The 172,544-nt window shown below is 60.0% G+C and carries 138 protein-coding genes, 1 tRNA gene, 1 other RNA gene and 2 pseudogenes; 100 read left to right on the top strand and 42 right to left on the bottom strand.

Annotation, left to right across the window (positions count from 1 at the left end; all coding sequences use genetic code 11):
* On the bottom strand, positions 1–3,567 hold a 3,567-nt coding region (locus HMPREF3160_RS03750), incomplete at its 3' end, for a YPDG domain-containing protein (protein WP_256173895.1).
* Between the two features lie 508 nt (positions 3,568–4,075).
* Here HMPREF3160_RS03750 and mraZ point away from each other — a divergent pair.
* The 23 genes from mraZ (at position 4,076) to nrdR (ending at position 31,856) form a co-directional block, all read left to right on the top strand.
* On the top strand, positions 4,076–4,507 hold the full coding sequence (gene mraZ, locus HMPREF3160_RS03745; RefSeq protein WP_035754472.1) for a division/cell wall cluster transcriptional repressor MraZ: 432 nt from the start codon (positions 4,076–4,078) through the stop codon (positions 4,505–4,507).
* Positions 4,508–4,852: 345 nt separating this feature from the next.
* Positions 4,853–5,872, top strand: coding sequence for a 16S rRNA (cytosine(1402)-N(4))-methyltransferase RsmH (rsmH, locus tag HMPREF3160_RS03740; protein WP_052048254.1), 1,020 nt, complete (start codon positions 4,853–4,855; stop codon positions 5,870–5,872).
* Positions 5,869–6,705, top strand: coding sequence for a cell division protein FtsL (locus HMPREF3160_RS03735; protein ID WP_070507111.1), 837 nt, complete (start codon positions 5,869–5,871; stop codon positions 6,703–6,705). Before rsmH ends, HMPREF3160_RS03735 begins: the two co-directional genes overlap by 4 nt.
* Before the next feature lie 27 nt (positions 6,706–6,732).
* Positions 6,733–8,535, top strand: a complete 1,803-nt coding sequence (locus tag HMPREF3160_RS03730; RefSeq protein ID WP_052048215.1) for a peptidoglycan D,D-transpeptidase FtsI family protein — start codon at positions 6,733–6,735, stop codon at positions 8,533–8,535.
* On the top strand, positions 8,529–10,190 hold the full coding sequence (locus HMPREF3160_RS03725) for a UDP-N-acetylmuramoyl-L-alanyl-D-glutamate--2,6-diaminopimelate ligase (protein ID WP_070507109.1): 1,662 nt from the start codon (positions 8,529–8,531) through the stop codon (positions 10,188–10,190). Before HMPREF3160_RS03730 ends, HMPREF3160_RS03725 begins: the two co-directional genes overlap by 7 nt.
* A 17-nt stretch (positions 10,191–10,207) precedes the next feature.
* A complete protein-coding gene (murF, locus tag HMPREF3160_RS03720) occupies positions 10,208–11,698 on the top strand; it encodes a UDP-N-acetylmuramoyl-tripeptide--D-alanyl-D-alanine ligase (RefSeq protein ID WP_070507107.1) in 1,491 nt (496 codons plus the stop codon).
* 3 nt (positions 11,699–11,701) lie between these two features.
* Positions 11,702–12,811, top strand: a complete 1,110-nt coding sequence (mraY, locus tag HMPREF3160_RS03715) for a phospho-N-acetylmuramoyl-pentapeptide-transferase (protein ID WP_035754478.1) — start codon at positions 11,702–11,704, stop codon at positions 12,809–12,811.
* A complete protein-coding gene (gene murD, locus HMPREF3160_RS03710; protein ID WP_083285393.1) occupies positions 12,808–14,346 on the top strand; it encodes a UDP-N-acetylmuramoyl-L-alanine--D-glutamate ligase in 1,539 nt (512 codons plus the stop codon). Before mraY ends, murD begins: the two co-directional genes overlap by 4 nt.
* Positions 14,347–14,449: 103 nt before the next feature.
* Entirely contained in the window at positions 14,450–15,727 is a 1,278-nt protein-coding gene (gene ftsW / locus HMPREF3160_RS03705; RefSeq protein ID WP_070490524.1) for a putative lipid II flippase FtsW, read from the top strand.
* A gap of 23 nt (positions 15,728–15,750) precedes the next feature.
* Positions 15,751–16,866: an undecaprenyldiphospho-muramoylpentapeptide beta-N-acetylglucosaminyltransferase gene (murG, locus tag HMPREF3160_RS03700; protein ID WP_035754479.1), complete on the top strand. Its 1,116-nt coding sequence runs from the start codon at positions 15,751–15,753 to the stop codon at positions 16,864–16,866.
* A gap of 76 nt (positions 16,867–16,942) precedes the next feature.
* On the top strand, positions 16,943–18,409 hold the full coding sequence (gene murC, locus HMPREF3160_RS03695; RefSeq protein WP_083285391.1) for a UDP-N-acetylmuramate--L-alanine ligase: 1,467 nt from the start codon (positions 16,943–16,945) through the stop codon (positions 18,407–18,409).
* A complete protein-coding gene (locus HMPREF3160_RS03690; RefSeq protein WP_070490522.1) occupies positions 18,406–19,413 on the top strand; it encodes a cell division protein FtsQ/DivIB in 1,008 nt (335 codons plus the stop codon). Before murC ends, HMPREF3160_RS03690 begins: the two co-directional genes overlap by 4 nt.
* Before the next feature lie 276 nt (positions 19,414–19,689).
* Positions 19,690–20,892 carry a cell division protein FtsZ gene (ftsZ, locus tag HMPREF3160_RS03685; protein ID WP_035754483.1) on the top strand — a complete coding sequence of 401 codons (1,203 nt, stop codon included), beginning with the start codon at positions 19,690–19,692 and terminating at the stop codon, positions 20,890–20,892.
* 4 nt (positions 20,893–20,896) lie between these two features.
* Entirely contained in the window at positions 20,897–21,652 is a 756-nt protein-coding gene (locus HMPREF3160_RS03680; protein ID WP_070507105.1) for a purine nucleoside phosphorylase YfiH/LACC1 family protein, read from the top strand.
* Positions 21,653–21,671: 19 nt separating this feature from the next.
* Positions 21,672–22,445, top strand: coding sequence for a YggS family pyridoxal phosphate-dependent enzyme (locus HMPREF3160_RS03675; RefSeq protein ID WP_239446418.1), 774 nt, complete (start codon positions 21,672–21,674; stop codon positions 22,443–22,445).
* Positions 22,446–22,501: 56 nt separating this feature from the next.
* Positions 22,502–23,062 carry a cell division protein SepF gene (locus tag HMPREF3160_RS03670; RefSeq protein ID WP_035754487.1) on the top strand — a complete coding sequence of 187 codons (561 nt, stop codon included), beginning with the start codon at positions 22,502–22,504 and terminating at the stop codon, positions 23,060–23,062.
* A 148-nt stretch (positions 23,063–23,210) separates the two neighbouring features.
* Complete coding sequence (locus HMPREF3160_RS03665) at positions 23,211–23,504, top strand: YggT family protein (RefSeq protein ID WP_052048220.1); 294 nt, start codon at positions 23,211–23,213, stop codon at positions 23,502–23,504.
* 167 nt (positions 23,505–23,671) lie between these two features.
* Positions 23,672–24,310, top strand: a complete 639-nt coding sequence (locus tag HMPREF3160_RS03660) for a DivIVA domain-containing protein (protein ID WP_035754490.1) — start codon at positions 23,672–23,674, stop codon at positions 24,308–24,310.
* 196 nt (positions 24,311–24,506) lie between these two features.
* Positions 24,507–25,103 (top strand): signal peptidase II, encoded by a 597-nt coding sequence (lspA, locus tag HMPREF3160_RS03655; RefSeq protein ID WP_070507103.1) that lies wholly within the window; start codon positions 24,507–24,509, stop codon positions 25,101–25,103.
* The gene (locus HMPREF3160_RS03650) at positions 25,100–26,017 is read left to right on the top strand and encodes an RluA family pseudouridine synthase (protein WP_370977418.1); all 918 of its coding nucleotides are present in this window, start codon (positions 25,100–25,102) and stop codon (positions 26,015–26,017) included. Before lspA ends, HMPREF3160_RS03650 begins: the two co-directional genes overlap by 4 nt.
* A gap of 130 nt (positions 26,018–26,147) precedes the next feature.
* A complete protein-coding gene (gene dnaE, locus HMPREF3160_RS03645; RefSeq protein ID WP_141739809.1) occupies positions 26,148–29,711 on the top strand; it encodes a DNA polymerase III subunit alpha in 3,564 nt (1,187 codons plus the stop codon).
* A 67-nt stretch (positions 29,712–29,778) separates the two neighbouring features.
* Positions 29,779–31,125, top strand: coding sequence for a histidinol dehydrogenase (hisD, locus tag HMPREF3160_RS03640; RefSeq protein ID WP_070507102.1), 1,347 nt, complete (start codon positions 29,779–29,781; stop codon positions 31,123–31,125).
* Between the two features lie 242 nt (positions 31,126–31,367).
* Positions 31,368–31,856, top strand: a complete 489-nt coding sequence (gene nrdR / locus HMPREF3160_RS03635; RefSeq protein WP_035754495.1) for a transcriptional regulator NrdR — start codon at positions 31,368–31,370, stop codon at positions 31,854–31,856.
* A gap of 80 nt (positions 31,857–31,936) precedes the next feature.
* Here the strand turns inward: nrdR and map are convergent, their stop codons facing one another.
* Positions 31,937–32,854 (bottom strand): type I methionyl aminopeptidase, encoded by a 918-nt coding sequence (map, locus tag HMPREF3160_RS03630; protein WP_083285389.1) that lies wholly within the window; start codon positions 32,852–32,854, stop codon positions 31,937–31,939.
* A gap of 135 nt (positions 32,855–32,989) precedes the next feature.
* Here map and HMPREF3160_RS03625 point away from each other — a divergent pair, with 135 nt between their 5' ends.
* The 3 genes from HMPREF3160_RS03625 (at position 32,990) to HMPREF3160_RS03615 (ending at position 37,762) form a co-directional block, all read left to right on the top strand.
* Entirely contained in the window at positions 32,990–33,172 is a 183-nt protein-coding gene (locus HMPREF3160_RS03625) for a hypothetical protein (RefSeq protein WP_035754496.1), read from the top strand.
* Between the two features lie 103 nt (positions 33,173–33,275).
* Positions 33,276–34,616 (top strand): type I glutamate--ammonia ligase, encoded by a 1,341-nt coding sequence (gene glnA / locus HMPREF3160_RS03620; protein ID WP_035754497.1) that lies wholly within the window; start codon positions 33,276–33,278, stop codon positions 34,614–34,616.
* Positions 34,617–34,624: 8 nt separating this feature from the next.
* Entirely contained in the window at positions 34,625–37,762 is a 3,138-nt protein-coding gene (locus HMPREF3160_RS03615; protein WP_083285387.1) for a bifunctional [glutamine synthetase] adenylyltransferase/[glutamine synthetase]-adenylyl-L-tyrosine phosphorylase, read from the top strand.
* A 101-nt stretch (positions 37,763–37,863) separates the two neighbouring features.
* Here HMPREF3160_RS03615 and glnA (HMPREF3160_RS03610) read toward each other — a convergent pair whose 3' ends face one another.
* On the bottom strand, positions 37,864–39,288 hold the full coding sequence (gene glnA / locus HMPREF3160_RS03610) for a type I glutamate--ammonia ligase (protein ID WP_070507100.1): 1,425 nt from the start codon (positions 39,286–39,288) through the stop codon (positions 37,864–37,866).
* 200 nt (positions 39,289–39,488) lie between these two features.
* Here glnA (HMPREF3160_RS03610) and HMPREF3160_RS03605 point away from each other — a divergent pair, with 200 nt between their 5' ends.
* The gene (locus HMPREF3160_RS03605) at positions 39,489–39,995 is read left to right on the top strand and encodes an RDD family protein (RefSeq protein WP_070507098.1); all 507 of its coding nucleotides are present in this window, start codon (positions 39,489–39,491) and stop codon (positions 39,993–39,995) included.
* Positions 39,996–40,092: 97 nt separating this feature from the next.
* Here the strand turns inward: HMPREF3160_RS03605 and HMPREF3160_RS03600 are convergent, their stop codons facing one another.
* The 4 genes from HMPREF3160_RS03600 to lipB all read right to left on the bottom strand — a co-directional run bounded on the left by HMPREF3160_RS03600 (position 40,093) and on the right by lipB (position 43,464).
* Positions 40,093–40,878, bottom strand: coding sequence for a DUF4191 domain-containing protein (locus HMPREF3160_RS03600; protein WP_035754499.1), 786 nt, complete (start codon positions 40,876–40,878; stop codon positions 40,093–40,095).
* A gap of 57 nt (positions 40,879–40,935) precedes the next feature.
* On the bottom strand, positions 40,936–41,691 hold the full coding sequence (locus HMPREF3160_RS03595; protein ID WP_141739808.1) for a hypothetical protein: 756 nt from the start codon (positions 41,689–41,691) through the stop codon (positions 40,936–40,938).
* Between the two features lie 70 nt (positions 41,692–41,761).
* Complete coding sequence (gene lipA, locus HMPREF3160_RS03590; RefSeq protein WP_035754501.1) at positions 41,762–42,760, bottom strand: lipoyl synthase; 999 nt, start codon at positions 42,758–42,760, stop codon at positions 41,762–41,764.
* Complete coding sequence (gene lipB / locus HMPREF3160_RS03585; protein WP_256173888.1) at positions 42,757–43,464, bottom strand: lipoyl(octanoyl) transferase LipB; 708 nt, start codon at positions 43,462–43,464, stop codon at positions 42,757–42,759. The genes lipA and lipB overlap by 4 nt, the downstream gene beginning before the upstream one ends.
* Before the next feature lie 186 nt (positions 43,465–43,650).
* Between lipB and HMPREF3160_RS03580 the strand changes: the two genes are divergently transcribed.
* Complete coding sequence (locus HMPREF3160_RS03580) at positions 43,651–45,261, top strand: protein kinase domain-containing protein (RefSeq protein WP_052048222.1); 1,611 nt, start codon at positions 43,651–43,653, stop codon at positions 45,259–45,261.
* Between the two features lie 4 nt (positions 45,262–45,265).
* Here the strand turns inward: HMPREF3160_RS03580 and HMPREF3160_RS03575 are convergent, their stop codons facing one another.
* The 4 genes from HMPREF3160_RS03575 to HMPREF3160_RS03560 form a co-directional block, all read right to left on the bottom strand.
* The gene (locus HMPREF3160_RS03575; RefSeq protein WP_035754502.1) at positions 45,266–45,616 is read right to left on the bottom strand and encodes a hypothetical protein; all 351 of its coding nucleotides are present in this window, start codon (positions 45,614–45,616) and stop codon (positions 45,266–45,268) included.
* A 131-nt stretch (positions 45,617–45,747) separates the two neighbouring features.
* Positions 45,748–47,568 (bottom strand): 2-oxoglutarate dehydrogenase, E2 component, dihydrolipoamide succinyltransferase, encoded by a 1,821-nt coding sequence (gene sucB / locus HMPREF3160_RS03570; RefSeq protein ID WP_070507094.1) that lies wholly within the window; start codon positions 47,566–47,568, stop codon positions 45,748–45,750.
* Between the two features lie 206 nt (positions 47,569–47,774).
* Complete coding sequence (lpdA, locus tag HMPREF3160_RS03565; protein WP_035754504.1) at positions 47,775–49,151, bottom strand: dihydrolipoyl dehydrogenase; 1,377 nt, start codon at positions 49,149–49,151, stop codon at positions 47,775–47,777.
* Between the two features lie 220 nt (positions 49,152–49,371).
* Positions 49,372–50,868, bottom strand: a complete 1,497-nt coding sequence (locus HMPREF3160_RS03560; protein WP_035754505.1) for a leucyl aminopeptidase — start codon at positions 50,866–50,868, stop codon at positions 49,372–49,374.
* 202 nt (positions 50,869–51,070) lie between these two features.
* On the opposite strand from HMPREF3160_RS03560, the gene HMPREF3160_RS03555 reads away from it, so the two are divergent.
* From HMPREF3160_RS03555 to HMPREF3160_RS03540, 4 genes are all read left to right on the top strand, one after another.
* Positions 51,071–52,132 carry a PAC2 family protein gene (locus tag HMPREF3160_RS03555; RefSeq protein ID WP_070507092.1) on the top strand — a complete coding sequence of 354 codons (1,062 nt, stop codon included), beginning with the start codon at positions 51,071–51,073 and terminating at the stop codon, positions 52,130–52,132.
* On the top strand, positions 52,122–53,456 hold the full coding sequence (locus HMPREF3160_RS03550) for an MFS transporter (protein ID WP_176744691.1): 1,335 nt from the start codon (positions 52,122–52,124) through the stop codon (positions 53,454–53,456). The genes HMPREF3160_RS03555 and HMPREF3160_RS03550 overlap by 11 nt, the downstream gene beginning before the upstream one ends.
* A 187-nt stretch (positions 53,457–53,643) precedes the next feature.
* On the top strand, positions 53,644–54,825 hold the full coding sequence (locus HMPREF3160_RS03545; RefSeq protein WP_070490498.1) for a hypothetical protein: 1,182 nt from the start codon (positions 53,644–53,646) through the stop codon (positions 54,823–54,825).
* A gap of 227 nt (positions 54,826–55,052) precedes the next feature.
* Positions 55,053–56,762: an RNA polymerase sigma factor gene (locus tag HMPREF3160_RS03540; protein WP_070490496.1), complete on the top strand. Its 1,710-nt coding sequence runs from the start codon at positions 55,053–55,055 to the stop codon at positions 56,760–56,762.
* Positions 56,763–56,851: 89 nt separating this feature from the next.
* Here HMPREF3160_RS03540 and HMPREF3160_RS03535 read toward each other — a convergent pair whose 3' ends face one another.
* Together HMPREF3160_RS03535 and HMPREF3160_RS03530 are read right to left on the bottom strand one after the other, a co-directional pair.
* A complete protein-coding gene (locus HMPREF3160_RS03535; protein WP_070490494.1) occupies positions 56,852–57,208 on the bottom strand; it encodes a DUF2218 domain-containing protein in 357 nt (118 codons plus the stop codon).
* Positions 57,209–57,301: 93 nt separating this feature from the next.
* Complete coding sequence (locus tag HMPREF3160_RS03530; protein WP_070507090.1) at positions 57,302–57,502, bottom strand: DUF7455 domain-containing protein; 201 nt, start codon at positions 57,500–57,502, stop codon at positions 57,302–57,304.
* Positions 57,503–57,765: 263 nt separating this feature from the next.
* On the opposite strand from HMPREF3160_RS03530, the gene HMPREF3160_RS03525 reads away from it, so the two are divergent.
* The gene (locus tag HMPREF3160_RS03525) at positions 57,766–59,874 is read left to right on the top strand and encodes a DNA gyrase/topoisomerase IV subunit B (RefSeq protein ID WP_035754514.1); all 2,109 of its coding nucleotides are present in this window, start codon (positions 57,766–57,768) and stop codon (positions 59,872–59,874) included.
* The gene (locus HMPREF3160_RS03520; protein WP_035754516.1) at positions 59,871–61,814 is read left to right on the top strand and encodes a glycosyltransferase; all 1,944 of its coding nucleotides are present in this window, start codon (positions 59,871–59,873) and stop codon (positions 61,812–61,814) included. The genes HMPREF3160_RS03525 and HMPREF3160_RS03520 overlap by 4 nt, the downstream gene beginning before the upstream one ends.
* Before the next feature lie 63 nt (positions 61,815–61,877).
* On the opposite strand, the gene HMPREF3160_RS03515 is transcribed toward HMPREF3160_RS03520, so the two are convergent.
* A complete protein-coding gene (locus HMPREF3160_RS03515; protein WP_070507088.1) occupies positions 61,878–63,068 on the bottom strand; it encodes a glycosyltransferase family 4 protein in 1,191 nt (396 codons plus the stop codon).
* A 384-nt stretch (positions 63,069–63,452) separates the two neighbouring features.
* Here HMPREF3160_RS03515 and HMPREF3160_RS03510 point away from each other — a divergent pair, with 384 nt between their 5' ends.
* From HMPREF3160_RS03510 to cydC, 3 genes are read left to right on the top strand one after another with little or no spacing between them, the layout of a single operon-like run.
* Positions 63,453–65,066 carry a cytochrome ubiquinol oxidase subunit I gene (locus tag HMPREF3160_RS03510; protein WP_035754520.1) on the top strand — a complete coding sequence of 538 codons (1,614 nt, stop codon included), beginning with the start codon at positions 63,453–63,455 and terminating at the stop codon, positions 65,064–65,066.
* A 27-nt stretch (positions 65,067–65,093) separates the two neighbouring features.
* On the top strand, positions 65,094–66,116 hold the full coding sequence (gene cydB, locus HMPREF3160_RS03505; RefSeq protein WP_070507086.1) for a cytochrome d ubiquinol oxidase subunit II: 1,023 nt from the start codon (positions 65,094–65,096) through the stop codon (positions 66,114–66,116).
* A 3-nt stretch (positions 66,117–66,119) separates the two neighbouring features.
* Positions 66,120–69,812, top strand: a complete 3,693-nt coding sequence (gene cydC, locus HMPREF3160_RS03500; RefSeq protein WP_070507084.1) for a thiol reductant ABC exporter subunit CydC — start codon at positions 66,120–66,122, stop codon at positions 69,810–69,812.
* Positions 69,813–69,828: 16 nt separating this feature from the next.
* On the opposite strand, the gene HMPREF3160_RS03495 is transcribed toward cydC, so the two are convergent.
* A complete protein-coding gene (locus HMPREF3160_RS03495; RefSeq protein ID WP_070507082.1) occupies positions 69,829–72,636 on the bottom strand; it encodes a DNA gyrase/topoisomerase IV subunit A in 2,808 nt (935 codons plus the stop codon).
* 126 nt (positions 72,637–72,762) lie between these two features.
* On the opposite strand from HMPREF3160_RS03495, the gene HMPREF3160_RS03490 reads away from it, so the two are divergent.
* From HMPREF3160_RS03490 to HMPREF3160_RS03480, 3 genes are read left to right on the top strand one after another with little or no spacing between them, the layout of a single operon-like run.
* Positions 72,763–75,501, top strand: coding sequence for a bifunctional acetate--CoA ligase family protein/GNAT family N-acetyltransferase (locus HMPREF3160_RS03490; RefSeq protein WP_070507081.1), 2,739 nt, complete (start codon positions 72,763–72,765; stop codon positions 75,499–75,501).
* 41 nt (positions 75,502–75,542) lie between these two features.
* Entirely contained in the window at positions 75,543–76,148 is a 606-nt protein-coding gene (locus HMPREF3160_RS03485) for a DUF5998 family protein (RefSeq protein ID WP_070490477.1), read from the top strand.
* Positions 76,149–76,153: 5 nt separating this feature from the next.
* Positions 76,154–77,443, top strand: coding sequence for an alkaline phosphatase family protein (locus HMPREF3160_RS03480; protein ID WP_083285386.1), 1,290 nt, complete (start codon positions 76,154–76,156; stop codon positions 77,441–77,443).
* Positions 77,444–77,485: 42 nt separating this feature from the next.
* Here HMPREF3160_RS03480 and sepH read toward each other — a convergent pair whose 3' ends face one another.
* A complete protein-coding gene (sepH, locus tag HMPREF3160_RS03475) occupies positions 77,486–79,051 on the bottom strand; it encodes a septation protein SepH (RefSeq protein ID WP_070507079.1) in 1,566 nt (521 codons plus the stop codon).
* Positions 79,052–79,359: 308 nt separating this feature from the next.
* On the opposite strand from sepH, the gene HMPREF3160_RS03470 reads away from it, so the two are divergent.
* Positions 79,360–79,659, top strand: a complete 300-nt coding sequence (locus HMPREF3160_RS03470) for a DUF4193 domain-containing protein (RefSeq protein ID WP_035754525.1) — start codon at positions 79,360–79,362, stop codon at positions 79,657–79,659.
* A gap of 129 nt (positions 79,660–79,788) precedes the next feature.
* Here the strand turns inward: HMPREF3160_RS03470 and HMPREF3160_RS03465 are convergent, their stop codons facing one another.
* Positions 79,789–80,364 carry a DUF3093 domain-containing protein gene (locus HMPREF3160_RS03465; protein WP_083285384.1) on the bottom strand — a complete coding sequence of 192 codons (576 nt, stop codon included), beginning with the start codon at positions 80,362–80,364 and terminating at the stop codon, positions 79,789–79,791.
* A gap of 156 nt (positions 80,365–80,520) precedes the next feature.
* Here HMPREF3160_RS03465 and dut point away from each other — a divergent pair, with 156 nt between their 5' ends.
* The 4 genes from dut (at position 80,521) to HMPREF3160_RS03445 (ending at position 83,330) form a co-directional block, all read left to right on the top strand.
* Positions 80,521–81,000 (top strand): dUTP diphosphatase, encoded by a 480-nt coding sequence (gene dut, locus HMPREF3160_RS03460; RefSeq protein ID WP_052048229.1) that lies wholly within the window; start codon positions 80,521–80,523, stop codon positions 80,998–81,000.
* 289 nt (positions 81,001–81,289) lie between these two features.
* Positions 81,290–82,027 carry a DUF3710 domain-containing protein gene (locus HMPREF3160_RS03455; protein WP_070490473.1) on the top strand — a complete coding sequence of 246 codons (738 nt, stop codon included), beginning with the start codon at positions 81,290–81,292 and terminating at the stop codon, positions 82,025–82,027.
* Positions 82,028–82,029: 2 nt separating this feature from the next.
* The gene (locus HMPREF3160_RS03450; RefSeq protein ID WP_070490471.1) at positions 82,030–82,386 is read left to right on the top strand and encodes a single stranded DNA-binding domain-containing protein; all 357 of its coding nucleotides are present in this window, start codon (positions 82,030–82,032) and stop codon (positions 82,384–82,386) included.
* 2 nt (positions 82,387–82,388) lie between these two features.
* On the top strand, positions 82,389–83,330 hold the full coding sequence (locus HMPREF3160_RS03445) for a DUF3159 domain-containing protein (RefSeq protein ID WP_070490469.1): 942 nt from the start codon (positions 82,389–82,391) through the stop codon (positions 83,328–83,330).
* Here the strand turns inward: HMPREF3160_RS03445 and HMPREF3160_RS03440 are convergent.
* Both HMPREF3160_RS03440 and HMPREF3160_RS03435 read right to left on the bottom strand, forming a co-directional pair.
* The gene (locus HMPREF3160_RS03440; protein ID WP_035754532.1) at positions 83,309–84,001 is read right to left on the bottom strand and encodes a potassium channel family protein; all 693 of its coding nucleotides are present in this window, start codon (positions 83,999–84,001) and stop codon (positions 83,309–83,311) included. The two genes, HMPREF3160_RS03445 and HMPREF3160_RS03440, sit on opposite strands and share 22 nt — an antisense overlap.
* Positions 83,998–84,717, bottom strand: a complete 720-nt coding sequence (locus tag HMPREF3160_RS03435; RefSeq protein ID WP_052048230.1) for a potassium channel family protein — start codon at positions 84,715–84,717, stop codon at positions 83,998–84,000. The genes HMPREF3160_RS03440 and HMPREF3160_RS03435 overlap by 4 nt, the downstream gene beginning before the upstream one ends.
* Positions 84,718–84,779: 62 nt before the next feature.
* Here HMPREF3160_RS03435 and HMPREF3160_RS03430 point away from each other — a divergent pair, with 62 nt between their 5' ends.
* The 11 genes from HMPREF3160_RS03430 to ssrA all read left to right on the top strand — a co-directional run bounded on the left by HMPREF3160_RS03430 (position 84,780) and on the right by ssrA (position 99,169).
* Positions 84,780–86,807: an APC family permease gene (locus HMPREF3160_RS03430; protein ID WP_070507077.1), complete on the top strand. Its 2,028-nt coding sequence runs from the start codon at positions 84,780–84,782 to the stop codon at positions 86,805–86,807.
* Positions 86,804–88,300 (top strand): class I SAM-dependent RNA methyltransferase, encoded by a 1,497-nt coding sequence (locus HMPREF3160_RS03425; protein ID WP_070490466.1) that lies wholly within the window; start codon positions 86,804–86,806, stop codon positions 88,298–88,300. The genes HMPREF3160_RS03430 and HMPREF3160_RS03425 overlap by 4 nt, the downstream gene beginning before the upstream one ends.
* Before the next feature lie 155 nt (positions 88,301–88,455).
* Complete coding sequence (gene acnA / locus HMPREF3160_RS03420) at positions 88,456–91,161, top strand: aconitate hydratase AcnA (protein WP_070490464.1); 2,706 nt, start codon at positions 88,456–88,458, stop codon at positions 91,159–91,161.
* 293 nt (positions 91,162–91,454) lie between these two features.
* On the top strand, positions 91,455–93,455 hold the full coding sequence (gene dxs / locus HMPREF3160_RS03415) for a 1-deoxy-D-xylulose-5-phosphate synthase (protein WP_035754537.1): 2,001 nt from the start codon (positions 91,455–91,457) through the stop codon (positions 93,453–93,455).
* On the top strand, positions 93,452–94,036 hold the full coding sequence (locus HMPREF3160_RS03410) for a DUF402 domain-containing protein (protein ID WP_052048232.1): 585 nt from the start codon (positions 93,452–93,454) through the stop codon (positions 94,034–94,036). Before dxs ends, HMPREF3160_RS03410 begins: the two co-directional genes overlap by 4 nt.
* 16 nt (positions 94,037–94,052) lie before the next feature.
* The gene (locus HMPREF3160_RS03405) at positions 94,053–94,589 is read left to right on the top strand and encodes a hypothetical protein (RefSeq protein WP_070507075.1); all 537 of its coding nucleotides are present in this window, start codon (positions 94,053–94,055) and stop codon (positions 94,587–94,589) included.
* 238 nt (positions 94,590–94,827) lie between these two features.
* A complete protein-coding gene (gene ftsE, locus HMPREF3160_RS03400; RefSeq protein ID WP_035754651.1) occupies positions 94,828–95,589 on the top strand; it encodes a cell division ATP-binding protein FtsE in 762 nt (253 codons plus the stop codon).
* Entirely contained in the window at positions 95,586–96,518 is a 933-nt protein-coding gene (gene ftsX / locus HMPREF3160_RS03395) for a permease-like cell division protein FtsX (RefSeq protein WP_035754542.1), read from the top strand. The genes ftsE and ftsX overlap by 4 nt, the downstream gene beginning before the upstream one ends.
* A 96-nt stretch (positions 96,519–96,614) precedes the next feature.
* Complete coding sequence (locus HMPREF3160_RS03390) at positions 96,615–98,060, top strand: M23 family metallopeptidase (protein WP_035754544.1); 1,446 nt, start codon at positions 96,615–96,617, stop codon at positions 98,058–98,060.
* A gap of 96 nt (positions 98,061–98,156) precedes the next feature.
* On the top strand, positions 98,157–98,654 hold the full coding sequence (gene smpB, locus HMPREF3160_RS03385; protein WP_035754546.1) for an SsrA-binding protein SmpB: 498 nt from the start codon (positions 98,157–98,159) through the stop codon (positions 98,652–98,654).
* A 127-nt stretch (positions 98,655–98,781) separates the two neighbouring features.
* Positions 98,782–99,169: a transfer-messenger RNA gene (gene ssrA / locus HMPREF3160_RS03380) on the top strand.
* Between the two features lie 111 nt (positions 99,170–99,280).
* Here ssrA and HMPREF3160_RS03375 read toward each other — a convergent pair.
* The 4 genes and pseudogenes from HMPREF3160_RS03375 to HMPREF3160_RS03360 form a co-directional block, all read right to left on the bottom strand.
* Entirely contained in the window at positions 99,281–99,769 is a 489-nt protein-coding gene (locus HMPREF3160_RS03375; RefSeq protein WP_035754547.1) for a GNAT family N-acetyltransferase, read from the bottom strand.
* Positions 99,750–99,941: a type II toxin-antitoxin system RelB family antitoxin gene (relB, locus tag HMPREF3160_RS10140; RefSeq protein ID WP_035754725.1), complete on the bottom strand. Its 192-nt coding sequence runs from the start codon at positions 99,939–99,941 to the stop codon at positions 99,750–99,752. The genes HMPREF3160_RS03375 and relB overlap by 20 nt, the downstream gene beginning before the upstream one ends.
* Before the next feature lie 180 nt (positions 99,942–100,121).
* A pseudogene (locus HMPREF3160_RS10135) lies at positions 100,122–100,475 on the bottom strand (chromate transporter); the annotation flags it as partial.
* A 140-nt stretch (positions 100,476–100,615) separates the two neighbouring features.
* A pseudogene (locus HMPREF3160_RS03360) lies at positions 100,616–101,614 on the bottom strand (IS256 family transposase); the annotation flags it as partial.
* A gap of 815 nt (positions 101,615–102,429) precedes the next feature.
* Between HMPREF3160_RS03360 and putP the strand changes: the two are divergent.
* Both putP and HMPREF3160_RS03350 read left to right on the top strand, forming a co-directional pair.
* Entirely contained in the window at positions 102,430–104,034 is a 1,605-nt protein-coding gene (putP, locus tag HMPREF3160_RS03355) for a sodium/proline symporter PutP (RefSeq protein ID WP_070507073.1), read from the top strand.
* Positions 104,035–104,039: 5 nt separating this feature from the next.
* A complete protein-coding gene (locus HMPREF3160_RS03350) occupies positions 104,040–104,360 on the top strand; it encodes a putative quinol monooxygenase (protein ID WP_035754549.1) in 321 nt (106 codons plus the stop codon).
* Between the two features lie 104 nt (positions 104,361–104,464).
* On the opposite strand, the gene HMPREF3160_RS03345 is transcribed toward HMPREF3160_RS03350, so the two are convergent.
* The 6 genes from HMPREF3160_RS03345 to HMPREF3160_RS03320 all read right to left on the bottom strand — a co-directional run bounded on the left by HMPREF3160_RS03345 (position 104,465) and on the right by HMPREF3160_RS03320 (position 109,495).
* Positions 104,465–104,854, bottom strand: a complete 390-nt coding sequence (locus HMPREF3160_RS03345) for a CrcB family protein (RefSeq protein ID WP_035754551.1) — start codon at positions 104,852–104,854, stop codon at positions 104,465–104,467.
* The gene (locus tag HMPREF3160_RS03340) at positions 104,851–105,309 is read right to left on the bottom strand and encodes a fluoride efflux transporter FluC (protein ID WP_256173883.1); all 459 of its coding nucleotides are present in this window, start codon (positions 105,307–105,309) and stop codon (positions 104,851–104,853) included. Before HMPREF3160_RS03340 ends, HMPREF3160_RS03345 begins: the two co-directional genes overlap by 4 nt.
* A 146-nt stretch (positions 105,310–105,455) precedes the next feature.
* A complete protein-coding gene (gene hisN / locus HMPREF3160_RS03335; RefSeq protein WP_176744690.1) occupies positions 105,456–106,382 on the bottom strand; it encodes a histidinol-phosphatase in 927 nt (308 codons plus the stop codon).
* Between the two features lie 9 nt (positions 106,383–106,391).
* Positions 106,392–107,546, bottom strand: coding sequence for a ribosome small subunit-dependent GTPase A (gene rsgA / locus HMPREF3160_RS03330; protein WP_070507067.1), 1,155 nt, complete (start codon positions 107,544–107,546; stop codon positions 106,392–106,394).
* On the bottom strand, positions 107,546–108,925 hold the full coding sequence (aroA, locus tag HMPREF3160_RS03325) for a 3-phosphoshikimate 1-carboxyvinyltransferase (RefSeq protein ID WP_070507064.1): 1,380 nt from the start codon (positions 108,923–108,925) through the stop codon (positions 107,546–107,548). The genes rsgA and aroA overlap by 1 nt, the downstream gene beginning before the upstream one ends.
* A gap of 75 nt (positions 108,926–109,000) precedes the next feature.
* Positions 109,001–109,495, bottom strand: a complete 495-nt coding sequence (locus HMPREF3160_RS03320; RefSeq protein WP_035754556.1) for a DoxX family protein — start codon at positions 109,493–109,495, stop codon at positions 109,001–109,003.
* Positions 109,496–109,852: 357 nt separating this feature from the next.
* Here HMPREF3160_RS03320 and HMPREF3160_RS03315 point away from each other — a divergent pair, with 357 nt between their 5' ends.
* Positions 109,853–110,662, top strand: a complete 810-nt coding sequence (locus HMPREF3160_RS03315) for a sigma-70 family RNA polymerase sigma factor (RefSeq protein ID WP_083285401.1) — start codon at positions 109,853–109,855, stop codon at positions 110,660–110,662.
* Positions 110,659–110,946 (top strand): mycothiol system anti-sigma-R factor, encoded by a 288-nt coding sequence (gene rsrA / locus HMPREF3160_RS03310; protein WP_035754558.1) that lies wholly within the window; start codon positions 110,659–110,661, stop codon positions 110,944–110,946. Before HMPREF3160_RS03315 ends, rsrA begins: the two co-directional genes overlap by 4 nt.
* A 124-nt stretch (positions 110,947–111,070) precedes the next feature.
* Here the strand turns inward: rsrA and HMPREF3160_RS10290 are convergent, their stop codons facing one another.
* The 3 genes from HMPREF3160_RS10290 to HMPREF3160_RS03300 form a co-directional block, all read right to left on the bottom strand.
* Positions 111,071–111,148, bottom strand: coding sequence for a 50S ribosomal protein bL37 (locus HMPREF3160_RS10290; RefSeq protein WP_370977432.1), 78 nt, complete (start codon positions 111,146–111,148; stop codon positions 111,071–111,073).
* Between the two features lie 152 nt (positions 111,149–111,300).
* On the bottom strand, positions 111,301–111,903 hold the full coding sequence (locus HMPREF3160_RS03305; RefSeq protein WP_176744689.1) for a GDSL-type esterase/lipase family protein: 603 nt from the start codon (positions 111,901–111,903) through the stop codon (positions 111,301–111,303).
* Between the two features lie 383 nt (positions 111,904–112,286).
* Positions 112,287–116,030 carry a multifunctional oxoglutarate decarboxylase/oxoglutarate dehydrogenase thiamine pyrophosphate-binding subunit/dihydrolipoyllysine-residue succinyltransferase subunit gene (locus HMPREF3160_RS03300; RefSeq protein ID WP_070507061.1) on the bottom strand — a complete coding sequence of 1,248 codons (3,744 nt, stop codon included), beginning with the start codon at positions 116,028–116,030 and terminating at the stop codon, positions 112,287–112,289.
* A 424-nt stretch (positions 116,031–116,454) separates the two neighbouring features.
* On the opposite strand from HMPREF3160_RS03300, the gene HMPREF3160_RS03295 reads away from it, so the two are divergent.
* The 5 genes from HMPREF3160_RS03295 to HMPREF3160_RS03275 all read left to right on the top strand — a co-directional run bounded on the left by HMPREF3160_RS03295 (position 116,455) and on the right by HMPREF3160_RS03275 (position 121,971).
* Positions 116,455–117,798 carry a hemolysin family protein gene (locus HMPREF3160_RS03295; protein WP_035754564.1) on the top strand — a complete coding sequence of 448 codons (1,344 nt, stop codon included), beginning with the start codon at positions 116,455–116,457 and terminating at the stop codon, positions 117,796–117,798.
* Positions 117,798–118,886, top strand: a complete 1,089-nt coding sequence (locus HMPREF3160_RS03290; protein ID WP_052048234.1) for a hemolysin family protein — start codon at positions 117,798–117,800, stop codon at positions 118,884–118,886. The genes HMPREF3160_RS03295 and HMPREF3160_RS03290 overlap by 1 nt, the downstream gene beginning before the upstream one ends.
* Before the next feature lie 147 nt (positions 118,887–119,033).
* The gene (locus HMPREF3160_RS03285) at positions 119,034–120,209 is read left to right on the top strand and encodes a metal ABC transporter solute-binding protein, Zn/Mn family (protein WP_176744688.1); all 1,176 of its coding nucleotides are present in this window, start codon (positions 119,034–119,036) and stop codon (positions 120,207–120,209) included.
* A 66-nt stretch (positions 120,210–120,275) separates the two neighbouring features.
* Complete coding sequence (locus tag HMPREF3160_RS03280; RefSeq protein ID WP_052048236.1) at positions 120,276–121,133, top strand: metal ABC transporter ATP-binding protein; 858 nt, start codon at positions 120,276–120,278, stop codon at positions 121,131–121,133.
* Positions 121,096–121,971: a metal ABC transporter permease gene (locus HMPREF3160_RS03275; RefSeq protein WP_176744700.1), complete on the top strand. Its 876-nt coding sequence runs from the start codon at positions 121,096–121,098 to the stop codon at positions 121,969–121,971. Before HMPREF3160_RS03280 ends, HMPREF3160_RS03275 begins: the two co-directional genes overlap by 38 nt.
* Before the next feature lie 45 nt (positions 121,972–122,016).
* Here HMPREF3160_RS03275 and HMPREF3160_RS03270 read toward each other — a convergent pair whose 3' ends face one another.
* From HMPREF3160_RS03270 to efeU, 4 genes are all read right to left on the bottom strand, one after another.
* Complete coding sequence (locus HMPREF3160_RS03270; protein WP_070507058.1) at positions 122,017–122,430, bottom strand: Fur family transcriptional regulator; 414 nt, start codon at positions 122,428–122,430, stop codon at positions 122,017–122,019.
* A gap of 149 nt (positions 122,431–122,579) precedes the next feature.
* Entirely contained in the window at positions 122,580–123,887 is a 1,308-nt protein-coding gene (gene efeB / locus HMPREF3160_RS03265) for an iron uptake transporter deferrochelatase/peroxidase subunit (RefSeq protein WP_070507055.1), read from the bottom strand.
* The gene (efeO, locus tag HMPREF3160_RS03260) at positions 123,887–125,137 is read right to left on the bottom strand and encodes an iron uptake system protein EfeO (protein WP_070490432.1); all 1,251 of its coding nucleotides are present in this window, start codon (positions 125,135–125,137) and stop codon (positions 123,887–123,889) included. The genes efeB and efeO overlap by 1 nt, the downstream gene beginning before the upstream one ends.
* Positions 125,134–126,111: an iron uptake transporter permease EfeU gene (efeU, locus tag HMPREF3160_RS03255; protein ID WP_070507053.1), complete on the bottom strand. Its 978-nt coding sequence runs from the start codon at positions 126,109–126,111 to the stop codon at positions 125,134–125,136. The genes efeO and efeU overlap by 4 nt, the downstream gene beginning before the upstream one ends.
* Before the next feature lie 218 nt (positions 126,112–126,329).
* Between efeU and HMPREF3160_RS03250 the strand changes: the two genes are divergently transcribed.
* Positions 126,330–127,688 carry an NAD(P)-dependent alcohol dehydrogenase gene (locus tag HMPREF3160_RS03250; protein WP_083285373.1) on the top strand — a complete coding sequence of 453 codons (1,359 nt, stop codon included), beginning with the start codon at positions 126,330–126,332 and terminating at the stop codon, positions 127,686–127,688.
* Positions 127,689–127,777: 89 nt separating this feature from the next.
* Positions 127,778–128,203, top strand: a complete 426-nt coding sequence (locus HMPREF3160_RS03245) for an HIT family protein (RefSeq protein ID WP_035754574.1) — start codon at positions 127,778–127,780, stop codon at positions 128,201–128,203.
* A gap of 50 nt (positions 128,204–128,253) precedes the next feature.
* On the opposite strand, the gene hrpA is transcribed toward HMPREF3160_RS03245, so the two are convergent.
* The 3 genes from hrpA to HMPREF3160_RS03230 all read right to left on the bottom strand — a co-directional run bounded on the left by hrpA (position 128,254) and on the right by HMPREF3160_RS03230 (position 133,303).
* Positions 128,254–132,333 (bottom strand): ATP-dependent RNA helicase HrpA, encoded by a 4,080-nt coding sequence (hrpA, locus tag HMPREF3160_RS03240; RefSeq protein WP_070507050.1) that lies wholly within the window; start codon positions 132,331–132,333, stop codon positions 128,254–128,256.
* 73 nt (positions 132,334–132,406) lie between these two features.
* Entirely contained in the window at positions 132,407–133,183 is a 777-nt protein-coding gene (locus HMPREF3160_RS03235; RefSeq protein WP_141739804.1) for an NAD(P)-binding domain-containing protein, read from the bottom strand.
* Between the two features lie 47 nt (positions 133,184–133,230).
* A tRNA-Arg gene (locus HMPREF3160_RS03230) sits at positions 133,231–133,303 on the bottom strand.
* Between the two features lie 154 nt (positions 133,304–133,457).
* On the opposite strand from HMPREF3160_RS03230, the gene argS reads away from it, so the two are divergent.
* From argS to HMPREF3160_RS03130, 21 genes are all read left to right on the top strand, one after another.
* The gene (gene argS, locus HMPREF3160_RS03225) at positions 133,458–135,098 is read left to right on the top strand and encodes an arginine--tRNA ligase (RefSeq protein ID WP_035754578.1); all 1,641 of its coding nucleotides are present in this window, start codon (positions 133,458–133,460) and stop codon (positions 135,096–135,098) included.
* A 58-nt stretch (positions 135,099–135,156) separates the two neighbouring features.
* Positions 135,157–136,608: a diaminopimelate decarboxylase gene (gene lysA, locus HMPREF3160_RS03220; protein WP_035754580.1), complete on the top strand. Its 1,452-nt coding sequence runs from the start codon at positions 135,157–135,159 to the stop codon at positions 136,606–136,608.
* Positions 136,609–136,742: 134 nt separating this feature from the next.
* On the top strand, positions 136,743–138,053 hold the full coding sequence (locus HMPREF3160_RS03215; protein ID WP_070507044.1) for a homoserine dehydrogenase: 1,311 nt from the start codon (positions 136,743–136,745) through the stop codon (positions 138,051–138,053).
* Positions 138,054–139,220, top strand: a complete 1,167-nt coding sequence (gene thrC, locus HMPREF3160_RS03210) for a threonine synthase (protein WP_052048239.1) — start codon at positions 138,054–138,056, stop codon at positions 139,218–139,220.
* 2 nt (positions 139,221–139,222) lie between these two features.
* Positions 139,223–140,320 carry a homoserine kinase gene (gene thrB, locus HMPREF3160_RS03205; RefSeq protein WP_052048240.1) on the top strand — a complete coding sequence of 366 codons (1,098 nt, stop codon included), beginning with the start codon at positions 139,223–139,225 and terminating at the stop codon, positions 140,318–140,320.
* Positions 140,321–140,664: 344 nt separating this feature from the next.
* Positions 140,665–142,818 carry a transcription termination factor Rho gene (gene rho / locus HMPREF3160_RS03200; protein ID WP_070507042.1) on the top strand — a complete coding sequence of 718 codons (2,154 nt, stop codon included), beginning with the start codon at positions 140,665–140,667 and terminating at the stop codon, positions 142,816–142,818.
* 142 nt (positions 142,819–142,960) lie between these two features.
* Positions 142,961–144,052: a peptide chain release factor 1 gene (gene prfA / locus HMPREF3160_RS03195; protein WP_083285372.1), complete on the top strand. Its 1,092-nt coding sequence runs from the start codon at positions 142,961–142,963 to the stop codon at positions 144,050–144,052.
* A gap of 18 nt (positions 144,053–144,070) precedes the next feature.
* Complete coding sequence (locus tag HMPREF3160_RS03190) at positions 144,071–145,120, top strand: N5-glutamine methyltransferase family protein (RefSeq protein ID WP_083285371.1); 1,050 nt, start codon at positions 144,071–144,073, stop codon at positions 145,118–145,120.
* 33 nt (positions 145,121–145,153) lie between these two features.
* Positions 145,154–145,936: an L-threonylcarbamoyladenylate synthase gene (locus HMPREF3160_RS03185; RefSeq protein ID WP_070490418.1), complete on the top strand. Its 783-nt coding sequence runs from the start codon at positions 145,154–145,156 to the stop codon at positions 145,934–145,936.
* Positions 145,933–147,081, top strand: coding sequence for an MraY family glycosyltransferase (locus tag HMPREF3160_RS03180; protein WP_035754586.1), 1,149 nt, complete (start codon positions 145,933–145,935; stop codon positions 147,079–147,081). The genes HMPREF3160_RS03185 and HMPREF3160_RS03180 overlap by 4 nt, the downstream gene beginning before the upstream one ends.
* Positions 147,082–147,516, top strand: coding sequence for a Cg1360 family ATP-synthase-associated protein (locus HMPREF3160_RS03175; RefSeq protein ID WP_070490416.1), 435 nt, complete (start codon positions 147,082–147,084; stop codon positions 147,514–147,516).
* Between the two features lie 13 nt (positions 147,517–147,529).
* Positions 147,530–147,784, top strand: a complete 255-nt coding sequence (locus HMPREF3160_RS09810) for a disulfide bond formation protein B (protein WP_141739803.1) — start codon at positions 147,530–147,532, stop codon at positions 147,782–147,784.
* Between the two features lie 95 nt (positions 147,785–147,879).
* On the top strand, positions 147,880–148,689 hold the full coding sequence (atpB, locus tag HMPREF3160_RS03170) for a F0F1 ATP synthase subunit A (protein WP_070507039.1): 810 nt from the start codon (positions 147,880–147,882) through the stop codon (positions 148,687–148,689).
* A gap of 110 nt (positions 148,690–148,799) precedes the next feature.
* A complete protein-coding gene (gene atpE, locus HMPREF3160_RS03165; RefSeq protein WP_035754591.1) occupies positions 148,800–149,012 on the top strand; it encodes an ATP synthase F0 subunit C in 213 nt (70 codons plus the stop codon).
* An 82-nt stretch (positions 149,013–149,094) separates the two neighbouring features.
* Positions 149,095–149,640, top strand: coding sequence for a F0F1 ATP synthase subunit B (locus tag HMPREF3160_RS03160; protein WP_070490414.1), 546 nt, complete (start codon positions 149,095–149,097; stop codon positions 149,638–149,640).
* The gene (locus HMPREF3160_RS03155) at positions 149,640–150,452 is read left to right on the top strand and encodes a F0F1 ATP synthase subunit delta (RefSeq protein ID WP_035754595.1); all 813 of its coding nucleotides are present in this window, start codon (positions 149,640–149,642) and stop codon (positions 150,450–150,452) included. Before HMPREF3160_RS03160 ends, HMPREF3160_RS03155 begins: the two co-directional genes overlap by 1 nt.
* Positions 150,453–150,543: 91 nt before the next feature.
* A complete protein-coding gene (gene atpA, locus HMPREF3160_RS03150) occupies positions 150,544–152,181 on the top strand; it encodes a F0F1 ATP synthase subunit alpha (RefSeq protein ID WP_035754597.1) in 1,638 nt (545 codons plus the stop codon).
* 84 nt (positions 152,182–152,265) lie between these two features.
* Positions 152,266–153,156 carry a F0F1 ATP synthase subunit gamma gene (locus tag HMPREF3160_RS03145; RefSeq protein ID WP_035754599.1) on the top strand — a complete coding sequence of 297 codons (891 nt, stop codon included), beginning with the start codon at positions 152,266–152,268 and terminating at the stop codon, positions 153,154–153,156.
* A 48-nt stretch (positions 153,157–153,204) separates the two neighbouring features.
* A complete protein-coding gene (atpD, locus tag HMPREF3160_RS03140; protein ID WP_035754601.1) occupies positions 153,205–154,662 on the top strand; it encodes a F0F1 ATP synthase subunit beta in 1,458 nt (485 codons plus the stop codon).
* A 2-nt stretch (positions 154,663–154,664) separates the two neighbouring features.
* Complete coding sequence (locus HMPREF3160_RS03135; RefSeq protein WP_035754603.1) at positions 154,665–154,940, top strand: F0F1 ATP synthase subunit epsilon; 276 nt, start codon at positions 154,665–154,667, stop codon at positions 154,938–154,940.
* A gap of 6 nt (positions 154,941–154,946) precedes the next feature.
* Positions 154,947–155,390 carry a DUF2550 family protein gene (locus HMPREF3160_RS03130; RefSeq protein ID WP_035754605.1) on the top strand — a complete coding sequence of 148 codons (444 nt, stop codon included), beginning with the start codon at positions 154,947–154,949 and terminating at the stop codon, positions 155,388–155,390.
* 72 nt (positions 155,391–155,462) lie between these two features.
* On the opposite strand, the gene nucS is transcribed toward HMPREF3160_RS03130, so the two are convergent.
* Together nucS and HMPREF3160_RS03120 are read right to left on the bottom strand one after the other, a co-directional pair.
* A complete protein-coding gene (nucS, locus tag HMPREF3160_RS03125; RefSeq protein ID WP_070490412.1) occupies positions 155,463–156,158 on the bottom strand; it encodes an endonuclease NucS in 696 nt (231 codons plus the stop codon).
* A gap of 549 nt (positions 156,159–156,707) precedes the next feature.
* Complete coding sequence (locus tag HMPREF3160_RS03120; RefSeq protein WP_083285368.1) at positions 156,708–158,249, bottom strand: AI-2E family transporter; 1,542 nt, start codon at positions 158,247–158,249, stop codon at positions 156,708–156,710.
* A 151-nt stretch (positions 158,250–158,400) separates the two neighbouring features.
* Here HMPREF3160_RS03120 and HMPREF3160_RS03115 point away from each other — a divergent pair, with 151 nt between their 5' ends.
* The 6 genes from HMPREF3160_RS03115 to HMPREF3160_RS03090 all read left to right on the top strand — a co-directional run bounded on the left by HMPREF3160_RS03115 (position 158,401) and on the right by HMPREF3160_RS03090 (position 166,431).
* Entirely contained in the window at positions 158,401–160,560 is a 2,160-nt protein-coding gene (locus tag HMPREF3160_RS03115) for a DUF8094 domain-containing protein (protein WP_070507036.1), read from the top strand.
* A 60-nt stretch (positions 160,561–160,620) separates the two neighbouring features.
* Positions 160,621–161,610 (top strand): tetratricopeptide repeat protein, encoded by a 990-nt coding sequence (locus HMPREF3160_RS03110; protein WP_256173931.1) that lies wholly within the window; start codon positions 160,621–160,623, stop codon positions 161,608–161,610.
* Positions 161,611–161,809: 199 nt separating this feature from the next.
* Positions 161,810–162,583: an ABC transporter ATP-binding protein gene (locus HMPREF3160_RS03105; RefSeq protein ID WP_070507034.1), complete on the top strand. Its 774-nt coding sequence runs from the start codon at positions 161,810–161,812 to the stop codon at positions 162,581–162,583.
* Complete coding sequence (locus HMPREF3160_RS03100; RefSeq protein ID WP_070507031.1) at positions 162,568–164,148, top strand: hypothetical protein; 1,581 nt, start codon at positions 162,568–162,570, stop codon at positions 164,146–164,148. Before HMPREF3160_RS03105 ends, HMPREF3160_RS03100 begins: the two co-directional genes overlap by 16 nt.
* 53 nt (positions 164,149–164,201) lie before the next feature.
* Positions 164,202–164,489, top strand: a complete 288-nt coding sequence (locus HMPREF3160_RS03095) for a DUF3039 domain-containing protein (RefSeq protein WP_035754612.1) — start codon at positions 164,202–164,204, stop codon at positions 164,487–164,489.
* A 160-nt stretch (positions 164,490–164,649) separates the two neighbouring features.
* Complete coding sequence (locus tag HMPREF3160_RS03090; protein ID WP_070507028.1) at positions 164,650–166,431, top strand: DEAD/DEAH box helicase; 1,782 nt, start codon at positions 164,650–164,652, stop codon at positions 166,429–166,431.
* Positions 166,432–166,594: 163 nt separating this feature from the next.
* Here HMPREF3160_RS03090 and HMPREF3160_RS03085 read toward each other — a convergent pair whose 3' ends face one another.
* Positions 166,595–167,902 carry a nicotinate phosphoribosyltransferase gene (locus HMPREF3160_RS03085; RefSeq protein WP_070490404.1) on the bottom strand — a complete coding sequence of 436 codons (1,308 nt, stop codon included), beginning with the start codon at positions 167,900–167,902 and terminating at the stop codon, positions 166,595–166,597.
* Between the two features lie 65 nt (positions 167,903–167,967).
* On the opposite strand from HMPREF3160_RS03085, the gene clpS reads away from it, so the two are divergent.
* From clpS to rdgB, 6 genes are all read left to right on the top strand, one after another.
* Entirely contained in the window at positions 167,968–168,267 is a 300-nt protein-coding gene (gene clpS, locus HMPREF3160_RS03080) for an ATP-dependent Clp protease adapter ClpS (protein WP_035754619.1), read from the top strand.
* Positions 168,267–168,983 carry a DUF2017 family protein gene (locus HMPREF3160_RS03075; RefSeq protein WP_070490402.1) on the top strand — a complete coding sequence of 239 codons (717 nt, stop codon included), beginning with the start codon at positions 168,267–168,269 and terminating at the stop codon, positions 168,981–168,983. The genes clpS and HMPREF3160_RS03075 overlap by 1 nt, the downstream gene beginning before the upstream one ends.
* Positions 168,984–169,103: 120 nt before the next feature.
* Positions 169,104–170,009 (top strand): glutamate racemase, encoded by a 906-nt coding sequence (gene murI, locus HMPREF3160_RS03070; protein WP_370977398.1) that lies wholly within the window; start codon positions 169,104–169,106, stop codon positions 170,007–170,009.
* Between the two features lie 14 nt (positions 170,010–170,023).
* Positions 170,024–170,983, top strand: coding sequence for an MBL fold metallo-hydrolase (locus HMPREF3160_RS03065; protein ID WP_083285362.1), 960 nt, complete (start codon positions 170,024–170,026; stop codon positions 170,981–170,983).
* A 100-nt stretch (positions 170,984–171,083) separates the two neighbouring features.
* Complete coding sequence (gene rph / locus HMPREF3160_RS03060; protein ID WP_035754623.1) at positions 171,084–171,827, top strand: ribonuclease PH; 744 nt, start codon at positions 171,084–171,086, stop codon at positions 171,825–171,827.
* A complete protein-coding gene (gene rdgB, locus HMPREF3160_RS03055; RefSeq protein WP_070490579.1) occupies positions 171,824–172,489 on the top strand; it encodes an RdgB/HAM1 family non-canonical purine NTP pyrophosphatase in 666 nt (221 codons plus the stop codon). The genes rph and rdgB overlap by 4 nt, the downstream gene beginning before the upstream one ends.
* Positions 172,490–172,544: the final 55 nt, after the last annotated feature.

Here is a 172,544-nt window from a genome sequence, read left to right as displayed (position 1 = left end):
TTCGCTTGGCGATTCGCTTGGCGATTCGCTCGGCGCCGCGCTTGGAGCCTCGCTTGGTTCCTCGGAAGGGGCCTCGCTTGGTTCCTCAGATGGCGTATCGCTCGGGCCCTCAGTCGGCTCCTCGGTTGGCTCGTCCGACGGGTCCTCGCTTGGTTCCTCAGATGGCGTATCACTCGGCTTTTCACTCGGTTCTTCGGTTGGCCCGTCCGACGGGTCCTCGCAATCGCATTTGGTGCCTACACGGATGATCTGTTTGACCGGCTCCGCGGTGCGCTTGGTTTCAACAACAGGTTCACCGGATGGTTTACCGTCAACCAGCTTCTGCGTCGAGGTCACGGTGTCCTCGCCGAGCTTGCCTTCTTGCTCGACCAGTTGCTTGCCGGCTTCGAGGGTGTCATCGAGCACGACCTCCGTCTCGAACGGAACCGGCTTCTTCACCGTGGTGACCAACTCCTGGGTACCCAGGCGAGGCCCGTATTCGATAATGCGGGGGACAGGTTCCTTAGTGGTCTTCTCCTCGACCACATCGGCCTGATCACCCTTAGCGGTGAACTTAGCGGTGAACGTCTTCTCGCCGTCCTCACCTTCCTGGACAACCTTGGTTTCGCCCGGCGCCAGGTCAGGGTTCTCACGAACCTCAGTAGGGAACGGGATCGGTACGGTCCACGTCACGTCCTTCGCGCTTTCGGCAGGCTTAGTGCCAACTCGAACAACCTCGTTGACAGGTTCTTCAATGCGCTCCCACGTGCCGTCCTTGTTCTGCTTCTCCTTACCCGGCTTGCCCTCGGTATCAACCTTGTACTCGCCAGCAGGCAGCGTGTCGTCGTACTTGTATTCGACCTTGAACGGAACCTCACGCGTCGGCACGTTCACAACCTTGACCACGGCAACCGCGGTGTCCTTCGAGCCATCCGCGTAGGTCACCGTGACGGGGATCTTCGCCTCGTCTCCGGCCTTCGCATCCTCCGGCGCGGTCGCGGTGATCGTGCCGTTGTCATCAACCGTGACAGTCCAGCCTGCAGGAACATCACCCACCGTGAACGGGTTCTCCTTGGCGACCTTCACATGATCCGGCTTATCAATCGTGACCGGCAACTTCGCGGTACCGCCCGGGTAGACCGTCTCCGCCGGATATGACGGTTCAGCTTCCCAGTTGTTGCTCAAATTGACCACCGTGGTGACTGGCACTTTCGGGGAAGAGCCGTCTGGGGCCTCAACGGTGACGTTGATGGTCTTCTGATCACCTGGCTTGGAATCGGCAGGAGGGGTCGCGGTGACCACTCCTGTGTCCGGGTTGATCGTGTACTTCCAGCCGTCAACTTCCTGTTCGAGGATCGGCTGGTCCCCGTCCTTACCGAAGGAGAACGTCGAGCCCTTCGGCGCGTTGCTGACCTGGTGGTCCACAGAGTTACCGGGGCCGGTGGATTCCACGGTGTAGGTCGGGATGTCATCACCCTTGATGACAAAGACCGTAGCGGTTGCTTCCTGAGGCTTAGCGCCCGATGCGTAGTGGGCCAGAACAGGGATGTCCAGCTGGTCGCCTGGCTCTGCGTCCCTCGGGACCTCGGTGCTGATCTCGCCCGTGTTCTCATCGATCGTGACGGTCCAACCGTTCTTGGAGAGCGTGGTTGTGCCGTCTTCGAAGGTGTAACGGCTTGGTGCCTCGTCGCTTTCCTTACCGCTTAGACCCTTCTCGGGCAGGGTTGGCTTCAAGCTGGCTTTCTCGCCAGGCTTCTTGGTTTCCGTGCCGTAGGTCGGGACCTTGATGTGGTTGACAACCTGGAACTGCACCTCGACCTCGTCGGTGGTGTGGTCCGGGTAGGTGGCCTTGACCTTCGGGGAGATCACGGTTCCCAGCGGGACGGTGTCGTCAGCTTTCGCAGTGACCTTGCCGTTCTTGTCCACGGTCACGGTCCAGCCCGAAGGCACAGAGGAATCGTCGACCTCGTACTTGGCCGGCGCCACAGCCTTGTGGCCCTTCATGATGGCCTTGGTCTTGATCTGGGAATCGATGTCCTGGTTCGGCTTACCTGGTGCAATAGCAGGCTTGACCAGGTCCGTTACCTGCGTGTTGTTCGGTTCAACAACTACCAGCAACGGAAGCTCGTCTTTCGAGCCGTTGGAGTAGGTGATCACAACCCGCGGCTGCGCGAACGTGCCCGGCATTGGATTCTTCGGTGCCGTGACGGTGACGTTATAGGTTTCCGGGTCCAGGGTTGCGTCCCAGCCTTCATAAACGTACTTCTCATCAAGCTCGACATCGGCTTCGAAACCGCCGTCTTCTTTCTTCTTCACCAGGTCCTTGATCAGGTCCGGTACCTGGGTGAAGGTCACTGACTGGCGATCTTTAGCCAGCGGGCCTTGAGGACTTTCAACACCAGAGATGATCGAGGCATCACGCTTGTCATATTTCGGGTCATGGAACTGGGTATCGTCGAGACTCCACTGGTGTGAGTCGATGACGTTGGCTTTGTTGTATCGGGGCAGAGCATTGGATTCCTGGAAAGCCTGCCCGTAACTATCCGCGTCCGCATCGATCGCAGCCTGCAGCTGTTCAACGGAGCGTGGCAGGGCGAGAACGCTGAAGCGGACACCCTGTTGGGCGTTGAGCTCCGTGCCCTTGTATTCAGGCATTGTGAAGTACACGTCTCCGTTATCTTCGACGCGCAAACGTGCTTGGCCACCGGAAGCTTCAGTGTTGCTGGTGCCGATAAACTTGCCCTGAGAGTCATAGGCTTCAACAACCATGCGCGGCATCGATGGGGCGTCGGCACTGATGCGGCCTACCTTGACCTTTTCACCCGGGGTGACCACAAGCTTTTCCCGGTTTTCCCAGGACACGGAAATAGGCGAGCAGTTGTCATTCTCGCTTGGCCACGGATTCACAACAGCCGTAAATCCAGCGTTTTGGCCCTGAGTCGCTTTGCGGCCGTCAATGTTATCTTTTGTGTACTTTCCTTGCCAGGCATAACGCACGGGGTTTCCAGCATCGGCCTGTGCATACTGCTTGACCTTATCCCCGGTCAGTTCTGAGCTGAGGATCAGATTCCTTTGGGAACGACTGGCTTTGATCTCGAGTTGTTCATCGGCCTTAGCAGTCACCGGTCCCTCAGCGCCAAAAAGAGTCTGGCCGACGTCCATAGAGGAAATGGTTCCGGGGTCCAGGACACCACTAAGGAGCCCAGAATTACTAAAACCCCAGGCTGCGAACGTTCGATCCTTCGAATTGTCGAACGCGAGGCTCAAGCCCCATATGGTCTTATCAGCGCTGTGCTGGCTTGGCTCTAGGGTCGTCCATGTGAAACCGGCCTGACTGCCAGATGAGCCGCCACCGAAAACTTCACACGAGCCGGCTAACAGGTCCGAGGGCTTCTGTTGCTCCTGCTCCACAGCGCCGGCTTTATCTCGGATTCCGCCCGAGAGTGCAGACGCTGTGGCGGCTGGCTCAGCGGAGAAGAAGCTAGGGGCAATCGCTAGCGAGCTACCTGTCAAAGCAATGACAGATAGCGCAGTTAACGACGAGCGCGCAGAACGTTTGAGCCCACGTGTGTTGTGTGGAGTACGCATCAATGAATCCTTATTGAAATCTTCTTCGGTGCTCGCGACACCCTCAAGCTGTGATTTAGCTATGAATCATCATATACGTTCACAAGGCGCATGTGGATATGAACACTTTCCGGAAAGTGACGCTATCTGCCGCGAGGTTAGTTGAGGTGTCACCCAACCCTCATGGAGGTTGATTGAGGTGTCACCCAACCCTCAATAATGCCCTCCTCCACTTCCATCCACCGCCACTCTTGAGGCCGGCTTATACCCGCTCTTTCTGCGTGAAACTGAGGGTTATCGCTTGCAGCGTAGATTGGGCGTCCTTTAATCCTCCACCGTGACCCCTGCCGCCAAAAACCGCGTAATCTCGCGGGAAAATAGGCATAGATAATTCACAGAAAATATATGAAACACCCAGAAACCACTTGACGGGGGAGGGATGTGGAGTAAAGTGGAGGGCGTTGGAGCGAGCTGGAGTTCAGGGAGTCAGACCCCCTGAACCTCACCACTTTCGGAAAGGGGTGGCGTTATGTTCCTTGGGACGTATACGCCACGTCTTGATGAGAAGGGGCGCATCATTCTTCCGGCCAAGTTTCGTGACGAGTTGGGCAAAGGGCTCGTCTTGACCCGAGGCCAAGAAAGATGCATCTACGTTTTCAGCGTGAAGGAATTCGAGGCGGTCCACGAGCAGTTGCGGGCCGCCCCGATGTCTTCCAAGCAAGCGCGGGACTACATTCGCGTGTTCCTCTCCGGTGCCTCTGATGAGGTGCCAGACAAGCAGGGCCGCGTGACCATCCCGCAACCGCTACGGACCTACGCAGGTCTCGATCGCGACGTGACCGTGATCGGCGCCGGTAGCCGCGCGGAGATCTGGGACACCGAGGCCTGGAACTCCTACCTCGCTGAGCAGGAAGATTCCTTCTCAGACACAAATGAAGAAGTGATACCCGGATTCTTCTGATCCACCTGCCGGCACGCCAGCCAGTCAACGCATCAGAAACACCGGAAAACCGAGGGGCGCGCTCTCCTCCCGCGAAACCCAGTGGATATCCCGACTCAACTTCCCCTGAGCCGGGCCAGCCGCCAGGGACGCGGTGGGGGAACGAGCCCCTCGGAGCATCTTCACCAACGAATGTTCACCAGCGAATTGCCAACACCAGGCCTTTAACACCAAGACTTCTACCTAAACCATCAGCACAAGCAACAGACCCCGTAGGGAGGTGGCAATACAGTGACAAAGAACAAGCGCGCGGCAGGAAGTCAGGCAGTTAATGCCCACGCTTTCGATGGCGCAGCATCAGGCCGCGTGCAGTCGGCAGCTGAGCGCCACGTCCCAGTGTTACTTGAGCGCTGCCTCGATCTGTTGCAACCCGGAATCGACGCCGCGCGTGACGCCGGCCGCACACCGTGGGTTATCGATGCAACCCTAGGCATGGGTGGCCACACCTACCAGTTGCTTGCACGCAACCCGGACGTCCACGTGATCGGTATCGACCGCGACACCAATGCGCTCGTCATGGCATCAGAGCGCCTCACCGAATACAGCGACCGGCTAGTGCCGTGCCACACCACCTACGACAACATCGACGAGGCACTCGAAACCGCTGGCATCGAAGCCGTCGATGGCATCCTGTTCGACCTCGGTGTCTCCTCGTATCAACTCGACGAACGTGAACGCGGATTCGCCTATTCTTACGACGCCCCGCTCGATATGCGCATGGACACCACCGCGGAACTCACCGCGGCCGAGGTCGTCAATACCTACACGCATCAGCAGCTAACCCGCGTGCTCAAGGCTTACGGCGAAGAACGCCATGCACGCCGCATCATCGACGCGATCCTGCGCACACGCGAAACTGAGCCGTTCACGACGACCGGGCAACTCGCCCAGCTCATCATCGACGCCTACCCGCGCGGAACCAAGGGCGGACACCCCGCCAAACGGACCTTCCAAGCGCTCCGCGTTGAAGTCAACAACGAACTGGCCGTCCTTGAATCCGCGCTACCTGCAGCCCTCGATGCCGTCGCTAACGGAGGCCGCATCGTGGTCATGAGCTATCAATCCCTCGAAGACCGGCTCGTTAAATACGCCTTCGCGCAAGCAACGACCTCATCCGCGCCGGTAGGGCTACCCATCGAACCCGAAGAACACAAAGCCCAATATCGGCTCATAACCCGCGGCAACGAGAAACCGACGGAAAGGGAAGTCGAAGAAAACTCCCGTGCCGCCGCAGCAAGACTACGAGCGGTCGAACGCATCCGCGAACCCCTCAGCCGCCACCACTACACAGACCGCTTTAGCCATCGCTCTAGGAGGAACTCATGAGCGCGCAACCACTGCTCAGGGCCGAACCCGCCCACGCGGAACCGCAAACCGAGGAATTCAGCGGAACCGCGAGTCAGCTTCGCGTAGCCGAAACCCCTCAGGGCGTTCGCACTGAAACGCGGAAACCGCTCTCGGTTATCGAGTACAAGCCCCGCAAGAAAGTGTTGAGCTTCATCCTGTTGTGCCTTGTGATCATGGCGGCGACGGTAGCGACGGCTCTGGGCATCAACGTCAAGGTAGCCAAAGGGCAATACGAACTCGTGCAGCTGCAAAAGCAGGAGCAGAAGCTCACGCAAGACAATGAAGCACGCAGCAGTGAACTGTTCAACAAGAAGTCCCCGCAGAACCTCGCGGCACGCGCGGCACAGCTGGGAATGACCGCATCCGGAAGTGCTGCCACGATCGATGTGGATAAAAAGGAGATCTACGGCAAAGCGACCGAAGCCAAGAAACAGGGCAACGATCTCGCCAAAGGCCCGCACGTCAAGGCCCCGCGCGAACCTGACTATAACGAGCGCGAACTCGCCCGCGCCCAACAAGAACTAAAGGCTAAACAGAACACCGCCCAGGGCGCACAGGCTCCCGCACCGACAAGCCCGGATGCGGCTGGCTCTGAGAAAGCGGGTTCGCCTCAGAGTGGCGCGGCGGAGAAGGGCGCTCGTGATGATGCGAAAGGGGAGCGCGGCAAGGTCAGCGACACCCCTTCCAAGAAGGGGAAAGCCAAAGAAGCTGCCGGGGATAATAAAAAGAACACCAAGCCGTTTTCCGGTAAGGACCTCAATGGCGGAAGCATTCCAGGTCCGCAGACCAGCTCAGATAACGCTGGTGACTAGACACTAATCACACGAGGGGAGTCATCCATGGCACGCAGCACGGCCGAGGTTCGCTCCGTCTACCGCATGCGGACGCTGCTCATGCTTGTCCTCTTGCTCATGCTCGTGCTTGCTGGGCGCATGATCTGGGTTCAAGGAATCGACTCCAAACAGGCCGCAGCAGACGCGCTCTCCTCACGCACAACCACTGAGGAGTTGCACCCGGTCCGCGGCCGCATCCTCGACAGCAAGGGCGAAGTCCTCGCGATGTCCGTAGTGCGCTACGACCTGATCGTCAACCAGAACCTCGTCACCGAAGAGTTCACCCGCAAAGACCCAGAAACGGGGAAGAGGGAAACGATCACCGCGCAGCAGGCCGCGGAAGAAGTCGCATACGAGCTCGGCAAAGACCCCGATAAAGTTCGCGACCTCATGCTCGGTGTTGAGGGGCAACCCAAGAACGGGTACTCGGTCATCGCGAAAAATGTGACCCCTAAAGTCAGGGAAGCCGTCCTACGGGTCGGGTTCCCGTGGATGACCAGCGAACAACGCGCCCACCGCGAATACCCCAACGGGCCCATCGCAGGTCAAGTGCTTGGCTTCACCAACGCGGAAGGCGTAGGTGCCAGCGGCATCGAGCTTTCACAACAGAAATACCTCGAAGGCATCCCAGGGGAACGCGTCTATGAACGCTCCGCAGACGGGGTCCGCATCCCCGGTGCGGCACTAGCCGAAAAAGAGGCCGTTGACGGCCAAGACGTGCAGCTCTCAATCGACCAAGACATCCAGTGGGCCGCCCAAGAAGCCGTGATGGCCAAACGCAAGCAGTTCAACGCCCTCTGGGTCAACGCGATCGTGATGGACGTTAAAACCGGGCGCATTCTGGCGTTGGCTGACTCGACACCGATGGACCCCAACGATCCCGCCGACACCGAAGCCGACTACCGTACATCCACAGCGATCTCCCAAGCGATCGAGCCGGGATCCACGGGTAAAGTCCCGACGTTCGCGCTCGCTTATGAGCAAGGCAAACTCAAACCCGAGGAAAACTTCAAAGTGCCGAATAAGAAAAAGTTCGGTACCGAAGTCATCTCTGACTCGATGCCGCACGCAACCTTTAACATGACTGGAGCCGGCATCTTCGCTCGCTCCTATAACACCGGAACCGTCATGATCGGCGAACGGCTCACCGATCAGGATCGTTACGAGTTCATGAAGAACCTCGGCATCGGCTCTTCCCTCGACGTAGGCCTCGGCCCCGGCAACCCCGGGATCCTCCTGAACTCAGAGAACTGGGACCAACGTCAACGCCTCACCACAATGTTCGGGCAAGGCTATTCGCTCTCACCCATGAACACCGCATCCATGTTCCAAGGCATCGCCAACGGAGGCGAACAAATCACGCCGACCATCGTCGAAAATTACGTCGACGCGGAAGGTAATAAGACTAAAGCGCCGACCGGCGACAAACGCCGCGTTATCAGCCCGGAAACCTCGAAAACCATGATGCGGACCATGGAATCGGTGGTTGACAACGGCACCGCGTACGCAATGAAGATGCCGGGCTACCGGGTAGCCGGTAAAACCGGTACCGCACAGGCCCAGGGCCCCAGCGGAAAGTTCGATCAACACTCGCAAGCCTTCGGCGGGCTGGTACCAGCCGAAGACCCCCAGTACCTTGTACTCGTGACCATGCACCACCCGAAAGGTAATTGGAAAGACTGGTCGGTCGGGGACACATTCACGCGCATCATGGAAGCCACCGTACGTAGCCGAGGGCTCGCGCCAACGGAATCGAAGTCGCAAGCATATAAAGTATTCTCCGGCGAACGACAAAACTATCCATGGTAAGGAAACCCGTGTCTGAGACCCCCACCAGTGCGGCGCAAGCTGAACGAGCCTTCCGGCCAAACCACACAGCCGGTGTGACGCTTGCACAGCTCTTCCCACACGCCACCCTCGGCAGCACCGAAGCTGAAACCCTAGTCACCGGGATAACGCTTGACTCCCGTGCCGTCCAGGAGTCCGACCTCTATGCGGCTCTACCTGGGGCGAAAACCCACGGGGCACGCTTCGCAGCCCAAGCAATCGAGGCCGGTGCTGCCGCGATCGTGACCGACGCCGCCGGTGCAGACATCATTGCTTCGGGGCAGGCTGGCGCTGAACAGACAAGCGCGACGAGCACACCCGTTGTGGTGACCGAAAACTTGCGCACCCAGCTGGGGGATCTCGCCGCAAGCATCTACAGTTCATCCACCAACAGCTCAGGTGAGAGCCCAGCGCCGCTGCCAGCCCTCATCGGTGTTACCGGAACCAACGGCAAAACCACCACAACCTACATGGTGCGCTCCCTCCTCACCGCACTTGGGCACCACACCGGGCTCATCGGGACCATCGAAATCCAGTCCGGAACCGAGACCATCGAGGCTAAACTCACCACTCCAGAAGCGACCCAGCTGCATTCTTTGCGGGCCCGTATGGGCGAATCCGGTGTGGACACCATCGCGATGGAGGTCTCTTCCCACGCGATCGAATTTCACCGCATCAGTGGGCTGCTCTACGACGTTGTGGGGTTCACCAACCTCACCCAAGACCACCTGGACTTACACGGCTCCATGGAGGAATACTTCAACGTCAAAGCCGAGCTGTTCACCCCCCAACACGCGCGTCGCGGGGTTGTGCTCGTAGACGATGAGTGGGGTAAGAAACTCGCTGAAACCGCGAGCATCCCGGTGCAAACCCTCTCGGTGAACGCTACTGAAACCAAGGACGGTGCGGAAGCCGACTGGAACGTGACAAATATCCGCCGTGAGCACCTCGGCTACCGTTTCACGCTCACAGGCCCAGCTGACGATGCCGGTGTGCCCCAAACCCTGGACGCCCACGTGGACATGCCAGGTGAATTCAACGTCGCCAACGCAGCGCTCGCGTTGGTTATGGTTATCGCCTCTGGCGTTCCGGCGGCCAAGCTACAAGAAGCAATAGCTGCCGAGCCATCCCCGCTGACCCCGAGCGTCCCTGGGCGCATGGAGGTCGTCTCAACCCGCCCCGCTGTAATCGTCGATTTCGCTCACAACCCTGACGCGCTTGAACGAGCGCTCGCATCCGTGCGCACGCAAGAAGGCCGAGTGATCGTAGTCTTCGGTGCAACCGGGGAACGCGATCAACTCAAACGCCCCATCATGGGCCGCATCGCAGCAGAAAACGCTGACATCGTGATCGTCAGCGATGACGATCCGCACGATGAAGACCCGGCAACCATCCGCGCCGCCGTCATCGAAGGGGCGCAGCAAGCGGCCGCACGCACCGGCGCGAGGGTCATCGAAGCCGCGCCACGTGCCACAGCCATTCACCAAGCCATCCAGATGGCCCAGGAAAACGACGTTGTGTTGCTTGCCGGCCGCGGGCATGAAACCGCCCAGGAAGTCAGCGGAATCATGGTCCCCATCGACGACCGTGAAGAGGCAAGAGCCGCACTCGTGCAACAAACCAGCAAGACCGAGTAGAGTCAGTCCACAGAACAATGATCACTCTCACCATTTCCCAACTTGCCGAAGTCACCGGAGGCCGCCTGTACGGCCCGGTGAATACTGACGCGCACGTCAGTTCACTCACGACCGATTCCCGCGAGGTCACCCCCGGCGCGCTGTTCGTAGCGAAGCCAGGGGAGAGGACCGACGGACACGAATTCGCTGCAAGCGCCATCGGCGACGGCGCGGTAGCGGTCCTCGGGGAACGCGAAGTCACCGACGCCGCAGGTCAGCCGTTGCCGATGGTCATCGTCAACAACGTTGTTGACGCGATGGGTGTGCTTGCCCGCCACGTGGTTGAAACGGTCCGCGATCACGGTGAGCTCACCGTGATCGGTATCACCGGCTCCGCAGGCAAAACCACCACTAAAGACCTCCTAGGCGCTATTTTGAGCCATAAAGGACCCACCGTGGTTCCGCAAGGCTCCTATAACGGCGAGGTAGGTTTGCCGCTCACCGTCTTCGAGATGACGGAAGATACCCGGTACCTGGTCGCCGAAATGGGGGCCACCCAGCGCGGGAACATCGCCTACCTCGCAGACATCGTCAAACCAGATATCGGCGTGGTCCTCATGGTCGGCACCGCCCACGTGGGCGAGTTCGGCGGCATCGAAAACATCGCTCTCACCAAACGTGAGCTCGTTGAAGCGGTCGGCCCTGAGGGCGCTGTGGTGCTCAATAAGGACGATTCCACGGTGTGGAACATGCGCGAAGCCGCACACGCACCCGTCTGGGCTTTCACCGAAAGCGACCCAGCAACCGCATCCCTCGGCGCTGCTGGAGACAGCGAGGACAACATCGCTGGTGCCGTCTACGGAACCAACGTGCACCTGGATGGTAGCGGACACCCCGTCGTCGCCCTCACGTTCCCAGACGGCTCCGTCCGGCAAGTCACCTCTGGCCTAGTTGGCCGTCACCACGTAGCCAACGTTTTGGCCGCGGCGACCGCCGCCAGCGCGGCCGGGATCGAATCCGGGCTGATCGCAGACACTCTCTCCGGGCTCGGGGCAATCTCACGGCACCGGATGGAACGCACTGACCGCGCAGACGGCGTCACCGTCATCAACGACGCCTACAACGCCAACCCGGAATCCATGATGGCAGCCCTTCAGCTGCTCGCTGAGATCGAACGTGGAAACCCGCACAGCGAGCCCCGCCGCACGTGGGCCGTGCTGGGGGAGATGCTCGAACTCGGCGAAGACTCCATCACCGAACACGACCGGCTCGGCCGCATGGCGGTACGCCTCAACATCTCTAAAACGGTGGTTGTGGGCCGCGGCGCTAAACCGATCCACTCCGCAGCGGTCCAGGAAGGCTCGTGGGGTGAAGAGGCATACTGGTTCGAAACCACTGAGGAAGCCGAAACTTTCCTCAACGATAACGTCCAGCCAGGCGACGTCGTGCTCTTCAAATCCTCGAACGGGGCAGGACTACGCTGGTTCGGTGAAAAATTCGCTAACGCTGAGCAGACACGGGAGGGCTGATACATGCTCGGACTCGTACTCGGTGGCGTCATAGCCCTCATCATTTCCTTCGCAGGCACCCCGCTGTTCATCCGTTTGCTGACTCGCCGCGGCTATGGGCAGTTCGTGCGCGAAGACGGCCCGCAAAGCCACATGTCCAAACGCGGAACCCCCACGATGGGCGGCGCCGTGTTCGTGACGGCCGCGATCCTCGCGTACTTCCTGACTCACCTGATTCTGGCGCTGTTGGGTTCGCCGACCGCGGGACCAACCGCATCGGGCCTCTTGCTGCTGTTGCTCATGGCCGGGATGGGCATGGTCGGTTTCTTTGACGATTACGCGAAGATCCGGCAGGAACGTTCGCTCGGGCTAACCCCGTGGCAGAAGATCCTCGGCCAGGGCATCGTGGGCGTGTCTTTCGCGGTGCTTGCGCTCATGTTCCCGGATGAGCAGGGCCGCACGCCTGGCTCCATGATGATCTCCGCGGCACGCGATATCCCGTGGCTTGATTTGAGCTTTGCAGGCCCTATCTTCGGCGGGGTCCTGTTCGTGATCTGGGCTAACTTGATCGCAACCGCAACCACCAACGGCGTAAACCTGACTGATGGCCTCGACGGCTTGGCGACAGGTATTTCGATCTTCGTGTTCTCAGCGTACGCTCTCATCGGGTTGTGGCAGGAAACCCAAAGCTGCGGCACGCATCGCGCCATGGCGGGGGGATGCTACGAAGTCCGCGACCCTATGGATCTTGCGATCTGGGCTGTGATCCTGATCGGTGCGCTCGTTGGTTTCTTGTGGTGGAACACCAAACCCGCACGCATCTTCATGGGCGACACCGGCTCGCTCGCGCTCGGTGGCGCTGTAGCGGCGTTCGCAATCCTGGGCCGCACCCAGTTGCTACTGATCGTGATTGCGGGCATGTTCGTGCTGATCTCACTGTCCGTGATCATCCAGGTCGGCTACTTCAAACTCTCCGGTGGCAAACGCGTGTTCCTCATGGCTCCACTCCAGCACCACTTTGAGCTCAAGGGGTGGCAAGAGGTCACCGTTGTGGTGCGTTTCTGGATCTTGGGCGGCCTGTTCGTGATCGCGGGCTTGTGCTTGTTCTATCTGGACTGGCTGGTGAGAGTATGACCAAGCAGCTACCCATGCTGGGAGGACTTGAACACCTCGATTCGTGGGGTGCCGATTGGGGCGGGCTGCGTGTTGTTGTAGCCGGCATCGGCGCGAGTGGTTTCGCAGCCGCTGACACTTTGGTTGAACTCGGCGCGAAGGTCGCTGTCGTCGATGGTGTTGATAACGAATACAACCGCGAACGCAAGCAGACCCTGGAAATTGTTGGTGCGGTATCGGTTGAACTCGGTACCGAGCACGTCGAGGCCATGCCTGCGGTCGATGGTGAACAACCTGATCTTGTGATCGTTTCCCCAGGTTGGCGGCCGAGCCACCCGTTGCTGGTTCAGGCGCGCGAAGCCGGGGTTCCTGTGTGGAGCGAGATTGAGCTTGCGTGGCGTGTACGCGATGGCCGCGAGTTGGCCGAACCAGCGGAATGGTTGTGCGTGACCGGCACCAACGGTAAGACCACGACCGTGACGATGGCAGCGGAGATGCTACGTCAGGACGGTTTCCGTGCGATCGCGGTCGGCAACGTTGGAACGCCGGTCTTGGATGCAATCCGGGACCCGCAAGGCTATGACGTTTTGGTGGTTGAGCTTTCCAGCTTCCAGCTACACCATACGTATTCGATCTCTCCGCTGGCATCCACGGTGCTCAACATCGCTGAGGATCACGTCGATTGGCACGGCGGTTTTGAACAGTACAAGGCCGATAAAGCCAAAATCTATGAGCGCACCAAGATCGCGGCGATCTTCAACGCGGAAGATCCGGTTACGCTTGCGATGGTTGAAGAAGCCGATGTGGTTGAAGGGTGCCGGGGGATTGGCTTCACAACTCAGAGCCCGGCCGTTTCGATGCTTGGTGTGGTTGAGGACCTGCTGGTGGACCGCGCCTATATCGCGGAGCGCCGCACGCAGGCCCAAGAGCTTGCGCAGCTATCTGATCTGGGGCCGCGTCCAGCCCATCACACTGTCGCGAACGCGTTGGCTGCCGCGGCACTGACGCGTGCTGCCGGTATCAACGCCGAAGGTGTTGCCGCTGGCTTGAGGGCCTATGACCGTGGTGAGCACCGCATCCAGACGATCGCCGAAGCTGATGGTGTCACGTGGATCGATGACTCTAAAGCAACCAATCCGCATGCAGCTCACGCGGCACTGGCTGCGTATCCGAGCGTGGTGTGGGTAGCTGGCGGATTAGCCAAGGGCGTTGAGTACCACGAACTTGTTCAGCAGCACAGCCACCACCTTCGGGCAGTGGTGTTGATCGGCACTGATACGAGCGCACTTGAGGAAGCTCTCACTCAACACGCGCCCAACGTCCCCGTTCTTCGGACCCAGGTGGGAGAAACTGGTAAGCCTAATAAGGTCACACCAGAACTTGGTGAGGCCGTCATGAAGCAAGCTGTCAGCCACGCGCTCAGCGTTGCACAGGAAGGCGACACCGTCCTGCTCGCGCCAGCATCGGCGTCCATGGATCAGTTCGCCTCCTATGCGGCCCGCGGCCACGCGTTCGCGAAGGCTGTCGCTGAGGCACTCGGTAAATCACCCGAATAAACCGCCGAGCGCTGACACACAGGCAACCAGCTGAGCAAGGCCACCGGCCGTGCACAGCAACCATCGGATGAGGCACCATACCGGAGAACTGCAGGAGGTACCCATGGCCACCGCTAAGCCACGTAGAGGGTTCCTTCGCCGCCAGATGCGCCGCATCGAACTCACAGACGCCGCGGGCCTGCGCACCACGGTCTATGTCTTGATCGCTTCCACACTGTTGCTGACGGCGTTCGGTTTCGTGATGGTGCTGTCCTCCTCGGCCGTCGAGTTCGTGTCCGCTGACCGCGACCCGTATTCGCTGTTCATCAAACAGGCGACCTTCGGTGTGATGGGCATCGTGGGCATGTTCGTGATGATGGCGATGCCGACCGCGTGGCTGAAGCGTCTGGCGTGGATTGCGATGATCGGGATGCTCGGGTTGCTGGCGTTGGTTCTGGTGATCGGTGTCAATGTCAACGGTAATAAGAACTGGCTCCAGTTTGGTCCGGTGACCTTGCAACCGTCTGAGATGCTCAAACCTGTCATGGTTCTGTTCGCCGGCACGATGTTTGAGCGTAAACGTCGTGTGATGGATCAGCCGATGCATGCACTGGTTCCGGTTGCTGTGGTGGTGGGCATGGCGATTGCTTTGGTGCTGCTGGGGCGGGACCTCGGGCAGGTACTGGTGCTCGCCGGGATCCTCGCGGTGATGTACCTGGTTTCGGGCGCTCCGTGGCGTGTCATGGGTTTGCTTGGGGCTGCGGGGCTTGCGATGACGGTGGTCGCTGTTTTTGCTAGCCCAAACCGTATGATGCGCATCTTGTCTTTCGCGGGTCAGGGCGCAGAGGACGATGCGCAGGGGATTGGGTTCCAGGCGTTGCAGGGCCGTTTCGCGTTGGCTTCTGGCGGCTGGACGGGCGTGGGCTTAGGCCAGTCGCGTTTGAAGTGGAGCTACATCCCGGAAGCGCAGAATGACTTCATTGTGGCGATCATCGGTGAAGAGATCGGTTTGTGGGGCACGCTCACGATTATCGCGGCGTTCATGGTGATGATCGTGTGTATCTACCGGATCGGTTTCCGGGGGGATTCGCTGTTTTCGCGGGTTGTGTGTGGCGGCGTGATGGCGTGGATCGGCTTCCAGGCTTTCGTGAATATCGGGATGGTTTCTGGGATGCTTCCGGTGATCGGTGTCCCGTTGCCGTTTATTTCTTATGGTGGTTCGGCACTTTTGTCTACGTTGATTGGCGTGGGATTGGTGTTGAACATTGCACGGACTGAGATTATGGCTTCTCAGCGTGCAAAGTTTGTAGCTGCCTCAGCGGCTGAGGAAGACGCTGACGGTAGTGAGGCTGTTGTACATAGCGTTGCTGTAACTGACGCTAGTGAGAAGGACGGAGTTTAGCGTTGGGCGAGAAGGGGTCAGGCGTGAGTTCTGAGCTTTCTATTGTGTTTGCGGGTGGCGGTTCTGCCGGCCATGTTTCGCCGTTGTTGGCGATGGCTCGTGCGGTTCGCCGGATGCACCCTGATGCACGGATCACGGTAGTGGGTACCGAGGAGGGGCTCGAGAGCCGCTTGGTTCCCGATGCGGGTTTCGAATTGGAGTTGATCCCTAAGGCTCCGATGCCGCGGCGGCTGAATAAGGCGGCACTGCAGTTTCCGCGTAAGTATCTTGATGCTGGCCGCCGTGCCGCGGAGATTCTGCGTCGCGTTGATGCCGATGTGGTGGTCGGTGTGGGTGGGTATGTGTGCCCGCCGATGTATAAGGCTGCGTTCAAGGCTAAGGTTCCGGTGGTGATCCACGAGGCGAATATTCGTGCGGGGATGGCCAATAAGATGGGCGCGAAGAAGGCCGCGTTTGTTGGTACGGCTTTCGCTGAGACGAAGATCGCTGACGCTAGGCATGTGGGGATGCCGATGCGGGAGGCGATCGCGAATCTGGACCGTGCAGGGGGCGCGGCTGAGGCTCGGCGTGGTTTCGGTTTGGATCCGGAGGCGCCAACGCTGTTGGTTACCGGCGGGTCTTTGGGGGCTGTGAATCTCAATAGGGCTTTGGCTGGTGCTGTTGAGGAGCTGACGCGCCGTGGGGTGCAGGTTCTGCACATCACTGGTGTGGGTAAGGGTATTGAGGCTCAAGGCGCCACTGATGGTGCCGCGTACGTTCAGCTCGCTTACGTGGATGCGATGGAGCGGGCGTATGAGGCCGCGGATGTGATCGTGTGCCGTGCCGGCGCTGGCACGGTGAGTGAGGTCGCGGCCGCGGGATTGCCGGGTATTTTGGTTCCGTTGCCGGTGGGTAACGGTGAGCAGGCGCTCAACGGTAAAGTTCTAGTTGATGCCCATGCGGCTCTCATGGTTGAGGATGCCGAGCTCACTAGCGGCTGGCTGATTGAGAACGTGATGGCTCTGTTCGATGATCCGGTGCGTCTTGAGCGGATGGGTATCGCGGCGGCTACCGTTGGTATTACTGACGCGGCGCAGACGATGGCGAGAACCATTGTCGATATTGCTTCACAGCACGCTTCCCAGCGTTCTTCTCAGTGAAGTTAGGCATCTCAAAATTGTTTCGAGGCCTCTTAGCCATTGTGGATTGAGGGGCCGTGAGTGGAGGAACCACACCATGAATGCTTCGGGTTCTGATACCCGTTCCACACAGCGAACTGTTGACGAGCTGAATCTGTCTGATTTGGGTCGGGTTCACTTCTTGGGCATTGGAGGTGTGGGGGTTTCTGCGGTTGCGCGGCTGTATCTTGCTGCGGGCGTGGAGGTTTCCGGGACGGATGCGAAGGATCTGCCGGTTCTGGATGAGCTTGAGGCCGCCGGTGCACGTACGTTCGTTGGTTTCAAGCCCAAGCACGTTGATGGTGTGGACACGATCGTGATGTCCTCTGCGATTCGTGAGGATAACCCTGAGCTGGTTGCCGCGCGTGAGGCTGGCGTGCGCGTTCTGCATCGTTCCGAGGGGCTCGCGTTGGTTATGAAGGGCCGCAGGTCGGTCACGGTTGCCGGTACGCACGGTAAGACCACCACGAGCTCGATGATCACGACGATGCTGTCCACGTTGGGCGCTGACCCTTCTTTTGCGGTGGGTGCCACGGTGGGTGGTTTGGGAACGAACGCGGCCGCCGGAGGCAGCGATATTTTCGTTGCTGAGGCTGATGAGTCGGATGGCTCTTTCTTGAACTATGAGCCGCGCATCGCTGTGGTGACAAATATTGAGCCGGATCACCTGGACCATTATGGGACCGCTGAGGCTGTTGCGGAGGCTTTCGAAAAGCATGTTCAGCGCGTTCCGGAAGGCGGCGCTGTGGTGGTGTGCCTGGATGACGCTGGCGGCGCCGAGCTTGCGGCTAAGGTTTCGGCTTCTGGACATGGCCCGAAAGTGGTTGGCTACGGTTTCACCTCTGACGCCGATGTGCGTGTTTCCCGCATGCAACCTCACGGGATTGGTGCCACGGCTAAGGTCACAACGCCAAGTGGTGTGGCCCAGCTGGATCTACCGTTTCCTGGTGCGCACAATGTTTTGAATGCGGTGGCCGCGATCTCGGTGGGTGTTCTGCTCGGCTTCGAACCGCAGGCGTGCGCGGATGCGCTTTCAGAGTTCCAGGGGGCCTCTCGCCGTTTCGATTACAAGGGACAGGCGCGAGGCGTTCGCGTGTATGACGATTACGCGCATCACCCAACGGAGGTGACCGCGGCCCTTGGCGCGGCCCGCGATGTTGCAGGCGAGGGGCGCGTGCACGCTGTGTTCCAGCCGCATCTATTCTCCCGGACGCGAGATTTCGCGCACGGCTTCGCTGATGCGGTCTCCCTTGCTGACACGGTCACGTTGCTTCCCATCTATCCTGCCCGTGAAGACCCCATCCCGGGGGTAACCACCCAGTTGATCGCTGACCACGTGGGTGTTGAGTATGCGCTGGTTGATCCCGAGGATGTTGCCGAACGGCTTGCGGAGCTTGCCCGTCCAGGGGACGTGGTTCTAACGCTCGGTGCCGGTGATGTCACAGCTCTTGGCACACAGATCGTGGAAGCCATCGAGGAGGACGGCTACGAAGATTCCGAGGGCGGTGAAACATACACAGGATGAAATCCGATGACGAGCTTGAGTTCAGCGCGGTAGCCCGTCCCAAGGAAACAGGCAGCGCTGAGCAAGACAGCGCTGAACAAGACAGCGCTGAGCAGCCCGGAGCTAGGCAAGACAGCACGGAGCAAGAAAGCACAGCGCAAGACAGCACGGCGGCAGACGGCGTTGCTCCGGTGTCCCAGTTTGAACCGCCGCCACCTGAACCGCAGCCAGAGGCGGACTCTCAGCCTGATGTGGACTCTGAGCTCGTTCCAGAGTCTCAGAGCGAGGCGCCGTTACCTGCTCCGACGCCGATTCGGCCTCATAAGAAGGATCAGGCTCGCAAACGGAAGAAGTGGCGCCGGATGGCTGGTGTTGGGGCGTGCTTGCTGTTTGTGGGCGGCATGGTTGCGTTGTCGTTCAGCCCGCTAGCCAAGGTTGAAAAGGTCAGCGTTTCCGGTTCGAAACTTGCCGATAGCGCCAAGATCGTTGAGGCGCTTAAGCCGCTGGAGGGGAAACCGGTCGGCAGTCTTAACAACCGGGAGATCACGGGTCTTCTGAAGAAGTTCCCCGCTATTCAGGATGTCCGTATCCAGCTGGATGGTCCGCATGATCTGCGCGTTGAGGTTGTTGAGCATCGACAGGTTGCTGTCATGGAACGTGACGGTAAGAAGATGATCGTTGGCGATAACGGCGTGGCGCTCAAGGAAGTATCTGGTGATGAGGCCGATAAGCTGCCTCTGGTGAGTGTTCCGGAGAAAGACCCTGGGCATCAGATTTTCGACGGTGTAGTCCAGGCGCTTGCGGAACTTCCCGGTGGCGTTTTGGCTACGTTGAAGCAGGCAGAAGCGAAATCAGTGGACACCGTGACGTTCAAGTTGCGTGACGGGCGTAAGATTGTGTGGGGCGGACCTGAGGACGGGCCTATGAAGGCCGCGTTGGTTGAAACGTTCCTCAACCAAAAAGACGTCAAAGACAAGGTCATTGATGTCTCAACGCCTCAGCGACCCGTCACGAGCAATGAATAATCGCACGAGTGGCGTAGCCTGGCGAGAACCAAGAGCTTCAACCAACGGTTGAAAGATATGGAATGAAAAGCGGCCAAAATGGACGCTTGAGGGATGAATTCCCCTCCGGCATAACGACACGCCGCACGCAAGGTTTGAAGCGGCCTAGCGTGGGCGGTTTACTCGATATATAGGCTCGGAGATCGCTTCAGCACCATGCAATACACATGGACCGCATGATGCTCCGGCGTCAGCTTATTTTTACGAGCACATACCTACGAGCAAGGGACCCAAAACGTGGCAGTTGGACAAGAAAACATCGCCGTCATCAAGGTGGTCGGTGTTGGCGGCGGTGGCGTCAACGCAGTCAACCGTATGATCGAGGAAGGCCTCCGTGGCGTCGAATTCATTGCCATCAACACTGACCTTCAGGCGCTCATGCTCTCTGAAGCGGATGTGACCCTTGAAATTGGTCGCGAACTGACCCGCGGCCTCGGCGCCGGCGCTAATCCGGATGTTGGCCGTCAGGCTGCAGAAGATCACGAAGAAGAAATCAACGATCTTCTCACTGGCGCTGACATGGTTTTCGTGACCGCAGGTGAAGGCGGCGGCACCGGCACGGGCGCGGCCCCTGTCGTCGCTCGCATCGCTCGCTCGCTGGGTGCTTTGACTATCGGTGTTGTGACCCGCCCGTTCACGTTCGAAGGCCGCCGCCGTGCGAACTCGGCAGAAGCTGGCATCGACGCGTTGCGTGATGAGGTTGACACCCTCATCGTGATTCCGAACGACCGCCTGCTTGCCATCTCTGACGAACGCATCACCATGCTGGATGCGTTCAAGGCCGCAGACCAGGTTTTGCTCTCAGGAGTGCAGGGCATCACGGACCTCATCACAACCCCAGGCGTGATCAACCTCGACTTTGCAGACGTCAAGACTGTCATGGAAGGCGCGGGCTCCGCGCTCATGGGTATCGGTGCCGCAAGCGGGGAGAACCGTGCACTCGAGGCAGCCGAGCAGGCTATTGCCTCCCCACTTTTGGAAGCAAGCATCGAAGGCGCGCAGGGCGTTCTGTTGTCCTTCCAGGGCGGCTCGGATCTGGGCCTGTTCGAGATCAACGATGCGGCACGCTTGGTCCAGGAAGTCGTTCACCCAGAAGCCAACATCATCGTTGGCTCCGCAATCGACGAATCGATGGGCGACCAGGTGCGCATCACCGTCATCGCTGCCGGATTCGACCAGGTTGATAAGACCTCCCGCCCGGCTCAGCCTAGCCAGGTGAGCCAGTCGAACCAACAGCCTGTTCCACCTCGCGTTGATGAACAGGCATCGGGAACACCGACGCTCGCTGCGGTGCCTCATCCGGTCCCAACACAGGAACAGGACCTGCCGGTTCCTGCCAGCATCGAAGAAGAAGACGAAGAGAACGACGTTCCAGAGGTTGTGGAACCGGTCATGCCACCGGGGCGCGACGCACTGGATGTCCCGGATTTCTTGAAGTAAACCAATGCGCTGCGAAACGTTCACACTTCACCCGGACGTTGCCGTAGCGTTCACAGGCCGCACGGAGGGGAACCTCGCCGTACATACGGTAGAGGGCCCCTCCGTTGCGCTTGTGTTGCACGCGCGGACACGTGTTGAACAGCGTCTTGGTGTGAAGCCGGGTTCGCTGGCTTTCATGTCGCAAGTGCATAGCCCGTTCGTAGCGGTCATTGATTCCGATGGTGCTTGGGCTGACACGTGCCAGCGAGAGCACAATGTGCCAACAGCTGATGCGTTGGTCGATGTCAGTGCACGGTATGCCCCCGCCGTGTTGACAGCAGACTGCATACCGATTGCGATCGCGGCGAGCCTCCCGGCAGGCCGCACCGCTACGGCAGTAGTTCACGCCGGGCGTACAGGTCTTATCGACGGAGTTATTCAGAACACCCTGAAAGCGTTGACCGACCAACATGCAGCCGAGCTTGAAGCGTGGATCGGGCCGGCGATCTGTGGGCGGTGCTATGAAGTGCCCCAAACGATGGTTACCGATGCGGTCGCCGCACTGCCAGGGGCCGCATCGGAAGTTATCGCTTCCACCACCAGCTGGGGAACACCATCTTTAGATCTGCCGCGAGCAAGCCGCGCCATCTTAGAAGAATACGGAGTCTTGGTGCATGAGGCAAACGAATGCACACTCGAGAACTCCGCTTGGTACTCCTACCGCGGAGAAAACAAGCACGAGCGCAACGCGACCATCATCTATCAGCGAAACATTCAATAGGAATAAAAAGAGGTAGACAGTGAGCAACACCCACGGGCAACCCCAGGACCTGCAGACACCAAGCCTCAACGCAACCGATTCCCGCCGCGAAGAACTTGCAACCCGCCTCAGCGCAGTCAAAGAGCGCATCACGCGAGCAACCAAGGAGGCGGGGCGAACCGAGGAACCCACGCTCATTGTGGTCACAAAGTTCTTCCCACCATCGGATGTCGCTGCCCTGTATGACCTCGGGGTACGGAACGTGGGGGAGAACCGCGAGCAAGAAGCTACACCTAAAGCCGCAGCACTAGCCGAATATGCACCGGATTTGCGTTGGCACTTCATCGGCCAGTTGCAAAGCAACAAAGTTAATCGTGTGGTCCGGTATGCACAGGAAATTCATTCGGTTGATCGTGCCTCACTTGTGAAGGCGCTGGCTAGGGCTGGGCAACGTCGGGTGGACGAAGGTTTCGAACCGCTTGGTTGCTACGTTCAGGTCGATGTGCGGAAGGACCAGCCCGATGATGGCCGCGGCGGCGTAAGTATTAATAATGCGCCCGAATTGGCCGACAGTATCGCTGAAAATCCGGGTCTTCAGTTGCGTGGTGTTATGACTGTTGCACCCCTAGATGAGGCGCCAGAGATAGCTTTTCAGCGGATAGGTGAACTGGCCCATCGAATTCAAGAAACACACCCGGATGCGAGTGGAATCTCGGCCGGTATGAGTCATGATCTAGAGCAAGCAATTTTTGCAGGGGCGACACACCTACGCATCGGGTCGGATGTGCTGGGTTCTCGCTCACCTGTGCGTTAGCTTTGAAAGGTGCCTGAATTTCATAGGCACCTACGCATCTACTTAAGGAGAATCCGATGGCAGGAGCCCTCCGCAAAACCATGATCTACCTAGGCCTGGCTGAGGCGGAGGATGAAGACCTCAAGCGCCCTGAGCCGGCGAAGACCGTTAAGCCCGCCGTTTCGGAGCAGGTGCGCCAAGAGGTAAAATCCAAGCCAGTAGAGGTGAAGCCAGAACCGGCTAAACCGCAACTGGTAGAAGTTGCACAGCCCGAGACGGCGCCGAAAGCTGCGGAAGAATTCCGCGCTCCGGTGACGCCCATCAAGCGCGCGGCGTCCGCGCCGGAGGAGGACACTGAGTTGCGTCAGATTACGACTGTTCACCCGCGCTCTTACAACGATGCCAAGACGATCGGTGAGAGCTTCCGTGATGGTATTCCGGTGATCATGAACGTCACTGACATGGGGGAGTCTGAGGCCAAGCGTCTTGTTGATTTCTCGGCTGGACTCGTGTTCGCTCTACGCGGCAATATTGAGCGTGTAACCAATAAGGTCTTCTTGCTCACTCCGCATGGCGTTGAAATTTTGGGTGAAGAACTCACTGGGGATAGCCAGTCAGCGTTTTTCAACCAAAGCTAAGTTTCACCTTTCTCGGTAGCTACTGACTTGTTCGGTAGCTACCGATTTTGTCAGTAGCCGCCGAATCGCTCGGTGGCTACGCAGTGGCGCTTGTGGGGCGATACGGCTCGCAAGGGACGAGATCGAAAGATAATCGGAGGCAATCGGCGTGATCTTTGGCGTGATTTATCTGGCGTTGAGCGTGTTTATGTATCTGCTAATGGCGCGCATTGTCGTGAGTTTCATCGACTCTTTTGTTCGTGACTGGCGCCCGCGGGGCGCCGCTCTTGTATTCGCGAGCACTGTCAACCGCACCACAGAACCCCTGCTCGGGTGGGTTCGCAAGGCGATGCCTCCGGTGAATTTCGGCGGCGTCCAGCTGGACCTTTCGTTCATTCTCGTGTTCTTCGTGGTGTCCATTGTGAAGGGACTTGTGTTCCAAATGGGTGTAGGATTTGTGTAGGCTGTGACGCTAATAGCGGTCAACATCGCAAAAAAGCGAAAATCGTTATATAGTTGTTATCAAGCAAGCGTCGAGCTGATCCGCAGCACAGGCGTTTCTAAGTCTTTATTCATCGTGACTGGCGAAAGTATCGCTGGTGACCGTACCCGAGTAATCGAGGAGATCAGATGGCCCTCACGCCGGATGATGTAGTCAACAAACGCTTCCAGCCAACGAAGTTCCGTGAAGGCTACGACCAGGACGAAGTCGATGACTTCCTGGATGAGGTTGTAGAAGAACTTCGTCGCCTGAATGATGAGAACGCCGAGCTGCGCCGCCAGCTGGCTGAATGCCAGGAAGGAAACGTTGTTCCTGCACCAGTCTCCGCAACCTCGGAGACCGCAGACCACGATGTTCCAGAGCCTGTCATGCCAGTCTCTGCGGCAACCGAGGCAACGTTCCCGGTATCTACGTCTGGCGGTGGCACCGCAGACGAGGCCGCAGGCGTTCTGCAGATGGCCCAGCGCCTCCACGACGAATACGTCAACCAGGGCGCTCAGGAACGCGATCGCATCGTTTCCGAGGCACAGGCTCAGGCGCAGTCGCTTGTCTCTGACGCTGAAGCAGCAGCTAAGAAGACCACCGACGACGCCGAAGAAACCAAGCGCCGCACGCTCGATGATCTTGCACAGAAGAAGAGCATGCTCGAAGACGAGATCGAAGACCTCAAGGCCTTCGAAGCCGATTACCGCGGCCGTCTGCGTAACTACATCGCAGACCAGCTATCTGATCTTGACGGCCAGACCCCAATCTCGGCACAGATCTAAACATCGGCACGACAGTTCTCAGCATCGGCACAGTTCTAAGGACACTGTTCTGATCTAGTTCTAAGCCAGCTTCAAGGCGGTGACCCTGATCAGGGTCACCGCCTTGAACTGTATCTGTAGCCTTATACCTGTGGCTGTAGCTCTATAACTATCGAGCTTTTCCATTCATTCTTTTGACGGCACCAGAAGGGTACCTATGACAACGCCGAAGAGCACCGCATCCCGTGGAGGTCTCGCGATCATCGCGGGCATCATTCTGGTGATCGGTTACGGCTTTGATCAGCTGACCAAGTATTGGGTTGAAACGCAGATGAGAATCGGCGAGATCCGTTGGGTCATCGAGCCGTGGTTTAAGTGGTATTCGATCCGGAACCCGGGTGCGGCGTTTTCGATGGGTGAGGACTTCACATGGGTCTTCACCGTCTTCATGGCGGTGGTTTCCGTGGCGGTAGTGATCACGTTGTTCAAGACACGCTCGCGTTTGTGGACCATCGCTCTTGCTTCGTTGCTCGCCGGAACGCTCGGTAACCTGACGGACCGGCTTTTCCGCCCACCAGCTTTCGGACACGGCCACGTGGTGGACTTCATTTCAGTTGGCAATTTCGCGATCTTCAACATCGCAGACTCCCTGATCACATGCAGCGTGGTCGCGATCGTGTTGTTGATCTGGTGCAACGTGCCGTTGAAGGAACTGAAAGAACAGAGCTTGAGCGAAAGCAGCTCTAGCGGAGGAAGTTCCAGCGGAGCAAGCCCCAGCGAACGCCGCGAAACAATCGCTCAGGAGGACGCGTGAGTTACGAATCTGATGCGCGCATCATCACGGTGGCAGGTACGGGGCAACGGCTCGATGTGGTGGTCGCTAAAACCGCAGACGTCTCGCGAACGCTCGCGGCTCAGATGATCCAAGACGGACAGGTGAGCGTGGATGGGCAGCGTGGCTTGAAGTCGATGCGCCCGGACGCCGGTTCTGAGATTACGGTGAGGATCGAAGCGGCTGAAGAAGTGGAGGAACCCGTGCAGGACATCCCGATTGTGTATCAAGACGCCGACCTTGTGGTGATCAACAAACCGGTCGGGGTCGCCGCGCACCCCTCCCCGGGATGGGCGGGGCCGACTGTCACGGGACAGCTGGCACGCCAGGGTATTGCGATCGCAACTTCAGGAGCGCAAGAGCGTGCCGGTATCGTACAGCGCCTCGATGTGGGCACATCGGGGCTCATGGTTGTTGCGAAATCCGAACCCGCCTATGCCGGGCTCAAGCAAGCGTTCAAAGACCGCACGCCGACCAAGATCTATCACGCCGTGGTCCAAGGGCTACCTGATCCGATGGAAGGCACCATCGATGCACCGATTGGCCGGCACCCGAACGCGACGTGGCGTTTCGCTGTAGTCACGGATGGCCGCAACGCCGTGACCCATTACAAGCTTGAAGAGGCATTCGGGATCGCCTCGCTGATGCGGGTCAAACTTGAGACTGGGCGCACCCACCAGATCCGTGTGCATTTCTCCGCGATGGGCCACCCACTCGTGGGGGATCAGCAGTACGGAGCTGACCCGACCGTGGCGGCAAAACTGGGCCTGACGCGCCAGTGGCTGCACGCTAAAGAGTTAGGTTTCACACATCCAGTCACCGGGGAAGAGATGTACCTGGATGCCCCGTATCCGCAGGATCTTGTGGATGCACTCGAGCTTCTGCGTGAAGAGTGAACGCCGCGTAGAAGAAACAGAGCGTAGAAGGAACAGCGCTAGGGGAGCCGCGCCACACTGTTCGGTGATACTTGTGGGTTGATGCCGAGCCGTCCCCGGTAAGGGCCGTAGTGCTGGCTACCATGGTGGTGTGGCTGGAAGTCTTGACGATGGTTTTGTTCACCTGCACACCCACACCGAATATTCGATGTTGGATGGTGCGGCCCGTGTTACTGATCTTTTCGAAGAAGCCCAACGGTTGGGCATGGATTCGATGGCGATCACCGATCACGGCTATCTTTTCGGTGCCTACGATTTCTATCGGAAGGCTAAAGACAAAGGCATCAACCCCATCTTGGGTGTTGAAGCGTATGTGACTCCAGGTACTGCACGTAGCGACCGCACGCGTGTGCAGTGGGGTACGCGTGATCAAAAGGGCGATGACGTCTCCGGTGGTGGCGCTTATACCCACATGACGCTGTGGGCGGAGAATAACGAAGGCTGGTACAACCTCAACAAGGCGGTCTCGAAGGCGTCGCTGGATCAGGTTTTCTCGCGTTGGCCGCGCCTGGACCGTGAACTGATCTCCCAATACTCCAAGGGTGTTATCGCAACAACGGGTTGCCCATCGGGTGAGATTCAGACTCGCTTGCGGCTGGGTCAATACGATGAGGCGCTGCGTGCGGCCGGGGAGTACAAAGACATTTTCGGTGAGGGGAATTATTTCCTCGAGCTCATGGACCACGAGCTCGAAATCGAGCACCGCGTGCGTGGCGATCTGATGCGTCTAGCTAAAGACCTCAACCTGCCGCTGGTTGCGACTAACGACCTTCACTACACGCATGAAGAAGACGCGAAAGCACACGAAGCGCTCTTGGCGATCCAGTCAGGTTCAACCCTGTTGGAGCCCTCGTATGATCAGGGCGGTAAACGTTTCGCGTTCAACGGTTCCAGCTACTACTTGAAGTCACCGCGTGAAATGCGTGAGCTTTTCAGCGAGCTGCCTGAAGCGTGCGATAACACGTTGATGATCGCTGAACGGTGCAAGGTCGATTTTGAGCCATCGATCGGTAAATACATGCCACAGTTCCCGGTCCCGGAAGGGGAGACGGAGCACACGTGGCTGGTCAAGGAGGTTCAGCGCGGCCTGCACTACCGTTATCCGGATGGAGTTCCGGAAGAATCCCAGAAGCAGGCCGAATACGAGCTCGGGATTATCGAGCGTATGGGTTTCCCCGGCTACTTCCTGGTGGTCGCGGACTTCATCAACTGGTCCAAGGACCACGACATCCGTGTGGGGCCTGGGCGTGGTTCGGGTGCGGGCTCGATGGTCGCTTACGCGTTGCGTATTACTGACCTGGACCCGCTTGAGCACGGCTTGATCTTTGAGCGTTTCCTCAACCCGGAACGTGTCTCGATGCCGGACTTCGACGTCGACTTTGACGATCGCCGCCGCGGCGAAACTATCCAGTATGTGATCGAAAAGTACGGTGCCGATAAGGTCTCGATGATCGTGACCTACGGTTCGATCAAAACAAAGCAGGCACTCAAGGATGCCTCCCGCGTGCTGGGTCACCCGTTCGCGATGGGCGAGACCCTGACTAAGGCTTTGCCGCCAGCGGTGATGGCTAAAGACATTTCGCTGTGGGACGTAGAGAACCCAGATGCCGCGCGCTACGGCGAGGCCGGCGAATTCCGCGAACTGCTCGAATCTGACCCGGAAGCCCGCAAGGTTTTCGAAACCGCGAAAGGCTTGGAAGGCCTCAAACGCCAGTGGGGTGTGCACGCGGCCGGGGTCATCATGTCTTCGGAACCGATCATCGATGTTGTGCCGATCATGCGTCGCCTCCAAGACGGACAGGTCATCACGCAGTGGGACTACCCGATTTGTGAATCCCTCGGCCTGATCAAGATGGACTTCTTGGGTCTGCGTAACCTCACGATCATCTCTGATGCGATGGAGAACATCCGCCTCAACGGGGGAGAGGTTCCGGACCTTGAACGGCTCGACACCCACAACAAGGCGGCCTATGAGCTGCTGGCTCGAGGCGACACACTCGGTGTTTTCCAGCTCGATGGCGGGCCGATGCGCTCTCTGCTGCGCCTCATGCGTCCAGACAACTTCGAAGACATTTCCGCGGTCATCGCGCTGTACCGTCCAGGCCCGATGGGCGCTAACTCCCACACGAATTATGCGTTGCGTAAAAACGGGCAGCAGGAGATCACCCCGATCCACCCGGAACTGGCTGAACCGCTCGCAGAAATCCTGGATACCACCTACGGTTTGATCGTCTACCAGGAACAGGTTATGGCGATCGCGCAGAAAGTCGCAGGCTATTCGCTGGGCCAGGCAGACCTCTTGCGGCGTGCGATGGGTAAAAAGAAGAAAGAAGAGTTGGATCGCCAGTATCAGGGATTCCATGACGGCATGGTCGAACGTGGCTTCTCCGAGGAGGCGATCACCTCGCTGTGGAACATCCTGCTCCCGTTCTCTGACTATGCGTTCAACAAAGCGCACTCCGCCGCCTACGGACTCGTGTCCTATTGGACCGCCTACTTCAAAGCCAACTATCCGGCCGAATACATGGCCGCGCTGTTGACCTCGGTCGGTACAGATAAAGACAAGATGGCGCTCTACCTCAACGAATGCCACCGGATGGGCATCAAGGTTCTGCAGCCTGACGTCAATGAATCCCAAAATAACTTCGCCCCAGTCGGAAGTGACATCCGCTTCGGGCTCGGTGCGGTCCGTAACGTCGGTAGCCACGTTGTGGAAGCCATCGTGGAGGCCCGCGAAGAAAAGGGACGTTTCGAGTCCTTCTCCGATTTCCTCAACAAAGTCGGCCCGCAAGCGCTCAACAAGCGCACCATCGAATCCCTCATCAAAGCAGGCGCTTTTGACGACCTCGGCCACCATCGCCGTGCATTGACCGCTATCCACGAAGATGCTGTGGATCAAGCGATGGCGCTCAAACGCCACGAGGCCGCACATCAATTCGACTTATTCAGCATGTCCGGGGATGAGAGCCTGGCGAACGCGCTCGATGTTGAAATCCCTGACATTCCTGAATGGGATAAGAAGGAAAAGCTCAGCCTCGAGCGTGAAATGTTGGGCCTCTACGTATCCGACCACCCGCTGCAGGGGCTGGGGGATGCGCTCGGCAGGCTCGCTGACATGCCGATCGCAACCGTGGTCTCCGACCGTGGCCCGCAAGACGGGCACACCATCACGATCGCCGGGATGATCACCAACCTTGAGCGGCGTGTTGCGAAGAACTCGGGCAACCCGTACGCCAAATGTGAGATTGAAGACCTCTCGGGTTCGATCGAGGTCATGTTCTTTGGGCAGGCGTACCAGCCGATCGCGACCTTGTTGGCAGAGGACCTCATCGTGACCGTCAAGGGCCGCTTCCAGCGCCGCGATGACGGGGCGATCTCGATCTCTGCGCAAGAGCTCAAGATCCCGGACATCACCGCTGACGGCGGCTCAGGCCCTTTGCTGGTTCAGATCCCTACACACCAGGCCACCGAGCCGGTGATCCGCCAACTCGGTGACGTCCTGCGAACCCACCCCGGTAAATCCGAAGTGCGGGTCAAACTCATCGGTAGCGCCACGATTGAAACGATGCGGTTGGGTTCCCAATACAAGGTCACCCCGAACGCAGCACTGTTCGGCGACCTCAAGGTGCTCCTAGGGCCGGACTGTCTCATCTAGCTCAGCGGCAGTGTCACACGGTGTGACACATGGGCGCACCGCATGCTTCGGCTCCTAGACTGGGAGGGTGAGCAACGTAGAAGAAACTGATGTCCTCCCACTGATCGATCTGCGTGGAGCCGATGATGCCGGCATCCGCGCTGGCCTGCCCCGTTTGGAGGCCAGCACGAGCATGGAGCATCAGAGCGTTGTCGAAAACATCCTCAAGATGGTGCGCGAAGGCGGCGCTACAGCTGTCACGGCACTGACCGAACAGTTCGATGGGGTCGCCGTGCCTTCCCTTCGCGTTCCAGCTGAGGCGATGGCAAACGCGTTGGCTGGACTCGATGAGAAAGTCCGCCGCGGTCTCGAGGTCGCGATCGAGCGCGCCCGCACGTTCGCCGCTGATCACAAGCCGGGCCCGACCACAACCAACTTTGGCCCTGGCGCGAGTGTCACGATGCGGTGGGAGCCCGTGCGGCGCGTCGGGCTCTATGTTCCAGGTGGTTTGGCGGTCTATCCGTCCTCGGTTGTCATGAATGTGGTGCCTGCGCAAGAGGCAGGTGTTGGTTCGATCGCGCTCGTGAGCCCGCCGGCTAAAGACGGAACGGGGTTGCCGCACCCCACGATTCTTGCTGCCGCGCAGCTTCTAGGGATCCAGGAAGTGTATGCGGTGGGTGGCGCGCAAGCGATCGGTGTGTTGGCTTATGGCCTAGAAGCTGGGGCCGACGCCGGTCTGGATGCCCCGCTCGAGCCGGTCGATTTGATCACCGGGCCGGGCAATGTTTTCGTCGCGACTGCGAAAGCGATGGTCAAAGGCGAGGTCGGTATCGATTCTGAGGCCGGCCCGACCGAGATCGCGATCGTCGCGGACGCCTCCGCCGATCCGAAGATCGTTGCAGCTGATGCGATCTCCCAGGCTGAGCATGATCCGAACGCGGCCAGCGTCATCATCACGTGGGATCCGCAGCTGGTGGATGTATTCCGCACCGAGACGCGAGAACGAGCGCAAAAAACAAAGCACGCCGAGCGTGTGTTGACGGCGCTCTCCGGCCCACAGTCCGGCATCGTGCTTGTGGATGACCACGATGCGGCGATCGCTGCCGCGAATCACTATGCCGCCGAGCACCTTGAACTGCTTACAGAAGACCCAGAAGCAGACGCCGCACTCATCACTCAGGCTGGTGCGGTGTTCTTGGGAACCTATTCGCCGGTGAGCCTCGGGGATTACGCGGCCGGTTCCAACCACGTTCTACCAACCATGGGGACGGCTCGTCACGCGTCCGGGCTGAACGTCACGACCTTCCTCAAGGCCATTCAAGAGATTCGCTATGACCGTGCAGGACTTGCTGAAGTGGCCGAGCATGTTCTGGCGCTCTCTTCCGCAGAAGATCTACCGGCACACGGCGAAGCTGTCACGGCCCGCGAGCTCTGAGTAGCGATAGAGAAGCGCTGGGCCCGCGGTGGAGCTCAGTGACCCCCAACAGCTTCGCTATGAGAACCCTAAGTCCCGTGGGTGTGTTTGTAGCGGATTACTAGATGTAGTAATTACATGTTGGTGATTCACGTAATGCCGGTTATGATTGTGATGCACGTTGCGTGTGTGAAACGAGTGTCTGGACTGTGCAGACCGTTGAGGTGACAGCCTGAGCACTGTTGTGAAGGGAGGTCAGCCGCGTGTTTTGTCCGTTCTGCAGGCATGCTGAATCGCGTGTTGTTGACTCCCGCGCAACCGAAGACGGCTATTCGATTCGTCGTCGCCGCCAATGCAGTTCGTGTGGGCGCCGCTTCACCACGGTAGAGACCGCGAGCCTTTCGGTTGTGAAACGCTCAGGGGTTGCTGAACCTTTCAGCCGCGCCAAGATCGTCTCTGGTGTTTCGAAAGCCTGCCAAGGCCGGCCAGTATCGGAAGACGACCTGGCGATGCTCGCCCAAGAAGTCGAAGAGACAATACGTGCGGAAGGCCGGGCGGAAGTCGATGCGCACCATGTAGGTCTTGCGATCCTTCGCCCGCTACGCCGGCTCGATCAGGTCGCCTACCTGCGGTTTGCATCCGTGTATCAAGGCTTTGAAACCCTCGAAGATTTTGAAGACGCGATCAAAGCGTTGCGGGAAAACCCAGAGACAACGTTGCCTCCACATCAACGTACGCTCTCCGCCACATAAATCTCCGGCGGTGGTTCGGGAGGGGAAGCCCGAACCGCCGCCGGCTCTCTTAAAACACGGCTCCCTAAAACACGGCCGAACTACGGCGTCGGTAGCGTGAGGATATCGGCGCCGTCTTCGGTAACAACCAGCGTGTGTTCAAACTGGGCTGTGCGTTTACGGTCGGCTGTCACCACGGTCCAGCCGTCATCCCATTGTTGCCAGCGGTGCGTACCGAGCGCCAGCATCGGCTCGATCGTGATAACCATGCCAGGCACCATCTCCGTGTCATAAGCGGGTGCGGCATCGTAATGCGGAACAATCAGTCCGGAGTGGAACGCGCCACCTACACCGTGGCCGGTGAAGTCCCGGATCACAGCTAACCCGAACCGCTTGGCATAGACCTCGATGGTCCGGCCGATCACATTGATCTGGCGCCCCGGCTTGACCGCGCGAATACCGCGCATCATGGCCTCGCGTGTGCGCTCAACGAGGTCGCGGGATTCCTGATCCACATCTCCCACAAGGAATGTCGCGTTGGTGTCGCCGTGCATGCCGTCTTTATATGCGGTGATGTCCACGTTGATGATGTCACCGTCCTGGATGACCGTGTCATCAGGGATGCCGTGACAAATAACCTCGTTGAGCGAGGTGCACGTGGACTTAGGGAAGCCCTGATATTCAAGCGTTGAAGGGTACGCGCCGTTCTTGATGAGGAACTCGTGACCGATCGCATCGACCTCATCCGTGGTCATGCCAGGCTTGACCGTCTCACCGATCAGTTGCAGGGCATCAGCGGCAATACGGCCCGCCGCGCGAATCCGTTCGACTTCCTCCGGGGAATAAACATCTCCGCCGTCCCAGGTTTCAGGCCCCGGCTTACCCACGTAGGGAGGGCGCTGAATGTTCCCTGGGACCTTTCGGAGCGCAGAAACCCGGCCTTTCGTCAGATTCCCGATGGGCGCGGTTGCGCGCGAGGAGGAAGCGGACGAAGACGGTGCAGCAGAAGAATCAGTCATGTCACCAGTTTAGGACCCACCTGTGGGGCAGAACCGCGTAATGTGAAGAGGGAAGGTCAAGGCCGCGGCATCAACCATGTTGCGGTGAAGTGGTCCCGGAAGGGGCCGCGCGGCTCATAAGAGAAGGGGAAGATCATGACACAGAACGCACCGGAAGGCGAATACTGGTTCAACACCTCAACCGGTGAGGTGGAGAAAGGCCCGCAGTCCATCGGGTCCCAGCGGATGGGCCCCTACCGTAGCGCGGAAGAAGCATCACGCGCCTACGAGATCGCGGCAGAACGCACTCGCGAATGGGACGAAGAAGACGAAGACTAGTAATGGGGAGCCAGACCCGCGAAATAGCCCGCTAGGTCCGCGAAGCTCGGGAAGACCCTAGAAAGCCAGCCACGGCAGCAGGCATGCAATGAAGGAGCATTGAGTGAACCGTCAGCAAGACTTCGTCCTCAGAACCATTGAGGAGCGCGATGTCCGATTCGTCAGGTTGTGGTTTACCGACGTTGTGGGCTCGCTTAAATCTGTAGCGCTCGCCCCAGCGGAGGTCGAAGGCGCGTTTCGTGAAGGGCTGGGTTTCGACGGTTCTTCGATCGAAGGGCTTTCCCGGATTTTTGAGTCCGATATGCTCCTGCAACCGGACGCTACAACGTTTCAATTGTTGCCGTGGAGAGGCAACATCGAGCCGACCTCCCGCATGTTCTGTGACATCTTGACCCCCGATGGCGAGCCATCGTTGGCGGATCCGCGCCACGTCTTGAAGCGACAGGTTGAAGAGGCCGCAGACATGGGGTTCACGTGCTATACGCATCCGGAAGTCGAGTTCTACCTGCTGCGCAGCGATGAGATGGACGCCAACGGGCACCCTCAACCGGTCGATTCGGCGAGCTACTTCGACCACGTTGCCGGCGGCATCGCACAAGACTTCCGCCGCAAGGCCGTGACCACGCTCGAAGAAGTCGGTATTTCCGTTGAGTTCTCCCACCACGAATCGGGGCCGGGACAAAACGAGATCGACCTGCGCTACACCGATGTGCTGACCACCGCGGATAACCTCATGACCTTCCGCACCATCATTAAAGAAGTCGCGCTACTGCAAGGTATCTATGCGACGTTCATGCCTAAACCGTTCTCACAACACCCCGGTTCCGGTATGCACACCCATTTTTCGTTGTTTGAGGGTGAACGTAACGCATTCTTTGAAGGTGGCCGGGAATATCAACTCTCCACCACGGCACGCCAGTTCATCGCCGGCGTATTAACTCACGCGCCGGAATTCACTGCGGTCACCAACCAGTTTGTGAACTCCTATAAACGCTTGTGGGGCGGGGGAGAAGCGCCAAGCCACATCTCGTGGGGCCACAACAACCGCTCCGCCCTCGTGCGCGTCCCGCTGTATAAGCCAGACAAGGGCCAATCCGCCCGCGTCGAGTACCGCGGCATCGATTCGGCCGCGAACCCGTATCTGGCCTACGCATGCATCCTGGGTGCTGGACTCAAAGGTATCCGCGATCGATACGACCTCGGCGACCCAACCGAGGAAGACATTTTCTCGCTCACAAGCCGAGAACGCCGCGTGCTTGGCTTGGATCCGTTGCCCTCCACGCTGCATGAAGCGATCCACGTGATGGAGAATTCCGAGCTGGTTGCTGACATCCTGGGCGAGTGGGTTTTCGATGCGCTGCTGCGCAATAAACGAGCCGAATGGGACGAATACCGCCAAGACATTTCCCCGTTTGAACTGCGCCGTTACTTGGGGATGCTGTAGAAGAATCCATGACCCATCCACAAGAGGATAAACATCCATCCACCGTCGAGGCATCCAGCGTTGCCTCTCCCGCGATTGGCTCGTCGACCGTTGACTCTCCCGGCATTGACTCTTCTACCATTGACCGCGCGGTTCGCGCCGCCGGATTCAACGATTCGAAGCGTGCGCGGGCACTGTTGAGGTCTAAAGAGCTCACGAATATCGATCACGTGAGGGTGCTTGAAGCGCTACGGGCTACCGCTGACCCGGACATGGCCTTGCTGAACGTGATCCGGTTACTTGAGCGGGTGCCCTCGCTGGCAGAGACAGTGGAAGATCCGCAACGGAATCAGCCTCTGTTCATGCTCGCTGGCGCCTCAGAGGCACTCATCGACTTCGTGCTGCGCCACCCCGACCAAGCCGAAGCGTTCAGTATTGCCCGGCCAAGTGAATACGAGCCATCGGATCCCAGTGGGTTGCGCGCCAAGATGCTCACCGCCGTCGGCGCTGACCCGCAATCCGATGTTCCGATCGCCGCTGTAGCCGACGACGCCACCGTCGCAGCACTGCGCGTGGCGTATCGAGCGGAGCTTCTGGACACCGCGATGAAAGACGTGTGCGCCGATGACGCCGCAGAGTCGGTGCGGATGGTTGCGGCTGAACTTGCAGACCTCGCGGCCGCGGCCGTTGACGGGGCGCTTGCGATCGCCTACCGGCACGTGGCTGACACGTATCCGGACACCGATGTGACCCAGGTGCGGTTGGCCGTGATCGGGATGGGTAAATGCGGCGCGAGAGAATTGAACTACGTCTCTGACGTTGATGTCATCTATGTGCATTCGGTAGAGGAAGGCGCTGAGACGCAGGCCGTTGAACGCGCCGAGGACATCGCGGCTAACCTCACGAAGGCGATGGGACACATCGTGGGTTCCACCGGCAAGGAACCTGCGTTATGGGAGCTGGATGCCAACCTTCGGCCTGAGGGTCAAGACGGCGCGATGTCACGCACGCTGGCCTCGCACCTGAACTACTACAAGCGCTGGGCGGAGCACTGGGAGTTCCAGGCGCTGCTGAAAGCCAGGCCGATTGCAGGCGATACCGCGCTCGGAGACGAGTACATCGAGGCGATCTGGCCGATGGTGTGGGAAGCCTCTCGCCGCGACGGCTTTGTTGAAGCAGTGCAGAAGATGCGCCAGCGAGTCACAGATAACATTCCGCAAGCCGAGGTTGAGAGGCAGATCAAGCTCGGACCGGGCGGGCTGCGTGACGTCGAGTTCACGGTGCAGCTGCTGCAGCTTGTGCATGGCCGCGTGGACGAGGGGTTACGGGTGCGTGGCACGTTGGAGGCGCTCGATGCGTTAGCAAGCGCTGCCTATATCTCGCGCGATGATGCCCGCCAGTTCAGCGCGGACTACAGGTATTTGCGTAGCTTGGAGCACCGGATTCAGCTGGTTCGGTTGCGGCGTACACACGCGATGCCGAAATCGGAGGCCGAGCAGAGAGCGCTAGCCCGCGGTGTCGCCTCGCCTGATGAGCGGCAGGTTGTGACTGCCGAGAACATGCTGACGGCGTGGCGGAAGATCAAAGCCCGTGTCCGTGGCCTGCATCAGAAGATTTTCTTCAGGCCATTGCTGGCCGCAGCCGCCGGCCTACAGGATGATGAAGTGCGGCTCACCCCGGGGGCCGCTCAAGCGCGTCTGAAGGTTTTGGGCTATGCGGATCCGAAGCAAGCGATGCGCCACATCGAAGCGCTGACCGGCGGGATCTCGCGTACCGCAGCCCTGCAACGGCACTTGCTGCCGGTCATGCTGGAATGGTTTGCCGATGGCGTGAGCCCGGATGCTGGCCTGCTTGGTTTCCGGCGGCTTTCTGACGCGTTGGGTTCAACCCCGTGGTTCATGTCTATGCTGCGTGACTCCCCGGCGGGTGCGGAGCGGTTGTGCCGCATCTTGTCGACGTCGCGGATGGTTGTGGATCTGCTGGAGGTATCGCCGGAGGCGACCGCGTGGCTCGGCAACGACTCTGATTTGCAACCGCGTAGCTGGGAGCGGTTGTGGAAGCAGGTTTCAGCCAAGCTGGATAGGCATGAGGACGCCGCCGATGGCGGTATGCAGTTGGTGAGGACTGCGCGGCGGCGGGAGTTGTTGCGTGTTGCTTTGGCTCATGGTTCTGGGCTGATCGATGTAGAAGAATTAGGCAGGGCGCTGTCAAACGTGGATCAGGCCGCCGTGATGGGGGCTTGGCATGTTGCTCGGCGGCAAGAGGTAGCCGAGCATGGCGAGCTCGCTCAGTTCGCAGTGATTGCGATGGGCCGGCAAGGTGGCGCGGAGATCGGTTACGGCTCTGACCTGGATGCGATGTACGTGTACGAGCCTGTCGAGGGGGGTGACCCTGAGGCGGCTAAACAACAGGCCAACCGTATGGCTTCAGCTTTGGGGCATCTGCTTTCGGGTTCGTTGACGCCACCGATCCTGGCAGAGCACCGGCTGAAGATCGACGTCGATCTACGCCCTGAAGGTAAAAACGGTCCGCTCGTGCGCTCGCTGGACTCCTATGCCGACTATTACGAGAAGTGGGCAGAAACCTGGGAACGGCAGGCTTTGTTGCGTGCCCGCCCGTTCGCAGGCGATGAGGAAGTTGGAGCTAAGTTCGTTGAACTGATCGACCCGGTGCGGTATCAGCACGGCCTCTCAGAAAAGGAACTCCAGGAGATCCGGCGAGTCAAAGCACGTGTTGAGGGAGAGCGGTTGCCGCGCGGAGTGAATCCACGCCGGCACGTGAAGTTGGGGCCAGGCGGTTTGAGCGATGTCGAGTGGCTGGTTCAGTCGATGCAGCTACGTTTCGCTAAACGCTACCCGGGCTTACAGACCACGAACACGTTGGAGGCGTTGCGTGCAGGCCATCACGCCGGGCTCATCAGCCAAGAGGACGCCGAGAGCCTCGAGACCGCCTGGAAGTTAGCGACTGACGTGCGTGCTGCCAACATGGCATGCACGGGCCGGGCCTCGGACTCTTTCCCCTCGAGCCGCTCGGAGATCTCTGCAGTAGCGACGTGGATCGGCTGGGGCAAAGACGCCGGGCCTGAACTGGAAGAAGCGTGGCTACGTGTTGCGCGGCGGGCCCGGCAAGTCTTCGAGGAGCTGTTCTACGGCGAACAGCCACGGTGAAAGCCATGGTAAACAGCGCCGCGGCGAGCAGCGCCGAGCACAGCGGTTAACTGTTGAGGGGCTAGGAACCACATGGTTCCTAGCCCCTCAACATGCCTGGTTTAGAGCGAGTAGTAGAGCTCGTATTCCAGTGCCGTGATGGCAGCCATCATCGGGCGTACGTCGTTTTCGTATTTATCCTCGATCCAGGTTTCGATGAGGTCTTCGGTGAAGACGTCGCCTGCGAGCAAGAATTCGTGGTCTTCACGCAACGCTTCGAGCGCCTCGGAGAGGGTCTCTGGTGCCTTCTGGATGTCTGCGGCTTCCTCTGGTGGGAGCTCGTAGAGGTCCTTATCGATCGGGTCTGCCGGTTCGATGCGGTTACGGATACCGTCCAAGCCCGCCATGAGCTGGGCCGCGAAAGCGAGGTATGGGTTGGAGGAGGCATCCGGTGCACGGAACTCGAGGCGCTTGACCTTCGGGTTGGATCCGGTGATCGGGATGCGGATACCGGCGGAGCGGTTGCCTTGCGAGTACACCATGTTCACTGGCGCTTCGAAGCCTTTGACGAGGCGTCGGTAGGAGTTCACGGTCGGGTTCGTGAACGCCATGACCGCCGATGCGTGGTGCAGCAGACCGCCGATGTACCAGCGGGCCGTGTCGGAGAGGTTCGCGTAGCCGAGCTCATCGTAGAACAGCGGCTTGCCGTCACTCCAGAGGGACTGGTGGCAGTGCATACCGGAACCGTTGTCGTTCTGCAGCGGCTTCGGCATGAACGTTGCGGTCTTACCCCACTCTTCAGCGACGTTTTTGACCACGTATTTGAACTTCATGAGGTCATCTGCCGCATGCACGAGCGTGTTGAACTCGTAGTTGATCTCTGCCTGGCCTGCCGCACCGACTTCGTGGTGTGCACGCTCAACCTTGAGACCCACATCGGTGAGCTTGAGCGAGATGTCATCCCGCAGGTCAGCTTGCTTATCGTTAGGGGAGACCGGGAAGTAGCCGCCCTTGGTGCGCATCTTGTGGCCAAGGTTTCCGCCTTCTTCCAAAGCGGAGGTGTTCCAAGCAGCTTCTACGGAGTCGACGCTGAACCCGGTGTTGTGCGGTTCAGTCGAGTAGGTGACGTCATCGAAGATGAAGAATTCGGCTTCGGATGCGAAGAAAGCAGTGTCAGCGATACCGGTCGATGCGAGGTAGGCTTCAGCCCGTTCCGCGACGCCGCGTGGATCACGGCCGTACGGCTCGCCCGTGCGTGGATTGACCACCGAGAAGGTCATGACGAGGGTCTTTGCCGCACGGAACGGGTCAACGAACGCGGTCTTGATGTCCGGGATCAGCTGCATGTCCGAATTCGCGATCCCTTCGAAACCGCGGATCGAGGACGCATCGAACAGCTGGCCGTTGACGAAGAAGTCTTCGTCAACCGTCGAGGCCGGCACGTTGAAGTGGTGCTGCATGCCAGGCAGGTCTGTAAACCGAATATCGACGAACTGCACCTCCTCTTGTTCGATGAAGGTCAGTACTTCTTCGGTTGACGTGAACACGTCTGTAGCCTCCTAGGCATGGTGTGTGGTCCGTTGAGAATGAGCGGTCCTCACATCCCAGTTTAGTCAATAACTCGTTCGCCTTGGTGGTTTTGCCGGGGCGGGGGCTTGGTTTTGTGAGATGAACAGGTTTTCACCCATGCAGAAGCCAGGGCGGTTAGGCACAGTGGGCGGTGGGCTCGCCACGTAGAATGAGGCCTATGGCCAAGAAACCCGAGAATGAACGCGAGACCCGCGTCACGCGAGCCGATATCGGTTCGTGGATTAGTGGACCCCCACAAACCCATAACAGCGAATATCCCGGTGCGGGGCTTGGCCGCCCAGAATCTGGCCCTGGCGCGGTGGGGCGCATGGGCCCACGCATCCTGGCTTTGTTGATCGACTGGGGGCTTGCGATGGGCGTGTCTTGGCTCATCAGCCGCGACCAGCTGCCGTGGCTGAACCTTGTGGTGTTCGTGGTCATGACGTTGGTCATGCTCACGATCTTTGGGCGCACCATAGGCCACTGGATTCTAGGCATGCAGGTCCAGCGCCTCGAGGGTACCCCAATCTCGCCGCTGGACGCCCTGATCCGCACTGTCTTGCTGCTTCTGGTCATCCCTGCCGTGGTGATGGACGCGGACCAGCGAGGTGTTCACGACCGCGTCCGCGGCCTCGTGCTCACTGTGGTTCGCGGCGGGGAGCGCGGCCGCATCGTCCGCAAATAAGCCGATGGCGGTGGAGAGGAAAACTCCACCGCCATCGGCTTATTAGAGGGCAGGACTCCACGCTAGGAGACCAACTGGTTGGCTTCCGAGCTAGCCGTTAATTGCCGCGCAATGCACGGCGGGACATGCGTGGTGGACGGTTAGGGTCCATACCTTTAGGGATAGGTGGCTTGGACAAACGCAAGGTTGAGAGCCGCTGATCAACAGCACGGACTTCCTGACGGGAGATCGATTTAGGCAGGCTCTTCATCGTCTTGGAAACCTCAGGCAACGGAGTCTGGTTCTTACCGGAGCCTGAGTTGATGATCGTTACAGGAACGCCGCGGACCGCGCGCTCAACGTCGCGGCGAACACCCTCAACGAGGGAACGGACCCGGCCGTTAGGGCCTTCCGTGACCAGGACAACACCAGGGCGGCCAATAGCCATGAACACGAGGTCCTGGGTACGAGGAGAGACCGCGACCGGTTCTTCCTTCAAAACCCATCCTCGGCGCAGAACAGACATCGCCGCACCGGCGGCACCGGGGCGGCCTTCGATCTTCTGGAACGCGACCTTCTCACCGCTGCGCGACATGTACAACATCGCGAGCATGAGGCCAATCACGAGGCCGAGGATCAGGAACGTGATCCAGTTCTTCAGCAACCAGCCGATACCGAAACCGATCGCACCGGAACCCAACACGATAGCCAGCATGATCCACGGGAGGGCTGGCTTCGCTTCGCGGGTCATCCGGAAGATTTCACGGATCTGACCGCCGCGTCCCGATTCTTTCTTTTCAGCGCGGGCACGCTTCTTGGCGTCTTTAAGCGCCTGCTTCTCCGCTTTTTGTTGTTCACGCAGCTTCGCGATCTGCTCGCGAGCGTTCTGATCAAGTCTGGCCATAATGCACCATTCTAGACGGTCACGCCGGTAATGCTTGAGCTAACGCGGGACTGTGCTCTATTCTTTAGCGCCGGCTGTCGATTCATGTGTCTGGAAACGGATCCGGGAAGATTCGACGTATTCAGGGTAGCTCTGGTTCCCCGGGTCCTTCATGGCAGGGCGGCGCACATGCATCCACAACTGCGTGCCATCCACGGTGGAAGGCTTGTCAGATTTCTTAGATTTATCGGATGCAGCTTTTTTCGAGTTGAGGTCCTTGACCTGATACAAGCACCAACCCGTGACTGGAGCCCCAGATTCAGGCGCGGACAACGGGGTGATATCGAAATCTTCGTATGCATCGACCTTGTTGAGATCTTCAGCATAGGCCGCAATGACCTGATGCGATACCCCCGGTACGTAGCTCGATGCGCGCGAGACCTGGATCCACGAACAGCTCGGTTCGTTCATCGTGGTCTCGCCTGGTGTCACCTCAACCTGCGCCAGGAGCCATCCCGTGCCTTTCGGCGGATCAGGTAGCCCTTGTGGGTTCACGAGAACCTGTTTGATAGTGAACGCGTGTTCAAGAACCGGGTCCTTGAGTGTATGCGCGCTCACGGGGGTGAGGTCTTTCGGCCACGCATCGAGCTCCTCGGAGGGTTCTTCGCTCGGTGTAGGGCTTGCCGATGTACTCGCAGACGTGGTCGGTGTCGGTTCAGCCGGTGCCGGGTTTTCCTGGGATCCGCACGCACCCAGGGCTGCCAAGGCAAGCAAACCCACCACGGTAGCGGTAGCTATCCGCGGTATGGGTTGGCTGGTGGGCGTTTCAAACATTGATGGCAGACCCCGTCGCTCTGGATTCCGTTGCCTTAGACCTTCGCGTTCAGCTTCGGCGGTTGCTGAGTTAGACGAGCGAAGCGGCTTCTTGACGTGCCGAACCGGTGTCGTCGATGTGGCTGAGGTGGGACGGGATCTCCCTGCCGGTGTTCTTCATGGCGCGAGCCCACAAACGCCCAGAACGGTAGGAGGAACGGACCAACGGCCCAGCCATGACGGCACCGAAACCGATCTCTTCTGCTTCTTCGCTGAGCTCAACGAACTCAGCAGGGGTGACCCACCGGTCTACCGGTAGGTGCAGCTGTGTTGGGCGCAGGTACTGGGTCAACGTGATGATGTCGGTGCCGGCCTCGTGCAGATCACGGAGGGCCTCAGAGATCTCTTCGCGGGTTTCACCCATACCGAGGATCAAGTTGGATTTGGTGATGAGCCCGCGGTCCTTGCCGTAACGGATCACGTCCATGGAACGCTCGTAGCGGAATGCGGGGCGGATGCGTTTGAAGATACGCGGCACGGTTTCTACATTGTGCGCATACACCTCAGGGCCGGATTCCACGATCTGATCGAGGGCGGCCGGCTCGCCGTTGAAGTCGGGGATAAGCAGTTCGATGCCGGTGTTCGGGTTCAGCTCATGAACCTTACGTACGGTTTCCGCATACAGCCATGCCCCGCCATCGTCGAGGTCGTCACGTGCCACACCGGTTACGGTCGCGTAGCGTAGCTGCATCTCACGGATCGACTCAGCGACTTTGAGCGGTTCGGTTGGGTCGAGCGGCTGTGGTTTGCCGGTGTCAATCTGGCAGAAATCACAACGCCGGGTACACTGCGAGCCGCCGATCAAAAACGATGCTTCGCGGTCTTCCCAGCATTCAAAAATATTAGGGCAACCGGCTTCCTCGCACACGGTGTGCAGGCCTTTAGCATGGACGTCTTTCTTGAGGCTCACGTATTCAGGGCCGATGTTGAGCTCGGCGCGGATCCACTCAGGCTTCCGGTCCACAGGGACAGCCGCGTTGCGTGCTTCGACGCGCAAAAGACGGCGGCCTTCTGGTGCTGGGGTGCTCATGCTTGAGTGTTCTCCTTGATGTTTTGCTGCTCAGATTCGTTCTCGGGTGTGGTAACCACGGGGGCAAGCTCCTCCAAGAGGTGCCCGCTTAAGGACTCAACCACATCGGCCACTTCGATGTTCCTGCCTGCCTGCAACGCCATCGTGGTGACTCCGGAATCCTGGATACCGCACGGAACAATCACATCGTAGGGGGCGAGGCTGTTGTTGACGTTGAGGGAGAGCCCATGCATCGAAACACCGTTATCGATGTGGAGGCCGATCGCGGCGATCTTCTCATCCTGTACGCCCTCTTTCAGCACCCAGACGCCCGCGCGTTGCTCGACGCGCTGGGCGGTGATCCCGAAATCAGCGACAGTCTTGATGATCGCTTCTTCCAACGCCCACACGAAGGATTTGATCGCGGCACGATCCCGTAGAGGAACGATCGGGTAGGCCACCAGCTGGCCGGGGCCATGCCACGTAATGAGACCGCCGCGGTCAACATCGACTACCGGGGTTCCGTCAGTGGGGCGATCGGAATCTTGTGTGCGGCGGCCCGCTGTGTACGTTGGCGGATGCTCCAGCATGATCACGGTCGGCTGAACATTCCCGGAAACTACCTCGTCATGGATCCGCTGCTGCAGACTCCACGCCTTCATATACTCCACGGCGTCTTTGCCATAACCGGGTTCCAACACGTTGATGCTCATGCTCTCCAGCATAATCCCCACGACCGCGCACACCGGAGTTAGGGGATAACGCCGGGGACTACGTGGCCTGTGAATAACGGAAAATCTGTGTCTAGACGCCCTACCTGTGGACAACCGAGCAGGGAAGGCGGGAAATGCTGCACACTGAATCCAGAACGTCCACGGATTGAGTTTTATGACGCGGAGAGTGAGGGCACCATGGCATACGAGCCCCAAGACCCAGACGCTCACGGTAGCGATCCCGAAGGCTGTGAGCCTGAAGCCACTGATTTTGAAGACTCAGAGCATGAGGATGCTCCACTGAGCCGGGATGACCCGTTCATGCGAGTCATTACAGGTTCTGATACCTCGCCGGATTTGAGCCGTGACATCCGCCAGTACCTTCGCTCAGGTGGGGAAGCGGATGTGCATTTTGAAAACTATGACGGCCTGCCGGCTGCCGTACGGAGGGGCAGAGCAACCGCCCAGCACGATATGCCGAGCCCTCCGGCGGCGTGGGATCACCCGCACCTGGTCAAGATTCTTTCCGACGCCGAAGATGTTTATCGTGAGGAGGCGCCAGCTGGGACGGCTGCTGAAGACACGCGGCGGCTCGTGATGGAAGCTGTCCCTGGAGGGTCAGCGGCTGATCTGATCGAGGCGCGAGGCTCGCTTCCGGTAGGGGAGGCGGTGACGTTGCTCGTGCCGATCGCCCAAGCCTTGACACACCTTCACGCGCACGGCGCGGTGCACGGAGATGTGAGCCCGCAGAACGTGATGTTCCGGGCCGACGGAGCCCCGGTTTTGATCGATCCGGGTAATGCACGTTCCCTCGGGGCGGCGCCTGCCAAAAGTTTCACTGAAGGGTTCGCACCAGCAGAGGAAGTAGCGGATCAAGCCCGCGACGTGTGGGGTTGGGGAGCTCTCGCCTGGTTCGTTGTGACAGGGGAGCCACCAGCTGCAGCCGAACACCGTGTTCCGTTGCCTCTCACGGTCAAGGGCATCGACGAACGCTTCGCGCAACTGATCGATGATTGCTTATCAGTTGATCCGCGCGAACGCCCAGCCGCAGAGGAACTTGCCCCGGAGGTTTTGGCTGTTCAAGAACCAGAGCCGTTGAACATTGACGAGGCTGTACGTGCCGAGGGGCGGGCCTTGATGCTGACTCAACACAGGCCTGGCAAACGCGCAGCTGGCGCCAGGCTTGGTTCGCGTTTACGTGGAGCGAAGATCACGCCAACCACGGCGATCATCGGGGTCGCAGCACTCGGAATGCTCACAGTTGCCGGACTCATGGTTTTCGCTGGCCCGCGTTCGCAGGATGCCGCGCAAGCTACGCAGACTACCGTAGCGAAGCCTGTAGCGAGCGCATCCAGCACCGAGGACGCGCCAGGCAAACAAGCCGGATCGAGTCAGCGTGCATCAGAGGATGAACGACTCACACGGGCCGATGTCGAAAAACAGCTTAAAGCACGGATGGCTGCGCTCAAGCAGCGTGACGTAGCGGCTTTAGACAAGGTCTATACCGTCAAGGCCGCCGGTTTGAAGAGTGATCGGCAGATGCTTGAGAAGATGCAAGCAGAGAAGCAGCGGTTTGCAGGTGTCGAGATGAAGCTGGAACGCGTGAGCATCGATACCAAGCAGAAGAAAGGCAAGCTTGCTTCAGCGGTTGTTGAAGTGAAGCTGAAGGCTCACTCGATAGAAACGGAGACTGGCCGCGTTGTTTCTCGCGAAGCAGGCCGTACGGATGTTCTTGATGTGGGCTTTAAACGCGTTGGCCGCAGCTGGAAGATAGAAACCATCGCAGCTGCGGCCAAGCCTAAAGGATAGCGGTTTAGCGGCCCAAGATAGCGAAGAAGATGGTGAGGAAGCCGAGGCCACCCACACCGTGGGCGAGCCCAGTTGGGACTTCCTGGCCCTTCTTTGCCTTGCCGTAGCCGATGAGTGCGCACACCAGGATGATTAGACCCAACAGGAACTTGATGCCGAACCACATGTGGTTGATCTGGCCGCCGATGGCCATTGTGGTGCCGAACATGCCAAGGCCGGTGACTACCTGGATGATCGCGCCGTAAACCTGCCACACGGTCACGGTTGCTGGCTTGAAATGAGTGAGCCAGCTACCAACAATCGCGGCCAGGCCAACCATGTGCAGCGCCAGGAGAATATCTTGCAGTACGTGCATGAAAAGGTCCTTGTCCAAGCGGGAGCTTAGGTAGAAATCTAGGAATGTGGGATCCGCGGTACATGGCTCCGGGGCCGCTACCTGACGGTTGCGGCCCCGGGATCATGTCAATACGCGGACGGCTAGCAGTCTTAGAGGCCGAGCTCTGACGCGAACTCTGCGTTCTCAAGCTGCGCCTTGACGGTCTGCAGGAAGCGACCCGCGTCAGCGCCGTCAACGAGTCGGTGATCGTAGGTCAACGACAAGTACATCATGTGGCGAATAGCGATCGCGTCATTGCCGTATTCGTCGGTGACAACGCGTGGACGCTTCTCGATAACACCGGTACCCAGGATTCCGACGTTTGGCTGGTTGATGATCGGGGTATCGAACAGCGCACCGACCGAACCGATGTTGGTGATCGAGAAGGTCGAACCAGCCAGGTCAGACGGGCTGAGCTTGTTGGTGCGTGCCTTCTCAGCGGATTCGGCGATCTTCTTAGCCACGCCGGCCAGCGACAAGTCGCCGGCGTCTGCGATGACCGGAACCAACAGGCCACGTTCGGTGTCCACAGCCATGCCGATGTGCTCGGCGTCGTGGTAGGTGATCTCCTGCTTCTCCTCGTCGTAGGAGGCGTTGAACGCAGGGATCTGGGTCAGAGCGTGCGTGACGGCCTTCGTGATGAACGGCAGGTAGGTCAGGTTGACGCCGTGGGTCTGCTGGAAGGAAGCCTTAGCCTGCTTGCGCAACTGCACGATACGGGTCATGTCGACTTCCTGGACCTGGGTCAGCTGGGTCGAGATGTCCAGCGACTCACGCATGCGGGAAGCGATGACCTGACGGATACGTGGCGCCTTGACGGTGGTGCCACGAACCTTGAGCGCCTCAGGCGAAGGAACATTCGAAGGTGCTTTCGCTGCAGAGCCGGAAGATGCCGAGCCAGCGGATGCAGCCGCCGAAGCTGCTGGCTGCGAAGCGGAGGCGGACTTCTGCTTCTCAATCGCTGCTTCAACATCCTGCTTGCGGATGCGGCCGCCAACGCCGGTACCTTCGATTGAGTTCAAGTCAACGCCGTTGTCGTTGGCGAGCTTGCGGACGATCGGGGTCACGTAGCCGGCAGCGGACTTATTAGCTGGTGCCGATGACGTTTCTTCCTTCGAAGCAGGCTCAGGCTGAGCCTCTTCCTGAGGTTCGTCTTTGGCCTCTGGCTTGGACTCTTCAGCTGCTTCTTCAGTAGCCTCGTCTGCCGAGGATTCTTCCTCAGCTGGTTCCTCGGAAGCTTCTTCCTTCGAATCATCGGAGGAGGAAGCGGAGCCGGAACCGACGACCGCCAGGACCTGGCCAACCTCGACGTCCTCGTCTTCTTCGACCTTGATCTCAAGCAAGGTGCCTGCCACAGGGGAAGGGACCTCGGTATCGACCTTGTCGGTGGAGACCTCGATGAGTGGCTCGTCAACGTCGACGGAGTCGCCGACTTCCTTGAGCCAACGGGTCACGGTGCCTTCGGTCACGGATTCGCCAAGCTCAGGGAGCTTGATCTCGGTCTTCTCGCCAGAATCCTCAGCCCCGGAATCCTTGGAACCAGAATCCTTGGAACCAGAATCCTCAGCCCCGGAATCCTCGTTGTCTTCAGCAGCGGAGTCTTCTTCAGCGGACTCTTCCTCTGCCGTGGATTCTTCGGCCTCCTCGGCGGAGTCTTCACCGGAATCGTCGGAGTCGCTATCGGAGCTACCTTCGCCATCGCCGATCACGACCAGCGGGGCGCCTACCTCGATGTCTTCGTCTTCATCAACGAGGATCTCCTGGATAACGCCAGCTACTGGCGATGGGATTTCGGTGTCGACCTTATCGGTGGAGACCTCCACCAACGGTTCGTCTACTTCGATGGAATCGCCGACGGATTTCAGCCAGCGGGTCACGGTTCCTTCGGTAACTGATTCGCCCAGTTCGGGCAGGTTCACGGTCTCAGACATCGGAACTCACTCCTGTTCTATGCCCCGCGAATTCTGCAACCGGCGGAGCTGTCTTGATCACGTTACCCAAGAAACTGTGATGTCCCCGGGCCGTCAATGGTTGTGGTGATAACGCTATACGTATAAGCCTAAGCCGCCGGTGAGCCCGAAAGCACGTGCGATGTCCTCTTGTGTTCGAGCTCACCGGCAACTATAGAGCGTAAGAGCTAGCCGTGGAGAGGCTTTCCGGCCAATGCCAGGGCAACCTCGCCCAGGGACTCGTTCTGGGTTGGGTGGGCGTGGACGAGGTGAGCGACGTCTTCTGGGTATGCTTCCCAGTTCACAATCAGCTGTGCCTCACCGATCTGTTCACCGAAGCGGCCACCGATGCCGGTCACACCCACGATAGGTCCTTCCTTGACGCGGATCATCTTCACGATGCCGCCGGTGCCGAGGATCGAGGACTTACCGTTGCCGGCGAGGTTGTATTCGGAAACCTCGATGTTGTCCTTACCGAACTTCTCTTCAGCCTTTGGCTGCGAGTAGCCAACAGACATGATCTGTGGCTCGCAGAAGGTGACCTTCGGGATGTTGATGTCTTCAACGATGATCGGGTTCTGGCCGGCGATCTCTTCGGCAACGAAGATGCCGTGCTGGTAGCCGCGGTGTGCCAGCTGGACGCCTGGGACGATGTCACCGATCGCGTAGATGTTACCGACCCCGGTGTGGAGGCGCTCGTTGGTGATCACGAAACCGCGGTCGACCTCGATGCCCTGTTCTTCGTAGCCGAAGCCTTCGGTGACAGGTGCGCGGCCAACAGCAACCAAAACGAGCTCTGCTTCGAGCGAGGTGCCGTCAGCGAGCTTGACGGTCGCCTTCTCGTCATCCTGGGTGACTTCTTCGAAGAAGACGCCGGTCTTGGACTTGATGCCCTTCTTCTTGAACTCGCGTTCAAGGACCTTGATGATCGCCGGGTCTTCGTTCGGTACCAGCGATGGCAGGCCCTCAACAACGGTCACGTCAACGCCGAAGGAGTTCCACATGGATGCGAACTCGACGCCGATCACGCCGCCGCCGAGTACGATCGCGGACTCCGGAAGGTAATCCATCTCGAGTGCCTCGGTGGAGGTGATGACGCGGCCGGTGATGTCAATGCCCATGGTCTTGGTTTTGGAACCGGTAGCCAGGACGATGTTCTTGCCCTTGTATTCGGTACCGTCCACAGTCACGGTGTCAGGGCCGGTGAGCTTACCTTCACCTTCGATGACCTCGATCTTGCGCATCTTGATCAGGCCGGACAAGCCACGGAACTTGCCCTGGACGATACCGTCCTTGTTCTTCTTGACGGTAGCCATGTCGATGGAGTCAAGAGTCGTGTTGACGCCGTACTTGGATGAGGTGCGGGCTTCGTCTGCGAGCTCTGCGGAGTGCAGGTACGCCTTGGTTGGGATACAGCCGGTGTGCAGGCAGGTGCCGCCCAGCTTGCTGCGCTCAACCAGGCCAACCTTCATGCCCAGCTGTGCTGAGCGAAGAGCTGCTGAGTAGCCGGCGGAACCTCCGCCGAGGACCAACACGTCAAATTCTGTCGTTGCCGATTCGGCCACGGAATGCTCCCTTAGGTCGGTGTTGAGATGCTTCTATTATGTTAGCCCCTGCGGCGATGTTTGTGGACAGAAGAGGGCCTGGCGGCCGGTGAAATAAGCCACGAGCCAATTTCGTGCCCTCACCTGGCCTTTCTCTGGCTAGGGGATGGCTGGGTGGGCCGCCAGGCCTCTCGTGTCCGTTGTTGGATTGCCCCAGCCGTGTGGGCTGCGGCGCTACGGGTTAGTTGTTGCCGAGGTTGGCCGCTACTTCAACAAGGGTGCGCAGCGCGTAGCCGGTTCCTTCCTTAGGCGTATGACCCCACGGTGCCTTGTTGTTGAAGGATGGACCGGCGATGTCGATGTGGCCCCAGGTTGGCTTGGAATCATCATCGTCCTTGGCGCCCACGAATTCGCGCAGGAACGCAGCTGCCTTGAGCATTCCGCCGTTGCGGTCCCCTGAGTTGCGCAGGTCTGCGGTGACTGAGTCGAGGTCCTTGCGGATCTCTTCTGGGATCGGCATGGTCCACAGCAGTTCGCCGGTGGACTCAGCAGCTGCCTCGATCGCGGAGGTCGCTTCCTCATCGCCCATGATGCCCGCGGTACGCTGCCCCAGAGCGACCAGCTGCGCGCCGGTCAAGGTAGCGATGTCCAGCAGCAGGTCTGGGTTTTCTTCCGAGGCCTTGGTCAGGCCATCGCCCAAGACAAGGCGGCCCTCGGCATCGGTGTTTGTGACCTCGACGGTGGTGCCTTTGTACATGGTCAGCACGTCACCTGGGCGGGTAGCGGAACCGGAAGGCATGTTCTCTGCCAGGCACAGCCAGCCGGTCACACGGGTTTCCAGGCCGAGCTCAGCAGCAGCCAAGACCGCATGCAGGGTAGTGGCCGCACCGGTCATGTCAGACTTCATCTCTTCCATACCTGGTGCTGGCTTGAGGGAGATGCCGCCGGTATCGAACGTGATGCCCTTACCCACGATCGCCAGGTGCTTAGCTTTCTTGGACGGCGTGTAGGAAACCTTGACCAGGCGCGGGCCACGCTCGGAGCCGCGGCCAACACCGATGATGCCTCCGAAACCCTCTTGGACGAGGCGTTTCTCATCCCACACCTCAACCTTGACCTTGGTGCCGGAGGCCTGCTCCTGAGCGTATTCGGAGAAAGTCTCCGGGAACAGGTCGGCGGGGGAGGTGTTGACGAGAGCACGGACCTGCTTGGCGTGGCGAGTCACGATAGCAGCACGCTCAACGATCTTCTTGACAGACTTATCGTTGGCCAGGCTCGTTGCGACAACAGCCTGCTCGAGCGGGTTGCCTTTAGCTGGCTTGGAAGACTTGTAGGCGCGGAAAGCCCACGAACCCAACGAGGCACCCTCAAGGGCGGCTGCCAGCAACTCCGGCTCTTCAGCAGGGAAACGCAACAGCGCCGTCTCACGCCCGGAAAGAGCGCGGGTCGCAACACCAGCCGCACGGCGCAGGTCCTCCGGTGTTGGGTCCGTCACAGAACCCAAACCAACAACAACCGCGAGCGAACCGTTATCGCCAGCACCCGGAACCTGGGCTACCTTGCCAGCATCAGCACTGAAAGCCAGCTCCTCAAGGGCCTGATCCAGACCCTCTGGAGCATCCCCCAGAACCACTGCCGCATCATTCTCGGCGCGAGCAACCCACACGGTCGCATCAGGTTTGAGGCCGGACTCGTCCGGGGCAATGACTGAAAGCGTGAAATCATCGATGGCGTGCACTGGTGTGAAATCTCCTTGTATGAATCGAGGAGGCCGAGAGATCTCGGCCACGAGTAGTAGCACGTGAATTGGGCCACTATCTCCAGCATATGCGCACCATGCACGCAGGTCGCGGGAACAAATGATGTTCCCGCTGTGTTATAGAAGCAGTAACGAATACCTCTCACGCGAGGGCACGGCACGGAAGGAGCGTCTCACCAAGGTGTTAGGAGATGACATCATCGATGTGCACGGCAGGGCACAACAACAGATAGCAGGGGCCAACCTGCCTGTTGTCGTCCTGGTAGATGGTGCCTTCGATGCCGGCTCCGGGGTGCGCATGATGCGCCGGACAATCCGTAGTGAAATGGATGTGACACCTCTAGCCGAATTCGACTCCGACCTCCTGATCGACCACCGCGCCCGCCGCCCCCACATCACCTTCGAAAACGGCACGTTCAAGGACTACCGGGCACCACGCCTCGGCGTCGACATCGTCACCGATGAACTCGGCAACCAAGCGATCCTGCTCTGCGGCTCCGAACCGGTGATCGCATGGGAACGCGTCGTGATGGCGGTGACCGACCTGCTGGAATCAGTCGGATCCAACGAAGTATCCGTCGTGCACTCGATGCCGCTACCAGTCCCACACACACGCCCAGTTGTGGTGCGCGAACACGGTGACTCAGGCGGGCTAGAAAGCGGGCCATTCAGGCTTCCCGCATCGTTTTCACACCTGCTTGAAACCCGGCTGACCGAACACGGCTTCAACGTCAAAGGCATGACCATCCAGGTCCCGCATTACATCGCTGAATCCGACTATCCGGCCGCCGCAGTAGCCGGCCTGGACGCCATCGCGGCCCACGCCGGGATCTCCGCGCCCAGCGAACAACTACGCGAACTAGGGCGCGCCGTAGACGCCCAAATCGAAGAACAACTACACAACAACACCGAGGCGACCACCATGATCGAAGGCCTCGAGAAACGCTACGACATGGAAACCCCACTGCTGCGTTCCTCCACCGCGCTCGCCGAAGACGAATCCGAACTACCGGATGGCGACCAGATCGCGGCTGCGGCGCAAAAGTATCTGAGCAACGTATCTGACGCTTTCGTTGAAGACGCAGAAACCCTGGATCAACTCGAAGCCGCGCCACAAACATCAGAAGCCGGGCCACACACCTCAGGCGAGCACTCGGACGTTGGAGGCCAGCACACGGCTGCTGCAGACGAGCACACGGATGTTACAGACCAGCAGGCGGGCGAGCAGGCTGATGATGAATAAGACGAGCCGTGGCGCATGGCTCGTGTGGGGCGTTGCTGTTTTCGCCTACATGGTTTCTGTCACGCAACGCACGTCTTTCGGTGTTGCGGGTTTGGACGCAACCGAGCGTTTCAACGCAACGGCTGCGGTGTTGGGTACGTTCGGCGTCGTGCAGTTGGTTGTGTACGCCGCGCTACAGATCCCGGTCGGCACGCTGGTGGACCGGTTCGGTTCGCGGTGGATGATCGCGATCGGCGCGGTACTCATGGCGGCTGGTCAGTTTGTTCTGGCGTTAGCCAACGATGTTGTGCAGGGCTATGTGGGGCGCGTTTTAGTGGGTGCCGGGGACGCGATGACATTTGTGTCCGTGATGCGTTTGGTGCCGGCCTGGTTTGCGCCACGTATGAACCCTGTGATGTCTCAACTGACGGGTACGTTGGGGCAAGTTGGTCAGCTGGTTTCCCTCTTTCCGGTCGCATTCCTTTTGGGTTGGCGTGGCTGGAGCACAACATTCGTTTCCCTGGCAGCGATGAGTGTTTTGGCGTGTGCGCTTACGGTCATCGCGGTGAGGGACTTTCCGGGAGGTAAGCGGCCGAGCCATTCCGGTGGGCAACGGTTGTCGCTTCTGAGCCAGATCAAGGCGGTAGCCGTGAGCCCGGGGACGTGGCTTGGGTTCTGGACACACTGGTTGGGCGCGTTTTCGATCAACGTGTTTCTGCTCGTATGGGGTTATCCATACTTGGTTTCCGGGATGGGGTATTCACCGGCGCAGGCGAGCACTGTGATGAGTATGTTCGTGTTTGTCGCGATGGTGTTCGGTCCTATCCTCGGTGTTCTGGTTGCCCGCTTCCTGTACCGGCGTTCGCTCATGGTCATCCTGATATCGATGGCAGGGTTGGCGTGCTGGGTCGCGTTGATTGTGTGGCCTGGCGGGGCGCCGCTGTGGATGAACTTCCTTGCCGCTTTCGTTTTGGCCTGCGGTGGCCCGGCATCGATGATCGCGTTCGACTTCACGCGCACGGAGAACCCTGCCCACGTTGCAGGAACGGCGACCGGCGTTGCGAACGTGGGCTCTTTCTCCGGTGGTCTTATCGCGATCGGCGGCGTGGGTTTTGTGCTCGATGCGGTGGCTGGCCACCCCGATGCCGCGGGGGCGGATGCCGGCGGTGCCCTCTATACGTTGGAAGGTTTCCAACTCGCGTTCACCGTGGTGCTGGCCATCTTTGTGATCGGGTATATCGGGTTCTTCATCTCTTTGCGCCTGGTACGGCGCCGCTACCCGGACTATGCGTCGCTGAGGCGAGTGTTCATGCAGCAAATACGCGCGCGCCGCCGGGTTAAATAACGTAAGGCTAGACGGCTCAGAGCTAGAGGCCACAGGTCTACCTAGCGGTGGCAAGGCTGAGATAGAAAGCCTCGCACCGGCTGGTTGCCGGGGGTTCGGGAATCCACACCCTCTTAATCCTCGGCTCGATATCCACTGTTTTATCGTGAGTTCACCACGGGTTTCGTAGACCGGCTGGAATCGGTCTATGAGTATTTCTGATCTTTCCCCAGAAGCACATGAAGGCGCAGGGCCACGTGAAGACAGCAGCGCTGGCCGCAGGCGCATCGGGCATTTCTGTCACCTGATACGCGGCGTTGAACAGCGCTGTGAGCAACAGCCGCATCACGCAGTGGTTTTGATCCTGACTGATGAACATGACGTCTGGACTTCAACCGTTCGGTGTGATGCGTGGACATTGCAAGACCTCGAACGGTGCGAACGCGTTGTGCAACAAAGCGCCTCCCAAGCCCACCGCATCATCATAGGGCTCTATGACACGGCAGCAGCGGGGCGCAGATGGGCTGAAGCCTGTGCACAGAGGTGGCCGAACATCGTGATGGCCTACGCGGTCGAAGAATCCCGGTGGTTCTCAAACAGCGCTCTTCAGGAAGGCGGACACTGGGCACCGCACTACGCGGCGGTGCGTTCCACGGAACCGGTCAACCATGCCACGGCACATTATTCAACCGCCGCCCGCGCCGCCCGCGCCGCCCGCGCCGTCAGCGTTGGCGGCGTGAAAGAGGCGTACGAGGTGCCTGAATGTGCGAAAGAGCTTTTCCGCGAGGCGTACCCGTGTGCGCAGCGGGAACGGGACCGCGCGCTCATGACCGGCATATGGCACATGGTGGATGTGTGGGAGTGGGTGCTCAAACAACATGAGATCCGCGAAACACAACCTGGGCCACACTCACACACGAGCGATCAATACGTTGGGGTGTGGACCCATTCACTCGTGCACGTGGTCGCCGCCGTATGCGCGCAGCTTGAAGTCACAACAGAGCGTGAACGCATGATCCAGCAGATCACGGTGCCGTGCAAACACGTATCCGAGGTCGAATACAGGGAGGTCTTCACGGGGCAGTGGGGCGGCCCGATGTCAGCTGATGGGCTTCGTGCCCACCGCTCCATCATCGAGTACGCATGCACGATGATCACGGCTACTGGCCGGGGCCCTCTAGCGATAGCACTCGCGATGCTGGCATGGATCGAATGGGCACTCGGGAACAGAAACAAAGCCATGCGAAACATCGAGGAGGCCCTTCGGTACGAAAGCCAGTTCACGAGCTTAGAAGAAACTCCGGAGCTGAGTACGTTTGTCCGCCACGTCAAAGAGGTGCTGGAAGCTAGGGCTTATCCGCGATGGATAGAAAGACCTCCAGGCGGGTGAGCGGGGCTCTCTTCCCGGTGCGAGGCGGGGCAGCGGCGAGTTGTGCAAAAATCTTTCGGGTCACGGGAACAAAAACGGTATAGCCGTGGTTGAACCTTAACGACCCTTCAGTTTCAGGGGCTATAACGCGGCTGAGCGTGCGCCAACTTACCTGGGACTTGACAGGGTCTTAGTAGCGTGAGCACCCCTTAGCCACGCACGAATCTTGCTGACCAGAAAGGGAACTCGTGCCAGCGAAGACCTCCTCGAAGTCAACGGACACCGCAACGGCGGAGCCAAAAGCCACTACGTCGAGCACGGCGAAGAAGACGCCAACTAAGAAGGCTGCTTCAACAAAGTCGACTGCGACGAAGGCGAGCGCAACCAAGACCGCAGCGACAAAGGCTTCTACCGCTAAGTCCGGTTCGTCCAAGACTGCAACGAAGAAGACGGCCGCAGCTAAGAGCACCGCGGCTAAGTCGAGCGCGGCAACGAAGACCACGGCAACAAAAAAGACGACGGCTACCAAGAAGACCGCCGCCAAGAGCACGGCTGCGAAGGCTACCGCTGCGGCTAAGAAGACCTCGACCGCCGCCAAGACCAAGGCCGCGGCAGCGAAAGCCGCCGAGGAAGCGGAAGAGACCGAAGAAGAAACGGCTAGCACCGCTAAGAAGACCACTGCCAAGAAAGCCACGGCCAAGAAGACTGCTACCCGTAAGCCGGCGGCTAAGAAGACGGCCGCCGCATCGGCTGCAAAGAAGTCCAAAGCTAAAGTTGAAGACGAAGAAGAACCGGACGAGTTCGTAGACGAAGACCTCGAAGATGAGGACGATGCCGTCGATGAGGATCACGACCTCGAAGACGACGTCGATGAGGAAGACGAGGACGCCGAGAAGGACGAGGCCGAGCAGCGTCACGGCCAGGAAAAGCAAGGCGAATCCAAGTCCGGGAAAAAAGAAAACGAAGAGTCTAAGGGCTTCACCCTCACCACCAGCGACGAAGACGACGCACCGCAACAGCAGGTTACCGTCGCCGGCGCGACCGCTGACCCGGTCAAGGACTACCTCAAACAGATCGGTAAAGTCGCGCTGCTGACCGCGGCGGAAGAAGTCGATCTCGCGTTGCGTATCGAGGCGGGCCTGTTTGCCCAACACAAGCTCGACGAAGCGAAAGAAAAAGGCAAGCGCATGGATAAGCGCCTGCGCTACGACTACGAACAGATTGTTCACGACGGCCGCATCGCCAAGAACCACCTGTTGGAGGCGAACCTGCGTCTCGTCGTATCGTTGGCCAAACGCTACACCGGCCGCGGCATGCTGTTCTTGGACCTCATCCAGGAAGGCAACCTCGGCTTGATCCGCGCAGTCGAGAAGTTCGACTACACCAAGGGCTTTAAGTTCTCGACTTACGCAACCTGGTGGATCCGTCAGGCGATCACCCGCGCTATGGCAGACCAGGCCCGCACCATCCGTATCCCCGTGCACATGGTTGAAGTCATCAACAAGCTCGCACGCGTGCAACGCCAGATGTTGCAGGACCTCGGCCGCGAACCGACCCCGGAAGAGCTCGCTAAAGAGCTCGACATGACCCCGGAACGCGTCGTTGAGGTTCAAAAATACGGTCGCGAACCGATCTCGCTACACACCCCGCTCGGCGAAGACGGCGATTCCGAATTCGGTGACCTCATCGAAGACTCCGAGGCGATCGTCCCAGCTGACGCCGTGTCGTTCACCCTCCTGCAGGAGCAGCTGCACACTGTGCTCGATACGTTGTCCGAGCGCGAAGCAGGGGTTGTGGCCATGCGCTTCGGCTTGACCGACGGCCAGCCGAAGACCCTTGATGAGATCGGCAAGGTCTATGGCGTGACCCGCGAACGCATCCGCCAGATCGAATCCAAGACGATGTCTAAGCTGCGCCACCCATCCCGCTCCCAGGTGCTACGCGACTACCTCGACTAGACACCAGAGGCAACGGGCGCAATAGACGCATCGGGGCGGGCATCCAACAGGATGCCCGCCCCGAAGCGTTAACCAAAGAACTAAAACAGTTACATATCTGCGCGCTGATGCTCAGGGTAGTGCGCTTCACGCCCGTGAATGAAACGCCACAAATGACCCGTCACGACTTTCTCCAAGCGTTCAAGGGACTCCTCGTTTGAAGCGTGGTGCGTCACCGCAACGCCACGTTCCGGCTCGCACACCAGCAACGTGTAGTTCGACTCATCGGGCGTTGTGCCGTCATCAGTGAAAGCCAGCCTTGTGCCAGCCTCAGCATCGGAACTTACGAAACGTGCACGGTCAGGCCCGCCATCCGGGTCAGGCTTGACCCGGGTCAAGTGGGACAGCAGCTGCTTTACGTAGCGTTCGGGCCGCTCGGTCTCAACGAAGAGGGAGGACGTCAGCACGGGTTCACCTCAATGAGATAGGAGTCTTGCTGGGATAAGACTGGGTACGGAAGCTCGCCGCTGGCACTGCTTATGCCTGCGTTGAGGCATTAACTAGGCGTTGACGGTCAGCTGATCCGATTCATCCAGCCATTCGCTGGTTTGTGGGCGCAGGGATTCCTCAACCGCGCGGGCGTGGTGCGCGCAGAACAACAGCTGCCCGCCGGAAGCCAATGTGGCGCGGATGTAGGCTTGAGCGCCGCAATTATCGCAACGATCAGCGGTAGTGAGCTCTCGAGTTGCTGTCGCGTTCATAAGATCCTCCTATAGCTAACGCAGAATCTGTAGCTACTTACTGTAACCATGCGAGCCCAGAACACAGTCCCGCGGCGTGCCGAATTTCACCACTGGCGTATCCAGGCCTGTAGTGCGACTCGGCTATGCGACTTTAGTTGCACTTCCTTGACGCTACCGAACCTTATTCTTGAAGTGTAGGTTCCTTAGGGTAGAGGGCCTCACAAGAGGCTACATAGAAGTTCTCACCAGATTCAGTACAGTTCCCTGCGAAAGGCATTATCGTGTCCCAGCGATCCGAGTATTCGGCCCGCCATTTGTCAGTCCTTGAAGGGCTTGAGGCGGTTCGTAAACGCCCGGGCATGTATATCGGCTCAACCGATTCGCGCGGCCTCATGCATTGCCTGTGGGAGATTATCGATAACTCGGTCGATGAGGCTCTGGCTGACTTCGCCTCGACAATCACCATCACGATGCACGCGGACGGTTCAGTCGAAGTGTCCGATGATGGCCGCGGCATCCCGGTGGATGTTGAGCCTCGCACGGGGCTCTCTGGCCTGGAAGTGGTCTTCACTAAGTTGCACGCTGGCGGTAAGTTCGGCGGCGGTTCCTACACCGCATCAGGTGGTTTGCACGGTGTTGGTGCATCCGTTGTCAACGCGCTCTCATCGCGCCTGGACGTCGAGGTTGACCGGGGTGGTAAGACCTACAGGATGCAGTTCCGCCGCGGAGAACCAGGCGCCTACACCGATAAGGGGCAGCCGAAGCCCGATGCCCCGTTCACCGCTTACAGTGAGCCACGGCAGCCCGAGGTGGTTGGTAAAGCTAAGCGTGGGGTCACTGGAACTCGGGTCCGTTATTGGGCCGATCCGCAAATATTCACCCCGGATGCCGCGTTCGATGTGACCGCTCTTGAGCGTCGCGCCCGCCAGACCGCGTTCCTGGTTCCGGGCCTGCGCATCGTGCTGCGTGATGAACGCCGCCTTCAACAGGCTGACGGAACCCGCGCAGAGGTCACTGAAGAGGTCATGCAGTATGACGGCGGACTTGTCGAGTTCGTTGATCACCTCGCCGTGGACGCTTCCGTAACTGATACGTGGAAGCTGCAGGGCAGCGGTACCTTCACGGAATCCGTGCCGGTCCTGGATGAGCAGGGGCATGCGAGCATGCAAGACGTCGAGCGGACCTGCGATGTTGACATCGCGCTACGTTGGGGGATCGGCTACGACACGACCGTGCGCTCTTTCGTCAACATCATCGCGACCCCGAAGGGCGGCACGCACCTTGCCGGATTCGAAAACGGGTTGACGCGCGCTGTTCGTGACGCGATCAAAACGAATGCGCGCCGGCTGAAAGCAGGCGATGATAAGCCTGATAAGGAGGACGTGCTGGCTGGGCTGACCGCGGTCGTGACTGTGCGTTTGGCTGAGCCGCAGTTCGAAGGCCAAACCAAGGAGGTTTTGGGTACATCCGCGGTGCGCCAGATTGTTTCCCGTGTGGTGACGCAGGGCATCAAGGAGAAACTTTCAGCGCGGGGCCGCCAAGATAAGGCGCAAGCCACGGCCGTGATGGAGAAGGTCGTCAACGAGATGAAGTCCCGCATCTCGGCGCGCAAACATAAGGAAACTCAGCGGCGCAAGACCGCCCTGGAGTCCTCATCGTTGCCGGCGAAACTTCTGGATTGCCGCACTAAAGACGTTGAGCGTTCCGAACTGTTCATTGTTGAGGGTGACTCCGCGCTCGGCACCGCGCGTTTGGCGCGTTCCTCGGAGTTCCAGGCCCTGTTGCCTATCCGAGGAAAGATCCTCAACGTTCAGAAAGCCTCGGTTGCGGACATGCTCTCTAACGCTGAGTGTGCAGCGATCATCCAGGTGGTTGGGGCGGGTTCTGGCCGCACGTTTGAACTCGATCAGGCGAGGTATCAGAAGGCCATCATCATGACGGATGCTGACGTTGATGGCGCTCACATCCGCACGCTGTTGTTGACGCTGTTCTACCGGTATATGCGCCCGATGGTCGAGGACGGCCGTGTCTACGCCGCTGTCCCTCCGTTGCACAGGATTGAGATTGTGCACCGCGGCTCAAAACCGAATGAGGTGCTCTACACCTATTCGGAAGCTGAACTGCACCAGGTTTTGAAGCGCATCGAAGAAGAGGGCCTGTCCTATAAAGAGCCAATCCAGCGTTATAAGGGCTTGGGCGAGATGGACGCAGAGCAGCTAGCGGAAACAACCATGGACCGGCATACCCGCACACTACGCCGAGTGCGACTTGAAGAAGCGTCATCAGCCGAGCGGATCTTCGACTTGTTGATGGGCTCAGATGTTGCACCGCGGAAGGAATTTTTGATCGAATCTGCCGACCGACTTGAGAAGGAACAGATCGACGCATGAGCCCCATAAAACCCCTTTTTAACAAGCTGTTCAACAAACGCGAGGAACGTCTACCGTTGACGCCCAACGGTGTGCTTCCCGAGGGTGAGTACTACACGCTCTTATGGGGCATCGCTGACTCGTACGGCGGTATGACGACCGTCTCACTTGAACGCACGAGCGCGTTCGCTCGCGAAGACAACCGCTACGTCACGATTCTGACGTTTGACCCCAAGCTGGATCCGGAAGAACGCGGCGAACGTTTGCGTTCCCAGGGGTTCCTGGATGAGCGTGTCCAGATCCGTAACGTGTGGCATGACCTGCGCGCCTGGCCAGATGCGATGCTGCAACGGATGGCCGGTAAGCAGAAACCGGACCAAGCAAGTGCATCGGACATTCTGGAAGCGCCTGCTAAAAAGCGTGACCGACGCGGTATTAAGTTGGAGCGCCGCAACGCTGAAGGGAAGCTGCTACAACGCGACTTCTATTCCGAGCAGGGCAATATTGTGCTCAGTGACCGCCTCGATATGAAAACCAAGGGCGAGCCAGCCGGCAGGCGCCTCGCCCTGTTCAACAGCAACGGCGAGGTCATCGCTCAGTGGACTTCCGCGACCAGCATGTATATGGCCTGGATGGACGTCGTACTTGATGGCAAACGCAGCTACATCAACGTGGATTCGGCATTCGCCGCTAACCTATTCCACCGGTACCGCCGCAAGAATGTGGTTGTGACGAGCGTTCTGCACAACAACCACTTGGCGCGTGATCCCAAAGTTGAGGGGGAGCTGTATAGGAGCAAGTTCCCGCTGTTCAAAAACATCGGCGCCTACGATGCTTTGATCACGCTGACACAGAATCAACGCCGCGATCTGATTGAGATCGGCTTCCCAGCCGGGAACTTGCACCGTATCTCAAACCCCACCGAAGACCTCGACGGGGATACCGAAAAGCCTCGTGATCCGCGGTTCGGGGCGACGCTGGCGCGGCTGGTTTCGGTTAAACGCGTGGACCACAGCATCAAGGCGGTAGAGCTTGCAGGCCACGACGTCCCGGGACTCAAGCTGGATATCTACGGTGAAGGCGATGAACACGATTCTCTGGCTGACCTGATCGAAGAGTCAGATACGTCGGCAACGATCACGTTGAAGGGACACGATCAGAAAGCCAAAAAGGTTTATCTGGACGCCTCGTTCAGTCTCTTGACGAGCGTTTTCGAAGGCCAAGGGCTCGTCGTGCTCGAAAGCATGTCTGCCGGCTGCATCCCGATCGTCTACGACATCAAATACGGGCCAGCCGAAATCATTACCGACGGCGTGGACGGTTTCCTAGTCCCGCCCGGCGATGTTGAAGCATTGGCCCAAACGGTGGCCAAAGTGGCAACCATGAGCCAGGAAGAACTCACCACGATGAGGAGGGCGGCCCGCAAGCGTGCCGCAGACTTCTTCGAGCCAAACATTGTGCGCGAATGGGGTCAGGTGCTCGCTGAGTTACCCTTCGGTGCGATCAACCGGGCGGCCTTCACCGCCAACGCTGAATCGGTCGAGTTCACCGGCGCGACCGAAGCGGAGCCCGTGGGCATCGATCCAGAGGGTTCATTCGAGGTCAAGATCAAGGTTGAGGCCACTGAACGCGGGGAAGCCATCGATGTGCCTGAGCTTGAGGATCTTGCGCTCGCGTGGACTTTCCGTGGCACTAAGCTCTACCGCCGTGTGCCTGCGCGCATCGAAGGCGATACCGTAACCGCTACTATCCCGATGGAAACCTTCGCACGGTTGCCGAAAGGCGTTGTCGACTTCAGCCTCGTGTTCCGTACCGGACGGCGCCTGTATCAACCACGCGTGGCAGCCGGCAACGTGAAGCTACCGCTGGATTCCGGCCGGATGCGAGCCTATTCAACGGAACAGGATAATCTGAGCGTCCGGCTCCGTGCGGTTGAGTCAAGCGACAGCGCTGCAGCCTGATCTAGGTCAACCTAGTGGTGGGTCGGCCCGCCTACTGGGGTAGAGGTCTACTAGAGCACAGGTTCACTGAGTCCAGGTCTTGAGCCGTTTGCCGGTTGAGGCGGCTGTGGACCAGTGCCCTAGAAGCTGGTCGTTGATCGCATCCCACGTGCGGTCCGCGACCGCTTCGGAGCCTGCCTGCGCGATCTTCGCAGCCCACTCTGGCCTGGCCAGAAGCTCTTCGACGTGGTGCCGTAGCCCTATCAGATTCCCGTGCTCGTACAGCAGGCCGGTTATCCCGTCTTCGATCAGGTCAAGCGGCCCTCCGGCTGCGACCGAGACGACCGGGACCCCAGCGGCCTGGCCCTCCTGGACCACCTGGCAATAGGTTTCGTACGGGCCGGTGTGGACCAAAACATCGAGCCCTGCCATAGCCGCCCCGACCGTGTGCGCTTGCTGCAGGCCCATCATGTGCGCCCCAGGCAACGCGGCGGCAGCCAGGCTGCGAGCTGGGCCGTCACCGATCACGGCGAGATCCGCATCGAGCCGTGCCCGCGAGGCTGAACCGCCGTGTGTTCCTGCGCCAAGTAAGACTGCGAGGTCTTCGACCTGCTTCTCGGGAGCTAACCGGCCCACGAAGCCAACGATCGGGCGACCGCCCATGCCGATCCCGTGGCTGTTCCACCAAGTGCGGCCCTCCGCGCGGCGGGAAGGGGAGAAATTCGCGTGGTCCACGCCGCGTCCCCACATGCGCAAACGGCCAACGCCTAATGCACTCAACTGTTGGGCTGAAGCCGAACTTGGCACCAGGTTCGTGTGCGCGCGGGAATGGATGCGACGCAACTGAGATAGAGCAAGGGTGCGCAGCGCCTCGACACCGTAGCGGCTCACGTATGCGGGAATATCGGTTTGATACGCCGCGACGATAGGGATACCCAGGCTCTTTGCGGCAGAGGTTCCAGCGTGCCCCAGCCACATGGGGGAGGCCGCGTGGACCACATCGGGGTTGAAGCGGGAAATGACCGGCCGCAACGCGATGTTGGTCACGGTCGAGGCCGTGAAGCTGTTGTAGCCGGGGACAGCGAGTGCGGGGACCTGATACACGTCGATGCCTTCGATGCGCGTAAAACGTGCAACCCAGGAGGGCGTGGAGGATGGTGCGATGACGAGTACGTCGTGGCCGGCATCACGGGCGTGATGGGCGGCTCGTCTGGCTGTATTCGATACGCCGTTGACGTGGGGTGGATAGGACTCGGTGATAATGCAAATCCTCACGCTTTGATCTTCGCTGAGCTAGGTTGCTTGAGGCTCAGTTCGATGTGAAAGATGCGTGAACTTTTGACCCGCAGCGACGGGCTGTGGACGGGGCGAGTGACGCCGCGCACACGGGTTATCAGTGAATTGCATGGGGATCTATGCAGCAGTGGGCATAAACGTATATGTGAGGTATGTCATGGACGCACTCGAGGGAAGCTACAAAGCGGAAACATAGGTAGAAAAACCCTATAATTAGCAGTTAATAGGGCATCCAGCGTTGCCTGCTGATCATGGCTCTACAACTTGTAGAAATCAGCCGTGATTATTAGCGTGGAGCTGTCTGGATGGACAGGTTTCTAGACCTGTTGAACCTCACCTTCATGCGAGAGGACGGGCTCCACTATGGACCCAGTATTAGATCCGGTCTTGATCGGCCGGTGGCAATTCGGTATCACCACCGTCTATCACTTCTTGATGGTCCCTCTAACCATTGGTCTGGGTGTTCTTGTAGCTACACTTCAGACGCTGTGGTACAAGACGGGCAAGGAGCAGTATCTGCGTTCCACGAAGTTCTGGGGAAAGCTATTCCTCATCAACTTCATCATGGGTGTTGTCACCGGTATCGTCCAGGAATTCCAGTTCGGTATGGCCTGGAGCGAATACTCCAAGTTCGTCGGTGACGTCTTCGGTGCCCCGCTCGCTATGGAAGCGTTGCTGGCGTTCTTCGTCGAATCCACATTCCTTGGCTTGTGGATCTTCGGCTGGAAGCGCCTGCCGAAAGGTTTCCACCTCGCAACCATCTGGATCGCGGCACTGGCCACATGGCTGTCCGCCTACTTCATCCTCGTCGCAAACTCCTTCATGCAGCACCCGGTGGGCGTTGAGCTCATCGATGGACGCGCCGTGATGACTGACCCAGTTGCGGTGTTCACTAACAACACCGCGATCGTGACCCTGATCCACACGATCTTCGGTTCCCTCGCTGTAGCCGGTGGCTTCCTGCTCGGTATCTCCTGGTTCCACCTCTACCGTCGCCGCCGCGACGGCATCGACACCGTGGACGCCAAGGGCTACGTCGTGGTGGGTGAAGACCCAGCCAAGGGTGCCGGCCGCGATAAGACCGACTACAAGGTGTGGCGCAGTTCCTTCCGCCTTGGCGGGTGGGTTGCCCTCGTCGCTTTCTTAGGTGTCGCATTCTCGGGCCACTCTCAAGCTCAGCTGATGATCTATCAGCAGCCCATGAAGATGGCTTCCGCGGAAGCCGCATGCCACGACGGTACCGGCTTCTCCGTTTTGTCTTTCGGTGACCTCGGCTCCGACGGTAAGACGACCTGTGAGAACGTCACCACGACCATCGAAATCCCTGGACTGCTTTCCTTCCTGGCTCACGACAACTTCACGACCCCGGTCAAGGGCGTGAACACGTTGATCCCTGAATACCAGGAGAAATACGGAACCCACCTGCCGGATAACCCGATGTATGGCAAGTACGCGGGTACCGAGATCGACTATCAGCCGATCATGGCTGTGACGTACTGGGGCTTCCGTCTCATGATCACCTTCGGTGGCCTCGCAGCAGTTGCTGCGGCCGTTGGCTTGTGGCTGGGACGTAAGGGCACGGTCCCGGATAATAAGTGGCTCTCGCGTTTGGCAGTACTTTCGATCGGTGCCCCGTTCGCCGCGAACAGCGCTGGCTGGATCTTCACCGAGATGGGCCGCCAGCCATTCGTGGTCGCCCCAGCACCGGACGGTAACGACGGCGTGTTCATGTTCACCGCCGCAGCACTGTCCCCAGGGGTCAGTGCGGGCGAGCTGTTGACATCGACGATCCTGCTGACCGCCGTCTACGGCGTGCTCGCAGTCGTTGAATGCGTGTTCCTCTTCCGCTACGCACGCGGCGGCACACCGTCCGCGATGCCGGAAAATGACCACAACTACGATCCGAATATCGACGAGCACAACGACGACGCACCGAAGCGTAACGCTGACGACGACGTCCTCGCGTTCGCGTACTGATCACCTGGACACTGAGGAATAAACACCATGGAATTTTTACCAACTCTCTGGTTCATCCTGATTGCCGTCCTGTGGATCGGTTACCTCTTCCTTGAAGGGTTCGACCTCGGCGTCGGAATGCTGTTCAAATCGTTTGCGAAGAACGAGCGCGACCGCCGCGTTATGCTCAACACGATCGGTCCGGTGTGGGACGGTAACGAAGTGTGGCTGCTGACAGCTGGTGGCGCGACCTTCGCTGCGTTCCCGAACTGGTATGCGGCACTGTTCTCCGGCCTGTACCTACCGCTGACGCTTGCGTTGCTCGCACTGATTCTGCGCGGTGTATCGATCGAGTACCGCGGTAAAACCAATTCGGCACGTGGCCGAGCTTTCTGGGACTGGTGCATGGCTGGAGGATCGTTCCTCGCGGCGTTCTGTGTGGGCGCGATGCTCGCACTGACCTCAACCGGTTTGCCACTGGATGCACACGGCAACCGTGTGGGCCACGCATTCGTATGGCTCAACGGTTACGCCGTGCTCGGCGGTCTCGCAGTGGTTCTGTTCTCCTACGTCCACGGTCTCACCTTCGTTGCGCTCAAGACCGATGGCGACATCCGCCAACGCGCAGAAGCTCGTTTGGCGCGCATGTTGCCGTGGGCTTTGATCCCGGTGGCTGCGTGGGCTGCTGTGGTTGTGGTCGGTACCGGAACCACGTGGGCCTGGGCACCACTTGTACTCGCTGTTGTGGGTGCGTTGGCGGCAACCTTCTTTGCGTTCAAGCGGCGCGAAGGCTGGACGTTCATTTCACTCGGCGCCACCCTGGTTACTGGTGTCGCCGCGATCTTTGGCAGCCTGTTCCCGAACGTGCTGCCATCCACCGTTGACCCAGCGTTCAACCTCACGATCTACAACGCGTCCTCGACCGAGAACACGTTGCTGATCATGTCCATCGTTGCGGCGATCGGTGTCCCGATCACTCTCGCATATCAGAGCTACACCTACTGGGTGTTCCGCAAGCGTATTTCGGCGCACCACATTCCGCCTCAGCACTTTGTCACGAGCGTGGTGTGATTCTTGCGCCCTGAATTGCCTCAAGGTACCTCTCGCGGTGCTCTTCTGGCGCTCGGGGCCGTAGCGGCGGCTCGCGCCGTCGGGTTGATCGCGTTGATGTCCGCACTCGCGGCGGGCATCGCGCACGTGGCGGCAGGCCACCAACTCGACGTCGCGAGCCTTCTGCTATACGGCCTCGGCGGCGTTGTCCTGCGGGCCACGGCTACGTGGGCCTCGCGCGTGATCGCGGTGCGCGCGGCAGTTGATGTCAAAGAGTCGCTGCGAGCCCGGCTCGTTGAGCACCAGCTCAACAATGCAGGGGCAAGCAACAACGCCGGGGCAGGCGAATCCGGTGGGGTAGCGAAAGGAAGTGCTACCAGCCACAGCGAGGCCTCCGCGACGGTTGTCGCTTCCCGCGGGCTCGATGGCTTGGATTCCTTCTTCCGTGACTATCTGCCGGCCCTCGTGGCAACCGCGGTGATCCCACTGGCCGTGTTGGCCCGTGTTGTGTGGGCGGATTGGGTTTCCGCGCTCATCATCGTGTTGACGATCCCGCTCGTGCCAGTGTTCATGGCGCTGATCGGGTGGCATACCGAAGAGCGCATCCAGCAGGCCCAAGACGGGTTGGACCGTCTATCGCATCACCTCAGTGAGCTCGCGCGCGGGCTGCCTGTTCTCGTAGGACTGCGCCGCGCCGATGCTCAGCGGCGCGCCCTGTTCGATGTTTCGGAGAAATACCGCCTCAGTACCGCTAAGACTTTGCGCGCGGCGTTCATGTCTTCTTTCGCGCTTGAGTTGATCGCGACCATCTCGGTTGCGTTGGTTGCGGTGTTCATCGGTGTGCGGCTTGTGTGGGGCCAGTTGAGTCTTGAAGACGGCCTGGTCGCTTTGATGCTCGCCCCGGAGGCCTACATGTCCTTGCGGGCCGTAGGTGCCAGCTTCCACGCATCCGAAGACGGGGTCGCGGCCCTCAAGCGCGTCAACGCGTTCCTGGAGCAGGAGCCCGTGAGCGATTCCACGGAGGATGCACCCGCCGGCCCGCGCACGGCACATGGCTTGCACACAGCGCCTGCGGCCCCCGATGCTGGCGTCTCGGTGAGCGGGCTACGGGTGGTCCGGGGTGGCGGGCGTGAATCCGTGGGGCCGGTGACTTTCGACGCTCTGCCGGGGACTGTCACGGCTCTGGCCGGGCCTTCTGGTTGCGGTAAGTCCTCGGTGCTCGCTGTGCTCGCCGGGGTCGCTCACGCGCAACCTGCCACGGCTTGTGAGGGCCGTGTCGCAGGCCTCGACGTGGTGAGCGGAACGGAATCCGAACCGCGCGATGCCGCGCAGCCGCGGCCTAGAGGTGTCGCGTTCCAGGCGCCGAATTTTTCGCAAGAGACCCCGCGGGCTGAACTAGCCTTAGCGTTGGCCGAACCAGTCCAGCTAGGAGCTACCGCTACGGAAGCGGGCGTTGATGGCCTTGGCGAGGATGTGGCCGCGCTGTTACCAAGCCACGCGTGGGATCGGCCGATCTCGGAGCTTTCGCCGGGGGAGAAGCGCCGGCTTGCGGTGATGCGGGCGGTCACGAATCTGCGCTCGGCACGTCAAGCCTCGAGCGCGGCGCGCGGCACGGCCACCGGCGGAACACGCGACGGGCAAACAGCTGGCCTGCTGGTTTTGGATGAGCCGACGGCCCATCTTGACCCGGTCTCGGCCCAGCGCGTACGGCAGCTGATCCGGGCAGAAGCAGACAGCGGCAACATCGTGGTGATCGCGACCCACGACCCGGCCGCGAGGGCGATCAGTGATGCCTCCCTCACCTGGGAGAGGGCAGGAGCCGAACCCATCTACACCGCAGGGACACCAGCGGAAGCGCTTCCGGGGCGACCCGTCGGGCACGGCGTTGCCCAGGCCAACGCTGTCCATGCCAACGGTGCCAAGGATGCAAAGGACGCCGACGACGCCGGCGCTGTGACAGACTCCACGGGCACGTTCCCGAAGCAAGCGCGAACCACCGGCACGCAACCGGCGAGTACGTCGCGTCGGGGCCTTCCGTGGCGGATCCTGCCGTGGGGTAAAGCCGCTCTATGGGGTGCGGCGGCACTTGGTGCGCTATCGGTCCTGTCCGGCGGGGCGCTCACGGCGGTGTCCGGTTGGCTCATCGTCTATGCCTCCCAGCAACCGCCCATCATGTACCTCATGGTTGCGATCGTGGGTGTGCGCTTCTTCGGTTTGTTTCGTTCCACGCTGCGCTATGCGGAACGAAACATGACACACAACGCGGTGCTCGCGTGGGCTTCACGGCTCCGCGTTGCGGTCTGGGACGCCCTAGGCTCCAATATTCTGGGTTGGCAGCGGCTCAACCGGCCAGGTGGGGCGGCGGGCACGCTCATCGCTGAGGTCGATGAGATTCGCGATACGGTCCCGCGCGTCATCGTCCCGATCCCGGCGGCGGTCGCTGCGGTGCTCGCAACCTGTTTGGCGTCCTGGCTCGTGATCCCGTCTCTGGGGTGGATGTTGCTCACGCTGCTGGTGTTAGGGCTTGTGGTTGCCCCACTCATCACGCTAGCGGTTGAGCGCAGGGCTACAGCCGTCATGGCTGAACACAGGGTCCGGGTCGCCGAGCAGACCGGTCGCATCATGGCGGCAGCCCCAGACATCGCGGCACACAACGCGGTGGCTCGTCACGTTGCGTGGTTCCGAAGTAGCGATGAGTTGGTCAGCCGCGCGGTACGTCGCGAGGCGCTCGGCTCGGGTGTGGGGGAGGGGCTCGCCTCCCTCTTGGGTGGGTGCGCCGCGATGGCCGCGCTCGTACTGGGTGCCGCCGCAGGCGCTGATCCGCGACTGCTCGCGCTCGCGGTGTTGCTGTTGCTCGCGGTTGATGAGCCGCTCGGCCAGCTCGCTGAAGCGCTGCGACAGGTACCGGTGCTCAGCTCGATGCTCGCTTCAGTCGCCCCATACCTGGAGAACCGTTCGGTCTCCGCTATCGAGACTGAACCAGAGCCTCATGAAGAGGCGCCGGCCGGTGCTGATGCCGCGCATCGTGTGGATGGTGTGCGTGTGAGGGGCCTGAGTGCGGCTTACGCTTCAGAGGATCCGCCGGTGTTCGGGCCGGTCTCAGGTGGGGTCGAACAAGGCGAAATGTGGGCCGTCACGGGGCCTTCAGGTTCCGGTAAGTCCACGATGATCGCTGTGATGCTCGGTTTCCTCACGCCCCGCACGGGCACGGTCCAGGCCCGTACGGATGGCGCGTGGGTCACCCTTGCCCAGGCCCCCGATGCGGCAGCTGGCTCCCCAGGGAACGTATCCGAGGCGGCTTTGGCTGGCCTCGCGTGGTGTCCGCAGGACGGGTACGTGTTCGACTCCACGGTGCGCGGTAACCTCGCGCTTGGCCGCGATAAAAGTAATCCGGTCTCGGATGCGGAAATGTACGCGGCTCTAGAGCGGGTAGGCCTGGGGCCGTGGGCCGCTCACCTGCCCGACGGCTTGGATACCCTCACCGGTGCTGGCGGCAGATTCATGTCTGGCGGGCAACGGCAACGGCTCGCTGTGGCTCGAACACTGCTTGCTGGTGCGCGCGCGATCATCCTCGATGAACCGACCGCCCACCTTGGCGAGGACGAAGGCCAAGCCCTCATCGACGATGTCCGCTCAGGCGCCCACGACGTCGCCCTGGTGCTGGTGACCCACGATCAGGAGCTGGCAGCCCAGGCGGAGAGCATCACGCGGCTATAACGTCCACGCAGGTTTGCTACTTCTCTTTGTTCCCGCGTAGGTCCACCCGGTTGCCGGGTTCGATCGATACGCCATCGTCATCGAACGGCAGCGAATCCATCTCCGGCTGGACCGGGGCACGGCGTTGCGATGAGGCGGAACGCCGCGACGGCGCCGGTTGCTTCGTAGCTGGCTTGACCGACTCAGTCTCGGCAGTGTCAGCCGCCGCAGTGTTTGTCGCCGCAGTGTTTGCCGAAGCGGTGCCAGCTGCGGCTTCAGCGCCGGCCGCAACCGCATCGTCGGCCGGCTTGAGCGCAACCGAAGAACTAGCCGGGCCCATGATGTCGACGGCTTGTGTCAACGGGACACCGGAACCGTCGCGGCGGCCGTATTCCAGCGGCAACGCGCGGGCCATGCCGCCCTTGGAAGCGCCACGAGCAGGGCCAGCACCAACCCACGCGGCCACAAGGTGGTCTTCGCCCTTGAGGAACCGGTGCGCGCGAACACCCATCGTGCCGCGACCCTTCGCCGGGAACTCCACCAGTGGCGTGACTTTAGCGGAACCGCCCTCGGCACCAGGGAGCGGTTCAGGGCCGTCCGCGATCGTGACCGCCACCGCATCGGCCTCGTTCAGAACAACACCGAAGAACACCGCGGTATCTTTAGCCCCCAGCTTGATGCCGGCAACACCGCCACCGGTACGGCCCTGCGGGCGGACCTTATCCGCGCCGAAACGCAACAGCTGAGCCTCACGCGAAACGAACACGAGCTCCGCGGTATCGGGGCACGTGGCGGCGCCGATCACCTCGTCGCCGGCCTTCAACGTGACCGCAGGCCATTCATCGGTTGTGACTGGGTAGTCCGGGTTCACACGTTTCACAACGCCGTGGGCGGTCCCCAGAGCGAAAACCTCATCCAGCGGGAGCGCGGCGATGATCTTTTCTCGGCGCTCAACAGCCATGAACTCGGTCGCGGCCACACCATCACCCAGTGGGACACCGTTAGAGCCAGGCAGAACCTGCGGGATCTCAACCACGCTGATGCGCGCCATCCGTCCCGTGTTCGTGAGCAAACCGATGTGGCCGCGCGCGGTTGTCGGCACAAGGGAAGCGATCACGTCATGGCGGGAACGCCGCTGACCCAAAACCTCGTCCCGGCCGTGTGTGCGCACCAGCTTGCCGGTGGCAGAGAGCACAACGAAACACTCGGTGTCAGCAACCTGCATCGACATCGGCTTCTTCGCCGAGCCCGCGCCCTCATCCGGCTCCGGCATCACCGTGCCAGCCAGTGGAACATCCTTCGGTTTAGCCATCAGAACCGTGCGGCGAGGGGAGTGGTGGCGCTTAGCAACCTCGGCGAGCTCACCGGAAACCAGCTCACGCAGTTTCGCATCCGAACCGAGGATCCCCTCGAGGTAAGCGATCTCCTCTTCAAGTTTCTTCTTCTCAGCCTCAAGCTCAACCTGAGAGAACTTGGTCAGCTGACGCAAACGCAACTCAAGGATGTGATCAGCCTGCGGCTCGGATAGCGAGAACCGCTCACGCAATGCGGCGCGGGCGCTCGCGGTGTCCTCAGAGTCTCTGACAATCCGGATCACCTCATCGATATCGAGGATCGCAATCAGCAAACCCTCAACCAGATGCAACCGATCCTTGCGTTTAGTGTGGCGGAACTGGGTGCGGCGGCGCACCACATCCAGACGGTGATCCACATACACCTGCAGCATCTCAAGCAAACCGAGCTGCCGCGGCTGGCCATCCACCAACGCAACGTTGTTGATGCCAAAGGAATCTTCCATCGGCGTGTGCTTATACAAAGCCGCAAGCACGGCGTTGGGGTTGAAGCCGGTCTTCAGCTCAATCACCAGACGCAAACCGTGGTGCCGGTCCGTCAGGTCCACAACATCGGAGACACCGGTGAGTTTCTTCGCATCCGCGGCGTCCTTGATCTTCTCGATGACCTTCTCCGGGCCCACACCATAGGGCAGCTCGGTGACCACCAGCGCCTGCTTGCGGGCGGTGACCTTCTCCAACTCAACCTTGGCGCGGGTCCGGAACACGCCGCGGCCCGTCTCATAGGCCTTCTTCACCCCATCCAAGCCCACGATGGTCCCGCCAGAAGGCAGGTCCGGGCCCGGGATGAACTTCATGATGTCTTTCAGGCTCGCATCAGGGTTCTCGATCAGATGCCGTGCACCAGCGATCACCTCGCCCGGGTTGTGCGGGGCGATATTGGTGGCCATACCCACCGCGATACCGGAAGAACCGTTGACCAAAAGATTCGGGAAAGCTGCCGGAAGCACTTCCGGTTGCACAAGCCGGGAATCATAGTTCGGAACAAAATTGACCACGTCCTCATCGAGGTCATCGGTCATATCGATCGCGGAATCAGCCAGCCGTGCCTCCGTATAGCGGGCAGCGGCCGGACCGTCATCGAGCGAGCCGAAGTTACCGTGCCCATCAACCAGCGGCAAACGCAACGAGAACGATTGCGCCATGCGCACCATCGCATCGTAGATCGCGGCATCACCGTGCGGATGCAGCTTACCCATGACCTCGCCGGTCACACGCGCGCTCTTGACGTGGCCCTTGTTCGGCGCCAGGCCCATCTGCCGCATCATGTAGAGGATGCGGCGCTGAACCGGTTTGAGGCCATCGCGGGCATCCGGCAAGGCACGCGAATAGATCACCGAATACGCGTATTCGAGGAAGGACGCCTCCATCTCGCTGGTGACATCCACATCGATGATGTGTTCCTCAACCTCTTCCCACGCAGCCTTCGCTTGCGCGGCCGCTGTTCCCTTGGAACGCGTTGCGCCTTTGGAACTCTTCGACGAGGTCGCCATGCTGTCCTTCACTCACCGTTGATTTGTCTTGTTTCGCGTGCATGCTAACCATCGCAGCTGGCGGGCGGGTTCCCAAAAATGGGAAAAGTTCACCCAACGCTCAGATGATCACGCTATATTCACTTTATGGCCTCCGTAGCGCAGAACCCGGGATCTGACACTCCGTCGACGTATCCATCGCATTGGGAAGCCGATGTGGTGCTTCGCGACGGCTCGACCGCCCACGTGCGTCCTGTGACGCCCGCGGACGCTGATGGTTTGCAGCAAATGCATTCCCAGCAGTCTGAACGATCTATCTATTTGCGTTACTTCACGTATAAGTCCAAGCTCACCGATAAAGAGCTGCGGAACTTCACGGAGGTTGATCACTATAACCGTGTGTGCCTCGTGGTGGAGCGGCGCAACGAGATTGTAGGTGTTGGTCGTTTCGATCGGCTCGGGGCCAAGTTCGGCGGTAGCGAGTCAGAGGCTGAGGTCGCGTTCAACATCCGCGATGACTTCCACGGCCGTGGCCTGGGCTCGATTCTGCTTGAACACTTGGTGACGGCGGGCCGTGAGTTGGGTATCGAGCGTTTCACAGCGGAGGTTCTTCCGGAGAACCGTGCGATGCTCACGGTGTTCATGCAGGCCGGTTTCGATATTTCGCGGCGTTTTGAAGACGGCGTTGTGATGGTCGATTTCCCGATCGACCCTACGGATCGTTCGCGTGAGGTCATGGAGGCGCGCGAGCACCGTGCTGAGGCGTTGTCGCTGGCTGCTTTGATGCGTGCTGAATCGGTTGCTGTGGTGGGTGCGATCAACAAGCCGGGTTCGGTGGCAGGTGCTGTTGCGCAGAATATCCGTTCGGCAGGTTTCACGGGGACGCTGTACTGCGTTGACCCGTATCTTGACAAGCTCGAAGCCCTCGATTCGTCCGCTGGGGATGAGGCGGTGGCTTCTGGCTGTGTTGCCTCGCTGCGAGATATCGAGGCATCCGTCGATGTGGTGGTTGCCGTGCAGCGGCCTGCTGATGTGATGGAGGTTGTTGAGGATGCCGCTGCGGTGAATGCCCGCGGTCTTGTGGTGATCTCGTCTGGTTTCCACACTCCTGAAGCGTTTGAGATTCAGCGAAAGCTGGTGCATGCGGCACGTAACTACGGTATGCGCGTGATTGGCCCGGCATCGCTGGGTTATGGCAATAATGCTTCCGATGTGCGTCTGCACGCATCTGTTTCCACACCGGTATCGCCTGCTGGCGGGGTTGGGCTTTTCAGCCATTCGGCGGCTTCCGGGATCATGCTTGAAGCGGCCGCTCAGCGCCGTGGCATCGGTATTTCTTCTTGGGTCAATTCCGGTAACCGCGCGGATGTTTCAGGTAATGACCTGATGCAGTACTGGGAAGATGACGAAGCGACCAGCGTGGTCGCGATGTATCTGGAGAGCTTCGGTAATCCGCGTAAGTTCACCCGTTTGGCGAGCCGTCTTTCAGCGACGAAACCTGTGATTGTCGCGAAGTCGGAGACGATGGGCCTGGTCTTGCCTCCTGGGCATGCGGTGCGTCAGCTCGGCGCCCCAGTGGGTGTGGTGGACGCGATTTTGCGGCAGGCCGGCGTTGTACGTGTCGCTACGCAGGACGAGCTCATGGATACCGCGCTGTTGTTCTCTACCGCCGGTGTTCCGAAGGGTAATAAGGTCGCGCTGGTTTCTAATTCGGCGGCACTTGCGATGACGGCGGCGGATTTGGCTGGCCAGAACGGCCTAGAGGCTATCAGCACGGATTCTTCGCTGTTGCTGGCTGGTGTTTCGGACCCGGCCGCGCTCGTGACGGAAGCGATCCAGAAGGCACTTGAGAACGACGAGGCCGACGCTGTAGCTGTTGTGTTGCTTCCCGCTGTTGGCGTGAATCATGAGGCGCTCGCCGACCGGGTCGCTGAGAGCCTCGGCTCTACTGATAGGCCGGTTGTCGCGTGCCTGATCGGTGTTTCGGGTGCTGAGACTCCAGGTACTGACCGGGGCGGGCGCGTCACGGTGTTTGCGACCTTGTCCACGATGTTCAGAGCACTGGGGCACGGCGCTGAGTATTCGGCGTGGCAACAACGCGATTGGGGTGTTCCAGCCCCGCCGGAAGGCATCGATATCGCGGCGGCGCGTGCCTTGGTTGATAAAGCTGTCGAGGGTATCGAGGGTACCGGGATGGGGCGGCTTTCCGCTGATGAGACCGCGGAGCTTCTGGGCCACTACGGTTTGACGGTGGTTCCGGCCACGACCTTCGAAGACGTCGAAGAAGGTGTGGCTGCCGCTAACGAGTACGGATATCCGGTTGCGCTTAAGGTCGCCTCGGGGCACCTTCGGCACCGCATGGACATGGGTGGAGTCCGGCTGGGCATCACGTCTGAGGAGGAGTTGCGCCAAGCGGTTGAACAGATGCGTGAAGACATCGCGGTGACGCGTGAAACACGGCTTGAAGTCCAGCCGATGGTGGACCGCGGTCAGGCGTGCACGGTGATTTCGATCGAGGACCCGCTGATGGGCCCAGTGGTTTCGTTCGGTTTGAGCGGAGATGCCGTGGATCTGCTCGATGACTGGGCGCACGCGACACCTCCGCTTTCACCGGGAATCCTTGAGGACATGGTGTCTAGGCCTAAGACCGCGCAGAAGCTGACCGGCTATCACGGGTTGCCGCACTTCGATACCGAAGCGCTCAAAGACACTCTGCACCGCATCTCCGAGTTGAAGGAACAACACCCGGAGGTTGTGCGGATGGAGTTCGTCCCGCTCCAGGTCATGGAAGACGGCGTTGCGGTGCTCTCTGCGGCGATTTATGTGGGGAACCCGGATCAGCGCACCGATTCGGCACGCCGCTCGATGAGCATCCCGCAACGCTAGCGAGTCCACGCATGCTTAGCCCGGCACATAGACTGGGGTCTATGTCTGATACCTCGTCTTCACTGCCGGCTGATCAAGCGCTGCGTCTGGAACTAGAGCGGGCCGGGTTCTATCCGGACCTGACTTTGGACATCGTTAACGAGGAGCTTGAGGGGGCGGTGCCGCGTCGTCATTATCTGCATCTTGAGACGCACGTTGAGGCGGTTGAGGTTCACCGGCATGCGATCGTTTTGGTGCTCACTGACGCAGAGCTGATCATTCTGCATATCGATGACGCGCAGTACGCGGCTGATGGCCAGCCGATCGCGACGTTCTCGGTTGAGTCGGTTCCGTTGCAGCGTTTGCATACCGTGGTGCTTTCGGGTGTTGTTGCGCGGCCTGCCGAGTATAAGCCGGGGCAGTCGCCGCGGGAGCTCACGTTTTCGCTTTCATGGTCAGGCAGTGCCCGAGCCGAGCTCGCTCCGGCACAGTGTGGTGACCCTGAATGCATCGCTGATCACGGCCTCACGGGGCAGCTGAGTAAGGAAGACCTTGCGATGCGTGTTTCAGCGGATGCCGATGGCCAGAAAGCGCTCGATGCGGCCCGCCAGTTCGCTAGGGATGTTCGGCGTGCGTGCTCTGCCGCTGCCTACGGGCGGACGTGGTAAGCGCTATGACTGATTTTTCGATCCCACAGTTCGGTCGCGGTGCTGATGCTCACGGCGGCGTGGATGCGGACGCTCAAAGCATCCCCGCAGGTGATACTGAGCTGCCTGCGGCCCCAGATTATGGCCGCGGAACCCTGAACATGGTGGTCCCAACGATCGATGCGGCACTGTCGGCATGGCATGGCGTCGTGCCTGTGTGTTCGGCGTCTTTCAGCGAAGCGAACGCTGCCGGGCTGATCCCGGGGCTTGAACCCGCTCGCCGGGCGGTCATGGTCATGGTTGATGGCCTTGGTTCTGAGCTGATCGAACGTTACGGCGGGCACGCCCCGGTGATCCGCCAGGCGATGAAGCATGAAAGCTCGCGGACGCTATCCACGGTGTTCCCGACCACGACCGCCGCGGCCCTGACAGCGATGGGCACCGGGCTCGCCCCAGCTGAGCACGGCATCGTGGGTTATGACGCGGTGGCACCGGATCCTGCAGGGGGCCGGCGTTCAGTCAACCAGCTGGGTGGTTGGCCGGAAGATCTTGACCCGGGGCAGTGGCAACCGAATCCGACGTGTTTCGAGCGCATGGAGGCCGTGCGCCGCGTGGTGACCGTTTCGCGGGATAAGTTCGAGCACTCAGCGCTGACTCGTTCTAGCCTGCGCGGCGGAGAGTTCGTGGGCGTGACTACACCACATGCACGCGTTGCCGCTACGTTGGCTGAGCTGAAACACAAAGACGTGTTCGTGTACCTGTACTGGGACGACCTCGATAGAGCCGGCCACGCCTACGGTGTCGCATCAGAGAAGTGGCGGCATGAGCTTGAAGAGCTCGATGCGGCGATGGGCCGGCTGATCGCTAAACTGCCTGCGGATACGCTGGTGGTTTTGACCGCTGATCACGGGATGGTGGATATTCCGCGGGAGGGGCGAATCGATTATTCGCAGTTCCCTGAGCTGATCGATGGGGTCGAGCTGACGGCGGGGGAGCCTCGCGCGGTTCAGCTGCATTTTGAACAGCACACTCCGCAGGCTCAGCGCGATGCGGTGGTTGCGGCGTGGAAGGAACGCTTCGGGGCGGATGCGTGGATTCTCACGCGTGAGGAATACGTTGAGCTCGGCTGGTTCGGCGCTTCGTTCCGTGACGGGGTGTTAGAGCGTGCCGGTGACGTTGTGATTGCCGCGCACGGCCCGATCGCCCTCTATGACGGGCGGAGGGTTTCGCCACACGCGTTCCAGATGATCGGGCAGCACGGATCGCTCACTGAAGCGGAACGTCGGATCCCGTTCGCCGTGCTCGCGCAGCCCTAATGGGGGCGGGTCCAGCCTGAGGCCCGCCTAGCTGAGTCGGGGTTATTCTTCGTCGGGGTGGCGGGCGCCGCGACCGAAGACGATCTCATCCCAGGACGGCATCTTGGAGCGGCGCTTCCGGTGGGTGGTTTCGGCATCCGTCTCGCCCTCGGCTTCAGAGGCGCGGCCGTGGCCGGAGTTGCGTGGATCGCCCCACAGTGGATGCGGTTCAAGATTGCTGCCGCTGTCCTCGTTCTTCGCCCGAGACCGTCCCGCGGCTGGGTCTGGGACGCGGCGTAGCGGCGGGAAGGAGACGTTCTTGATGTCTGGCAGGTGTTGGCCGTCAGTGCGGTCCGGGGCTTCGCCGTCAGCGCCGGAATGTTCGCGGTCCTGGTGGCTTTGGGCGATGAGGTGGGCTAGCGCATCGTCACCTTCGGCGTCCTCGCCTACACGGGTTCCGCGGCGGCGGGTCAAAACATCGAGCAGCTCTTGATCCGAATCGTCCTTGCCCGGCGCCGTATCCGGAGCCGAGGCGCCGGCGTCTTCAGAGCCCGCGTTGGAGCCTGTGGCGGCAACGGGGCGGGGGATTTCACGCAAGGGGCCGTCTTCGACGTTGAACGGTTGATCAGGCTCATCAGCGACGGGCACAAGCCGGCGCGGTGGGGCAGAGAAGTCCCACGGCTCCCATTCAGAGAGCACCTGGGCCCAACGGTTCCGGTTCTCCAGGTGGCGGCGGGTCGGGTGGAAGATCCATTCAGCCGGCGGTTCACCGCCCACGTTGGGGGCAGTCTCAGGGAGCACGAAGTCCGCGATGACGGTCCACGCTCCAGCATTGACCTTCCAAGAATCCCAGCGCAGCGTTTCAACGTCGATCCCGTTGGCACGTAAGCGTGCCCGCACCATGTCACCCAGGTTGGCTGGGTTGTCGCCGAAAGCGGCACGGTAGCCCTCATTGTTTTGAGGCGCGGAAACCTCGATGGCCTGGGCTTGCTGTGCCCGGTAACGGCGTTCGGCCAAGATAGGGCCTTCGTAGCTTTCGATCAGCTTGATGTCAGTCCCAGTCTCCTCGACGAGCTGCTGGGCTGTCGCTCCTTCGCGGATGCGGGCCTGGATTTCCCGTGGCCTGAGCGGGCGCGCCTCGGGTGCACGCCGTGTAGCCGCCGCGGAGCCAGCTACGCCGGAGCTTGGGCCTGCTGTGCCGGAGGCGGAGGCAGTGCCACCGGAAGTGCCAGTGGCGGATGCGGCTGAACCCGATGCGGTGGCCGCGGAAGAAGCGTCGGAGGTTCGAGATGATCTCCGCGAACCGACGTTGTTCTGTGTGCTGGTTTTCTGCTTGTCAGCTGCCGGCAAGCGGTCACGCCCAAATGCGATACCTGCCTCCGTGACAGTCACATTCGGCCCGGTGGTGGGCGTTTCCGTGCTGTTGGATTCGGCGCTGTGCTTGCCTGTTTTAGCGGGCTTGCTTGTGGTGCCAGGCTTACTTGCGTTGGTGGAGGTCGGTGATGTGAGATCTATTACGACATCGAGAAGTTCGTCATCGATGGGGAGGCTGTATTCGTGACCGTCGGCATCGCTTAGGTACAGCGTCGCGTTTGCCGCGTCAACGCGAATCACGCGAAGATTACGCATGTTTCCTCCCGGTGGGTGGCTTTGGGCTATGCCTTGCCACCATGAGTTGATGTTGTTGGGTGCGGGTGCCGGGCACAGCCTATTCTTGGCCTAGTCTTTCATGTCTGAGCTACAATGCGGCCATATTGCGTTGCGGCGCGCCGCTTTGTAGTCTGCAGGGGTGTCGTGTTTGACGCAGGTCTGAACGCAGGTGTTGCAAAGAGGCCTCGTAATGGTGTTAGATACGTGCGACATAGGTAATGCACATATTCTCTGCATATCGGCTCATATGTCCCTGCCAGAGACCCCTCCGAGAATAAAGGTGAGAAGTGGCCACTGATTACGATGCTCCTCGTAAGAACGACGAGGGCAACCGCGAAGACTCGATTGAAGAACTCAAAGGTCGCCGTAATGACAGTCAGTCGGCGGTAGTTGACGAGGATGAGACCGAAGCGGCGGAAGGGTTCGAACTTCCGGGTGCTGACCTCTCGGAAGAAGAACTCAACGTGACGGTTCTTCCTGCACAGTCTGATGAGTTCACATGCAACTCGTGCTTCTTGGTTCGTCACCGTTCCCAGATCGCTGAGGAAGAAGACGGCCTGCTGTACTGCAAGGATTGCGCGGGCTAGAACACTCAAGGTTTAACGTTTGTGGGGTGCACACCAAAATGTTGGTGTGCACCCCACAAACGTTAAGAACGCTACCGCTGCTGGGGCGTCCTCATCCTTAGATCTCTGGGTTCTTAGATCGCTGGGTTCTTAAATCTCAGGGGCGTCTTCTGCGGCCATCGCGCCGCCGAGCGCTTCGACGAGTTCTTCTGGGCGTTTGGTGGAGAACAGCCAGTACGGGGTCTGGTCGCGTTCGTCCGTGATCTCAACTTTCACCACTGGGTCAACCCAGCCGCGGAAGCTCATATACGCGAGCCCGTTGAGGCCTGGGCCTCGCTGATAGCGCGCTTTATAGCCGCGGTAGCCGGTGACTTCGCCGAGGTAGCGGCGCTCGATTGCGGCCCGGCCAACGCGCAAAACATCCTCGGTGACCACGGTTTTGGGGGTTGTGCTGATCATGAGTACGGCAGCGATGATGAATACGATCGCGGCGATCAGTGCAAGGAGGCCCATGTTGGTTGGGGCCAAGGTCAAGCCGATGGCTACCGCGAATGCAGCGGAGACGACCCACATCCACCACGGATAAGGCAGCTTCTCTTCAAAGAGGGGCTTACCTGCTGCGGACGGCGCGGCGCTAGGCGCGGTAGTGCTCGCGGCATCGTCGCGTGGCTCGGATGGGTCAGGCTGGGCCGGAACAGACTCGGACGTTGGATCAGGCTGGGACATGGTGCCATTCTATCGAGAGCCTTCGCGCCCTGTGTTGAGGCTCCTACCCTGGGGTTGAAGCTCCGGCGCTGGGCTGTGTTGAGGCCCCTGCGCTGGGCTCGAACGTCTAGACTGTCACTGGTTTGAGTGTGTCTTCGTAAGTTGCGGGGTGTTTTCGTGGATCAGGAACAAGTGGCTTCTGCCGGGGTGGACCGTCCGGTGGTCAAGGTCAAGCGTTTGGTCCCGTCTGCGTCTTTGCCTGCGTATGCGCATCATGACGATGCGGGAGCTGACATCGCGGCCGCAGAAACCGTCACGTTGCAGCCAGGTGAACGGGCTCTGGTTGCTACTGGAATCGCGATTGAGCTACCGGTTGGGTATGCGTGTTTTGTGCACCCGCGCTCAGGCCTTGCGCATAAGCATGGTGTGAGTATTGTGAACGCCCCAGGAACGATCGATGCGGGCTATCGCGGCGAGATCAAGGTCAACCTCATCAACCTTGATCCGCTCAAAGCTGTGACGCTGAACCCGGGTGACAGGATCGGTCAGTTGGTGATCCAGCAGGTCAGCCACGCGCGTTTTCTCGAAGCCGATGAGCTGGGGGAGTCCGAGCGAGGTTTCGGCGGGCACGGTAGCACCGGCGGGTTCACCGCCTAACCCGTCCTGCGGCTAGCCCGCCCCTTGGCGAGCTGACCCCATTGTCTCGCTCACCCCATTGACCAACTCAGCCCTTGACTAACTCACCTAGCGACTAGCTCACCCACAGCTTCGGTCTAGGCGGAATCCACTGAGAGTGAAAGCACATGAGTTCAGGCGTGATATTCCCGTGTTTGGGCTCATGACAGGACTAGACTCGAAAAAGAACCTGGCCAAGCCGATGATGCGGGCCTTGGCGTGGTGTTCGTGATCTCGTGATCGTGAGTGATCTGGAAGGACGTGTATTTCGATGGGTCTGTTTTCCCGCCGTAAGCGTAAGACGCAGGAAGCGGATGCCGCACCGGAGCAGACTATGGCTGCTGAACCGACTCCTAGCGTTCCTGAGGGTAAAACTGACCGGACTGACGGCCCTTTCGATATCTCCGAGCGCACTCCCACTGAAGCCTATATCGACCTCGGCTCGTTGAAGATCCCCGCGGTTGAGGGCATGAACCTCAACCTTGAGGTTGAAGAAACCTCGGGTGCTGTGGTCTCTGCTGCCGTTGAGTATGAAGACTCACGCGTACAGTTGCAGGCTTTCGCCGCATCGAAATCTGGGGGCCTGTGGGACGGTATTTCCTCTGAGATCGATGACGCGATCACCCAACAGGGCGGCCGTACGGACCGCCGCGACGGACGATTTGGCCCTGAACTTCTGGCACGCGTTGAAGCCACAGGACCGAACGGGGAGAGGGGCCACATGGTGGCTCGCTTTGTGGGCATCGACGGGCCGCGCTGGTTCTTGCGCGCCGTATTCGGCGGCCCTGCCGCGATCAACGATAAAGCAGCCCAAGAGCTCGAGGCGTTCCTGGCAGCAGTGATTGTGGATCGCGGCCAGGAACCGATGTCCCCAACCGAACTGTTGCCGTTGCGCGTCCCAGACGGATCAGAGAAGGCCGCTGAAGCCGCCCGATCCCGGCATGATGCGGAAACGAACAGGGATAACCACGACCCTCGTCGTGGTCCTGAGATCACACAGATCGGCTAAGCGTGCCCACAAGCCAGCGCCGGACGCCTCATCCGTGGCCTGAACGAGTCACTGGTGAGCAGATCCAGCTGACCGGATGGATCACGGCCACAACGCGCCCCGCGCCAGGCCACGCGGCGAGCTTCGAAGCGGTCGTGGTTCCTGAGCAACCTCGGCCGGGGCAGCGGCTCCCAGTAGCCAGCGCCGGCGAGTTCGTCGTTCTGATCTGGCTTGGCCAGCAGCATGTTGCTGGCATCCACCCGGGGGCGACACTGAGATTCTCCGGGCCCGTGAGTCGGCGCGAAGGCCGCAACGTCATCTTCAATCCCCGGTATGAAGTCCTCGAGGCGGCTCCAGACCGGACAGACAAGGAAACCTAGGCATGCCTATCCCGACATCCCACAGCCCTGACCCGAACCGTAACGGATCCACGAATCCTCGACCGACTCGCCGTGAACTCAGAAACGCTGGGTTGCTGAACGCAGGGGCGGTCAACTCTAAAACAGGGAACGGGGCCGGGATGTCTGAACAACCCAAACAGTCTCCACAACCTGAGCAGCCTGCCCAGTCCGCACCGCCAACAGAGGGGCGTGAACGCAATCAGGCGGCGGCCACCGTCGCGGGTTCGCTTGGAAGCTCGATCAAACGCAAAGAGGACGGGAACATCGACCCGTTGGCCTCGATCGGTGGTATCCGCGGTTTCACGGAGTCGACGGTTCCGGGTTTCTTGTTCATGATGATTTTTGCGTTCACGCAGCAACTCGATATCGCGCTGATCGCATCCCTGGCGGCGGGATTAGTGTTTATCGTGGCTCGTTTGGTGACCCGCACGCAGGTCACGCCTGCGATCACGGGTCTGCTTGGGATCGTGTTGTGCTCCTTCTTCGCTAAAGCGGGAGGCAATGCGCGGGACTACTATGTGCCCGGGTTCATCACGAACATCGTCTCGTCCCTCGTGCTCGGTATTTCAGCGTTAGTGCGCTGGCCGTTGGTGGGTGTGGTTTTCGGTTTCCTGCATGGTGAAGACCTCGAATGGCGCAAGAGCCGTGCCCGCATGCGGGTGTATCAGACGGCCAACCTTCTGGTCTTAGGCCTCTTTGTGTTCCGGCTCGCCGTCCAGGTGCCTCTGTATCTCACGGACCAGGTCAACGCGCTCGGCGCGGCACGGCTCGTGATGGGCGTGCCTCTCTATGTTGGTGTGCTCGTGTTGGCGTGGTTCATCACCCGCCCACGCATCGTCGAGACTGCCGGTAACGACCCCAGAAGCACGTGCGCCGACACCGGTAATGCGCTGATGCGGCATCAGGCGAGGGATTCGGCTTGATCCCAGCCTTCCCGTAGCAGTTTCCGCAGTTCCTTCTCCGCAGCGGGTGCGGCGAGGAAGATGACTTCATCGCCGGCCTCTAACGTGTCGTCGGCGGTGGGCGCCATTGGTGCGTCATCGCGTAGCAAAGCCACCGGGACCGTGCGCAACGGCCACGGGACTTCAGCGAAACGTAGCCCTACCATCGGCGAATCCGCGGGAACGGTGAACGCGACGATGTCCGCGGAATCCGAACGCAACGACATGAGCCGCACGAGGTCTCCCTCTTCAACGGCTTCCTCAACCAACGCTGTCAATAGCCGCGGGGTCGAGACCGCGACATCCACACCCCACGCCTGGGTGAACATCCATTCGTTGCGGGGGTTGTTCACGCGCCCCACGGTGCGTAGAACACCGAATTCGGATTTTGCGAGCAGTGACACCACGAGGTTCGCTTTGTCGTCGCCGGTTGCGGACACGACCACGTCGGCGTTTTCGGGGCGGGCGCGGCGCAGTGTGGAAAGCTCGCACGCGTCCCCGATGAGCCATTCAACCCCATCGAGGGCCCCAGATGTCACGGCTTCGCGGTTAGCGGGGTCCTCGTCGATGATGCACACCTGATGCTTACGGCCCAAAAGTTCTGAGGCGATCGACTGGCCCACCGAACCTCCGCCGGCGATGATGACTCTCATTGCTCCACCTCATCCGTGACGTCTTCAGTGAGTTCTTCTGCAAGTTTCGCAGCCCGCTGCGGTGTTTCTGACAAAATCCGGTCTACATCATCGGCTGCATCCACCCGCATCATCGCGTGTAGCGTGTCAGTTTCTTGGAACAGCATCCCCGTGTTCGGGATGATGCTTTCCCCGAAGCGGGTGATGTAGGCGATGCGCACACCGGTGAGTTCCTCGATGCGGGCTAGCGGCTGCCCACGCCACGCGGGTGCGACGTTGAGTTCGCGCAGCATCACGGTGCCGGTCGAATCGCGGTAGTCACCGTAGAGGGTGTGGGCGGGCAGGATGCGACGCAGCACTTGGTCGGCGCTCCACCGAACGCTTGCGACTGTGGGGATGCCGAGGCGTTGGAACACTTCAGCACGCCCCGGATCATAGATGCGGGCAACCACGTGGGGGACGTTGAACTCTTCGCGTGCCACACGCGTTGCGAGCATGTTCGAGTTATCCCCGGAGGAGACCGCCGCAAACGCGTACGCTTCAGCCACCCGGGCCTCTTTCAACACCTCCAGGTCAAACCCGACGCCTGTCACGCGTTGGCCGTTGAAACCGGCGGGAAGCCTGCGGAATGCGTTGGGGTCCTTGTCGATCACAGCCACGGAATGACCGCCGTCTTCAAGCGAGTGGGCCAGCAGGGCGCCCACGCGCCCGCACCCCATGATGACAAAGTGAGCCATGTTTGATGCGCCTCGTTTCTTGACTGATCTCAGTGTGCCACGTTCGGGGCTAGTCTGGATGGGTGACGTTTTTTGATGCGGTGAAACGCGCCTTTGTGGGTACGGCGGTCGCCACGGGTAAGAGCCCTGAGGCCCGCCTTGCCCCTAAGGATGCTGTGCCCGCGCTCTCCACGAATGCGATCTCGTCGTTGGCGTACGCCCCTGATGAGATTCTTTTCACATTGGCAGTCGGTGGCGTTGCGGCGGTCGCGTTCGCGCCGTGGGTGGGTGTTGCGGTCGCATTGGTGACGCTGATCCTGGTTGCCGCGTATCGGATGACGGTGCGGCGTGCCCCAGGCCAGGGCGACTACCAGATTGCGCGTTCCGAGCTCGGGATGCGTGCTGGTGCGTCAGTGGGTGCCGCGCTGCTCCTTGACTTGACGCTCACAGTCGCGGTTTCGATGGCTGTCGCCGCGAGCTATATCGTGATCGCTTTTCCCTCGCTTGAGCCGGCACAGCTGTGGATCGCGTTGGGTGGCGTCGTGCTGTTGACGCTTCTGAGCCTGCGCGGGCTGACGCGGGCGGTGCGCATCCGCATCGTGAGCGTGTATGTGTTCCTCACGATGCTCGTGCTGATTCTGGTGGCCGGCACCGTCATGGTCATGGTCACTGGGCAACTACAACCTTTCGAGAGCGCGTCCACGACGGGCGGGCAGGCCCGGGTGCCTGCCCCGGCTGAGGGCTGGGCCGCGGTGATCCTGGTGCTGCGGGCGTTCTCTACCGGCTCGGCCGCCGTGACCGGCCTGGAAACACCCGTGACGAATGCGTCATCGATCCGTTCCCCACGCGCTAAGACCGCCGGGCGCACGCTCATGTTCATCGGCATCGTCTCCGCCCTCGGGATGGTGGGGATTCTCCTGTTGGCTCACGCCTCGGGGCTCGCGCCTGCCGCAAGCGGGTTGACTGGTTCCGGAACGCAGGCGCAAAGAGCCGTCGAGCCAGGCACGTGGCCCACACCTGTCACGGTCCTGTTAGCGCAGTCGATCGTGGGGGCCCACTGGCCTGCGATCCTGGTTGCGTTGGTGACAGTCGTGATCCTGCTCGGGGCGGGGATGTCCGCGTTCGCGTCCTTCCCACGTCTTGCATATCAACTCGCCCAAGACGATTTGCTTCCACGCCAGATGCGCACCCGCGGCGAGCGCCTTGTGTTCTCTAACGGGATTTTGTTGCTGGGTGGTTTCGCGGGCATTTTGGTGGTCGCGTTCGGTTCGCGTGTGACTGATCTGATTCAGCTGTATGTTGTGGGTATTTTCATGGCGTTCGGGTTGGGTCAGTTGGGGCTTGCGAGGCGTGCGAATAAGCATCGCAGGCACGCGGTGCGCGCTACGCGGCGTAGGGATATTCGGCACATGCTTCTGGCCGGGTTCACATCGGCGTTGTCGTGTGTGGTGCTTGTCACGATTGTGGCGACCCGCCTGGCCTATGGTGCGTTCCTTGCTTTCCTACTGATTGCTATGGGGGCGGGGTTGATGCTTGCGATGCGCAGGCATTATTTGCGTGTTGATCGCAGGTTGAAGGCGCCGGCACATCAGGCGGCCGCTCGGCCGGATGAGCTTGCGTGTTCTGATGATGTTTTGCCGAGCCGTGTGCATGCGCTGGTCTTGGCATCGAATACCAACCGGCCTGTGCGTCGGGCGATCGCGTATGCCCGGGGGATGCGGCCGGCGCGGCTGGAATGCATCCTCGTAGACACCGAGCCTGAGCGGACCGCCCGGTTCATCGACAGCTGGGAGGAGGCATACCTTCCGGTCCCGCTGACGGTTCTTGCTTCTCCGTACCGCGATGTCGCGGGCCCGCTCGTGGATCACATCCGGCGGATCAGGGCAGAGAAGCCGCGGGAAATCGTTGCGGTGTTTGTTCCGGAGTACGTGGTTGAGCATGCGTGGGAACGGCTGGTACACAACCAGGTTGTTGCACGGTTGCATTCACATCTGCGGCTTGAACCGGGGATTGTGATCGCTACAGTCCCGTGGCAGATCGGGCTGGAACAAGATATCTCTGATTCAACTGCCGGTCAGGTCGGTGCCGCACAGGAAGGTTCACAAGCATGACTCATAATGACAATGAGCTGTCACATGCTGAGCTGTCACCGGTTGAGCTTGACCTGGTGCTGACGGGTATCGCCCACGGCGGTGAGTCCGTAGGGCGCGCTGATGATGGCCGCGTGGTGTTCGCCCGTTACGGGATTCCGGGGGAGCGGGTCACCGTGCGGGTCAGTAACCCGGACCCCGAGGCTCGCATGTGGCGCGGCGACGTCGTTGCAGTCCACGAGGCCTCCTCGCACCGTGTCCCACACGTGTGGCCGGCAGCCGACCCGCTCGGCCGCGGGACTACAGAAGCGGGCAGGGTCCAGGTCCCGGGCGGTGCGGACTTCGGGCACATCGACTTAGCTCATCAACGCGAGCTCAAAACCCGCATCGTGGCAGAACAGCTAGCGCGCATCGGCGGGATCGACGTCAACGAAACCGAATACAGCGGCGTGCTACCGCCACTGACCGACACCGCTGACGGGCTCGGCTGGCGCACCCGCATGGCCTATGCGATCGATGAACAAGGCCGCATCGCAATGCGCCAAGCCCGCAGCCACGCACTCATCCCAACCCCCACCATGCCGCTAGAACACCCGAAACTTGCGGCGCTGAAACTCGGCGAGGTTGATCTGACGGGGCTAGAGAAGATAGAGCTCGCCGTCTCCAACACCGACGAGCCACCCCTCATCCTCGCAGTACCCACACTCACCGAGACCGGGGAAGAAACCCGCGCAGCACGCTCAGCGATCAAACGGCTCAGCAACCACATCGCTAGCAACACCACCGCCAACCAAGACCACGATGCGCCAGCCGCCTCGATCGCTCTGCTCAACCAGGTTAGGGGAGCAGCCAGCGACGGCCGCGGCCGCGTCGAACGCATCACCGGCCGCACGTGGCTCACCCAAACCGCCAACGCTTACAGCTACCGGGTCACAGGCGAAGGGTTCTGGCAAATCCACAGCTCCGCGCCCGAAACCCTCATGCATGACGTCATGACCTATGCCCAAGCCCAACCTGGGCAACGCTGGCTCGACCTCTATGCAGGAGCAGGACTGTTCACCGCCGCGCTCGCCGACGCGATAGGGGAGCGCGGCGAGGTTATCTCGATCGAAGGCGCCCCAGGAACCCACAGGGACGCCAAACGCAACCTCAAGGACGCCCCACAAGCCCGCATCGTGCAAGACCGAGTAGAACGCGCCCTCGCACAGCTGGGCCACAACGGTGGCGGCGGAAGAAGCCGAGGCAGCGGAAGAAACCGACGCCACCGCAAGGCCGCTATCGACGGCATCGTGCTTGACCCGCCGCGGGCCGGGGCAGGCAAGTCAGCGATCAACCGGATGCTCGCGCTTGAGCCGGGTCGCATCGTCTATGTTGCATGCGATCCCGCGGCATTCGCGCGCGATGCACGCCAGCTGGTCCGCGGAGGCTACCGGATCGAATCCCTCACCGGCCGCGACCTCTACCCGCACACCCACCACATCGAAACCATCGCGCTCTTCACCCCAACCCCATAGCCACCCGGAAATGTGCCTGCCCCCACGCGGCTAGTTTGTGTCACAGAAACCAAACAGCCCGAGCGAAACGGTAGGCTTAGACATAACTGCGTTGAGCCGAACGGCGCCAACACCAGCGCCGCCGCTCATGACAGATCACTTGCGAGAGGAGATCCATGACAACCGTGGACAGCTTCGGCGCCAAGGACGTACTCAACGTCAAGGGCACCGAATACGAAATTTTTCGCCTGGATGCCGTAAAGGGCTCTGAGCGTCTTCCATTCAGCCTCAAGGTCCTGCTTGAGAACCTGCTGCGTACCGAAGACGGCGCGAACATCACCAAGGAGCACATCGAGGCCCTTGGCAACTGGGATCCAAAGGCACAGCCAAACACGGAGATCCAGTTCACCCCAGCCCGCGTCATCATGCAGGACTTCACCGGTGTCCCGTGCATCGTGGACCTGGCAACCATGCGTGAAGCCATCCAGGACCTGGGTGGGGACGCCAAGCGAGTCAACCCTCTCGCACCGGCAGAGCTGGTTATCGACCACTCCGTGCAGATCGACAAGTTCGGTAACGAAGCCGCGCTCGAGCGCAACATGGAGATCGAATACGAACGCAACGGCGAGCGCTACCAGTTCCTGCGCTGGGGCCAGACCGCGTTCGATGATTTCAAGGTTGTCCCTCCAGGCACCGGTATTGTCCACCAGGTCAACATCGAATACTTGGCACGCACCGTCATGACCCGTGAGGTTGACGGCGTTGTCCGCGCATACCCAGACACGTGTGTTGGTACTGACTCCCACACCACCATGGTCAACGGCCTGGGTGTTCTGGGTTGGGGCGTTGGCGGTATTGAGGCTGAGGCCGCGATGCTCGGCCAGCCGGTCTCGATGCTCATCCCACGCGTTGTTGGTTTCAAACTCTCGGGCGAGATCCCAGCTGGCGCGACCGCTACCGACGTGGTGCTCACCATCACCGAGATGCTGCGTAAGCACGGTGTTGTGGGTAAGTTCGTTGAGTTCTACGGCAAGGGTGTTTCCGCTGTTCCGCTGGCTAACCGCGCGACCATCGGTAACATGTCGCCAGAGTTCGGTTCGACCGCGGCGATGTTCCCGATCGACGAAGTCACCCTGGACTACCTCCGCCTGACCGGCCGCCCACAGGAGAACATCGACCTGGTTGAGGCTTATGCCAAGGAGCAGGGTCTGTGGCATGACCCAGAGAACGAGGCGGAGTACTCCGAGTACCTCGAACTTGACCTCTCGACCGTTGTTCCGTCCATCGCTGGCCCGAAGCGCCCACAGGACCGCATCGAGCTGACGAACGCGAAGGAGCAGTTCCGCAAGGACATCGAGAACTACTCCGATGGCCACGATCAGGCTGGCAAGGGCCGCCCATCGGCAGCAGTGGATGTGAAGATGGACGACGGCCGCGAGTTCACCCTCGACCACGGTTTCGTCTCGATCGCCTCGATCACGTCCTGCACCAACACCTCCAACCCATCCGTGATGCTCGCGGCAGCGCTGCTGGCACGCAACGCGGTAGAGAAGGGCCTGACCTCCAAGCCATGGGTCAAGACGTCCGTGGCTCCAGGCTCCAAGGTTGTCACCAACTACTACGAGAAGTCCGGCCTGATCCCGTACCTCGAGAAGCTCGGCTTCTTCGTGGTCGGCTACGGTTGCACGACCTGCATCGGTAACTCCGGCCCGCTCGAGGCAGAGATCTCCAAGGCTGTTCAGGACAACGACCTCACCGCGGTTTCGGTTCTTTCCGGTAACCGTAACTTCGAAGGCCGTATCAACCCTGACGTGAAGATGAACTACCTGGCGTCCCCGCCGCTGGTGATCGCTTACGCGTTGGCAGGCACCATGGACTTCGACTTTGAGAACGAAGCCCTGGGCCAGGACAAAGACGGCAACGACGTCTTCCTGAAGGACATCTGGCCTAACCCAACCGAGGTTGAGAAGGTCATCTCTGAGTCGATCGACTCGGACATGTTCAAGAAGGACTATGCATCCGTCTTCGACGGCGACGAGCGCTGGAAGTCCCTGGACACCCCTGAAGGCAACACCTTCGAGTGGGACGCAGAGTCCACCTATGTACGTAAGCCTCCTTACTTCGAAGGCATGGGCGAGAAGCCAGAGCCAGTTGAAGATATCGAGGGCGCACGCGTTCTGCTCAAGCTCGGTGATTCGGTCACGACCGACCACATTTCGCCTGCAGGTTCCTTCAAGTCTGACACCCCAGCCGGTAAGTACCTGCTGGAGAACGGTGTTGAACGTAAGGACTTCAACTCCTACGGTTCCCGCCGCGGTAACCACGAGGTCATGATTCGCGGTACGTTTGCGAACATTCGCCTGCGTAACCAGCTGCTGGATAACGTCGAAGGTGGCTTCACCCGCGACTTCACCCAGGCTGACGGCCCACAGTCCACCGTGTACGACGCGGCTATGAACTACAAGGAGCAGGGCACCCCGCTCGTTGTTCTGGCTGGCGCCGAATACGGTTCCGGTTCGTCCCGTGACTGGGCTGCGAAGGGTACCGCCCTTCTGGGTGTCAAGGCAGTCATCGCCGTCTCCTACGAGCGCATCCACCGCTCCAACCTGATCGGTATGGGTGTTCTGCCGCTTCAGTTCCCTGAAGGCGAGTCCGCTGAATCGTTGGGCCTCACCGGCACCGAGACCTTCGCAATCGAGGGCATCAGTGAGCTCAACAACGGCTCCACACCTAAGACCGTCAAGGTCACCGCTACCGGTGAAGACGGTAAGGAAACCACCTTCGATGCAGTGGTGCGCATCGACACCCCAGGTGAAGCTGACTACTACCGTAACGGCGGTATCCTGCAGTACGTTCTGCGCAACATCGCCGCCAACAAGTAACTCACTTGAGGGCACAACTGGCTGGCGTGGTGGCGAGCTAAAGCAAGTGCGCCCGCCACCATAGAGCCGGTACCGCTCATAGGTAGCGACGCTCATAGGTAGCGACGCATAGCAGTGGGATGGCCCAAGCTACGTGCTTGGGCCATCCCCGCGTTTAAGCGCTGTGTTCATTTGGCAGTCATATTCAAGCTACCGGCGGGCTAAACTAGTACGGATGCCTCTCAGCCGCGCCGCTTGCCTTGCCGGTTTTCGGCTTGCGGCAATTTAGACAACAGAAGTGGAGGACGAGCCGGGTGCCACACCTCAGCAGCATCACCTCGCCTGAAGATCTGCGAGCCTTGGATCGGGAAGAGCTGATTGATGTCGCGGAACAGATTCGGCAGTTCCTCATCACGCACGTAGCAAAAACCGGTGGACATCTAGGCCCTAACCTTGGCGTTGTCGAATTGACGATGGCGCTACACCGCGTTTTCGAGTCCCCGAAAGACACCCTCGTGTTCGATACGGGGCATCAAAGCTATGTCCATAAGTTGCTCACGGGCCGCCAGGATTTTGATCAGCTACGCCAAAAAGGTGGTTTGTCTGGCTATCCTTCGCGTGAGGAATCTGAGCACGATGTGGTGGAATCCTCCCACGCCTCAAGCTCGCTTTCGTGGGTTGATGGAATCTCCCGTGCCAGAGTACTGGCGGGTCAAGACGACCGCTGGACTGTGGGTGTGATTGGTGACGGTGCGTTGACTGGCGGTATGGCGTGGGAAGCGCTCAACAACATCGCAGGCGATGAGCACCGGAAGGCGATCATCGTGGTCAACGATAACGGCCGCTCGTATGCACCGACGGTGGGTGGGCTCGCTAAGACTATGGATGGCGTGACCGCTCAGGTGCGTAAGAAGATCGACCAGGTGCGGGTCTCACGCAAGTATGTGCAGACCATGCGGTTCTTGAAGGAGAAACTCAAGCACGGCAACGCGTTCCAGCGAGGAACCTATAAGTCTCTGCATGCGATCAAGGAGTCTTTCAAGGACTATTGGGCAGCGCAGCCGATGTTCGCTGACCTCGGTTTGAAGTACATTGGCCCGGTCGACGGGCACTCGATTGAGGATCTTGAAGACGCGTTGAAGGCCGCCCGGGCGTTCAACGGCCCGGTTCTGGTGCATGCGCTGACACAGAAGGGCCGCGGCTATGCACCGGCCCGTGAGGATGAGGCGGATCAGTTCCACACTGTCGGGGTGATCGACCCAGAGACGGGTCTTCCGGTCAAGAAGTCTGACGCGCAGAGCTTCACGGATGTGTTCGGCTCTGAGATGCTCGCGCTTGCTCGAGAGCGTGAGGACATCGTGGCGATCACTGCGGCGATGCTTCAGCCGGTTGGTTTGACCGCTATGAAGCAAGAGTTCCCTGAGCGGGTCATCGACGTAGGCATCGCCGAGCAGCACGCGATCGCTAGTGCCGCTGGCCTTGCGTTCGGTGGGGCGCATCCGGTGGTCGCGTTGTATTCGACGTTCATGAACCGGGCGTATGACCAGTTGCTGATGGATGTCGCTTTGCATCAGGCGGGTGTCACGATCACGCTGGATCGTTCGGGTGTCACGGGCCCTGATGGGGCGAGCCACCACGGCGTGTGGGATATGGCGTTGGTTCAGTCGATCCCGGGATTGCGGCTTGCCGCCCCGCGGGATGCTTCGAGTCTGCGTGAGCAGTTGCGGGAAGCGGTCGCGGTGCAGAACGCTCCGAGTGTGGTGCGTTTCGCTAAGGGTGCAGTGACTGAGGAGCTGACGCCGGTGCGCCGCACCGAAGACGGCGTGGATGTTTTGGTTGAGCCGGCTGAGGGCCAGCGCGATGTGCTGTTGGTTGGTATCGGTGCGTTGGCTCCCATGGCGGTCGAGGTCGCGCAACGGTTGCGTGAGCACGGGGTTGGCGCGACGGTGGTGGACCCGCGCTGGGTGCTTCCGTTCGCCCGTAGCATCGCCGACTTGGCGGCTGAGCATCGCTTGGTGGTCACGCTTGAGGACGGTATCCGAGCCGGTGGCGTGGGTTCACGCTACCGGCAAGAGATGCGCGCTGTGGGCGTGGATACTGGCTTGAACGAGGTGGGTGTGCCGGATCAGTTCTTGGCGCACGGAACCCGGGAGCAGATACTCGCCGACGCGGGTATCACGGTCGATGGCGTGGTGAACCAGGTCCTGGAATCCATGCGTGGCGAGCGGGTGCCTCGAGCACGCGAAGCCGACGCTGCGGAAGCTAGCACGGCGGAGGCTGAGGCTACCGCCGTGGACCGCGGGCGGCGCGAGTGAAGGCGGGCATCCCGGAAGGTTTAGCCCGCAACCCGGAAGACGTTGTTGTGGGCGAACCTATTGTGACGCGTGCGTGGAAATTCGATGGTTCCCCGCATTGGGTCACGTATGGAATGTGCTTAGGCCAGGATGAGCATGGTGTGTGGGTGTATCAGCCCCACGGGATTTTTGTGTCCAGGCCCGGGGTCGCGTTCTTCGCACACGAGGATGCCGTGGTTTTGGTTCCAAGCTCCGGTGAGTGGGTCGCGACCTTCTACCCGGGCGGGCATCGTCGTGGCTTGAAGCTGTATATCGATGTGTCCACGGGGATCGGATGGCGTCGCTTGAGTGATGGCGGCTGGGAAGTCAACTCGATTGACATGGATTTGGATGTCATCGACCGCACTACGACTGGCGTGTATCTTGATGACGAAGACGAGTTCGCCGAGCACCAGGTGAGCATGGGCTATCCGCGGCACTTGATTGCGGCGATGTCACGTGAGGCCTCCGGGCTCCTGGAGCAAGTGGGACAGAAGCTGGCTCCGTTTGATGGACGTGTTGAGGAACGGTTCTCGCAAGGGCGGGCCATGGTCAAGGCTTAGGGCAACGAGGAGAAGCATGCCGATCATTCGCGCTTATAACATTCCAGAGTCCGGACCGCAGCTGTTCCGTGAGGCCTGGTGGGATGAAGAAACAGGCCAGTTTGTGGTGAACGCAGGCAAGGTCGGTTTTGAATCGGACACCCCGATCGTTCAGGACAGTGTGGAGCCTGAAGAAGGAGAGCGGCTGCTGGCGGCGTTCGCGCAGCAGTGCGCCGAAGACGGTTACCGCGAAATCCCGGAGTCTGAGCAGTTCTATATTGTGGTGCGCTTCCCACTGAAAGCCGCGCAGCCGGGCGTGCGAGAGAAGACCCGTGGCGCACAGGTCGTTGACGCGTTGCGCGGGCATCTGGCATGGCGAGGCTTAGGCACGGTTGAAGAACCAGAATACGAAGGCCGGGAACAGTTGATTCGCGTGGTCACGACCGCGCCGAAGCCCGCGGTCAAGGCGATCGCGACGTGTGTGCGTGAGAATGCACGCCCCGACTTCAACAAGATGACGATGACCCAGGCGCCAGCCGCTGAACCCGGCAAGCAACGCACGGTGAACTTCTAGAGGCACGCTGAAGTTTTGGAAACGCGGTGAAGCTCTAACAGTGCAGTGAAGTTCTGACGGGTCACATCAAAGCTGTATTTCTGGTGTGAATGAGCTAGGTTCCAGCTCAACACGCCTGAGTGGGTCACAAAATGGTTACAGTTTGGATCTATGATTGAAACTCGGCGTGAGCTTCCCCGACCCATCGCCGGACCATGAGGGCCGTGCGCCGACGGCCGGTTCCGGTTGCGAGCCTTTAATGATTCGTTTTGACCATGTGACTAAGGTCTATGACGCGCCTGATAACCCGGCGTTGCGTGATGTCGATCTGGAGATCGATCGCGGCGATTTCGCGTTTCTGGTGGGCGCATCGGGTTCCGGTAAATCGACGTTTATCCGTTTGGTGATGCGTGAAGAGCGCACAACCCGCGGGTCTGTTCACGTTGCTGGTGTCAATGTTGATCGCCTCCCACAGTGGAAGGTGCCTAAGCTACGCCGCAATATTGGCGTGGTGTTCCAGGACTTCAGGCTGTTGCCGAATAAGACGGTGTTTCAGAATGTCGCGTTCGCGATGCAGGTGATTGGCCGTTCCCGCGCCATGATCCGCCAGACGGTCCCTGAGGTCTTGAAGATGGTGGGCCTTGATGGCAAGGGGAGCCGTCTGCCGCATGAGCTTTCGGGTGGTGAACAGCAGCGCGTGGCGATTGCACGCGCCGTGGTGAACCGCCCTGCGATCCTTCTGGCTGATGAGCCCACGGGTAACCTCGACCCGGAAACCAGCCGCGGCATCGTGGATATTTTGGACAAGATCAACCAGAACGGCACCACAGTGGTGATGGCTACCCACGATGACGAGATCGTCAACCGTATGCGTAAGCGCGTGATTGAGCTATCCAATGGGGAAGTGATCCGCGACGAGCACGGCGGCGTGTACCACGCGAAGGGCGATGACGTGCCCGCGATCCCGTCTCAAGCATCGCAGGCGTTCGCGCCGTTTGATTCTGAGGAGGACGAGCTGTGAGGTTGTCTTTCGTTCTCGGTGAGATTTTCTCTGGTCTTCGTCGCAACGTGACGATGATCGTCTCGGTTGTTCTGGTGACCTTGGTTTCGTTGACGTTTGTGGGGTCTGCGATTCTGTTGCAGTCCCAGGTCTCGAAGATGAAGGGCTACTGGTACGACAAAGTGCAGGTAGCGGTTTACCTGTGTAACTCCTCTTCCGATTCGCGTAACTGCGTGGTGGATGGCGATGGCAATGTTGCCTCGGTGACGGATGCTCAGAAGGAAAGCATCGAAGAGATCCTGAAGTCGCCGGACATGAAGCCGTATGTTGATGAGTTCTATTTCGAGTCTCAGGACGAGGCTCTCAAGCACTTCAGGGAGCAATACGACGGCACCGCGCTGGCAGAGAACGTGACAGCGGATCAGCTGCCGAGTTCGTACCGGATCAAGTTGACGGACCCTGAGAAGTACGAGGTCATCAACGAGAGGTTCTCCACGGTTGCCGGCGTGGATTCGGTTGCTGATCAACGCCAGATCCTTGAACGCGTGTTCTCTTTGATGAATGGGGCATCGATCGTGGCGATCGTGATTGCGATCGTGATGATCGTGACTGCGGTGCTGCTGATCGCTACAACCATTCGTCTCTCGGCCTTCACGCGCCGCCGTGAGACCGGGATTATGCGCCTGGTGGGTGCCTCGAAGACGCTGATTCAGTTGCCGTTTGTGCTTGAAGGCATGATCGCGGCAGCGCTCGGTGGCCTCTTGGCGTCGGGGGTTCTGTGGGCGGTTGTCCAGTTTGTGATCCAGGACCGGTTGGCCGTGGCTAATCCGACGATCGCGTTCATTGACGCCTCCGTGATGCTCTGGCTTGCGCCACTGTTGATTCTGATTGGTGTTGTATTGGCCGGCTTGAGTTCGCTCATAACGCTGCGCCGTTATTTGAAGGTCTAGTTCGGGTGCACGCAGAAACCATTTCTGTTGGCGCCGTTGCGTACAAGGTGAATGTCTTCTCCGAGTGGGGCATTTTATGGAAGGACGTTAGCTCTTATGAAACATGATGCTTCTCTGACTGGCCGCGGCAAGCTCGCCGCGGTGATTTCGGCTGGTGTGGTGGCTGGCCTGACGGTATCGCTGGGTATTGTGCCGGCTAACGCTGACAAGCTTGATGACCGTAAGGACCGCATCGAGAAACAGATCGCAGGTACCGAGAAGGACCTCGAGAGTGTCAATGCGATGCTGCAGAAGAACGGGGAGAAGCTGCGGAAGTTCCAGGACAGGCTTCCTTCGGCTGAACAGGCGGTGCAGGACGCTGAGGCGGCCGAATCCGCTGCCCGTTCGGAAGTCCAGCAGCTCCAGGGGCGTTTAGCGGCCGCGGAGAAATCCCGTGCGGAAATGGTTGAGGCCCAGGAGAAGACCAAGGCCATGACCGATGAACAGCGCAAGCTCACCGGCCAGCTTGCGGCGCGCGCGTATCAGTCCGGTGGGCTTGAGGGCTCCGATTTTGGGTTGTTGGTGCGCGGCAATGATTTGAATAAGTGGGCGAACTCGGTTGAGGTTTCCTCGCGTTTGGCTCGGGCCCAGAACCGTGAACTCAACGAACTTCTGGGCCGCGGCGCGGAGCAGCGGAACGCTACCGCCCGTTTGAGTGCCGTTGAAGATGAGATCGCTGGTTTGAAGAAGCAAGCGGATGCCGCGCTCGTGCGTCAGACACAGGCGCGTGAAGCCGCCGATGCGGCGAAGGCTGATCTGGAGAAGCTGCTGGCTGATACGGAGAGCGCGCAGAGCGAACTTGAGGACGCGAAGTCCAAAGCGCATCAGCAGCTTGAAGATCAGAAGGCTGAACAGCAGAAGATCAACCAAGCGATCAAGGAACGCCAGGAACGTTTGAAGCGTGAAGCGGAGGAGCGGGCCCGGAAGGCGCGAGAGGCCGCTGAGAGGGCTAAGCGTGAGGCAGCTGCTGCAGAGCGGCGCCGGGCTAAGAACGCTGCCGCGTTGCGCGCTAAGGCTCAAGCCGCGCAAAAGAAGGCGACGGTTGCTACAACTAACACGAAGCCGTCCAAGACCGTTTCGAAGGGAACCTGGGGCCTCATAGTGCCTGCGAGTGGACCGATCACCTCAGGTTTCGGATGGCGGCCAACCCCTGCCGGGACCATTGATTATGGTGGCTTGGGAGGCTACCTGCACGCAGGTATCGACTGGGGTTCAGCGTGCGGCTCGCCAATTGTTGCTTCGGCTTCCGGCCGCGTCATGCAGGAAGGCTGGAACGGCAGCCACGGCATCACCGTGTCTGTTGACCACAACATCGTGCGCGGGCATGCGTTGACGACCAACTACAACCACATGACCCGCACAGCGGTTCGGGTGGGGCAGCAGGTCAAGCAGGGCCAGGTGATCGGCTACGTTGGAACCACGGGTAACTCGACGGGCTGCCACTTGCACTTTGAGACGGTGGTCGATGGCCAGCACCGCAACCCAGCCGGCTTGCTCTGGTAGCAGGCTAGCTACGCCCCGGCTTGTGGGGTGAGCGATTGGCCGGGGAGCACCGCCGTGTCAGCGGTGGGGTGCGGGATTCGCTAAGCTTGATCAATCATGGCGAATAAGAAGAAGACTAAAGATCAACGTAATCACGTGGTCGCGACCAACCGTAAGGCGCGGCATGATTACGAGATCCTGGATACCTATGAAGCCGGGATGGTTTTGACGGGTACTGAGGTGAAGTCTTTGCGTGAGGGGAAGGCGTCTCTCGCGGAGGGTTTCTGCACCTTTTACCGGGGTGAGTTGTGGGCTGAGTTGCTCTATATCCCGGAGTACTTGAATGGTTCCTGGACTAATCATGCTGCGAGGCGGCGCAGGAAGTTGTTGTTGCATCGTAAGGAGCTTGTCAAGCTCGAGCGCCGCGTGGACGAGGCGGGACTGACGATTGTGCCGCTGAGCCTGTATTTCAAGGAAGGCCGCGCCAAGTTAGAGATCGCTTTGGTGCGCGGTAAGAAGGAGTGGGATAAACGCCACGCCTTGAAGGAGAAGCAGGACAACCGTGAGGCGCTGCGCGCGTTGCGTGCACGGAACCGCCGCGCGGGTGTCGCGTAGCGAAGCATCGTGTAGTATAGATTCCTGCACTCATCGCGGTGAGTGCATTGTTCAGCCCGCTGAGGCATCCGACAGGCGCGCGAGTTTTGTGTGTGGTGTTGGTTGTGTAGGTGGGGTAATTGAATATGGGGGCGACTTGGTTTCGACGATGTGAGTCGCGACAGGGGAAGCGGGCCGAGAATGTAGAGTCATCTCGTTAACGTTCTCTGCAAAACAATAAGTGCCGAATCTAAGCGCACTGACTTCGCTCTCGCTGCCTAATTGCAGTGACCGAGTCCGTCAGCCCGGGGTTGCTATCGCCCCGGTTTTCTGACGTCAGCTAGATAGCCACTGGTGAGCACGCTTGCCGTGAGCGTGCTCGCGACAACTTCTAGCGGCTGAGTCCACAGGGTAACCACAGACCACTTGCACTGGTGATGGTCTCTGGGACTGAGAAGCCCTGAATCAGTGCTGCGCCCGGAGAAGTCCTGGCAACACCACATCGGACGCGAGTTCGATTCTCGCCGCCTCCACTCTGATAAGTCTCGGGACATCGCTTATGCGGTGTCCCGAGACTTTTTATTTGGCGCTATTCAACAGCCGTCGGCCAGCGTTCCAGTACGCCTAAGCCCTGCAAGGGGTTGTGCTCAAAGCCGGTACAGGTGGCCTTGTTCATGGTCTGCAGTTTCCAAGTGTAGACCGAGCTTTTCAGCCAGCTTGGCAGACGGGGCGTTGCTTGGATCGATGATCGCCACAATTGGACGCTCGGGGTGCATCTGCCGTGCCCAGTCGCTGGCGGCGGCCGCGGCCTCGGCCGCGTATCCCTTTCCTTGGGATTCGGGCGCAAAACGGTAGTAGAGGTTGAGCACCTGTTCGCCCTGTTCTTCTGAGAAGCGCAGGCCGGTGAAGCCGATGATGTCGGCTGAATCGCGGGTGACGACAAAGTAGCCGATTCCGTCCTCTGACCAGTTGCGCTGCCATGCGGCCAGCAGCTCGGAGGCTTCTTCGCGATTCTTCATCGCCAGTTCAGGGCGATGCTGGTAGGTCCTTGGGTCCGAATGGATAGTGAAGACGGCGTCTTCATCTCCATCCTGGGGCGGGCGAAGTATCAGCCGCTCAGTCGTGAGTGCAGTCATTGTTCCCTTCCTCCGCAATTGCTTCGCGGAGTTCTTGTAGGTCGCAGGAGTCTTCGATTTTATCCAAGATCGCTGACCGGGCGAAGTCAGAAATCGTGACGCCTTCAAAGTCGGCATGCTTGCGAACAAGGGCTGCGTCTTCATCGGACAGTTCGACAGTTATCGTGTTCATGCCGTGCTCCTCTCGCTGTTCGAAGAAAGTGTATTCAGCAGCACTGACACAACCGTTCGAAAGCCGCCCACCTACGCCCCAATGAGGTGTGCTGCGAGCCCTGTCACTGCGCCGATCAGCAACAACAGCCCACGCCGGCCACTTAGCCAGCATGAGCAGTGCCAAACAAGCCAATGCAATCAGCAGGGGAGCGAGCCCCGTAATAGCTGAAGTGACAACCGGGGTGATGGGAGCGCCTGCGAGGATCCCGACAACAGCGGCGTTCGCCCCCGCGACACTAGAGCGGGCCAGCGGGCTTGTCTGTACCGCAGCCCAGAACGGCAGCGCGGCGACCACCAGCAGCACTCCGGGGAGGAAAACAGCAATCAGCGCAAGTGCGGAGCTGAGCCACGCCTAGGCCCCGGCTTCCATGTTGAACCCCAAAAATGCCACGAATGTGAACAGCGGACCGGGAACTGCCTGCGCCGCCCCATAGCCAGCAAGGTACTGATCTTGGCTTACCGCCTCGGCAATTGCGGGCTCTCCCTGCAGCATCGGCAGCACCACATGCCCACCCCCGAAAACCAGCGCGCCAGACCTGTAGAACGCCTCGGCAGTTGCAACCCACGGGTTCGCAGCCATGCCGGCCAGCAGGGGAAGCCCCATCAGCAGGACCGTAAACAGACCAGCGCTGATCAGACCAGCGGTCTTCGAGACGGGCACACGCAGGGGGTGGTCAGCGCTGAGTTCGTGTGTGTGTATTCGTCGCTGACTTCGATCCTGGAATTATCTACGGCTTGGAAGCGGCTTCGGGTGAGGAAATCGAGGCTGAGGTAGCGTCGGCCTTCGGCCCATTCATCAGTCTGCTCTGCAAGGACTGCGCCGACAAGGCGAATGATCGCATCGCGGTTGGGGAAGATCCCCACCGAATCGGTACGACGCCGGATCTCACGGTTGAGGCGTTCGTTGGGGTTGTTGGACCAGATCTGGGCCCACACCGCGATTGGAAAGCCAGTGAAGGCAAGGATAACTGGCACGTGCGGCATCCAGATGATCATGAGCAGCAGACAGCTTGTCGCTAACGTAGTCCAAGAGCCGGTCGAACTGGGCATGAACACTGGCCTCCTCGGGCTGCTCGTAGACCGAGTGCAGCATCGCTTTGACTGCCGGCCAGTAGCTCTTGGGGCGCACACTCATGAGGTTCGCCGCGTAATGCGTGCGGCACCGCTGCCACGAAGCTCCAGGCGGGTTTGCCGCGACCGCCTCGACCAGGCCCGGGTGAGCATCAGAAGTCACTAAACGCACACCGGTCAGGCCGCGCGCGACGAGGTCGGCTAAGAAGCTGGTCCGCGCTGCCCCAGCCTTACTGGTTGGGCCCGTAGGCCGAGGACTTTCCTACGGCCGTCAGCATTAACACCGGTGGCGATGAGGGCGACCGCGTTGATCACCCGTCCGCCCTCACGGACATTAATGGATAGCGCATCAGCAGCAACGAAGGTGAAGGGACCGGCCTCATCAAGGGGTTCGTGACGGAACTGGTCTACGTGCTCGTCGAGCTCGGTGGCCATGCGTGAAACCTGCGACTTCGACAGGGAGTCAATGCCGAGGGTTTTGACGAGTTTATCCAGCCATCTGGTGGAGACGCCTGCGAGGTAGCAGTCGGCCACGACGGTGATGTCGGCTGACGGCGATTTGATTACGTCTCCGACGTTGTGAGTTTCGACCCTGTTGTCGTCCTCTTGCAGTAGATCAGCAGAATCGTCTACAGAATCCGAACCGGAGTTCTCGAATGAATAGGTCGCAAAGGGGTCATTAAAGTCAGAAGCTGGATTCTCCGAGGAATCACTATAGAAGGGGTCATCCTAAGCTGAAGTTTCAGTGGCCGAGTTTTCCGGAGATGATGGAGTGTCGGGGGAGTGCCCTTGTTTGCTCTCAGCGCTGCAAGCGGATAAGCCCAGTACAAGGGAGAATGCTATGCAAGCGGAAATGCTGCCACTGATCCAGTTTTCTTCATAAAGAAATCATGGGTATGAAGAGCGGAAACTCCTAAGCGTTGATGACACAATTCTGACTTGTACAAGTTTCCGAGGGTTAAGACATATCGCAACGCGGGGGCAACCCTCGAAAGTGCCCAGAATGGCAGTGGTATGACATATATCACGAAAAATATTCAGGAAGGTGAGACCTATCTAAAGCAGGGTTTGAAGATCCAATAAATAAGATCAGTTGATAGCAAGATGCATTAAAACTGAAGTGTATCTCTCAACGGTTGAGGAATGTCAGGATCAAATACTGCCGATGAGCGTGCATCATTAACGCAATGACTGTAAGGTGGCTCATTGGCCTCAGCACAAGTGCTTCCTCAAGTGCGGACGCTGAGAACTGAACATTGGAAATATTGTCAAAGGCTGTTGGACGGTTGTCCGGAAACGATGACGCGTCTGTCCAGTCACCAACGGAATAAAACCCGATGCATCAAGCATGACGAGAGGATAAACCGGAGGAACACATGGACTTATTCGGATTGGGTCCTGACGGCTCATACAAACTCATCGCCGTCATCATCTACTTCATAGCGATGCTCTTGATCGGCTACTACGCCTTCAAGAAAACCGACGACGGCGACGACTACATGCTCGGCGGCCGCCGCCTGCACCCATTCACCGCGGCACTCAGCGCTGGCGCGTCTGACATGTCCGGCTGGCTCATGATGGGCTTGCCTGGTGCCCTCTACATGATGGGTATGTTCCAGGCATGGATGGCGATCGGCCTCACCATTGGTGCGGCACTCAACTGGATCTTCGTCGCGCCACGCCTGCGCCGTTTCACCGAAGTCACCAACGACTCCATCACCATCCCGAGCTACTTCGAAAACCGCCTCGGCGATAAGTCCCGCATCCTGCGCATCGTCTCCGGCATCGTGATCCTGGTGTTCTTCACCTTCTACGTATCCTCCGGTATGACCGCTGGCGGTAAGTTCTTCCAGTCCGCGTTCAACGGCAGCTACCTGACCGGTATGTTGCTCGTCGCAGGCATCACGCTCGCCTACACGATGTTCGGCGGCTTCCTCGGCGCAACCTACACCGACACGGTTCAGGGCCTCATCATGCTCGCGGCCCTCTTCGTCGTCCCAGTGCTTGCCGTGATCTCCGTTGGCGGGCCACAGCAAGTCATTGACGGCGTGCTGAGCGTCAACCCAGACTTCGGCTCCCTCATGAAGGGCGGGACTATCGTCGGTGCAGTCTCCGCCGCCGCGTGGGGGCTTGGCTACTTCGGCCAGCCGCACATCATCATCCGCTTCATGGCGCTACGCTCCTCCCGCGACGCCCGCTGGGGTGCCGCGATCGGTGTCGGCTGGATGGTGCTCTCCGTGATCGGCGTCATCGTGACCTCGATGGCCGGTATCGCCTACTTCAACCTCAACCAAGACAAGCAGCTCACCGACACCAAGAGCGCTGAGACCGTGGTCCTCGACCTCGCGCAGAACCTCATGCCGTCACTTTTGGCAGGTTTCGTACTCGCAGCTGTTCTCGCAGCGATCATGTCGACCATTTCCTCCCAGCTGGTCGTGACCTCCTCTGCACTCGTTGAGGACCTCGCGCTGGTGTTCAAGCCAGGCATGTCCAAGACCACGAAGCTGTGGCTGGGTCGCCTCGCAGTCCTGATCGTCGCGATCATCGCGGCAGTGCTTGCGCTGGAAGAAAACGCGACCGTGCTCGGCCTCGTCGCATTCGCGTGGGCAGGCTTCGGCTCCGCATTCGGCCCAGTCGTGGTGCTCAGCCTCTACTGGAAGCGCCTCACCAACTGGGGTGCGATGGCCGGCATCGTTGGCGGCGCGACCGTCGCGTTCGTCTGGAGCAAGAGCGAAACCCTCTCCACCTTCGGCGGAGCACTCTCCGAGCCGCTCTACGAGATCGTCCCAGGCTTCCTGACCTGCCTCGTGCTCGCGGTAGTGGTTTCCCTGCTCACGCCAGCACCAGGTGAGAAGGAACTCGCCGGCTTCCGCCACATGGAAGCCCCAACCCAGGCAGTGCCGATCGTGCAGGCCGCCGGCGCCAATGCGGCCGGTGACACTGCGAACCCTGGCCAAGCCGAGCCTGGCATGAAAGCATAGGGACCATGATCCTGATCAACGTGAAATACAAAGTGAAGCCCGAGAAAGCCGAAGACTTCCTCGACGCCGTCGCGGAGTTCACCCAGGCAACCCGCAGCGAGCCAGGCAACCTCTGGTTCGAGTGGTACCGGGCCCCGCAGGACCCAACCGTGTTCCTGCTCGTTGAAGCGTTCAAGGACGATGCGGGCGAAGCCCACGTGAACTCCGAACACTTCGCGAAAGGCCTGGAATCCATGAAGCCATTCCTGGTTGAAACCCCAGACATCGTCTCCCGGCAAGTCGAAGGCGAAGGCTGGGACAAGATGGGCGAACTGCGCATCGACTAGGCTCTACGCCTGCTAGCCACGGCTCAATACGCGAGGGCGGGAACGTGTTCCAGACACGTTCCCGCCCTCGCGCTATATGCATCAAGCAAACACGTACGGTGCGCTTACAGGAAGGCAGCCTTACCGATCACTAGGCCGAGATACGCCGCCGGAACAGCCAGACAAAGGATCGCGGCAAGAATCGCAAAACTCCTTAGCCATGCCCTCTCGCGTGCCGAGGAAATAGCGGTGGTCGCAACGGATGCGATCGTGGAGAACCCGCCGCAGAACCCCGCCAAAACAGGCACAGCCCACGCTTGATCCGCGAACCCACCCGTGAACACGCCAAAAATGAAACACGAAAGCGTGTTGGCAATCGACATCCCCCACGGGAACTTCGAAGTGATCCTCCCGTCTGCCCGTGCCTGCTCTTCCCGGCGAATAAACCACACCCTAGCCACAGAACCCAGCCCACCAGCCACGCTCACGGTCAGAATGGTCAACCACGCACTCACCGGTCATCACCACCAGAAGTCCACAGTTCTGGCCGCATATAAGAGCCGCGAGGCTTCCAGAACCTGGCAAGCCAGAAACCGATACCAGCGCACACGAGGGCCGCGCCGACGTGAAGAGAGAGCACACCGAGATCGCCCACGATATCCGAAGCAAGTAGCGTCACTGCAGAGACCGAACCGAAACCGCCCACAAAACCCGGGCTAATGAAGGAACGCCACCTCAACGCAGCCGAGTTCCCGCCCATGCCACGGCCGCGATCCCACATGCCGGTAGCCCACCCCAGAAACAGTGACGCCACGCAATTCACTACAAGAATCATCAGGTTCTCAGGCCACTGCGCAGCCTCGCCAAATAAAACCAGGGACTCACGCACAGCCGCACCCAACGCGCCACCGAAGAACACGGCCACATAGATCGGCCATGCAGCAGTAATAACGCGACGGGGAAAGCTCATGTATCTAGTAACGCTTACTTGGGAACGCTTATCTGGGAAGGCGGGGTCTGTAAGAAAGTCAGAGACGGAACCGGGGCGCAAGGCACGGCGGGGCAAGAACTGCAGGCCACAAGGGACGGCAGGTCAGAAGAGAACTCGGAGAACCGTTATTCAGCGCTGTGCTGATGGTTCGGCAGGGGAGTAGGGGTGCGCTCCGCCCCGCGGGTTCCCAACACGTCCAACGCCGCATCATGCAACAACCCATTCGAGGCGATAGCGTTACCACCCCACGGGCCATCCTCGCCCTGTAAGGAAGTGAAGACGCCGCCAGCCTCACACACGATCGGCACGAGCGCGGCCATGTCATACAGATTCAGCTCAGGCTCGGCCGCGAAATCCACAGCCCCCTCAGCGACCAAGCAATACGAGAAGAAATCACCGTAAGCACGCGTACGCCACACGGTATCGCTGATAGCCAGCACGCCATCAAGCCACCCGCGGGCCTTCCACCCCGTGAGCGAAGAATACGAAAACGAAGAAACCTCAAGCTCCGCAACACCCGAAACCCCGATGCGGCGAGCCTCATCCAGCGAAGCACCCGTGAACGCGCCGCCGCCTACAGAAGCCCACCAGCGGCGGCCCAACGCCGGGGCCGAAACAAGGCCCACCACAACCTCGCCGTCCTCAACCAACGCGATCAGCGTGGCCCACACCGGAACACCGCGCATAAAGTTCTTGGTGCCATCGATCGGGTCAATAATCCACACCCGGTTCGAATCCCCCGTGGAACCGAACTCCTCACCGAACACCGCGTCCCCCGGACGCGCCTGGGAAAGGCGTTCACGGATCAGCTGCTCAGCCTGTCGATCTGCCTCCGTGACAGGCGTCGCGTCAGGCTTGGTCTCAACATACAGATCAGCGGCGCCGAAACGTTCCATCGTCAAAGCATCCACGGCATCGGCAAGCTCATGCGCCAACGCAAGATCATCAGCTAGGGTAGCGGCGTCAGGCAAGGCAGTGGCATCATGCGAGGCAACGGTGTTATGCGAGGCAGAACCCCCAGATAGGGAGGGGTTATCGGTTGTGTGGGTCATATTCATACCCTAGCCACCCAACGTCTTGAGGTCCTCATCGTTGACATCCCCTTGACGAGACGCGAGTAAGCGACGCAACGAAGCCAAACGGGCGTGGCCGCTCGGGCCGGCCTTCCCAGCGGCAACCCACGCATCCAGCGCGCACTCCGGCTCATCAGCCGCATGCGTGCACCCGCGCGGGCAGTCTACCGTCGCGGGCACAAGGTCAGTGAACGCGTTGAGGATGTTCTCATCATCCACATGCCCCATCCCGAAAGAGCGGATCCCAGGCGTGTCCACGATCCATGAGCCCGGATCACCGCCACTCAAATAAGCCGCAACAGCGGACGAAGATGTGTGACGGCCGCGGCCCGTCACAGAGTTCGTAGCCCCCGTCTCACGCTCAGCATCGGTCAGGGCGTTGATGAGCGTGGACTTGCCCACACCCGAATGCCCAATCAAGGCAGACAGCCGACCATCCAACAACTCACGCAGCCGCTGCTGTGCCGCCGCATCCAGGGGCCGCGAGGCGACGTCGTCTGGGTGTTCGGCCGAACCGGACGTCACAACCTGAACGCCCAGCCCCTCATACGTTTCAACCAGCAGCGACGGGTCAGCAAGATCCGTCTTGGTGATCACCAACGCGGCATCGATCCCCGCATCCGAGGCCGCGACCAACGCTCGATCAATGAAACCCGTCCGCGGTTCCGGATTCGCCGCCGCCACCACGATCACCAGCTGATCAGCGTTGGCGACAATCACGCGCTCAACCTGATCAGAATCATCCGCGCTACGCCGCAGCAACGAGGACCGCTCCTCAACACGGACCAAACGCGCCAACGAACCTTCACGGCCAGAGACATCCCCCACGAGCCGCACACGATCGCCCACCACGATCGCCTGCCTACGCAACTCACGAGCACGCATCGCCGTCACGACGATGCGGCGCCCACCCTCAGCCTGAACTTGCTTCTGGCGCGCACGCTGAGCCTTCTTGGACCCGGACCCACCAGTACCTGCGCCGGGCTCATCTAAGAGCACGCAACGGTAGCGGCCGCGATCAACGCCCACGACCATCGCCAACACCGCATCAGCATGTGCCGGCCGGTCCTTGGTCCGCGGCCTGCTTCCACGCTTATTTGGGCGGATGCGGACATCCTCCTCAGACCATTCTCGCCGCGCCATCACTGCCCACCGCCCTGGGCGTCAACTGACGCTTGGCCGGCTGATGTGTCCTCGGTGCCAGGGAACTCTTTGGCCTTCTGTGAGAGCATGTCAGACCACATGCCAGGGAAGTCGGGCATGGTCTTCGAAGTGGTCTCGATGTTTTCGACCTTGAGGCCATCAACGGCCAAGCCGATGATCGCGCCCGCGGTAGCCATCCGGTGGTCCTCATACGAACCAAACACGGTGGGCCGTAACTCGCCTGTTGGGCTGATCACCAACCCATCCTCAGTCTCCACAGTCGGTGAACCCACCTTCGAAAGCTCCGTCGCTAACGCAGCCAAACGGTCTGTCTCATGCCCACGTAAATGAGCAATGTCACCCAACCTGCTCGGCCCATCAGCCAGCGCACACAAAGCCGCAGCAGTCGGCGCCAACTCAGCTAGGCCATCGGCCTCAACCCCAGAAATCCTCTCCCCGCCAGTCACCACCAACTGCTCAGTCCCAAACGCATCCGGCTCCCGGTGCACGCGCGCCCCAAAACGTGGCAAAAGCATCTCCCACTCAGCGCCAATCTGAGTAGTCGACGCAGGCCAACGCGGAATCGCAACCCGGCCACCACACACCAACGCCGCCGCCAAAAACGGGCCAGCATTCGATAAATCAGGCTCCACCACAACATCACCCGGCGAGATCGAGCCCGCAGCCACCGACCACGAAACACCGTCAGCACCCACCGAAGCATCCACGCCGGCAGCACGCAGAGTCTCAACCGTCATCTCAACATGCTGCGGCGAGGGCACCGCGCCACCGGCATGCCGCACCACCAAACCACGCGGCAAACGCGCACCCACCAACAACGGGCCCGATACAAACTGGCTCGAACCCGATGCGTCCAACGAAATCTCGCCACCGTCAACCCGGTCAGAGCCCGTCACCGTGAACGGAAGGAAACCATCCTCACCACCCGCGACATTCGCGCCAAGGGCACGCAAACCCGCGATCACAGCACTCATCGGGCGTACACGAGCAGCCGCATCCCCATCAAACGTCACAGGCCTACGCAACAACGCCGCCACATACGGCACAAAACGCATCACCGTACCTGCAAGCCCACAATCAATCGAAACCGGGGACCGCTCCTGCAACGCCTCCTCACCCAGAGGCGTGACCAACAACGTTGAAGAATCCACCCACTCAAAACCGACACCCAACGCTGAGAGCGCCTCAACCATCAAATCGGTGTCACGTGAGCGCAAAGCCCCCACCACACGCGTTGGCGCATCAGCCAACGCCGCCAGAACCAGGTGACGGTTCGTTAGAGACTTAGAACCCGGGATCTCAACAACAGCATCCAGCGGGCCATCCTTAGCGGGAGCCAGCCACAACGTCGAGTGCATGGAATCCAAATAAAACCCTTCAAATAAAAAGCGTCCCCTCAACCAGCAACCGCCAGCCGAGGGGACACCCCATGATTAGGACGACAAACCAGCCGCGTCAGCAGCCTTCTTAGCCTGCTTCCGCGCCTTCTTCGAAGCCTTCTTCGATGCCTTCTGTGTGCGGTAGGCGAGTGACGGCTTGCCATCAGTATCAACCACAGCCAATAGCGCGCCACCTGTCAGGCCCAGTTGCGTGGTCACAGCCAGGGCACGCGAACCATCCTTATGCTGTGGAACACCGTCAGCCAACAACGTGGCTGACTGAGCCGCAACGATCAAAGCCGAAGCCAAACGCGGCATACGGCCCATCGCCAACAACGCGCCAGCACCCACCTGAATACCACCCAAAACCCGGGCAGCCAGCTCAGGCTTCTCAGCTACAGACTGAGCCTGCGGCACAACATCTGACACCTTGTCCAAAAGCGGACGCAAGCCGTTACCGGTGCGCTCTGGTGCACGAAGATGCGCCACACCAGCAGTAATGAACGGAGCCGCCAACAACGGGCGGGCCACACGGCGTACAAGGCTCATATTTCCTCCAATACGCAGGTGCCGGCGCACGCATGCAACGTGCACTCACCACCCGCAGGGTAGATATGTGCTCCATCTTTTCATGAGCACACCCCGCAAAGCACATAATCCACGCACAAACCCAGCAACAATAGGGCCGCCACACAGCGTTAGGGAATACTTTGCACCATGTTTCCGTTATGTGCATTGACAACTAAGGCGGTGTTCGTGCCAGCGACGGCATAAGGAAGGGGAGTGCACATGGTTTCAACTATGGAAACACCAGAAACATCCCCTCCGGCGTTGCCAGTACAGGCAGTGACGACAACGGCGCCAGCTCACGCTGGAACTCCGGCAAACCAAGTAGCATTAGCCGGGATGGCACGCACACACAACCACGAAGCGCTCGAAAGCTACGAAGCCGAAGACATCCAACCAGGCGATGTCTCACAAGCCGGCGCCTCGGAACACCACTCCACGCACGCTGAAGAAACACAGCAAACCGAGCCAACGGCGCAGCCTGAGCCAATACAGTCGGCTTCGGGCCCGGTGGATCCTGACCAGGAGACTACTGAAGAGCGTCGTGAACGTTTTGAACGCGACGCCTTCAAATATGTTGATCAGCTGTATTCGGCTGCCTTGCGTATGGCCCGGCACCCGGCTGATGCTGAAGACCTCGTGCAGGAGGCGTTCGCTAAAGCGTATGCCTCCTTCCACCAGTACAAGCCCGGAACTAATTTGCGTGCCTGGCTATATAGGATCCTCACCAACACCTACATCAACCTGTACCGGAAGCGGCAACGCGAACCGATCCGCTCCGGAACTGACCAGGTGGAGGACTGGCAACTAGGTGCGCAGATCGAACGCGGCGATCAAGCGTTGCGTTCTGCAGAAGCCCAAGCACTCGACTCGTTACCGGATTCAGAAGTCAAGAGGGCTCTGCAGGAGATCCCGGAAGAGTTCCGGCTCGCCGTGTACTTCGTGGACGTAGAAGGTTTCCCCTATAAGGAAGCAGCTGACATCCTCGGTGTGCCCATCGGCACCATCATGTCCCGGCTGCATCGGGGCCGCAGACAGCTGCGAGAGATGCTCAGCGACTATGCGGTGGGCAGAACCGAATCAACTACAGGGGCTAAAAAGAACGGAAAGAAGTCGACCAAGAAGGTCTCGGATAAGGAGCAATCATGACTCAGGGCTGCAACGAACTCGGTGGTTGCACTGAAGCCCGGCTTGAACGCATCTACGAATACCTCGATGGTGTGCTGGAAGCCGACGGCGTTGACGCAGTGCGCGCCCACCTCGAAGGCTGTGAAGAATGCCGTAGCGTCTATGACCTGGAATGCATCATACGCAACGTCGTGCGCCGCAGCTGCCACGACGCCGCCCCAGAGCAACTCAAGACGCGCATCTTGGACCGGCTAGAAGAAATCAAGGACCCGGTGCAAGAAGGTTCGATGCAAGAAAGCGCCTAGCGAATAGGTGTAGCAGACGGCAGTAGCGCCGTTCACAGCTAGCGCCAACAATAAACCCGTGTGGGTCTGCATTATCCACGAAAAGTGGAACGCAGACCCACACGCGTTTAATGATCAATCACGATCAGGTGTTAGGGCGCTTACCGTGATTCGCCTTGTTCCGGCGGCGATCCTTGCGCTTACGTGCACGCTTGCTGCTCATCGCGTCCTCCTTACAACCTCATACATCTGTGAACACTTCGTGACGCTCATGTACCGCGCACATAGTGCTTGCATCTGCGACACAGAGCGTTTGCGTCTGCGATACAGGGCGATTCCGTCCATTATCGCATGATTCGGGGGCGAGTATGAAAGTTAGCGGGTCGGCTCGGGAACACCAAGCCACGTGAACCAGCCGCGGTGCATCACAAGCCACGCCATCAAACCGTGGCCCTGCTGGCCCACCTCGCCGTTATTAGACGTCAAATCCGCGCGGTACTGTTCATGCTTCTCCAGCGGACGGAACGTGTCCACATAGAAGTGGTTGCGGCGCGTCGTAACGTCAGCGAACGCAGCAGACAACCGGGCGATCTCCTTGTTGTGGTCAGGGTCAAGCCGCGGGGGAGGGCCCACCACAAACGTGCTCAATCCCAGTTGGGTTGATGCATCCAAGATGTTCGCCAAGTTCAGTCGAGACCGTGCCGTGGTCACCCCGTAGGTTGCATCCGCATCGGAGAGTGCCAGCACCAAACGGTTTTCGCCATCATCATCGAAGCGGCGCTGCGCTTCACCCAGCCAGCGCTCGGCAAGCTGCTCGGTGGTCTCGGCAGGCGCAGGTAGAGCAAAAGGGGTCACCTGCGCTGACTCAGACGGCGTGCTGGCAAGCACACGCCCAAACCACCCCAAAGCACGGGGGTCGCCGTGGCCGGCCAGCAACTCATCGCCAACAGCGACTAAACGGATGGCTCGGGAATCCACGCCAACATCCTTTCGACTGGGTCTCATGTTCCGTCTACTTCAACGGAAAGAGCGAAACTATGTGCTCCGCCGTGTTCACTCTACCGGCGTGCTCGGCTGCAAACGTGCAACGGCGCGGAGAAGAGCATCACAAAACCCTCAGGAGCCGCAGTAAAGCGGCCCAGACGGTGATGCTTTCTCTAAAGCAGTCACGATAGAGCGCTAACGCAGTCACGATACAGGACCAAGGTATAACGGCGCTGTGAAAACAGTGAGCCTCAACCGGAGGTGTTAGACCACTGGCGTTAAAGCGCTGGTGTTAAAGCGGTGAGCCCGCCACATCCTGTCAAGGTAAGTGACGGGCCCGCCAAGCCGGTTACATGCGCAGTATCTCCGGTGTTGCTCTAGCTGAACGCGCGGTCCAGAAGGTCCGAGTTCTCCTGGGCGTGAACCTTGGAAGAACCAGTCGATGGTGCTGCCGCAGCTGGGCGGGACACCACGGTGACCTCGCGATCCAGGCCCGGCACCAGGTTGATAGCCATGAACGGCCATGGTCCCTGGTTCTCTGGCTCGTCCTGAACCCAGCGGACATCCGCGTTCGGGTACTTCGCGAGTTCAGCTGCGATCTGCTCTTGCGGCAACGGGTAGAGCTGCTCAACGCGGACGATCGCGGTGGTCTCGTCCTTGTCCTTCTTACGGCGTGCCAACAGGTCATAGTAGAGGCGACCAGAGACCAACATGACGCGCTTGACCTTCGATGCTTCGACATCGTTGTCTGGGATCACTGGCTGGAACGTCTGTTCGGTGAACGCCTCGACCGGCTGAGCTGCAGCCTTCAAACGCAACAGCTGCTTAGGCGTGAACACGACCATCGGCTTGCGTGGGCGCAGGTATGCCTGTCGACGCAGAGCGTGGAAGTAGTTCGCACCCGTGGTCGGGTTGATCACACGCATATTGTCTTCGGCGCACAACTGCAAGAAACGCTCGATGCGTGCCGAGGAGTGGTCTGGGCCCTGGCCTTCGTAGCCGTGAGGCAACAGCATCACGACGGAGGAGCGCTGGCCCCACTTCTGTTCACCGGAGGAGACGAACTCGTCGATGATGGTTTGGGCGCCGTTGACGAAGTCACCGAACTGAGCTTCCCACAAAACGAGCGCTTCAGTGCGTTCAACCGAGTAGCCGTATTCGAAGCCGAGAACCGCGTACTCCGAAAGCGAGGAGTCATGGATCATGAACTTCGCGGCGTTCTCGCTCACCTGGTGCAGAGGCGTCCACTCGTCATCGTTGGTGCGGTCGTGGAAGACTGCGTGACGCTGAACGAAGGTGCCGCGGCGGGAATCCTGACCGGTGAGGCGCACAGGGATGCCTTCGGCGGTCAGGGAAGCGAACGCGGTGAGTTCTGCGAAGCCCCAGTCGATGCCGCCATTGACAGACATGTCCGCGCGGCGCTCGAGCAAGGTCTTGAGCTTCGGGTGAACGTGGAAAGCCTCTGGGATCTCCGTGTGGGCATCCCCGACAGCCTTGACGAACTCCTTGGTGATCGCCGTGTTATCGGCACGTGGATCGGAGACGTCAGCGTCTTCAGCCTGAGCCTTCGGCATACCGAGGGCACCGTTCGCGTCGATTGCTGGCATCGGAGTTGTCTGAGCCTTGTGGGTCTCAGAGAACGCAGCCTCCAGAAGGGACTGGTACTCCTTGAGTGCCCCGTCTGCTTCTTCCTGGGTCAGGTCGCCACGGCCCACGAGAGCTTCGGTGTAGAGCTTGCGGGTCGAACGCTTACCGTCAATCAGGTTGTACATCAGCGGCTGGGTCATCGATGGGTCATCGCCCTCGTTGTGGCCACGGCGGCGGTAGCAGACTAGGTCGATCACGACGTCGCGGTTGAACTTCTCACGGTATTCGAACGCTAGGCGACCAGCGTGCACAACCGCCTCTGGGTCATCGCCATTGACGTGGATGACAGGGGCCTGGATAGCCTTCGCGAAGTCGGTCGGGTAGATCGAGCTGCGGGACGAGCTTGGTGGGGTAGTGAAACCAACCTGGTTGTTGACAACAACGTGGATGGTGCCGCCGGTGCGGTAGCCACGCAGCTGCGAGAGGTTGAGGGTCTCAGAGACTACGCCCTGACCGATCATCGCCGCATCGCCGTGGATGAGGATCGGCAGGACCGTGAAGCCTTCTGGGCCGCGGTCGATGATGTCCTGCTTGGCGCGGACAATACCTTCCAAGACAGGATCGACTGCCTCAAGGTGGGACGGGTTAGCGGCCAAGTAGATCTTGGTTGTGTTACCTGATTCGGAGGTGAAGGAACCCTCGGTGCCGAGGTGGTACTTCACGTCACCAGAACCCTGGACGGTCGAGGCATCAACGGTGCCTTCGAACTCGCGGAAGACCTGACCGTAGGTTTTGCCCGCGATGTTGGTGAGTACGTTGAGGCGGCCACGGTGAGCCATCCCGATCGCGGCTTCGTCGAGGCCGGCGTCCGCGGCATCGGAGATGATCGCATCAAGCAGTGGGATGAGCGATTCGCCACCCTCAAGCGAGAAGCGCTTCTGACCGATGTACTTGGTCTGCAGGAAGGTTTCGAACGCTTCAGCTTGGTTGAGTTTGCCGAGGATTCGGACCTGCTCTTCGCGGGTCGGTTTCTCGTATGGACGCTCAAGCTTGGACTGGAACCATTCGCGCTCTTCCGGGTTCTGGATGTGCATGTACTCGATGCCGGTGGTGCGGCAGTATGCATCACGCAGAATACCGAGGATGTCGCGTAGCGGGAGGCGGTTGTGTCCGCCGAGGCCTCCGGTGACCCATTCACGGTCTAGGTCCCACAATGTCAAGCCGTAGGTCTGGACATCGAGGTCGGGGTGGAAACGCATCTGGTAGGTCAGCGGGTTGGTGTCCGCGATGAGGTGACCAGAGGAGCGGTAGGACTCGATGAGTTGCTGGATGCGAGCCACCTTGTTGATTTGGAAGTCAATATCAACCTGGTGGTCAACCGCCCAGCGAACCGGTACGTATGGGATGCGCAGAGCTTCGAAGATCTCGTCCCAGAATTCGTCAGCGAGCAGCTGGTTTTCGATTTCGCGCAGGAACTCGCCGGATGCTGCACCCTGGATGACGCGGTGGTCATAGGTCGAGGTCAGCGTGATGATCTTGCCCACGGCATTGCGTGCTTTGACCTTTTCGCTGGTGCCGCGGTATTCGGCCGGGTAGTCGAGAGCGCCCACACCGATGATGGTGGCCTGGCCCTTGGACAGGCGCGGGACGGAGTGGACCGTCCCGAGCCCGCCTGGATTGGTCAGTGAGACGGTGGTGCCGGCGTAGTCTTCGGCAGTAAGCTTGCCTTCGCGGCCGCGCTTGACGATGTCTTCGTAGGTTTCCCAGAAGGTCGAGAACGTCATGTTCTCAGCGCCCTTGATGTTCGGTACCACAAGCAGGCGGGAGCCGTCAGGGCGTGGCAGGTCGATTGCGATGCCGAAGTTCACCTGTGCGTTGTGGACTGCGACTGGCTTGCCGTCTTCTTCGTCATAGCTGACGTTCATCGCCGGGTTGAGCTTGAGTGCCCGGCAGATCGCGTAACCGATCAGGTGGGTGAAGGACACCTTGCCGCCGCGTGCACGGCGCAGATGGTTGTTGATCACGATGCGGTTGTCGATCAGCAACTTCGCCGGGACAGCGCGGACCGTGGTTGCGGTTGGGACGCTGAGGGACTCGTCCATGTTCTTGGCGATTGCACGTGCTGGGCCGCGCAGACGTTCAACCTTGGTTGCGCTTGGCTCGCTCGGCGATTCTTCCTTGGCAGGCTGCGCTGGCAACTGGCTCTTCTGACGCGATGGGCGCACTGCTGGGGAGGCCTGCGCCGGGGTTGCGGCTGGGGCATCCTTCTTGGAGGCGGAGCTAGCCTTCTTTGACGTGGAAGCCGGTTTCGCAGGTTCCTTCTTGGCTGGCTTGTTAGCGGCCGGTGCCGCTTGCTTGGTAGAAGTCGTTGCGGTGTTCTTCTCGTTGTTCGCAGGTTTCACCTGTTCGAAGAGTGAACGCCACTTTTCATCGACCGACGACGGGTCAGAGAGAAACTTTTGGTAGAGCTCGTCAACGAGCCACTCGTTTCCCCCGAATTCCTCTTTGAGCTGGTCGATAGACACGTCAGACACTAGGGATACGCCTCTTTCCGATGTTTCGGCTCGGAGTGTTTGATGGTGCTTCTGAGACTGTTTGGCAGTGTTCTCTGGGAACACGTGTTGTGAGCGCATAGTTCAGGAGCGTGATTATTCGACTCAACATCATACCGAACACCGCGCGCTAGCGCAGTTGATCTTCGCCACTGGTTGTAGCGGTTGTTTCGCGGCCAGATTTTCAGGTAATTCCGAGGGTCTTTCCCCGGTTTGGGGTGGGATGCTTCCTGTATAGTGGAGCCACTATGACGCATAAGAATTACCTGGGTGTGCGAGCCTCTGCGGCCGGCACTGCTCAACGATCGGAGCCTTCTAGTCCGGGCTCCGGATGTTTCTTCTATAACGCTAATGTTTTACCCAGCGCCCGATCATTCTATTGCGCTGAGTGCGGAGCCGGCATCTGATGTCGTGGCTCATGCTTCTTCTGGGTCTCCTCTTGGTCTTGGGGACCGCGTTTTTTGTTGCTGTTGAATTCTCGCTTGTCGCACTAGATTCCACCTCTGTTAAAAAGGCCATCGACGAAGGCGATACGAAAGCCCGCCCGCTCTATAAAGCGTTGAAGTCGCTTTCCACTCAATTGTCTGCGGTTCAGCTGGGTATCACGATTACGACGTTGCTGACCGGTTATGTCATTGAACCTGCGTTTAGTGCGTTGTTGGGTCCTGTCTTAGTCGGGTGGGGAGTTCCTCAGGCTGCCGCGGGCGCTATATCGCTGGTGGTCGCGATGGTGGTTGCGACTCTGTTGTCAATGATTCTGGGTGAGCTGATCCCTAAGAACATGGCGATCGCTGATCCGTATCGGATTGGTCGCGCGCTGGCCCGGCCCCAACTGATTTTCACCGCGGTTTTCAAGCCTGTGGTGATGGGGCTGAACGGTTTTTCGAACTGGATTCTGGGCTTGTTCGGGATCGAAGCAAAAGAGGAACTCTCTGGCGCCCGTACGCCTGCTGAGCTTCAGAGTTTGCTTGCGCGTTCTGCTCAGCAAGGGACTATGGATGCCAAGACCGCTAAGTTCTTGGCACGCACCTTGTCCTTTTCGGAACGTACAGCAGCCGATGTCATGACGCCTCGTATCAAGGTCGAGATGATCGAGGACGAGGTCCCATTGCCCGCCTTGATCGATCTTGCACGCCGCACTGGTTTCTCCCGTTTCTTGGTGATCGGTGAGGATGCTGACGATGTACTGGGCGCGGTGCACGTGAAGAAGGCTGTTTCGGTTCCGCGTGAGCGCCGCGATGAGCTGGTTGCCGGAACGATCATGCAGGATGTGATCCGGGTTCCGGAGACGGTGCAGCTGGATGACCTGATCGGTGAGCTGCGTGAGGCCCCGCTGCAGATCGCTGTTGTGGTCGATGAGTATGGCGGCACCGCCGGCATGGTCACGTTGGAGGACTTGGTTGAGGAGATTGTCGGTGAGGTCGCCGATGAGCATGACCGCACGTCTCCTGGTGTTCTGCAGACTGCCGATGGCCGCTGGTTCTTACCTGGCTTGTTGCGCCCGGATGAGGCAACGGATCAGATTCCGCGGCTGAAGGTTCCAGAAGGTAACGCGTATGAGACGGTGGGCGGCTTTGTGATGTCGACGCTGGGGCGTCTGCCGGTTGTGGGCGACACGCTGGGCGTTACAGGTGGCGTGCTTCGGGTGACGCGCATGGAGAAACGGCGGGTGGATCGGCTCGAGTTCTCTCCCGCGCCGGAGCCTTGCGAGACGGATGAGCAGGCCGATGCTGAGGAGGTGCAGGCGTAATGGACTGGTGGGGTCTTGTATGGCTTGTGGTTCTCTTAGCGGCTAACGCGTTCTTTGTCGCGAGTGAGTTCGCTGTGATGTCGGCTCGCCGCGCCCAGATCGAACCGAAAGCTCAGGCCGGAAATAAGCGTGCGAAGACGGCTCTGCAGGCGATGGAACACGTCACGATCGTGCTTTCGGTGTGCCAGCTTGGCATCACGGTGTGTTCGCTTCTGATCCTCATTGTTGCCGAGCCTGCGGTGCATCACCTCTTTGAGATTCCGTTGCATGCGATCGGTGTGCCGGATGCGGCGATCTCCATCATCGCGCTGGCTATCACGTTGATTGTGGTGACGTTCTTGCACGTGACGCTCGGTGAGATGGTTCCTAAGAACTTCTCGGTTTCGATGGCTGATAAGGCTGTTGTGATTCTGGCGCCGCCGCTGATGTTGATCGATAAAGCGTTGCGCCCCATCGTCCTCGCCTTGAACTGGATCGCCAATCACTCGGTCCGGGCTCTGGGCCTTGAACCCAAGGATGAGGTTGCCTCCTCCTTTACGGTGGATGAGGTCCAGCGGATCGTTGAAGAATCCACGCGTACTGGCCTGGTGGATGACGAGGCCGGCTTGCTCTCTTCGGCTTTCGAGTTCTCCGATCAGGTGGTGCGTGACCTTGCGGTGCCTATCGACGAGGTTGTGACTCTCGATGTGGACATCACTCCGGAGGAGTTTGAGCGTGCCGTTGGCCGTACGGGCTTTTCCCGTTTCGTGATGGTCGACGAGGACGGCGACTTGATGGGGTATCTGCACCTGAAGGACGTTATGGGGGTCCCGCTGGAGGATTCGCACCGGCCGATGCCGATCACTCGCGTTCGATCGTTGGTCAACCTGGGCGCCGATGTGGATGTTGAGAAAGCGTTAGCCGTGATGCAACGAACAGGTTCTCACGTGGCGCGCGTCCTGGACGAAGCAGGGGAGACGACCGGGATTCTTTTCTTCGAGGACGTCTTGGAGACTCTTGTTGGTGAGATTCGAGATGCGACCCAGCAACAGGGCCAGCGCCGCCGGAATGTGCCTACAGAATCGGAAGCGTCGGCCGACGCCTCCTGAACCCGTTGTTTCCGGTGTGGGTAAGGCATCTCACTTTCCTCAGTTTGCTTATGCCCTGGCGGCGTGCGTTATTGTTACTGAGAATAGTTTGCAATAGCGATGTGGGGCCTTGTGGTGTCCATCGCGCTCACACGGAAGGTTTCACGCATGGCGTTCGCAACCCCAACGCGCACTCGAGGCGCTAAAGTCAAAGGCCTGATCGGCTTGGCTACCGCTATCGGTTTCGGCTTGGCTGTCTCCGGTTGCTCAGCAACTGGCGACGAGACGGCTACGGAGGAAAACTCCACTGATCAGCTGAACATCGTGGCAACCACCAACGTCTACGGCGATATCGCATCGAGCATCGCGGGTAATCACGGTGAGGTCACCAGCATCATCAGCAATGCGGCGCAAGACCCTCACTCGTATGAAGCCACCGCGAAAGACAAGCTCCTGATCAAGAAGGCCGACGTCGTGGTTATTAACGGCGGCGGCTACGACTACTTCGCTGAACAGATCATTGAAGAACTGGGCGATAAGGCCCCAACCTTGATCAAATCCTTCGATGGCGAAGGCCACAGCAACGATCACGGCGACCATGACCACGGTGATCACGACCATGACCACGGCAGCCATGACCACGGCGACCATGACCACGGCGAGAAGGGCCATGATGAGAAGGATCATGACCACGATCATGATCACGGCGAAGAGGGCCACGACCACGACCATGACCACGGCGAAGAAGGCCACGACCATGACCATGGAGATCACGACCACGGTCATGAAGGCCACAGCCACGATCACGGCGGGAAGAACGAACACGTGTGGTACGACTTGGATCACATGGAGGAGTTCGTAGGCGACCTCGGTAAGGAGCTTGCCAAGGCTGATTCGGATAACGCCAAGACGTATGAGGCCAACGCCGGCAAGCTGGCCGAGGAGATCGCTGGCCTGACTGACTCGGATGAGTTCAAGTCCGCTAAGAAGGCCCTTGACGGTAAGTCCTTCATGATGACGGAGCCAGTTCCGGAGGCGCTGTTGAAGGAGCTCGGCATGAAGGATGCGACTCCAGAAGGGCTTTCCTCCGCGGTGGAAGCAGGCCAGGAGATCCCTGCTCTGGTGATTAAGCGTGCCGAAGATTCACTCAAGCAGGGTAAAGTTCAGCTGTTCGCTTTCAATTCGCAGACTGCTGACCCGCAGACCAAGAAGCTGTACGAAACGGCTAAGAAGGCGGGCGTGCCAACGGTTGATGTCACTGAGACGATTCCGGAAGGTAAAACGTTCGTTGAATGGATGAAGGACAACATCGTTGCCATCGCGAAGGCCGTGGACGCGAAGTAGTCTTCACCTGAACTAGTCCTGAACTGGATTAGTCGTGACTTAGGAATTCTGGAGTACACCTCACTTATGTCCGAGAACACCAAAGCTCCCGCAGTTGAGCTGATCGATGCTCACCTGTGCTTTGGGGACCGCGTCATTTTCGATCGGCTCAATCTCACGATCGAGGCGGGGGAGTTCGTCGCCGTCTTGGGGCCTAATGGCGCCGGGAAGACCACACTGTTGAAGGTTCTGCTGGGAATGCAGAACCTCACGAGTGGTCAAGCGCGGATTGCTGGGCATGGAGTGAGCGTGAACGCCCACGACGTTTCCGTGATCCCTCAGCAGCGTCCCATCCCTGAGGGGACCCCTCTTCGGGGATGGGACATGGTTGCCCAGGGCTTGGATGGGCAACGTTGGGGGCCGCGGCTGTTCGATCCGCGTCGGCGTAAGTTGAAGAAGCGCGTGGATGAGCTGATTGAACGGGTCGATGCGTCCTCTTACGCGATGCGGCCGGTGTGGCAGTTATCGGGTGGCGAGCAGCAGAGGCTGCGTGCCGCGCAAGCGTTGGCGAGTAATCCGGCGTTGTTGTTGTGTGATGAGCCGCTTCTGTCTTTGGATGTGGCCCGCCAGCAGGAGGTCACCCAGCTGATTGCGGAGCAGGCCCGTCAAGAGGATTCGGCGATCATTTTCGTAACGCACGAGATCAACCCGATCTTGCCTTATGTTGACCGGGTTCTGTACCTGGTTGAAGGCCAGCACCGCATCGGTGCCCCGGAGGACGTCATCAACACGCACACGCTCTCTGAGCTTTTCGGCCGCCGGATCGATGTTGTGCGCCTGGGCGGGCGTGTCGCGATTCTGGGCAACGAGGATCACGCCCATCACGATCATGAACACGACCACAGCCATGGTCACTACGGTGAGGAGTTGCGCCGTGGGGCCTGAATTGTGGGAGCGGATCTTTTCATTCGAGGATTACGGCGAGCTTCTTGCTCTCGTGTGGCCGAGCATTATCGCGGGCGCACTGCTCGCGGTGATGGGTGGCGTCGTCGGCGTCATGGTCATGACCCGCGATATGGGTTTCGCGGTCCACGGGATCGCGGAGCTGAGCTTCGCGGGAGCCTCGATCGCGTTGCTGCTGGGCTACGACGTGGTGACAGGTTCGATGGTCGGCTCGATCATGGCGGCCCTCATCATGGGCCTGTTGGGTTCTGGTGCGCGTGAACGTAACGCGATCACGGGTGTGATGATGCCGTTCGGCTTGGGGCTTGGCATCCTCGCGTTGGCTCTGTATCAGGGACGTAGCGCCAATAAGTTCGGTTTGCTGACTGGCCAGATTGTGGCGGTGGATGATTCGCGTCTGCCCTCGATCGCGATCGGAACCTTTATTGTCTTGGCTTTGCTAGCGCTGATGTGGCGGCCGTTGATGTTCGCTTCGACTGACCCGTGGGTTGCCCGCGCCCGCGGTGTTCCGGTGGCGGGCTTGTCCACGGCGTTCATGATCGTGTTGGGTGTAGCGGTCGCTCTGTCGATCCACGTCGTGGGTGCGCTGTTGGTTTTGGCGTTGCTGATCACCCCGGCCGCGGCGGCGATGCGGCTGACGGCTAGCCCCGGGAAAGTCGTGGTGCTCTCCGTTATTTTCGCTGAAGTTTCGCTGGTGGGAGGGATTCTGCTGTCCCTGGCAGGATCACTTCCGGTGAGCCCTTACATCACAACGATTTCGTTTGTGATCTGGCTGATCGCCAGGGCTGTGGGGTCACGCACGATGGCGTGGAAACAGTAGCGCTCAACGCGCGCGGGGTACTGGCCCTAACAACACCGGTGTCGTTTATCGGTTGCGGGAGCACTCAGGGCAGTAGCCGTTGAGTTCGAGGTTGTGGTCTACGCCGGTGAAACCGTAGGCGGCGGCGAGCTCGTCGGCCCATTCTTCGAGCTCGGGGGCGTCAACTTCTTCCGCGGACCCGCACTGGCGGCATACGAGGTGGTGATGGTGGCCTTCGTCGTGGCAGCGGCGAAAAGCCATCTCGCCGCTTTCAGTACGGACCTGGTCAACAACCCCGTCTTCATGCATTTGGGTGAGCGACCTGTAGATGGTTGCCAGCGAAACCGTATCGCCATGGCTGAGCATGCACTGGTGAATCTCTTGTGCGGTACGGAAGTCTTCGTGGCGGCGGAGCTCTTCCTCAAGAAGCGCGCGTTGACGAGTGTTACGACGCACAGTTGTTGCCGGTTTCTTCGACATGCGTTCTCCTAAACTCACAACCTGGTCAGGGTTACAGCTGCATAGGTTACAGCCTCGATGCTCTTTCAGCATGACAGTCATCTACAGGTGCCACCAGTTTAGTGCGCCCGTGTAGTGCACGTGCTTGCCCTAGGAGTACTGCAACACTCCTAGGCTTCAAGCAGGGCTTGCCCCACGTATCCTTCCGCGCCCACTCCCGGAGGGACTAGATACACCCCGGAGCCGGTGGTTTTAAGGTATTCGACGAACATCTCATCGCGTGACATGTTTCTATGTACCTGAGCGAATCGAGCGGGGTCGTTGACGAACGCAATGAAGAACAGGCCTGCGTTGAGGCGTCCTTGATCGTCGTTGCCATCCACAAAGTTGTAGCCGCGGCGCAACATGCGAATGCCGTTGTTGTTGTCTGGGTGCACACGAGCCACATGCGAGGTCTCCTCGACTAACGGATTCCCTTGGCTATCGAGCTTGTGGAAGTCCACGGCAGTGAACTCGTCGCCGCCAGAGAGGGGAGCGCCGTCATGCTTGAAACGGCCGGTGACCCGTTCCTGTTCGGCTAGTTGGAGTGTGTCCCATATTTCGATCGTCATATAGATACGCCTGGCCACCAGGTAGCTGCCACCGCGTGCCCATTCGGGGCCGGAGGTAATCCATACATGCTCGTTGAGGGCATCGGTGTCTTCGGCTTTGATATTGGCCGTACCGTCTTTCTGCCCGAAAAGGTTGCGCGGCGTTTCTTGGCTGCGCGTGGTTGAGGAGGTGCGCCCGAACCCTAGCTGTGACCATTTGATGCGGGTTTTGCCTACCCCTATCCGGGTGAGGTTGCGGATCGCATGCACCGCCACTTGGGGGTCGTCCGCACAAGCCTGGATGCATAGGTCGCCTCCGCAGCGGTGAGGATCCAGAAAGTCATTGGTCATCACGGGCATGTCGATGAACTCTTTGGGCATGTGCTTACGCAATCCGAAGCGGTCTTTCCCGTCTGCGGTAACGAACAGTGAGCGGCCAAACCCGAAAGTCAGCGTCAGGCCGGCCGGGTCGAGATCGTATGCTTCACCGGTGTCATCTGGCGGGAAGTTCGGCCCGCCCCCAAAAGCGCCTCGCGCTGTTGTCTCACCACCCAAGACGAGGCGACGTGCCGCTTGGGTCCAGTCTTTTAAGACCGCGATAACGTCCTCGCGTGTGGCTCCGTCCACCATGTCGAAAGCGGCGAAGTGCATGCGGTCTTGCGCTTCGGTGGTGATTCCTGCTTGGTGCTCGCCTTCGAAAGGATATGTACTCGCTATCTCGGTGGGTTCTGTCTGGGAACGAGTTTTTCCCCAGGTGAACCCTGAAGCGCCTCCCAGGGCCAGTCCGGCGGCCCCGGCGCCGATCGCGCCGAGCAGACTGCGACGTCCAACGTTTCGGCTCGGTTCTGACTGTTCGGTTTCCGCCGATTTCTTATCCGGTTCGGTCATCACTTGATCTCCAAGACGGTTCCGGTGAGCTTGGATAGGGGTTCACGGAGTTTGTCGATCTGGTGGGTCAGCTCGGCTTGCTGTTCCGCTGTGACGGTGTCGTAGCTGACGAAGCCTTTGTCCAAGCTTCCGTATTTACCCAGTAGACGGTTGAGTTCGGTATATTCCTCCTCAATTTCTTTTATAAGCTTTTCGCCTTCGGCACCCTTGCGTTCAGCGATGGGTTTCACGAGGTCAAACGCAATCTTGGAGCCTTCGACGTTCGCTGCGAAGTCGTAGAGGTCGGTATGCGACCACCAGTCTTCTTCACCGGTGACCTTGCTGACGGCTACTTCTTCCAACAGATCTGAGGCCCCGTTAGAAACAGTTGCGATGTTGATCTGCTGATCTTTGATGAAAGTATCGGCCTCGACGGTCTTGCGAAGTTTCTTTACATCGGCTTTCAAAGAATCCGCAATCCGCTTGCGGTCCTTAGCGGTGGATGGTTTCCACTCGGCAAACGCATCAGAGCCGTCCGCGTTCTTCTCACCCTTCTTAGGTGGGAAGAGGTCTTTCTCCATGCGGTGGAAGCCGAGCCATTCCGTGAATGTTGGGTCGTCCTTCTTGAGGATGTCGGCCTCGGCGAGGTAGTCGACTTCGCGGTAGTCGATGCGCGGATCGAGCACACCCAAGGCTTCAGCGATAGGTTCGATGCGTTCGTAGTGCGTGCGTGTTGGCGCGTACAGCTTGCGTGCCTTATCGTCATCACCGGCCGCGTAGGCTTCAGCGAATTCAGTCACTTTAGGCTCAAGCTCGGTGACTTCCTTCTTCACGAACGCAACGTAGTCTTTGACGGCCTTGTCAAAGAGCTCCTTGTCCTGACCGGAGACCTCAACAGGCTTGCCGGTGACTGTGAACTGAGCTTCACCAACATTTGCTCCACGTAGCCCAGGCTTACACGCCGTGAAATACGTTCCTGGTTGGAGTGAAACGGAGAGCGTGGCTTCGGCGCCGGGAGCGATGTTCTCCTTTTCCGCTACGATGCGCAGTTTGTCTTCGCCTAAGAGGTAGAACTCCGTGACGATATCGCCTTCGTTTTTGATGGTGAATTGGCGAGAACCTGACTCCGCAGTATCGCTGGATACCGAGCATTCCGTATTCGTTGCCTTGACGTTGAGCGCACCATCAGATGCGTTAGGCTCACACGCCGTCAGCGCGGCCATCGTCAGGGCTATAACAGGCACGGAAGAAACGCGGATGATCTTTTTCATAGGTTGTCCTCACTCGTTGAGACTGATTGGGGATGTGGAACTGGTTTGGACTCGTTGGCCTCAGTGCGCCTCGGGTTCTTGGCTTCGCGTGCACGCCGAATAAACCTCGGGATCACAAGGACCATGTAGATAAACCATGCGAGTACTTCGAGCCACGACATTTGCGGAACGAATCCGACTGTTCCTTTGAGGAATGTGGCGAGCACACCGGAGGGGTCAAGCACATCGGAGATGTCGAAGGCCCACCCGAAAGGGAAAGCCGCACCCCAGAACGGGTAGGTGAAGAATCCGGTCAGGACTTCGCCGGTACGCGGGTGCGTAGGTGTGATGGGTGCACCGGAAAACGGTCCAGGCAGCACCGCGGCTTCCTGCAGGTCATGGATGCCGTATGCCAGCACACCGCCAGCCACCACGATGAGGGCGGCGCCTGACCACGTAAAGAAGGTGCTTAGATTGAAGCGGACGAGCCCTTTGAAGAGCGCCCAGCCCAGCGCAACCGCGACAATCACACCTGTCAACGCGCCCATGATCGCCAGTGGTTCGTTGACCCACCCCCACAAAATAATGGTGGTTTCGATCCCTTCGCGGCCCACGGAGATGAACGCGACAAAGAAGACGGCATATCCCACACTTTTGCGGCGGGCACGCAGCTTGTCGATGTCGCCTTCGAGCATCGCGTTCATTTTCTTGCCCGCGTTGAGCATCCAAAAGATCATGCCGGTGATCATGACAACGGCCAGGATCGACATCGAGCCGCCGATGATCTCCTGCGTGCGGAAGGTCAAACGCGAACGGCCAAAGGTACTCACTGCACCAATTGCTGCGGTGAGCACGAGGGCTATGATCACTCCGCTCCACATGGGGCGCAGGCTGTCACGGCGACCCAGTTTGCCGAGGTAGGCAACTAAAACGCCGATGATGAGCGAGGCTTCCAGGCCTTCGCGCAATCCAATCAACAGTGAAGCTAAGAACATTGAAATCCGAACTCGAGAACGGGGCACGGGGTCAAAACCCGCAGCCTCATCTAATTAGCGAATGATTCTATTCGCTAATTAGATGAGGCTAACCTATATCAGGCTGTTGGGTGAAAAAAGTCGGTTACGTTACACAGCCCAAGGGCTACCAAGCTCAGAGCCGAGTTGTGGGTCCAACGCAACGACTATGCAAGGGTGGAATCAAATAAAGTAGAGACATGACTCCTGCGAAGATCCCTTCCGTAGCCGTTCTCGCTGAAGCGCGCCGCCGCGCTGAACAAGCCGCCCACGATGCCGACGCCGCCAACAGCACTCAAGCCACGAGCGTTGATGCGCAACAAGACAAACCCAGCCCAGCGGCAGGGGAGCACGAAGACGAACCTGACCCGCGCATCGGGCGTAAGGACAAGGTTCTGCCAGCCCGTTTCGCCCAAGCAGGACAGCAACTCTTCACCTCTCAGGAATGGGAGGCCCAGCGGCTCGCCGCCTTCCAAGGCCACGCACACGAAGCGCTCGCCGTGGGCGTGCGGGAACTGGGTGGTCCGCTCGAGCAGTTCGCGATCCCACGTCGTGCGGCCGGGCCTCGGGACATCGTGATCGACCTCGAATACTGCGGCCTGTGCCACTCGGACGTCCACACCGCCCGCGGCGAATGGGGTTCCCGCGCGCTACCGCTGGTGACGGGACATGAAATGGTCGGGCGTGTGTGCGCGATCGGTTCTGAGGTCTACAACCGGCAGGTCGGCGAGCGCGTGGGCGTGGGGTGCATGGTTGGTTCGTGCCGTGTGTGTGAACCGTGCAAACGTCAAGATGAGCAGTTCTGCATTCATAACGCGGTGGGCACCTACGGTGCATGGGATGCCCCGCATTCGGAGCGGACGCAGGGCGGGTATGCGACGAGCATCGTGGTGCCGGAGGATTTCGTGCTGAGCATCCCGGAGCAGATCGGCCCAGCGCACGCCGCGCCGCTGCTGTGCGCAGGGATCACGATGTATGCGCCACTTGAGGATCTGCGTGTGGGGCCGGGGGACAAGGTAGCCGTAGCTGGTATCGGCGGTTTGGGACATATGGCGATCAAGCTGGCAGCCGCGATGGGCGCCGAGGTCACAGCGTTGACGCGGACTCCAGCGAAAGCTGAGGACGCCCGTCGGCTAGGTGCCCACGACGTCGTGCTCACCACGGATGAAGACGCTCTGGATGCTGCCCGTGGCCGATTCACGGTGCTGGTGGACGCGATTTCTGCGCCGCACGATGTGGGTGCACTGTTGGATCTGTTGGCTCCGCGAGGCACCGTGGTGCTCGCGGGCCTGCCGGCAGATACGGACGGCGCGGCGATGCCGTTGGTTGATCCGCGAACGCTAGTGAACCGGGGCCTGCGTCTGGCTGGCACTAAGATCGGCGGGATCGAGCAGACTCAGCGGATGCTTGAGTTCTGTGCCGCCCACGGTGTTGTCCCGGACGTCGAGATTGTGACCGCAGCGGACATGAACGAGGCATGGGACCGGATGGTCGCCGGTGAGCTCCACTACCGTGGGGTGCTCGATATCGGTAGCTTGGAATCCAACCTGAACGCCTAGCGAGGGCGTGAGGATTCAGGGCCCGCAATTCAGAGTAGACACTAAAAACTAGACGGCCCGCGGGGGCGGGTTGTTGGAGAGGAAGTTCCGTGGCAACGTTGTTTACCCGCATCATCAATGGAGAGCTTCCCGGCCGTTTTGTGTGGTCGGATGAAACGTGTGTGGCGTTCTTGTCGATCGGTCCCATCACTCAGGGGCACACGCTCGTGGTCCCGCGTGAAGAGGTCGATAAGTGGACGGATGCCTCGCCGGAGTTGATCGCGCACTTGTCTACGGTTGCTCAGACGATCGGTCAGGCGCAGCTCAAGGCGTTCGGTGCTGAGCGCGCGGGCCTCATGATTGCTGGCTTCGAGGTTGATCACTTGCACGTTCACGTGTGGCCGACCAACTCGCTTGAGGACTACAGCCTCGATAATGTTCAGAATGATGTGGCAGACGAGGTCTTCGATGAAGCCCAGCGCAAGATTCTCGATGCGCTCAAGGCGGCGGGCCACGAAGCCAACCTGCCTCAATAGCGCGGCGGATTGCCGCGGCAACTCCCGCAGTATGGCGGGGCGTTCCGCGGTTAGTGTTGGGCTTCTCGCAGCGCGGTTCGGATCCGTTTAGGGGATACGGACCGCGCTGTTCCCAATTCTTGGGCGAACAGCGACACGCGTTGCTCTTCGAGCAACCATTTGATGTCCAGGAGCTTCTCCGAGGGTGCGGTGCCTTGTGGGACGGCATCGAGGGCGTTGTCGTAGGCGTCTTCGAGCTCTTGGATGATGTCGGTGTTCTCGAGGTCGCGGGTCAGCGCCCCGGCCTCAACCTTCTCCATCCGCTTCTCAATCGCCTCCATATAGCGCGGCAGGTGCATCACGTTGTGACCGCCCGCCGCGGCAACGAACCCGGGATACAGCAGTCCGCGAAGTTGGGAGCGGATGTCTGAGACCGTATCGGCCAACGCGCTCGAGGTGTTCGAATCGAGGCGCGCCTGAACCCGGTTAGCGCTTGCCAGTGTCTTCTCGAGGCTCTTGATGAGCCCGAGTGTGGCCTCTATCAGCTCGCCACGCACGTGGTTAAACAGCGCCTTAAACCCGGCCTCATCCAGAGGCGCGTGCGGTGGGGTCAGCTGGTCGATCGCGGCGTAAACGGCGTCCTTGACGAACGTGTCTACGTCCCCGTGCGGGGTACGTGCGAACGCTATCTTTTCGCGGCTGGTCAGGTGATCCATGACGTAGCGCTGAGGTGAAGGCACCGTGAGCGCGAGCAAACGGATAGTCCCGCGGCGGTGGCCCGTGACGCGTTCGGACTCGGAGCGGTAGATCGTAACTCCCACGGCGTTCGTGAGGTCGCTCAGCCCCGGATAGCCGGTGATGTCACGGCCACGCACGGATGCTGAAACCTCGTGCGGGAAGCGGTTCTCAGGTAGCCCGGAAGGCCACTGGGTGAGCCCGCGCTGCTCCCACATACTGGATGCCTTATCAGCGCCCGATGCGGTGCCCGGGTTCTGTTTGGGCCCTGGCTTAGGTGCTGGCTTGCCGGCAGGCTTAGGCGTTCGCTTGCCCGCACCCTGTTTCTGGTTGCCGCCTCCCGCGCGCCGCTTCGCCTCACCGAGTTGCTCGGCAGAAACCCCGAGTTCGGATGCGATCGCCGCCCGGTTCTGGCTCGCAAGCTGAGCCTGCAGGGCGCTCAGGTCCTTCGAATCGCCGAGGATCTTGCCTCGGGCACCGATCACCTGGAACGTCGGTTTCAGATAGTCCGGCACCCGGCCCCAGTCCCAAGACCCTTCAGGGATCACCTCGCCGCGCAGCCTGCGCAGAACCAGTTCGAGGCTCGGAAGCAACGCATCGGAGGCCGGATCAAAGCTTTCAGCCAACGCATCAGCGGCGGCCTGTGCAACATCGGGCGCTGGGACGAAAGCCTTCCGCACCTGTTTAGGCAACGAACGGATCAAAGCCGTGATCAGCTCGACCCGGAACCCCGGAACATGCCACTGGAACGGCTCGGGGCTCAGCTGGTTCAAGAACACGATCGGCACACGAACATACACGCCATCGCGGCCCGCGCCCGTGGGATCGAACGCATAACGCAACTCAAGCGAGAGATCATCATCCACACGCCACTGCTGCGGGTACGCATCGTGATCAAGCTCTTCACCATCGGCCTGCAGAAGCTTCTCCGGATCGAAATCCAGCAGGTGCGGATCCTCGCTGCGGGCCCCCTTCCACCAACGGTCCAGAGCCCGTTGATCAGAAACATGCGCGGGGATGCGCTGATCATAGAAATCAAAAAGCGCATGATCATCAGCCAATAAGTCATGGCGACGCATGCGGGTCTGCATCTCTTCAACCTCACGCAAACGCTTCAGATTGCGCCGGAAGAAAGCATGGCGCGTATCCCAATCACCCTCGACCAGCGCATGCCGGATGAACAGCTCGCGGGCCAGCGCCTTGTCAATGCGGGATAACTGTGCCCGGCGGCGAGCAACCACCGTGACACCGAACAGCGTGACCTTCTCATAGATCAACGCCGCCCCCTGCTGACGCGACCAGTGCGGCTCCGAATGCGAAACCTTGATCAGGTGTGGGGCGAGCTTCTCAACCCAGTCCGGGTTGAACTCAGCGACCGTGCGCGCCCACAGTCGCGAGGTCTCCACGAGTTCTGCGGCCATCGCGAACTCCGGTCTACGTTTAGCCAAAGCAGAACCGGGGAAGATCGAGAACCGTGTACCCCGGGCGCCAGCATACTCACGCTTGCGTTCATCCCACGAACCGATGTGAGAGAGCAACCCGCTCAGCAACGACATGTGGATCGCATCGTGCTTGCTGACCGGATCCACATCCCGGTTCGGTACCGAAATCCGTAGAGGCTTCACAAGTTTTCGCAACTGCTCGAACAGGTCCTGCCACTCACGCACCCGCAAGAAGTTGATGAACTCCGCGCGGCACAAACGCCGGAACGCCGAGGATGACAACTCACGCTGTTGCTCCTGCACGTAACGCCACAGATTCAGCAAGCCCGTGAAGTCTGAGGTCTTATCTGAAAAACGTGAGTGCATCTCGGCGGCTTTAGCGCGGTTACCGGATTCCTCCGATGGCCGCTCCCTCGGATCCTGAATCGACAGTGCGGCAGCGATCACCAGAACCTCAGTAGCCGCCGAATGCTTCGCGGCCTCCAGAATCATGCGGCCCAAACGCACATCCACCGGTAAACGCGCAAGATCCCGCCCAATGCGCGTCAACGGACCCCGCGGACGTTGAGGCACGCGGCCGCGACGGCCGCGTGGCTTGCGCTGTTGTTGCCGGCCGCTTTGATCCTGTTGCCCTGGCTCGGTGAGCGCGCCAAGCTCACGCAACAGGGTCACACCGTCACGCACCGCACGCGCCGGGGGAGCCTGGACGAACGGGAACTCGGCGATATCGTCCGGAGTCTGGATGACCTTCATCGCCGCCATCTGCAAAATCACAGACGCAAGATTGGTGCGCAGAATCTCCGGGTCTGTGAACTCCGGACGGGATTCGAAATCCTCTTCCGAATACAAACGGATAGCAATACCGTCAGCAACACGGCCCGAACGGCCCGAACGCTGCCGGGCAGAAGCCTGCGAAATCCGCTCGATCGGCAAACGCTGAACCTTGGTGCGGGTCGAATACCGCGAAATACGAGCCAACCCCGTATCCACCACGTACCGGATCCCAGGAACCGTCAACGAAGTCTCCGCGACGTTGGTGGCCAACACGATCCGCCGCTTGGAACCCGGCGCGAAAATACGGTGCTGTTCCGCCATCGACAACCGACCAAACAGCGGCAAAACCTCACTGTTACGCAACCTCGGCGTAGAACCAATGACCCCGTTGAGAGCTTGCTGCGCGTCCCGGATCTCACGCTCGCCGGAGAAAAACACCAAGATATCCCCGGGGCCTTCCGCGGCCAACTCCTTGACCGCATCGACCACCGCCGAGGTCATATCGACATCAGCCGCCGCCGAATCCGGATCCAACTCATCCGCGCCGTCGTTCGGGTCCTCACCCACAGGCCGGTAGCGGATCTCCACGGGATAGGTGCGGCCTGAAACCTCGATGATCGGAGCCGGAGTGAGCTCACCAGCGGGATCCTTGGTGGCGAAATGCCGGGCGAAAGACTCCGGGTCGATCGTCGCCGAGGTAATGACAACCTTGAGGTCCGGCCGCTCGGGGAGGAGACGTGCGACGTGGCCTAAGAGAACGTCGATGTTGAGCGAGCGCTCGTGCGCCTCGTCAATGATGATGCCCGAATAACGCGACAGCTGCGGATCGCCCGCGATCTCCGCGAGCAAAATGCCGTCCGTCATGAGCTTGATGCGGGTCTTCTTAGAGGACTCATCCGTGAAGCGGACCTGATAACCCACGTCATCGCCGATGGTGGTGCCCAGCTCCTCAGCCAAACGCTCAGCCACGGAACGCGCGGCGATACGGCGAGGCTGGGTGTGCGCGATCATGCCGCGCTCACCCGGAGCGGCGTCGGCAACACCCAAAACCTCGGCGAGCATCTTAGGGAGCTGGGTCGTCTTACCCGAGCCTGTTTCACCCGCAACCACGATCACTTGGTGATGCGTGAGTGCCTCAACGATCTCGTCGCGTGCGGCAGAAACCGGAAGCTCAGGAGGGTAAGAAATGCTCATCGACATGGTGAGACCATTCTAAGGTCGGTGCGAGTTGTAAAGGCGGCAGGCCTGCGGTCTGCAACTGCGCGCAACCACGCTAAGCGCCAGGCAGGGAAGCCTCGGCGGCGGCTTCCCACGAGAAATCAGAAGCGAGAGGGGAGCGGCGCGTATGAGCGAGCGCCCACGGGCCACCCACCTCGATCAACGCGGACTCCTCGATCCCACCGATGACCCGCGGGGCGAAACCCATGTGAGTCAACAGATCCAGGACTGTGTGAACCCGGGGATCGCTCGCTGGCGCGGAAGCCACGAGCGGCAATGCCGCAGGAGCCGAGCCGTCGGCGCCGAGCGCGGCGGCCTCGGCCCACACCGAGGCATCAAGGTGAGTCAAACCATGAACATGAACACATCCGGCAGGCAATCGCTGAGCAAGCTCTTCGCCAGCGGAACCAGCCGGAACATACATCGCCTGCTTAGGGCCCAACGCGGTCATCTCAACGGGATTCGAGATATCCACCACCGCAGCACGAGCCAACGCCTCACCCAGGCCAGTAACAACGTCGTTGATCGCCGAGCCAAACGGCAGAGCAAGAAACACAACATCAGCCGGCGGCACAGCCGCGCCATCCTGAGTGAAACCGGCAACAGCGCTCGCCGCATCGGGGGCCGCAACCACCACATCGTCTGCAACCGCCACATCGTCGACAACCACGCTGTCTTTCACCGCATCGCGGGCATCCTGAACAACCCACCCCAGCGTCTCAGCGTTACGCGACCACACCACCAAACGGCCACGCCCCGCCAACGCACGGGCACACAACGGAGCCAACTCCTGAGCCGCAAACCCAGAACCCAACAACGTAACCGTCGTCACGAAACCACCCTGCACAAACAACGAAACCCCATGCTTAAACGAAAAAGCGCCCCCGAAAGGATTCGAACCTTCGACCTTCCGCTCCGGAGGCGGACGCTCTATCCACTGAGCTACGGGGGCACAGCCATGCAGAATGTAAGACCGTCCTCGACAATAGCACCCCAGCGGGCGCCCGAGCGAATACGCCTCACCCGCAACCGTCACAACCGGTGCGTACTGACACATCCGCAATCCGCGATGCAACCGGTGCCAAGCCTCGGTAGGATTGAGCTTTGTGACTCCAGAACAGCTTTCCGCGCACCTTACCGAGATCCTCAACACCCTCAGTAACGAGGGGCGACTGAACGTCGAGCTACCAGAAACCGTCAAGGTAGAGCGACCAAAGAACCGCGACCACGGGGACTGGGCGACCAACATCGCCCTCCAACTCGGTAAGCGAGCCGGGCTCGCACCACGCGAGCTCGCCCAGATGATCGCCGAAAAGCTCACCGCAATCCTAGGTGTCGCCGCCGTCGACATCGCGGGCCCAGGGTTCATCAACGTGACCCTCGACACCGCGGCGGCCGCCGAGATCGCCCGCGGAATCGTCGAAGCGGGCGCAACCTACGGTCACAACGATGCGCTCGCCGGCCACAAAATCAACATGGAGTTCGTCTCCGCTAACCCGACCGGCCCGCTACACATCGGCCACACCCGTTGGGCGGCACTCGGGGACTCGATCGTGCGGATGCTGCGCGCATCCGGCGCCGATGTGACCGCCGAGTACTACATCAACGACGCGGGCTCCCAGATGGACGTATTCGCGACCTCGATCTACCGGCGCATGCACGGCCTCGAAGTCCAAGAAGGTGGCTATCCAGGCCAATACATCGCTGATATCGCCGAGCAGATCCTCGCAGAAGACCCCAGTGTCAAGGAGCTCGCCGAAGCCGAAGCGATACCCGTGTTGCGTGAACGCGGCTACACCCTGCAGATGAAAGACATCAAAGACACCCTCGCCGACTTCGGTGTGTACTTTGACGTCTACTTCCCAGAATCCGATCTGCACAACCAAGGCAAGGTCGAAGAAGCAGTCGCCCGACTGAGGGAACAAGGCCACGTGTTCGAAGAAGACGGGGCAATCTGGCTGCGCACTTCCGAATTCGGTGACGATAAAGACCGCGTCCTGATCCGCTCCACCGGGGCGCCGACCTACTTCGCCGCCGATGCCGCCTACTACCTCAACAAGCGTGACCGCGGCTTCGCCGAGAAGATCTACCTGCTCGGTGCCGACCACCACGGCTACATCGGCCGCCTCAAAGCCATCGCAGCCGCCGCCGGCGACGACCCTGCTGTCAACCTTGAGGTGCTCATTGGCCAGCTCATGAGCGTCAACGGCGCCCGCCTGTCCAAGCGTGCCGGCAACATTATCGAGCTCAAAGACCTCATCGAATGGCTCGGGACCGACGCGCTGCGTTACTCGCTCGGACGCGTACCGGCTGACTCGCCGATCGACCTCGACCCAGAGGTTCTGCGCACCGCAACCAACGAAAACCCCGTTTTCTATATCCAGTACGCCCACGCTCGCTCCCGCCAAGCCGCCCGCGCGGCAGCCGACCGCGGTGTGGACCGCTCCGTGTTCGACGCGAGCCTGCTGAACCATCCAACCGAAAACGACCTGCTGGCAGCGCTCACCGCCTATCCGTCGGCCGTGGCCGCGGCAGCCGAGCGCCGCGAACCGCACCGTGTAGCCCGCCACATCGAATCAGTCGCGGCCGCCTACCACACGTGGTACGCCGCATGCCGCATCACGCCAGTAGGTGATGAGCCAGTCGAAGACGTGCACCGCACCCGCCTGTGGCTCAACGACGCCACCACCACGGTGATCGCCAACGGACTCGAACTGCTCGGTGTGAGCGCGCCAGAAAAGATGTGACACTACTAGAGCGCGTGCACTAGCAGACGTGACAGCACACTCGAAGTGAAGGATCTTGATGAGCACGACACACCCATCGCCGCTGGCCCCTGACTGGCTGGCAGTCCCGGAGAACTTCAGCGACCTGGCGCGCGCCAATGGGCCACGCTTGTTCCCGCGTTCAGCGCGGCGCGACCCCTCGGGCCAGGTGGTGATCGGCGGGGTTGCGGTTGAGACGATCGCGCGCACCTACGGCACACCGATCTATGTGATCGACGAGGACGAACTGCGCACCCGTGCCCGTGCCTTTAAAGAGGCCTACGATGAGGCCTTCGCTGACCTAGGTGGCGGAGCGGACGTCTACTATGCCGGGAAAGTGTTGCTCACCAGTGAGGTGATCCGCTGGGTCACAGAAGAGGGATTGCGCATCGACACCGCTTCGGGCGGGGAGATGGGACTGGCACTAGCGGCAGGTGCGGACCCAGCCCACATCGGCCTGCACGGCAACAACAAATCCGATGCCGAACTGCGGCGCGCGATCGACGCGGGAGTGGGCCGCATCATCGCGGACTCACTCGAAGAGATCGAACGCATCAACCAGATCGCCCACAGTCGAGGCGCCACTGCGCCGGTCATGCTGCGACTCACACCAGGCGTTCACGCCTCGACGCACGAGTTCATTGCGACTGCGCACGAAGACCAGAAATTCGGGCTCTCGATGACGCCACGGCCCGGCGCCGACCTCTCGGCAGCTGCGCAGGCGGTGGCTCAGGCCCTGGACGCCGAGAACATCGAGCTGATCGGCTTGCACTGCCACATCGGATCGCAAATCTTTGAATCCGCAGGCTTCGAAGAAGCAGCCCGCCGCTTGCTGGGCTTCATGGCGTGGATCAAAGAAACCCACGGCGTTGAGCTTGGTGAACTCGACCTCGGCGGCGGCTACGGCATCGCCTACACCGAAGCCGACACGCCACGGGAACCACACGAGATCGCCGCGGGAATCGCTCACGTGATCCGTGAGGAAACCGAACGCCTCGGTATCACATGCCCGCGCATCTCGATTGAGCCAGGCCGCTCCATCGCAGGCCCTGCAGGCGTAACCCTCTACACCGTCGGGACCATCAAGGACGTCACGGTGGAAACCGAGGCGGGGGAGTCCGCCGCTCGCCGCTACATCTCCGTAGACGGCGGAATGTCAGATAACGCCCGGCCGGTTCTGTATGACGCGGACTATTCAGCGGTGCTAGCCTCCCGCACATCGCATGCGCCTGGCGCGCTCTCTCGCGTGGTAGGAAAACACTGCGAATCCGGTGACATCGTGGTCCGCGACGTGTATTTACCCAACGACGTCATGCGAGGCGACATCCTGGCTGTGCCGGCCACCGGCGCATATTGCTTCGTTTTGTCATCGAACTACAACATGCTCACTCGTCCTGGCATTGTTGCTGTTAAGGACGGTAAGCACAGGCTCATCGTGCGCGGTGAAACAGTGGACGATCTTTACGCACGCGACCTGGGTCTGCACCGCTGAGCCTGCAAACTTGGGCTTGTGAATCTAGGCTTGTAAATCTGGGCTTGCGCAGCTGAACCGTCACCGATCAGGCCCGTGTCCGTACATACCGGGCCGGACACTCTTCTGCTGAGGAATTGAGGAACCAACAACCTATGACCACCACACTGAAAGTAGCCTTGCTCGGCGCCGGAACTGTTGGGGCCGAGGTTGCCCGGATTCTGCGTCAAGACCACGAGGTTTTGCAGGAGAAGACCGGGACGGCACTCGAGTTGAGCCACGTGGTGGTTCGTAACACTGAGGCTGATCGTGGCCCGTGGATTGACCGCGGCATGATTTCGGACGATGCCTCTGCCGCGATCGCCGATGCGGACCTCGTGATTGAACTCATGGGAGGGATCGAACCAGCCAAGACCTACATCGTCGAAGCGCTCTCAGCCGGCAAGGATGTGGTCACAGGTAATAAGGCGCTCATCGCGGAGTCTGGCGCTGAACTCAACGCGCTGGCACGTAAGAAGGGCGCTCAACTGTTCTACGAGGCCGCTGTGGCCGGTGCGATCCCGATCCTGCGGCCCATCTACGAGTCCCTAGCCGGTGACAACATCACCTCGGTCATGGGGATCGTCAACGGTTCCACCAACTACATCCTCGACAAGATGGACCGCGAGGGAGCATCGCTGGAAGCCGTGATGGAGGAGGCTTCAGCGTTCGGCTACCTCGAAGCGGATCCGTCCGCCGACGTCGACGGTCACGACGCAGCAGCCAAGGCCGCGATCCTTGCGACCTACGCATTCGGAACCCCGTACACGATCGATGAGGTCTACACCGAGGGCATCCGCTCGGTGACCGCCGCTGACGTCAAAGCCGCGCAAGAGAACAACCAAGTCATCAAGCTGCTAGCCATCGTCAACAAGACAGAGACCGGGGTCAGCATGCGGGTCCACCCCGCACTCATCTCACGCGAACACCCACTCGCTGCCGTACACGAGGCGTTCAACGCGGTGTTCGTCGAAGCCGAAAACGCAGGCCAGCTCATGTTCTACGGTGCCGGGGCAGGCGGAGCCCCTACCGCATCGGCTGTCATGGGGGATGTTGTGACGGCCGTGCGGCAACGCATCAACGGGACTGCCCTCCAGCCGTTCACCTTGCCGGAAGGGCTCCCGGCACTGACGATCGACGAAACCGTAACCCGCTACACCATCGGGATCGAGGTTGAGGACACCACGGGTGTGCTCGCCCGGATCGCCCAGACCTTCGCGCAGCACGGTGTTTCGATCGAATCGATGAAACAGGAGTCCCTCGCCGCTACTGACACCGCGAACTCTGGTGATCCGCGCGCTCTGTTGCGGCTCATCACCCACGCCGCCCAGGAATCCGGTTTCACAGCGACCGTGGAAGACCTTAAGAAATTGGACGTGGTCCGGGGCATCTCCTCGGTTCTGCGCGTTGAAGGAGGGGAAGCCTAAATGGCTCACCAGTGGCGCGGGGTCATCCGCGAATACGCTGACCGTCTACCGATCAGTAAAGACGATCGCATTGTCACGCTCGGAGAAGGCGGCACACCGCTGGTGTATGCGCCGGCCTTATCGCAAGAGACGGGCAATGACGTCTACCTCAAGGTTGAGGGCATGAACCCGACCGGTTCCTTCAAGGACCGCGGTATGACGATGGCGATTACGGCCGCGGTGAACGAAGGCGCCAAAGCCGTCGTGTGTGCCTCCACTGGCAACACGTCGGCTTCCGCTGCGGCTTATGCCAAGCAGGCGGGGCTGACGTGCGCGGTCTTGGTTCCAGACGGCAAGATCGCGATGGGTAAGCTTTCCCAGGCGATCGCGCACGGTGCGCAGATCATCCAGATCGACGGCAACTTCGATAACTGCCTCGATGTTGCCCGGAAGCTCTCGGAGTCATATCCGGTGTTCCTCGTCAACTCGGTCAACCCGAACCGCATTGAGGGACAAAAGACGGGCGCTTTCGAGGTGGTCGATTTCTTGGGCGACGCCCCTGACTATCACCTGTTGCCGGTCGGTAACGCCGGCAACATCACCGCGTACTGGAAGGGCTATAAGGAGTACGCGAACAAGACCGAGAACCACCACGGTGAGGTCATGGAACCGGTCGCGACCAAGACCCCGATCATGTGGGGCTTCCAAGCAGAAGGTGCGGCTCCCATCGTCAAGGGACACCCAATCCTTGAACCAGAGACCGTTGCGACAGCCATCCGGATCGGTAACCCGGCATCCTGGAAGCAGGCTGAAGCGGCGCGTGACGAGTCCGGCGGCCTGATCGATTCCGTGACCGACCAGGAAATCTTGGAAGCCCACCGCTGGTTGTCTTCACGTGAGGGCGTGTTCGTTGAGCCGGCCTCCGCATCGGGCGCTGCGGGCCTTTTGAAGATGCATCAGGCTGGGAAGGCTCCGGAAGGCAAGACGATCGTGATCACCGTGACCGGCCACGGTTTGAAGGACCCTGAATGGGCCGTGAAGTCCGCACCTGCTGAGGAAGCCGCCCCGCGCAAGCTGCCGTTCGATGTGCATACGGTCGCTGAAGCACTCGGCTTGGTCTCTTCCGGCGGCGCTACATCTTCAGGTGACTCCGCCGGCGCAGACGGCGCCAACACCGGCGACGCATAGTCATGGCGAGCGGATGTGAGCCGGTTCGTGATGAGTGCGGCCGCTTGAAGCTGGTTGCTGGCCGTTCCGTGACGGTCAACGTTCCCGCCACGAGCGCGAACCTTGGGCCTGGTTATGACAGTTTGGGTTTGGCGTTAGGTTACGGCGACCGCCTGGTGGTCCGGACGCTCGCCAAACCCGGTGTTTCGGTTGAGATCACCGGCGAGGGCACTGAGACGCTCCCGCGGGATGAATCGCACCTTGTGGTCAGGACTCTGCGCCGTGCATGCACCGACCTTGGGGTGGCCGCCGATGTGCTCGATTGTGTGGGCCTTGAGCTGATTGCCGAGAACCATATTCCTCACGGTCGCGGGCAGGGATCTTCGGCCGCGGCGATTGTGAGCGCGGTTTTCGCAGCAGCTGGCCTGTTGGGACTGGATGTTGACCGGGAGCGTGACGTTTTGTTTCAGCTCGCGGCCCACTATGAAGGGCATCCGGATAACGTTGCGCCGGCCGTGTACGGCGGCTACACGATTTCGCTTGCCGAAGACGCGGTGGATGCATCGGAACCGGTGAGCGTGGATGCGGCCCGGGAAGACAGTGAAGACCACAGAGCGGTTACTGCGTGCGGTGCGACGCTGAGCCCAGTCGCTGGGGTCGAGTTCTCCACGGTGGTTGCCAGAGTTCATCCGCAATTGACGCCTGTGGTCGCGGTTCCTCAAACCACGTTGTCCACCCACGCCGCCCGTAGCCTGTTGCCGGCGGTCGTGGATCACGCGGATGCCGCCGCGGATGCTGGCCGTGCAGCACTGCTGACATACGCGCTCACGAAGGATCCGCGCCATCTGATGCGGGCCACGCGGGATTGGTTGCATCAACGTTTCCGTGCTGAGGCGATGCCGGAGTCAGCCCGGCTGGTGCGTGCTGCCCGAGCCGCGGGGTGTGCGGCTGTGATCTCGGGCGCCGGTCCAACGGTGTTGGTGCTTGCCAACGGTGAAAACCATGCCGATGCCGCACTTGAGGTTTTGAAAGACGTCACATCGGGAGGCGGCTGGGATGTCTTCATGCCAGGTCTTGACGAACGAGGTGCTATGGTAGAGGTGCATCGGAACGCTTGTTGAGCGTATGAGATGCACGTTCCACCGAAGTACCGCGTCTAAGGCGCATGTGCGTTGACGTGTGTAGAAATGTACATCGGATGGATGGGAGTCTTGCTCTATCCCGGCTTCGATACCGGTCGAGGTATCAAGCGAGTCGGCGTGAGGCCACCGTCAGCGGTTGCTGGAAATACTTTGGTTTCTGTAACTGGTTTGGTTTCCAGGCCTACTGTCATGGTGCTCCTGGCAAGAATCCCGTTGCTGTGACCACCGTTCCGGGGTGCAGTATGACCAAATTTTTCCCAATAAGCACAGCTTCGAAAATGTTTCATGTGTGAAGTGTGCATGTGACGAGGGAAGGAACCTTCGTGTCCCAATCCACCGCCGAGAACACCGGCGCACCTGTTGAGCAGACTGAGACGAAAGCTAAAGCTCCAGCTAAGAAAGCTTCAGGGGGTTTGGCATCGTTGAAGCTCGCTCAGCTTCAGGAATTGGCTTCGCAGCTGGGTATCACCGGCGCTCGTCGCCTCCGTAAGGCTGATTTGGTGGCCAAGATTCAGGACCATCAGCGTGGCGGTGCCGTCGCTGACCGTGAGGCCGCTAAGAAGAAGGAAGAAGCTCAAAAGGCCCAGAAAGACGCGCAGAGCCAAGCGCGCAAGGGCGCTCAGAAGAAGGACGCCGATAAGGCTCCGGCTGATAAGGCTGGGGCGGCTGAGGGTGTTTCCGCTTCCGCTAAGAGCTCTGACGCAACAGATAAGACCGCCGATGCGGCGGATGAGTCTTCACGCTCGGGCCGTGGCCGCCGTCGTCGCTCTTCCTCCGCTGCAGCCGGTGCACCGTCGAAGAACGATCAGCACGCCGGGGAAGAATCCTCTGCGCACGCAGATGATAAGAACCGCGACGAGAACAAGAACAACAGCGACAAAAATCACAGCGACGACACAAACCGTGGCGGCAAGCACGAAAGTGATAAGCACCGCGGCGATAAGAACAACGCTGAGAAGAAGCACAGCGATAAAAACAGCGCTGAGAAGAACAACGGCGAGAACGACCGCTCCGAGAACGAATCCGGTGAGGAGTCTTCCGAGGATTCGCACAACGAAGGGGGCCGTAACCGCCGCGAGACCCGCAATCAGCGCAACCGCCGTAACCGGCGTGGGCGCGACCGTGATCACAACGACTCCAATGAGGACTCTCACGAGGACTCGGATGATCGTGGTTCGCGTAACCAGCGCAACCGCCGCAACCGTAATCGTGACAACAACAACGACGATTCGCGTGGTAACCGCCGCGAACGTCAGCGGAACAACCGCCGTAACCGGGGCCGTAACCAGATCGAGGTTGAAGATACCGAGCTGACCGAGGATGACGTGCTCGCACCAGTCGCGGGCATCCTCGATGTGATGGATAACTACGCGTTCATCCGCACGTCCGGTTACTTGCCTGGCCCGAACGACGTCTATGTGACGATGAAGCAGGTTCGCCAGTACAACCTGCGCAAGGGTGACGCTGTTGTTGGTGCGATTCGTGCTCCGCGTGAGGACGCGAACAACAACCACTCCAATAACGGCAAACGTAACCGCTACACGCCGCTGATCAAGCTCGCGACCGTGAACGGTCTGCCGGCTGACGAGAACAAGGATCGAGTGAACTTCAATAAGCTCGTTCCGCTCTACCCGGAAGAGCGTTTGCGTCTTGAAGCCGGCGCTAAGTCGGTTGGTCCGCGCATCATCGACCTTGTTGCCCCGATCGGTAAGGGCCAGCGCGGCCTCATCGTTTCCCCGCCGAAGGCCGGTAAAACGATGATCCTGCAGTCGATCGCTGATTCGATCAAGAAGAACAACCCTGAGGTTCACCTCATGATGGTTCTTGTTGATGAGCGTCCTGAGGAAGTCACCGACATGCAACGCACGGTGGACGGCGAAGTCATCGCTTCCACGTTCGACCGCCCGGCTGAGGATCATACCACTGTTGCAGAGCTAGCGATTGAACGCGCTAAACGCCTCGTTGAGCAGGGCCGCGACGTCGTGGTTCTGCTGGACTCGATGACCCGTTTGGGCCGCGCCTACAACCAGGCCGCCCCGGCATCGGGCCGTATCCTCTCCGGTGGTGTCGATGCTGCAGCGCTCTACCCGCCAAAGCGTTTCTTCGGTGCTGCCCGCAACATCGAAAATGGTGGTTCGCTCACGATTCTTGCGACAGCACTGGTCGAGACCGGGTCCAAGATGGACGAGGTCATTTTTGAAGAGTTCAAGGGCACCGGCAACATGGAGCTGCGTCTGTCACGCAGCCTCGCTGAGAAGCGCATTTTCCCGGCAGTGGACGTCAACGCGTCCTCGACCCGCCGCGAAGAGAACCTGCTTTCACCTGAGGAATTGAAGATCATGTGGCGTCTGCGCCGGGTGCTCTCAAGCCTTGAACCGCAGCAGGCGCTCGAACTTTTGACGACCAAGATCAAGGAAACCGAATCGAATGCGGAGTTCTTGATGGTGGTCAACCGCACCACGCTGGACGGCAAGTAGCCGCGTAACAACGCTCCTTATGGCAGGCACGTGAAGGGCCTGCCATAAGGAGCGTTTGTTCTACCCTGGTGTTCTAAGACCTGGCGTTTTAAGAGCCGGTATTTTCAGAGCCGATCACCGTGAGCCGACCTACGTAGGAAACATGATGAGTGAAACGAACGATCCGATCCAAGCGATCCTGGACGAATACGAGCAACTACAGACCAGGCTTTCTGATCCGGACGTGTATTCAGATCAGGGGATGGCGCGCAAGCTAGGCCGCCGTTCCGCCGAATTGCGTCCGATCGTGGAGACGCACAACAAGCTGGTGCAGGCGCGTGAAGACCACGAGGCCGCTGCCGAGATGGCAGAACTTGATGAAGAGTTCGCGGCAGAAGCCAAAGAGCTCGAAGCCCAGATCCCGGAGCTTGAAGAGAAGCTGCGTCGTTTGTTGATCCCGCGTGACCCTAACGATGGCCGCGATGCGATCCTCGAAGTCAAAGGCGGTGAAGGCGGTGAGGAAGCCGCGTTGTTCGCTGGAGACTTGTTGCGCATGTACATCCGCTACGCGGAGAACCGCGGCTGGAAGACCGAAATGCTCTCGGCTACCGAATCCGATCTGGGCGGCTATAAGGACGCCCAGGTTGCGATCAAGGGGACCGGCAGCGAACCCGCCGAAGGCGTCTACGCCGCGTTGAAGTTCGAAGGTGGCGTCCACCGGGTCCAGCGTGTTCCTGTCACGGAGTCCCAAGGCCGCGTCCACACGTCGGCCGCTGGCGTCTTGGTGTTCCCGGAAGTCGATGAGCCGGAAGAGATCGAGATCCACGACAACGACCTCAAAATCGACGTCTACCGTTCCTCCGGCCCGGGTGGACAGTCCGTGAACACGACCGACTCTGCGGTGCGCATCACGCACTTGCCGACCGGCATTGTGGTTGCGATGCAGAACGAGAAGTCACAAATCCAGAACCGTGCCGCCGCGATGCGCGTTCTACGCTCGCGTTTGCTCGCCCACCAGCAGGAGCAGATCGAGGCGGAACAGGCTGATCAGCGCCGTTCGCAGGTGCGAACTATGGACCGTTCCGAGCGCATCCGCACCTACAACTTCCCGGAGAACCGCATCGCGGATCACCGCACCGGCTATAAGGCCTACAACCTCGACGCCGTGCTTGATGGCGACCTCCAGGCTGTGATCGACTCCTGCATCGAGATGGATGAAGCCGAGCGCCTAGCCCACGTAGGTGAGGGCAACTAAAACATAGGTTGTACCGAGATGTCTCTTCCTTCCGATGACGGCCGGGCGCCTTCGAACCCAGGAGCATCGCCTCCAGATTTATCGGCAGCGCCTCCAGATTTATCGGCAGCGCCTTCAGATCTAAAGGCTGCGCTCGGGTGGGCGAGTGCCCGTCTTGCTGAGGCGGGGGTTGCCTCACCGGCAGCCGATGCCCAATGGCTTGCCGCGCACGCGATGGGTGTTTCGCGCGGTGAGTTGATGGCGGCTTCGCTTCGGGGTGCCCCCACACCAGAGGGGTTCGAGCGTCTTGTTGAGCGGCGGGCGCGCCGTGAGCCACTGCAGCATATCCTCGGGACTGCCGGTTTCTATGGGCTTGAGCTTGAGGTGGGGCCGGGCGTTTTCGTGCCTCGGCCGGAAACCGAAACGCTCGTTGAACAGGCTTTGAAGGTCCTGCAGGGGCTGGCGGCGTGTGAACCTGCGCCTGAGAACGATGTGCCAGCTACCTACGATGCGCTAGTTACCTACGATGCACAAGCTGCTTCGCGGCAGGTGCGGATCGCTGACTGGTGCGCAGGTTCCGGGGCGATCGCGGCCGCGCTCGCGTCTCATGTCACAGAAGCGAAGGGGCAGGCGCCTGTTCATATCGAGGCGGTGGAGGCCAGCGGCGAGGCCGCGAGCTACGCAAGCCGGAACCTCGCCGGCACCGGCGTGGAGCTGATCGAGGAAGATGTTTTCACCCATTATGCGGCCAAGCCCGGGTGCTTGGATATGGTGTGCGTGAACCCACCATATGTTCCCGATGCCACGCCGATCCGTGATGTTGAGACCCAATTCTTTGACCCTCACACCGCGTTATATGGGGGAGGGGGAGACGGCTTGAGTATCCCGTTCGCTTTGATCGAGCTCGCTGGCCACACCTTGCGACCGGGGGGAGTGATACTGATGGAGCATGCAGAAGAGCAAGGCTCACCCTTGCGGCATGCGGCGTGCGCCACCGGGGCATTCAACCGCACCCAAACGATGACTGACCTGACTGGCCGGGACCGCGTCACGATCATGTGGCGCAACGGAGCAGAAGCGGTTGTGTAAATAAACCAGTCGCGGGAATGAAAGAATAGAAGAGTGAGCACTACATATGATCTGACCGACCCTGAAGCGCGCGCTGACGGTATCGCGCGAGCAACCGAGGCCCTCGGCGCTAGGGGTCTGGTCGTCATGCCCACTGACACCGTCTATGGTGTGGCTGCGGACGCGTTCAGCCCGCAAGCTGTCGCGACCCTTCTGGCGGCTAAAGGGCGGGGGCGTCACATGCCGCCGCCGGTGCTCATCCCACGCCCCGAGACACTCCAAGGGCTGGCCACTGACATCCCAGAAGGGGCGAGCGCGGTTGCCGAGAAGTTCTGGCCGGGCGCGCTGACCCTCATTTTGATGGCGCAACCCTCCCTGACGTGGGACCTCGGAGAGACCCGGGGCACTGTTGCGTTACGGATGCCTGATCACAAGGATGCGCTCGAACTGTTGTCGCAGACCGGCCCGTTGGCGGTCTCAAGCGCTAACCGTTCCGGGATGCCGGCCGCGATGAGCGCGCAGAAGGCACACGAGATGCTGGGGGACTCGGTAGCCGTCTACCTTGAGGGTGCTGCAACGAAAGAAGACGCCGCAACCAACGAGGATGAGGCGTCCGAGTCTGAGCTGTCCGAATCCGCGCCGTCCGAGTCCGAGCCGGCTCCGCCATCGACCATTGTCGACTACACGGTCACACCACCCAAGGTTGTGCGCGCCGGGGCGTTGAGCGTTGAACAGCTGCGTGAGGCAGACCCGAGCATCCTCGACATCGACGGAAACCCCGCACCGAACACCGAACCGGCACCAAACACCGTGGCAGAGGAGACGCCCGAACCATGAGGGTCTATCTTCTGCTCGCGGCTCTAGCGTTCGTGGTGTCTACAACGCTGACTCCGGTTCTGAGGGCCATAGGTAAACGCACTATGGCCGATATCCCGGTCCGTGCCCGTGACGTCCATTCCGAGAAGATCCCTAAGCTCGGTGGCGTGTCCATGATCGTTGCGTTCCTGGTTGCGTTGGCGGCCTCGGCTCAGGCACCGTTTCTGACCGGCGTGTTCATCCGGCCCGATGTGGTGGCGGGCTTGGTTCTGGCGCTCATCGTGATCCTGGTGGTCGGGGTCGCCGATGATCTGTATGAACTGCGGTGGTACTACAAGCTGCTAGGTCAGCTGTTGGCTTCATTCATCATGGCGGTTTCCGGGGTGAGGCTTGAGGTTTTGCCGGTCGGTTGGGTTCAGATCGATTCATCGGTGTGGCAGATCGGTGCGGCGATGTTCCTCATGATCATGATGATGAACGCGATCAACTTTGTTGACGGTCTCGACGGCCTCGCCGCCGGCATCGCAGCGATTGGCGCGAGCGCGTTTTTCATCTACTGCTATACGCTTGCCCGTCAGGTCAATCAGTACGATCACGCGAACCTTGGTGCGCTGCTGATGGCGATCCTGTTGGGTTCATCCCTTGGGTTCTTGATCCATAATTTCAACCCCGCCAAGATTTTCATGGGGGAGTCCGGTGCGATGATGATCGGGCTGGTCATGGCTGTTGCCACGATTGTTGTCACGGCAGACTTGCGTGCCCTTGATGGTGAACGTTTCAGGAACATCCCCGCATATATGCCGATCGTGCTCCCGATCGCGGTGATCGCCTTGCCTTTGGTCGATTTGTTCCTCTCGGTTTTGCGGCGTGCCGCACGCGGACGCTCACCTTTCACAGCAGACCGTGGACACCTGCATCACCGGCTGATCGACGGCGGCTACACGCATCGCGGCGCGGTCTTGTTGCTGTATTTGTGGAGCGCGATCGTCGCGTTCGGCGCCATCCTGATCAACCGGGTCCCCGCACCGATCATCTTGCCGATCTGGGGCCTTCTGTTGCTTGGGGCGGGGATCTTGACGATCCACCCGTGGATCCGTCGCAAGCTCGCCCATCGCACTGAAGCTGAACACAAGAAGCTGCATATACGTAGGAAGGGCCGCGTCTAGATGTCGCAACAACAGCCGCACCTCATCACCGAAGCCTCGGATTCCATTGCCTTTCCGTGGCTGAGGGTGCTGGCTTACTCCGCGGCTGCCGGCTCAGCTGTAACGGTAGTGATCACTGTCCTCGGGGCGGTCTTCGCCAGGTTCCCGGGCGCGTTCTCAGCGTTCGCCGCGGCGGCCGTCGTTATGGTGTTCTTTGCTATCTCCTTGCTCGTAGCTCACGTGGTTGGCAAGAGAAAGCCCGATGCCGTTCTTGCGGCGTTCATGATCACCTACGTGATCAAGGTGATAGCTTTCGGTTTCTTGCTTTTCATCCAACCGGATGAAAGCTGGTTTTCACGCGGATGGGCCATCGCAGGGGCAGTGGGGGCGTTCATCGCCTGGCAGGCTGCTGAGATGTGGGCGATGATGAAAATCCGTCTCCGGATCTACAACTAACGAAGTGGTGACAATGGCAAAAAAGAGGCTTAATTCGACCCAGCGCGGCTATGGGCCACCAGATGCTGCGGAACATCCTGTGCGCGAATACGTGACCTATCTACTCGGCGGGATCATCTCCTTCGGTTTGATAGGATGGTTGGCGGGTATGGCCCTGGACCGTTCGTGGCTGCTTTTCGTAGGAGCCGGATTAGGTGCCGTGGCCGGGCTCTATATCGCTTGGCGTCATCACGTTGACCGTCGTAGGGAAGCCGGACGCCTGAAATAAAGCCACACCCCAGCACGAGTCTCCGAATACCACGATGATCATCCCGATGATTCTTTGTGCGGAGACAGCCGTACAGCTTCTAGAGAGGAAACGCGTTGATCGCGCTTGCGCTTTCCACAGCCGCCGGTTCCGACGGTTTCATCCCACCAACCATCGATGACCTCCACCTTCCGGAGATCATCCCGTGGGGCGCCGAATACGGCACCGGGTTCGGCAAGCAGATGCTTGTCGTACTGCTTACTGTTTTGCTCCTCTCGTGGTTCTTTGTCGCTACAGCACGCAAGCGTCAAATGATTCCAGGCCGCTTCCAGTTCTTCGGTGAAGGGTTCTACTCCTTCGTCCGGAACTCAGTGGGCCGTGACATGCTCGGCGAAAAGGAGTTCCGCAAATACACCCCGCTTCTGGTGGCGTTGTTTGCGTTTGTCCTTGTCAGCAACCTGATGGGGGCTGTGCCCTTCATCCAACTGCCCACCACGTCACACGTCGGTACAGCGTACGCGCTAGCCGGCATCGTGTACGTCTACTGGATCTACCTGGGTTTCAAGACCCACGGGATTGGCTACTTCAAGGTCGCACTCATGCCATCGGGTGTGCCGTGGCCTTTCTATTTCCTTGTGATTCCGATCGAGATCGTTTCGACGTTCTTGGTTCGTCCAATGACGCACTCGCTGCGTCTGTTCGCAACCATGCTTTCGGGTCACATGATCGTTGCGCTTGCTGGCTCAGCGATGAACTTCATGTTCCTGAAGATGGGTGAGTGGTATGGATATCCACTCGGTGTGCTCGTCTTCATCGGTGCAGTAGGTATGTTCCTGTTCGAGATCTTCATCATGGTTCTGCAGGCTTATGTCTTTGCCCTGCTGACCGCGGTGTATATCCAGAGCTCGATCGCGGAAGCCCACTAGCACTATCCAACAAACTGCCCTGTAGCGAGACGCTAGAGGGACAACCATCCGCCCTTGTCCGTGGATCCACAAACCAGTTCACAAACCGCGGACACCGTGAAAGGAAAATCATGCAGATCTCCGGAAACCTCAACGCCATCGGCTACGGTCTCTCCGCCATCGGTGGTGGTATTGGCGTGGGCCTCGTGTTCGCTGCCTTCATCCAGGGTGTCGCACGCCAGCCGGAACTCCAGAACAAGCTGCAGCCACTCGCCTTCATGGGCCTGGCGTTCACCGAGGCACTTGCAATTCTGGGTCTCGTCTTCGCGTTCGTCTGGAACTAATCGCGTGAATTCCCCTTCCAACCCTTAAGGGGTGAGGGAAAACCACGCTGATGGACCATTACGCAAGAAAGACGGGTGAAACATGGATAACGCAGTGATCCTCGCGGCAGGTGCCGCTAATCCGCTGCTGCCGAACTGGTGGGAGGTGCTCGTCACCCTCGTCGGCTTCCTGGTTCTGCTGATCATCGTCGGCAAGGTAGCGACCCCGATGTTCGAGAAGACCTTCGAGGAGCGCACCGCCGCTATCGAAGGTGGCATCCAGAAGGCTGAGGCCGCACAGGCTGAAGCTGAAGCTGCCAAAGCTGAATACCAGCAGCAGCTGCAGGAAGCCCGCACCGAAGCAAACCGCATCCGTGAGGAAGCGCGCGCAGAAGGTGCACAGATCCTTGCTGAGATGAAGGCTAAGGCCGCTGAGGATGCAGCACGCATCACCGAGCAGGCGCAAGCCAGCATCCAGGCAGAGCGCGTTGCAGCACAGGCCTCCCTCCGCACTGAGGTTGGCTCGCTGGCAACCGACCTCGCTTCGAAGATTGTCGGCGAAGCCCTTGAAGATGACGCACGCTCGCAGCGCGTTGTTGACCGCTTCCTGGCTGATCTCGAAGCACAGCAGCAGGGGGCGTCGAACTAATGGCAACTGCGACGAACGAGGCGCTGGCGAACGCGCTGGCAGCACTCGAGTCTTCGGCATCCACTGCCGAGCTTTCGTGGGCGACCGATCTGTTTGGCGCTCTGAACGTCATCGACGAGAATGCAGCTTTGCGTCGTGCGCTGACGGATCCTTCACGGGAGCCGGAAGCCCGGGCTTCGCTGGTACGCAGCCTCTTTGGGGAACGTGTCGGTGATAAGGCTCGCGAGGTCCTCGAGGGGCTGGCGCGCTCGCGCTTCTCCACCGAACGGGACCTAGGCGACACCCTCGAACTCGTCGCCGCCATCACCGCGACGACCGTTGCCGAAAAGGTAGACGGCGCCGCTGGACTGGACAAACTCCAGACCGAGCTGCTCGGTTTCGTTGACCTGGTCGCTTCCGATCACGAGCTCCAGTGGGCTCTGACTGATCCACAAGCACCAGTCGACGCGAAGGTTGAGCTCGCACAGAAGCTTGCACCACAAGCCTCTGATGTGACCCGCGCACTGCTAGCGCAGGCGGTATCTCATCCTCGCGGCTTGCGACCTACCGCACTGGTAGAGCGTTTCGCTGAAATCGCGGCACACCGGCAGCAGCGTTTCATCGCTACGGTGAGTGTGACCCGTCCGCTGACCGATTCGCAACGCGAGCGACTGCAGGCCGGGCTGAACTCGATGTACGGTCGCGAACTTCGCCTCAACGAAGTGATCGACCCAAGTGTCGTAGGTGGCGTCCGGATTGTTGTAGGCGACGAAGTGGTTGACGCAACCGCTGCAAGCCGCCTGGCAGATTTGCGCCGCAAGCTCGCAAGCTAAGTCCGCAACCGAGTAGTTTTAAAAGCATGACGTCCCAACGACCGGTCGGAAACCGGTAGGGACCACCAATCTAGAGAGCAGGGAGAGGCAGATGGCCGAGCTGACCATCAATGCCGAGGAAGTCCGTAACGCACTCAACAGCTTCGCAGAGTCCTACACCCCGGATTCCGCAGAGCGTGTAGAGGTCGGACACGTTGTCTCGGCAGCTGACGGCATTGCCCACGTAGAGGGTCTTCCCTCCGTGATGGCGAACGAACTGGTTCGTTTTGAAGACGGAACCCTGGGCCTGGCCCAGAACCTGGACCGCCGTGAAATCGGTGTTGTTGTCCTGGGTGACTTTGAAGGTATTGAAGAGGGCCAGGAGGTCCACCGCACCGGAGAGATTCTCTCCGTGCCAGTCGGTGACGAATTCCTGGGCCGTGTAGTTGACCCGCTGGGTCAGCCAATTGACGATCAGGGCGAGATCAAGGCTGAAGGCCGTCGCGCGCTTGAACTGCAGGCTCCAACGGTGACCCAGCGTCAGTCGGTTAATGAGCCGCTGCAGACCGGCCTGAAGGCGATCGACGCGATGATCCCTGTCGGCCGTGGCCAGCGTCAGCTGATCATTGGCGACCGCCAGACCGGTAAGACCGCCATCGCGATCGACACCATCTTGAACCAGCGTGAAAACTGGGCATCCGGTGACGTCACCAAGCAGGTCCGTTGCGTCTACGTCGCAATCGGCCAGAAGGCGTCCACGATCGCGGCTGTGAAGTCCACCCTGGAAGAGCACGGCGCGATGGAGTACACCACCATCGTTGCTTCCCCAGCATCCGACTCCGCAGGCTTCAAGTACCTCGCACCATATGCGGGTTCCGCAATCGGTCAGCACTGGATGTACGGCGGCAAGCACGTCCTCATCATCTTCGATGACCTCTCGAAGCAGGCTGAAGCCTACCGTTCCGTGTCCCTTTTGCTGCGCCGCCCACCGGGCCGTGAAGCATACCCAGGTGACGTCTTCTACCTGCACTCCCGCTTGCTCGAGCGTTGCGCGAAGCTCTCGGATGAGATGGGTGCCGGCTCGATGACCGGCCTGCCGATCATCGAAACCAAGGCAAACGACGTTTCCGCGTTCATTCCAACGAACGTTATTTCCATTACCGATGGTCAGATCTTCTTGCAGTCCGACCTCTTCAACGCCAACCAGCGTCCAGCTGTCGACGTGGGTGTCTCCGTCTCCCGCGTTGGTGGTGCCGCACAGGTCAAGGCTATGAAGAAGGTTTCCGGTACCTTGAAGCTCGATCTGGCACAGTACCGCGACATGCAGGCGTTCGCGATGTTCGCATCGGACCTCGATGCCGCATCCCGCCAGCAGCTGACCCGCGGTGCACGCCTCATGGAGCTGCTCAAGCAGGGCCAGTACCAGCCGTACTCGGTCCCAGAGCAGGTCGCTTCCATCTGGGCAGGTACCAACGGCTACCTCGACGACGTCCCGGTTGAAGACATCAACCGTTTCGAAACCGAGTTCCTGGAGAACCTGCGCCACCGCACCTCGATCCTGACCACGATCGCAGAATCGGGCAAGCTCGAGGACTCGACTGTTGCAGAGCTCGAATCTGCAGTGACCGAGTTCAAGCGTGGCTTCTTCGGTGAAGGCCACGACACCCTGGTGACTGCCGGCAACGAAGAGCATGACGCTCTGGCTGCCGAAGACGTCAACCAGGAGCAGATCGTCAAGCAGAAGCGCTGATCGCACATCCGCTGAAGGTGGCGGCGAACCAGCGAAACCTCGAAGGTTCGCCGCCCACCACCAGCGGGGCATGAAAGGACATCCATGGGAGCCCAAATCCGGGTTTACCGCCAGAAGATCGCATCGACATCTTCGATGAAGAAGATCTTCAAGGCGATGGAGCTGATCGCGACCTCGCGCATTACCAAGGCGCGTAACGCCGTTACTGCAGCCCTGCCTTATGCCAATGCGATCACTCGCGCTGTATCTGCCGTATCCTCGCAGTCCGAAATCGACCACGTACTGACCCGTGAGAAGGAAACCGCTAAGCGTTCCGCTGTAGTGGTGTTCACCTCCGACCGTGGTCTGGCTGGTTCCTACTCCGCATCCATCATGAAGGAAGCGGAAGAGCTCATCACAGCTCTGAAGGAAGAAGGCAAGGAAGTAGACGCATATCTGGTGGGCCGCAAAGCTCAGCAGTACTACGACTTCCGCGGACGCGAGTATAAGCGAGTGTGGACAGGTAACACTGACGCACCTGAATTCGATACTGCTCAAGAAATTGGCGCCGCCGTGCTCGAAACTTTCGAGCGTGAATACGAAAACGGTGGGGTAGACGAGATCCACCTCGTGTACACCCAGTTCAAGTCCATGGTGACGCAGGAACCAAACGTGACCCGTTTGCTTCCACTCGAAGTCGTTGAAGAGGAAGTTCAGGACGAATCCGAACTCCATCCGCTCTACGACTACGAGCCGGAACCAGAGCAGGTGCTTGACGCACTGCTCCCGCGCTACCTGGACTCTCGTATCTTCGCAGCCATGTTGCAGGCTGCAGCATCCGAGCTTGCAGCTCGCCAGCGTGCAATGAAGAACGCAGGCGACAACGCAGAAGAACTGATTGAGAAGTACACGCGACTGCGTAACAACGCCCGCCAGGCAGAAATTACGCAGGAGCTCACGGAGATCGTCGCAGGCGCCGACTCGCTCGGCGGCTAAGACCCCTCAACCGAAGACCACCCCAGCTATAACAGCGAAGTGAGAGACATGACTGCTCAAGTTACCGAAGCGGCAGCGACCGCGACGCCGGGCGCAACCGGCCGCATCGCTCGCGTGATCGGTCCGGTCGTGGACGTCGAGTTCCCGGCTGACGCGATCCCAGCGATCTACAACGCACTGACCTGTGAGGTCACCCTCGCAGGCGAGACCCGTAAGATCACGTTCGAGACCTCCCAGCACCTGGGTGACAACCTCGTTCGTGCAATTTCCCTGCAGACCACCGACGGCCTGGTTCGTGGCACCACCGTACAGGACACCGGTGCACCGATCTCCGTCCCAGTTGGCGACGGTGTCAAGGGCCACATCTTCAACGTTCTGGGTGAATCCCTCGACGTTGACCAGGACGAAATCAAGGCCGACGCCCACTGGCCGATCCACCGCAAGCCTCCGCACTTCGCAGAGCTTGAAGGTGCAACCGAGATGCTGGAAACCGGTATTAAGGTTATTGACCTTCTGACCCCTTACATCAAGGGTGGAAAGATTGGTCTGTTCGGTGGCGCTGGTGTTGGTAAGACCGTCCTGATCCAGGAAATGATTACCCGTGTTGCCCGCAACTTCGGTGGTACCTCGGTATTCGCCGGCGTTGGTGAGCGCACCCGTGAAGGTAACGACCTCTGGGTTGAAATGGAAGAGGCCGGCGTTCTTAAGGACACGGCACTGGTATTCGGCCAGATGGACGAGCCACCAGGCACGCGTCTGCGTGTTGCACTGACCGGCCTGACCATGGCGGAATACTTCCGTGACGTGCAGAACCAGGACGTTCTGCTCTTCATCGACAACATCTTCCGCTTCACCCAGGCAGGTTCCGAGGTTTCGACCCTTCTGGGCCGTATGCCTTCCGCAGTGGGTTACCAGCCGAACCTCGCTGACGAGATGGGTCTGCTGCAGGAACGCATTACCTCGACCCGTGGTCACTCGATTACCTCGATGCAGGCGATTTACGTCCCTGCGGATGACTACACCGACCCGGCGCCAGCAACCACGTTCGCGCACTTGGATGCAACCACTGAGCTCTCCCGTGAGATCGCCTCGCGTGGTCTGTACCCAGCTGTGGATCCGTTGACCTCGACCTCCCGCATTCTGGACCCACAGTACGTGGGTAAGGATCACTACGACACGGCTGTCCGCGTCAAGCAGATCTTGCAGAAGAACAAGGAACTCCAGGACATCATCGCGATCCTCGGTGTTGACGAGCTCTCGGAAGAAGACAAGATCGTCGTTGCACGCGCACGTCGTATCCAGCAGTTCCTCTCCCAGAACACCTACACTGCTCTGCAGTTCACCGGTGTTGAAGGTTCGACGGTTCCGATCAAGGACACCATCGAAGGCTTCAAGGCGATCGCAGACGGCGACGTCGACCACCTGCCAGAGCAGGCGTTCTTCAACTGTGGTGACATGGAAGACGTACAGCGTCAGGCACACGAGATCGAGAAGGCCACTAAGTAATTATGGCTACGTTGGATGTGGAAGTTGTCGCAGCAGACCGCCACGTGTGGTCCGGTGAGGCACGTTTCGTGAAAGCAACCACGGTGGAAGGTGAGATTGGTGTCATGCCATTCCACTCGCCACTGATGGCTCTGCTGGCCAGCGGCGACGTGGAGGTAGAGCCCGTCGATGGCGCTCGCATCCACATTCAGGCCGCTGGGGGTTTCTTCTCGGTCGACTCGAACCGAGTGACCATCGTTGCTGACCGTGCGTCGCTCGTGGATTCGACCGAAGCCTGATTCACCATGTCGATCGCACAGGGCTTGCTCCTGCTTGGAGTACTCGTTCTTGTGCTGATCGGCGCCTACTTCGTTGCTATGAGGGTACGCCGCAACCAGTTGCGGCGTACCCTCGGCACGTTTAAAGGTGCATTACACAACGAACAGGAGCGCTGGACGCGCGTCATCTGCAGATACGGCGACCATCGACTCGATGTTCTACGCCTCTTTTCTGTCAGCCCCATCCCAGTGCTGAAGCTGCAACGGCCGGACATTCAAGTGCTCGGGTGGGAACCGTCCGAGACGGTGCCTGGACGGTTCCCCTCCGACTGGGTTGTGGTCGAGATCAAAAACCGCGAGCAACAGATCAATCTTGCGATGAGCTATGGCGACTACACCGGCCTCGCCTCATGGGTTGAAGCCGGACCGGTTGCCGGTATGGGGACCTGGCGTCAATCGCCATCAAATTAGTACAGAAGGCCGCCGACAGTGGGCCGGAACGGTAGCACTCGGCTTCATGCGAGGGTTTATGCGAGCCTGAGCTCAGAACAGACGCGACTCGACGTCATCGACGCCGCGCATCGCATCGTAATCCAAGACCAAACATTCGATATCGCGGTCCTCAGCGAGAGTGCGGGCCTGAGGTTTGATCAGCTGGGCGGCAAAGATCCCGCGGACAGGCGCCAGATGGGGATCGCGGTTCATCAGCTCAAGATACCGCGTCAACTGCTCAACACCATCGATCTCACCGCGACGCTTCAGCTCGATCGCCACATAGCCGCCGTCAGCGTCCCGCGCGAGAATATCGACAGGCCCGATAGCGGTCATGTACTCACGGCGCACCAGGGCCGCGCCGTCGCCGATGAGATGGATCTGCTCGGCTAAGAGGCGCTGCAGATCAGCCTCAACACCATCCTTGATCAGGCCCGGATCCACGCCAAACTCATGCGTGTCATCGGCGAACACCTCATAGATGCGAATCGTGAGCGCATCCCCGGTCTTGGCGTTGCGGACAATCCACATCGACTCAACACCTTCTGCGGCATCCACCTCATCAGGTTCACTCACATGCGTGTGAACAGGCGCGCTCATCCAGTTCAGCGGTTTATACGAGCCGCCGTCGTTATGGATCAACACTGAGCCATCGGCTTTGACCATGATGAGCCGCTTGGCTTTAGGGAGGTGGGCGTTCAGCCGCCCCGTGTAATCAACAGCGCATGTAGCAATCAGAAGTCGCATCGTGGATAGTTTAGCCCCCGTGGGTGTTTGTCTCCATCCGGTCAGGTGAGCGAGCGGCTCGGTAGGGTAGTAGCAGGTTGTCGGGCCACACAAGGATTAGGCCAAGAGGGGAGAACAGCGTGGGACGTAAAAACCGCAGAGCTCCGCAGGCTCGTGGCGCAAGCCGCAGGAGCTCGGGTTCGCGTTCTTCTGCCTCCCGCAGAGGCCCTCGCCCTGTACGGACCCGTGCATGGGACTTAGATACAAGTAGTGGCTGGCTTCACTACGGCCACGAACCGTTACAGGACTTCAGCGACGGGCTATGGCATGTGCGCGCAGTACCAGGCTATGGCGCGAGTAAACATTACCGCTGCCCGGGCTGTGATCAGCTGATACCACCGGGCATCGCACACATTGTGGCGTGGAGAGCGGACGGTTCACGATCGGACGCGGACGCCCAAGCAGACAGGCGCCACTGGCATAGCAGATGCTGGGAGAACCACGCGCCGCGTCGTTGAGGCCGCGCTAGCGAACCCGAGACGGTAGCTGCACTGGAGGGCCCGATCTGGGTTAGCGGGCGTCTTGCCTGCGGAAGAAGACTTCCTTGATCAGCGTGATGGCGGCAGCAGCGACCGGGATTGCCATGAGCGCACCCAACACGCCGAAGAGCGCACCACCGGCGATCACTGCGATCACCACCACCGCGCCTGGAACCTTGACGGCACGCGACATGATCCTAGGCGAGATGAAGTAGGCCTCTACCTGCAGGTAGACGATGTAGAGGATCGCGTACAGCAGTGTGGACTGCCAGCTGAGCGAGAATAGAGAGACAATCACAACCAAGGTTCCCGCGGCCACGCCACCTACGAGCGGAATGAATGCGAGCATCGCAACACACAGTGCAAGTAGCAGCGAATAGGGGATCCCGAAGATCGTCATCAGGATGAACGAGAAGCAAGCGTTGACAATGGCGACTGTTGCTTGCCCCATGACGTAGTTGCCTACCGAACGCGTGATGTTCTCTGACAACACGGCGACCCGCTGTCTGCTGGAAGCCGGCGCGAAAGAGAAGACAAACAGTTTCAGTTGTGGCAACGAAGCCAAGAAATAGGTTGCCAGAACGAACACGATGAGTGTGCCGAAGAAGAACTCACCCACAAAGTTACCGGCGTTGATCACATTCGCTAGGGTGTCAGGGCTGTTGATGATGGACCTGACTTCTTCACCGACTTTGTCGATGAGGTGGAACTGAGCATCCAGTTTCTGAACCATCGGTTTGGCGGTGACGTCATCAAGGATCGCGGGCGCGCGTCGAGTTAGCTCAGAGATCTGGGTGATGAGCGCGGGGATCAGCAAACTCAAGAAGCCAGCCACGAACGCGAGAAGTACGAGCACGACCACGAGCACACCGACCCAGCGCCGCCACCCGCGGGATACGAAGAAGCGCACGATGGGGTCCATGCCTAACGCGATGAACAATGCCAGCGCGATCCACGTCAAAAGCTGAGATAGCTCCGCCAGTATCAGCCACGCCATGACGGCAAGCGCTACACCTACTGCAAGACCGAAACCGGACTTCACGGGGGTCTGGAGTGCGGGGCTGTCTGGCGAACTTTTCGCTGTTCCAAGCGCCGAGCTGGAGGTTTCGTCCGCTTCAGAATTGCTGGATGCACCGGATCCATCGATGGTGGCCTGCGGGGACCCGGGATCATAGGGTAAGGGTCTATCCGTGGTGGTGAGCGCGCGGCCTAGCCAGTGCGGAACAAACTTGCGGAACCGTGCAGACGCCGCGGGGGCAGGGGTAGGGGCTGGTATGGGGCCGGGGTTGAGCGAGTTTGTTGCGTCGATATCGGGCGCTCGCACCGCGAGCGTGTCCTTCTCCGGTTCAGGCCGCCCGGTTTGGCCGGTGGAGGGCTCAGCCTTGCTGTGTTCCGCCGTTACGTCGGGATCCTCGCTGTCAGATGATGCCGGCGTGTCGCTAGAGTCCGGGTCGCTAGGTAGGTCACCGCCGAGGCGTATCTCATCGGGGAGGTCTTCGGGTTGCATGCCCGGAGGCCTGGAGGTTTGGCCATCAAGCTCCGAGGCGTTGGGCTCATCTGAACGCGCAGTCATGTCGGCTAGACTACCTAAGTTTGGAGCGAATTACGGGAAAGACGAGGGTCTACTCGTTAGACTCTTAGTAGACGCGGCATCGCCCGCGATTGTGACTTGACCGAACTGCGGTGCTGTGCGCCGCGGCTGATACGAGGATGATTGACCTATAGTGCGCAAAATTATTAGCACGGCTGCCCTGGTGATAGGCGTGGTGTGCCTCATTATCGGTATCGGACACATGACCTGGTGGTCTCCGCAGGATCGCCTCAGCGCTGAGATCCCGGACGATACCCCGGATGCGCCGATCACCATGATTTCTTCAGAGATTCATTTGGCGCCGGATTCCAACCCAGAGGTCAAACTGGGGGAAGAAGGCAAGTTCACGGTCGCAGTCGCACGCCCCTGGGACATCCAGGAGTGGGCGGGGTCCTCTGCGATGAACGTGATCGAATCTGTGGACACCGGTTCGCGCACGTTCAAGGTCGAGCACAAGAAGGGCGATGCAAAGGCTCCTAATCCTCAGGGCTCTGACCTCTGGATTTCAGAGTCTGAGCAAGAAGGCCGGTGGGATGTGGCCTGGCCTGAGGAGATTCACGGTCCTGTCGCGCTGCTGGTCATTAAGGACGGGACTGAACCTGCGCCGAAGGATCTTGTGGTGACGTGGGATAACCCGGAGGCTGAGATGTCAGCCAAGTGGGCTAAAGCGACTCCGTGGTTTGTTGCCGCTGTCATCTTGTTTGGTCTTGCCCTGATTCTGGCGATGTCTCGTCCGAAGCGGCGCGGTGGCCGTCGCGTTGCTGATTCTCCGCGCCGTGCCGCAGCGGCTCGTCGAGGAGAGGACGCTGACCGGCGGGCTAACCACACCGGCCGCGCCGCTGGCGCAGGTATCGGTGCCGGTGTCGGTGCTGGCGCCGCCGCTGGGCATCCAGACGGCCAGCCGGGGGCAGATGCTGGATACGACGGTGACTCCTTTGAAGGTGCCGGCGATACGGCTGAATACGAGTTGCCTAACTTTGGCGGTAGCGATCCATATGTTCCGCAGTCGGATGACACGATCGTTGCAAGCCGCAGGCACGGCGTGGTTGCTCCCGCTGATTCTGAGGAACATGACGGTAACGACCAGGACCGCCGCGACGACGATGACGACTATTACGGCGGCGGATCTGCCGCACCGGCTCACGGCGAACAATCATGGGGAGACGATGAGCGCAACTGGCAGGAGGGCGATGACGTGAACCCTGAAGAAGATCCACGATTCCGCTCTGTTGCTGAACCTGCTACAACTAAGAGCCTTGGCCAACGTGAGGGTCGGCGCTCTCGTGCCTGGAAGGGCCTGATTGCTGTGGGTGCGGCCCTCGGCCTTGCGCTCCCGTCTCAGGTCGCGTGGGCGGACACCTCGGCCGAGAAGTCTGAGGAGGCCACCGCTAAGGCTGAAGAAGAGGAAGCCTATTCGATCCTGGTCACAACCCAGCTTGAGCGCATCATGAGTGATGTCAGCGACGTTGCTGCTGAGGGCGATAAGAAGCGTGACGCGAAGAAGCTCGAATCACGTTTTGAGGCAGACGCTCTGAACCTGCGCCAGGATCTTTACAGCGCGTTGAAGAAGAAGGTCAAGCTCAACGACAATCTTGTTCCGCCGATTTCGAAGAAGGTTGTGACCGCCGCGGTTCCGGTAGACCGTGGCTTCCCTCGAACCATCATGGCTGTGACCACGGGCAGCAACAAGGACCTGCCGGTCATTGTGACCCTCAAGCAGGCGAACGCCCGTTCCCAGTACAAGGTTGTGTCCGCAGTCCCGATGGTCGAGGGGGCAACGTTCCCGGGTATCGCAGTGGGGGACCCGGAGGTCCGCGCAGTTTCTGGGGGAGGTAAGAAGGGTGGCCCGATGTCACCTGAAGATGCCCTGAAACAGTTCTCTTCTGCACTGGGTGATGCGAAGTCCGGCGCTGCGAAGAAGTTCGCTAAGTCCCCGATGGTCGATCAGCTGCGTAAAGCAAACTCGGAGACCAAGAAGAGCTACGAGGGCGACGGCAAGGGTAAGTTCACGACCGATTACAAGGTCAACGCGAAGTCTGCTAACGCTTTGAAGATGCCGGATGGCAGTGTCATGGTCTCCGGTTTGGTCACCGAAACCATGAGGATGACCCCGGAGAAGGACGGCGGTAAGACGAAGCTCGCCGGCTTCATCCGCGAGTTTGTTGGCAAGGAAGAGACTGACAAGCCGGTCGAGGCTCGCCTCACGATTCCTGTGGTCATCAACATCAAGGACGGCAAACCAGCCGAGGTCGTTGGTATGTCGTATGTCCCTGTTGGTGTAGAGCTGAAGTAGCGACCGTGCGCCCCGAGGAACCTGCGGGGCACGACTGAGAGGATGAGGCACGCAGTGTCGATGGATTCTTCATCATTTGATGCACAGCCTGGGCAGGCGCACAACCCGAATGCGAGTGTGGGTGCTTCCGGAAGCCAAGCTGAGTTCGCCGCTCCAGCGTCCTCGGCAGGTGCTGTGGACTTATCATCGCTAGGCCAGCAAACCCCAGGCCAGGCTACTGAGGCATCGGACATGGAAGCCTCGCTGGGCCAGTGGGCCACGATGGTCACGGAAGAGTCGCTGCAGGAGTTCGCGCAGCTCAGCACGCGGGTCCCGGCGTTCTTGGTCGCGTATTCGGCGCGCTCTGAAGCCGCCGACTCCGTGGTCCGGGTTGTGGATGATGCGGTTGAGGCTCAGGCGGGTAAGTTCGTTCTGGGTGTTGTGGATGTCGATGAGCATCCGCGTGTGGCTCAGGCCTTGCAGATTCAGCAGGTGCCGATGCTGCTTGCGGTCTTAGGTGGCCGACCGATGCCGCTCTTCGCAGGCACCGTTGATTCCGAACAGATGGCGGCAACACTTCAGGAGTTGCAGCAGGTTGCGGTTCAGCAGGGGATGGCTTCCACGGTCGCACCTATTAACACGGCTGGCGCCGAAGCGGCTGGTGGCCGGTTCGCTGAGGCTGATGCGCTGGTTGCGCAAGGGGAATATGATGCGGCGCGGGCTTTGTATGAGCGTGCCGTGGAGGAGAACCCGGCTGATGCGGAGGCTGAGGCCGGTGTGCATCGGGTTGATTTGTTGAAGCGGGTCTCTGGTTTCGATGCGCAGGAGGTCCGTGATACTGCGGCTTCCAACCCGGATGATGTTCAGGCCCAGATCGATGTCGCTGATCTTGACGTCGTGGGCGGGCACGTGGATGATGCCTTCTTACGTCTGATTCGTTTCATCGGAGCGCATCGCGGTGATGACCGTGAGGCGGCACGGGTGCACTTGGTTGAGTTGTTCAGCGCGGTGGGGCAGAACGATCCACGCGTTGCCGCTGGTCGCCGCAAGCTGGCGATGAGCTTGTTCTAGTTGAACCGGTGAAGTAACCGGAGAAAATGTGTCAAGAGCCACACATTCTAGTGTGGCTCTTGATCTGTATTAAATCGCATGGTTCGATTTTTATATGACGCATATTTCAGGCGAACCTGCGCATAACCATTAACGTGGGGTGGGGCCTACGCATAAAGGTCATGAAACAACATCACATCAGAGGCAAGGAAGTTATCAGATGCAAGGTTTAGCGGATCCGTCCTCGGCGGCGGTGAGTTTCCGTGGGCTAGGTAAGAGTTTCGGGGATAAGGTCGCGGTCTACCCGTTCGCCTTCGACGTTCCGCGTGGATCGTTCTATGGCTTGGTGGGGCCTAACGGGGCAGGCAAGACCACAACGCTATCGATGCTGACCGGCTTGCTACGCCCGGATACCGGACATGCGTATGTTCACGGCGTCGATGTGTGGAAGGAACCACTCGTAGCGAAGAAGAAGCTGGGCGTTCTGGCTGATGGTATGCGGCTCTTTGATCGGCTTTCGGGCCGTCAGCTGATCACATACACGGGACGTTTGCGTGGCATGGATGCCGAGGTGGTTAACGCGCGCGTTGAGGATCTCTTGCGGGTCATGGATCTACAAGACGCGGCTGATAAGCAGGTTGTGGATTATTCCGCGGGTATGCATAAGAAGATCGCGCTTGCGTGTGCGATGATTCAAGCGCCGCAGGTTTTGGTTTTGGATGAGCCTTTCGAGGCCGTGGATCCTGTTTCGAGTGCCAATATTCGCGACATCTTGAACAACTATGTTGAGCAGGGCGGTACGGTCCTGATTTCGAGCCACGTCATGGCGATGGTTGAGCGGATGTGCACGCACGTTGCGGTGATTGCGCAGGGGCAGCTCAAGGCTGCTGGGACGGTGCAAGACGTATGCGACGGTATGACCCTTGAAGACCGCTTTGTTGACTTGGTGGGTGGCCGCGGCGAGCAGGAAGGGTTGTCTTGGTTGCACAGCTGATCAAGCTGCGGTGGAGGTTGTTCGTTAACGGCCTGATCCGCAATAAATGGCAGCTTTTTGGCGTAATCCTGGGCGGGCTGTACATGGGGTTCCTGCTGGTGATCGGTGCGTTGGCGTTGGCGGCGATGACCCCGGAAGATGCGCCTTTTGCTCAGATGATCGTGGTGACGCTGAGCGCACTGGTAGTGCTGGGTTGGACTGTTGTGCCCGCGTTCTTCACGGGCATGGATGGGGCGATGGAGCCGCAACGCTTTGCGTTGTTCCCCATCAGCGCTGGAAGGCTCGCTCCAGGGTTGTTACTCGCCGGTTTCATCGGAGTCCCTGGCGTGGCAACGCTGATCTTCATGCTGATCGCTGCCTTCTCCTTTAAGTTCAACGCTGACTTGCTCGCGTGGGCGATTGTTGCCGGTCTGCTCTCAGCGTTGGCGGCGCAGCTTTTTGGGCGTACGTTCATGACGTGGTTTAGCACGGTGGGTGTCAAGCGTGGTGTGCGTGAATTAGGGACTGTGGTCTTGTTCCTCCCGGTCATGTTCATGGGGCCGATGATGGCCACGTTGGGTCCGGAGACGGATCACCACCTGATCGTGAACGTTCTAAACACGCTAGCTACCGTGAGTTCATATTCGCCGTTCGGTGCGTTCTTTGGCGCTGTGTGGGCCTTTGCATCGGGGAACATGGTCCACGGCGTGATCAGTAGCGTGATCGGTTTTGTGAGCCTTGTGGTGTGTTGGGTTCTCTATGTCCGCATCGTCAAGAAGGCCGCGGTGTCTCCTCCGCATACGGCCGCATCGAAAGACGTGAAGGGGCTGGGCTGGATCGGGCGCATGCCGGCAACTCCGTGGGGTGCGATCGCCGGCCGCGCGCTGATCTATTGGCTTAAGGACGCCCGCTATTCAGCCTCCCTGATCATGGTGCCGGTCCTCATCGTGGTGATCGGCATATTCATGCCACTGTTCCAACCGGACGCGGCTTTCGGTGGCCACCTCGCCGGCATTATGGTTGGCGCGCTCATGGGGTTCAGTATTTCTGCCGATATTTCTTATGACTCAACGGCGTTCCATACACATGTTCTCACCGGGGTGCGTGGCTGGCAGGACCGGCTGGGCCGTGTAGTTGCGGTGCTACCGCTCTCATTCGTAGCAGTCGGACTATCCGCGGTGGTTCCGTTGCTGATTCTGGACCGCGTCGAGATGATTCCTGATTCGCTACTGGCTTCGCTGGCAGCACTCGGTGTTTCATTGGGGCTGTCCGCGCTGGTATCGGCACGCTGGATTTATGCTGTTCCACAGCCCGGGGACTCCCCGTTCCAGACGCCACAGGGCGCCGGTATGCGGATGTTCATTACCCAGACCCTCTACCTCGTCGCCGTAGCCATTCTGCTCGCGCCTACCATGGTCTTCTACCTCATGGCGTGGAACGAGGCACGCGTGGTTCCGTTCGCAGTAACCGCCGCGTTCGACATCGTGTGGGGTCTGGTGATCTGTGTAGTAGGTATCTGGCTAGGCGGGAAATGGTATGACCGTTCGACGCCTGAACTGATGCAGACCGTGATCCGCCACGCGTGATCAATCATCTTTCCTCGTGTGCGCTCGGGCGAAGGCGGCATAGAATGGGTCGCATGAGTTCTCTCAACGATCCCTATGCCAACGATCCTGCCTCGCCTGACACCGCCTCACCTGGCGGCACTGCTGTGATGGACCGGCAGCTGCAAGAGCAGTTGTCGGAACCAGGGGACCATGAACGTTTTGCGCACTACGTGCAGAAAGACAAAATCATGGAGTCCGCCCTCACGGGTGAACCGGTGATCGCCTTGTGCGGCAAGGTTTGGGTTCCAGGCCGTGACCCGCAGAAGTTCCCGGTGTGCCCGGACTGCAAGGAAGTCTATGATTCGATGATGGGCGACTAAGCTAGCCCAGCGTCCGCGCGGGTTGACCCAGCGGTTCACTGTCGCGCTGTTTCCAAGCCGTGTTCGTTGCACGCGATGCTTGTTTTGTTGCGCCCGTTTCCTCATAGAAACCGGTGCTCTGTTTCTGTTGGTTGAAGAATGATTGTGGAGTGATGCTTTTATGTCCGATGCCCTGTTTTCCGTGGGCGAGGACATGCCACCGGCGTATCCGGAACGAGCCGCGTGGGGCACGGCTCCTAAGCTACGGCAGTGGCAGGCGGAGGCTCTTGAAGCGTTCTTCAACAGCCCAGAGAAGGACTTCCTTGCAGTAGCAACCCCAGGCGCAGGTAAAACAACGTTCGCGTTGCGTGTAGCCAAGACCCTGGTTGAGCGCGGCACCATCAACCGCATCACTGTTGTAGCCCCGACCGAGCACCTGAAGACGCAGTGGGCTGACGCCGCCGCCCGCATCGGGCTCTCTATTGACCCGAATTTCAAGAACTCCGATGGCCGCCACGGCCGCGGCTTCATCGGCGTTGCGGTGACATACGCGCAGGTTGCGAACAAGCCGCTGCTGCATCGAGCACGCACTGAGGCCGGGAAGACGCTCGTGATCCTGGACGAGGTCCACCACGCAGGCGACGCGTTGAGTTGGGGCGACGGTATCCGGGAGGCGTTCGAGCCTGCGGTACGCAGGCTATCGCTTACGGGTACGCCGTTTCGTTCGGATACGGCGCAGATCCCGTTCGTTGAGTATGTAGAAGACGAAGAGGGCATCCGCCGTTCGAAAGCCGACTACACCTACGGTTACGGTGAGGCGCTCAAGGATCACGTTGTTCGCCCTGTCATGTTCATGGCCTATTCCGGTTCGATGCGGTGGCGCACCTCAACAGGTGAAGAGATGGAAGCCCAGTTGGGGGAGGCCGCGACCAAAGACATCACACAGTCCGCGTGGCGTACCGCTTTGAACCCTGAAGGTGAGTGGATCCCGAAGGTTCTTCGCGCAGCGGATCAGCGTTTGACTGAGGTGCGTCGAAGCGTTCCGGATGCCGGCGGATTGGTGATCGCAACCGACCAAGACAGCGCGCGTGCGTATGCGGCGATCCTGGATCGCATCACAGGCGAGAAGACCACGGTTGTGCTCTCCGATGATGCCGGGGCCTCGCAACACATCGAGGACTTCACAGAGAACACGAAACGGTGGATGGTCGCCGTGCGCATGGTGTCTGAGGGTGTTGACGTGCCGCGTTTGGCAGTCGGCGTTTATGCGACCTCCACGTCCACACCACTGTTCTTTGCTCAGGCGATCGGGCGCTTCGTGCGTTCCCGCAAGCGCGGCGAGGTCGCGAGCGTCTTCTTGCCCTCGGTGCCTGTTTTGACGCATCTTGCCAACGAGATGGAGGTAGAGCGCGATCACGCACTGGACCGGCCAAGTAGCGGTGAAGACCAGACGATGCAGGAAGTCGAGGCGGAACTGGCTCAAGCCAACCGTGAAGAGCGCGCATCAAGTGAGCTCACTCATGGCACCTTCCAGGCCCTTGAATCGGATGCGAGCTTCGACCGTGTTCTCTACGACGGCGGTGAGTTCGGGCTAGGCGCGGGCGTGGGTTCCGAAGAGGAACTTGATTTCCTTGGTATCCCGGGCCTACTGGATGCCGAACAGGTCGGTGAGCTGTTGCGTCAGCGGCAGGCCAAGCACCTGAGCAAGCGGAAGACCGCGGCACAGCAACAAACGCCGGGAGAACAAACACAGGGAGTCGTGGATCACCGCCAGCTCATGGATTTGCGTACCCAACTCGCTAAGTCTGTTGCGGCGTATGCGAATAAGACGGGTATTCCGCACGGTCAGATCCACAACAAGCTACGCGCCATTAGTGGTGGCCCGCCGGTGGCGCAGGCTTCCGAAAAGCAGTTACGTAACCGCATCTCGACGCTACAGAAATGGTTTGTCGGCCAAAAATAAGGGCCGAAAATAAACGCCGTGGACGGCGCCTAACCGTGGACGGCGCCTAACAACAGCGGCGGCGTCCAGAACAAATATGCCATCTATGCCCTGGGCGCCGCCGGTTGTGTGTGCTTCGTTTCTGTGGGTGTTTTGTTTCTGTGGGTTTCGTCTTTCTGTGATCTTAGTCCTCGATCAGCGTTGGGATCACGGGTTCGCCCCGCATCAGCTGGCGTGCCCGCCCCGGCATTTCTTCGATCGAGGATTTACGCCGCTCGATCGCTGCCTCGACACCAGCAGCGCCGGTCAAACCGTCCTGGATTTCGCCGTTCACCACGAGTGGGATCTGCAGCGGGCGGTCGCTATCGGTGGCCCCGGAAGGAACCCGGTTCACACCGATCAGCTCAGCGGTTGCGCGGCCGCGTTCATTGATCTGGCGGTACGCATACTTCTTACCACCCACCGATTTCTTACCGGATGCCGATTTCGCGACCGGAACCCACTGGCCGTCATTGCCCTGACGCGCAACCAGCTTGTACACCATGGAGGCGGTCGGTGCACCCGAGCCGGTCACGAGCTGGGTTCCGACCCCGTAACCATCCACTGGGGCAGAACGCAGCGCTGCGATCGCGTACTCGTTGAGGTCCGAGGTCACGATGATCTTGGTATTCGGGTTGCCGAGATCATCGAGAAGCTCCCGCACCCACACCGCCTGGGACAGCAAATCACCTGAGTCCAAGCGCACACCACCAAGCTGGGGCCCTGCTACTTCAACGGCGGTGCGCACGGCCTGCTCCACATCGTAGGTATCCACGAGCAGGGTCGTGTCAACACCCATCGAATCAATCTGGGCTTTGAACGCCTCACGCTCAGAATCGTGCAGCAGGGTGAAGGAATGCGCGGCCGTGCCCGCGGTTGTGAGACCGTAGCGGCGGCCCGCTTCAAGGTTGGAGGTGCTAGCAAAGCCTGCGATGGCGGCCGCGCGTGCCGCCGCGATCGCGGACTCTTCGTTGGCCCGCCGCGATCCCATCTCAATGCATGGCCGTCCGCCCGCTACAGCGATCATGCGGGACGCCGCTGAGGCGACCGCGGTGTCATAGTTGAGCACTGAGAGCAGATAGGTTTCCAGGATCACCGCTTCAGCGAACGTGGCCTCGACCTGCATGATCGGGGAGTTCGGGAAATAGATCTCACCTTCGGCGTAGCCGGTGATATTGCCGGAGAAACGGAAATCGGCGAGCCAGTTGAGCATCGCATCGCCAACCACTTTGTTATCCGAGAGGTAATCGAGGTCTTCGGTGGTGAAACGGAAGTTTTCAAGCCCCTCAAGGAACCGTCCGGTACCGGCCAAAAGGCCGTAGCGGCGTCCCTCCGGGAGACGGCGTGCGAAAACTTCAAAAACACTCTTACGGTTTGCTGTACCGGAGGCCATCGCGGCCTCGATCATGGTCAGCTCGTAGCGGTCGGTCATCAGTGACGTGCTCGTTGACATGCCCCCAGCCTAATATGTCAAGCCCTCTGAGGTGGCACTCGGGTCCCACCACTACAATGTGTCGTATGGCTGCCGCAACCTCTGTGAGTTATCAAGTGGAGAAGGACAACGCGTTCGCACCCGCTGCCTCGCGCCCTTTCGAGCTTGTTGTGTGGGATGACCCGGTCAATTTGATGTCCTATGTTTCCTACGTGTTCCGCACGTACTTCGGCTATTCGGATTCGGTTGCACAGAAACTCATGCTTGAAGTGCACCATTCGGGCAAGGCCGTGGTGGCTCGCGGGCCGCGGGAAAAGATCGAAGCCGATGTTGAAGCCATGCACGGTTTCGGTTTGCAGGCCACGATGCGCGGAGGCGACGCCTGATGGCACGTCCTTTCAGAGCTACACGAAAAGGCTATTCAACTGAACTTGACTACGCAGAGGCCCAGCTGTTGGTGATGCTGGCTCGCGACATCGACCAGTTGCTTGCCGGGCGTGAAGCCGAACACGTCGATGCGGGTCTGAAGGCCGTATCGGGCACAACGGGCGCCGCTTCAAGGACAGCCTCAGACTCCGTAGAAGAACCAACAGTTACAGCAGCCGACGGGGCAGACCGCTGGTGGGAAGAACTGGGGCTCAGTAACGACATAGCGGACGCGGGGGCCTCGCTGCTAGGCGGGTCGGCTACGTTGGATGACCCTCAGGACCCAGCGCTTTTGGCTATCTTGCCGCGTTCGATCCATACCGATGACGCGGTGGGCGCCCTTGACGGTGCGGATGCAGCGATGCGTGCACGCACCGAGCCGGGGCTCATCGCTCGTCAAAGGGAAGGCTTGAAGTGGCTTGCGCGTGCTGTGATGAAAGACCCATTCTTGGTTCCGCATGAGAAAGCGGGGCAGGTGGCCTCGACACTCAACGTCATGCGGCTTGTATTGGCAGCCCGCCTGGGCATCGAGGATCAACAGGACGCCGATCGCGTGCAGGAAGCCATGGAACAAGGAGTGTCCGATGACCCGGACCAAGGCATGGTTATGCTTTACGGCTTCACCTCGTGGCTGCAAGACTCACTCATGCATGCGTTGTTGCGTGGAAAGGCTTAGCCTAGATACGCATCAAGCACCTCATTTTCTATGTGCATAACGGAGACCATGAAACCGGCATTGAACTCTGCCTTAGCAGATAGCGCCCGAGCGGATAGCGCCTCAGCAGAAAACGCCTCAGTGGAAGGCAGCGTCGCAACAGAAAACAACGCCGCGGCTACGGTGACTCGTGCGTTGCGTGGAGAAGCTTCAGCGAGTGATCCCACGTTGGCGCCGATCGGCGTGTTCGATTCCGGGGTTGGCGGGCTCACGGTGGCTCGCGCGATCATCGATCAGCTTCCACAGGAGTCCATCCTCTATGTGGGGGATACCGGGCGCGGCCCGTATGGGCCGTTGCAGCTTGCGCAGGTGCGCGCGAATGCGCTCGACATCATGGACCAGCTGGTCGAGGCCGGTGTCAAGCTTTTGGTGATCGCATGCAACACAGCCTCGGCCGCTGTTTTGCACGATGCACGCGAGCGTTACACGGTGGGTTACGGCATCCCGGTGGTTGAAGTGATCAAGCCGGCCGTGCGTGCGGCGGTGCGTGCAACCCGTACGGGCCGCATCGGTGTGATTGGTACGCAAGCCACGGTACGCTCACGAGCCTATGAGGATGCGTTCGCGGCCGCCCCGCATATTGAGGTGCGTGCGGCTGCGTGCCCTCGTTTTGTGGAGTTCGTTGAACGCGGCGAAACCTCAGGCGAGGAACTATTGGATGTTGCCCAGAGCTATCTGCAGCCGCTCAAAGAATATGGCGTGGATTCGCTCGTGCTGGGGTGCACGCACTACCCGTTGCTCACGGGCGTGATCTCTTACGTCATGGGGGAGGACGTGAGCCTGGTGTCCTCAGCGGACGAGACCGCGAAAGACGTGTTCCGTTCCCTCACCGAGGCAGGCCTCATCGCCCCGCCCGAGGCGAGCGCGCGCCACACGTTCATGGCTACCGGTGACACCGAGCATTTCTCGGTCATGGCTCAACGATTCCTCGGACCCGAGGTGACGGGTGTAACCCACATGATCCCGCGATATCCCGACAACACTTAATCGGAGCTCATGACATGAAACTGACGATCATCGGCTCCACGGGATCATTCCCAGGCCCCGGCTCGCCTGCATCGTGCTATCTGCTGACCGCACACGACGGAACCCGCCCGTGGCGCGTGCTACTGGATTTCGGGTCCGGATCCCTTGGCGTACTGCAACGCTACATGGACCTCAAAGACATCGACGCGGTCCTGATATCCCATCTGCATCCAGACCACTGCATGGATCTGTGCGGGTTACACGTTGCAGTGCACTGGGACCCAGAAGGCTGGGGCAGGGACCGCGTGCGGGTCTATGGCCCAGCCGATACCGCAGACCGCATGGCAGACGCCTACGGCCTACCGCGCGATCCGGGTATGCGTGAAGACTTCGACTTCCGGGATTGGGTTGCGCACAAAGCCGTCACGATAGGGCCGCTGACCGTAACACCGTATCCGGTGGTCCATCCCGTCGATGAGGCCTATGCGTTCCGCATTGAAGGACACGAGATCCTCGAAGGCCGGCAAATCCACTCCGTATTGACCTATTCAGGAGACACGGACGAATGCCCCGAACTCGTCGAAGCCGCCCGTGATGCCGACCTCTTCTTGTGTGAGGCCGCATTCCAAGAAGGACGCGACGACCACATCAAGGGAGTCCACCTGACCGGAAAGCGAGCCGGGGAGGCAGCGAAAGCAGCCGCAGTCCAGCGGCTCCTGCTCACCCACATCCCCGTTTGGACCGACCACACCACCGTCTTAGAAGAAGCCCGCGCCGAATACAGTGGCGAACTCGCGGTGGCCGTCTCAGGGGTAACCTACGGCGTACGTTCAGGCGAACGCATCGGCGACCCACGCACTGCAACCATGTCCCGCGTCCCAGAATCCCTAGCACGCGCACTTCAAGAGGCCGGCGTGCGGCACCGGCCCATCCCAGGCCACCGCGGAACCCGCGAAAACCCTGTCCAACCGGGGCCACACGATCCATCGCCATAAAATCCCTCGCCATAAATGCAGGCGACCCTTGCCGCACCAACACATAACAAGCCGATTACAAAACACCGTGAAACCACCAAAGAACGGATACGATGACCGCATGGGCATAACTAACACACGCGCCGATGGTCGCCGAGCAGACCAGCTGCGCCCCGTCACCATCACCCGGGCATGGTCAAAAAACGCTGAAGGCTCAGCTCTCATCGAATTCGGTAATACCCGGGTTCTGTGCACCGCTTCCTTCACCGAGGGCGTACCCCGCTGGCTCAAAGGAGAAGGGCGCGGCTGGGTTACCGCTGAATACGCGATGTTGCCGCGGGCAACCAACACCCGCAATCAGCGTGAATCCGTCAAAGGGAAAATCGGGGGCCGAACCCACGAAATTTCCCGGCTCATCGGCCGATCCCTTCGCTCCGTGATAGACACCAAACAGCTCGGTGAAAACACCATCGTGCTCGATTGCGATGTACTTCAAGCCGACGGCGGCACCCGCACCGCCGCCATCACCGGCGCATTCGTCGCACTCGCCGACGCAGTCGAATGGGCACGCCAAGAAGGCCTAGTTGATCAGGACGCGCAGGTGCTGACCGATACCGTCGCGGCAGTCTCGGTGGGCATCATCGACGGAACCCCTGTTCTGGATTTGCCGTACGTTGAGGACGTCCGCGCGGAGACGGACATGAACGTTGTGGTCCGCGGCTCGGGCGATTTCGTTGAGGTACAAGGTACCGCCGAGGGTGCGCCATTCAACCGTTCAGAGCTCGATGCACTGCTGGATTTGGCAGTGACGGGAGCGGCAGAACTAGCCGCAATGCAATGCGAAACACTGGGATGGCAACGATGAACGCAAACCCTACCGAAACTGTGAACCCCAACGAGGAAACAGCCCCGCGGATCGTGCTGGCATCCCATAATCAGGGAAAGCTAGCGGAGCTACGCGAACTGTTGCGCGGCAAGGTCGAAGGCCTCGATGTAGACACCCAGCTCATTGATGCGGCAACCGCGGGCGCTGCCGATGTGGTCGAAAGTGACGTGACTTTCGAAGGCAACGCGCTGCTCAAGGCCCGCACCGTGGCCCGAGAGACCGGGCTGATCGCGATCGCCGACGACTCCGGCCTGGCCGTAGACGTCATGGGTGGATCCCCAGGTTTCCTCTCTGCACGCTGGGCAGGGGTGCACGGCGACGATGAAGCTAATAACCGCTTGTTGCTAGCGCAGATGGCCGACATCACCGACCCGATACAGCGGCGCGCTTACTTCGTGTGTGCTGCCGCAGTGGCAAGCCCCGACGGCTACGAAGTCGTGGAACGCGGGGAGCTCGAAGGAACCCTCTTGACCGAGCCCCAAGGTGAGGGCGGCTTCGGTTACGACCCCATCGTGCAACCGCTGGGCTCCAGCAAGTCACTCGCCGAACACACCCCAGAGCAGAAGAACAGCATCAGCCACCGGAAGAAAGCGATCGAGGCGCTCTTGCCCTCGATTATCGCTGCCTGCTCTAACAGCTAAGGGAAGATAGCTGACGGAAAACAGCGACGGGCGGATTGCGTTGATACGCAATCCG

Origin of the sequence: Arthrobacter sp. HMSC06H05, from assembly GCF_001807395.1 — a bacterium.
Classification (GTDB): domain Bacteria; phylum Actinomycetota; class Actinomycetes; order Actinomycetales; family Micrococcaceae; genus Pseudoglutamicibacter; species Pseudoglutamicibacter albus.
The sequence above is the reverse complement of the archived record's forward strand: the minus strand, read 5'-3'. Positions and strand labels throughout refer to the sequence as shown.

Coding starts and splice junctions, on each gene's coding strand:
- lysA (WP_035754580.1), top strand. CDS start 135,157: ATGAGCACGACACACCCATCGCCGCTGGCCCCTGACTGGCTGGCAGTC.
- efeO (WP_070490432.1), bottom strand. CDS start 125,137: ATGAAAAAGATCATCCGCGTTTCTTCCGTGCCTGTTATAGCCCTGACG.
- HMPREF3160_RS03735 (WP_070507111.1), top strand. CDS start 5,869: ATGAGCGCGCAACCACTGCTCAGGGCCGAACCCGCCCACGCGGAACCG.
- HMPREF3160_RS03550 (WP_176744691.1), top strand. CDS start 52,122: ATGATGAATAAGACGAGCCGTGGCGCATGGCTCGTGTGGGGCGTTGCT.
- HMPREF3160_RS03490 (WP_070507081.1), top strand. CDS start 72,763: ATGGCCTCCGTAGCGCAGAACCCGGGATCTGACACTCCGTCGACGTAT.
- mraY (WP_035754478.1), top strand. CDS start 11,702: ATGCTCGGACTCGTACTCGGTGGCGTCATAGCCCTCATCATTTCCTTC.
- atpE (WP_035754591.1), top strand. CDS start 148,800: ATGCAGATCTCCGGAAACCTCAACGCCATCGGCTACGGTCTCTCCGCC.
- atpA (WP_035754597.1), top strand. CDS start 150,544: ATGGCCGAGCTGACCATCAATGCCGAGGAAGTCCGTAACGCACTCAAC.
- HMPREF3160_RS03095 (WP_035754612.1), top strand. CDS start 164,202: ATGAGTTCTCTCAACGATCCCTATGCCAACGATCCTGCCTCGCCTGAC.
- HMPREF3160_RS03605 (WP_070507098.1), top strand. CDS start 39,489: ATGGCCAAGAAACCCGAGAATGAACGCGAGACCCGCGTCACGCGAGCC.
- ftsE (WP_035754651.1), top strand. CDS start 94,828: ATGATTCGTTTTGACCATGTGACTAAGGTCTATGACGCGCCTGATAAC.
- HMPREF3160_RS03580 (WP_052048222.1), top strand. CDS start 43,651: ATGGCATACGAGCCCCAAGACCCAGACGCTCACGGTAGCGATCCCGAA.
- HMPREF3160_RS03275 (WP_176744700.1), top strand. CDS start 121,096: ATGGTCACTACGGTGAGGAGTTGCGCCGTGGGGCCTGAATTGTGGGAG.
- hrpA (WP_070507050.1), bottom strand. CDS start 132,333: ATGTCGATGAGCATTTCTTACCCTCCTGAGCTTCCGGTTTCTGCCGCA.
- HMPREF3160_RS03405 (WP_070507075.1), top strand. CDS start 94,053: ATGCCGATCATTCGCGCTTATAACATTCCAGAGTCCGGACCGCAGCTG.
- HMPREF3160_RS03690 (WP_070490522.1), top strand. CDS start 18,406: ATGAAATCCGATGACGAGCTTGAGTTCAGCGCGGTAGCCCGTCCCAAG.
- efeB (WP_070507055.1), bottom strand. CDS start 123,887: ATGACCGAACCGGATAAGAAATCGGCGGAAACCGAACAGTCAGAACCG.
- HMPREF3160_RS03215 (WP_070507044.1), top strand. CDS start 136,743: ATGACCACCACACTGAAAGTAGCCTTGCTCGGCGCCGGAACTGTTGGG.
- rsrA (WP_035754558.1), top strand. CDS start 110,659: ATGACTCAGGGCTGCAACGAACTCGGTGGTTGCACTGAAGCCCGGCTT.
- HMPREF3160_RS03615 (WP_083285387.1), top strand. CDS start 34,625: ATGACCCATCCACAAGAGGATAAACATCCATCCACCGTCGAGGCATCC.
- HMPREF3160_RS03285 (WP_176744688.1), top strand. CDS start 119,034: ATGGCGTTCGCAACCCCAACGCGCACTCGAGGCGCTAAAGTCAAAGGC.
- HMPREF3160_RS03290 (WP_052048234.1), top strand. CDS start 117,798: ATGGACTGGTGGGGTCTTGTATGGCTTGTGGTTCTCTTAGCGGCTAAC.
- HMPREF3160_RS03425 (WP_070490466.1), top strand. CDS start 86,804: ATGACTCATAATGACAATGAGCTGTCACATGCTGAGCTGTCACCGGTT.
- mraZ (WP_035754472.1), top strand. CDS start 4,076: ATGTTCCTTGGGACGTATACGCCACGTCTTGATGAGAAGGGGCGCATC.
- lipA (WP_035754501.1), bottom strand. CDS start 42,760: ATGAGCACCCCAGCACCAGAAGGCCGCCGTCTTTTGCGCGTCGAAGCA.
- HMPREF3160_RS03350 (WP_035754549.1), top strand. CDS start 104,040: ATGATCCTGATCAACGTGAAATACAAAGTGAAGCCCGAGAAAGCCGAA.
- smpB (WP_035754546.1), top strand. CDS start 98,157: ATGGCGAATAAGAAGAAGACTAAAGATCAACGTAATCACGTGGTCGCG.
- HMPREF3160_RS03545 (WP_070490498.1), top strand. CDS start 53,644: ATGAGTATTTCTGATCTTTCCCCAGAAGCACATGAAGGCGCAGGGCCA.
- lspA (WP_070507103.1), top strand. CDS start 24,507: ATGACAACGCCGAAGAGCACCGCATCCCGTGGAGGTCTCGCGATCATC.
- HMPREF3160_RS03680 (WP_070507105.1), top strand. CDS start 20,897: ATGCGCTGCGAAACGTTCACACTTCACCCGGACGTTGCCGTAGCGTTC.
- HMPREF3160_RS03295 (WP_035754564.1), top strand. CDS start 116,455: ATGTCGTGGCTCATGCTTCTTCTGGGTCTCCTCTTGGTCTTGGGGACC.
- HMPREF3160_RS03135 (WP_035754603.1), top strand. CDS start 154,665: ATGGCTACGTTGGATGTGGAAGTTGTCGCAGCAGACCGCCACGTGTGG.
- rsgA (WP_070507067.1), bottom strand. CDS start 107,546: ATGGCGCGGCGAGAATGGTCTGAGGAGGATGTCCGCATCCGCCCAAAT.
- HMPREF3160_RS03600 (WP_035754499.1), bottom strand. CDS start 40,878: ATGGCCAGACTTGATCAGAACGCTCGCGAGCAGATCGCGAAGCTGCGT.
- HMPREF3160_RS03160 (WP_070490414.1), top strand. CDS start 149,095: ATGGATAACGCAGTGATCCTCGCGGCAGGTGCCGCTAATCCGCTGCTG.
- HMPREF3160_RS03530 (WP_070507090.1), bottom strand. CDS start 57,502: ATGAACGCGACAGCAACTCGAGAGCTCACTACCGCTGATCGTTGCGAT.
- clpS (WP_035754619.1), top strand. CDS start 167,968: ATGGCTGCCGCAACCTCTGTGAGTTATCAAGTGGAGAAGGACAACGCG.
- HMPREF3160_RS03155 (WP_035754595.1), top strand. CDS start 149,640: ATGGCAACTGCGACGAACGAGGCGCTGGCGAACGCGCTGGCAGCACTC.
- HMPREF3160_RS03090 (WP_070507028.1), top strand. CDS start 164,650: ATGTCCGATGCCCTGTTTTCCGTGGGCGAGGACATGCCACCGGCGTAT.
- HMPREF3160_RS03390 (WP_035754544.1), top strand. CDS start 96,615: ATGAAACATGATGCTTCTCTGACTGGCCGCGGCAAGCTCGCCGCGGTG.
- HMPREF3160_RS03065 (WP_083285362.1), top strand. CDS start 170,024: ATGAAACTGACGATCATCGGCTCCACGGGATCATTCCCAGGCCCCGGC.
- murC (WP_083285391.1), top strand. CDS start 16,943: ATGAATGCTTCGGGTTCTGATACCCGTTCCACACAGCGAACTGTTGAC.
- HMPREF3160_RS03445 (WP_070490469.1), top strand. CDS start 82,389: ATGCCTATCCCGACATCCCACAGCCCTGACCCGAACCGTAACGGATCC.
- HMPREF3160_RS03730 (WP_052048215.1), top strand. CDS start 6,733: ATGGCACGCAGCACGGCCGAGGTTCGCTCCGTCTACCGCATGCGGACG.
- murF (WP_070507107.1), top strand. CDS start 10,208: ATGATCACTCTCACCATTTCCCAACTTGCCGAAGTCACCGGAGGCCGC.
- HMPREF3160_RS03495 (WP_070507082.1), bottom strand. CDS start 72,636: ATGGCGACCTCGTCGAAGAGTTCCAAAGGCGCAACGCGTTCCAAGGGA.
- HMPREF3160_RS03660 (WP_035754490.1), top strand. CDS start 23,672: ATGGCCCTCACGCCGGATGATGTAGTCAACAAACGCTTCCAGCCAACG.
- atpD (WP_035754601.1), top strand. CDS start 153,205: ATGACTGCTCAAGTTACCGAAGCGGCAGCGACCGCGACGCCGGGCGCA.
- HMPREF3160_RS03130 (WP_035754605.1), top strand. CDS start 154,947: ATGTCGATCGCACAGGGCTTGCTCCTGCTTGGAGTACTCGTTCTTGTG.
- lipB (WP_256173888.1), bottom strand. CDS start 43,464: ATGCTGGAGAGCATGAGCATCAACGTGTTGGAACCCGGTTATGGCAAA.
- map (WP_083285389.1), bottom strand. CDS start 32,854: ATGACTGATTCTTCTGCTGCACCGTCTTCGTCCGCTTCCTCCTCGCGC.
- HMPREF3160_RS03480 (WP_083285386.1), top strand. CDS start 76,154: ATGACTGATTTTTCGATCCCACAGTTCGGTCGCGGTGCTGATGCTCAC.
- HMPREF3160_RS09810 (WP_141739803.1), top strand. CDS start 147,530: ATGGCAAAAAAGAGGCTTAATTCGACCCAGCGCGGCTATGGGCCACCA.
- HMPREF3160_RS03520 (WP_035754516.1), top strand. CDS start 59,871: ATGAGCCCCATAAAACCCCTTTTTAACAAGCTGTTCAACAAACGCGAG.
- rph (WP_035754623.1), top strand. CDS start 171,084: ATGGGCATAACTAACACACGCGCCGATGGTCGCCGAGCAGACCAGCTG.
- HMPREF3160_RS03510 (WP_035754520.1), top strand. CDS start 63,453: ATGGACCCAGTATTAGATCCGGTCTTGATCGGCCGGTGGCAATTCGGT.
- thrB (WP_052048240.1), top strand. CDS start 139,223: ATGGCGAGCGGATGTGAGCCGGTTCGTGATGAGTGCGGCCGCTTGAAG.
- HMPREF3160_RS03105 (WP_070507034.1), top strand. CDS start 161,810: ATGCAAGGTTTAGCGGATCCGTCCTCGGCGGCGGTGAGTTTCCGTGGG.
- HMPREF3160_RS03180 (WP_035754586.1), top strand. CDS start 145,933: ATGAGGGTCTATCTTCTGCTCGCGGCTCTAGCGTTCGTGGTGTCTACA.
- HMPREF3160_RS03270 (WP_070507058.1), bottom strand. CDS start 122,430: ATGTCGAAGAAACCGGCAACAACTGTGCGTCGTAACACTCGTCAACGC.
- HMPREF3160_RS03340 (WP_256173883.1), bottom strand. CDS start 105,309: ATGAGCTTTCCCCGTCGCGTTATTACTGCTGCATGGCCGATCTATGTG.
- HMPREF3160_RS03145 (WP_035754599.1), top strand. CDS start 152,266: ATGGGAGCCCAAATCCGGGTTTACCGCCAGAAGATCGCATCGACATCT.
- HMPREF3160_RS03725 (WP_070507109.1), top strand. CDS start 8,529: ATGGTAAGGAAACCCGTGTCTGAGACCCCCACCAGTGCGGCGCAAGCT.
- HMPREF3160_RS03190 (WP_083285371.1), top strand. CDS start 144,071: ATGTCTCTTCCTTCCGATGACGGCCGGGCGCCTTCGAACCCAGGAGCA.
- HMPREF3160_RS03435 (WP_052048230.1), bottom strand. CDS start 84,717: ATGGCTCACTTTGTCATCATGGGGTGCGGGCGCGTGGGCGCCCTGCTG.
- ftsW (WP_070490524.1), top strand. CDS start 14,450: ATGGCCACCGCTAAGCCACGTAGAGGGTTCCTTCGCCGCCAGATGCGC.
- HMPREF3160_RS03110 (WP_256173931.1), top strand. CDS start 160,621: ATGGATTCTTCATCATTTGATGCACAGCCTGGGCAGGCGCACAACCCG.
- sucB (WP_070507094.1), bottom strand. CDS start 47,568: ATGTCTGAGACCGTGAACCTGCCCGAACTGGGCGAATCAGTTACCGAA.
- thrC (WP_052048239.1), top strand. CDS start 138,054: ATGGCTCACCAGTGGCGCGGGGTCATCCGCGAATACGCTGACCGTCTA.
- HMPREF3160_RS03175 (WP_070490416.1), top strand. CDS start 147,082: ATGTCGCAACAACAGCCGCACCTCATCACCGAAGCCTCGGATTCCATT.
- HMPREF3160_RS03455 (WP_070490473.1), top strand. CDS start 81,290: ATGGGTCTGTTTTCCCGCCGTAAGCGTAAGACGCAGGAAGCGGATGCC.
- HMPREF3160_RS03075 (WP_070490402.1), top strand. CDS start 168,267: ATGGCACGTCCTTTCAGAGCTACACGAAAAGGCTATTCAACTGAACTT.
- HMPREF3160_RS03315 (WP_083285401.1), top strand. CDS start 109,853: ATGGCACGCACACACAACCACGAAGCGCTCGAAAGCTACGAAGCCGAA.
- HMPREF3160_RS10290 (WP_370977432.1), bottom strand. CDS start 111,148: ATGAGCAGCAAGCGTGCACGTAAGCGCAAGGATCGCCGCCGGAACAAG.
- efeU (WP_070507053.1), bottom strand. CDS start 126,111: ATGTTCTTAGCTTCACTGTTGATTGGATTGCGCGAAGGCCTGGAAGCC.
- HMPREF3160_RS03575 (WP_035754502.1), bottom strand. CDS start 45,616: ATGCACGTACTGCAAGATATTCTCCTGGCGCTGCACATGGTTGGCCTG.
- HMPREF3160_RS03120 (WP_083285368.1), bottom strand. CDS start 158,249: ATGACTGCGCGTTCAGATGAGCCCAACGCCTCGGAGCTTGATGGCCAA.
- aroA (WP_070507064.1), bottom strand. CDS start 108,925: ATGCACTCGACGTTGTGGCTGGCTCCCGCTAAGGATGGCCCGCTGGAT.
- HMPREF3160_RS03465 (WP_083285384.1), bottom strand. CDS start 80,364: ATGTCCCAGCCTGATCCAACGTCCGAGTCTGTTCCGGCCCAGCCTGAC.
- HMPREF3160_RS03320 (WP_035754556.1), bottom strand. CDS start 109,495: ATGAGCCTTGTACGCCGTGTGGCCCGCCCGTTGTTGGCGGCTCCGTTC.
- cydB (WP_070507086.1), top strand. CDS start 65,094: ATGGAATTTTTACCAACTCTCTGGTTCATCCTGATTGCCGTCCTGTGG.
- HMPREF3160_RS03375 (WP_035754547.1), bottom strand. CDS start 99,769: ATGACTGCACTCACGACTGAGCGGCTGATACTTCGCCCGCCCCAGGAT.
- prfA (WP_083285372.1), top strand. CDS start 142,961: ATGATGAGTGAAACGAACGATCCGATCCAAGCGATCCTGGACGAATAC.
- HMPREF3160_RS03250 (WP_083285373.1), top strand. CDS start 126,330: ATGACTCCTGCGAAGATCCCTTCCGTAGCCGTTCTCGCTGAAGCGCGC.
- sepH (WP_070507079.1), bottom strand. CDS start 79,051: ATGCGTAATCTTCGCGTGATTCGCGTTGACGCGGCAAACGCGACGCTG.
- putP (WP_070507073.1), top strand. CDS start 102,430: ATGGACTTATTCGGATTGGGTCCTGACGGCTCATACAAACTCATCGCC.
- murD (WP_083285393.1), top strand. CDS start 12,808: ATGACCAAGCAGCTACCCATGCTGGGAGGACTTGAACACCTCGATTCG.
- rdgB (WP_070490579.1), top strand. CDS start 171,824: ATGAACGCAAACCCTACCGAAACTGTGAACCCCAACGAGGAAACAGCC.
- HMPREF3160_RS03440 (WP_035754532.1), bottom strand. CDS start 84,001: ATGAGAGTCATCATCGCCGGCGGAGGTTCGGTGGGCCAGTCGATCGCC.
- nucS (WP_070490412.1), bottom strand. CDS start 156,158: ATGCGACTTCTGATTGCTACATGCGCTGTTGATTACACGGGGCGGCTG.
- HMPREF3160_RS03485 (WP_070490477.1), top strand. CDS start 75,543: ATGTCTGATACCTCGTCTTCACTGCCGGCTGATCAAGCGCTGCGTCTG.
- HMPREF3160_RS03595 (WP_141739808.1), bottom strand. CDS start 41,691: ATGTTTGAAACGCCCACCAGCCAACCCATACCGCGGATAGCTACCGCT.
- HMPREF3160_RS03085 (WP_070490404.1), bottom strand. CDS start 167,902: ATGTCAACGAGCACGTCACTGATGACCGACCGCTACGAGCTGACCATG.
- acnA (WP_070490464.1), top strand. CDS start 88,456: ATGACAACCGTGGACAGCTTCGGCGCCAAGGACGTACTCAACGTCAAG.
- HMPREF3160_RS03625 (WP_035754496.1), top strand. CDS start 32,990: ATGACACAGAACGCACCGGAAGGCGAATACTGGTTCAACACCTCAACC.
- hisN (WP_176744690.1), bottom strand. CDS start 106,382: ATGACCCACACAACCGATAACCCCTCCCTATCTGGGGGTTCTGCCTCG.
- HMPREF3160_RS03670 (WP_035754487.1), top strand. CDS start 22,502: ATGGCAGGAGCCCTCCGCAAAACCATGATCTACCTAGGCCTGGCTGAG.
- relB (WP_035754725.1), bottom strand. CDS start 99,941: ATGAACACGATAACTGTCGAACTGTCCGATGAAGACGCAGCCCTTGTT.
- HMPREF3160_RS03280 (WP_052048236.1), top strand. CDS start 120,276: ATGTCCGAGAACACCAAAGCTCCCGCAGTTGAGCTGATCGATGCTCAC.